Source organism: Gracilimonas mengyeensis (assembly GCF_900182705.1).
GTDB lineage: Bacteria > Bacteroidota > Rhodothermia > Balneolales > Balneolaceae > Gracilimonas > Gracilimonas mengyeensis.
The window spans coordinates 1-194,589 of the sequence record NZ_FXTP01000010.1; the positions used below are offsets into that span (position 1 = coordinate 1).

Annotated in this window: 178 protein-coding genes, 2 tRNA genes and 1 pseudogene; 79 read left to right on the forward strand and 102 right to left on the reverse strand. The window is 44.6% G+C overall.

Features of this window, described 5'->3' with window-relative positions; translation table 11 throughout:
- Positions 1–355 precede the first annotated feature (355 nt).
- The 7 genes from FN815_RS11695 (at position 356) to FN815_RS11725 (ending at position 6,695) form a co-directional block, all read left to right on the forward strand.
- Positions 356–1,351, forward strand: coding sequence for an adenosine kinase (locus tag FN815_RS11695; protein ID WP_142454825.1), 996 nt, complete (start codon positions 356–358; stop codon positions 1,349–1,351).
- Positions 1,352–1,368: 17 nt separating this feature from the next.
- Positions 1,369–1,635: a PQ-loop domain-containing transporter gene (locus tag FN815_RS11700; RefSeq protein WP_142454826.1), complete on the forward strand. Its 267-nt coding sequence runs from the start codon at positions 1,369–1,371 to the stop codon at positions 1,633–1,635.
- Between the two features lie 32 nt (positions 1,636–1,667).
- Positions 1,668–2,258, forward strand: a complete 591-nt coding sequence (gene rdgB / locus FN815_RS11705) for an RdgB/HAM1 family non-canonical purine NTP pyrophosphatase (protein ID WP_142454827.1) — start codon at positions 1,668–1,670, stop codon at positions 2,256–2,258.
- 145 nt (positions 2,259–2,403) lie between these two features.
- Positions 2,404–2,853, forward strand: a complete 450-nt coding sequence (locus FN815_RS11710) for a nuclear transport factor 2 family protein (protein WP_142454828.1) — start codon at positions 2,404–2,406, stop codon at positions 2,851–2,853.
- 265 nt (positions 2,854–3,118) lie between these two features.
- Positions 3,119–3,793 (forward strand): FAD-binding oxidoreductase, encoded by a 675-nt coding sequence (locus FN815_RS11715; protein WP_142454829.1) that lies wholly within the window; start codon positions 3,119–3,121, stop codon positions 3,791–3,793.
- Positions 3,794–4,004: 211 nt separating this feature from the next.
- Complete coding sequence (locus FN815_RS11720) at positions 4,005–5,303, forward strand: pyridoxal phosphate-dependent aminotransferase (RefSeq protein WP_142454830.1); 1,299 nt, start codon at positions 4,005–4,007, stop codon at positions 5,301–5,303.
- Between the two features lie 87 nt (positions 5,304–5,390).
- Complete coding sequence (locus FN815_RS11725; protein WP_142454831.1) at positions 5,391–6,695, forward strand: glycerate kinase type-2 family protein; 1,305 nt, start codon at positions 5,391–5,393, stop codon at positions 6,693–6,695.
- Between the two features lie 227 nt (positions 6,696–6,922).
- Here the strand turns inward: FN815_RS11725 and FN815_RS11730 are convergent, their stop codons facing one another.
- On the reverse strand, positions 6,923–8,689 hold the full coding sequence (locus FN815_RS11730; RefSeq protein WP_142454832.1) for a sensor histidine kinase: 1,767 nt from the start codon (positions 8,687–8,689) through the stop codon (positions 6,923–6,925).
- Between the two features lie 131 nt (positions 8,690–8,820).
- Positions 8,821–10,491, reverse strand: a complete 1,671-nt coding sequence (gene ettA / locus FN815_RS11735) for an energy-dependent translational throttle protein EttA (RefSeq protein WP_185957278.1) — start codon at positions 10,489–10,491, stop codon at positions 8,821–8,823.
- A 681-nt stretch (positions 10,492–11,172) separates the two neighbouring features.
- Between ettA and FN815_RS11740 the strand changes: the two genes are divergently transcribed.
- Positions 11,173–11,712 carry a fasciclin domain-containing protein gene (locus FN815_RS11740; RefSeq protein ID WP_142454833.1) on the forward strand — a complete coding sequence of 180 codons (540 nt, stop codon included), beginning with the start codon at positions 11,173–11,175 and terminating at the stop codon, positions 11,710–11,712.
- 279 nt (positions 11,713–11,991) lie between these two features.
- Here the strand turns inward: FN815_RS11740 and ilvA are convergent, their stop codons facing one another.
- The 6 genes from ilvA to FN815_RS11770 all read right to left on the reverse strand — a co-directional run bounded on the left by ilvA (position 11,992) and on the right by FN815_RS11770 (position 20,956).
- A complete protein-coding gene (gene ilvA / locus FN815_RS11745) occupies positions 11,992–13,257 on the reverse strand; it encodes a threonine ammonia-lyase (RefSeq protein WP_142454834.1) in 1,266 nt (421 codons plus the stop codon).
- A 593-nt stretch (positions 13,258–13,850) separates the two neighbouring features.
- Positions 13,851–14,921, reverse strand: a complete 1,071-nt coding sequence (gene ilvC / locus FN815_RS11750; RefSeq protein ID WP_142454835.1) for a ketol-acid reductoisomerase — start codon at positions 14,919–14,921, stop codon at positions 13,851–13,853.
- Positions 14,922–15,142: 221 nt separating this feature from the next.
- Positions 15,143–15,688: an acetolactate synthase small subunit gene (gene ilvN, locus FN815_RS11755; protein WP_142454836.1), complete on the reverse strand. Its 546-nt coding sequence runs from the start codon at positions 15,686–15,688 to the stop codon at positions 15,143–15,145.
- Between the two features lie 4 nt (positions 15,689–15,692).
- Positions 15,693–17,432 carry a biosynthetic-type acetolactate synthase large subunit gene (ilvB, locus tag FN815_RS11760; protein WP_142454837.1) on the reverse strand — a complete coding sequence of 580 codons (1,740 nt, stop codon included), beginning with the start codon at positions 17,430–17,432 and terminating at the stop codon, positions 15,693–15,695.
- Between the two features lie 18 nt (positions 17,433–17,450).
- Entirely contained in the window at positions 17,451–19,130 is a 1,680-nt protein-coding gene (ilvD, locus tag FN815_RS11765; RefSeq protein ID WP_142454838.1) for a dihydroxy-acid dehydratase, read from the reverse strand.
- A gap of 275 nt (positions 19,131–19,405) precedes the next feature.
- On the reverse strand, positions 19,406–20,956 hold the full coding sequence (locus FN815_RS11770; protein ID WP_246075261.1) for a hypothetical protein: 1,551 nt from the start codon (positions 20,954–20,956) through the stop codon (positions 19,406–19,408).
- Positions 20,957–21,156: 200 nt separating this feature from the next.
- On the opposite strand from FN815_RS11770, the gene FN815_RS11775 reads away from it, so the two are divergent.
- The 4 genes from FN815_RS11775 (at position 21,157) to leuB (ending at position 25,739) form a co-directional block, all read left to right on the forward strand.
- Positions 21,157–22,314: a 2-isopropylmalate synthase gene (locus FN815_RS11775; RefSeq protein WP_142454839.1), complete on the forward strand. Its 1,158-nt coding sequence runs from the start codon at positions 21,157–21,159 to the stop codon at positions 22,312–22,314.
- 300 nt (positions 22,315–22,614) lie between these two features.
- Positions 22,615–24,024, forward strand: coding sequence for a 3-isopropylmalate dehydratase large subunit (leuC, locus tag FN815_RS11780; protein WP_142454840.1), 1,410 nt, complete (start codon positions 22,615–22,617; stop codon positions 24,022–24,024).
- Positions 24,025–24,033: 9 nt separating this feature from the next.
- Positions 24,034–24,624, forward strand: a complete 591-nt coding sequence (leuD, locus tag FN815_RS11785; RefSeq protein WP_142454841.1) for a 3-isopropylmalate dehydratase small subunit — start codon at positions 24,034–24,036, stop codon at positions 24,622–24,624.
- A gap of 2 nt (positions 24,625–24,626) precedes the next feature.
- On the forward strand, positions 24,627–25,739 hold the full coding sequence (gene leuB, locus FN815_RS11790) for a 3-isopropylmalate dehydrogenase (RefSeq protein WP_142454842.1): 1,113 nt from the start codon (positions 24,627–24,629) through the stop codon (positions 25,737–25,739).
- 224 nt (positions 25,740–25,963) lie between these two features.
- Here leuB and FN815_RS11795 read toward each other — a convergent pair whose 3' ends face one another.
- Both FN815_RS11795 and FN815_RS11800 read right to left on the reverse strand, forming a co-directional pair.
- Entirely contained in the window at positions 25,964–26,428 is a 465-nt protein-coding gene (locus tag FN815_RS11795; RefSeq protein WP_142454843.1) for a hypothetical protein, read from the reverse strand.
- Positions 26,429–26,709: 281 nt separating this feature from the next.
- A complete protein-coding gene (locus tag FN815_RS11800; RefSeq protein WP_142454844.1) occupies positions 26,710–27,672 on the reverse strand; it encodes an endo alpha-1,4 polygalactosaminidase in 963 nt (320 codons plus the stop codon).
- A 47-nt stretch (positions 27,673–27,719) separates the two neighbouring features.
- On the opposite strand from FN815_RS11800, the gene FN815_RS11805 reads away from it, so the two are divergent.
- Positions 27,720–29,651, forward strand: coding sequence for a RecQ family ATP-dependent DNA helicase (locus FN815_RS11805; protein WP_142454845.1), 1,932 nt, complete (start codon positions 27,720–27,722; stop codon positions 29,649–29,651).
- A 351-nt stretch (positions 29,652–30,002) separates the two neighbouring features.
- Here FN815_RS11805 and FN815_RS11810 read toward each other — a convergent pair whose 3' ends face one another.
- Both FN815_RS11810 and FN815_RS11815 read right to left on the reverse strand, forming a co-directional pair.
- Positions 30,003–30,491, reverse strand: a complete 489-nt coding sequence (locus FN815_RS11810) for a DUF4296 domain-containing protein (protein ID WP_142454846.1) — start codon at positions 30,489–30,491, stop codon at positions 30,003–30,005.
- A 5-nt stretch (positions 30,492–30,496) separates the two neighbouring features.
- Positions 30,497–31,222, reverse strand: a complete 726-nt coding sequence (locus tag FN815_RS11815; protein WP_142454847.1) for an SDR family oxidoreductase — start codon at positions 31,220–31,222, stop codon at positions 30,497–30,499.
- A 53-nt stretch (positions 31,223–31,275) separates the two neighbouring features.
- Here FN815_RS11815 and FN815_RS11820 point away from each other — a divergent pair, with 53 nt between their 5' ends.
- Positions 31,276–32,022 carry a type III pantothenate kinase gene (locus tag FN815_RS11820; protein WP_142454848.1) on the forward strand — a complete coding sequence of 249 codons (747 nt, stop codon included), beginning with the start codon at positions 31,276–31,278 and terminating at the stop codon, positions 32,020–32,022.
- 287 nt (positions 32,023–32,309) lie between these two features.
- Here the strand turns inward: FN815_RS11820 and FN815_RS11825 are convergent, their stop codons facing one another.
- From FN815_RS11825 to FN815_RS11835, 3 genes are read right to left on the reverse strand one after another with little or no spacing between them, the layout of a single operon-like run.
- Positions 32,310–33,575 carry an asparagine synthetase B gene (locus FN815_RS11825; RefSeq protein WP_142454995.1) on the reverse strand — a complete coding sequence of 422 codons (1,266 nt, stop codon included), beginning with the start codon at positions 33,573–33,575 and terminating at the stop codon, positions 32,310–32,312.
- A 1-nt stretch (position 33,576) separates the two neighbouring features.
- Positions 33,577–35,475 carry a tetratricopeptide repeat protein gene (locus FN815_RS11830; protein ID WP_142454849.1) on the reverse strand — a complete coding sequence of 633 codons (1,899 nt, stop codon included), beginning with the start codon at positions 35,473–35,475 and terminating at the stop codon, positions 33,577–33,579.
- Positions 35,476–35,479: 4 nt separating this feature from the next.
- Complete coding sequence (locus tag FN815_RS11835; protein ID WP_142454850.1) at positions 35,480–36,076, reverse strand: Maf family protein; 597 nt, start codon at positions 36,074–36,076, stop codon at positions 35,480–35,482.
- Positions 36,077–36,168: 92 nt separating this feature from the next.
- Here FN815_RS11835 and FN815_RS11840 point away from each other — a divergent pair, with 92 nt between their 5' ends.
- From FN815_RS11840 to FN815_RS11860, 5 genes are all read left to right on the forward strand, one after another.
- A complete protein-coding gene (locus tag FN815_RS11840; RefSeq protein WP_142454851.1) occupies positions 36,169–36,420 on the forward strand; it encodes a DUF3098 domain-containing protein in 252 nt (83 codons plus the stop codon).
- 5 nt (positions 36,421–36,425) lie between these two features.
- The gene (locus FN815_RS11845) at positions 36,426–37,250 is read left to right on the forward strand and encodes a DUF92 domain-containing protein (protein ID WP_185957279.1); all 825 of its coding nucleotides are present in this window, start codon (positions 36,426–36,428) and stop codon (positions 37,248–37,250) included.
- Complete coding sequence (locus tag FN815_RS11850) at positions 37,247–38,548, forward strand: dicarboxylate/amino acid:cation symporter (protein ID WP_142454853.1); 1,302 nt, start codon at positions 37,247–37,249, stop codon at positions 38,546–38,548. The genes FN815_RS11845 and FN815_RS11850 overlap by 4 nt, the downstream gene beginning before the upstream one ends.
- 90 nt (positions 38,549–38,638) lie before the next feature.
- On the forward strand, positions 38,639–41,428 hold the full coding sequence (locus FN815_RS11855; protein WP_142454854.1) for a T9SS type A sorting domain-containing protein: 2,790 nt from the start codon (positions 38,639–38,641) through the stop codon (positions 41,426–41,428).
- A gap of 86 nt (positions 41,429–41,514) precedes the next feature.
- Positions 41,515–42,339: an aldo/keto reductase gene (locus tag FN815_RS11860; protein WP_142454855.1), complete on the forward strand. Its 825-nt coding sequence runs from the start codon at positions 41,515–41,517 to the stop codon at positions 42,337–42,339.
- 95 nt (positions 42,340–42,434) lie between these two features.
- Here FN815_RS11860 and FN815_RS11865 read toward each other — a convergent pair whose 3' ends face one another.
- The gene (locus FN815_RS11865; RefSeq protein WP_142454856.1) at positions 42,435–42,890 is read right to left on the reverse strand and encodes an Hsp20/alpha crystallin family protein; all 456 of its coding nucleotides are present in this window, start codon (positions 42,888–42,890) and stop codon (positions 42,435–42,437) included.
- 488 nt (positions 42,891–43,378) lie between these two features.
- On the opposite strand from FN815_RS11865, the gene FN815_RS11870 reads away from it, so the two are divergent.
- From FN815_RS11870 to radA, 3 genes are all read left to right on the forward strand, one after another.
- Positions 43,379–44,455, forward strand: coding sequence for a class I fructose-bisphosphate aldolase (locus FN815_RS11870; RefSeq protein ID WP_142454857.1), 1,077 nt, complete (start codon positions 43,379–43,381; stop codon positions 44,453–44,455).
- Positions 44,456–44,539: 84 nt separating this feature from the next.
- Positions 44,540–45,583, forward strand: coding sequence for a lysylphosphatidylglycerol synthase transmembrane domain-containing protein (locus FN815_RS11875; protein ID WP_246075264.1), 1,044 nt, complete (start codon positions 44,540–44,542; stop codon positions 45,581–45,583).
- A gap of 109 nt (positions 45,584–45,692) precedes the next feature.
- A complete protein-coding gene (gene radA, locus FN815_RS11880) occupies positions 45,693–47,030 on the forward strand; it encodes a DNA repair protein RadA (protein WP_142454858.1) in 1,338 nt (445 codons plus the stop codon).
- 36 nt (positions 47,031–47,066) lie between these two features.
- Here radA and rpsU read toward each other — a convergent pair whose 3' ends face one another.
- On the reverse strand, positions 47,067–47,261 hold the full coding sequence (gene rpsU / locus FN815_RS11885) for a 30S ribosomal protein S21 (protein WP_142454859.1): 195 nt from the start codon (positions 47,259–47,261) through the stop codon (positions 47,067–47,069).
- 109 nt (positions 47,262–47,370) lie between these two features.
- On the reverse strand, positions 47,371–47,670 hold the full coding sequence (locus FN815_RS11890) for a hypothetical protein (RefSeq protein WP_142454860.1): 300 nt from the start codon (positions 47,668–47,670) through the stop codon (positions 47,371–47,373).
- A gap of 198 nt (positions 47,671–47,868) precedes the next feature.
- Here FN815_RS11890 and FN815_RS11895 point away from each other — a divergent pair, with 198 nt between their 5' ends.
- Entirely contained in the window at positions 47,869–48,321 is a 453-nt protein-coding gene (locus FN815_RS11895) for a hypothetical protein (RefSeq protein ID WP_142454861.1), read from the forward strand.
- A 67-nt stretch (positions 48,322–48,388) separates the two neighbouring features.
- On the opposite strand, the gene FN815_RS11900 is transcribed toward FN815_RS11895, so the two are convergent.
- Both FN815_RS11900 and FN815_RS11905 read right to left on the reverse strand, forming a co-directional pair.
- Positions 48,389–50,803, reverse strand: coding sequence for an endonuclease MutS2 (locus tag FN815_RS11900; protein WP_142454862.1), 2,415 nt, complete (start codon positions 50,801–50,803; stop codon positions 48,389–48,391).
- A 217-nt stretch (positions 50,804–51,020) separates the two neighbouring features.
- On the reverse strand, positions 51,021–53,012 hold the full coding sequence (locus FN815_RS11905) for a TonB-dependent receptor plug domain-containing protein (protein ID WP_185957280.1): 1,992 nt from the start codon (positions 53,010–53,012) through the stop codon (positions 51,021–51,023).
- Between the two features lie 399 nt (positions 53,013–53,411).
- Here FN815_RS11905 and FN815_RS11910 point away from each other — a divergent pair, with 399 nt between their 5' ends.
- Both FN815_RS11910 and FN815_RS11915 read left to right on the forward strand, forming a co-directional pair.
- Positions 53,412–54,197, forward strand: a complete 786-nt coding sequence (locus FN815_RS11910) for a PhzF family phenazine biosynthesis protein (protein ID WP_142454864.1) — start codon at positions 53,412–53,414, stop codon at positions 54,195–54,197.
- Positions 54,190–55,002 carry a sulfite exporter TauE/SafE family protein gene (locus tag FN815_RS11915; protein WP_142454865.1) on the forward strand — a complete coding sequence of 271 codons (813 nt, stop codon included), beginning with the start codon at positions 54,190–54,192 and terminating at the stop codon, positions 55,000–55,002. Before FN815_RS11910 ends, FN815_RS11915 begins: the two co-directional genes overlap by 8 nt.
- Positions 55,003–55,068: 66 nt before the next feature.
- Here FN815_RS11915 and FN815_RS11920 read toward each other — a convergent pair whose 3' ends face one another.
- From FN815_RS11920 to mraZ, 14 genes are all read right to left on the reverse strand, one after another.
- On the reverse strand, positions 55,069–56,499 hold the full coding sequence (locus FN815_RS11920) for an alpha/beta hydrolase (RefSeq protein WP_142454866.1): 1,431 nt from the start codon (positions 56,497–56,499) through the stop codon (positions 55,069–55,071).
- Between the two features lie 303 nt (positions 56,500–56,802).
- Positions 56,803–58,134: a cell division protein FtsZ gene (gene ftsZ / locus FN815_RS11925; protein ID WP_142454867.1), complete on the reverse strand. Its 1,332-nt coding sequence runs from the start codon at positions 58,132–58,134 to the stop codon at positions 56,803–56,805.
- A 149-nt stretch (positions 58,135–58,283) separates the two neighbouring features.
- Positions 58,284–59,543, reverse strand: coding sequence for a cell division protein FtsA (ftsA, locus tag FN815_RS11930; protein ID WP_142454868.1), 1,260 nt, complete (start codon positions 59,541–59,543; stop codon positions 58,284–58,286).
- Positions 59,544–59,770: 227 nt separating this feature from the next.
- On the reverse strand, positions 59,771–60,499 hold the full coding sequence (locus FN815_RS11935) for a cell division protein FtsQ/DivIB (protein WP_142454869.1): 729 nt from the start codon (positions 60,497–60,499) through the stop codon (positions 59,771–59,773).
- Complete coding sequence (gene murC / locus FN815_RS11940) at positions 60,496–61,872, reverse strand: UDP-N-acetylmuramate--L-alanine ligase (protein ID WP_221930316.1); 1,377 nt, start codon at positions 61,870–61,872, stop codon at positions 60,496–60,498. Before murC ends, FN815_RS11935 begins: the two co-directional genes overlap by 4 nt.
- 53 nt (positions 61,873–61,925) lie before the next feature.
- Entirely contained in the window at positions 61,926–63,038 is a 1,113-nt protein-coding gene (gene murG / locus FN815_RS11945) for an undecaprenyldiphospho-muramoylpentapeptide beta-N-acetylglucosaminyltransferase (RefSeq protein WP_142454871.1), read from the reverse strand.
- Complete coding sequence (locus tag FN815_RS11950; protein ID WP_142454872.1) at positions 63,031–64,221, reverse strand: FtsW/RodA/SpoVE family cell cycle protein; 1,191 nt, start codon at positions 64,219–64,221, stop codon at positions 63,031–63,033. The genes murG and FN815_RS11950 overlap by 8 nt, the downstream gene beginning before the upstream one ends.
- A 251-nt stretch (positions 64,222–64,472) precedes the next feature.
- Entirely contained in the window at positions 64,473–65,828 is a 1,356-nt protein-coding gene (gene murD / locus FN815_RS11955) for a UDP-N-acetylmuramoyl-L-alanine--D-glutamate ligase (RefSeq protein WP_142454873.1), read from the reverse strand.
- Entirely contained in the window at positions 65,825–66,961 is a 1,137-nt protein-coding gene (gene mraY / locus FN815_RS11960) for a phospho-N-acetylmuramoyl-pentapeptide-transferase (protein WP_142454874.1), read from the reverse strand. Before mraY ends, murD begins: the two co-directional genes overlap by 4 nt.
- 3 nt (positions 66,962–66,964) lie before the next feature.
- The gene (locus FN815_RS11965; protein ID WP_142454875.1) at positions 66,965–68,419 is read right to left on the reverse strand and encodes a UDP-N-acetylmuramoyl-L-alanyl-D-glutamate--2,6-diaminopimelate ligase; all 1,455 of its coding nucleotides are present in this window, start codon (positions 68,417–68,419) and stop codon (positions 66,965–66,967) included.
- A gap of 11 nt (positions 68,420–68,430) precedes the next feature.
- Positions 68,431–70,587, reverse strand: a complete 2,157-nt coding sequence (locus tag FN815_RS11970; protein WP_142454876.1) for a penicillin-binding protein — start codon at positions 70,585–70,587, stop codon at positions 68,431–68,433.
- Between the two features lie 4 nt (positions 70,588–70,591).
- Positions 70,592–71,002 (reverse strand): FtsL-like putative cell division protein, encoded by a 411-nt coding sequence (locus FN815_RS11975; RefSeq protein ID WP_142454877.1) that lies wholly within the window; start codon positions 71,000–71,002, stop codon positions 70,592–70,594.
- Positions 70,999–71,937, reverse strand: coding sequence for a 16S rRNA (cytosine(1402)-N(4))-methyltransferase RsmH (gene rsmH / locus FN815_RS11980; protein ID WP_425461077.1), 939 nt, complete (start codon positions 71,935–71,937; stop codon positions 70,999–71,001). The genes FN815_RS11975 and rsmH overlap by 4 nt, the downstream gene beginning before the upstream one ends.
- Positions 71,927–72,394 (reverse strand): division/cell wall cluster transcriptional repressor MraZ, encoded by a 468-nt coding sequence (gene mraZ, locus FN815_RS11985; protein WP_142454879.1) that lies wholly within the window; start codon positions 72,392–72,394, stop codon positions 71,927–71,929. Before mraZ ends, rsmH begins: the two co-directional genes overlap by 11 nt.
- Before the next feature lie 461 nt (positions 72,395–72,855).
- Here mraZ and FN815_RS11990 point away from each other — a divergent pair, with 461 nt between their 5' ends.
- Together FN815_RS11990 and FN815_RS11995 are read left to right on the forward strand one after the other, a co-directional pair.
- Positions 72,856–73,626 (forward strand): lytic murein transglycosylase, encoded by a 771-nt coding sequence (locus FN815_RS11990; protein ID WP_246075267.1) that lies wholly within the window; start codon positions 72,856–72,858, stop codon positions 73,624–73,626.
- A 42-nt stretch (positions 73,627–73,668) separates the two neighbouring features.
- Positions 73,669–74,415 (forward strand): hypothetical protein, encoded by a 747-nt coding sequence (locus tag FN815_RS11995; protein ID WP_142454880.1) that lies wholly within the window; start codon positions 73,669–73,671, stop codon positions 74,413–74,415.
- Between the two features lie 58 nt (positions 74,416–74,473).
- Here FN815_RS11995 and FN815_RS12000 read toward each other — a convergent pair whose 3' ends face one another.
- The 10 genes from FN815_RS12000 to FN815_RS12045 form a co-directional block, all read right to left on the reverse strand.
- Positions 74,474–75,802 carry a TlpA family protein disulfide reductase gene (locus tag FN815_RS12000; protein WP_142454881.1) on the reverse strand — a complete coding sequence of 443 codons (1,329 nt, stop codon included), beginning with the start codon at positions 75,800–75,802 and terminating at the stop codon, positions 74,474–74,476.
- A gap of 120 nt (positions 75,803–75,922) precedes the next feature.
- A complete protein-coding gene (locus FN815_RS12005) occupies positions 75,923–76,414 on the reverse strand; it encodes a GNAT family N-acetyltransferase (protein ID WP_142454882.1) in 492 nt (163 codons plus the stop codon).
- A 167-nt stretch (positions 76,415–76,581) separates the two neighbouring features.
- The gene (locus FN815_RS12010) at positions 76,582–77,913 is read right to left on the reverse strand and encodes a Y-family DNA polymerase (protein ID WP_142454883.1); all 1,332 of its coding nucleotides are present in this window, start codon (positions 77,911–77,913) and stop codon (positions 76,582–76,584) included.
- Positions 77,914–77,925: 12 nt separating this feature from the next.
- The gene (locus tag FN815_RS12015; RefSeq protein ID WP_142454884.1) at positions 77,926–78,360 is read right to left on the reverse strand and encodes a LexA family protein; all 435 of its coding nucleotides are present in this window, start codon (positions 78,358–78,360) and stop codon (positions 77,926–77,928) included.
- Between the two features lie 589 nt (positions 78,361–78,949).
- Positions 78,950–79,513: a DinB family protein gene (locus tag FN815_RS12020; protein WP_185957281.1), complete on the reverse strand. Its 564-nt coding sequence runs from the start codon at positions 79,511–79,513 to the stop codon at positions 78,950–78,952.
- A gap of 2 nt (positions 79,514–79,515) precedes the next feature.
- Positions 79,516–80,616 carry a magnesium/cobalt transporter CorA gene (gene corA / locus FN815_RS12025; RefSeq protein ID WP_142454886.1) on the reverse strand — a complete coding sequence of 367 codons (1,101 nt, stop codon included), beginning with the start codon at positions 80,614–80,616 and terminating at the stop codon, positions 79,516–79,518.
- 111 nt (positions 80,617–80,727) lie between these two features.
- Complete coding sequence (locus FN815_RS12030; RefSeq protein ID WP_142454887.1) at positions 80,728–81,408, reverse strand: YiaD family glycine zipper/OmpA-like lipoprotein; 681 nt, start codon at positions 81,406–81,408, stop codon at positions 80,728–80,730.
- 166 nt (positions 81,409–81,574) lie between these two features.
- Positions 81,575–83,548: a methyl-accepting chemotaxis protein gene (locus FN815_RS12035; RefSeq protein ID WP_221930312.1), complete on the reverse strand. Its 1,974-nt coding sequence runs from the start codon at positions 83,546–83,548 to the stop codon at positions 81,575–81,577.
- Between the two features lie 619 nt (positions 83,549–84,167).
- Positions 84,168–86,717 carry an ABC transporter permease gene (locus FN815_RS12040; RefSeq protein ID WP_142454889.1) on the reverse strand — a complete coding sequence of 850 codons (2,550 nt, stop codon included), beginning with the start codon at positions 86,715–86,717 and terminating at the stop codon, positions 84,168–84,170.
- 4 nt (positions 86,718–86,721) lie between these two features.
- Positions 86,722–87,435 carry an ABC transporter ATP-binding protein gene (locus tag FN815_RS12045; RefSeq protein ID WP_142454890.1) on the reverse strand — a complete coding sequence of 238 codons (714 nt, stop codon included), beginning with the start codon at positions 87,433–87,435 and terminating at the stop codon, positions 86,722–86,724.
- 948 nt (positions 87,436–88,383) lie between these two features.
- Between FN815_RS12045 and FN815_RS12050 the strand changes: the two genes are divergently transcribed.
- The 8 genes from FN815_RS12050 to FN815_RS12085 all read left to right on the forward strand — a co-directional run bounded on the left by FN815_RS12050 (position 88,384) and on the right by FN815_RS12085 (position 93,894).
- Positions 88,384–89,004 carry an arylesterase gene (locus FN815_RS12050; RefSeq protein ID WP_142454891.1) on the forward strand — a complete coding sequence of 207 codons (621 nt, stop codon included), beginning with the start codon at positions 88,384–88,386 and terminating at the stop codon, positions 89,002–89,004.
- 110 nt (positions 89,005–89,114) lie between these two features.
- The gene (locus FN815_RS12055; RefSeq protein ID WP_142454892.1) at positions 89,115–90,122 is read left to right on the forward strand and encodes an alcohol dehydrogenase; all 1,008 of its coding nucleotides are present in this window, start codon (positions 89,115–89,117) and stop codon (positions 90,120–90,122) included.
- Between the two features lie 196 nt (positions 90,123–90,318).
- The gene (locus tag FN815_RS19340; protein WP_142454893.1) at positions 90,319–90,696 is read left to right on the forward strand and encodes a helix-turn-helix domain-containing protein; all 378 of its coding nucleotides are present in this window, start codon (positions 90,319–90,321) and stop codon (positions 90,694–90,696) included.
- A 166-nt stretch (positions 90,697–90,862) separates the two neighbouring features.
- A complete protein-coding gene (locus FN815_RS12065; RefSeq protein ID WP_142454894.1) occupies positions 90,863–91,132 on the forward strand; it encodes a hypothetical protein in 270 nt (89 codons plus the stop codon).
- 77 nt (positions 91,133–91,209) lie between these two features.
- Complete coding sequence (locus tag FN815_RS12070) at positions 91,210–92,301, forward strand: NHL repeat-containing protein (protein WP_142454895.1); 1,092 nt, start codon at positions 91,210–91,212, stop codon at positions 92,299–92,301.
- Positions 92,298–92,858, forward strand: a complete 561-nt coding sequence (locus FN815_RS12075; RefSeq protein ID WP_142454896.1) for a hypothetical protein — start codon at positions 92,298–92,300, stop codon at positions 92,856–92,858. The genes FN815_RS12070 and FN815_RS12075 overlap by 4 nt, the downstream gene beginning before the upstream one ends.
- Positions 92,859–92,892: 34 nt before the next feature.
- Positions 92,893–93,492, forward strand: coding sequence for a signal peptidase I (gene lepB / locus FN815_RS12080; protein ID WP_142454897.1), 600 nt, complete (start codon positions 92,893–92,895; stop codon positions 93,490–93,492).
- Between the two features lie 42 nt (positions 93,493–93,534).
- The gene (locus tag FN815_RS12085; RefSeq protein WP_142454898.1) at positions 93,535–93,894 is read left to right on the forward strand and encodes a hypothetical protein; all 360 of its coding nucleotides are present in this window, start codon (positions 93,535–93,537) and stop codon (positions 93,892–93,894) included.
- A 261-nt stretch (positions 93,895–94,155) separates the two neighbouring features.
- Here FN815_RS12085 and FN815_RS12090 read toward each other — a convergent pair whose 3' ends face one another.
- Genes FN815_RS12090 through FN815_RS12100 form a run of 3 tightly spaced genes read right to left on the reverse strand, consistent with a single transcriptional unit; the run spans position 94,156 to position 96,934 of the window.
- Positions 94,156–95,493: a pyridoxal phosphate-dependent decarboxylase family protein gene (locus FN815_RS12090; protein WP_142454899.1), complete on the reverse strand. Its 1,338-nt coding sequence runs from the start codon at positions 95,491–95,493 to the stop codon at positions 94,156–94,158.
- Between the two features lie 19 nt (positions 95,494–95,512).
- The gene (locus FN815_RS12095; protein ID WP_142454900.1) at positions 95,513–96,391 is read right to left on the reverse strand and encodes a DUF3078 domain-containing protein; all 879 of its coding nucleotides are present in this window, start codon (positions 96,389–96,391) and stop codon (positions 95,513–95,515) included.
- 45 nt (positions 96,392–96,436) lie between these two features.
- The gene (locus FN815_RS12100; RefSeq protein WP_246075270.1) at positions 96,437–96,934 is read right to left on the reverse strand and encodes a phosphoribosyltransferase family protein; all 498 of its coding nucleotides are present in this window, start codon (positions 96,932–96,934) and stop codon (positions 96,437–96,439) included.
- A gap of 119 nt (positions 96,935–97,053) precedes the next feature.
- Here FN815_RS12100 and FN815_RS12105 point away from each other — a divergent pair, with 119 nt between their 5' ends.
- The 14 genes from FN815_RS12105 to FN815_RS12170 all read left to right on the forward strand — a co-directional run bounded on the left by FN815_RS12105 (position 97,054) and on the right by FN815_RS12170 (position 110,464).
- Positions 97,054–97,332: a YtxH domain-containing protein gene (locus FN815_RS12105; RefSeq protein WP_142454901.1), complete on the forward strand. Its 279-nt coding sequence runs from the start codon at positions 97,054–97,056 to the stop codon at positions 97,330–97,332.
- On the forward strand, positions 97,325–98,500 hold the full coding sequence (locus tag FN815_RS12110) for a DUF2851 family protein (protein WP_142454902.1): 1,176 nt from the start codon (positions 97,325–97,327) through the stop codon (positions 98,498–98,500). Before FN815_RS12105 ends, FN815_RS12110 begins: the two co-directional genes overlap by 8 nt.
- A gap of 48 nt (positions 98,501–98,548) precedes the next feature.
- Positions 98,549–98,619, forward strand: a tRNA-Gln gene (locus FN815_RS12115).
- A gap of 116 nt (positions 98,620–98,735) precedes the next feature.
- The gene (locus FN815_RS12120) at positions 98,736–99,668 is read left to right on the forward strand and encodes a ribose-phosphate diphosphokinase (protein ID WP_142454903.1); all 933 of its coding nucleotides are present in this window, start codon (positions 98,736–98,738) and stop codon (positions 99,666–99,668) included.
- 19 nt (positions 99,669–99,687) lie between these two features.
- Entirely contained in the window at positions 99,688–100,395 is a 708-nt protein-coding gene (locus tag FN815_RS12125; protein ID WP_142454904.1) for a 50S ribosomal protein L25, read from the forward strand.
- A 49-nt stretch (positions 100,396–100,444) separates the two neighbouring features.
- Positions 100,445–101,002: an aminoacyl-tRNA hydrolase gene (gene pth, locus FN815_RS12130; RefSeq protein ID WP_142454905.1), complete on the forward strand. Its 558-nt coding sequence runs from the start codon at positions 100,445–100,447 to the stop codon at positions 101,000–101,002.
- 60 nt (positions 101,003–101,062) lie between these two features.
- Positions 101,063–103,246 (forward strand): sodium-translocating pyrophosphatase, encoded by a 2,184-nt coding sequence (locus FN815_RS12135; RefSeq protein ID WP_142454906.1) that lies wholly within the window; start codon positions 101,063–101,065, stop codon positions 103,244–103,246.
- Positions 103,247–103,560: 314 nt separating this feature from the next.
- A complete protein-coding gene (locus FN815_RS12140; protein WP_142454907.1) occupies positions 103,561–104,229 on the forward strand; it encodes a hypothetical protein in 669 nt (222 codons plus the stop codon).
- A gap of 117 nt (positions 104,230–104,346) precedes the next feature.
- Complete coding sequence (locus FN815_RS19345; protein ID WP_142454908.1) at positions 104,347–104,568, forward strand: FeoA family protein; 222 nt, start codon at positions 104,347–104,349, stop codon at positions 104,566–104,568.
- Between the two features lie 14 nt (positions 104,569–104,582).
- Positions 104,583–104,798 carry a FeoA family protein gene (locus FN815_RS12150; RefSeq protein ID WP_142454909.1) on the forward strand — a complete coding sequence of 72 codons (216 nt, stop codon included), beginning with the start codon at positions 104,583–104,585 and terminating at the stop codon, positions 104,796–104,798.
- 12 nt (positions 104,799–104,810) lie between these two features.
- Positions 104,811–106,967 (forward strand): ferrous iron transport protein B, encoded by a 2,157-nt coding sequence (gene feoB / locus FN815_RS12155; RefSeq protein WP_142454910.1) that lies wholly within the window; start codon positions 104,811–104,813, stop codon positions 106,965–106,967.
- Positions 106,968–107,233: 266 nt separating this feature from the next.
- On the forward strand, positions 107,234–108,073 hold the full coding sequence (gene pyrF / locus FN815_RS12160; protein WP_142454911.1) for an orotidine-5'-phosphate decarboxylase: 840 nt from the start codon (positions 107,234–107,236) through the stop codon (positions 108,071–108,073).
- Entirely contained in the window at positions 108,066–108,509 is a 444-nt protein-coding gene (rnhA, locus tag FN815_RS12165) for a ribonuclease HI (protein ID WP_142454912.1), read from the forward strand. The genes pyrF and rnhA overlap by 8 nt, the downstream gene beginning before the upstream one ends.
- A 161-nt stretch (positions 108,510–108,670) precedes the next feature.
- Positions 108,671–110,464, forward strand: a complete 1,794-nt coding sequence (locus tag FN815_RS12170) for a PAS domain-containing protein (RefSeq protein WP_142454913.1) — start codon at positions 108,671–108,673, stop codon at positions 110,462–110,464.
- A 2-nt stretch (positions 110,465–110,466) separates the two neighbouring features.
- Here FN815_RS12170 and tsaD read toward each other — a convergent pair whose 3' ends face one another.
- The 3 genes from tsaD to FN815_RS12185 all read right to left on the reverse strand — a co-directional run bounded on the left by tsaD (position 110,467) and on the right by FN815_RS12185 (position 114,519).
- A complete protein-coding gene (tsaD, locus tag FN815_RS12175; RefSeq protein WP_142454914.1) occupies positions 110,467–111,453 on the reverse strand; it encodes a tRNA (adenosine(37)-N6)-threonylcarbamoyltransferase complex transferase subunit TsaD in 987 nt (328 codons plus the stop codon).
- Between the two features lie 397 nt (positions 111,454–111,850).
- Positions 111,851–113,740 carry a BspA family leucine-rich repeat surface protein gene (locus tag FN815_RS12180; protein ID WP_142454915.1) on the reverse strand — a complete coding sequence of 630 codons (1,890 nt, stop codon included), beginning with the start codon at positions 113,738–113,740 and terminating at the stop codon, positions 111,851–111,853.
- Between the two features lie 548 nt (positions 113,741–114,288).
- Positions 114,289–114,519, reverse strand: a complete 231-nt coding sequence (locus FN815_RS12185; protein ID WP_142454916.1) for a hypothetical protein — start codon at positions 114,517–114,519, stop codon at positions 114,289–114,291.
- Between the two features lie 203 nt (positions 114,520–114,722).
- On the opposite strand from FN815_RS12185, the gene FN815_RS12190 reads away from it, so the two are divergent.
- On the forward strand, positions 114,723–115,688 hold the full coding sequence (locus FN815_RS12190; protein WP_221930313.1) for an alpha/beta hydrolase: 966 nt from the start codon (positions 114,723–114,725) through the stop codon (positions 115,686–115,688).
- 640 nt (positions 115,689–116,328) lie between these two features.
- Here the strand turns inward: FN815_RS12190 and dnaK are convergent.
- Both dnaK and FN815_RS12200 read right to left on the reverse strand, forming a co-directional pair.
- Positions 116,329–118,302: a molecular chaperone DnaK gene (gene dnaK / locus FN815_RS12195; RefSeq protein ID WP_142454917.1), complete on the reverse strand. Its 1,974-nt coding sequence runs from the start codon at positions 118,300–118,302 to the stop codon at positions 116,329–116,331.
- 97 nt (positions 118,303–118,399) lie between these two features.
- Positions 118,400–118,834: an Hsp20/alpha crystallin family protein gene (locus FN815_RS12200; protein WP_142454918.1), complete on the reverse strand. Its 435-nt coding sequence runs from the start codon at positions 118,832–118,834 to the stop codon at positions 118,400–118,402.
- A gap of 764 nt (positions 118,835–119,598) precedes the next feature.
- Between FN815_RS12200 and FN815_RS12205 the strand changes: the two genes are divergently transcribed.
- Positions 119,599–120,930 carry a PhoH family protein gene (locus FN815_RS12205; RefSeq protein ID WP_142454919.1) on the forward strand — a complete coding sequence of 444 codons (1,332 nt, stop codon included), beginning with the start codon at positions 119,599–119,601 and terminating at the stop codon, positions 120,928–120,930.
- A 70-nt stretch (positions 120,931–121,000) separates the two neighbouring features.
- Here the strand turns inward: FN815_RS12205 and FN815_RS12210 are convergent, their stop codons facing one another.
- Positions 121,001–121,246 (reverse strand): hypothetical protein, encoded by a 246-nt coding sequence (locus FN815_RS12210; protein WP_142454920.1) that lies wholly within the window; start codon positions 121,244–121,246, stop codon positions 121,001–121,003.
- Positions 121,247–121,367: 121 nt separating this feature from the next.
- Here FN815_RS12210 and mscL point away from each other — a divergent pair, with 121 nt between their 5' ends.
- Complete coding sequence (mscL, locus tag FN815_RS12215; RefSeq protein WP_142454921.1) at positions 121,368–121,781, forward strand: large-conductance mechanosensitive channel protein MscL; 414 nt, start codon at positions 121,368–121,370, stop codon at positions 121,779–121,781.
- Positions 121,782–121,844: 63 nt separating this feature from the next.
- Positions 121,845–121,918: transfer RNA gene (locus FN815_RS12220), tRNA-Pro, on the forward strand.
- 59 nt (positions 121,919–121,977) lie between these two features.
- Here the strand turns inward: FN815_RS12220 and FN815_RS12225 are convergent.
- The gene (locus FN815_RS12225; protein ID WP_142454922.1) at positions 121,978–122,466 is read right to left on the reverse strand and encodes a DUF6265 family protein; all 489 of its coding nucleotides are present in this window, start codon (positions 122,464–122,466) and stop codon (positions 121,978–121,980) included.
- Between the two features lie 145 nt (positions 122,467–122,611).
- On the opposite strand from FN815_RS12225, the gene FN815_RS12230 reads away from it, so the two are divergent.
- Positions 122,612–124,657, forward strand: coding sequence for an OPT family oligopeptide transporter (locus tag FN815_RS12230; protein WP_142454923.1), 2,046 nt, complete (start codon positions 122,612–122,614; stop codon positions 124,655–124,657).
- A 94-nt stretch (positions 124,658–124,751) separates the two neighbouring features.
- On the opposite strand, the gene FN815_RS12235 is transcribed toward FN815_RS12230, so the two are convergent.
- The gene (locus tag FN815_RS12235; RefSeq protein ID WP_142454924.1) at positions 124,752–128,030 is read right to left on the reverse strand and encodes an amidohydrolase family protein; all 3,279 of its coding nucleotides are present in this window, start codon (positions 128,028–128,030) and stop codon (positions 124,752–124,754) included.
- A gap of 255 nt (positions 128,031–128,285) precedes the next feature.
- On the opposite strand from FN815_RS12235, the gene FN815_RS12240 reads away from it, so the two are divergent.
- Positions 128,286–131,174 carry a two-component regulator propeller domain-containing protein gene (locus FN815_RS12240; RefSeq protein ID WP_142454925.1) on the forward strand — a complete coding sequence of 963 codons (2,889 nt, stop codon included), beginning with the start codon at positions 128,286–128,288 and terminating at the stop codon, positions 131,172–131,174.
- A gap of 26 nt (positions 131,175–131,200) precedes the next feature.
- Here FN815_RS12240 and FN815_RS12245 read toward each other — a convergent pair whose 3' ends face one another.
- The 9 genes from FN815_RS12245 to FN815_RS12285 all read right to left on the reverse strand — a co-directional run bounded on the left by FN815_RS12245 (position 131,201) and on the right by FN815_RS12285 (position 138,683).
- Entirely contained in the window at positions 131,201–131,968 is a 768-nt protein-coding gene (locus FN815_RS12245; RefSeq protein ID WP_142454926.1) for an enoyl-CoA hydratase/isomerase family protein, read from the reverse strand.
- 49 nt (positions 131,969–132,017) lie between these two features.
- Entirely contained in the window at positions 132,018–132,383 is a 366-nt protein-coding gene (locus FN815_RS12250; protein ID WP_142454927.1) for a four helix bundle protein, read from the reverse strand.
- A 77-nt stretch (positions 132,384–132,460) separates the two neighbouring features.
- Positions 132,461–134,500 (reverse strand): phenylacetic acid degradation bifunctional protein PaaZ, encoded by a 2,040-nt coding sequence (gene paaZ / locus FN815_RS12255; protein ID WP_185957282.1) that lies wholly within the window; start codon positions 134,498–134,500, stop codon positions 132,461–132,463.
- 42 nt (positions 134,501–134,542) lie between these two features.
- Positions 134,543–135,133, reverse strand: a complete 591-nt coding sequence (locus tag FN815_RS12260; protein WP_142454929.1) for an acyltransferase — start codon at positions 135,131–135,133, stop codon at positions 134,543–134,545.
- On the reverse strand, positions 135,130–135,471 hold the full coding sequence (locus FN815_RS12265; protein ID WP_142454930.1) for a type II toxin-antitoxin system PemK/MazF family toxin: 342 nt from the start codon (positions 135,469–135,471) through the stop codon (positions 135,130–135,132). The genes FN815_RS12260 and FN815_RS12265 overlap by 4 nt, the downstream gene beginning before the upstream one ends.
- Positions 135,458–135,676 (reverse strand): hypothetical protein, encoded by a 219-nt coding sequence (locus tag FN815_RS12270; RefSeq protein ID WP_142454931.1) that lies wholly within the window; start codon positions 135,674–135,676, stop codon positions 135,458–135,460. Before FN815_RS12270 ends, FN815_RS12265 begins: the two co-directional genes overlap by 14 nt.
- Before the next feature lie 95 nt (positions 135,677–135,771).
- Positions 135,772–136,980, reverse strand: coding sequence for a 3-oxoadipyl-CoA thiolase (gene pcaF / locus FN815_RS12275; protein WP_142454932.1), 1,209 nt, complete (start codon positions 136,978–136,980; stop codon positions 135,772–135,774).
- A 29-nt stretch (positions 136,981–137,009) separates the two neighbouring features.
- Positions 137,010–137,432 carry a PaaI family thioesterase gene (locus tag FN815_RS12280; protein ID WP_142454933.1) on the reverse strand — a complete coding sequence of 141 codons (423 nt, stop codon included), beginning with the start codon at positions 137,430–137,432 and terminating at the stop codon, positions 137,010–137,012.
- A gap of 75 nt (positions 137,433–137,507) precedes the next feature.
- Positions 137,508–138,683, reverse strand: a complete 1,176-nt coding sequence (locus tag FN815_RS12285; protein ID WP_142454934.1) for a 3-hydroxyacyl-CoA dehydrogenase NAD-binding domain-containing protein — start codon at positions 138,681–138,683, stop codon at positions 137,508–137,510.
- Positions 138,684–138,833: 150 nt separating this feature from the next.
- On the opposite strand from FN815_RS12285, the gene FN815_RS12290 reads away from it, so the two are divergent.
- Together FN815_RS12290 and FN815_RS12295 are read left to right on the forward strand one after the other, a co-directional pair.
- Positions 138,834–139,070 carry a FitA-like ribbon-helix-helix domain-containing protein gene (locus FN815_RS12290; protein WP_142454935.1) on the forward strand — a complete coding sequence of 79 codons (237 nt, stop codon included), beginning with the start codon at positions 138,834–138,836 and terminating at the stop codon, positions 139,068–139,070.
- Positions 139,067–139,486 carry a type II toxin-antitoxin system VapC family toxin gene (locus FN815_RS12295; RefSeq protein ID WP_142454936.1) on the forward strand — a complete coding sequence of 140 codons (420 nt, stop codon included), beginning with the start codon at positions 139,067–139,069 and terminating at the stop codon, positions 139,484–139,486. The genes FN815_RS12290 and FN815_RS12295 overlap by 4 nt, the downstream gene beginning before the upstream one ends.
- Here FN815_RS12295 and FN815_RS19350 read toward each other — a convergent pair whose 3' ends face one another.
- From FN815_RS19350 to paaG, 3 genes are all read right to left on the reverse strand, one after another.
- A complete protein-coding gene (locus tag FN815_RS19350) occupies positions 139,487–139,654 on the reverse strand; it encodes a DUF4260 family protein (RefSeq protein ID WP_142454937.1) in 168 nt (55 codons plus the stop codon).
- Positions 139,654–139,860: a DUF4260 family protein gene (locus FN815_RS19355; protein ID WP_142454938.1), complete on the reverse strand. Its 207-nt coding sequence runs from the start codon at positions 139,858–139,860 to the stop codon at positions 139,654–139,656. The genes FN815_RS19350 and FN815_RS19355 overlap by 1 nt, the downstream gene beginning before the upstream one ends.
- Before the next feature lie 119 nt (positions 139,861–139,979).
- Entirely contained in the window at positions 139,980–140,759 is a 780-nt protein-coding gene (paaG, locus tag FN815_RS12310; protein ID WP_142454939.1) for a 2-(1,2-epoxy-1,2-dihydrophenyl)acetyl-CoA isomerase PaaG, read from the reverse strand.
- Positions 140,760–141,033: 274 nt separating this feature from the next.
- Between paaG and FN815_RS12315 the strand changes: the two genes are divergently transcribed.
- Positions 141,034–142,029, forward strand: coding sequence for a hypothetical protein (locus FN815_RS12315; protein ID WP_142454940.1), 996 nt, complete (start codon positions 141,034–141,036; stop codon positions 142,027–142,029).
- A gap of 41 nt (positions 142,030–142,070) precedes the next feature.
- On the opposite strand, the gene FN815_RS12320 is transcribed toward FN815_RS12315, so the two are convergent.
- The 8 genes from FN815_RS12320 to FN815_RS12355 form a co-directional block, all read right to left on the reverse strand.
- The gene (locus FN815_RS12320) at positions 142,071–142,439 is read right to left on the reverse strand and encodes a hypothetical protein (protein WP_142454941.1); all 369 of its coding nucleotides are present in this window, start codon (positions 142,437–142,439) and stop codon (positions 142,071–142,073) included.
- 1 nt (position 142,440) lies between these two features.
- A complete protein-coding gene (gene paaD / locus FN815_RS12325; protein ID WP_142454942.1) occupies positions 142,441–142,956 on the reverse strand; it encodes a 1,2-phenylacetyl-CoA epoxidase subunit PaaD in 516 nt (171 codons plus the stop codon).
- 90 nt (positions 142,957–143,046) lie between these two features.
- Positions 143,047–143,829 (reverse strand): 1,2-phenylacetyl-CoA epoxidase subunit PaaC, encoded by a 783-nt coding sequence (paaC, locus tag FN815_RS12330; RefSeq protein ID WP_142454943.1) that lies wholly within the window; start codon positions 143,827–143,829, stop codon positions 143,047–143,049.
- Positions 143,830–143,858: 29 nt separating this feature from the next.
- Positions 143,859–144,161, reverse strand: coding sequence for a type II toxin-antitoxin system RelE/ParE family toxin (locus FN815_RS12335; RefSeq protein WP_142454944.1), 303 nt, complete (start codon positions 144,159–144,161; stop codon positions 143,859–143,861).
- Entirely contained in the window at positions 144,161–144,343 is a 183-nt protein-coding gene (locus tag FN815_RS12340) for a hypothetical protein (RefSeq protein WP_142454945.1), read from the reverse strand. Before FN815_RS12340 ends, FN815_RS12335 begins: the two co-directional genes overlap by 1 nt.
- 74 nt (positions 144,344–144,417) lie before the next feature.
- Positions 144,418–144,720: a 1,2-phenylacetyl-CoA epoxidase subunit PaaB gene (gene paaB / locus FN815_RS12345; protein WP_142454946.1), complete on the reverse strand. Its 303-nt coding sequence runs from the start codon at positions 144,718–144,720 to the stop codon at positions 144,418–144,420.
- A 263-nt stretch (positions 144,721–144,983) separates the two neighbouring features.
- A complete protein-coding gene (gene paaA / locus FN815_RS12350) occupies positions 144,984–145,928 on the reverse strand; it encodes a 1,2-phenylacetyl-CoA epoxidase subunit PaaA (protein WP_142454947.1) in 945 nt (314 codons plus the stop codon).
- Between the two features lie 102 nt (positions 145,929–146,030).
- Positions 146,031–146,168 carry a hypothetical protein gene (locus FN815_RS12355; protein WP_185957283.1) on the reverse strand — a complete coding sequence of 46 codons (138 nt, stop codon included), beginning with the start codon at positions 146,166–146,168 and terminating at the stop codon, positions 146,031–146,033.
- Positions 146,169–146,338: 170 nt separating this feature from the next.
- Here FN815_RS12355 and FN815_RS12360 point away from each other — a divergent pair, with 170 nt between their 5' ends.
- The 4 genes from FN815_RS12360 (at position 146,339) to FN815_RS12375 (ending at position 148,645) form a co-directional block, all read left to right on the forward strand.
- On the forward strand, positions 146,339–146,710 hold the full coding sequence (locus FN815_RS12360; protein ID WP_142454948.1) for a helix-turn-helix domain-containing protein: 372 nt from the start codon (positions 146,339–146,341) through the stop codon (positions 146,708–146,710).
- A 121-nt stretch (positions 146,711–146,831) separates the two neighbouring features.
- Positions 146,832–147,116: a hypothetical protein gene (locus tag FN815_RS12365; RefSeq protein WP_142454949.1), complete on the forward strand. Its 285-nt coding sequence runs from the start codon at positions 146,832–146,834 to the stop codon at positions 147,114–147,116.
- 84 nt (positions 147,117–147,200) lie between these two features.
- Positions 147,201–148,217 carry a hypothetical protein gene (locus FN815_RS12370; protein WP_142454950.1) on the forward strand — a complete coding sequence of 339 codons (1,017 nt, stop codon included), beginning with the start codon at positions 147,201–147,203 and terminating at the stop codon, positions 148,215–148,217.
- A complete protein-coding gene (locus FN815_RS12375) occupies positions 148,214–148,645 on the forward strand; it encodes a hypothetical protein (protein WP_142454951.1) in 432 nt (143 codons plus the stop codon). Before FN815_RS12370 ends, FN815_RS12375 begins: the two co-directional genes overlap by 4 nt.
- Before the next feature lie 25 nt (positions 148,646–148,670).
- On the opposite strand, the gene rlmN is transcribed toward FN815_RS12375, so the two are convergent.
- From rlmN to FN815_RS12405, 6 genes are all read right to left on the reverse strand, one after another.
- Positions 148,671–149,789, reverse strand: a complete 1,119-nt coding sequence (gene rlmN / locus FN815_RS12380) for a dual-specificity RNA methyltransferase RlmN (RefSeq protein ID WP_142454952.1) — start codon at positions 149,787–149,789, stop codon at positions 148,671–148,673.
- Between the two features lie 236 nt (positions 149,790–150,025).
- Positions 150,026–150,538: a Spy/CpxP family protein refolding chaperone gene (locus FN815_RS12385; RefSeq protein ID WP_142454953.1), complete on the reverse strand. Its 513-nt coding sequence runs from the start codon at positions 150,536–150,538 to the stop codon at positions 150,026–150,028.
- 5 nt (positions 150,539–150,543) lie between these two features.
- Positions 150,544–150,900 (reverse strand): hypothetical protein, encoded by a 357-nt coding sequence (locus tag FN815_RS12390; RefSeq protein ID WP_142454954.1) that lies wholly within the window; start codon positions 150,898–150,900, stop codon positions 150,544–150,546.
- Between the two features lie 2 nt (positions 150,901–150,902).
- Positions 150,903–151,529, reverse strand: coding sequence for an RNA polymerase sigma factor (locus FN815_RS12395; protein ID WP_246075272.1), 627 nt, complete (start codon positions 151,527–151,529; stop codon positions 150,903–150,905).
- A gap of 72 nt (positions 151,530–151,601) precedes the next feature.
- On the reverse strand, positions 151,602–152,120 hold the full coding sequence (locus FN815_RS12400; protein WP_185957284.1) for a Spy/CpxP family protein refolding chaperone: 519 nt from the start codon (positions 152,118–152,120) through the stop codon (positions 151,602–151,604).
- Between the two features lie 268 nt (positions 152,121–152,388).
- Positions 152,389–154,848, reverse strand: a complete 2,460-nt coding sequence (locus FN815_RS12405; RefSeq protein WP_142454956.1) for a zinc-dependent metalloprotease — start codon at positions 154,846–154,848, stop codon at positions 152,389–152,391.
- Between the two features lie 471 nt (positions 154,849–155,319).
- Between FN815_RS12405 and namA the strand changes: the two genes are divergently transcribed.
- From namA to FN815_RS12420, 3 genes are all read left to right on the forward strand, one after another.
- Positions 155,320–156,390 carry an NADPH dehydrogenase NamA gene (namA, locus tag FN815_RS12410; RefSeq protein WP_142454957.1) on the forward strand — a complete coding sequence of 357 codons (1,071 nt, stop codon included), beginning with the start codon at positions 155,320–155,322 and terminating at the stop codon, positions 156,388–156,390.
- Positions 156,387–156,830 (forward strand): MarR family winged helix-turn-helix transcriptional regulator, encoded by a 444-nt coding sequence (locus FN815_RS12415; RefSeq protein WP_185957285.1) that lies wholly within the window; start codon positions 156,387–156,389, stop codon positions 156,828–156,830. Before namA ends, FN815_RS12415 begins: the two co-directional genes overlap by 4 nt.
- Before the next feature lie 212 nt (positions 156,831–157,042).
- Positions 157,043–157,423, forward strand: coding sequence for a VOC family protein (locus FN815_RS12420; protein WP_246075274.1), 381 nt, complete (start codon positions 157,043–157,045; stop codon positions 157,421–157,423).
- Positions 157,424–157,542: 119 nt separating this feature from the next.
- Here the strand turns inward: FN815_RS12420 and ppgK are convergent, their stop codons facing one another.
- The gene (ppgK, locus tag FN815_RS12425; RefSeq protein ID WP_142454959.1) at positions 157,543–158,307 is read right to left on the reverse strand and encodes a polyphosphate--glucose phosphotransferase; all 765 of its coding nucleotides are present in this window, start codon (positions 158,305–158,307) and stop codon (positions 157,543–157,545) included.
- A 280-nt stretch (positions 158,308–158,587) separates the two neighbouring features.
- Here ppgK and FN815_RS12430 point away from each other — a divergent pair, with 280 nt between their 5' ends.
- Positions 158,588–159,859 carry a 4-hydroxy-3-methylbut-2-enyl diphosphate reductase gene (locus FN815_RS12430; RefSeq protein WP_142454960.1) on the forward strand — a complete coding sequence of 424 codons (1,272 nt, stop codon included), beginning with the start codon at positions 158,588–158,590 and terminating at the stop codon, positions 159,857–159,859.
- 76 nt (positions 159,860–159,935) lie between these two features.
- On the opposite strand, the gene FN815_RS12435 is transcribed toward FN815_RS12430, so the two are convergent.
- The 5 genes from FN815_RS12435 to eno all read right to left on the reverse strand — a co-directional run bounded on the left by FN815_RS12435 (position 159,936) and on the right by eno (position 167,740).
- Positions 159,936–160,946, reverse strand: coding sequence for a CdaR family protein (locus FN815_RS12435; protein ID WP_142454961.1), 1,011 nt, complete (start codon positions 160,944–160,946; stop codon positions 159,936–159,938).
- Positions 160,947–160,980: 34 nt separating this feature from the next.
- Entirely contained in the window at positions 160,981–161,274 is a 294-nt protein-coding gene (locus tag FN815_RS12440) for a DciA family protein (RefSeq protein ID WP_142454962.1), read from the reverse strand.
- On the reverse strand, positions 161,271–162,404 hold the full coding sequence (gene recF, locus FN815_RS12445; RefSeq protein WP_142454963.1) for a DNA replication/repair protein RecF: 1,134 nt from the start codon (positions 162,402–162,404) through the stop codon (positions 161,271–161,273). The genes FN815_RS12440 and recF overlap by 4 nt, the downstream gene beginning before the upstream one ends.
- Before the next feature lie 285 nt (positions 162,405–162,689).
- Positions 162,690–166,250, reverse strand: a complete 3,561-nt coding sequence (locus FN815_RS12450) for a CotH family protein (RefSeq protein WP_142454964.1) — start codon at positions 166,248–166,250, stop codon at positions 162,690–162,692.
- 203 nt (positions 166,251–166,453) lie between these two features.
- Positions 166,454–167,740 carry a phosphopyruvate hydratase gene (eno, locus tag FN815_RS12455; protein ID WP_142454965.1) on the reverse strand — a complete coding sequence of 429 codons (1,287 nt, stop codon included), beginning with the start codon at positions 167,738–167,740 and terminating at the stop codon, positions 166,454–166,456.
- A 223-nt stretch (positions 167,741–167,963) separates the two neighbouring features.
- Here eno and FN815_RS12460 point away from each other — a divergent pair, with 223 nt between their 5' ends.
- The gene (locus FN815_RS12460; protein WP_142454966.1) at positions 167,964–168,665 is read left to right on the forward strand and encodes an HAD family hydrolase; all 702 of its coding nucleotides are present in this window, start codon (positions 167,964–167,966) and stop codon (positions 168,663–168,665) included.
- A gap of 78 nt (positions 168,666–168,743) precedes the next feature.
- On the opposite strand, the gene FN815_RS12465 is transcribed toward FN815_RS12460, so the two are convergent.
- Positions 168,744–169,553, reverse strand: a complete 810-nt coding sequence (locus FN815_RS12465) for a hypothetical protein (protein WP_142454967.1) — start codon at positions 169,551–169,553, stop codon at positions 168,744–168,746.
- Between the two features lie 157 nt (positions 169,554–169,710).
- Here FN815_RS12465 and FN815_RS12470 point away from each other — a divergent pair, with 157 nt between their 5' ends.
- From FN815_RS12470 to FN815_RS12510, 9 genes are all read left to right on the forward strand, one after another.
- On the forward strand, positions 169,711–170,097 hold the full coding sequence (locus FN815_RS12470) for a hypothetical protein (protein ID WP_142454968.1): 387 nt from the start codon (positions 169,711–169,713) through the stop codon (positions 170,095–170,097).
- A 3-nt stretch (positions 170,098–170,100) separates the two neighbouring features.
- Positions 170,101–170,961, forward strand: a complete 861-nt coding sequence (gene prmC / locus FN815_RS12475; RefSeq protein ID WP_142454969.1) for a peptide chain release factor N(5)-glutamine methyltransferase — start codon at positions 170,101–170,103, stop codon at positions 170,959–170,961.
- A gap of 380 nt (positions 170,962–171,341) precedes the next feature.
- Entirely contained in the window at positions 171,342–172,787 is a 1,446-nt protein-coding gene (dnaA, locus tag FN815_RS12480) for a chromosomal replication initiator protein DnaA (protein ID WP_142454970.1), read from the forward strand.
- Positions 172,788–172,792: 5 nt separating this feature from the next.
- Positions 172,793–173,155: a dihydroneopterin aldolase gene (gene folB, locus FN815_RS12485; protein WP_142454971.1), complete on the forward strand. Its 363-nt coding sequence runs from the start codon at positions 172,793–172,795 to the stop codon at positions 173,153–173,155.
- Positions 173,140–173,628, forward strand: coding sequence for a 2-amino-4-hydroxy-6-hydroxymethyldihydropteridine diphosphokinase (gene folK / locus FN815_RS12490; RefSeq protein ID WP_142454972.1), 489 nt, complete (start codon positions 173,140–173,142; stop codon positions 173,626–173,628). Before folB ends, folK begins: the two co-directional genes overlap by 16 nt.
- A gap of 3 nt (positions 173,629–173,631) precedes the next feature.
- Complete coding sequence (locus FN815_RS12495; RefSeq protein WP_142454973.1) at positions 173,632–174,273, forward strand: deoxynucleoside kinase; 642 nt, start codon at positions 173,632–173,634, stop codon at positions 174,271–174,273.
- A gap of 5 nt (positions 174,274–174,278) precedes the next feature.
- Positions 174,279–174,467 carry a hypothetical protein gene (locus FN815_RS12500; protein WP_142454974.1) on the forward strand — a complete coding sequence of 63 codons (189 nt, stop codon included), beginning with the start codon at positions 174,279–174,281 and terminating at the stop codon, positions 174,465–174,467.
- 15 nt (positions 174,468–174,482) lie between these two features.
- On the forward strand, positions 174,483–175,031 hold the full coding sequence (locus tag FN815_RS12505) for a tetratricopeptide repeat protein (protein ID WP_142454975.1): 549 nt from the start codon (positions 174,483–174,485) through the stop codon (positions 175,029–175,031).
- A gap of 266 nt (positions 175,032–175,297) precedes the next feature.
- Complete coding sequence (locus FN815_RS12510; protein WP_142454976.1) at positions 175,298–175,807, forward strand: hydrolase; 510 nt, start codon at positions 175,298–175,300, stop codon at positions 175,805–175,807.
- A 24-nt stretch (positions 175,808–175,831) separates the two neighbouring features.
- Here FN815_RS12510 and FN815_RS19165 read toward each other — a convergent pair.
- Positions 175,832–176,257, reverse strand: a pseudogene (locus tag FN815_RS19165) (secondary thiamine-phosphate synthase enzyme YjbQ).
- A gap of 82 nt (positions 176,258–176,339) precedes the next feature.
- A complete protein-coding gene (locus FN815_RS12520) occupies positions 176,340–178,709 on the reverse strand; it encodes a TonB-dependent receptor (protein ID WP_142454977.1) in 2,370 nt (789 codons plus the stop codon).
- Between the two features lie 339 nt (positions 178,710–179,048).
- Between FN815_RS12520 and FN815_RS12525 the strand changes: the two genes are divergently transcribed.
- Positions 179,049–179,294 carry an endonuclease domain-containing protein gene (locus tag FN815_RS12525; protein ID WP_142454978.1) on the forward strand — a complete coding sequence of 82 codons (246 nt, stop codon included), beginning with the start codon at positions 179,049–179,051 and terminating at the stop codon, positions 179,292–179,294.
- Positions 179,295–179,372: 78 nt separating this feature from the next.
- Here FN815_RS12525 and FN815_RS12530 read toward each other — a convergent pair whose 3' ends face one another.
- Both FN815_RS12530 and rsgA read right to left on the reverse strand, forming a co-directional pair.
- Positions 179,373–180,149 carry an SDR family oxidoreductase gene (locus FN815_RS12530; RefSeq protein WP_142454979.1) on the reverse strand — a complete coding sequence of 259 codons (777 nt, stop codon included), beginning with the start codon at positions 180,147–180,149 and terminating at the stop codon, positions 179,373–179,375.
- A gap of 2 nt (positions 180,150–180,151) precedes the next feature.
- A complete protein-coding gene (rsgA, locus tag FN815_RS12535) occupies positions 180,152–181,147 on the reverse strand; it encodes a ribosome small subunit-dependent GTPase A (protein WP_246075277.1) in 996 nt (331 codons plus the stop codon).
- 255 nt (positions 181,148–181,402) lie between these two features.
- On the opposite strand from rsgA, the gene FN815_RS12540 reads away from it, so the two are divergent.
- Positions 181,403–182,476: a hypothetical protein gene (locus FN815_RS12540; protein WP_142454981.1), complete on the forward strand. Its 1,074-nt coding sequence runs from the start codon at positions 181,403–181,405 to the stop codon at positions 182,474–182,476.
- Between the two features lie 60 nt (positions 182,477–182,536).
- Here the strand turns inward: FN815_RS12540 and FN815_RS12545 are convergent, their stop codons facing one another.
- The 10 genes from FN815_RS12545 to FN815_RS12590 form a co-directional block, all read right to left on the reverse strand.
- Complete coding sequence (locus tag FN815_RS12545; protein ID WP_142454982.1) at positions 182,537–183,028, reverse strand: DUF4199 domain-containing protein; 492 nt, start codon at positions 183,026–183,028, stop codon at positions 182,537–182,539.
- A 112-nt stretch (positions 183,029–183,140) separates the two neighbouring features.
- Entirely contained in the window at positions 183,141–184,097 is a 957-nt protein-coding gene (locus FN815_RS12550; protein WP_142454983.1) for a calcium/sodium antiporter, read from the reverse strand.
- An 87-nt stretch (positions 184,098–184,184) separates the two neighbouring features.
- Entirely contained in the window at positions 184,185–185,261 is a 1,077-nt protein-coding gene (locus FN815_RS12555) for a 2-oxoacid:ferredoxin oxidoreductase subunit beta (protein WP_142454984.1), read from the reverse strand.
- Positions 185,262–185,273: 12 nt separating this feature from the next.
- Positions 185,274–187,136, reverse strand: coding sequence for a 2-oxoacid:acceptor oxidoreductase subunit alpha (locus FN815_RS12560; protein WP_142454985.1), 1,863 nt, complete (start codon positions 187,134–187,136; stop codon positions 185,274–185,276).
- Positions 187,137–187,257: 121 nt separating this feature from the next.
- Positions 187,258–188,007 carry a LytR/AlgR family response regulator transcription factor gene (locus tag FN815_RS12565; protein WP_142454986.1) on the reverse strand — a complete coding sequence of 250 codons (750 nt, stop codon included), beginning with the start codon at positions 188,005–188,007 and terminating at the stop codon, positions 187,258–187,260.
- A 5-nt stretch (positions 188,008–188,012) separates the two neighbouring features.
- Positions 188,013–189,083 carry a sensor histidine kinase gene (locus tag FN815_RS12570; protein WP_185957286.1) on the reverse strand — a complete coding sequence of 357 codons (1,071 nt, stop codon included), beginning with the start codon at positions 189,081–189,083 and terminating at the stop codon, positions 188,013–188,015.
- Positions 189,084–189,098: 15 nt separating this feature from the next.
- Positions 189,099–189,935 carry a CPBP family intramembrane glutamic endopeptidase gene (locus tag FN815_RS12575; RefSeq protein WP_142454988.1) on the reverse strand — a complete coding sequence of 279 codons (837 nt, stop codon included), beginning with the start codon at positions 189,933–189,935 and terminating at the stop codon, positions 189,099–189,101.
- Entirely contained in the window at positions 189,928–190,710 is a 783-nt protein-coding gene (locus tag FN815_RS12580) for a tetratricopeptide repeat protein (protein WP_142454989.1), read from the reverse strand. The genes FN815_RS12575 and FN815_RS12580 overlap by 8 nt, the downstream gene beginning before the upstream one ends.
- A 12-nt stretch (positions 190,711–190,722) precedes the next feature.
- On the reverse strand, positions 190,723–193,050 hold the full coding sequence (locus FN815_RS12585; protein WP_142454990.1) for a TonB-dependent receptor: 2,328 nt from the start codon (positions 193,048–193,050) through the stop codon (positions 190,723–190,725).
- Positions 193,051–193,156: 106 nt separating this feature from the next.
- On the reverse strand, positions 193,157–193,660 hold the full coding sequence (locus FN815_RS12590) for a ClbS/DfsB family four-helix bundle protein (RefSeq protein WP_142454991.1): 504 nt from the start codon (positions 193,658–193,660) through the stop codon (positions 193,157–193,159).
- A gap of 615 nt (positions 193,661–194,275) precedes the next feature.
- On the opposite strand from FN815_RS12590, the gene FN815_RS12595 reads away from it, so the two are divergent.
- On the forward strand, positions 194,276–194,589 hold a 314-nt coding region (locus tag FN815_RS12595; RefSeq protein ID WP_142454992.1), incomplete at its 3' end, for an IS110 family transposase.

Genomic DNA, 194,589 nt, shown 5'->3' on the forward strand with positions numbered 1-194,589 from the left:
AAGCCCACCAAGCCACCCATAAAAAAAGTAGCCCTGCCAAAGGCAAGGCTACTGTAGATACATCACATGCAAAGGCATCATGATGTTCTTTGAAGACATAAAATAGAAGTTTCTCTTGATTTTTAACACAGTACCTGACGAATGAATCTTGAAAGAATATGTCCACGGTCTATAACTTTTTCTGGCAGCGCCTTAAAATAAAAACCTCCCAACTCTTTTCAGCCACGCGCCAAAGCATTTTTAAAGCTCCGCATCTGTCCGTACTTTTCAAGCCGCAAAAAAATATTCATCATTTCAGCAGAGCCAGTCTCATTATAAGCTTTCTGCTGTAATCGATTTTTAGTGAACATATCATATGAGTAAAAAATACAACGTATACGGCATTGGAAATGCTCTGGTAGACCTGGAATTCAGTGTAACTCCCGACTTTTTAGAGGAGCATGAAGTTAAAAAAGGATTGATGACGCTGGTGGACGAAGATACGCAGCACCGACTCATTTCAGCCATTGATCACAATAACACGGAAAAGAAATCAGGCGGATCTGCAGCCAATACTGTGATTGCCGTAAGTCAGTTTGGTGGGAAAGCTTTTTACTCCTGCAAAGTAGCAGACGATGAGTTTGGTGATTTTTACCTTAAGGATATGGAAGATGCCGGTATCCCCACCAACTTTGACCGGCAGGATCGGGAAGACGGGGTAACCGGCAAATGTCTGGTAATGATTACGGATGATGCCGATCGTACCATGAATACTTATCTCGGAATTTCCGCTGGACTTTCAACCAATGAAGTAGATGAACAAGCCATCAAAGATTCTGAGTACGTGTATCTTGAGGGATACCTGGCAGCCTCAGAAGGTGGTTTAGAGGCGATGAAGCTTGCCAAAAAAATTGCAGAAGACAACGATGTGAAGACGGCTATTACTTTGTCGGATCCTTCGATAGCGGAAGCCTTTGGGGCTCAGTTCCGGGAAGTGATTGGCGCTTCGGTTGACCTGTTGTTTTGCAACGAGGAAGAAGCGAAAACCTTCACGCAAAAAGAAGACCTCTTGGAAGCCCGGGAAGCCCTGAAACAAGACGCCCGTAGGTTTGTGATCACCCAGGGAAAAAACGGGGCCATGATTTATGACGGAGATACCTTTATCGACATCGAGCCCTACAAAGTGAAAGCGGTGGATACAAATGGGGCGGGAGATATGTTTGCCGGGGCCTTTTTATATGGCATAACTAACAATCTGGGGATCGCCAACTCTGGTAAATTAGCCAGTCTTGCGGGTTCCAAAATCGTATCTCAATACGGTCCAAGATTGAAATGGCACGAAGTACAAGAGTTACTGCACGAACTTAAATAAAGAGATTTAATAGATTTATGAGTGGAATAGAATTATTGGGATGGCTGGGCTTTGGTATACTGGTTGCGGCCTGGATTCCCCAAACCTGGGAAACGATAAAGCAGGGAAGTACGTCCATGAACATTGCGTTCATCATCATGTACTTTTCATCCAGCCTGATGTTGACGGTGTATTCTGTGCTGATTGATGATACTGTGTTTACAGCATTGAATGCCTTGCTAGCAATTGGAAGTGGTATCAATATGTATTACAAGTTCTTTCCCCGTACCGTACGTCCTGCCTGATTAATTTCAAACCCTGTCAATTATCGTAGTTTATGAAGCTTGAAAAACTGGTTATTGCCTCCCAAAACCCGCACAAGATTGAAGAACTTCAGCAATTGCTGAACCCAATGGGTATTGAAGTGCTTTCTACCCAGGATTTTCCAGAGCTGGAAGAAGTGGTGGAGGACAAGGAAACGCTTGAAGGCAATGCCCTGAAGAAAGCACGTTATGTGGCTGAAGCAACCGGCTTGCCGGCGTTATCCGATGATACCGGACTGGAAGTAGAAGCTTTGGATGGTGCCCCCGGAGTGTATTCTGCACGTTATGCGGGAGAAGGTGCCAGTTACCAGGATAACGTGGATAAATTGCTTAAAGAGCTGGGAGGCGTAGCCAACCGGGCCGCTCAATTCCGAACGGTAGCCGCTCTTGTAAAAGGAGAACACGAATTTACTTTTGAAGGAGTATGCAAAGGAGAAATACTCAAAGAAGAACGCGGAGATAAAGGCTTTGGCTACGACCCGGTTTTTAAGCCGGAGGGTTATCAGGAAACCTTTGCTGAACTATCATCAGCCATAAAGAATGAAATATCTCACAGGGGAAGAGCTATTCAAAAGTTTGTGGAGTTTTTGAAATCTGATAAGTAGTAGGTGGGGTTCAAATCTTGCCCCGTTCAAATAGGACCCAATCCCTCTCCCTTGTCCTTCGGTAAAGCATACATTTGGTCACTGGTCATTGAAAACACCTTCGACAATTCTCAGAATTTTAGCAGGCAATTCTGTTTATTGGGATATGAATAAACATGAAGAACTCATCTATACATTTTATACGGCTTTTCAGCAGCTGGATGCCGATACCATGGTGAACTGTTATCATCCCGATGCCAGCTTTAAAGACCCGGTATTTGAACTTCATTCCAAAGAAGAAATCGCTAAAATGTGGAACGGACTTTGTAAACGGGCAAAGAAATTCGAACTTAATTTTGATCAGGTAAAAGCCAATGAATCTACTGGATTAGCCCATTGGGAAGCTACCTACCTGTTTTCGAAAACAAACCGAATGGTAACCAATAGCATTAATGCTGAATTTCGATATAAGGATGGATTGATCATAGAACACATCGACAGTTTTGACTTTTGGAAGTGGAGCAGGCAGGCACTCGGGCTAACAGGGTACTTGTTGGGGTGGAGCTCTTTTCTGAGAAGCAAAGTTCAGAAACAAGCAATGAAAAGTTTGAAGTGATGTTGGCGGAAGTATGTAGTGATTATTGGATAAGAAATCGCCCTCTGCAGCCCTGAATTCGGGCTAAAGTCAGGGTGGGTTTTTCGCAAGGGCCAAGAAAGCATTCAAAAATTTGTAATCCTTCCAGGATTTGCCGAACAATAAAGACTAAATCCGGTTAAAAGAGGATGATGGTACAGCAAAAGCCCTTAATCAGCACCAAATTTACCGGAATGATATCGGTGCTGTAGTTGTATTTAAAACAGAAACTAAAAGAAAACAGATTATGGCTTATACACTCGAAATAACTGACATTGAAGAAGTAACACATGATGTACGAAAATTCACCTTTGAAAAACCCGATGGCTTTGAGTTCGAGCCCGGCCAAGCCACAGAGGTTGCTATTGATAAAGACGGGTGGAGAGATGAGAAACGTCCATTTACATTTACTTCTCTAACAGATGATGATTTCCTGCAGTTTGTAATTAAAATTTATCCTGATCATGATGGAGTGACTGAGCAGCTGGGAAAACTGGAAGAAGGTGATTCCCTGATTATTGACGATGCCTGGGGAACCATTCAGTATGATGGGGAAGGCATATTTATAGCTGGTGGAGCAGGAGTAACACCATTTATCGCCATTTTCAGGGATCTGTACGAAAAGGGCAAAATTGGCAATAACAAGCTTATCTTTTCTAACAAGACCGAAAAGGACATCATCCTCAAAGAAGAGTTTGAGGAAATGCTCGGAGATCAGTTCATACCCGTGATCACCGATGAAGAGCCGTCAGGTGATCATATCTTTTTGGATGGCTTCATTGATAAGGATTTTCTGGAATCTCAGATTGACGATTTTGACCAACCTTTTTACGTATGCGGACCGCAGCCTTTCAACGAAGCCATTATGGACTACTTGAAAGAGCTTGGGGCTGAACCGGATGCACTGGTATTTGAGGAGTAAAACGGGTGTAGGTATTAGTTAATGGGTTATTGGTTATTTGTACTACTCATTACTCACTTTATCAGTGGGTACAACCAATAACCATTTACCATCAACCAATTTATATCCCTCCAAAATAAATACTGTTAGCGCTCGGAAAAGCACTGTATGGTTGGATAGATTTGTATTATTTTAACAGGTCAATCTAAACATCTACAGATTTACCCCGGCAATGAGACAAAAGCTGCTAAGCGAAGGCGCTAAAGAACTTAGTTACGAGATACGTGAAATCGTAAAGAAAGCCAATATTCTCCAGAAAGAAGGCGTGGACATCACGTGGGAAAATATTGGCGACCCCATTCAAAAGCACGCGAAAGTGCCGGCATGGGTAAAAGAAATTGTACAGCGCCTGGCAGCCGATGATCTCAGTTATGGCTATTGCGACTCTAAGGGTGATCCTAAAACCCGGGAATTTTTAGCAGCAAGAACCAATGCCAAGGGTGGCGCTCAGATCACTTCGGATGATATTCTCTTTTTCAATGGTTTGGGTGATGCCATATCCACACTGTATCATTATCTGGATACTACATCCAGAATTATAGGTCCCTCACCGGCTTATTCAACCCATTCTTCGGCCGAAGCGGCTCATGCCAATCATCAGCCTCTTACCTACAAACTGGACCCGGACAATCACTGGTACCCGGATATGGAGGATATGCGCAAGAAAGTGCAGTACAATCCCAATGTGGTAGGGATACTGCTCATCAACCCGGATAACCCAACCGGTATGGTGTATCCGAAAGAAATTTTGGACCAAATTGTGGAACTGGCCAAAGAGTTTGGGTTGATCCTGATATCGGATGAGATCTATCACCAGATAACCTATAATGGTGCCCGTGCTTATGCGCTATCCGAGATTATTGATGATGTGCCAGGCATTGCCATGAAAGGGATCTCTAAAGAATTGCCCTGGCCGGGAGCACGGTGTGGCTGGATTGAATGCTACAACCGTGACAAGAGCAAAGACTTTGATGAGCTTTGCAATGCCCTGGATGATGCCAAGATGATTGAGGTTTGCTCCACTACATTGCCTCAAATGGCAATCCCTGAAATTTTGGGAGATGCCCGTTTTGATGAATACCGCCAAAACCTGAACGAACACATTGGGTGGCGAAGCAGCTTTATTGCTGATACTTTATCAGAAGTACCCGAACTGATTATCAACAAAACCTACGGCGCTTTTTATAATACCATTGTGTTTAAAGAGGGCGTGTTAAAGCCCGATCAGGAATTACAGATTGATAATCCCGCTGCCAAGGCAAAAGTGGAAGAATGGGTAAAAGATGTCCCGCTGGATTTTCGCTTTGTTTATTACCTGTTGGGAGCTACCGGTATTTGTGTGGTGCCCATTTCCTCCTTTTGTTCGGATTTGCTTGGCTTCCGCGTTACCTTGCTGGAAGAAGACGAAGAGATGTTAAAGAGAACCTTCCGGCAGATCAGAGATTCCGTGCGCGAGTATCTCGATTCCTGATAAACGCTGCTGATTTACCCACAGAAACTTTGTAATACTGATTTATAAACCGCGCTTTTCAAAAAGTTCGGAGGTTGATATCATACCATGAAAGAATCCGCAAAAAAGAGAATAGACGAGCAACAGCAAATTTTGCATGAGATCGTTGACCGGTTTTATGCGGGCGATTTTTTTAGTGTGAACCTTGCAGCTATGTTGCCTGAAGTTCCTGAGGATAAAAAGGTTTGGCTGCTGGGTGCCGGTAAAGCTTCGGTAGATATGGCCCGTCAGGTAGAAGATTTTTACGGTGAACAGATAGTAGATGGGATGGTGATTGCTCCCGAAGCTGAAAAGGGATTGTCACGCATACAAGTGTTTAAAGGGACGCATCCGTATCCGGACGAAGATTCTATTTCGTCTTCTTACGAATTGATGCAACTGGCATCACATATCCCTGAAGAAGATCAGGTGATATTTTGTTTGTCTGGCGGGGCCTCTGCACTTTTTAGCATACCAGCCGGAAATATTGAGCCTGAAGACTTAGGAGAAGCCTACCGGGTTTTACTGCGCTCCGGGGCTTCTATTCACGATATTAACACCGTTCGCCGTCATATCACCAAAACCGGCGGTGGAAAATTAGGTCAATTGCTTGCAAGTCATAACCTGCATTCCTTTTTACTTTCCGATGTTCCGGGCGACGGTCCTCACATTATTGGCAGCGGACCGACCGTGGCAGACCCAACGACTTTTAAGGAAGCATTTCAGAAATTGAAGCATCACCAACTATGGGAAAAGATGCCGCACAGCGTACGTATTCATATCAGTAAGGGGATGCACGGCAACATCCCCGAAAATCCCAAACCGGGTGAAGTAGACTGGCCAAATCACAAAGTAGAAGTGATCTCTGCTCCCAAAGAAAATGCCCAACAAATTGGGACCTATTTAAGCGACAAAGGCTGGCATGTACAGGTTGAGCCCGAAGCCTATGATGATTCCCTTCGTAAGGTGTCCAAGAAGATGTGCGGGGATGCCATTTCTGTACTCAGAGATAAATCCAAAAAAGAACAACCGGCTGCTTTCATTTATTATGGGGAAAGTACCGTTCAGGTTCAAGGATCAGGGAAAGGGGGACGTAACCTGGAGTTGGCGCTAAATGCTGCTATTTCATTGGAGGGTCAGCACCCGGTATCTGTGCTTAGCCTGGCTACTGATGGGGTAGACGGGCCGACCGATGCAGCAGGGGCTATTGTAGACTCACAAACCACACTGGCTGCCCGTAAGCAAAAGCTTGATCCAGAAAAATATCTTCAGGATAACGATTCCTATCATTTTCATGAAAAGGCAGGTACTATCATTAAAAAAGGTCCTACAGGAAATAACCTGATGGATTTACAAGTGGTGTTGGTGGGTTAAAAGGTTGGCATTATAGCTGTCGTTACATGCTCTTAATTACCGGCAGTAGATATAAAAATAGATGTCAGATTAAGTTTAGAGGTCATTCCGCGTCGGAGGCCCGGAATCTTATTGCTTGCCAGGTATCAATAGTTAAATTCAATGCAACAATTAGATCTCTGCCTTCGCAGGGATGACCTTAAAAATCCAATTTATCCTGTTTCACCTATTCTTATATTAAACTCACGCTAATTAGAACTCTGGCTTATTTGATCTGCATCAAAAGTAATGATGAAGCGGGTCCAGTCATCGGTTACAACAGATACGTCCCCATTAAAGCGCTCAGCCAGTACATGAATCAAGGTCATACCGAGTGAGTCACTTTCCTCTAAATTTAATTCAGCCGGTGCCACATTGCCCGTATTTTCGACTCTCAATTCCATTTTTTCTCCCTGTTGCTTGAAGGAGATATTGATTTTTCCTTTTTCAACATCTTTAAAACCGTGCTTGTAAGCATTGTTGATAAGCTCATTCAGTACAAGTCCAAATGGGATAGCCTGTCGAGTCTTCATTGAAAAAGGAGCAACATCAATGGTTACCTCAATATTCCGCTGATCGGAGGCGTAGGTTTGGGTTATTTCCTCGGTAAGTTCTGAGATATATACGTCCATGCTAATCTCAGATAGTGTGGTGGATTTATAGAGCTTTTCATGCACCTTTGCGATGGATTTTATTCTGGACTGGCTGGCTTCAAGCATATCCTGCACCTCTTTAGACATACCTTCTTTCTGAAGTTCCAGCATGCTTGAAATAATGGAAAGGTTATTTTTTATGCGGTGATGGATTTCTTTCAGGAGTATCTCTTTTTCTTCCAGAGATTTTGTGATTTGTTCTTCCTGCTTTTTTCGGGTTGATATATCCCGTACACTGCCAACTATCGCTTCGGGATTACCGTCTGGGCCGTAAACGAGCAACCGCGCATTGCTGACCCATACCCAATTGCCCGAGCGATCCTTAAGCCGAAATTCAACAGCCGGCATAAAGTTTTCGCTATCTGGTTGTTCATACCGTTCAACCACTTTTTCCATCTCTTCGCGGTCGTCAGGATGCATATTGTTGAAGATAAACTCAACACCTTCTTTCTCAAGCTTCTCAGGTTCATAGCCCAGCATGGTTTTAAGGGCCGGGCTTACGTATTCATATTTCCTGGTTTTGAGATTCATTTTGTAAAGAACGTCGCGGGAATTATTGAGCATGTCTTTAAAGCGCTCCTCACTTTTGCGAAGTGATTCTGCCCAGGCTGAGGTGCTTTTTATAAACCGGCGTGTAAGCCAACCACCAATACTAATCAGGGTAAGTCCAAATATGATGGTACTCCATCTTAAAAAACGGTTTACACTTCGGGCCATATCCCCCATGGCAATCGAAAAAGACTCTTTTATTTGACTGATATCGGCATCAAGCTGTAAGAGTTGGTGTGCCCATAATTGCTTTTGGTTTTCGGAAACCGGGCCTGCCTGAAGTGTGGTATGAATGGAATCGGCAATCTGATTCAACTCAGATACTTTTTCGTCTCCTCTTTCCCAGAGATCAAGCGCTTGTTGAACAGAAGTAGTCCATCTGAAACGGCGAAATAAGGAAATCATATGGGGAATATCATCTGGATGATTCTTGCCTTGCAATAAACCATTGTAGGTTTTTTGTGGATCGAAATCTTCCCTGATGAGTTCCTTACGGGCTTGTTGATCTCCAAGATTAATAAGAAGAAGTTCTTTATAGTACTCATAATGTTCCTCTTCCTGCGAAAAAATATAATTATTAAGATGAAGAACAGCTTCTTTTTGTGCCTTGGCCCAATAGCTTTCTGCAGTAATGATAGCACGTATCCCAGAGGTAGTGTTGATGGATACATTAACCAGCACGATCAAAGAAATGGCACAAATTATCCCGAAAAAAATAAGTGCATAAATCTTTCGATCAATATCCAGTCGATATTTACCGGCTTTTCCATCCATAATTTTTGCCTCAAATTGGAGATTATATTACATACTCCTAATATTGTCTTACTCTCTTTTTTAGACTCTCAATGGTTTATAGGCGAAGAACTCGGATCCCTCACCTATCGTTTCTCTGTCTCTAAACTGATTTAGCGGGTTAGCTTTTTGTATTTGATACGATGTGGTTGATCATCCGTTATTCCAAGACGTTGCTTCTTGTTCTCTTCGTATTCTTCAAAGTTACCCTCAAACCAATACACCTGGCTGTTGCCTTCAAAGGCCAGAATGTGAGTAGCAACACGGTCAAGAAACCACCTGTCGTGCGAAATTACCACGGCACATCCGGCAAAGTTTAACAACGCTTCTTCAAGTGCGCGTAGTGTGTTTACATCCAGGTCATTGGTAGGCTCATCCAAAAGCAGTACGTTAGAGCCTTCTTTCAGCATCTTGGCCAGGTGAACACGGTTACGTTCTCCACCGGAAAGCTCCGTTACTTTTTTCTGCTGATCGCTGCCGCTGAAGTTAAAACGAGCTACATACGCACGTGAATTTACTTCCCGGTTCCCGAGTTTGATGGTTTCATGTCCGCCAGAAATCTCTTCCCAAATGGTTTTGGAAGGATCAAGTGGCCGTTTTTGATCTACATAACCGAGGTCCACGGTATCACCGGTAATCAGTTTTCCGCTATCCGGTTCTTCCTCTCCGGTAATCATTTTAAATAAGGTGGTTTTACCGGCACCGTTAGGACCAATAATGCCAACAATACCGCCGGGAGGGAGGCGGAAGTTCATATCTTCAACCAGCAAGCGATCTCCGAATCCTTTTTTAACATCTTCGGCTACAATAACTTTATCACCGAGGCGAGGACCTGCTGGGATGAAGATTTCCATATCTTCCCGGCGCTTTTCATTCTCTTCAGAAAGCAGCTCTTCGTATTTGTTGATACGTGCTTTGCTCTTGGCTCTTCGTCCTTTGGGATTTTGTTGAATCCACTCCAGCTCTTGCTTCAGCGTTTTTTGTCGTTTGGATTCTTCTTTCTCTTCCTGTGCAAGTCGTTTTGATTTTTGATCTAACCAGGCACTGTAGTTGCCTTCAAAAGGAATACCTTCACCACGGTCAAGTTCCAGGATCCAGCCGGCTACATTATCAAGGAAGTAGCGGTCATGGGTTACAGCGATAACGGTACCTTCGTAACGGGCAAGGTGTTGTTCCAGCCAGCCCACGGATTCGGCATCCAGGTGGTTGGTAGGCTCATCGAGGAGCAGTACATCGGGCTCTTTCAATAATAGACGACACAAGGCTACACGGCGGGCTTCACCACCAGATAATACTTCTACCGAAGTGTCACCGGGAGGACAGCGGAGGGCATCCATAGCCTGCTCCAGCTTGCTGTCGATATCCCATGCTTCCGTCTGGTCTATTTTTTCCTGAAGCTTCGACTGTTTTTCGATGAGTTTCTCAAAATCGGCATCGGGATCGGAAAAAGCCGCATTCACCGCTTCGTATTCATTCAGCAGGTCGATGGTTTCCTGTACGCCTTCCTGCACAATCTCTTTTACCGTTTTGGAAGGATCCAGTTTGGGCTCTTGAGGCAGGTAACCAAAGGTGATGCCTTTTTGTACGCTAATGTCGCCCTGGTATTCCTGATCTTCGCCCGCAATAATTCGGAGTAAGGTAGATTTACCGGCACCGTTCAGGCCCAGTACGCCAATCTTGGCTCCATAATAAAAGGAGAGATAAATGTCTTTAAGAACCGTTCGGTTAGGTTTATAAACTTTTGAAACCCCAACCATCGAAAAAATAATCTTTGTATCGCTCAATGCACTGTAATTTGATTAGACAAAAAGTTAAGTGGGCAAAGGTACGAAATTGCCGGTAATTTTACGTGATGTGAATATCGAATTTAATGTTGGAGCAGGGTTTTACCGGGGAAGGGATTATATCGTATAAGAGGGTAGTATTTTTTTGTTTTGGAACAAATAGCGTTCTCCTGTTCTTTTGAAGAAACGTTAAGCTTAGTCACAGCTTAGTTTTCCACCGCCCCATATCTTGTGTCTCTTTGGAGAGACCGGTTTGCAAGCAGCCACCGCGCTGCTAAAAACCAGAGAGGGTAGTGTGGCTATTTCGTGGTTTAAGGCGCTGTTCGTGCCCTTGGCTTCCCTCTCCCTCGCTTCATGAGCACGCTCATTTCGCATGCCCTCTCCAAAGAGGGACAATTTCCTGGCCTGAATTAGTCTCACGAATCAAAATCACATTTATGACTTAGGATTGGAGCACATAATCCTCAAAATCTATACAATCCTGCAAAATCCCGGTTCAAAAAAAGAGAGTGCTTTAACCAACTGCGATGCAACAAGATACTCGCTTGGAAACGCCAAATCCTACTTTTAAACCCTTTAAAAGGATGTAAATCACATATTTTTATTTTCAAAATGGAATGAAAGTTATGGTTTTGTGTTTGTATTGGGTGACTATTTAATCATAAACAAACCCTATTCATCATGAGAACACTTAAAAAAATTACCGGAGTTTTTGCCTTAATGGCATTTCTTCTATCGACCAATTTACAAGCGCAAGACAGCGATATCGTAGAACTCGCTGTAGAAACTGAAGAACTTTCAACCTTGGTTACTGCCGTACAGGAAGCCGGGTTGGTTGAGACGCTACAGAGCGACGGTCCGTTCACCGTGTTTGCTCCTACCAATGAAGCTTTCGCAGCTCTTCCGGAAGGAACGCTGGAAATGTTGCTGAAGCCTGAAAACAAAGACAAACTGACTGCAGTGCTTACCTATCACGTAGTGCCTGCCAAAGTAATGTCTGGTGATTTAAAAGATGGAATGATGGCTGAAACCGTACAAGGAAGTAAAGCTACCATCAAGCTGAAAGATGGAATGGCATGGGTTGACGGTGCCAAAGTAGCTATGGCTGATGTCAATGCTTCAAATGGAGTGGTACATGTGATTGACAAAGTGATTTTGCCCCCAAGCATTGAAAAAGCATTAGCTTCTTCTGACGAAGAAAAGAAAGACAAGAGCTGGTAGTCATAGATCCAGACAGGACCATCCAAGCCGGAGTCATTGTGACTTCGGCTTTTTTTATTGGTCCCAGCCGAGGGTTAAAAACCCTGCACTTTTTGACTCGCTCCCAAGCTCCTGCTTGGAGGCGTCAATGTGAAGCTTCAGTAAAGAAAAGCATGTTAAAGCTCCGTCAATACGAATCTGGATTTTCAGGAATTTCACTGGACGAACAAGATTAAAAATCCTGGTAATCCACTAATCCTTTAAATCATGGTTCAAAATGAATAAGCAGAAATAGGCTCTCTAAATCAAAAACCTAAACAAGTGCGGCTGGTTATTCACATACTCATAATTAATTTTCGCCCTTTCCATACGCTCCAATAATGGCTCAAAATCATCCTTATCCTTGATTTCAATACCGATGAGGGCCGGTCCTTGTTCGCGACTGGTTTTCTTGGAATATTCGAAATGGGCAATGTCATCATCAGGGCCTAATACCTTGTTTAAAAACTCGCGCAAAGCTCCGGCACGCTGTGGGAAATCCACAATGAAATAGTGTTTCAGTCCTTCGTACAACATGGACCGCTCTTTAATTTCCGCCGTTCGGGTGATATCGTTATTGCTGCCACTTACCACGCACACTACGTTTTTGACTGCCAGCTCATCCTTTAGAAAGTCCAAAGCCGCTACAGAAAGAGCTCCGGCAGGTTCGGCTACAATGGCTTGCTCGTTATAAAGCTGTAAGATGGTACTGCAGACTTTGCCTTCGGGCACGGTTACGACTTTCTCCAATACTTCCTGGCAAATCTTAAAGGTATGGTCGCCCACGCGTTTTACAGAAGCTCCATCTACAAATTTGTCGATTTTTTCAAGGGATACGATTTTGCCGGCTTCCAGAGATTTCTGCATAGCTGGTGCTCCGGCAGGTTCCACCCCGATAATTTTGGTATTAGGGGAGAGCACACTAAAATACGAACCGATACCTGAGGAAAGTCCGCCGCCGCCAACGGGTACAATGATATAGTCGATGGGTTCTTCGGTATCTTCCAAAATCTCCTTGCCTACGGTACCCTGACCTTCAATAATTTTGGGATCATCAAAAGGGGGGATGAAAGCGGCCTCTTGTTCTTTACAGAACTTCATGGCTTCCTCAAAGGAATCGTCAAAAGTGTCGCCGATGAGCTTTACATCCACAAACTCTTTCCCGAACATTTTCACCTGTTTAACTTTTTGCTCAGGCGTGGGTACCGGCATAAAAATGGTGCCTTTGATTTGCTTTTTGGCACAGGCAAAAGCAACTCCCTGGGCGTGATTTCCCGCACTGGCGCATACAATACCATGCTGTAATTCCTCATCCGAAAGACTTTCAATTTTATGATAGGCTCCACGAATTTTGTAGGAGCGAACTACCTGTAAATCTTCTCTTTTCAGCCAGATGTTGGCTCCGGTCTGTTCGGAAAGCTGGTGGTTGTACATCAGGGGCGTACGTACGGCTACATCTTTAAGCACATGGGCTGCTTCCTGTATGTTTTGAACCGATACGGTGTTAGATGTTGTTGCCTCGGGCATTTTTTGATTGATGATTTATTATTTTTTATTGATGAATGGCTTGAGTTTAAAAAACAAGCGTTACATACTGCTTTAGTGTTAACCAAGGCCGTGAATAGTCTCTCCTTGAGGAGAGTACGGCTTTAGCCGGGAGAGGTGTTGGGGCCAGGGAGTAATTGCTTGTTTTAGGTAATGTACTCCTTGGCCACTTACACCCTCCGCACATTTTGGCGAGCCAAAATGATGGCACCTCCCTCAAGGGAGGATTTTATTTTTTGCCAGTTCCAATTTTTTGACTTGCTCTCAAGCTCCTGCTTCAGTAAAAGTATTATTTCTTGTTCCGCTGCTCTGCTGCGGAATGCCTGCCGGAACCTCTGGTTCCAATAGTTTAAATAGAGGCCTTTGCACCATTTACCCACCCCTTTATCCCCGCCAAGCGAGGAAACTAAATGTAAAAACTGAGAGGTGGATAATGACTAATTATTGTTTATAAAATCCATGCAGGCCTGTTTCAAGCGTCCCGCTTGGAACAAAGAACAAGGATCAGTAATACTTAGCCAGTCAAAGTTGGCTAAACCAAAAAAAAGGCGGACAAATCTGTCCGCCCTACATGGTTATTCAGCTGCTTCTTCTTCGACGGGGGTATTTTCCGGGCGTAGTTGTCGCACGGTAGACCCGGCTTTCCACATTTCGGATTCGCGGAGTTCAGCCAGTTCTTCTTCCAGCTTCTCGCGATAATCTTCCTTCGAGTTGGAGTCGATAGAACGCTGGGCCTCGCGACCTGCAGCCACTTCTTCATAAAGGTTTTCAAACACGGGCTTGGTGGCATCACGGAACTTCTTCCACCAGTCAAGAGCACCGCGCTGGGCGGTAGTGGAGCAGTTTGCGTACATCCAGTCCATGCCGTTTTCAGCTACCAGCGGCATCAGCGATTGCGTGAGTTCTTCCACCGTTTCGTTGAAAGCTTCAGAAGGAGAGTGGCCATTGGCACGGAGTACATCATACTGCGCCGCAAAAATACCTTGAATGGCGCCCATCAGGGTTCCGCGTTCACCCGTTAAATCACTGTACACTTCGTCTTTAAATGTAGTTTCAAACAGGTAACCTGAGCCTACGCCAATACCAAGTGCGGTAACGCGTTCTTTGGCTCGGCCGGTAGCATCCTGGAAAATAGCGTAACTGGAGTTCAGTCCGCGTCCTTCCAGAAACATTCTGCGCAAAGATGTACCGGAACCTTTAGGAGCAACCAGGATTACATCCACATCGTCAGGAGGGATGATACCCGTGCGGTCTTTATAGGTAATGCCAAAACCGTGAGAGAAATAAAGGGCATCGCCGGGATTGAGTGCACCTTTTACGGTATCCCAAACAGCAATTTGGCCTGCGTCGGAGAGCAGGTACTGCACGATGGTTCCTTTCTGAGCGGCTTCCTCAATTTCAAAAAGATTTTCGCCGGGTACCCAGCCGTCTTCCACGGCTTTGTCCCATGTGCTGGAGTTTTTGCGCTGCCCTACAATTACATTAAAGCCATTGTCTTTCAGGTTCAGTGCTTGTCCCGGTCCCTGAACTCCATAGCCCAATACCGCAATGGTTTCATCTTTTAGGGTTTCTCGTGCTTTGTCGAGCGGAAATTCTTCCCGCGTTACTACTTCTTCTTCGACTCCGCCAAAATTTAGTGTTGCCATGATATGTTAGTTGTTTGTTTTATGAGTGATTTAATATTCGTTGATCGCTCCGACGCAAAGCGTTTGGTGCGAGTAGTAATGTGAAATAGGTGTTTTGTTGATAATTTAAACGATGGTGACATTTACCCACCCCTTAATCCCCCGACAAGCCTGCCGGGGGAAACTCATTAAGGATAATAGTGGGAGAGTTCACCAATCTAAGTTTTTCAAAAGCATGATAATCAGGCTTCAGCTTCGGCTAAGAGCTTTTCAACATCCTTACCGATACCGTCTCGCTGCCGTGATACGGCAATGCGTCCGGAGCGTACAAATTCGTTGATGCCATACGGTTTCAATTCATCGAAAAGAGCCTTGGTTTCTCTGCGGAAACCTGATTTCTCGATCACTACAAAATGCTCTTCAATGGTTAGGAAACGGGCGTTGTGCTCTCGTACAATCCGCTCTATTTCCAGGCCATTGGTTAATGATTTGGTAGAAATCTTATACAAAGCCAATTCCTGCTGAACCACTTCCTTCTTGGTATAGTAGTCCGCTTTCAGTACCTCCACCTGCTTCTCGATTTGTTTCACCACTTTGATAACCTGATCAAGCGTTTCCGTTACCGCGATGGTAAACCGGTGGATGCCTTCGGTCTCGCTTTCAGAGGTAGTGAGGCTTTCGATGTTTATTTTCCGCTTAGTGAAAATGATGGTGATCCTGTGTAAAAGACCCACATGATTTTCAGTATAGGCGGTTATCGTAAATTCTTGTTTGTCTGATGTATTCATAAGATCACTCCAATCTAATTTCTGCGACTCCCGATCCACTCGGAACCATTGGGAATACATTGTTTTCTTTACCCACCATTACTTCAAGGAAATAAGACCCGTCATAGTTGATGAACTCTTCAATGGCTCCTTTGAGGTTTTCACGCTCGGTTACTTTAGCCGTGGGGATATAAAATCCTTTGGCTAACTGCTGGAAGTCCGGGTTGATGAGTTCGGTGGATGAATATCGTTTTTCGAAAAAGAGTTGTTGCCACTGGCGTACCATGCCTAAAAATTCATTATTCAGCAGCAGTACTTTTACTTTGGCTTTGGTTTGATAAATGGTGGCCAGTTCCTGAATGGTCATTTGTAATCCGCCATCGCCAACAACCGCAACTACGGTTCGGTCAGGGGCGCCAAGGGCTGCTCCAATTCCGGCCGGCAGGCCAAAGCCCATGGTGCCGAGTCCGCCGGAAGTAATATTACTTTTAGATTGGGTGAATTTGGTATATCGGCAAGCTACCATCTGGTGTTGACCTACATCGGTAACCAGGATATGATCACCACCGGTAACATCATTGATATGGCGGATAACTTCACCCATACTCAATACATCCGATTTGGGATGAAGCTCTTCATCAATCACTTTGTCCCATTCTTCCTGATCGCAATCCCGGAAACGTTGCAGCCATTCTTCGTGGCTGTTGGGCTTTACGAGCTTGTTTAGTTCGGTGAGGGATTCCTTGGCATCGCCCAACACAGGTACATCAGCCGGAACGTTTTTGTCAATTTCTGCGGGATCAATTTCCAGATGAATCACCTTGGCCTGCTTGGCGTATTTATCCAGATTTCCGGTCACCCGGTCATCAAACCGCATGCCCACGGCAATCAATACATCGCATTCGTTAGTAAGCAGGTTGGGTCCATAATTACCGTGCATCCCCAACATCCCCACATTTAAGGGGTGATCGGTTTCCAGGGCCGAAAGCCCCATGATGGTCCATGCAGAGGGAATACCTGTTTTTTCAATAAACTGCTTGAATTCCTTTTCGGCATTTGCAAGAATCACTCCTTGCCCAAAAAGCACATAGGGACGCTCCGCATTGTTAATCAACTCGGCGGCTTCAGCCACTTTAGACATATCCAGCTTGGGTTTGGGTTTATAGCTTCTGAGCGAGGTACAAGGCTCGTATGCAAAGTCGAACTCCTCAAACTGGGCATCTTTGGTGATATCAATCACTACGGGGCCAGGTCGGCCGGACCGTGCTAGGTAAAATGCTTTTGCCAATGCCTGTGGGATTTCTTCCGCTTTCGTGATTTGAAAATTCCACTTTGTTACGGGCATGGAAATACCCAGCACATCGCATTCCTGGAAGGCATCGCTTCCCAATAGAGAAGAAGGCACCTGCCCCGTAATGCACACAAGGGGAGTGGAATCGATTTGGGCGTCGGCGATTCCTGTAATCAGGTTAGTGGCACCCGGACCCGATGTGGCGAGGCAGACTCCGACTTTACCATTGGCGCGGGCATAACCCTGTGCCATGTGAATAGCACCCTGTTCGTGCCGTGAAAGCACGTGATGAATGCTGTCCTGATGGTCATAAAGGGCATCATACACCGGCATAATAGCGCCGCCGGGATACCCAAAAGCCATATCGACATTCTCTTGTAGCAGGATCTGGACAATAGCTTCGGCCCCGGTCATGCGTTTAGTCGTCTTTGGTTTTTGTTTTGTTGATTGTTCGATGGTCTCTACAGTTCCCATAATGAGTGAGATTAAATGTTAAAACTCGTCTGTTACACAGCCATTGGAGGCCGATGAAACGGTTCGGGCGTATTTATAAAGGGTACCGCGGTTTTCCTTCAAGGGAGGGGCGGTCCAGTTCTCTTTGCGTTCGGCAAGTTCTTCGTCTGAAATCAACACGTTGATTTCTCGTTCTATAGCATCAATGCGGATGGTGTCTCCGTTTTGTATCAAGCCAATGGCACCGCCCACCTGGGCTTCCGGGGTGATATGCCCCACTACAAAACCGTGAGTACCTCCTGAAAAGCGTCCGTCGGTGATCAGGGCAACGTCGTTGCCTAAACCGGCGCCCATGATGGCAGAAGTAGGTTTCAGCATCTCCGGCATTCCGGGGCCGCCCTTGGGCCCGCAGTATCGAATAACAACGACATCGCCGGCTTCCACTTCACCGTTTCTAATGCCTTCATTGGCATCTACTTCATTTTCAAATACACGGGCGGTTCCTTCAAAAACTTCGCCTTCTTTACCAGTGATTTTTGCTACCGAGCCTTCCGGCGCAATATTGCCATATAAAATCTGTAAGTGCCCGGTTTTCTTGATGGGCTTATCCAGCGGATAAACAATGTCCTGTGTTTCATCCAGGGGAGCTACTTCAGCCAAATTCTCGGCCAGTGTTTTTCCGGTGATGGTGAGACAGTCTCCATGCAGCATGTCATTGTTCAACATAAACTTGAGTACCGCTGGTACACCGCCTGCTTTGTGCAGGTCTTCCATTACGTACTGCCCGCTGGGTTTCAGGTCGGCAAGGAAAGGAGTGGAGTCACTGAGTCGCTGGAAGTCATCCAGTCCGATATCAATATCCGCCGTTTTTGCGATGGCAATCAGGTGCAATACTGCGTTGGTAGATCCGCCCAAAACCATCACCAATCGGATGGCATTTTCAAAAGATTTTTTCGTGAGGATATCGGAAGGCTTAATATCATTTTCTAACAAATAGCGCAGATGTTTTCCTACTTCTTCGCATTCCAACACTTTGGAGCTGTCGTTGGCGGGATTAGATGAATTATAGGGCAGAGCTAATCCCAGGGCTTCAATAGAAGATGACATGGTATTGGCAGTGTACATTCCGCCGCAAGCACCGGGTCCGGGACACGCATGATGAATCACATCCTTAAACTCCTCTTCTAACATCTTCCCGCTAACTTTTTCGCCCCAGGCTTCAAAAGCGGATACCACGTCTAGTTTTTTTCCATTGTGATGTCCCGGTGCAATCGTACCGCCATATACCAATATAGAAGGACGATTTACGCGAATCATAGCCATCAGGGCGCCCGGCATGTTTTTATCGCAACCTACGATTGCCGCAAAGCCGTCGTAAGCCATGCCTTTAACCACGCTTTCCATCGAATCGGCAATGATATCGCGAGAGGGGAGCGAATAGCGCATACCCGGCGTACCCATCGAAATACCATCGCTAATACCGATGGTGTTAAAGATGAGCCCGTTCATATCGGAATTCTCAATTCCTTTTTTCACGTGAACGGCCAGATCGTTGAGGTGCATATTACAGGGGTTGCCCTCGTATCCCGTGCTTGCTACTCCGATGAGAGGTTTCTGCAGGTCGTCGTCGTCCAGCCCGATGGCATGTAGCATCGCCTGGGCTGCAGGCTGGGAGTCGTCTTGAGTTACCTGTTTACTGAATTTATTTAATTCCGCCATGTAAATGAGTGAGTCTGAGATTCTTGTCAAAAAGCTTAATCCAAAAAAAAAGCCTTCCGGTTTAGGGAAGGCTTTTTGTCAGTAATCATAATCGTGATGTCGTCACAAAGCTTTCCCTGATTGGTATGAACTACCAATGACTTGAATAATGACCAGAGAAATAATGACAGACAGCATAATTAAACGTTTATTTCGACCACAAAGAAAAGCTGATTTACATTCAGTATCAACTTTATTGTTTGTATAAGATTTTGATTAATGGGATGCCCAAACCGTTAGTTGCTGGCATTTCGTGGAGTGAATTTGCCTTTAATGACTTCCTGAACGGGTTTTTGATGGATTTTTGCCTCCAGCCAGGATATGATGTCCAAATATAAAAATGGCCTTTTTTGATAGGGCATTTCGTTTATTTCAAGCAATCGGTCACGCAGTTTGATAAACCGATCCTTGAGTGTTGAACCATTTGTTTTCCCCAAGTCTTGCAGAAATTTAAGGATTTCCTGCTGTACCAGGTTCAGATCATTCATCTTGCGAAGGAAGCGATATACCGAGCGAATTTGATACTCAACAAGGTTTTGATTTCCAAGTTCATAATGGGCAATCAGGTTTAGGATGCGTGCAAAACAATGCAGGTCCTCCCGCAGTTTCTGGTCGTGGTAGTTGATGATTTTATTGAGATACTCGATGGCTTTTTCATTCTTCCCAGCGCCAAAGTATAGGCAAGCTATTTTGTAATAAAACACCAGGATACGGTGTGGATCAATCTGCTGGGAATATTTCTCGATCTTTTGATTCAGTTCAGGTACCATTTCCGTACCCTCAGTAAAAGTACCAGCCATAAAGTGACTGTTAATTTTGGAGGTATAGAGATACATAAAGCCCAGGGTTTCCAGGTTTTCATTAGACCGTGTCGGGGGATCTTTGAGAAATGCTTCCAGCTTATTTTTCACTTTTTCATGCTTTTCGTAGTGCCCCAAGATGAATAGTGCTTCCAGTAAAACATGCTGCCCTTTTAAGTACCAGATGGGTTCCAGTTCCAGCATATCGGGGTTGTTGTTAAATAAGTCTACCCATTTCTGGGAATACCGGTATTGGAGCAGGAAGTCCTGTACAATGAGGCTGTACCAGGCATAAGAGACATTCAGGTAAAGCTGTTCGAAAAAACCAAGTCCTTCCCGGCTAATGTCCTTCAGTTCTTTTTTAAAATACCGGCTGATGTTCTCGTAGTCACGTTCATCCCGCACATGACCTGCTTTTATGTATATGCCGTATAGGCGAAGCGAGAGATTGGCCAAGCGGTTGTAATTATTGAGTGTATCAATTTTTTGTTCGGCTTGTTCAATCAGCTCATCAGCACGGTTTTTTAGGCTGCGGGTGATGTACTGAGATTCAATAATGCGTTCAAAAGTAAGAATCTCGTACTCCAGCGAATGCCGGTGATTTTGAGTTGCCAGGGATTTGGCTTTGTCTAACAGGCGCAGGCTTTGGATGTATAAGCCTTTATTATACAGGATACGGGCGTGGTCAATCTGTTCCCGCAAATAAATATCCACATTATGGTTGATGTTGGTAAGCCTGAGACTGGTAAGTATTTGTTTGTATAAGTGTGCTTTGAGGTTTGAAAACTGACGTTTTTTGACTCCTTTGAGGCTTTTGATGATATGGTCCTCATCGTATTCATCCACCTTGTCGATAGCATCAAACAGTTTAATAAATTTGGCATCGGGACTGCTGTTGCGGGTGGCATAAATCTTGAAAGCACGCTTTTCTGCCTTTGTCAACGATTTAATCAGTTGATAAAGATAGTCATTTGGTTGGTTGGCCATTGTATAAAATAAGTGAGTGTGAGTGTGCTAACTTACTGAAAATTAACTATCTATTGAAATAGCCGGAATTCTTGGGTGTCGTAAATACTATCAAATGTGGTTTTATGCTTTATATATATGCGCCTACATTCGGCCCAGTTACTTGAACTTTGACCAGAGAAAGTAATTGACACGGCTTTAAGTTAGAAAACCTCAGACTAATGCCAAATACACAAATACAGATATTCGATACTACGCTTCGCGATGGCGAACAAGTTCCCGGCTGCAGGCTCAACACCGAGGAAAAAATTGAAATTGCCCGGGAGCTTGAAAGGCTAGGCGTGGACGTGATGGAAGTCGGGTTCCCCGTTTCCAGTCCAGGCGACTTTGAGTCCGTGAAGCAAATCTCACAAATCATTACTGAGTCTACGGTGTGCGGGCTCACCCGCGCCGTACAAAATGACATCGAAGTAGCAGCTGAAGCCCTCGAGGGGGCGAAGCGTCCTCGTATACACACCGGTATCGGAACCTCCGACAGCCATGTGTTTAATAAATTACGCACTACCCGTGAAAAAGTAATTGAACGCGGGGTAGACGCGGTTAAACTGGCTAAGAAATACGTAGAAGACGTAGAGTTTTATGCCGAAGATGCCGGACGTACCGATAACGAATACCTGGCCAAAGTAATTGAAGCGGCAATCAAAGCCGGTGCAACGGTAGTTAACATTCCGGATACCACCGGTTACTGCCTGCCTTCTGAATACGCCGAAAAAATCAAATACCTTAAAGAAAATGTGAAAGGTATTGATAAGGCCATCATCTCTACGCACTGCCATAATGATTTGGGACTGGCTACGGCCAACTCCATTTCCGGTGTGCAGAATGGAGCACGGCAGATTGAATGTACCATCAATGGTATTGGTGAGCGTGCCGGAAATGCTTCTCTGGAAGAAGTAGTGATGATCATGCGTAAACACCATGATCTGAACTTTGACACGAATATCAACACAAAATACTTGTGCGAAGTAAGTGCGCTGGTATCCGCAAAAATGAATATGCCGGTACAAGCGAACAAAGCCATTGTAGGCTCAAATGCTTTTGCACATTCCTCAGGTATTCACCAAGACGGTGTGATTAAATCCCGCGAAACCTATGAGATTATTGATCCTGAAGAAGTAGGAGCTTTGGAGTCATCCATCGTACTTACCGCTCGCAGTGGCCGTGCCGCCCTTCACTATCGCGCCCAAAAGCTTGGTTTTGAACTGAGCCGTGAAGAACTGGATCACTATTATAAAGAATTCCTGAACTTGGCCGATCAGCAAAAAGTAATCCAGGACCAGGACTTGATCAACATGTTTACCGTTGCGGCCACAGGCTGAGGAATATCGAACATTCAACATCGAACATTGAAGAAGGAAATCTTGAAAGTTCGGATGTTTAAATAATCTTTGCTCCTGTAAACGAATTTCCCCTCTTGGGAGGGGAACAAGGGGAGGGTCGATGAATCCAGAGTTCGAAAATTAGCTGGTTATCTATTATACTCGCTCCAGACGCTTTGCGATGGAGTGCAAACAGCCATTTCCGATTTTGTTGGAGTTAATACCAAACCTGTCGGGTTTTTAAAACCTGACAGGTCTTTTTTAAAAAAGAATATTAAGTAAGAAGAAGTTTATTCATACATGCCTAAGACGTTATTTGATAAAGTTTGGGATAGTCATATTGTTACAGAGGTCGAGGGAGGGCAGGAAGTGCTCTATATCGACCGGCATTTCATCCATGAGGTTACAAGTCCGCAAGCTTTTAGCGGTATTCGCGAACGTGGAATCGATATTTTCCGTAAAGAAAAGATTGTAGCTACGGCGGATCATAATGTGCCTACCAAAAATCAGCACCTGCCTATAAAAGACGCACTTTCTAAACTGCAGGTGGATGCGCTGGAACAAAATTGTGAAGATTTCGGGATTGAACTCTATGGACTAGGACACCCTTACCAGGGGATCGTTCATGTGATTGGGCCCGAGCTGGGAGTTACCAAACCGGGCATGACCATTGTTTGTGGCGATAGCCATACTTCAACTCACGGGGCATTTGGTGCAATTGCATTTGGGATTGGAACTTCGCAAGTAGAACAGGTGATGGCCACGCAATGTTTGCTGGTGGAACGTCCAAAAACCATGCGCATCACTATTGACGGGGAGCTGGGTGAAGGCATTTATGCAAAAGACATCATTTTGTATATCATCTCCAAGCTGGGAACCGGTGGCGGAACCGGACATTTTGTAGAATATGCCGGCAGTGCTATCCGAAGCCTTTCTATGGAAGCCCGTATGACGATCTGTAATATGAGCATTGAGATGGGAGCCCGTGGTGGCATGATTGCTCCAGACGAGACCACTTTTGAATACGTGAAAGGCCGCGAATTTGCTCCCAAAGGGGAGGAATACGAAAAGGCCGTTAAGTACTGGAAAACCCTCTATTCCGATGATGAAGCCATTTTCGATACGGAATACACCTTCCCTGCTTCCGATATTGAGCCGATGATTACCTATGGTACTAATCCCGGAGCGGGTATTAAGGTAACCGGAAATGTACCTACCGAAGAAGAGGTAGAGAATCCCGACGGGCTCAAAAAGTCCCTGGATTATATGGGGTTAGAGCAAGGAGAAGCTTTATTGGGCAAAAAGATAGACCACGTCTTCATCGGAAGTTGTACCAACAGCCGGATTGAAGATTTACGTATCGTGGCTGATTTTGTGAAAGGGAAGAAGAAGGCCGATCACGTAAATGCGATGATAGTACCCGGATCACGACAAGTACAGCAGCAAGCACAGGAAGAAGGAATTGATAAGATTCTGGCGGAAGCAGGTTTTGAGCTTCGGCAATCGGGCTGTTCGGCTTGTTTGGGGATGAATGAAGATAAAATTCCCAAAGGCGAGTACTGTGTGTCTACCTCCAACCGGAATTTCGAAGGACGCCAGGGCCCCGGTGCCCGCACCATGCTGGTTAGTCCGCTTACCGCCGCTGCCATAGCCATTGAGGGCAAAGTGGTGGATCCACGAGAATTTATCATGCAAAAAGTAGCAGTGTAAGAGTTTATTATGGAGAAGTTTAACGTTTTAAAATCTACAGCGGTGCCCCTTCCTGAGGAGGATGTGGATACCGATCAAATTATCCCGGCGCGATTTCTGAAAGCCGTGAACAAAGAGGGCTTCGGTGAAAACCTGTTCCGTGACTGGCGATACGATTCAGAAGGGAATCCAAAAGAAGATTTTGTACTGAATAACGACAAATATTCCGGTCAGATTTTGGTGGCTGGACGCAATTTTGGTTGCGGTTCAAGTCGTGAACATGCGGCCTGGGCCCTTACTGATTATGGGTTTAAGGCTGTGATATCCAGTTATTTTGCCGACATTTTTAAGGGTAATGCCTTGAATAACGGATTGCTTCCTGTGCAGGTGAGCGATGAGTTTTTGAAAAAAGTGTTATCGGAGGTTCAGAAAAAGCCATCCACTCCGATAATAATAGACCTGCCGGAGCAAACGGTATCGCTGGAGGATGGAAGTACGGAAAGTTTTGAGATCAACGATTATAAGAAGATGTGCATGCTTAACGGGTATGATGACATCGACTTTCTGTTGAGCCAGAAGGACAAGATAAAAGCATTTGAACAACAACACGTAGAGTTTTAGGAATGAAAAAGAAGATAGCAGTATTACCCGGAGATGGTATTGGCCCGGAAGTCACTAAACAGGCCGTAAAGGTGCTGGAAGCAGTGGCTCACCGTTTTGGCCATGAATTTGAATATGAGAAAGCGCTGGTAGGCGCTGCCGCTATTGACGAAACAGGCGATCCGCTGCCGGATGAAACACTTCAGGTATGTTTGGATTCTGACGCTATTCTTTTTGGCTCCATTGGCGACCCCAAATACGACAATGATCCCAAAGCCAAAGTACGCCCTGAGCAGGGATTGCTGAAGCTGCGGAAAAGCCTGGGATTATATGCCAACATTCGTCCGGTTAAAACCTATAAGTCGTTGATTGATCATTCCCCTCTGAAAAAAGAGCGGGTGGAAGGGACTGATTTAGTGGTATATCGCGAACTTACCGGTGGCATCTATTTTGGAGAAAAAGGACGCAGTGAGGATGGCGAATCGGCTTACGATCATTGTAATTACTCTGTGGAAGAAATTGAACGCATTGCTACCATGGCTTTTGAAGCGGCTCAAAACCGCCGAAAAAAACTGACTTTGGTTGATAAAGCAAACGTGTTGGAAACTTCCCGACTTTGGCGCCAAACTGTTCAGGCCAAAGCGCCCAACTATCCCGATGTGGATGTAGAATACCTATTTGTAGACAATGCAGCCATGCAGTTGATTCTGCGGCCCAACCAGTTTGATGTAATCCTCACCGAAAACATGTTTGGGGATATCATTTCCGATGAAAGCAGTGTAATAACGGGTTCCATCGGCTTGTTGCCTTCTGCTTCTATAGGCGAAAAGAATTCATTATTTGAGCCCATTCACGGAAGCTACCCGCAGGCAGCCGGCAAAGATATTGCCAATCCGGTAGCTGCAATCTTATCCGTAGCTATGATGCTGGATCATTTTGGCCTGCATGAAGAAGCCGAGATGATCAATACCAATGTAGATCACATGATTAAAAAAGGTCTCGTTACACAAGATTTGGATGACCACAATTTCATCACCTGCTCCAAAGTAGGGGATGTGCTGAGCCTGTTGTTGGATAAAACCGTGTCCAATGCCCGCTTTGAAAATATGTTCGAAGGCAAACTGCCGGTTATTTAGGTGTTGCGGGTTTGCGTGGTTCGAGTTGCGGGTTACTCCTTGATACTCGTTACCAAGCTCCGGCTTGGTAATGCATATTGGAAGCTCCAGCTTCCAGGGATGTTGGTGCTAAGGCTTACGGTATCGAATTTAAGACAGGACAGGGTTTGGGTTTTCGGATTCGCTAATCCTGCCTCTTTAGGTGAGTAAGGGCGCATTGCAATGCGCCTTTACTGTGTGTAACATCACTGCTCAAACATCTCATCTCTCTTTTCCCGTAATTCTTCCACCAAATCTGCAATGGCAGCGGGGGGATTATGGTATTCAAACACCACTTTTTTGTTGATGTCGGGGGATTGAATCTCCAGCCATTCGGCACCGCCATCGGCGCAGTCGGGGCAGCCGTAAACATCATCAAGGGCAAGAAAAACCTCCTTATCCACCGAACTTGTCCAGCGATTCCATTCCTCTGCACTCACTTCAGTTTTGGCATAAACTTCCGCCTCTTCATTATTAGGAAGTCCACGATCATCAACCCTAAGCACCGCCTCCCGACTATTAAGTGAAAGCTCCTGGAAACAGTTTCCTATACACATTCCAAATGACTGTCCCGCTTTTATGGTGTAGTTGGTAGAAACAATGCCATCCTGAGTGCAGGCAGATAAAAACAGGACGAAAAGGATAAGAGTAAAGGGGTAGAGCTTTCTCATATTAAGGTATAGGTTAAAGTGAATTAAGGGTAAAAGAATAAGCTATCATTAATCCATACGTCCTTGAGGTTCACTTCGCTACATGCACCCTCAGTTTGTAATAAGAATAGATATAGAAGTGTTTAGTGGACATTCCGCGGCGTAGGCCGGAATCTTATTGTTTGCCGAATATCAATAGTTGGATTCAAAGTAACAATTAGATCCCTGCCTTCGCAGGAATGACCTTAAAACCTCCTATTAGCTCGGTTTTACGTATTCTTATCTCGAGCTCACGTTAAATTTTAACGATTTTCGAAAAAGTAGAAACCGTCAATGATATCAAGGTAAACGCCATCGAAGCGGGAATTCAATATTTTCTGCAGGTACGAATCCTCGCCGTTATATATGATCCTCTTCCACTCAGGGTCCCAGTATTTCACTTTATAATTACCTTCCCAGTTGGGGTTCTCCCGCACCAGCCAGTTAGGGTTGCCGGTATGCCAGCCGGGTTGCCAGTAAAAACGGTAATCTTCGGCTTCCCCAATACTCATATAACTGATAACCAAACGTTTGCCTCCATTTTCCTTTTGCCGGAGCGCCTCAACATCTTCATCTGTGAACAGGTTCTTATTCCAAAAAGCATCCATAATCAATACATCGTAATTGGTGTTTTGGATAGCAGAGATATAATCGGCTTTGGTATCAAATTCCTGCATGTTCAACAAATACAGAAAATTCTCTGCCTCAGAAAGCTGTGTGATATCACGGTCGTTTTCACCGGGCAAGTTTTCGGGGTAATCCGGAATTACGGTGAGGTCACGCTCCGGGGCAGCAAAAGAGAGAAAATCCAACGCCTGGTTTTGTGAATACGATTGATTGGCCTTGAAGGGTGTGTGGCAATAATCAGTTACCAGTACAGTTTTTCCCGTATCTTTGCCAACAGCCAGTTGTTCCAGCAGCCGGTTGGTTGCACGGGCCGGCGTGGGTTGATTATCTTCTTCATACCCAAAAAATAAATCCTCTTGTCCAAGTCCATCAATGGCATTTAAATACTCGGTAGCAGGGCTGTCATCAACAGTGAGCAACTCGTGCCCATTCTGTGGGATCACAATGAAGTCCTCGTCTTGTTCATGGGCATAATCCGCAATTTCCTGCACAAAGGAACGCATTTCTGCACGGTAGTCTGTAGTATCATTGGTGCCAATTATTCCACACGCAAAACTGGTAATAAACAGAAATAAGAGAAAGGGTAAAAGTGTGCGCATTGCTTTGTATTTTGAATGATAAACGAGATTGAATTTAAGGCTCTGATTTGCAGGAATTATTTAAAAAGGCTGAAGCCAATTTACAGAAAATTTGGGGATTTAAAGCATTCCGTCCCGGGCAGGATGAAGTAGTTCAGGCTGTATTTGAGGGTAAAAATACGTTAGTGCTATTTCCAACGGGCGGAGGTAAATCACTTTGTTACCAGGTGCCTGCAACGGTTTTTGAAGGGATGACGCTGGTTATTTCTCCCCTCGTTGCCCTGATGCAAGACCAGGTTCAGGCATTAAAAGTCAAAGGTATTTCGGCGACTTTTATCAACAGTACCATTCCATCTTACGAAGTTGAGCAACGTTTGGTCAATGCCCGCAACGGCATGTACAAGCTCCTCTACTGTGCACCAGAACGATTGAAGACCAGTCTCTGGGAGGCCGAACTTCCAAATCTTAATATTGATCTTGTGGCGGTGGATGAAGCACACTGCATCAGTCAATGGGGACATGATTTTCGTCCCAGCTACCGCGAAATTCGAAGCTCATTGGAATCCATTGCCGATCAAACACGCTGGCTGGCGCTTACCGCTACCGCTACACCTGAGGTTCAAAAGGATATAACAGATTCTTTGGGTTTTGAAACACCGAATGTCATCTCTCGTGGTTTCTCCCGACCAAATCTAAAATGGTGGGTCGTTTCATCACCCCAAAAAACAAAAAAACTGGAAGAATCAGTCACTAAGGCAGCCAAACGCGGAGACGGACTTGTTTACGGAGGTACCCGGAAAAATTGTGAGCGGTTGGCCAAGCGGTTTTCTTCTCTGGGTATTAAGTCGGAGCCTTATCATGCCGGTATCGCATCCGATCAACGCAAAGCCATTCAAAAGCGATGGATTGATGGGAAAACCCCGTTGGTTGTAGCTACAAATGCTTTTGGGATGGGCATCGACAAGCCGGATTGCCGGTATGTGGTGCATGAAGAAATGCCGTACTCGCTGGAGGCTTATTACCAGGAAGCCGGCCGGGCCGGCCGTGATGGCAAAGAAAGTTATCCTATTTTGTTATACAGGGAATCGGATTACGCGAAGGCGGAGAGGCGATTGGATGAAAACTATCCCACCAGAGATGAGCTGGAACATGCCTACCGTATTTTGTGCGACAGCTTTAACCTGGCCATAGGCTCAGAAATGGAGGAATCGGCTTCGTTTGACATAAATCAGATTATCAAGCGGGGAAAATTGTCGTATGGGAAAGCCCGCTCTGCCATGCGGCTGCTTGATCAGTTTGATATTATTGCCATGCAGCAGGAAGTGGAGCCTGCCGTAGGCGTGCAGTTCATGTTAAGTCAGTCGGGACTTAAGGCTTTTCGGGAGCAGTGTGAAAACGATGAGAAAGCGGAATTTGTAGATAAGCTGGAACGACTTTACGGAACCATGGCCTTTCGGGATATGGTGCAATTGGATGAAAAGTATGTGCTGGAAAAACTCTCGGTTCGCCGCAATGCTTTAGTAAAGGCGCTAAATGTACTGATGCAGAACGATCAAATCCTGGCTTTCGAGATGCACAAAGAACGTACGTTGGTAAAAGTGCTGGAGGCCCGGTCATCCAAATTACATTTATCAAAAAAAGAAGTAGAAGCTCATCGGGACAATATCTTCCGGAAGCTGGAACTGATGCATGGCTACGTTCGCACAGAAACCTGCCGTGAGGTATATCTGCGCAATTATTTTGGGGATACTTCGGCTAAACCCTGCGGCCATTGTGACAATTGTCTGCGTACTACAAAGGGAGATAATTCAACGCCGGATAATGAAGAGCTAAAGGCAGTATATGCTTGTCTCAAGCAAGATGAACAAACCATTGAAGATTTATGCAGCCAGACCGGTTTGCCCAAAAAAACGGTACTGCAATCGGTTCAATATTTAATTCGGGAAGAGCGGATCACTACAAACCCTCAGCGGCCGGGATATTATACGCTGTTGGTTTAAGGTGATATGGTGATTGGGTGATATGGTGGTGGGAGTGGTTTTTGGGAGTTTCGGCTTGGGTGGGTAGTATTCACAAACACCTCTCACAATCAGTGCAGGAACTAACTGCACTGATTGATCTCTCCTCAAGGAGAGACTTCTCCGAGGTAGTATAGAGGATTTGCTGGTGGATTAGGTACAAGATGTTGAATTTCACTCCCAGAAAGTCCTCCCTTCGCCTGTGCCGAGCATTCGGTAAGGGAGGTGCTCGGTTTTTGATTTATCAAAAACAGGCGGAGGGTGTACAATAGTAACTAAAGATTGGGCAATTTCAGGGGATTATCTCTCTTCATTCCCACTCAGTCCAAGTACTCAATTTCCCAAAGTATCTCTGTTGATAAGTGAGTCGGCGATGGCCACAGAATCTTGTGGGGAAAGGGAGTCGGCTGCAGATAGAGAATCTGCAAGAGCTACAGAATCCGGGTGGTTGCTATACACTGCTTTCATCGAATCGATGTGAGCCTGCAGGTTTTTTTCTTTGTGTTCCAGCCAGGCGGTAGCGGCTTCAATACGCTCAATCTGTGCCTGCACGTCGCTTTGGTAGAATTTATGGGAAGATGCAAAGGCAGCTTCCTCGATCTCATATTTTTCAAATACCAGCTGTTTGAGCGAATCCACATTCACACTGTCAGGGCGGGCGCTGGCATAGGTGCGGATATGCTGCAGTTCAATCATCACATCCATGTATACCGGTTCCGGAAGTAAGTTATCAGGAGGCTGTGGTTTTTCCACGCCCCGGCATCCTGCAAAAAGAAACAAAATGCCGAGTGTGGAATAACTAATAATCCGTTTGAGAGCCATGCGTGCTACTCTTTTTCGTTGGGGTTCTTGGGGTTAAGCGGACGCATGGTGATCTCATTGATGAGGTAGTTATCATCCGTTTCCAGTAAAAACTTCACCGTGCTTGAAATATCGGTGGTTTTCATCATGTTGGGATGATTTTCAATGCCTTCAATCTTACTGAACAGTTCGGTATCGATAGAACCCGGGAATACGCAAGTCACTTTAATAGCGTCGTAGCGGAGTTCTTTGAATAAAGCCTCACTGAATCCTCGAACGCCAAATTTGCTGGCATTGTAACCGGAAATGGTTGGGTTACCTAACAGGCCGGCAATGGAGGCAATGTTAATAATGTGGCAGGTATTTTTATTGGCTTTCATCAGCGGTACGATAAGGCGGGTGAGATAAAAAATGCCATTAAGGTTTACGTTGATCATGTTGTGCCATTCATCCAGCGAGAGGTCTTCTACATTGGCAGAACGCATAATGCCTGCGTTATTAATCAGGATGTCGGGTTGATGCTTACGCCCAAAGGTTTGGTCAACCCATTTTTCCAGCTTATCAGCTTCCGTCACATCCATAGTTACCGGGTGAAAAGCATCGCCCAATTCTTTCTGTAATTCTTGAAGTTTGTCCTTGCTGCGTGCCAGTCCGTACACTTCTGAGCCGTTTTTTACCAACATACGGCTGAATTCGGCGCCGATGCCGCTGCTTGCTCCTGTGACGATGGCAATTTTTGAATCAAGATTCATGCTAAAAATGGTATTTTGTGTTCATAACTCCGTGCATAAAGTACTACAAAAAGATGAGCAAATTCGATTCCGCTTCGCTAAAAAAACAATTATTCCTTGATGTGGGAAATACGGCCGTTAAAGCCGTTTACAAAGAGGGGATGGCCTGGAAAAAGGTAGACGCCCATTCGGCTCAAACCGGAAAGCAACTTATCCTGTGGATAGAGAATCATCGCGATGATTTTAGTGAAATCGTACTGGCCGGTGTTCGAACGGAGGTTCAGCAAGCACTGGTGGGAGAGCTTCAGCAAGCGGATTTTAACATTAAGACCGTCACTAATAAAGATATCCCCCGCGATCTTTTAGATTATGAAACGCCGGATACACTGGGTATCGATCGATTTTTGGCCTGTTATGGAGCCACCTTTCAAACCAAAGAGGCGGTAGTGGTTATTGATGCGGGCACCGCCACAACCATCGATTATATGGGACGGGATAAAATATTTAGGGGCGGAGTAATTGCACCGGGATTGACGGCCTTTACCGAGCTGCTACCCAAACACGCACCGGCTTTACCCAATGTTGAAGTAGAAATCCCGCAAAGCTGGCCGGGAAAGTCCACCATTCATTCATTACAATGGGGACAGGCAGGTTTCTATAAATTTGCTTTACAAGCTATGCTGAATGAATATGAGAAAGAATTCGGGCAGTTTGACTTATTTATAACCGGCGGCAACAGACAAACTATCCAGCAGCTTTTATCCATGGATTCGAAATTACGCCCCTATCTTATTTTTGAAGGATTAGAAAAACTCATCTAAATAAAACGGTAACAGTTATAATACTGCTGAAATTTAAAGATCAGGCGACTCACAATTCAAAATTCAGCATTAAAAATTAATCCTTCATCTTTAATTTTGAATCTTAAATCCTTAATTCCTTTACCCTCGTTCCACACGCTCTGCGTTGGAACGCATTGATGGTTTTATAGGCTGAATCTTTTAAATAGCTCTTCTTGAGAAGTCTAAGTCTCTTATCTCTCCCTTAGCATCCATCATCAGGTGGCAGGCAAAAATCTGCAATCTGCAATTTGTAATCTTCAATAACCCTACGTTTTCTTTTTCTTCTTCTTGGCTGCAGGAAACAGGATATTATTCAAAATCAGCCGGTAGCCGGGGCTGTTGGGATGCAGGGCCAGATCCGTGGGGGGATCGTTTACGCGATGGGTGTAATCCTCGGGATCGTGGCCGGCGTAGAAAGTGAAAGTGCCGCGGCCGTGGTTTCCGTGCAAGTACTTCACCTGGTTACGACCCGGAGCCTCACCTAAAACCACCACGGATGATTTCACTTTGTCTTTTTGATAGGCAGTAGTTTGTCCATAAAAACCACGGACGCTGCTTACATGATTTTGGGTAAGCATCGTTGGTACGGGATCCCATTTGGCTGAAAACTCAAACAAGGTAAAGAAGTCCAGCGATTGATCCACTTCATTGATACTCACTGGTACATCGATGTCAGCATGTTCATACTCTGAGGGATTGATAACGATGTCAAAATCCTCAAAAGCCAGTGTTTTACTGTAATCGATTTTGGATTGTGCATTGGGATCGGCGGGATCTCCATCAAATTGTTCGGGGGCAATGTCCACATCTTCGGCAGCCAGCGCGATATCAAAGGTATCGGTTCCGGAGCACATCGCGAATAAAAAACCGCCTTTCTCTACATAATCTTTAATAGTCCGGGCTACTTTCTTTTTTTGTTCACTAACCGAAGCAAAGCCAAGTTCTTCAGCCATGGCTTCCATTTGTTTAACTTGTGCGATATACCAAGGCATATTGCGATAGTTGGCCCAGAATTTTCCATATTGGCCGGTAAAATCCTCGTGGTGTAAGTGCAGCCAGTCGTATTCATCAAGCTTGCCTTCCAGTACTTCTACATCCCAAACTTTGTCGTACTCTACTTCTGCATAAGTGAGAGCAAGGGTTACGGCATCATCCCAGGGAAGAGCCTGATCGGGGGTGTAAACAGCTATTTTGGGAGCCTTTTCCAGGTTTACAACCGAGGTATTACTGCTATTACTTTCAACCTGATTTACAATATTGTTGGCTTGTGAGGCTGAAATAACATCCGCCTGTACATTGCGGAGCCGGCTTTTGCGTACAATGTCGTTTTCAACTTCGGCCAAAAAGCTGCCGCCGCGGTAATTCAACAGCCATTGGGCAGTATTTCCATCGGTTAAGTGGTTAAAGATAACCCCATACGCTTTCAGGTGATTGGTTTGGGATTCATCCATAGGGATGAGGATATACTGCTGGGCGAATGCTAAAAAGGGTAGTAGCGTGAATAATAGAGTCGTGAGAATTCGCTTGAACATATCAGGAATTTTCATTGGTTAATTCAGTTAATCGCTCGCGTGCATAAGGGGCATAAAACCCTTTGGGATATTGAATGATTAATTCTTCATAGATATCGTGGGCATTTTTTGTTTCGTCAGGGTTTTCAGAACTAAAGCAATTTTCGGTAGAGGAACAATTTCCGGGGAGGACACTCAAACCGGTTTGTTCGGCAAGGTTAGCTTGTTTCCACATTAATTTTTCTTTGACCGGACTGTAATTGTTTTCAGATAAAAACTGACTGAGATTCGCCAGTTTTTCCCGTGCATTTTGATCATAAGTGTTCACATAAAAAAGCATGGCGTCGTCTTTAAGCGCCCGGAATGCAGGATCTTCAATCATATCCAGAAACTGGTCATTGCTCTTTGCCGATTCTCCATTGTTGTACTTGAATACAGCATCAGCAAACCTGTCTAGACTGCTTCCGGTGGAATCTTCCGCAATACCCTGTTGCAGCCAAAGGCGGAGCTCAAGGGCATCATTGGCATAATAGGAAGTATTTTGACGCCCCAGGGATTTTAGCTGAATGGTTGCAAATTCATAATCCCCGGCATAAAAATCAGTGAGGGCTAAAAAGTAGCGGGTTTTTTCAGCCAGTCCGCCAATATCAGCCAGCTTGTTAGCCTTAGTAAGTGCAATGCGTGCCTGTGGGTAATTTTTCTTGGCAATTTGGATTCGTCCCTCCAGGTAGGCCAGTTCGGGAGACTCAATCATGCTTGGTAAATTCTGTAATTTCTCCAGAGATTGTTCGGCTTCATCCAGGTCAAACACATGATCAAGGGCAATTTCTGCTTGTTTTATATGAACATTACCCATCCTTGAATAATTGCTTGTTTCCGTTTCTATAGAATCCAGCATCACCGAAGCCAGTTGATAAAGGCTGTCCTTTTTATTTGTGTAATCAAGGCTGTAATCTTCTAAATACTTGGCCCATTTGGAATAGGTATTGGCCAGTTCTTCCATACTGCGCCATTTAATCTCACCGAAAGATTTCTCGATGTAGTAGGAAAAAGCTTCTTCCGCCAGCTTAAATTCATTGTTATCGGTAAGCTGCCGTCCCAGGTTGAACAACGAATAATTCAGTGAGGAGGAGCGGTTCTCATAGGTTTTAGCCGTGCTAAGTGCCCGCTGAAATAACTTATTTTCCTGTAGCAGCCATATCTGCAATTTGAAAAAGGTTTCGTACTCATCCTCTGCGGTAGATAAGTTATCCAGCCGTTCGTCCAGTTCCACAATGGTGATATCATACAAGAGCGGATCGTTATAGCGAAGCAAACTTCGTTGTATGTACGACATCTGTCCGGGAGACTCTTCCAGTAACTTCAGCCATTCTTGTATAGCAAGTTCATATTCACCGGCTTGCATGTAAGCATTTGCAATATCCCCAAAAAAGAAACTCTCGTTATTGAAATCAATTCGGGCCTTTTTGTACACATCAACCGCTTCCATATATTCTCTCCGGTTGATCATGGTACGGGCTGTTTCCACATAGACCTGAAGCTTTTTGTAGTGTGCATCCAGGTTAGCCTTCCAGATCTCAAGGGCTTTTTCGGTAGATCCTTTGTAGTGATATAATTCACCCAATATGATATTCGCTTCACCGCTGAAGTTGGGTTGATCGGAAAAAGACTCAGCCACAGGTATTCCACGCTCATACTGCTTCAGCTGAATCAGGCAATTAATCAGTGTTTTGGCATAATTAAAATTGTCTGGATTGTTTTGATGCAACTCTTCCAGCATGGGGAGAGCTTTCTCGTATTGATTCTTTTGCATCAACCGGTTAGCCAGCTGATAATCTCTGTTAATCTGAGCCTGAGCCGGCAGAGATAACGCGAGTAGGAGAGCTGCCGTTAAAAAAGTAAGTAGCTTGATGTTGCCCATCGGGCTATGATAATGTTGCAAGTTCGGGATAAAAATGTTTTAGTTCGCGGAAAAAGCGATTTATGGGGAAACCGACCACGTTGTAATAGTCACCTTCAATTTTTTCTACAAAGATCGCTCCGAGGTCGTCTTGAATGCCATATGCCCCAGCTTTGTCCATAGGATGACCTTTCTTAACATAGGCATCTATTTCCTCTTCCCCTAACGCACTAAAGGTAACTTTTGTTTGCTCATAAAAACTGTGATACCCGGTAATCTCCGCGTTTTTATCAGTTTTAACAAATGAGACGCCTGTGTACACCCGGTGGGTGGTCTCACTCAGGCGTTTCAGGGTGGTTTTGGCTTCTTCTGGAGTAGCCGGTTTACCTAATATTTCCCCTTCATGCTCCACAATAGTATCAGAGCCAATGATGAAACACCCGGGCTGAGAAGCGGCAACTTCGGTAGCTTTAAGTTCAGCGAGTTCGCATACTACCTCCTCAGGGGTAGATTTTGTGGGATTTTCTTCGGCATGGCTGGGAATTACTTCAAAAGTAAAACCGATTTGTTCTAAGAGTTTCTTCCTTCGCGGGCTTTTGGAAGCCAGTATAATTCGATGCATTTATGAATAGCTGCTTTTTGGGATTAACAGATAATTAGATAACTTTGCGTTCATATAACCGGAGAACCAGTCAAAGAATTTAATCAAATAAAATGGCAAAACGAGGACGCGATACCAACGATAAGGCCCCGATGTTTTTTTCGGCCTATAATTACAAGCTGATTGGCCTTTCTATACTTCTAATTGTAGTTGGCTTCACCGCCATGTATATGGAAAATGCCGTGAACGGTTTTATCTCTCTCTACATCTCGCCCATATTAGTGATGGCCGGTTACATACTGGTTGTTTTTGCCATTATGAAGCACGACCGTGACAAGAATACCGAAACAGAAACCTCGAGTTAATTCGGGTGTCTGACCGCCTGGTAAATATCTTTTTCTTCCTGGCATTGGTGTTTGTATTTATTTTAAATGCCGATGCAGAAGCACAGGTGCAGATTTTGCTGGCCTTTTGTTTAGCGGGATGTTTTGCTTTTATCGCTTTCATCTTTAATTGGCTGACCATTGACGGGGCTTCCGCTGCTTTTATATTCGGAACGGCTGCCTATGGTATAGGCGGACTTACCGCTGCTCTTGTGGTACTGGGCTTTTTTGTGACAGCCTCGGTACTATCCAAGAACGAATCTCACGAAGACATTCGCGCTGATAAAAAATTCAGGCGCAATGGAATACAAGTCTGGGCTAACGGGTTTTGGTTTACACTCTGGCTCTTTATTTGGTATTTGAGTGGTTATGATGTTTTTTTGATAGCCTCGGTGGCAGCCATCGCAGCCGCTACAGCCGATACCTGGGCCACCGAGATAGGGGCCAATAGACTGAATGCAAAAACCTGGTTGATTACCAGCCGCAAAAAAGTTCAGCCCGGAACCGATGGAGGAATAAGTATTTGGGGAAGCCTGGCGGCTTTGGGGGGCGCTATATTGATCGCTTTTATTTTTTGGGGGATGCAGCAGCAAATGGCTATCCATACTATCGGAGTGATCGCTGTAACCGGATTTTTGGGTTGTACAATAGATTCTTACATTGGCGCCCGCTTCCAGCATAAAGTATATCGGGTACTGCCCGGAGGCTACGAGGGGTCAGAAATATATATTAGCAACAATTTAATAAACTGGATATCAGCAGGCCTGGCTTCGCTGATTAGTTTGATATTAATTTTAATTACTGGCTTATGAAATGGTATAGAAAGTTACACTGGCAAATTATCATTGGTTTATTTTTAGGATTGATATGGGGCTTAGTAGCCAACTTTGCCGGTCTTAACGAATTTACCACCGATTACATCAAACCTATCGGTACCATTTTCATCAAACTGCTGGTATTGATTGCAGTGCCTTTGGTGTTGGTTTCGTTGGTTACCGGCGTTACCAGTCTTAACGACACCACTCAGCTTTCACGCATGGGCGGAAAAACCATCGGGATCTATGCCCTTACCACCGTTTGTGCGATAACCATTGGGCTTATCACTGTAAATGTTATTCAACCCGGAAAAACCCTGCCGCCCGAAACCAGGGATAAATTGCAGACAACCTACAGTGCTTCCATCGAAGACCGCAGCCAGAGTGCCCAGGAAGTGATGGACCGTGGTCCGCTGGATTTCTTCGTTGATATCGTACCTGAGAACCTGATTAATGCCGCCTCCGATAACTCCAATATGTTGCAGGTGGTATTTGTAGCTATTCTTTTAGGAATAGGAATCATCCAGATAGGAGGGCCTAAAGCAGAGTTATTAACTAAGGGGTTTGATGCTTTGAACGATGTGATTATACGCATCGTAGAGCTGATTATGCTCACCGCACCCTACGGGGTCTTTGCGCTGATGGCTTCCCTGTTGATAGATTTAGCCGGGGATGATTTAAGTGAGGCCCTTGAGCTGCTTTATGCCTTAGGCTGGTACTGCTTGGCTGTACTTATCGGGCTTACCATTCATGTATTTGTGGTTTATGCCAGCCTATTTAAAGCCACCAGTGATATGAAGCTTTCAACGTTTTTCAAAGCTATTCAGCCGGCTATGTTGCTCGGTTTTAGTACCAGTTCCAGTGCGGCGACTTTGCCTGTAACCATGGAAAGGGTAGAGAAGAACCTGGGCGTTGAAGATGAAGTTGCCAGTTTTGTGTTGCCGGTTGGTGCTACGGTAAATATGGATGGCACCAGTTTATACCAGGCCATCGCTGCCGTATTTATTGCCCAGGCCTTAGGGATGGATCTTACTATTGTGGAACAACTTACCATTGTATTAACCGCTACAGCCGCTTCTATTGGTGCCGCCGGTGTACCCGGCGCAGGCATCGTAATGCTGGTAATTGTACTGGAAGCCATACAGGTGCCAACCGCAGGTATTGCGCTCATTTTAGGGGTGGATCGTATTTTGGATATGTTCCGGACGATGGTAAACGTGACAGGGGATGCAGCGGTATCTGTGGCTGTGGCTTCCACAGAAGGACGTTTAGGGGAGCCCAACCTGGATGATTAAAATTTCCTGAGCCAGGATTTTTAATATGCCTTTATCCCTGAAAATCTGTTAATTAGATTGTTGTTAGCAATTAATGTAGCCCAAGTGCCTATGGCCTTAAAGTTACTATCCGGTACATACGCTAAATTCCTACATATCGCCCTTTTCGTTTTGGTTTTTCAGCCAATTACGCCTGTTGCAGCTCAAACCGTGTTGCTGCCGGGTGATGTAGCGGTGGTGTCTGTAAGTGCAGACAGCCAATGGGTTGACTTTATCCCACTTTTAGATATTGAGAAAGGCACAGAGTTGTATATAGGGGAAGGCATCTGGGATGATACTGCGCACACGCTTAAGGGGCAAGAGATTCTTGTGCGTTTTGACGAGACTGTTGAAGCCGGTTCACATCTGCACATAGCCAAACATAACGAACAACGCATTTCTGTTACCGGGGATTTCTCTTTTAAGGGCGATACCCACCGGATTTTTATCTATCAAAAAGAAAATCATAAGTACCGGTTTATCACCGCAGCAGGATGGGGAGCCGGACCACTTTGGAACAATGACGAAATAGATAATGCCTCAGATCTTCCGGAAAGTCTTCAGCAAAAAGAAAATACGGTTTTAAATCTTGGTAGCTTGCCAAACTATCAATATTACCTGCGAAACGGGGCCAGCGGAACCCCGCGATTGATCCGCAAATTTGTGTACGACGAAGCCAATTGGCGTACCCGCCCCGATCAGCCTTTTACCCGCTTTGGTACTTCATTCAACATGCTGAAGCCTCCGGTTATTCTTTTTGAGAACAGTGTTTCTACCGTAAAAGAAAGTGATACTACGGCCACCTTGAATGTGGCCATTTACGGGCATGATGGCTCCCGGTTAACCGTAGATGTTCTTTTTGATTCGCTGCGCAGTACTGCTTCATATGCTGATTTTTCAACGCCAGACACTTTGCATCAAATAAATTTTACGGGCTTAATTGGAGATGCCGTTTTTGAAGTGCACGTACCAATAGTCGACGATCAGGTTTATGAAGGTACTGAAAGCGCGATTTACGAATTGGGTGGTCTCACACAAGGAAACTTCGGGGACTTTTTGACCCACAGCTTAATTATCAGAGATAATGAAGTGCCAGAGGTTGAAATAATCAGTGTGCAAAAGCTTGCCAATGGCGTGGAACAGGTAGAGATTAGAAATGAAGAATATTATCCTATATCCTTGCAGGGGTGGAGTTTTAAAGTGGGAAAAAACCGTTTCTATTTTAATGAGAATATCCGTCTTGCGGCGAATGAAACTTTACTATGGCAATCCAACAGCCAACCAGACCATCAACCCGAAGAAGGAGCCCGTTATTTTGCTGCCCAATTAAACGAAGAATTACTACAGGCAGGTAAAACATTATTTTTGTTGGATGAATATGAGAATATTATTACCCGTTCTCAGACCGTTTCCATGGATTTAGCTCAAAGAAATACAGCGATAGACAAAATCTCCTCCGGAAGTACCGCTACGCCCGAACATGTTGCAGCTTTGACACAGAGCGGTTTAGGAACTATGGAAGCAACCACAGCTGAAAAACAGTCCAGATGGCAAGCTATTCCGTTGAATAGGATATTAAAGGAGCAGTTTCCTGATAAGGAATTTTATTACTGGAATGCTATCGACAAAACCTTTCAGGAAGTGAATTCAGATGATGTTACAGGTATTGGATTTAGTGCAATAGAACCCGGCGAAAAGAGAATTTTTGAAGGACTGCAGGCTAAAGTACCGGCAGAATCCATGGAGTTGACCGCACAGATGGCAGCCATTGATAAAGATGAAAATGGTGCAATTGACGGATTGGAAGGTCTCAACTTATTATATAATAATACATCCCAAACGTTTACGGCTGCCGATTTTTTAGAAGGATGGAAACAGGATTATCCCGAAATAGAACTGGATAATAACCTTTACCTGGTGCGAAACAATGCAGAGGGAAAATTGGTGTATGAGCTTTTAAAAGCTGGAGATGTTATTTCATCAGAACAAGCTTTTTGGATACAAGTCAACTCGCCCCTGGAGCTTGATACGTACTCGGTTCGTCTATTGATGAGAGAGGGAGAGTTGGTTACAGATCAGCCAAGGGAAAATGCAGGGATACAGTTTCGTTTTACGGCGGGAGCCATCACGCAAAAAGTAGACTTGCAGCTTTACGAGGATGAAATTCCGGATATACCCCGTAATTTAAACATGTATGAAGCTTTGTTATTTTCAGGGCATCAGGATTTAGATATCGCATTTGGACACACGGGCGAGTATTATAGTAAGGCAACAATTTCCAATACTTTAAATACTCAGCGTTCTTATCCATTATGGCTCAGAGTTCCTGCAGAAGGAACTACGGTTACACTTGAAATTGGGAAATGGGAAGAAATTCCTGAAGGCTGGAACATCACACTGTTGGATCAGTTTACAGAGAAGCAATATGATCTAACGAAAAATTTTAATCTACGTTTTGAAACCGGCGTTCATGAAACTGTTCAGGGTAGTGATGAAGAGGAAACTTCACCGGTACTTGTTCAGCGCTTTATGGTGACCATTACTCCACCTGAAGCTGAAGCCGAGGCAGCTAATGTTAATGAAGAGCTGGACGTGCCCAGGGAGATAGAGCTGCATCAGAATTATCCAAACCCATTTAATCCCGCTACAGCAATTTCTTTTTATTTGCCCGAAACGCAATGGGTCCGGTTGTCTGTTTTTAATATTGTAGGCCAGCCGGTAGCAATTATAACGGAAGGAACATTGTCAGCCGGGGAACATCAATTTGAGTGGAATGCCGCAGATAAACCCAGTGGAATGTATATTTACCAGCTGGAAGTAGGCAATAAAGTAATGACCCGAAAGATGACTTTAGTAAAATAAAATAGAAAGTGAACAATTTTTTATTTTAAAAAGTTAATACAACAGAACCTTAATAAATCAAACAAGGACTTACGTTTAAAACCATCATGCAGTTTAAAACAATTCAAGGGGTGGAAGTACCCGAAATAGGATTAGGTACTCACCGGCTAATTGGAAAAGAGTGCGAGGATATTGTAAAGAAGGCTCTAAATATGGGGTACCGGCATATTGATACCGCACAGAGCTATAAAAATGAACGGGAGGTAGGTACGGCCATAAAGAGATCTCATATAGACAGGGAAGAGATTTTTCTGACTACAAAGATTTGGCATACCAGTCTTGAGAAAGATGAAGTGCTGAAAGTAGCAGAAAGTGCTTTGCGTGAGCTTGATACGCCCTATGTTGACCTGTTGCTCGTGCATTGGCCGAACGAAGAGGTTGATATCGAAAAAACACTGGAATCATTTTTATCCCTTCGGGATCAGGGCAAGGCATTGAATATTGGTGTAGCTAATTTCCCGTTGAAGCTTTTAAGGGAAGTGAATGAAGAGCTGGCGGCTCCAATTTTTTGTAACCAGGTTGAATACCATCCTATGCTTGGGCAGTTTGACCTGCTGGATTATACTGCCGAGCATGACATAATGTTTACCGCTTATTCACCCCTGGCGCAGGGTCAGGCACTGGACATTCCTCTTATTAAAGAACTTGCCGAGAAATATGATAAAACTCCAGCACAGATTGTGCTCAGATGGCTTATCGAACAAGAACAGGTAGTAGCTATTCCGAAAGCTTCTTCAGAAGAACACCTGAAAGAAAATATCGATATCTATGATTTTGCCCTGGAAGATGATGACTTCTATGCCATCGATGATCTGGATAAATCTACCCGCTTAACCAATCCTGATTTTGCCCCTGAATGGGATAGTGAGTAATATTTTATTGCTGCTCAGATTTAAAATACATTCATAGAGCAAAGGCCCGAGTAGCCGGGCCTTTGTCATTTCATGTATGATTTAGCTGTAGCAGTTTAGCTAATCGTGATTTTCCTGGCAGCTTTTTCTTTAATCTTGGGAACCGTGATTTGCAGTACACCATTTTCGTAATGTGCCTTGATCTTATCCCGGTCTATGATATCGCCAGGAAGGGGCAATGAACGGCTGAATTTGCCAAATCGGCTTTCGAGCCGGTGATATCGTCGTCCATTTTCTTTACGCTCCATTTTACGTTCGCCACTAATGGTTAGCAAGCCGCTTTCATAGCTTAGCTCGAAATCATTTTTATTCATGCCGGGCAGTGCAACTGAAACCTCAAACTCTTTATCGGTTTCGTATACATTGAGTTCCGGAATGAAAGAAGCATTTCGTAAACCGGAAGTGCCCGCAGCATTTTCAAACATTTCGTCAATCCAGTTCGAAATCTTGAGTGGAGCAGGTTGCTGGTTATCATTCCAAAGTGTTGGAAAGTTTTCAGTTTTTGTTCGCATTAACATAGGTTTATCCTCCTTTTAAATGATTTTATTTAAAGATCATCGGGTGTAACCCATTGTCGTTTTTTAATCGACATTTGTAATTATGCAACGGTTGTGCCAAATCTGAAAAGAATGATAAGCACCTGTCATTTTTGAAATACATATCAAAAAATGACAAACAGGAAATGAAAAACCGTCAGTGTGAGATGGTGACAACAGGTAATTTATTTACTTTTTTTAAGTATAACTTTGTTAATAAAGCTCCGTAGTGGGCAAGAACACGTACAGTTCTTCACGGCTTCTTCATTGCCAGGATTTATATTTGTCGCTGAATATAAAACCGAGTAGTAGAAGTAGTTTAAAACAGCAGAGGCGGAACTGACGGGGGATGCAGTGAAGTTAGCAATTTCCTTGACTTCCTTTTAGCCATTTCCCTCTTTTAGACGTATATTTTAAACCTACTTACTCACTCATAAAATTGAATTTTAAATAGGAAAAATATTATGGCACTTGGAATTAGTAGCATAGAAGAACTTTTGGGAGACGAAGCATCGGATCTTTTAGATCATGAATGTAAAACCATTAGCAAAGACCGGCTGATACAACCTTCCGCCAATTATGTAGATGACGTTTGGTACCACTCTGACCGAAACAACCGCGTGCTTCAAAATTTGCAGCGTTTGCTCAACAATGGCCGACTGGGTGGAACTGGATATTTGTCTATTCTTCCTGTGGATCAAGGCATTGAGCACTCTGCAGGCGCTTCATTTGCTAAAAACCCGGATTACTTTGATCCAGAAAATATTGTTAAGCTGGCCATCGAAGCTGGTTGTAATGCAGTGGCATCTACTTTTGGAGCCTTAGCTTCAGTTTCTCGTAAGTATGCCCACAAGATTCCATTTGTGGTAAAAATCAATCACAACGAGTTATTGACCTATCCAAATACGTTTGACCAAATCATGTTTGGTACTATTGACCAGGCTTATGATATGGGAGCTGCTGCGGTAGGTGCTACTATCTATTTTGGTTCTGATGAATCCAATCGCCAGATTGTTGAAGTGGCCAAAGCCTTTGAATATGCACATGAATTAGGCATGGCTACTATTTTGTGGTGCTACACCCGAAACAGTGCTTTTAAAGTAGATGGCGTTGATTACCACTCTTCAGCTGACCTTACCGGTCAAGCCAACCACATTGGTACTACTCTTGGCGCTGATATTATCAAGCAAAAGCAGCCAACCAACAACGGTGGCTACAAAGCATTGAACGCCGGCGATTCCAGCTATGGTAAACTGGACGAGCGTATTTACTCTGAGCTTACCAGCGACCACCCAATCGATCTGACCCGTTACCAGGTAGCTAATACCTTTATGGGACGTGCCGGTTTGATTAACTCTGGTGGAGCATCCGGTGATAATGATTTTGCCGATGCCGTTAAAACTGCCATTATCAACAAACGTGCCGGTGGAATGGGCCTGATTAGTGGCCGTAAAGCATTCCAGCGTCCAATTGGTGAAGGCGTTAAACTTCTGAATATGATTCAGGATGTATACCTTAACGACGAAATCACGTTGGCTTAATACACCTAATTAGTAAAAGCCTTACAGGATTTCCCTGTAAGGCTTTTTTTTATATAACTCCATTTTTCTTAGAAACACTATTTATTGAGTTCTGAACCCCAAAATACCGGACGGCCACAAACTTTTTTTTCCAAGAAGTATCTCTTCATTTCCATCGCCCTTAGTATTTTAACTATGGCCGGGGTTATTTACTATACGTACACGCCGGGGGTACTGCATCACCTAAAACCAAAACGGTTGCCAGGCTTGGGGATCGCGTTGGTTGTATCATTATTACGAGTATGGTTTTTGGCCGCAAAAATTCGGTTTTTATCTGAAAAGAAACTGGATTGGATGGCCTCTACACGGGTGGTTTTAGCCTGGGATTTTACCTCTGCTGTCACACCCTCTACCATTGGCGGCGCCCCCATGGCCACTTATGCCATGACCAAAGAAGGATTGAAGCTGGGGGATGCCGGCGCCATAATTTTATACGGAGTTTTGCTGGATCAATTGTGGTTCGCTATGGCCATTCCTATTCTATTATTTGCAGGGATTTTTTATGAAGTAGTACCTGCTGAGATTGGCCTTGTCGGCGATGTGTCGATGGGGCTGTTGTATGTGGGTTTGTTAAGTTATGCCAGCGTGCTGGCGTATGGCGTGTTGGTAAATCCGGCGGCCATCAAAAAAATTGTGAAAGTAGTTTTCAAGTTGCCCCTGCTGCGCCGTATGAGTGACAAGATTGAAGTAGAGGCTGAGAACCTGGAGCAATATGCTGAACAGCTCCGAAGAAAACCCCTCAGTTTTTTATTGAAGGCCTTTTTCCTTTCCACGATGTCCTGGTTATGCCGTATTGCTTTACCTACCATTGTGGTGTTAAGTTTACTCCCCGCTCCTGAGATTTTATCCGTGCTGCGTAGTTTAGCGATGAACCTGGCTTTTCTGGTGGTTCCTACTCCTGGCGGAAGTGGAGGGGTGGAAGGTTTGTTTGTACTATTCCAGGGTCCTTTGATTACACGAGAAGGATTTATTGGACTGGCCGTATTTGTTTGGCGCATCATCAGCTACTACATTAGTATTGGCTTAGGCATGATGGCCACTACCTGGTATGTAAACCAAAAGGTAGTAGAAATACAGGCACAGGATTAATTTTGATCACAGATCTGTCAGGTTTTGTAAAGTACAGTCTTATCAACCGGATTATTTACTAAAAACCTTACAGGTCTTTGCCTGCTAATTGAACATCGATTAAATATCTATGGCAAAAACCAAAACTCAGTACGTTTGTTCTAATTGCGGATATGTCTCCCCAAAATGGAATGGTAGCTGCCCTCAATGTGGCAAATGGAATACCTTTGAAGAGCAAACGATCTCCAAAAAATCATCCTCCAGTCATAAAGCCAAGGTGGAAGGATTAGATACTTCAACATCACCCCAAAAACTGGATGATGTTGAAACCTCTGAGAAGACACGATTCAAGAGCAATATTTCTGAACTGGACCGCGTATTAGGCGGCGGTTTTTTACCAGGCTCCTATGTGCTAATTGGCGGTGAACCGGGCGTGGGGAAGAGTACACTTACTTTGCAAATAGCTAAATCCAATCCCGAATTATCCATTTTGTATTGTGCCGGAGAAGAATCCGCCGGGCAGATAAAGCAGCGAGCTTCCCGTTTGGGCGTTGATTCCGATAAACTGCTGGTGTACAACGAAACGCAGGTAGATACCATCATCGCGGAAGCCCAAAAAATGCAGCCCGACCTGCTGATAGTGGATTCCATACAAACGGTATACCGAACCGAATTGTCGAGCATGCCGGGCAGTATCCAGCAGGTGAAGGAGTGTGCGGCTTTGTTTCAGCAGCTTTCCAAAAAGAAGAATATCACCACGCTGGTGATTGGGCATGTGACCAAAGAAGGTGACATTGCAGGTCCTCGGGTGCTGGAGCATATGGTGGACACCGTGCTTCAGTTTGAGGGCGATAAGCAATATACCTATCGATTACTGCGAAGCCTGAAGAATCGCTTTGGAGCTGCCCAGGAAGTTGGTGTTTTTGAGATGAAATCGGATGGCCTCAGCGAAGTATCCAATCCATCCGAGCTATTTATCTCCGACAAAACCTCCGGAGTAAGCGGCAATGCCGTGGTTTGTACGATGGAAGGTACACGTCCTTTGCTGATTGAAGTACAAGCCTTGGTGACCCCTTCGGCCTACGGCTCTCCCCAACGAACGGCGAATGGATTTGACCGCAATCGCCTGGCGCTGCTTCTGGCTGTGCTAGAGAAGCGAGTGGGGCGAAATTTTTCCAATCACGATGTGTATCTGAATATCGCCGGTGGTTTTAGGTTGAATGATCCTGCAGGAGATCTCGGCGTGTGCTGTGCACTAGTTTCCAGCCTGATGGATGATGCCGTATCTTCAAAAATGGCTTTTATCGGAGAAGTGGGGCTGGGGGGAGAAATCCGTTCGGTACCTCATCTTGAACAGCGTGAGCGGGAAGCGCGGAAATTGGGTTATGAACAGATTGTGTTACCCGGATCCAAACAAAAAAAGGGAATTCGGTATTTACATGAGGCCATAAAAAAAGCCCTCGGCTAAAGGCCTGAGGGCTTGCAAAAATAGTGACTTCGTAGTTTAGAAGTTATCGCGCTGTCGGCGACGCTGCTCACGTTTGGCTTTTTTCAAAGCTTCGCGACGTTCAAAAGATGGCTTTTTGTACTGCTGACGATCTTTGTATTCGTTGAGAACACGTGATCGGGTTACCAGTTTCTTAAAGCGATTAATCGCGCGGTCAACACTTTCGTTGTCTTTTACTTCTACTCCTAACATGAAGTATCACATCCTTTCTTTTAATTTTATTCCCATTATTGGGAGCCCTAAATATACACACTTGAAGTGAGAATTGGAAATAGGGTGATTCGCAAATTGTTTGCTGCTATTATTTGCCCTTTGTGCCTTTTCCGCCACCGCCAAAAATGATCATGGCGCCTAAGAGGAAGCCAAAGTCGTACCAGTGGCCGCTGTTGTTGATGGCATAAACGGCAACGTCATCTTGAAACAGGCTGACGATGAAGCTGAAGGGAGCTATGAAACCGTGCAGCAATCCATACCAAAAGCCGTAGGTTTGCCCGGTAAGGCATTCTTCCACTGGGACTACATTAGCGCAGGATGAAAACAGTATAACAATGAATAGCAGAATGATCGAATTTCGGAGCAGGGGAGAGTATGAGCGTTTCATGAGTTCAGGGTTTATTTAAAGTTGACGTCATTATGTGGGGATACCCATTAAAGCCACTACGCTTTATCATGCGAAAAGTTGGTGTTGATTGTGTGAAGAAGGGCCTGAGAAATGCCTAAAAAGGCCGCTTCATTAGATGTTCACATAAATAGGACTCATTTAAGAGATTCTCTATCAAATAATTAAATGGAGCTGAACATGAATTTGAACAATTTGCTGCGTTCAGACCGGCAAGAGATTATAGATTGGGCTTCTGAATCTTTAGCCCGATGCCCGCTGAAACATTATCGGGAAAGCGATCCGGAAGAAAATAAAGAGCGGCTTAGCCGGCTGTTTGATTTAGCCGAGTCTTGTATTCATACCAAAAACCTCATCCCCATGATGGAGTACTCCAAAAAAATAGGAGAAGAGCGCTATCGGCAGCATTTTGATCTGGAAGAAGTACATGTAGCCTTCAATGTTCTGGAGGAAGCAATTTGGACCAAGATCACCGAAAAAGTAGAACCGAAGTATTATCCACAGGCATTTGGTATGGTAAGTACGGTGCTGGGCTTTGGCAAAGAAACCCTGGCGGTCACCTATGTTTCTCTCTCATCCCAAAAAGGAAAAATGAAAAGCCTGAACCTAAGCGGGATGTTTCAGAGTAGTTGATAAGTGAGAGGATTAACTAGTACTCACTGACAAATCAGTGCAATCCCAAAATCCTTCAAATCTGTGATCACTTAAGCTCCACAATCGTACAACCTGCCCCTCCGCGTTCAATAGGGGCCGTTTCATAGTGCTTCACATCATCGCGTTTCTCGAGGTATTTCTGAATCTGGGATCGTAAAATGCCATCGCCTTTGCCGTGGATGATTTCCACCTGGTTCATATTTCGAAAGACGGCCCGGTCCAGGTATTGGGTCACTTCATGAATGGCATCGTCGGTTCGCAAGCCTCGAACTTCCAGGGAAGGCTTCACCAGACCACTGGTTAAATTGCTATCCCCAACAATCAGAGAAGAGCGCGCCTTCGCCTTTTTCTTCTTTTTCTTGGGTTGATCGACTTTTACAAGGTTCTTGTATTTGGTCTTCAATCGCAAACCGCCAGCTTGTACTACGGCATTTTTGCCATTCACCTCCACCAGTTCGCCTGTGGTATTTCCGTCTTTAAAACGCACCTGATCGCCTTCTTTGGGGGGATCGTCGCTAACCTGCTCCCGTTCTTCTTTCTTTTCCTCAATCTCCTGCAGAGAGCGGTCAATTTCCTTTTTCTCCTCATCCACTTCCTTGCGGATTTCCTTGATTTCATCTTTATCCGCTTTGTTCTGCTCTACTATCCGTTGTACAGCTTGTTCCACCCGTTGATTGGCCGAATCCATGATGGACTTCGCTTCCTTCAGTGCTTTCTCCCGGATTTTCTCCTTATCCTTTTCAATAGCCTGAATCTTATTCTCAAACTTCTTGCGCTCGGATTCGGCCTTTTCCTGCAGCTTGGTGTATTTCTCTTTCAATTCGGCCGCCTGCTGAGACTTGGTTTCCAGCTCGGTAATCAGCGATTCCATTTTGTTTTTGGCTTCACCCAAAAGTACGCGGGCCCGTTTCAGTACTTCTTCATTGAGCTCCATTCGCTGAGCAATCTCAAAGGCATAACTGCTGCCCGGGATGCCCTTTTTAAATTTATAGGTGGGAGATAGCGTGGCCTGATCAAATTCCATGGAGCCATTGACCGCCATCTCATGCTCATGAGCAAAAACCTTTAACGAACCGTGGTGGGTAGTGACAATCACCTTACAATCATCTTCCAACATGCGCTCGATGAACGACTGAAAGAGCGCGCCGCCTTCTTCCGGATCGGTTCCTGCTGCGGCTTCATCAATGAGAACCAGGCTGCCTGCTTCAAAACGGTTGATGGTTTCCCGCATCCACTGCAAGCGGGAGGAGAAGGTACTCAAATCATTCTCAATGGATTGATCATCACCTAAATCCACGAAGATTCCTGAAAAGATGGGGATTTCTGAGGTAGGATCCGCAGGCACTCCAAAGCCGGATTGCATCATCAGGGCCAACAGTCCTACCGTTTTCATGGCCACCGACTTACCGCCGGCATTGGGACCGGTAATCATCAGGCAGCGCTCGTCTTCTTCCATTTTCAGGAACAGTGGTACAATCTTCTCTCTGTTTTCCTCTTTGCGAATATTGAGGTTTTTCAGCCTGAGGATGGGATTATACGCCTCTTTTATGCTCAGGTAATTTTTCTCAGAGATGATGGGAATCAGCCCGTCCAGCTTTCGGGTGAGTTTGCCTTTGGCGGCAATCACATCAATTTCAGCCAAACACTCCAGATTTTGTTCGATATACTCAGCATTTTGGCGGATGTGCTTGGTGAGTTCTCTAAGAATGCGTTCAATTTCTCGCTGCTCTTCCGCTTCAAACTGGCGGATTTCGTTATTCATGTTCAACGCTTCCACCGGTTCAATATAAACCGTCTGTCCACTGGCCGAGACATCATGCACAAAGCCCTGAAATTTTCGCTTAAATTCAGCCTGGATTGGAATCACCATGCGACCGTTGCGGATAGTGGCTCCTTCATCGGAGGCCATGCCATCCTTGGATGCCTTGCTCATGGCCCGGTTGATGGTCGTCCGCAGGTCGCTTTTGCGTTTATTTAGTTTTCGGCGGATGGATTGGAGTTCGGTGCTGGCATCGTCCCGCAATTCCCCGTGTTCGGTAACTTTCCCTTTGATATGGCTTTCCAGCTCTTTCATGGGGATCAGGCCTTCAGAAACTCTCGTGAGTTGCGGATAAATTTCCGCCCTGGCCTTGAAGTACTTTTTCACATTCCGTGCAATAGCACAAATTTTTAAAATGTCTACAAAAGCCGGGAGTGGAATCAGGCTGCCTTCTGCTTGTGAGGCAGACAGGTAATCCCTCACTTCCGGGAATTCAGTTAGTGGAAAAGGATCGGCATCGGCCAGAATGTCGAGCATTTCCTTGGTTTGCTCGGTAAGTAGCTGTACACGTTTGGGGTTAGAAGAGGGCTGCAGGGCTTCGAGTACTTCCTCAGAACGCACGGATTGTGTGAGTTCAAGGGCCGCTTCGCGGATGTGTTCAAAGCCTAATTTATCTAAAAGAGAATCGGGGTAACGTTTCATTCAAAAATTTTGGGGTGATTGTGCTAACGCCCAAAGATAACGGTAAAAAAGAGGGGGATAAAGGGGGAGAGTGATATAGTAATATGGTGATTGGGTGAGTAAGTACTCGTTCCCAAGCAGGAGCTTGGGGACGAGGTTGAACGAGAAATTAATAATATGAGTAAACGGTTTTACATATAAACATATTTATGCAAAATCATAATAAGCTTTTAGGAGCTTAGAGGGTGTATTTAACCCCGCCAAGCATCCAGCGGCCGGGCATGGGGGCGCCGAGAATCTCCTGGTACTGGGTATCGGTCACGTTTAATGCCTGAAAATACAACTGCAGTTTTGAACCAAAAGGTTTGTAGCCAATGCGCAGGTTGGTAAGGAAATACTGATCAGGCACTTCGGCATTGATCAATGCTGCCGCCTGTTCAGACCGTACGTTGAACGTAGACTGAGATTGCAGGGATACGCGTCCAGCTTTGAGAGATAAATCCAAACTTGCCTGATGCGAAGGATGATTGGCGATATACCGTGAAACGGTGTTCTCATCGCTGGTGGTTTTGATATAGGTATAGCCGGCTTCGGTTTTAAGGCTGCTGCGGCTGCTGATGCGTGCCCGGTGTATAGAAGCAAACTCCACCCCGATTACATCCGTTTCCGAGATATTGGAAGCATAAAAGTACTCCTCATTTTCCTGGAGATTGTCGGCATTATCAATGTTGTTGGAATTGGTTGGTACGTAATCAATCAGGTTCTCGGAGCTTCTGTAAAATACAGTGGGTGATAGTCTCAGGTTATCCGAGGCAGCCCAATCAAATCCAAAATCAATGGTTGTGGACTTCTCTGGCACCAAATCAGGGTTACCGATATTACGTCCGGGCGTTAAATTAGGGAGCTGGTGTGAGATATAGCGCTCGGTGAAGTCGCCTTCGCGGATGGCCCGTCCGGCAGACCCTCTTAGAATAACCTGACCGGCATCAAAAGAAGCACTGATCTGTGGCAATACCGACAAATCAGAAACCGGATTAAACTGAAAGCGCAGGCTGGTAGTCACACTCAAACCAAAGTTATACTTCATGGTGTTGATAGCATACAGGCCGCCGGAAAGGTTGTCATGATTTCCACGGTCGGTACTTTCAATCGATTTGTTGAGCATCTGGGCGCCCACCATAAAGCGTAACTGAGACAGGGAGCCGAGAGACTCGGTATTCACGTTGTATTGATGAGAGCCATTCACAAAAAACTGTCCCGTTTGATGGATGTTAGCGGGTGAAATCGCTGGGTTAAAATCAAAAATGTCTTCAACATCCCGGTACGAAACGTTAAACTCGGAGCGATGACGTCCTTCTTCAAAAGTTAGAGCAGACAAAGCCCATTTGCTGTTGATTTCCTCAGTGGATGCATCATAAATACTGCGTGTATAAAAATAGCGTGCACTAAAATCACGGCTCTCAATGCCTGAGCGTACGTACCACGACCAGTTATCATTCCATCGTACTGAAAAAGCAGCCGATGCATTCATCATATCAAAGTAGTTATTGTAGTCTGGATTCTCTGAAACCCCTTCACTAAAAGCAGGATTTGTAAGTTCCTCTCCATCCGATTGAGCGGTGCGAACAGAAGTGCTGAACCGCCAGTTCTTTTTAGACACACCGGCAGTAGCATCAAAAATTTGCAGGCTGTGCTGGCCAACCGAAGCATCTACTTCAGTACGGGCTTGCAGTTTTTCCGGTCCCTCAATCTCACGGCGCATGTAACTTTTAGTTTTGATGTGCACCACGCCACCTACGGCATCCGCTCCAAAGGAAGTGCTGGCCGGGCCGCGAATCAGCTCAATCTGCGCAATTTCGGAAAGAGCAACCGGAATATTCGTGTTAAAGTGCGCTGTCAGCGGGTCATTAAGGGGAACATTATCCAATAAAAACAGAACCTGAGAAAAAGTACTGCCCCGAACGCCTACATCAGCCTGCATGCCAAAACCTTGCCGCGCATTGATGTTAATACCTGGTAAACTGCGAAGTAAATCATCGACCGATTGTACCGGCATTTCCCGGATATCATCTACGGTGATGACGGAAACATTTTTCCCGCTTTCAGAAATAGCAGTGGTTATGCGGGAAGCGGTGACGGCGATGGAATCCAATTCTGCTTTAAGTTGTGCCTGGGCGTGATTCCAGCTAAGCGTAGAAAAAATGATGAATAGCGGTAATAGATATTTCATAAATATTGGTTGGTTCAAATCATTTCCGTGGAAAGATAAGGGAAGCATGAAGGCGAATCGAATCTATTTTGAGGGAAATGTTTGGAAGCTTGTTTGGTTTAGAAAGATAGGGAGGTCTTGGGACGAACACCCTCCGCCGGTTTTTGAAAAATCAAAAACCGGGCACCTCCCCCAAGGGAGGACTTCTCTGCGCTTTAATTCAATAAAGTAGCTTAGTATAGTTTCTTGTCATTAACACTGTCGCTGAGAAGACTCTCCTTGAGTAGAGTACGGCTTTAGCCGGGAGAGGTGTTGGCACCAAAGCTTTGATTGTTCTAACTTGGCCCTTCTCCCGGGCTTTTACTTTAGTTTAACCACAGAACAACTCAATTCAATCCCCGAAAATTGATATCTTCTATTATGAAATTACCCATCTATCAAGCCGACGCATTTACGAACCAATTATTTAAAGGGAATCCTGCAGCCGTAGTGCCGCTGGAAGAATGGCTTTCAGACGAAGCAATGCAGCACATTGCTGCCGAAAACAACCTCTCTGAAACCGCCTTTTTTGTGAAGGAGGGGGAGAGCTATCGTTTGCGATGGTTCACGCCCGTAACTGAAGTGGATTTATGCGGACATGCCACCCTTGCTACCGCTCATATCCTCTTTGAAGAACTAGGCTATGATCAGGAAGAAATCGTCTTCAAAACCAAAAGCGGATTACTGACAGTACAACGCGAAGGCAATTTACTGATGATGGATTTTCCCGCTGATGATATGCCCCAGGTTAAACCTCCATCCGTACTTTTTAAGGCATTAGGGATCGAGCCGGTGCCCGAGGTGTATAGAACCGATGACTACATGGTGGTGTTGGAATCAGAAGTGGCTGTGGCTGGTTTAAGCCCCGATTTTAGAATGCTGAACGAAGTAGAAGCGCGGGGAATCATTGTAACAGCTCCCGGCGATGCAGTAGATTTTGTCTCCCGTTTTTTTGCCCCTCAGTCTGGAATCGATGAAGATCCTGTAACGGGTTCAGCTCATACCAAAACTACCCCTTATTGGAGTAAGAAACTGAGTAAAGAGGTATTAACAGCCCGGCAAATTTCACCTCGCTCCGGTGAACTTACTTGCAGAATGAAAGGTGATCGTGTTGAGATATTGGGACAGGCTGTTACGTATCTGAAAGGGGAGATTACGATTGCTTGAGCTATTTTTATTGCTGTTACTCGGTCTGTTTGCCGGGGTTTTAGCTGGGTTATTAGGCATTGGTGGAGGTATCATTTTTACTCCTGTACTGTTTTTTCTGTTTGAAGGGGCAGGGGTAGAAAATCCGGTGATTTGGACCATTGCTTCGGGTTTGTTTTGCACTTTTGTGGCAGCATCAGGGAGTTTGGTACGGCAGTATGTTCAAAAGAATGTATTCTGGAAGGAGGGATTAATACTAGGCCTCATGGGGGCTATCGGGATATCTGTGGGCAAACTCGTTGTGACTTCCTCTTATTACAGCCGGAAGGAATTTGTAATATTCTTTTCTGCCATTCTGTTATATGCAGCGTACATGATGTTTGGCCGTGGTAAGGATAAAAGTGATGAATACGACCGCAAGTTTCAGCCCATGAAACTCAAACAATCTTTTGTAACGGGCGGTATTGGTGGATTTGTGGCTGCCCTTGCCGGTGTGGGTGGAGGGGGAGTTATGGTTCCAATCATGAATCTTTTTTACAAGCAGCCTTTCCGGAAGGCCGTTAGTGTCTCACACCTTGCTATGATTATTATGGTTACCTCTGGCTGGGTACAACTGGCTATCGAACCTGGTGCCGTGTCAGGATTAACCGGGTACAGCATTGGCTTTGTAGATTTCGGAGCCGCTCTTCCGCTGTCCTTAGGTGGTTTGATTGGAGGTTTTGGAGGGGCTTTCCTGAATCATAAGATCAAAAGAAAATACCTGCAGTGGGGCTTTGCTATTATGGCTATCGCCATGGCAGCCCGATTGCTGTGGTCAATACTATGAGCTTAGCTCATTCTATACTTAGGCATCAGTAAGGGTGCGTTGCAATGCGCCTTACTGATAAAAGTCTCATTTCTTTCCATACAAAAAACGCAACATATTGGGAAATCGCTCGGCCCAGGCTCTTTCGTTATGAGCGGCGTTTTCGGCTTCCATATAGTTCAGGTTTTGATCATCCCAACCGGTATCCCGTAGCGCATCCCTTAAAGCCCGGGTATGTTCAGTCATTTGCCATCCCTCTGCGGTGCCTATGTCCAGCCAAATTTTTTGTCCGGTGGGTTGATCAAGCTGTTCCACTTGTCGCAGGATCCACAGGTTATCCCACCATACCGAAGGAGATACCACCAAAAGTTGCCCGAATACATCCGGATGTTGCAGTCCCAGATGCAGGGTAATGAGTCCGCCCAGGGAAGAACCTCCTAATGCGGTAAACTCTTTTTCAGGCTTTGTGCGTAGGTTCTGATCCACAAAGGGTTTCACTTCCTGCAGGATGAAATCGCCGTACACATTGCCCTTCACCCCCATGGAAGGTTTTTTTGCAACAATAGTTTGGACTGGTGAGTCAGGAGTTCCAGAGAACCGGAAAGTGATGCCTGCTTGCGGTTGATAGTACACCGAATCCGATTCGTGTATAAGATGCTGCCATTCTGTTCCGCCAGGGATCCATGTCATGAGAGTATCATTGCGGGAGGAAAAACGAAGGGTATCCCCTGAACCTGTTAGAAAAGTACCGGTGTAACCAGAAAGTTTACCAGCCTCAACTGGAGCAGAAATTCTGGACAATTCATGTTTCCAATGCTGACGAGTAGGGGTGTATTCGTCAAAACGGTCGGTGGTATTGGCAATGCCCACGATGATAACAGGTTCAATCTGGCCATTATTGATCAGGGTTTCAGCAGCTTCATCTACCTGCCACTCTTGACCGGCTGCAGAGGCATCAAAAGCATTTTGTCCGTCATGCATATACAGTACCGGGTAACGTCGGTTGCTATCCTGATATCCCGGAGGCAGGTAAATATAGAGATCCCGATTCTTCAGATGTTTGCTTGGAAAGTCCCGGAAGATTTCTACCTGCCCGGTCAAGGTAGAAACAGGTTCAGGAGCTTGATCTTGCCAGCTTAAGGAGAGTTCATTGGGCTTATTCTTGTATAAGACAACGGTGTGATTTCGTCCGTTTTGCCAGCCATCTTCCGGGTTATTCGTACCATCCACCTTGATCTTTAGGGCCACCAACAAGCTGTCGGTTTGAAAAGAAAAGGGAACCTGAACAGTATAAATTCCGTCGCCATCCATATCTGATGCCTCAAAGGTGGTGCCCCAGCTCAAAGGCGGCTGATCACCTCTCAATCCTACCAGCTCGGAACCCGTATCAAGCCATCCAGCCTCAACAGGTCTCCTAAGATCCAGTTCAGCATACAAAGTATCGGCTGTTTGAGAGAAGGAAATACCGGGAGCCATCGTGCAAAAGCAGAGGACCAAAGAAGATATAAGCTTGTTCATATGGAATGATTTATTAAGGATCGCTGAAGGTAGTAAAATATTCTGAATAGGAGGCCCAACAATTAAAAACCAGTAAGGACGGCAATACACCCTAACTGGCTTGGATCATTGATCGATGAATCATCCGTGAAATCCTCCAATCCACTTAACCCACGATCAAAAAAAGAAGAAGCCCCGATCAGGAGGCTTCTTCTGTTGTTAGCAATCTATAGCTTTTGTGAAGCTATAATCCAGTAAACTCAGTGCTTCCCGGAGATACCAATCCCATGGGTTCGTCCGGGAAACCGATATAATGATTGACGATTAGTCCATAATCTTCCGAAGAAAAGCCGGTTGGTCCGTGTCATCTTTACGAATGCGTTCGGTGCGGCTTTGGAAAGGAGCGATATTGTCTTTGGCGTCATTATCCTGATGATCTTCCTCTTCAGGAACCTCAATGTTCTCTTGCTGCTTGCGAACATTTAAGTCGCGGCGCAAATAAGAGGGGGTATCCAGCTTCTTGAGGTTGTTTTCGCCTTTGTAATAATCGCCGGTATTTCGGGAAAATTTATTGGGGACTTTAGAGTCGTTTTTACTTTGCTGCATATTAGCCTGAGCATTTTCGGCCGCTTTGTTAAGCGATTCCTTCTCTTTGCCAGCCTCTTTCGCAGCTTTTTTCTCTTCAGCCAGATCAAAACCGGTAGCAATAACCGTTACACGGATTTCATCGCCGAAGGTCTCATCGAGCACTGTACCGAGAATAATTTCAGCATTCTCACCAGCCTCTTCATGAATAATGTTGGTAGCCGTAGTGGTTTCGCGCATCCCCAGGTTAGAACCAGCCGAAATGTTGACCAATACGTTGCGGGCTCCGCGAATACTGACGCCATCTAATAACGGTGAGTTGATGGCAGCACGTGCAGCTTTCTCGGCACGGTCCTGTCCGTCTGCGGTAGAAGAACCCATAATGGCAGCTCCTCCGTCACTCATGGTTGTGCGTACGTCGGCAAAGTCAAGGTTGATAAGACCAGGCATCAGGATTAAGTCGCTGATACCGCGGGTTGCGTTGTAAAGCACCTCGTTACCCATCGCGAAAGCTTCCATCAGAGAAGTATTCTCATCGGCAATATCAAGCAGACGCTCGTTTGGAATTACTATAACAGTATCGCAATTTTTCTTAAGCTCGTTGATCCCTTCCTGCGCATAACGCATGCGGATTTTACCTTCCGCCATGAAAGGGGTGGTTACGATACCCACGGTCAATATGCCGCGACGCTTGGCAATGCCGGCAACTACGGGTGCCCCTCCGGTTCCGGTTCCACCGCCCATGCCTGCCGTCACAAATATCATGTCAGCATTTTCGATGGACTCTTCAATTTCGTGCCGGTTTTCCTCCACGGCCTCACGACCAATTTCGGGTCGGGCACCGGCTCCAAGTCCATTGGTAAGCGCCGAGCCTACCTGGATCTTAATATCCGCCATGCTGTTTTTGAGAGCCTGTGCATCCGTGTTCAGCGCAATGTACTCTACGCTGTCGAGGCCCATATTAATCATATTATTTACGGCATTACCGCCGCCACCGCCTACGCCAATGACTTTAATTTTAGCGTTTTCCTGGCTCTGTTCGTCAAAAAAGAAACGTGAATTGTTAGCCATGATAACTCCTGTTTTGTGTGTTGTTTACTGGATTATTTTTATTTGTAGATGATTGCTTATCAAATCTATATCCGTTGATGTGGAAGCTTAAAGCCTGCCAAATGCATCAAACGGTTCTGATACGTTGTCTTTGATTGCTTTTTTTTAGTTCAAAGTTCTTTAAACCAACTCTTCATGCGGTCCGTGATTTTCTGCATCACCTGTTCCACGTTGGTTCCTTGGGAAGATGAGGGTATCATCGTTTGGTTATTGGCGGTGCCTGAGCGAAGTGCATGCATCACCAAACCTACGCCGGTAGCGTAAATGGGACTGTTCACTTCCTCCTTTAAACCGCCTGTGATGCCCAGTGGAATTCCCACTTTGGCATCGAGTCCTAAAATTTCGTTGGCCAGCGGACAGATGTTCTTTATCAATGATCCGCCGCCGGTAATGACTACACCCGCACTCAGAGAGTCGGCATAGCCGCTTCGTTTAATTTCAATGCCCACAATCTCAAGGATCTCTTCCATGCGGGCCTGTACAATTTTTGCTAAAATGCTTTTGGTGATTTCTTTTGGGGGACGTCCTGCGATGCCGGGCACCGTAATGGTTTCATCTTCTTCAATAAGATCGGCATAGCTTTCGCCATGTTTACGTTTCAGGGTTTCAGCCTGGTCATCAAGTACGCTGAGGCCTAAGCGGATATCGTCCGTTACCTTCTGTCCGGCAATAGCTACTACCGCCGTATGACGGATGGTGTTATCCTGAAAGATGGCCATATCGGTAGTTCCACCGCCGATATCCACCAGCACTACACCGGCTTCTTTTTCTTCTTCATCAAGTACAGCGTAGGAAGAGGCGAGAGGTTCCAGGATCAAATCAGCCACCTGGTAACCGGCGCGTTCTACACAGCGGTACATGTTTTTAGCCGCAGAAACCAGACCGGTGATGATGTGTACTTCAGCTTCCATGCGCATGCCACTCATTCCAACGGGGTCACTGATGCCATCCTGTCCATCCACTACAAATTCCTGTGGAATCACGTGCAGGATCTGTTGATCGGTAGGAAGCATGATACGCTGGCAATCTTCAAGCAGGCGTTCCACATCTTTTGCTGTGATCTCGTTATCACGGTTATTTATGGTGATAACACCTTTACTTCGCATGCTGCGGATGTGGTCTCCGGCAATTCCAACATTTACGGAATTAACCTGGATGCCCGAGGCCAGTTCAGCCTGTGCGATAGCATCTTTGATGGCGTTCACGGTTTTGTCAATATTCACTACAACGCCACGGTTCAGCCCGTCACTCTGGGCTTTACCAACGCCAAGAATATTAATGCGTTCCTGTTCATCAATTGAAGCTACAATTGCGCAAATTTTTGTGGTCCCTATATCCAGACCAACCATTATGTTTTCATGTTCTTCCATGTCGATCCGCTGTGTTTTGTTGATTGCTAAAGTATTTTTTTGATGCTGTCAGTAAAAATCCCGTATCCAAGATTGCTTTCCATCTGGCAATGAAGTCTCTCCTTGAGGAGAGTACGGCTTTAGCCTGGAGAGGTGTTGGAGCCAAAGCATCTAAGTTATTTGCAAAGAAAATCCCTGCTTCGTGCCCAAGGGGCGCATCAAACTTCAAGGCCGCTATGTAATCCAAATCAAATCTCACGGGTCACCACCTGGTTTGTAAATCTGAGATCAACCTGGCGCATGGCATCAATGCCTTTTGTCTTTATCACCTGATGATAAAATGCTTTCCAGTTCTCGAGTTTCAGTTCAAAATTGTTGTGTCCAAAAATCAGTTTTACACCGTTCTCATGGCTTAAAGCCACTACGCCATCCATTTTATCGTATGCAAGCTCGCTGAGTGTGGTCCAACTAAATGGATCTGCTTGAGCTTGAACTAAAAACTGACTCAGTTGCTTAAAGGATTCTCCATTGAGAGTATCAGAGCCAGAGGTTCGGTATCCATACAATAAGGGTACATCTGGAGATGGCTTGTCTAGTATCGGCAAGCGAACACCCTCTGCATCCACATAAGCGCGGTCTTTGCCATGTACCAAAAGGGCAACGGGAATACGTTCTTTAATACTCAATCGCAATGTCCCATTTGGCTCCACATAAGGCACCACTGATTTTACATAGTTCAGTTTTTCAACCCGCATTGATACTCCTGAAAGATCCAGGCTGTCTGGCTTTACTTCCGGGGGGATGGCTGCTGCCTGTTTAACCTCTTCGTAGGTGGTATACCTCAGCTCGTTCACTTCCAAATCTTGGACAGTCACATTTCTGTTCCAGTACATAGCCGCAAGCACAGCAAGACCGACCACCATCAAAATGGCGGTTATCCAGGGCATCAGGGTTTTATTTGAGTTCTCTTTACTCAATCAAGTACCGGTGGTTTAAACGTGCCAGATTCCAGTTCTTCAATAAATTCTTCTCCAAAACGATAGATGTCGCCGGCTCCCATGGTGATGATGATATCACCCTCATGGACCGTCTGTTTCAGCGCATCAGTAATTTGGGTCTTATCTTTTATATACTTCACATTGTTATGACCGTATTGCTCGGCCGTATCGGTTATCAGTTTCCCTGTTACTCCTTCAATAGGTTTTTCGCGTGAGGGATAGACGTCGGTTACCAACATCACTTCGGCATCAAAAAAGGAGAGGCCAAATTCTTTATATAAATCTTGCGTACGTGAATAGAGGTGAGGCTGAAATACAGCCACAATTCTGCGGTCGGGCCAGCCTTTTCGGGCTGCCTGCAAGGTGGCCTGTACTTCTGTGGGGTGATGGGCGTAATCGTCAATCACCGTACAGCCGTTATCATATTTGAGTTGAAATCTTCTAAAGACTCCTTCAAAGCGTTCCAGTCCTTTTTTGATCAGTTTAAAGTCTATGCCCAATTCAATGCCGGTGGCAACGGCAGCCAGTGCATTTTTCACATTATGATCACCGGGGGCTTTCAAAGTTATCACCCCTAACTTATTGCCTTCATGTATTACCGAGAAGGTGCTGGTTAATGCATCAGAACGGATGTCCGTGGCGCGCAACTGGGCTTGCGGGGTAAGTCCGTACGTAAGGACTCGTTTCTCTAATTTTGGCAGGATGCTTCTCACATTGGGATCATCCAGGCACACAATCACGGCTCCGTAGAAAGGCACCTTGTTGGCATAATCTACAAAGGCCTGTTTTACATCATCGAGGTCGTCATAGATGTCAAGGTGTTCGGCTTCAATGTTGGTGATGATGGCAATAGAAGGTGACAGTCGTAAAAAAGTGCGGTCAAACTCATCGGCTTCTACCACAATCAGATCGCCTTTGCCCACCACGGCATTGGTTTTATCGAAACTGTGTACTTTACCGCCCACAATGATGGTTGGGTCGTAATTACCATCCTGGGTAACCTGACCGACCATAGTGGTTGTAGTCGTTTTGCCATGGGTGCCGGCCACACCGATACCGAATTTCATTTTCATCAGCTCGGCAAGCATCTCCGCACGTTTTATAGTCGGAATGCGCTGCTCCATAGCCGCTTTGGTTTCTACATTCTCATCGGCCTTTACAGCACTGGTGTACACGACCACATCGGCACCCTCCATATATTCGGCTTTGTGGCCTTTGTGTACGGTGGCACCCAGTTCTTGCAGCCGGCGTGTAGTTTCGGTTTCCGCGCCGTCCGAGCCGGTAATGGTGTATCCGCGCTGCAATAAGATTTCGGCCATCCCGCTCATACCAATGCCACCTATACCCACCATGTGGATATGTTGTGTGCGGCCAAATACGGGTTGGGTCTCAATGCGTTTTTCCACTATTGGTCTAACTTGGAGGTTGCGATTTCTAAAATTTCTTTGGCAATCAGTTGGGCCGCTTCCGGTTTTGCCAGTTCCAGTGCTGCCTGGTTCATGCTCTTTAAGTGTTCCTGATTATAAATTAGCTCTTCAACCAAATCGGACATTGTTTCTTTCATGGTGCTATCATCGAGAATTTTAGAAGCTCCGGCGTCGGCCATTGCTTTGGCATTTTGTGTTTGGTGATCGCCCGCTACATTGGGGGAGGGCACCAGCACACTGGGTTTGCCCGTTAGCATTAATTCAGAGCAAGAACTGGCTCCGGCACGGCTCATTACAAGATCAGCGGCCGCGTAGGCTTCCGCCATATTATCGAGGAAAGCCGTGAGCCTAAGGTTCTTGTAATCATGGGCATTAAATTCGTTTTTAAGCTGATCGTAGTAACGAGAGCCACATTGCCAGATAATCTGTAGGCCTGCTTCGTCATGCAGACGCTTCATGTTGGCTTTCATGGCTTCATTGATGGTTTTTGCGCCACCACTGCCGCCCATTACCAGTAATACAGGCTTGTCATCATCAAATCCAAAAGCTGACAAAGCCACCGATTTATCCACGCCTGTTAAGGTGGCGCGGGTGGGATTGCCGGTAACCTGCGTTTTTGATGCTGGCAGGTAGCGGTCAGCTTCTTTAAATGCAGTGAATATTTTTGTGGCAAACTTCGCCAACAAGCGGTTGGTTACTCCCGGGAAACTGTTTTGCTCTTGTATAACCACGGGAATGCCTTTTTTGCCTGCGGTCCATCCAATGGGACCTGCTGCATAGCCACCGCAAGACACTACCACTTGGGGCCTGAAGTCGGCCAGTATTTTGAGGCTTTGAGCTAAACTGGTAACCAACTTAAAAGGGAATACCAGGTTTTTTAAGGTGAAACGCCGGTGGAATCCACTGATCCAGATACTTTCAATATCGTATCCGGCTTTGGGAACAGCCCGCCATTCCATGTGGTCGCGGGTGCCTACAAACAGGATTTCTGTTTCCGGATTTTGCTCTTTGAGTGCATCTGCAATAGAGATGGCAGGGTAAACATGTCCACCAGTGCCGCCGGCCGCCAATAAAATTCTTGGTTTATCCATAGTACATGGTCCTCCGGCCCCGGTTATGTTTCGAGATGTTGAGGAGAATCCCCACCATCAACCCGGTAAATAACATGCTGGTACCGCCGTAGCTTACAAAAGGCATGGGCAGACCCGTTACCGGAAGAAGGCCACTGGCCACACCGGCATTTACAAATCCATAGAAAACAATAGTGAGGGTACACCCAACAGCCAGCAGGGCTCCAAGCTGATCTTCTGCATTACGGGCGATAAATACCACCCCGCGTATTAAGATCAGTGTAAAAATGAAAATGAGTGAGGCAGCACCCAGCAGTCCGTACTCTTCTGCTATGATGGCAAAAATGAAATCGTTGTAAGGAGCGGGGAGGAAATCTCGCTGGGAGCTTTTCCCAATGCCTACGCCAATTAGTTCACCCCGGGCAATGGCAATGTGGGCCTGTTGGGCCTGGTAGCCGCTGCCTTGGATAATGTGTTCGCTGGGGATGTCTTTAACCTGGGTAATGTATTGCTGGATACGATCCTGCCGGTTGCCGGATTGTCCGATAAGAGCAGCTCCACCAATAATACCAATGGCCACCAAAGTGCCTAACTGCACCATGCTAATGCGGCCTACAAACATCACAATAAGACAGATAGCCATGAGAATTCCTGCACTACTAAAGTCTTCGAGGCCGATAAGGGCGCAAGTGACGACTACCCAAAACATGATGGGCAAAAATGATTTTTTGAAATCCTTGATGTATTCCTGCTTCTCACTCAATAGCACGCAAATGTGTACAAGCAGGGCAACAGAGGCCACCATAGATGGTTGAAAACTGAAACCAGCCACATTCAGCCAGCGTTTAGCACCAAATTGTTCCGTTCCAAAAGCCAGTACTGCCAAAAGCAGGAACAGGCTGGCTACCATGCCCAGACGGCTAAACTTGGCAATGGTGTGATAGTTGATCTTTGAGAAAATCAGCATCACGAAAAAGGCAATTCCAAGCTTAACCAGGTGCCCGATAATGAGCTGACCAGCGGTGGTAGCTTTTGATTCAGCAAAAAATGCAATGGAAGAATACACCGCAAGGATCCCGAACGTCATAAGGATGACAACTGCCATCAACAGATAGCGGTCGCTGCCTTGTGCACGGTTGTCAATATCTTCGGCCTGGGAGCCCATGACATTGGAAATATTGCTATGTGGACTGGTGTATATCATGATTTAGTTAAATCCCAAATTACAAGTACCAAATTCCAAATCTGTCATTGCGAGGAGCCGGCTAAGCTTGATTCGGACAAAATTATTTACCGACGCGGCAATCTCTCTCAAGAATCCTTGATGTCGTTTCAGGGAGATTGCTTCGTCGAAAAACATACCATACCTAATTTGTCCTGGGAGACTCCTCGCAATGACAGGCTTTGGTGATATTTTTGTTAGAATTTTGGTCATTAAAATTTGGTGCTTGTTACTTACAGCTTATCTACTTCATCTTTGAAAATCTTACCGCGGTGTTCGTAACTGTCAAACATGTCAAAAGAGGCGCATGCAGGACTTAAAAGAACCACTTCACCACGTTTTGCTCCTCTTTGAGCGGCCCGTACGGCGCCACCCATTGTTTCTACTTTTACAAAATTGGGAGCCGTCTTTCCGAGTTGCTCTTCCACACGTTCTTTTGACTCACCAATGGCGATGATGGTGTGAACTTTTTCCCGGATTTGAGCTTCCAGTTCGCTGTAGTCATTTCCTTTGTCACGGCCGCCCAAAATCAGCGTTACCGGCACATTGAAACTATCCAGGGCAAACCAAACGGCATTTACATTTGTGGCCTTGCTGTCGTTGATGTATTTCACGCCTTCAACCTCGCGAGCCAGTTCCAGGCGATGTTCAACGCCGGTAAAAGACCGCAGACTTTCACGAATGGCTTCGTTTTTGATTTCAGCCGCTCTGGCGGCCAGGGCGGTGGCTAACCCGTTGCTAAGGTTGTGGCGTCCGCGTAATCCTAATTCTTCTACAGGCATAAGAGGTTCTTCCTTGTCGTTGAATTTAAAGATGATATGTTGGTCGCGAACAAAAGCTCCCTGGGGTACTTCCCTCTCATAAGAGAATCCCCACAACTGTGGAGCATTCTGTTTTAGCGTTAGCTGTTCAACATGCTTCTGGATGATCGGGTCGTCATAATTAAAGATGAACCGCTCATCCGCCGTCTGATTTTCCGTTATCCTGAATTTGGCAGCGGCATAAGCCTCCAAACTATTCTGATAGCGGTTTAGATGATCCGGCGTAATATTCAATATCAGGCTTATCGCCGGTTTAAAATCGTTGATGTGATCCAGCTGAAAGCTGCTTACTTCCAGCAGAAAATCACCTTTGTTGGATTCAATCTCGTCTGAAAATGCCATACCAATGTTTCCGGCCAGCGCATGATCTCGTTTTGCTGTATTCCATACATGGTGCAGCCAATTGGCGACCGTGGTTTTGCCGTTACTTCCGGTTACCGCGATGATATCCTGTGAAGTAAACCAGCTGGCCACTTCAATCTCCGAGTACACCCGTTTGCTTTCATTTAGATAATATTGAACAATTGGGGCTTCGGTGGGTACACCGGGGCTCACTACCGCAAAATCTCCCTTACGGGCTTTTTCGGTATGACCGTTTTCTTCAAAAGGAATACCAGCGGCTTCCATTTTTTGCTTTGCTTCATCGCCGATGGCGTTATAATCAGACACAAAAACATCAGCCCCTTTCTTTTGCAGAAGGAGTGCGGCGGCTACGCCACTACGGGCAGCGCCAATCACAACGATATGTTTTTCTTGTACTTCTGTCATCTGATTTTAAGCGTTAACAAGCTGAGAATGCCAAGCAGCACGGCGATAATCCAAAAGCGTACCACAATTTTTTGTTCGGGCCATCCCTTTTTTTCATAGTGATGATGGATGGGTGTCATCAGGAAGACTCTGCGGCCTTTACCATATTTTCTTCGGGTCCATTTAAACCAGCTGGTTTGTATGATCACCGAAAGTGTTTCAAAAAAGAAGACGCCACAAATAAAGGGGAGTAATAATTCCTTGTGCAGCATTAATCCAAGCGCACCAAATGCGCCGCCAAGGGCCAATGAACCGGTATCTCCCATAAAAACAGAGGCCGGGTTGGTGTTATACCATAAGAAGCCAATACATGCGCCAATCAATGAGGCGCTGAAAATGGTGAGTTCGCTGGCACCGGGCAGGTACATAATGTCGAGGAAACCGGAGAAATCGACTCGGCCAGAGATGTATGCAAAAATCGCAAATACAATCCCGCAAATAGCCGAGGTGCCCGCGGCAAGTCCGTCCAGGCCATCGGTGAGATTGGTGGCATTACTTACGGCGGTAATCACAAAAACAGCCACGCCGAGATAGATCATCCAGCCAATGGTGTCACCGAAATAGGCGTAATCAATATTCACATTCTTCAAAAAGGGTACGGTTGTTAACGAATTGAAGCTTTCAAATTCCGGGTGGAAGTACAGCATGGCGCCAACGACCAAACCAACGGAAACCTGTCCGGCCACTTTAAACCAGCCCGCAAGCCCGCTTTTATCCTTCTTCACCACTTTGATGTAATCATCAATAAAACCCACGGCCCCAAGCGTGAGGGTTACAAATACTATGAGCCAGCTGTAAATACTATCCATGCGGGCCCAAAGTATTGTGGGGATCACTATAGAAAGAATAATGATGACCCCGCCCATAGTAGGGGTGGAACCTTTAGCCAAATGGTGATCGAGACCAATATCGTCCCGAATCACCTCTTTTAGCTGCAACTTGCTTAGCCACTGGATCATTTTTCGTCCAATGAATAAGCTGATTAGCAAAGAGGTTATAGCGGCCAGGGCGGTTCTTGTGGAAATAAAGGCCACCGCTCCGGTACCCGGGACGTCGTATGCCGTGTCAAGCCAGGTGAAGAGATCATGCAACATAGATCAGGTGCTCCTCCCGGCTTTTTTAGTTAAGCATTCACGGGCAATTTCCCGGTCATCGAAGTGGTGGCGCTGGCCGTTTACCTCTTGGTAGTCCTCATGGCCCTTACCGGCAATGAGGATAATTTCGTTTGTAGATGCATCATCAATAGCACGTTCAATAGCTTCCTTGCGATCGGTGATGCTGGTTACTTTTTCCAGCTTCTCAAATCCATTCAAAATATCCGCGATAATCAGGTCGGGATTTTCTGTACGTGGATTGTCACTGGTTACAAAAATTTTGTCTGCAAATTCTTCTGCCACCTTGGCCATTTCGGGCCGCTTGGTAGTATCACGATCGCCACCGGCGCCAAATACCACCGTTAATTTTTGGGATGCATCTTTTACCGCAGAAAGGGTAGAGAGTACATTTTGTAGTGCATCGGGGGTGTGGGCATAATCCACTATTACCAAAGGCAGGTCGCCTTCAGCAGTGACAGGTTCCATACGGCCAGCTGCGCCTTTGGCCTTACTAAGTGCGTTGGCAATTTCTGCATCAGAAAGACCCAGGGCTTTGCAAATCAAGAACGTCTGCCCCAGGTTATAGGCATTAAACTTGCCTACCAGCTGGCTTACAATTTTTTCTCCGTCTATAATCACGGAAAGCCCGTCTGCTGTATTTTCTAACACATACGCCTGTTCTTCATCAAAACTGAGAGGAAGTACTTTGGCTTTACAATTCTTGAGCATGGTGGCGCCAAAATCATCGTCCATATTTACCACCGCTGTTGATGATGCAGGCAAATGATCAAATAGCATCTTTTTTGCCGCTGCATATTCTTCCAGGGTGTGATGGTAATCAAGGTGATCGTGACTCAGGTTGGTAAATGCGGCCACTTCGAAAGTGAGGCCATGTACGCGATATTGGTGCAGCGCATGGGATGAAACTTCCATCACCAGGTACTCAGAGCCGGCCTCAGCCATTTGCTTCATATCTGAGGCAAGTTCTACCGGGTCGGCAGTGGTAAGTTTACTTTCCATCACCTTGTCCAGAATTCTCTTATGTACCGTTCCCAGTAATGAGGTCTTTTTGCCAAGTGCGGTGAGTACCTGATAAACCAGGGTGGCGGTCGTTGTCTTGCCGTTGGTCCCGGTTACACCAATCAATTTCATTTTTTGTGCAGGATAACCTGCGAAAGCCTGGGCAACGGGACCAGCCAGTTTCCTGGAATCTTCTACTTCAATAATGCATACATCCTGATCGGTGTAATAGGATTCCTCACAGATAATCACCTTTGCTCCACGGTTGATGGCATCTTCTATAAAGATATGTCCGTCAACTTCAGTACCGGGAATAGCTATAAAAACCCCGTTTTGATCCACCTTACGTGAATCAATGGCGCACATACTTAACTCACCGTCTACTTTATTCGTGACGTGAAGCGGATTACAAATTTCTATGAGTGTATCAATTTTCACTTATAGCTTAATCAGTTGTTTGCAAGGGTTAATGATTCCAGTGATTTGGCTTTTCCACGAATGGTTACCGTGTATCCTTGCCGCAACAGCGCCCCGGCCTGGGGATATTGTGCGTAAATAGTTCCAGAGCCAATAATTTCTGTTTTCAATCCCATATCGGTGAGCATTGTATTGGCCCGGCGCATATTCAGCCCTCTCAATTCGGGCACTTTAGCGTAGCCTTCTTTAATACTTTCACCGTCTTCAGGGGTATAAGTTTCTGCCAGTTGCAGCTTAATTTCTTCACCTTGTTGTAATGGGGTTCCAGCTTCGGGAATCTGTTGTACTACATATTGGCCCTGTCCTTCAGCCGAAAAGGGAACATTCAAAGTTTTCAAAAGGGTTTTTGCCTGGGTTTTAGGTAAACCGCGGAGCAAAGGCGCTTTAGCAAAAAGAGTATCAGCAGTATCCTCTTGGCTGCGCATGTTGTGCTGAATTTCACTGTCTAGCCCGGCAATGCGCAATGCTACCTTTCGGAAGATAGGGCCTGCGGTATATCCCCCGTATCCGCTGGTTTTGGGTTCATCCAGCAAAATGAAGCATACATACTTTGGATTTTCTACCGGAAAGAAGCCCACAAAAGAACCACGATAACGATTGGTGTAGCGTCCGTTTACTACTTTCTTAGCCGTTCCTGTTTTACCGGCGATGCGCAATCCTTCAACCTGAGCATATTCACCCGTACCAGAATCTGCTACTACGCTTTCAAATACAGGCAGCAACTTTTCAATGGTTGATTTACGGGCAACACGACGGATTTCTTCGGGTTCATTTACCTTTACAATTTCGCCGTTGCCATCTTCAATTTTTGAAACGAGGTAAGGCCGCATCAGCGCTCCATTATTGGCAAAGGCGGCATAAGCCTGCGTAATCTGTAATGGCGTGGCCTGCATTTCGTAACCGTGCGACATCCAGGGCAAGGTCACCAGGCTCCAGTCAAATGGTTTGGCCAGGGTACCGCTAACTTCTCCGGCAATATCCACATTGGTTTCGGTGCCAAAACCCAGGTTGCGTACGTATTGATAAAACACTTCAGGCTCAAGGCGCATGGCGATCTCAGCGGTGGCTACGTTTGAGGACTTTTGTATTACCTCCTGAAAAGTTAAGTCGCCCAATGGATCATGGTCTCTCAAAACGAGATCATGAATTACGACTTCGCCATTGTCCGGGGTCTCAAATACTTCATCAAAACTTACTACTCCCTGTTCAACGGCGGCTAAAGCAGTTACCAGTTTAAAGGTAGAGCCGGGTTCAATCATATCAGAAACAGCAAAATTACGGCGGTTCTCCTCATCGATACTTCCCGGGTTATTAGGATCGTAGGTTGGGTAATTAGCCAAGGCTTTTATAGCACCGGTGCGCGGATTCATGATGATGCCGGTTGCATAGTTAGCCATATGCTTTTTGGCTCCGGCTTCCAATTCATCTTCCAGGATGGCCTGGATGTAGGCATCAATGGTGGTATGCAGCGAATAACCGTTCTGAGGGAGTTTTCTGGGGGCGCCTACGTATTCAAAAATGCGATTACGGGAATCACGCCGTACTTGTCGTACACCGTCTTCGCCCCGAAGTTCTGTATTGTAATAAGCTTCCAGGCCCGTACGCCCATTAAGCTGATGATTGACAAAACCCAGGGCATGGGCGGCCAGCGAACCGAAAGTGTACTTTCGCATGTAATTTTCTTCCAGTATCACACCTTTTAAATCCAGTGCTTTAATCTGGTCTTTGGCAATAACCGATAAATTATTGGCCAGTACTATATATCGCGAGCGGGAGGGGGCTGCATTGATTTTACCCCGGTAATATGAAGCTCCCCGTCCGGTAACGGTTCCCAGCTTTTGGGTTAATTGAGCGATGGTTTCACCGGTAACACCTTTCACCTTTGGATCAAAGGCCAGCTTATAGCTTACCGAGTTGGTAGCCAGCAGCGTACCATTGGCATCGTAGATGTTACCTCGTTGGGAGGGAATGGGAATTTGCTCAATGGCTTGTTGGCTCCAAAGGCCTCTAAGCGCTTCACCCTCAAAATAGTTGATGCGTATCAACTGGAAACCAAGGGCACATGGGATGAGCAATATCAACCCAAAAACGATAAACATCCGGCTCAATATGGCTTTTCTGTCCTCCATCGGCTTATCTCTCTATGATTATGACTTGTTCGGCCGGCCCGCCATTCACGAAACCTTGTGCTTCGGCTTTGCGGTAAATTTCGGCTGGTCCAACCATACGGTCATATTCCAGTTTCAGTTCATCGTATTGGGCTCTTGCACGGTTATATTCCGCCTGTAATTGTTGAACCTCACGCAGCGATTGTTGCGTGGAGAATACATGGGTTAAGTACATCAGGCCCAAAGCACTAATAATGAGACTGCCTACAATTACTTTCCAGGGCTTTACTTTTGGGATTCCTATCTTGGAACTCTCTCTTCCCGCTTTTCTTTTTTTCTTTTGGGATGAACCCGGTGAAGTTTGGGCATCCGGCTTGGGAACTTTACGGAGATTAGGTCGAATATCATGTTTCTTTAGTGGGGATTTAACAATCATTCGCCGCCTCCTTCTGTTTTTTCAGCAATCCGAAGTTTGGCACTTCGTGCCGCAGGGTTATCGGAAACCTCTTTTTCAGATGGGGTGATCACCTGCTTGTTAACAGGCTCAATGGGGGACAAGGGGTTACCGTAAAAGTCTTTTTCTATCTTGCCTTCAAAATTACCAGCTTTAAAAAATCGTTTAACCAAGCGGTCTTCCAGAGAGTGGTATGATATTGCCACAATGCGACCTCCGGGTTTTAGCACTTCAAGCGACTCTTGCAGTACGCTCTTCAGCATATCCAGCTCCCGGTTTACTTCAATACGGATCCCCTGGAACACGCGAGCGAGTGACTTTACCTCGTAGCGGTTATTTACTACCGAGGAAACAACTTTTCTCAATTCCCCGGTGGTTTCAAGGGGACGGTTCTCAATAATAGCTCGTGCAATCGGACGGCTTTGTTTTTCTTCGCCGTAGTGGAAAATGATATCCCGAAGTTTTTCGTAGGAATACTCATTTACCACCTGGTACGCTGAAATACCGGAAAACTTGCCCATGCGCATATCCAGCGGGCCGTCTTCCTGAAAACTAAAACCTCGTTCCGCTTCTTTAATTTGATGGGTTGATACGCCTAAATCCAAAAGGATTCCGGCTACCTGACCGTGTTCCTGGGGAGGAATTAGCGTAGCCAAGTAGCCAAAATTGCCTTTTATGGTTGTGAAACGGGGGTCATCGCCAATACGGGATGAAGCCTCTTCAAGGGCCTCATCATCCTGGTCGATGCCGTATAGCCGTCCGTTTTCACCAAGATTATTTAAAATTTCTTTGGAATGTCCGCCACCGCCAAGGGTGCCGTCTATATATAGTCCTTCCGTGTCGGTTATCAGGGCATCAACCGACTCGTTCAATAATACCGGGATATGTGGGTGATAGGTCGTCATATTATGCACCATCGTCTTCCGGTTCATCTCCCATTACTTGTTCAAAAATCTCTTCGTAAGCTTCATCGTCTAAACTCTCATCTATTTTCTCGAGTATGGAGGGGTCCCATACTTCTATATAGTCTCCCATTCCCAGGAATACGGCTTTGCCATCTATTTTGGCGTATGATGTTAAATCATTAGGCAGCGCGATGCGGTTTTGTTTATCCAGGGACACATCTTCTGCATAGCGTAAAAAATTTCTCTTGGCTACCCGCCCTTTTTTTGTGAAATTGTTTATGCGGGATAACTTCTCTTCAACTTTTGCCCATTCATCTTCGGGGTAAAGGTACAGGCAGGGTTCTTGTCCACGCACCATAGTGAAGCGTTCTTGTGCGGAGGGACTTAGGGACTTTCGCAGTTTTGCAGGGAAAGCCACACGCCCTTTGGCATCTACACTATGCTCGTATTGTCCTTTAAAGCTTGGCACGGGTAACCCTGCGATGGTTTAGATTGCTAATTATGGAAGGAAGAGAAGAAGTCCCCACTATCTCCCACTTCACCCCACAATGTACCCCAAAGTACCACTATGTGTCAAGAACTTTCCGGTAAATCTTAAAATCTAATGAAAGGGAAATGATATTGAAGAAGCCTTAGTCTTGCATCAGAGGCCCATTTTAGGGTAAATATCACGCTACACACTGTGTTAAGGCTATTAACAAGCGAGAATTTTAAAGTTACTTTTGGTTTAGAAGTCGAATATTCCTGGAAAACAGATATCGTGAAGAAAGTGGGAGAAAGTGGTAGGGTTTTGGGGGAGAATGTGGGAGATAGGAAAAAGCGAACGTAAAAAAGGGTTATTTGAAATGCTTTTTGGTCGATTTTTATTATACTGAAAAGGTCAACTAAATAAAGATATCAGCTACGGTAATAGATAATAAAATGAAAGAGATGAGAAAATTTAGAGCACTGATTATTCTTCTGTGTGCAGTCGCAACAACTACAGCCTATGCATCACCGGCCGACTCGGTGCAGTTGCAACAGAATATTTCTGAGCTTGCCAATTACTTTGAAGGCAAAGGCTATGCAATCAATCAGATGTTGCAGGACAATCGGTTTAAGTTGATTGAAGGCATTACCGAGAAGTTCACGCGGTCGGCAGAAGTAAAAATTGAAGGCTTTGAGCAATATCAAAAAGCGGTGGGTTTTGATCGAAAGAAAACGATTGTAGCCGATTTTATGAAAGAATACGGGGATGAGCTTATCGCTGCTGAAAAAGAATATGACATTTCACGATACGTGATTGCCGGCATCATTGGTATTGAATCCGAATTTGGAAAATATAAAGGAAGCTACAATCCGTTTAATGCCTATGTTTCTATGTATGCCGAAGGCTACCGTAGTGATTTTGCCAAAGCGCAGCTGGAAGAACTCCTGATTTTTACCAATGAACATAATCTGGATGTGCTTTCGCTGGAATCAAGTTATGCGGGGGCCATGTCGTATGCGCAGTTCATTCCATATTCACTAAACCGTTGGTTTGTAGGCAGTGAATTATATAATATGAAGAACAATATCGCCTCAGTGGCCAATTACCTGGCCCATTTTAAAGAGATTACAGGCAGTACCGAAAAAGCGATCTATCGGTACAATCCCAGCAGTTTATATACTCAGGCTGTACTTGCTTTAGCAGAAGAGGCAAGGCAGGTGGACCAAGACTGACATAGGTTATCTTCATTAAAATTCGAATGTAATATTTGAGAGATGGAAAAGAGAGTTATAGTTATTGTAATGTTATTCGGGGTAATTACTTTAATCGGGTGTAGCAGTAATTCAAAATCTGATCCTTATTCTTCCACCAATCCTCCAGGTACTTCAGCGGGGCACTACCTAAGGGCCGATGAGTTTGATCGGCTTATAGTGGAAATAGATTATGTAACCGGGAACAAACCATCGGCTGCCAACATCGAAGTGATGCAGTCTTTTCTTGAATATGCTCTGGCCAAACCTAAAGGCATAGAAATTATACTGGATGATGAAATCGACTCGCTTACTGATTTTTACGGAAGAAATGAAATGGCTATTGCCGAAAACAGGCATCGGGATATGTTTACTGAGGGAAAAACTCTTGCAACTTATGTTTTATATATGAATGGGAAGGTTGCCGCTTCCTCTATTGGAGGTTCAACCTTTTACAATACTTCCATGGCAGTTTTTCCAGAGTTTTTAACAACAATAGCAGATACAGTGAGTGCTTACACTGCGGATGAGCTGATATCTTACGTGACAGTACATGAGTTTGGACACAAATTAGGTTTGGTAGATATTGGTTCACCCATGCAAGAACCACATGCTTTCCGTAACGCCCGGGGACATTGTTCAGACAGTACTTGTGTCATGTGGCCAACAATTACAGAAGCTTCTTTTGAAAGATATAAATCTGATACAACTTTTGGCCTTGGGAGCTTGTGTCTTCAGGATTTGTTGGAAAATGCGAAACCGTTAAACTGATTTACAATCTCTGCATATGCTTTCGGCTGAAATGAGTTAAAGCCTTATCCAAACCACATTATTCCAAGTATTTAGCCAGCGTCCCCATTAAATTTTCGTGAGAAAGAGCTACCCCATATTCCACAATTACACCGTCCGGGGAAAGCAGGTAATAGGTGGGATAACCATCCACGCTGTACATTTCCTGTATGGGATTATTCGTGTCAAAAATTTCCGGGATTTGTGGCCAGTTGATATTTTCCTCAGCTATGAATTCTCCAAAATTTTCAAGATTCGATTCATAGGCGATACCCACAATTTCAAAATGTTCTCCCCCGTATTTTTCATACGCTTCTTTGATGGTAGGAAGGGCTTCAATACAAGGCCCGCACCAGGTTCCCCAAAAGTCGAGCAGTACATATTTTTCCTGCAAATCTTTTAGTGATAATTCAGATCCCGATAATGTTTCTGCGGTAAAATCAGGTGCTTCTGTTCCAGGCCGAAGAGCCACTTTGGGATCTACTTCTTCCGCTGAGGGGACTATGGTAACCGAACTTCCATCCATGGCAATTTCAGAGATTTCCCAGCTTTCACCCGCGATGTGAAAGGGCTCGGTTACTGCATAGGATTCCATTCCATCTGGCATTACATCAAATATTCCATTTTCATCCAAATCGATATATAAATAAGTGAACGGTTCTTTACGGTAGGGCGGTGCGCTTTCTTTGCTGAGAGCTATATCGAACCTCTGCCCGTGAACCTCCCAAGTTCCAATCCGGAGTTCGTTAAAATATAACTGAAGGCTTTCGGATGGTGGAGTGTCTCTTAAATACATTAAGCTGGCCAAGCCTTCGTGGGTTACTATTTTTTCCCCATCAAAGTAATTGAAGCGGGCTGTGATTTTGGCTTCCATAACTTCAAAGTTATTATCTTGAAATACCACTACCGTTGGCTTGAAATACACCGGGTTTTTGGTACCAAAACTCCCATCTTCATCTTCTGTATAAACTGTAGGATTGCCGTTCTCATCTTCTCCAACAGCTACCGTAACAATCACATCCACCCACTCATCGGTAACAGTTTGTTCATCGATCATTACCATAGCCCGTTGCCAGGTTGCTGAATCAATAAAGCCTTTTGTAAAGCCCTGTTGTATGTATTGGTAATAGTCAATAATACCGTGGATGACTTTTCCCTCTTTCAGGCTTTTTGGAAGCTTATCCGGTTCGCCGGGATATTTCGGTTCAAAAGTGTAACCACCACCCATACTAATAGCTAAAATCGGTGGTACCTGCCCAGTATTTTTGATAAGAGGAAGTTCAAGCTGGAAAGAGTTATTACTGTTATTCTGTGCAACTACCGAAAAACTGAATAACAGTACCCCAAATACAGTTATAAGATATTTCATAAAGTAAGAATGATATGTTTGTACTTGCGTTCAGAATAAGACAGGGAATAATAAAAAGCCATAAAAAAAGCCCCGTCTGAAAAGAAGGGGCTTTGTAATATCTTATATGTAACCAGCTATTTAGGCAAGGTCCTTGGTCATGAAGTACCATTTTGGGTCGCCATATTCAAAACCCACTTTTTCGTAGAGGTTGCGGGCCGGGTTGTCTTCCCGAACTTCCAGGGTAATTTTGGAACAGCCCATATCTTTGGCTTCCTGCTTTACCGTTTCCAATAGCTTGGTACCTACTCCGTAGCCGCGAGCTTCTGGCTTAACAGCTACATCGTGAATTTTAAATACCTTGCTGGCGGTAAAAGTGGAGAAGCCTATAAAACAGGTAACAATACCCATCGCTTTCTCTCCAAGGTAAGCGATATAGGTCATGGTGGTTGGGATTTTTTTCATTTCGGCAATCATATCCACGCGGACTTCTTCGTCCAGTGGTTGGTCTTGTCCCATGGGATCACGGGCAAATAAGTCTACAATCTTGACTATATCTGAAGCATGTTTAGTATTGTTTAAGTCTGCTTTTATAATTTTGACGTCGGTTTGAACGTCGGCTTCTGCAATCACTTTTTTTGATTTTATTAAAATTAGGACTAAAAGTTAAAAAGATTAGGTGTAGGGATAAAGTTTAAAGGCTAATCCTAATAAATCTTTTTAATGAGGTAACATTGCCTTCAAAATTTAAATTTTATACTAGAATGATAACGCCTTTTAAAACCATTAAAGGTATTATTCTATTTGGCTTTAGCGGTCATGATATCTTCCCAACGGGTAGTGTATTGTTTACTTAGGTAATTCTGCTTCATAGTCCATTTGTTGTGTTGTCCTTCCTTTTTATGAAGACCAGTAGCTGCAAAAGCCGCCGTATTCCGTCCATGGCGGGTATTGATTTGGTCCATGCATTCCATTAAGCGAAACTGTTTTTGAGTATATAGCTCCGGGTCAAACAAGTCCATTTGTACTTCGCTGTGGGGAACTAAACCGGTGAGCATAATAGCAGCCTTTTTGTATTTGGTATCTGGCAGATGAAGAGAGCGAGTGATCCGTTTGCCAGATTCAATCAAGGTAGGGGTGTGAGCCGTGGGCACCTTAAAGGAGGTATAAGCACTGTACTTATATTTCGATTTCGGGTTCTTAAACTTGTCGCCGATCAATGTCACTTGCAGGTTAGAGGCAACGGATCCCTGGGCTCGCAGTTTTTCAGCTCCACGGCTGATGTAAGTAGCTACGGCTTCTTCAATAGGTTCCAGCTCAAAAAGAGGTTTCCCAAACATGCGGGAGGTTAAAATGCCTTTGCGTGATTCCAGGGCCTCGCTGATTTTCATACAGGGCAAACCATTGAGCTCCAATACAGTTCGCAGTCCGGTCACATTCAGGTGCTTGCGTACCCATCTTTTATTATTGATGGTTTGTTTCAGGTCCAGAGCGGTTTCAATATGATGGCGGTTTAAGCGAACGGTTAGCCCATGACCAATTCCCCATATTTTTTTCAGAGGCATTTTTTTTAAGATGTGATTGGTGCCGGGATGATCACATAAATTTAGCACTCCTCTGAATTCAGCATTACGCTTGGCCGTTTCATTGGCAATTTTGGCCAGGGTTTTGCTGGGGGCTATCCCTACAGAAACAGGGAGACCGGTCCATTTGTAAATGGTTTCCTTAATGATGCGGCCATATTCATCCAGGTTTTGGTAGGTGTTGGTTGAAAGCTCTGCGAATGCCTCATCAATGCTGTACACTTCAATATCGTGTGTCAGGTCTCGGAGGGTATCCATTACCCGGCGCGACATATCCCCATACAAAGGATAGTTGGATGAACGCATTACCACATGATTCTGCCTGAAGTAGTTCTGATATTTAAAAGCAGGAGCCCCCATGGGGATTTCAAGTGCTTTAGCCTCTTCCGAACGGGCAATCACACAGCCGTCATTGTTGGACAAAATGACGATCGGTTTACCTTCCAGCGCAGGATTGAATACCCGCTCGCAAGAAGCGTAGAAGTTGTTGCAGTCAATCATGGCATATGCGATGCTGCGTCGGCTTTCAAAAGATTGGGGAAGATTCATGGTGCATTAGCCTTAGGGTTTATACCTGTGTATCACGTGGGTTACTACGCCCCAAATCATCCAGTTGGTATCGCTTCGGATAGTTATGGGCTCAAATTTTGGATCGTCGGAAATGAGAAAAAGACGAGAGCCGCGTTTCACCAGACGTCGTATGGTGGGATCCTCATTAATGGCAGCAATGACAATTTGCCCGTCCCGGGCTTGAACCGAGCGGTCAACGACCAGGATATCGCCGTCATGGATACCTGAAGGCTTCATGGCATCGCCTTCCGCGCGTACATAAAAAGTAGCAGCTGGGCGCTTAACGATCAGTTCCTCCAAATCCAGCGGTTTCTGCAGGTGGTCGGCTGCAGGTGAAACAAAGCCTGTTTCCGCTTTCTGTGACAGCGAAACCTGGTTTTTAGGCTCCTTGCTTGAGCCGCCTTGATAAATTGTTAGTCCCTCCATAAAGCCTCCTTACACATAAAAAATACATGTGTAAAATATATGTATAAATGGAGATTGTAAACCAAAATTCTGAGAAGATGGGCAGAATTATTTAGCGAAATTGAGGTTAAGAAATCAGGGGGATAGATGTAGAAAAAGTTATAGGAACCGATGCTTTTTAACGAGACAACAATGCAGGGTTGAGGATAGATATCGGGGATGGAAAGGCATTGTCCTTGTGTACCCATCACCAAATGTTCCTATGGAACATGGCACATATCACATATTCTTTTCTACCCACGAGGCGTTCCGCTGGAACGACGTGGGAAATGGTATTCCGTATAAAATTGATTTATAATTTGTAGCTCAACTAAAGATTGAGCTGCTTTCCGAAATGAAGGTCCGGTGGGTAGAAAAAAAGGCTATTTAAACCGTCTTCAAAAGGCGCTCCGTAGGAACGATTGGTGGGTAGAAATTTGATGGTGCACAACGGGGTAGCGTTCCAGCGGAACGCATGGTGACTGTGAGAGTTTGAGTTTCCTGTCGTGATTATCCGCTAAAATCAGCGTCATCCGCGTTCTATTCCCTTGCATCCAAAGCTCCGATTCAGTCAGCCTTCATACGCTTCCCGCAAATTCCGTATTTGTTCAAAGTGCCGGCGCTGGTGGGCTTCGGTAATGCCAAAACAGGAGGTTAGTGACATGGGCACAAACTTAACCACAGGATTCTTCGTTTTGATGCGATCCAAATCCAGTGCCTGTAGCTCTGCTGACTTTAGACTTGCCAGCAATTTATCCTGTAATTCCAGAAAATCCTGAAGTACCACCTCTTTATCCAGATCTGGTTGATCTACAGGTTCAAAAGAGGGTACAGTGGGGAGAGGACGTTTATTTTGAGGACTAACCTGCCGGATAAACCACCTAAACACAAAACCGGGCTCAAAAGGCGGTTTTCCTTTTATTAGAGAAGCGTCAGGTTCAGAAAGGCGAGCGTTTATTTGCCCATAATACTGATTGCCAGCCTGTACCAAGTGGCTCAATATTTCACCAATACACCATTTGTCTTCTGCCGGACGGCGGAGAAAGGTCTCTTTATCTAAATCTGAAACTAAGGTTTGGGCTTGTTTTTTGGCATCTTCTAAAGCATCAGAAAAATATTGATAGGTATATTGCATGGCTACAACCATTTTTTCTTGCGGAAATAGAACAACATCACCACAGCTGCTACTATCATGATTCCCCATACGGCCGGGTATGCCCAGGGTACGGATAGTTCAGGCATGTATTCAAAGTTCATCCCGTAGATACCGGCAATAAAAGTAAGCGGGATGAAAATAGTGGCAATGATGGTGAGTACTTTCATCACCTCATTCATCTTGTTGCTTACCTGACTCATATGCATATCCAGCATGCCAAGGGCCATATCGCGGTAGTTCTCAACACCGTCAATGATTTGCACCAAGTGATCGTACACATCCCGGAAAAAAACTTTATTCTCCTCATCAATCAAAGGAGATTCCTCCCGGAGCAGGGAATTCAGGCTGTCCCGCATAGGCCATACGGAACGCCTGAAAAAGATAAGTTTTCGACGTAATGCATGGATTTTTTGGGGGATATCTTCATCTGATTCCTGCAGAATCTCATTTTCCAGATCTTCAATCTCATCTCCCAGCTTTTCGAGTACTTTAAAATAATGATCTACGATGGTATCGATGAGGGCATAGGCCAGGTAATCTGGTCCATGATTCCGTAATCTGGGTGCTCCGCTTCGCAGGCGGTGTAAAACCGGTTCATAAATTGGAAAATCATCTTCCTGAAAAGAAAGCACTGAATTGGAAGATAATACAATGCTAACCTGTTCAACATTTAGCACCCCAGTATCTTCGGAAAAACTCATCATCCGCAACACAAAAAACATGTGATCGGGATATTCTTCAATTTTAGAGCGCTGATTGGTGTTTAAGATATCTTCCTGTATAAGCGGATGGAGCTCAAAGTATTGCCAAATCTCCTTCAGTTTTTCAATGTCATGTAATCCGCACACATTAATCCATGTTTTTGAGGGAGAATCGAGATAAGGTTTACTGTCCTCAATTTTGGAAAGATCGTGCTCACTAAGCTGCTCTGCATCGTAATCATACAGGTTCATGAGAACATGATCGAGCCGTTGTTCTCCGGTAAAATGCAGGGTGCCGGGGGCTTGTCCCGGTTTTTTGGTCGTCTTTCGCTGTTTCAGGAAAGAAGGGACCGGCAGGCGTTTTGTGATTTTTCTAACCATAATCTGTTTGTTTTTCCCAAGAGTAACGCAGAAATGGGAGGAGGGCAAATAAAAAAATCCCGCATCGATCAAGATGCGGGATTTACGGGGTTTGGGTAAAAAATCTATGGGTTATTGATTGCCAATACGGCCTTCTTCAGCGGCTTCTTTCAGCTCATCATTGGCCCAAATAGCAATTTCAACGCGTCGGTTTTGCTGGCGACCTTCAGCTGTTTCGTTGGTGGCTACCGGCTTGCTTTCTCCGTAACCAACAATGGTCATTCGTTCAGCATCCACGCCGGTAAAGGCTGCAAATTCAGCTACCGAACGGGCACGTTGTTCCGAAAGGTTTTGGTTGAATTCTTCGGTGCCACGGCTGTCGGTATGTCCGGCAAACATGATATTAGTGTCTTTATAATCTTTTAGTACACGGGCCAGATCTTCAATATCTCTCTTGGCCGGATCCTTTAGAGTGTAGGATTCGGTATCAAAAAGAATACCGCCGTCAAAGGTGATTTTAATCCCTTCACCAACTCGTTCTACTTCAGCATTCTGGAGTTCTTCTTCCAATTCTTCTGCCTGGCGGTCCATGTAATTACCAATGGCTGCACCCGTTGCGCCACCTACAGCGGCACCTACAATAGCACCTGTAGTGGTGCTTCCGGCAGCTTTACCTATCACAGCGCCCGCTAATGCCCCGGCGCTGGCTCCAATCGTTGTACCCTTAGCGGTTTTGCTCCAGTTTTTACAGGCCGTGAAAGGCATCAGCAAGGCCACGATTACAGCAAGTATTTTAAAATTGTACGTCTTCATAGAAAGTGTTCGGTTTGATTGATATTCACTTTCTTATAAAGCTATCGGGCAGGAATGTTCCAGAAAGAAATTGCTGCAAAAGCATACAGCTTTTATGGAAGAGAAATTATGCTAAAAGCCAGCATAAAACCCCACAGAACCATAGGCTGGCTCTGTGGGGTAGAGATTATCCTGCAACTCTAAAGGCTCTTTTGGCGCGGTTTGATTTGTGGTTTTGGGTGGACTTATTTCTTTTGTTAACCGGATCTCTGCCCATAACTTTATGAAGTATTCGTCTCGCTGGAGGCATCGTTTTTTTAGTGGGTTGAACCGGTTGCCTGGATGGTCCCTGATCGGTTTCACCTAAAAGATGGGTTAACTCTTTTACCAATTCCTTGAGCTCAACCGACTGACTGGAAAGTTCTTCAGCGGCACTGGCACTTTCTTCAGAGTTGGAAGCATTGTCTTGAATGGCCCGATCCATTTCTGCCATCACGGTATTCATTTCCTCCACGCCTTTGGATTGCTCCTTGGCGGCCCCGGAAATTTCCGCAATCAGTGTGAATATTTCATCGATGCTTGCAGAGATTTTTTCAAGACCTTTTGAAACATCTTCGGCAACCTGAGTGCCTTTGGCTGTGCTCTCTTGCGATCCGGCAATGAGTCCGGAAGTATCCTGAGCAGCAATAGCACTGCGTTGGGCCAATTTGCGTACTTCGTCGGCTACTACTGCAAAACCTTTGCCGGCCTCCCCGGCTCGGGCAGCTTCTACGGCGGCATTCAGGGCTAACAAATTAGTCTGAAACGCAATGTCATCAATGGTTTTGATAATGTTGGATGTTTTTTGAGAACTTTCCTTGATCTCGCGCATTGTCTCGTTCATACGCTCGATGGCCGATAATCCCTCTTCAATCAGCGGTTTGGTGATATCCATTTGCTGCTCGGCCTGTCCCGCGTTGCCAGCTGTTTGTTTCAACTGGGCAGACATCTGCTCCAGAGAAGCCGTAGTCTGTTGTATTCCTGCAGCTTGTTCGCTACTGCTTTGGGCAAGTTCCTGACTGGATGAGGAGACCTGTTCCGAGGCACAACCCACTTCTGCAGAAGCATTGGAGAGCTGATAAATACCGGCTTCCAATGGTTTTACAATTTTATTCTTCACATAATAGGAGATGGCAAAGAATATCCCCAAAGCCAGAAGGAAAAACAGAATACTGGCACTAAACTCGCGGTTTGCAACGGCCTCCATTTTCGTAAGCTCTTTGCCAGAAACATCACCCACTTTTTCCGATAATTGTAGTGCGGTATTGATGGCTTTGGTAGCGGCATCAATCCATTCACCGGCGGTGACTGGGTAGACCGCTCCGTTGGCACTGGCTTGATACACTCCCTGACGAATACCTTCATATTCATTTAAAAACTGATGCTCAAAGACCTCAATAGCCTGCAGGAGATCCTGGTCTACACCGGTTGCACTTTTCAGGGCCAGTATTTTTTGGGCTGATTGTTCTACAATGGTTCGGTATTGGTTTAAAGTTTCAAGTGATTTCTCAGGTATGGGTTCGCCCGCAGGTATGATGGTTGAAATAATTGCGCGCTCGCGTCCGGCATATTCCGCAAGGTATCCCACATTGCTGCGGATTACGTTATTATAATGGATGATATTTTCCTTCGGTGTTTGTGGAAGAAAGAGTGCATCCCGCAACGCGAATTCTGCAAAAATCAGGTTGGTGGCTGTGGTCATCCAGGTTGATACATCGATGGTGCCTTGCAGAACTCTACTTCGGGATGAGGCAACTTTAGCCCGTGCATCCTCAACATTATCAACAAGTCTTTGTAATTCATTGCTGTCCATTGCATCTGCCAGTTTCTTTGCTTTTTCTGTGGCTTGCCTGGAGAAAGCATCTCCTTTTTTACCTAGTTCATTGTATTGGTTGATACGGTTTGAATCTCCGCCCGCCAATAGTAAACTTCCAACGCCCCGCTCTACCGCTTGCACACCGGCCGCTTGATTCAGGTACCCGGCTGCAGAGGATTTCAGGATAAAGTGGTCGGCGTCATTTTGTATGCCCCTGGCATCATAAATGAGAACCCCGGATAGTATGACGATAATGCCCAGCAACAATAGCAGCATGCTGGTTATTTTAGCTTGTAGTGTTTTCATAAGATTTAATTTTATCCCGACCAGAGAGCCATACTTATTGTTATTTGAATGTATGCTGGATCTCTTGATCTGTTTAGTTGACATAACATCAAAGAGGTGATGTTTTAATCACGATCAGCTCTTGAAAATTTTATTTAAGACATTATCGTCTTTTATTAGTTATCACTTAAGCTATTGTTTTATCTAATTCATTTTTTCCAAGATGGGAATGGGAAGCTTAATAATTAGCCTGGAATACCATATAAATCAGGTGGGAAAACTGTAGAATAATCAGAGGGCGTAACAAAATATTCTAAGCTTTGGTGAAAATTCGTTCCAACGCAGAGCGTATGGAACGAGGGGGGAAGGGGCCTCAAGGTGTGTCAAAAAATTACAGCTATCACGCTCAGATTTAACTTAAAGTACAGAAAGGCTTGAAGGGTTTGAGATGGCCGAGCCAAACTATTCGACCAGAGGTCCCCTCAGGCATTCCGAACCGGAGGTTCGGAACGAGTGAGATTGTAAGTATGGCACAATGGTTACTGGATAACACACCGCAATAATCCGCTTAATCCGTGTCATCCGCGTTCTGTTCCGATTTTAGGAGCTTTTGGCCGAACAACTTATCCGGCCTAAGCTTTTATACCACTTCAGCCCGGAGTACTTCCAGTGGCGGCTTGTTGTGCACTCCGCGGGTGTTGAGCAGACCTATCAGTAGTACAAGAGCTGTAAGAATCAGGATTTCAGCCCCGATGATGAAAAAGTCTGGGACGAACTGTATATCAAAATAAAAATACCCGATGAGGTAGCTGGCGCCGAGGGATAATATCAACCCGGTCAAAGAGGCCATCACCCCAAGCAGCACGTATTCTATCACTTGTATTTTGATAACCTGACGTTTGGAAGCGCCGAGGGTTCGCAATAACACCGCCTCGCGGATGCGTTGAAAACGGGAAGTTGCCGCCGAGCCTGCCAATACAATCAAGCCGGTAATGATACTGAACAGCCCAATAAACTGAATCACAAATGTAACTTTATCCAGGAAGTTACGGACGGTATCAAGGACTTGTCCCACGTCAATAGCGGACACGTTTGGATACTCCTGAACCAGTTCCTGCTGCAGGCGCAGGGAAGCTTCCCTGCTTTGGGTTTTGATGGTGGTAGCAAAAAACTGTGGGGCATTTTCAAGCACGCCGGAGGGAAATACCACGAAGAAGTTGGGGGAGGGCTGGTCCCAGGTAACCGTTCGTGTGCTGGCAATGTAACTTTGGATGGGAATACCTTGCACATCCCAGGTGAGTGTGTCGCCGATTGAAGCATCGAGATTGTCCATTTGATCGGCTTCAATAGAAACGGGTACAATTTCATTCATGCCGGCCTGACCAATCCATTCGCCTTCTACCAGAGTTTCGGTAGGCAGCAGGCTGTCGCGATAGGTGGAACGGTATTCGCGATTGAGGGCCCAGCCGCTAACATCACGGGTGGTATCGGCGTCAATTTCCTCCGTGGTTTCTCCATTGATGCTTTGCAGACGCATGGTCACAATAGGCACATTCTGCAGAATTTCATGTCCGTTGGAGGTAATAATTTCATTCACGCCTTCATTTTGATCGTACTGAATATCATACAACGCCAGGTTGGGCAGGTCTTCCTGATCCCCAAAATCAATTTGGTCCAGCAGCATATCCTGGGTTAGATAGAGGGAGCTGATCATGGTTACGCCCAGCCCGAAAGTGAGCAGGAGGGTAGTAGTTTGGTTATTGGGGCGGTAGAGGTTGGCCAAACCCTGACGCAGTTCATACGAGAACCCAGCGCGCAGAAATTTGCGTGAGCCTTTCATAATGAGTTTGGCAAAGCCGGTGAGGAGTGCCAGGCAGGCTACCAGTCCCAGGGTAAAGAACAGGGCAGGCAGGAATTCGCCAATCATCAGCCAGGCATAGCCGGTGACAAAAATCAGCAGAATAAAAGAAAGAATGGCTTTAGTGTTGTTGGTCAGCAACTCAATCAGGTTAATGCTGATGGAGCGCAGGGTAAACAGAGGCGAGATCTTTTTCACAGCCAGCAGCGGGAAGAGGGCAAAAAGGATGGAAATAGCCAATCCTGTTCCTATCCCAATGGCAATAGAAAACCAGGAGATGTACAGGTCAATATCTACCGGTAGAAAATCCTGAACTAGAACTGGCAAATATAGTTGAATGATGGAGCCCAACGCAGCGCCCAATACCGAGCCAGTGAGTCCCATGGCGGCAGCCTGAATCAAATAAATAAGCAAAGCCTGATTAGAGGAAACACCCACGCAACGCAACACGGCCACTGTATCTATTTTTTGCCGGATATACACAAAAATGGAGCTGGCTACTCCAATTCCACCCAGCAGCAATGCTATAAAGCCAATCAAATTCAAAAAGTTGGAGAGATAGAGGATGGCTTCACCTACTTCTTCTTCGCGTTCATCCACGGTATCGTAGCCGAAGCGCAGGTTTTGTTGATCGCGAAGTTGGTCGAGGCGGTCATCCACGTAAGCCATGTCGGTGCCTTCGGGGAATTTATGCCAGGAGACGTACTCCAGCCGGCTCCCACGTTGCAGCAATCCGGTTTCTTCCACATTTTCTTTGGGGATAAAAATCCGCGGACCAAAAAAGCTGGCTGCTACAGGCTGACCCGGAATCTCAATCAGGGTTCCTTCAATTTTGTAAGTGATTTGCCCGATTTTGACAGAATCTCCGGGTTGTAAGTCAAACAGCCGCATGACCGGTTCATCCACCAAAGCCCCACCATTCTGCTGAAAGGTTTGGGCAGCAGAGGCCGGCTCGGTAATCAAATCCCCATAAAAAGGAAATCCTCCTTCCACAGCAGAAATTTGGGAGAGACGAGTAGTTCCGGTCTTTGGGAAAAAAGCCATGGAGTTGAATTCCAGTGCGGTGGAAACTTCTCCACCAAGAGAATCGAGGACGGCTTGGAGTTCCTCCTGGAAAGGGGCATTGCGTTCCACTTCTAAATCAGCGCCAAGCAGTTCCTTGGCCTGACTTTCGATACTGGTATTTAGGTTGGCCCGAAAAGAAGTGATCGCCACCTGTGCGGCCACGCCTACGATAATGGCGGCCATGAAAAGAAAGAGTTTGGAGCGATTGGAACGGGAATCGCGCCAGGCCATTTTAAAGGTCCAGAGCAGAGATTTTTGGTTGTTCATAGACTTACCCGGCGGCCGTTTCAGGTTGAACTTCGGCGTGGGAGTCTTCAAAAACCTGCCCGTTTTTCAACTTGATGATGCGATCACATTTCTTGGCTAACTCCAGATCGTGCGTGACCATCACCAGCGTAGTGCCTTGCTGTTCATTTAAATCAAAGATGAGTTTCTCGATATACTCGCCGGTTTCGGTATCGAGGTTGCCGGTGGGTTCATCCGCAAACAAAATTTTGGGTCGATTGATGAATGCACGGGCAATGGCAACGCGCTGTTGCTCTCCGCCTGAAAGCTGGGTGGGGTAGTGATGGGTGCGGTCGCCAAGTCCCACGCTTTCCAATAGTTGGGTTGCTCTCTGCCGCACTTCTTTGGTGGCTTCTCCCCGAAGTTCGAGCGGTACCATCACGTTTTCAAGTGCTGTCAAGGTTGGCACCAGTTGGAAAGTTTGAAATACAAATCCCACATGCTGGTTGCGAACTTTGGCGCGTTCGTCTTCATTTAATGGATTTAGCGGGATGCCGTTGAGGGTGACACTGCCGGAAGTGGGGCGATCCAGTCCGGCACAAAGGCCCAACAAGGTGGTTTTACCCGATCCGGACGGGCCTACAATGGCGCAGGAGATGCCTTCGGGAATGGAAAAATTGATGTCATCGACGACGGTCAGGGTTTTGTCGCCGCTTTGAAATTTGCGATACAGCTGTTGTACTTCGAGGATATTGCTCACGTTGCGTTGCTAAATTGTTTTAAGTGATACCGTCTCAAACAACGGTTTTTGCCAGAAACATTCCTTTAAATTTTGAGAAAGATTACGGAGAGAATGGGAAAAGGTTGTTTTGAATATCGAATAATGAATATTCAACATTGAATTTCGAAGTAAAGGTCTGATGTTGGTATTATTTGCTGTAGGAGGCTTGGGAAATCCTCAGCATGTCAAACAACTTAACGGTATAGAAGTCTAAGACTTCTCAAGTTTCAGCTTGTGTGCATGTCATACGTACTCAGGACTTCCGTTTTTCAGTTGAAAACTGAAAAGATCGTTGGGATATGATATTCTGTATCCAGGCTTTGTATTATGTTACATAACTGTAAAGCCACCAGGGAAAGTCTCTCCTTGAGGAGAGATAAATTAAAAAACTGTTCCTTTTTGAATTTTGAGAGGTGTTGGCGCCAGGGGAAACATGATGTCGATACTGCATACAGCAACTGGTGTTTAGCAAATAGGCTTCATCCACCACTGCATGTCAAATATCCTAATTGGTATAGAAGTCAGAGACTTCTCTGGTTAAAGGTACATGCCATGTCTTGGGTACTCAGGGCTTTAACTTTTCAGTTGCAAACTGAAAAGATCTGTGGGTGGCAAATATCTTTGGATCACTGATAACCATTAGAGTCCTTGGCTTCCCTCTCCCTCGCTTTGTTGGACAAGCCAACACGCATTCCCTCTCCTTGAGAGGGACAAATTTCTGCCAGCTATTACACATTAAACTACGTTCAAAATCTTGTTAAAGCCCCATACTTGTGCCTCTTCGGAGAGACCGGCTTTTGAGCAGCCTTGTGCTGCTGAAAAACCTGGGAGGGGAGTTAGATATCTCTCAAAGAATGAATCATCAACAAAATAAGTTTATTACCTTCCTTGTTATCATTGCCAATCAAAAAAGTCAATTATCTGTTCATGAAGTTTATTTTTTTAGTTTTATCTATGCTGCTTGCCGGGAATGTGCAGGCCCAGGATTCCGAACCTAAAACCATTCTCTTTTTCGGGGATAGTATTACGGCCGGTTTGGGAGTGAATAAAAGTCAGGCCTTCCCGGCGCTCATTCAAAAAAAGATTGATTCACTGGGATGGAATTATGAGGTGATAAACGGCGGGCTTAGTGGAGAAACCTCAGCCGGCGGCCTGCGTCGCATCGACTGGGTGTTGCAGCGTGAAATTGACGTGATGGTACTTGAATTGGGCGGTAACGATGGGCTACGGGGTATCGAGCTATCATCTACCAAACAAAACCTGCAGCAGATTATTGATAAAGTGCAGGCCAAATATCCGGAGGTTCAAATCATTCTGGCCGGGATGCAGGTGCCGCCTAATTTAGGGCAAGAATACACCCGGGAATTTCAGACCATCTACCCCGAATTGGCGGAAGAAAATGACCTGCCATTAATTCCAATGATTATGGACAAACTGGGTGGTGATGAGGATTTGATGCAATCGGATGGGATTCATCCAACGCCTAAAGGTCATCGGGTGATTGCGGAAACGATATGGGAAAGGCTCAAGCCTATGCTCACCGAATAGGTCATTTCTCAGGGCGAAAGGTGCCCGGATAAAACAGCTTATCACAAGGTAAAGAATGATACGGTCGTCAATGCTGTTGACATATTGAATTTGAACTAAAAAGAATCCATATGAAGGCAGTACAAGTAAGCGAGAAAGGCGGAGATTTTGAAGTAGTTGAACGGGATATTCCTCAAATAAATGACGATCAGGTGTTAATAAAAGTACAAGCATGCGGGGTATGTCATAGCGACCAATTTGTGAAAGATGGTGTTTTCCCGGGATTAGAGTATCCCCGTGTTCCCGGTCATGAGGTGGTAGGAATTATCGAAAAAACCGGTGCGAATGTAAGCAGTTGGAAAGAAGGACAACGCGTGGGTGTTGGCTGGCATGGTGGTCATTGTTTTGAATGCGAACCTTGCAGGAGAGGAGATTTCATCAACTGCAAAAATGCCAAAATAACCGGCATCTCTTTTGACGGTGGATACCAGGAATATATGGCTGCTCCTCAAGAAGCCTTGGCTATGGTTCCAGAAAATTTAGAATCAGCCGATGCAGCTCCTTTACTTTGTGCCGGTGTTACCGTTTTTAATGCCTTACGAAATACCGAAGCTCAGGCCGGCGATCTGGTTGCCATCCAGGGAATCGGAGGATTGGGGCATCTTGGAATTCAATATGCTCATAAAATGGGATTTAAAACTGTTGCAATTTCAGGCAGTCGCGATAAAGAGAAACTGGCTAAAGAGCTTGGCGCCGATGCGTTTCTCAGCATGAAAGATCAGGATGTAGTGGAAGAGTTGCAGAAAATGGGTGGTGCTAAAGTGATATTAGCAACGGCTCCAAGCAGTGACGCAGTTACGGCCATTTTTGAAGGCCTTGGGCCGAATGGTACTGTAGTGGCGGTAGGTGCGGATATGCAGCCTGTTGAGTTGGCTACCATGCAGTTTATCACCGGCAAGAAAACCCTGACTGGTCATGCCAGCGGAACGGCAATGGATTCTGAAGATACCTTGAACTTCAGTGCCTTATCCAAATCTACACCCATGATTGAAACCTATCCTCTTGAAAAAGCGGCCGAAGCCTATGATCGAATGATTAAAAATGAGGCTCGTTTCAGAACGGTGTTGGTGATGGACTAAATATATTCATCTACTAAGCTCTCAAATATTATTATAATGACTGGCGGATAGTTTAATGTATAATTAAGCTATTCGCTTTTTTTATGTGTTTTAGTAAAACAGATGATAATTATTAAGATTTATTAACGGTTGTAACATATTGTATGTCAATTGCTCCTTTAATAAACAGTAGTAGTGATATAGGGGAGAAAAGGGGATGACACAAAAAAAGATAAATAAGAAATATAGTATCCAAGTCAACGAAGTAAAGGCACGTAAGGCTAAGATCTGCCTACAAAATAATCTTGCAGACATCGGATCTACATCTGATTGGGCAAGGCTATGCATGTGTTCAAGAACACAACTTCATCAAATAATCAATAATTACTATGGTGTAACTCCTGCAAATATGATAAGCCGTGCCAGGTATAAAAGAATTATAACTATGCTCTATGAGAATCCTGATATGACGAGTAGTTATGCGGCTTATAAAGTTGGTTTAAGGGATGAACAGGGTATGTATAAGTTTTTGTCAAGGAAATACGGTACAAATTTTACCGAGCTAAGATATTGTATTATTAATCATCGTATTTGAATATTGACCACTATTTATATACAATTTTATAAAAATTTTGAACAAATAGGATATAAATATTACATGATGGATAGAATGTCCTGTAGGATTTAAGTATGGCTTGATATTTATTGTTTGAAGCATTTTTTGCTATAAACAAACAGTAACAAAACTTCGAGGTATGTAAATGAGAAAAGTAAAAATGTATCTAGGAAGCATGATTGCAATGGCATTTTTTTGTGCTCTATTGCTCGTAAATGTGAAAGTTGGTGTTGATACAAATGCCGATGTGCGAGCAGAATATGTAGATTTTTCTATAGAACTTGCAGAAGCCTATGCTGGACCTTGCGGTAGACGGGGATGTGAAGGAAAAACGGGTGATTGTGGAGAGTCCTATGCTGTTGGGGAAATAGGCAACATAAAATTAATGAGATACTGCAGAGGAAAAAAAGGATAAGCGAATCAAATCGCTAAACATTAACTATTAAAGGCGCCTGTTTTGGCAGGCGCTTTTAAACTTTTAGAGGGAAAATCATGTCATCAAAAATATTTTTATTCACAATTTTGTCTTTCTTTATGGTGTACCATAGTGTAGCGCAAGTACCCAAAGAGTTTAAAAAGAACTGGGAATCTACTCCCCAGACTGTACAAGCACGAGTGGGCTTGGATACCTTGATTTATGATAGTGTACGTATCAATTTATTAGATTTAGGATATTTTGATGTCAATTTTTTGGATGTTGACTGGAATGGTAATCTTGGCGCTTACGATTTTGGCTTAGAACGAATCCTCTACTTTCCAAAATCAGATTATATGAATATAAAAGAATATGGAGACGGTGAGGGGAGAGGTCCGAGGGAATTTATGAATGCCTATGACTTGAAGTTTGACAAGAATCAGAATATTTGGCTTACTGATGTTGGTGAGGGACGTATAAGCCAATGGTCCAAAGAGGGTGAACTTTTACAAATATTTCCTCCTTCAAAAAAATATGTATTACCTGCAAGGCTGGCTGTTTGTGATAATAATACATTATTTGTTATTTCTGAGCAATATTCCAATGATGGCTTTTATCAGCACATTGGTTTAGATGGAAAACATCTTAAATCCTTCAAAAAAGTGGATAATCATTTTTTTCAATTTCCATCTTACTCCGACGGTGAATTAGATTGTGATCAACAGGGAGCTTTATATCATGCAGGTATATATAGGGAGTATATTAGGAAATATGATTACGAAGGAAACTTAGTTTTTTCAAGAAGTGTCGTAGATTTTGAACCCAATCCAAAAGATTTGATTAAGGAAGAAAAGGAAGGATTGTTTGGTAAATGGTATACTAGAATTGAAAATATTCGAAGAGCCAGCGGCGATGTAGTGGTTCAGGATGGCTTGATATATGTTGGTTTTTCAGGAAAAAAACCAGGGGAGGCCTATTTGGGTATGATTGATGTCTACTCTTCAACGGACGGTGAATATAAATACTCATTTACCTTTCCTTATCGCACCCAGGAATTTACCATATTAAACGATAGGGTATATACTTTAGAATTTGATGAAAATGAAGACTTGTATTTAGCAGTTTATCGGCTACCTAAATTTCGACTTTTGACCGAGGGTATAAGATGATGGATAAAAAATTCATAGTTGCTATAACTTTTGCACTCTTACTCTTTTTTCTGAACATCTATACACTTAACAAAAAGCAAGCCTGCACAGCTAAAATGCAAGAGGCTGAGCAAATTTATGATGTACTCAAATATCAAGAAGAAATACAGGAAATAAAGGGGGCTAAGATTTCAAGAAAGTTTTCTGAAAAATATATGAGTGGTAAGGCTGTGCGATTGGTAGCATTGTTTCCTAAAGAGTATTGCAATATATGTATGGAAATGGAAATTCCTTGGCTTGAGAAGATTGCGGATAACTATCCTGGGAATCTATTAATAGATAATGCTGATAAAGATTATGACTTGTTATCAATAATAGGAAATAGAACAGTCAAGGAAATACCTTTTCAAGGTTTTTTGAACGAATCGGAGATAAATCTACATAGAATTAAAGTTCCCATAATATTTTTAATAGATAAGCATGGGATTATTCATGATGTCTACATCAACGATTACAGAAAACCTTATATCACAGATAAGTTTTATGAGAAGACCATATCATTACTCTCTTTAATTTGAAAGTTTAAATCCAAATAATAGCTATGCATATTGGATGAAAAAATTTCTTTTATTTGTGGGTGGTGTGATAGTGCTTAGTTGGCTGGTTAAGGGTTTGATTTTTTCGATATACCATGTGCCTACAAATTCAATGGTTCCTGTTATAGAGAAAGATAGTTATGTACTTGTTTTAAAGTACGTTTATAACGTGAGATCACCAGAGTACTGGCCATTAACGAATAATAAATTTCCCATATTTAGTTTCATTGGTACGAGTCAAATTAGAAAAGGGGATATAGTATTATTTGATGATCCATTGGCCCCTATCATGGATCATTCAGGTGAAAAGGATGACTTGCTAAAACGTTGTGTTGCATTTCCAGGAGATACCCTTTATCAAAAATTAGTTCTAAATGAAAAGAATGGTGAATTAAGAGTTGAATATAAACCCTGGAATACTAAACACCTGGAACCTGATAACAATGTAAGAATGTGGGTAATACCCGGAGATTCAACTAATGGAGGCTGTTTTGTATTAGGGGATAATTATAATCACAGTTTTGACAGCAGGTATTTTGGGGTAGTCCCGGAAAAGCTTTTGATTGGAAAGGCGGTCCTGAAAATATGGCCTTGGCCACCAAAAGTTATTTCATAATGGTTAAAACCTATTTAATCGACAGCAAATAAAAATAAAGATATGAATAAAAGTAAATGGATTATGTTGTTTATACCTGCTATGCTATTGACCGTAACTTATAACTTTACCGTTCAAGGCAGAATTGTAGCTCAGAATATATTTGACAAAGAAAAGGTCGTATACATGGGATACGAGTTTGAAAGTAGAGCGGATTCCGGTGCAATAAATATGCTACTTCCAATTATGGAAATAATGGACATAGAAATAGAAGAGCTTGAAGAAGTCATCCTAGATTACGATAATAAGTCGGAATGTAATATTCAGATCAAAGGTACAAGTGAAGGAAAAGAATTTGATCTTACAACTACCATTGGGGATATATCTTGCATGGAAATGAAAAAAATTAAAGAAGAGCAATAGTTCTGGCAGATAGAAGCCCAACTCTTTTAATTTAACTCAAAAGGCATAAATCATGAAGACCAAGACTAAAAAATTCTTTCAGGGATGTTTATTAGGAATCGCATTTTTTGCATTGCTATTAATCGGGGAAGGAAGTCCGTTATTTATGGAGAAACCAGCTAGTTTTTTTCTTGGAATAACTTTCGGGATCCTGCTTTTCGGTTATGGTGCTGTTAAATTTCCAAGGGAATTCTGGAAGGCCTGGTTTCCAAAAAGAAATACTCAGCAATAAGTTTCCATTTTTTGCAGAAGCTCTTCAACGAAGCCCTCGTGCTCGGGCTTCATGAATACACTGCGTAGAATAGTGACCTCATCGCTGTTGGCTTCAACTTCGGGGTGTACGCGGGTAAAGGTTGAGACCGGTACACGATAAAGCGAAACGTAGAATTCTTTTTTTCGCATCCCTGCTTCGAACACTTCTTTTGCGCGTGTAGAAACCTTTGATGTGGAAGGAGCCGATGGAAAATAACCTACGATATCCAGCTCCGGCTTTTGGTAGGCCTTAAGTTTTGAGCTTTGGCTGAGCAGATCATAAAACAGAAGGGCAGCCTTCCTACATTGAGCCAGTATAGGGCCGAATCCCTTGTCTTCTTCTAAAGGGAATAACTCCAGGGTAGTCCAAAAAGCGACAGCGGCTGCCCCAGCCCTTGAGCACTCCAGACTAATTTCTCCCAGGTGCAAATCTTCTGAAGTAAAATAGGTGTAGGGAGAATCGTGTTTATAGAATCTGCCCGCCAAAGGGTCTTTAAATAATACGCTTCCGCATCCATAGGGCTGGAGGCCGTGTTTATGTGGGTCTACCACGATACTGTCGGCTTCTTGCATGAGCGACCAGGCACGGCTTTCCAGTAATTTTGAATCTTTCAGTGCCCTGAAAAAACCTCCATATGCGGCATCTATGTGTATTCTTATGTCATGCTTTCTCGCCCAGGGTAAGACTTGTTCTAATGGCTCCACAGTTCCCAATCCCGTGGTTCCCAGTGTAACGACAATAGTACCAATTTCATCGGGGTTGATGGAGTTTAAGTCAAAAAGCCCATTTTCCAGCGTAGTAATTTTTTGGCTCTCCATCCCTAAAACCTTACACATACGTTCGTGTGTATAATGGGCATTTTCTGAAAAGAGAATCTTTTTTCCAGGATGAGATTCACGAGCCACCCACAAGGCTTCAAGGTTGGCAATGGTTCCGCTTGCAGTGAGATGTCCAAGATAGTCATCCCCATAACCAAAAAACCGGGCCAGCTTGGCGACAGCCTCTTTTTCCATTTCAGAAGAAGGAGGGCCGCCATCCAAGGCATGGTTGTTTGGGTTTATAGTGGATGCCAAAGCATATGCTGCCCAGGTTAGCGGGTGTGGAGGCTTCAGCATTTGTCCCGCATACACAGGATGGTGAAACGGGTAATTACATTTGAGGCGCTCTACCAGATTATCAAATACCGATTGCACCCGCTCGTCAGGCACCTGCAGGCTTGGTGCACTTTCCCAGTTACCAAAAGACTTGCGCCACTCCTGAAGCTGTTCAAGAGAAGATTGAAGTATACGGCCTGACTGCTTGTCCATATTTTTTAATTGTGTGTGTTCAATACAGGTTAACCGATACTCCGGCTGAAAGTACCTGCTTTACCTGGAGCTCACTGGAGAAATCGTTATCGTATCGCATTTCAAACTGGAAGGAAGCCGAAACGATACTATTGATCTTACCAATCAGCTCATTCGACCAAATAACATCGGTTTCATCTACAGGAATTAGGAAATTGGTGAAGGTTTCTACACCGCTGGTGTACACTATATTTTCAAAGATTTCTTTCTCAAAGGTGATACCGGTTGTTAAACCACCTTCTGAACGGATGGTTTCGTCGGGCTCGAGTCCGTAATTCTGGGCCAGGCTGTCGTCGGTAACAATGGTTTGTTTGAGTCCTAAACCGGCTTCAAACACAAAGCTGCCTCCTTCCGGTTTATAAGCGATACCAGCACCTTCGGTGAGATATCCCGGAGCCATAAAGTCAGAAATAAGTACATCGGGCTGGCCATCTTCGGTGGCATATTTATATCCTTTATCAAATTGGGTGCGGAAGTTAATATTAGCATAACCCGACCAGGATTCATGGTTGGCAAAGGCATAATTGAACCGGTTAGTAATGGAAATAACGTCATTGGTTTTTCGTACCCCTTCGCCTTTAACATTAGATTGACCGTATTTAAGATTGGTGCGGAATCCATAGCTGAATAAGTCTTCCTGGTACAACAACATATATACTGAAGAGGCGGTACCACTAATGGAGCTTACTCCACCCTGAGACCAATTATTATAGGATGCCTGAGAGCCATTCAGGTTGGCTACCCAGCTTTGTTCCCAACCTTTGAGCGTATCGGGGATGGTGATGGTTTGTGATTGAACGGAATCGGCTACTGACAGTAGAACAGCAAAAGCCAGTATAGATTTAATCATTAATTTCATGGATTGTAATTGTTGATTATTTCAATTCTAAAGAAAAAACAGTTGTTATCGATTCTTAAAAAGAATTGCTTCTTTCAGCATTCCATCCTGGAGCATTACTTCTATATGCTCTCCCTGTTTGGTAGGTACGGAAATACCGCATAATTCAGTGAGTAAAGGATAACGACGGTGCCCCCGATCTAGCAAAACAGCCAGTTCAATAACGTTTGGTTCATATATATCGCAAAGGTCGGAAAGAGCGTCAAACATCGTTTTGCCGGAGAAGATAACATCATCAACCAGCAATACGAACTTATCGTTGCAGTCAGGCAGTGGGGTTTCGGAAGGATTGCCGGCGACCTCGTAACGGTGTACAGGGATATTGGAGTCCATTACCTTGTTCAGCGTATCAGCAAGTTCTTTGGCCGTGGCAAAACCACGTTCGTTTAATCCAATGATTACTAATTGATCATCGGCTTGTAATTGCTCCCAAACCTGTAGTGCCATGCGATGAAGGGCACGCAGCATGCGGGGGCGATCCATTAAGGTAATTTGCTTTTTCATGGGCAAAATTTAAATTTAGCTAAAGGTACCGTTTTCTATAGATAGTGTTAAAAAAATATCAAAATACATGAGAAAATTTGTACCTTAACAGTGTTAACCTGAACAAAACCAGAGAGTCCATGAAACGTGGTATAGGTGCATTGATATTCGGAACTTTAGGTTTTGCCGGCGGTTTGGCCGCAGGCTTTTTGCTGGCCCCCCGCAGTGGTAGAGAAAACCGGCGCTGGCTCGAAGATCGTGGGCGCAAAATAAAAGCAGACAGCGAGAAAAGAATTGACAAGGTGTCTCAGGGTATTCGGGAATCTGTGAAGAATTCCGTGCCTGATTTATACGAAGCCACCGAAGAGCTTCATTTTTCAGAGGAAGAAGAAGTGGAAGAAATAACTCGCCATGGCTAAACAAGGCTTCCAGCATTCCGAAGCCTTTTTGCAGTGGATTTGGGAAAACCTGCTGTTCGAAATCGGTGCGCTCCAAACAGATGACGGTAAGTCCCTTCAAATCATCAAGCAGGGCTCTTTAAATCATTCCGATGGCCCAGACTTCAAGCATGCAATCCTTGAAATAGAAGGGGTGCGCTGGCATGGAGATGTAGAAATTCATACCGAAAGCAATCACTGGGATGCGCACAACCACCAAATCAACCCGGATTACAACACGGTGGTTTTACATGTGGTGGCCGAAGAAGAAAAGCCGCAACAGGTTTACACCGAAAACGGGAGCCGCCCTTATGTAATAAACCTTTGGTCCTACCTGTCGCCACAGCTGCATCTTTTTCTGAATAGCTTTCAAAACACAAGTAGTCTGCCATGCAGCTCAAGCTTGAACTTCATCTCTGAAGATGCGTTCTACCGCCAACTTCAGAAAGCACATCTCGAATATTTTGAAAAGAAGGCGGATGATTTTCTACGCTTGTATGATCCGGAACTGATGCCCTCAACGGCCTGGAAGCACGCACTGGTTTTGTCGATTTGGGATGGGTTGGGCATTTCGCACAACCGGCGCGCCATGCAACAAACAGCAAGTAAGTGGCTGGAAGCGCGCACAGCTGAGGTACAATCTTTAGAAGATGATCTCGAGTTGGCATTCAATGCAGCCGGTTTTGAGGACGCACTCTCAAATATCCAATGGAATTATAAAGGCATGCGTCCGGCTAGTCATCCGCGCAGGCGCATACCCGAAGCTGTACGTTTAAGCCGGCAGGTTTTGGATGAACCTTTTGAAAATATGCTGCACAAGTCCGCTACTGAGGCCTGGAAGCACTGGTTAGAAAAGGCCGGAATAAAATCTACTTCACGGTATGAAATTTTATTTGGAACCGTGTATCTTCCTGCCCTTTATGTGCTGGGTAGCTTATTTGTGGCTCACACATTAAAAGAAACTGCCCTGCAGCGGTGGAAGAGGCTGAAGTCTCCGATACCCGCTACCTTGCTTGAACCGTTCAAGAAATTTGATTTAGAGGATCAACGGTATCAAAAAAAGCTTGGAAGTGTACATCAAATCAAGGCCTATTGCAGGGCTGGCCAATGTTCTAAATGTTTTGTGTTAAAAAAAGCGATTCAGTCTTGATTGATTTGAAAGTGATTTCTATCTTTGGAGTCTGTCGATGACACGCATTGCCCGGTCGTCTAATGGCAGGACAGCTGGTTTTGGTCCAGTCAGTGGGGGTTCGAATCCTCCCCGGGCAACTTTGTTACTAAAGGATGACTGTTAAGCCATCCTTTTTGTTTATTAAATACCTGTTTGTCGATTTATTGCGGCCGACTGAATTCAACCTGAACCGACTCAAAGCTATCACACTATAGTGGATACTCCTCTGGCGATATTTTCCGGTACAAGCAATCCGGCTCTCGCACGCGCTATTGCAGAAGAATATGGTACCGCTTTAGGTGAGGTTACAATTAAGAAGTTTTCGGATGGGGAGCTGTATTGTAAATACGAGCAAAGCATTCGCGGTGAGGATATTTTTGTGGTTCAGTCCACTCCGCCTCCCGGTGACAATATTATTGAATTGTTGCTGTTGCTGGATGCGGCCAAGCGTGCATCGGTAAAGCGGGTAACGGCAGTTATGCCATATTTTGGGTACGCCCGGCAAGATCGCAAGGATCAGCCAAGGGTATCCATCGGTTCAAAGCTAATGGCCAATTTGTTGGTTAAGGCCGGGGCTGATCGCGTGTTGACCATGGATTTACATGCAGCCCAGATTCAAGGATTTTTCGATATCCCGCTTGATCATTTGTATGCAAGCAGGGCTTTTATTGATCATTTTACCTCCAATCCCATCGATAACCTGGTGGTGGTTGCTCCTGATGTAGGAAGCCTGAAAATGGCTCGCTCCTATTCAAAAAAGCTGGGTGCAAGCCTTGCTTTTATTGATAAGAGACGCCCAAAGGCCAATCAGTCAGAGATCATGAATTTGATCGGGGAGGTAAAAGGAAAGAATGTGTTAATTGTAGACGACTTGATTGACACTGCCGGTACGTTGACAAATGCTGCGGCTGCTCTTAAAGAAAGAGGGGCCTTAAATATTATAGCTATTTGTACCCACCCGATTTTGTCGGGTCCGGCATTTCAGCGAATTGAGGATTCGCCCATTGACGAGTTGTTAGTGACAGATACCGTGCAGCTTCGCCAGCCATCGGATAAAATTAAAGTGCTGAGCATTGCCAACATATTTGCTGAAGCTATACAACGTATTCACACCAACGACACTATTAGTGCACTGTTTGATAATTAAGATTTAAGGTAAACGCATTATGGCACAACCAGATTTTGTAAAATTAGAAGGAACCAAAAGAGAGACCAGCAGACAAGCTAACAAAGCTCTCAGAGAAGAGTTGCGAGTACCTGCTGTTCTTTATGGGCCGGAGGTTGAGGAAAACATTCATTTCTCTATTGATGAGCTTGAACTTGAAAAAATTCTCCGCGCTCCGCAAACCAAGCTTCAGGAACTCACCGTTGACGGAAAAACGTACAAAACGCTGCTGAAGCGTACGGAATTTGATCCGGTAACCGACCGTCCGCTGCACGCAGATTTTTATGTATTGTCGGATGATCACAAAGTTACACTCCGTATTCCGATTAAGATTACCGGAAGTGCGAAAGGTGTGGTTGAAAATGGTGGTCGTGTATTTAAGCCTCTGAACTATGTTCGCATCCGCGTATTGCCAGAAAATATTCCTGCTGAATTTGAGCTGGATATTTCTCCACTCGAAATCGGCCAGTCATTGCATATTTCTGATCTGGATCTCGAAGGCATTACCCCGTTGGATGATTTAGGCCGTACTATTGTTACGATTCGTCCTCCAAAAGGAGCCGACTTCCTCGAAAATCTTGTATCTGGTGTTGCTGAACCTGAAGAGGCCGAAGAAGAAGTGGCTGAAGGTGAAGTGGCCGAAGGTGAAGAAGCTGAAGGCGAAGCTGCCGAAGGCGAAGAAGGAGAAGAAGAATCCACCGAAGAATAATCTTCTTCATGGGCTTCACCCCAAACTTAAACGTGATCTCTTTGTAGCAATGTCCCTTATTATCGGTTTAGGAAATATTGGACAAGAATACGAAGGTACACGCCACAATATAGGATTTGAAATTGTTGACGTAATAGCCGATACTCTTTCTACAACATTTGGCCCGGGCGACGGGCCTTTTGTGGTTGCAGAGGGCAGACATAAAGGCCGCAAGGTAGTGCTTATAAAGCCTACTACCTATATGAACAGAAGCGGAACAGCGATGCGTAAAGCTCTTAACCGGTACAAAACCGATCACAGGGATAGTTTGGTTATTTATGACGATTTAAATCTGGATGTTGGAATCATCCGGCTTCGTCCGAAAGGAAGCGCAGGCGGCCATAATGGTATCGCCGATATTATTGAAAAATTGGGTACCAATGAGTTTCCCCGAATGCGTTTTGGGATTGGCAGTGACTTTGCTCGTGGCAAGCAGGTAGATTATGTTTTGTCTCCTTTCAAAAAATCAGACCAACCGTTTTTAGAAGAAGGTATGCAAAAAGCGCATGATGCCGCTTTGAGTTTTGTACGGGATGGCATCAGCAAGACGATGAATCTTTACAATTAATTACGCCAGGCTTTTTGTAGCTTCGGCGTAACACTAACCTTAACAAACCAACGGGAAACAATGCAAAATATAATCTACGTAATACCGGTGGCTGGGATCATCGCACTCCTATACACCTTTTTTAAATCATCCTGGGTAGGCAAACAGGATATTGGAACAGAAAAAATGGAGCGTATCAGTAAGCATATTGCTTCTGGTGCCATGGCCTTTCTTAAAGCTGAGTATAAAGTATTATCCATTTTTGTAGCTGTTGTGGCTGTATTGCTGGCCTTTAGTGCCGATCCTGCCACCTCCAGCTGGATGGTTGCCATCTCTTTTGTAATTGGAGCTATCTGTTCCGGACTGGCCGGGTTCATCGGTATGAAAGTAGCTACCAAAGCTAACGTACGCACCACGCATGCAGCCCGTACAAGTTTGGGTAAAGGCCTTGAAGTTGCTTTTGCCGGGGGGTCTGTTATGGGCTTGGGCGTAGTTGGTCTTGGAGTTTTGGGCCTTAGTAGTTTGTTTATTCTTTTCAGCGGATATTTTGGATTGGAAGGGGCTTCGGCCGTAAATAGAGTATTGGCCGTTGTAACAGGCTTTTCATTTGGGGCTTCTTCCATTGCACTTTTCGCCCGTGTAGGCGGCGGTATTTATACCAAAGCGGCAGATGTTGGAGCCGACCTGGTAGGTAAAGTTGAAGCCGGTATCCCCGAAGATCACCCCTTGAACCCCGCAACTATTGCTGATAACGTGGGTGATAACGTAGGTGACGTAGCCGGTATGGGTGCCGACCTTTTTGAGTCTTATGTAGGTTCTATTATCAGTGCTATGGTATTGGGTGCAGCTTTTATGACTGTACCGGGATGGAGTGACAGCTTTGATGGACTTTCAGCAGTATTGCTGCCCTTGTTTTTAGCCGCTACAGGAATCCTGACTTCAATTTTAGGAACTTTCTTCGTACGTGTGAAAGAAGGTGGAAATCCACAAAAAGCATTGAACATGGGTGAATTCCTGTCTGCCGCTGTAATGCTGGTTGCCTCTTTCTTTATTATTCGCGGGATGTTGCCTGCCGAATGGGTATTTGCCGGACAAACACTGACTTCTATGGGCGTGTTCTGGGCCACAATTTTTGGTCTGGCAGCCGGTCTGCTAATTGGTTTGATTACCGAGCACTACACCGGAACAGGTACCAAGCCGGTTTGGTCTATTGTTAAGCAGTCCGTAACCGGTTCTGCCACCAATATTATTGCAGGTGTGGGCGTAGGTATGATATCTACCGCAATCCCCATTCTGATTATTGCAGCTGCCATTATTGGAGCTTACCACTTTGCAGGTTTGTACGGTATCGCCATTGCTGCAGTAGGGATGCTGGCTAACACAGGTATTCAGCTTGCTGTAGATGCCTATGGGCCTATTTCTGATAACGCCGGTGGTATTGCCGAGATGGCCGAGCTGCCTGGCGAAGTTCGCGAGCGTACCGATAAGCTGGATGCAGTTGGCAACACCACAGCAGCTATCGGTAAAGGTTTTGCTATTGGATCTGCTGCTTTAACAGCTCTGGCCCTTTTTGCGGCTTTCATTACGGCATACAACGCTACTCATGAAGTTCAGTTGACCGGTATCGATATTACTGGTCCATTTGTGATGGCTTCTCTTTTCGTAGGGGCGATGCTTCCGTTCCTGTTCTCTGCTCTTTCAATGCAGGCGGTTGGCCGTGCTGCGATGAGCATGATTGAAGAAGTGCGCCGTCAGTTCAAAAATATTCCTGAATTGACCGCAGCTCTTGCTGCGATGAACCGCAATGAGGGCAAGAAACTGAAAGACTGGTCAGACGAAGACCGAAAGATTTTTGAAGCTGCTGACGGTAAAGCTGAATACGAGAAATGTGTGGAAATTTCTACGTCCGCATCTATTCGAGAAATGGTTGCACCCGGATTGCTGGCTGTAATTGTACCGGTTGCCTTTGGATTTATCGGTGGCCCTGAGATGCTGGGCGGCCTGCTGGCAGGTGTAACAGCTTCCGGTGTATTGATGGCTCTGTTCCAGTCTAATGCCGGTGGAGCATGGGATAACGCCAAGAAAATGATTGAAGAAGGCGTTACCATCGATGGCGTTGAATATGGCAAAGGTTCTGAGCCTCACAAAGCTGGTGTAGTAGGTGATACGGTAGGTGATCCTTTCAAGGATACTTCCGGTCCTTCGCTTAACATTCTGCTTAAGCTGATGTCGGTAGTAGCTCTTGTGATTGCTACCCTGATTTAAAAATTATTCATTAGTTTGAAATTATTTAGCTCTGGTGGTTTTCCATCAGGGCTTTTTTTTTTTGAACTTATTGTCTATGCATCTCCATGATTTTGCCAGAAGTTACCTCCGTTGGTAGTTGGGGTTTCCGGATTATGCCATTACACTATCTTTTGTTACATATGCAGCCGATGAATGCGAATAGTCATGTATCAATTGCAGCATGAATCATAAAAAATAAAGGACAGCATCTTTGTATATTTAAACCCCGTTTGTCAGCAATGATGGACGGGCCTTTTTTATACTCCCTAAGAAACATTTGCAAAAATTCTGATATGAAAACCGATATTTTTAAGCTCATTTTTCATCACGATCAGCGTCTGGATAAATTGGCAAAACGAAACGCTAATAAAACCAAAGAAGAAGTTGAAGCCACTCTGGCCGATTTCATGAAGCCTGATCCTACTTATTCCCGCTTTTACTTTACAGGTACCGACCTGGCCAACGAGCGTTTTGGTTTGAACATGCTTTCAGCATACGACAAAGTGATTGAAGCTTTGGAAGAGGCTTTTTCAAATAAAAATATTTACACCGGTGAAGAACAATACAATTCACTTTCAGAAGGCATTGATGCGTTGAACACCGGTGAAGTGTTAGTGCTCAGTGAAAACAAAGGCACAGAAATTAGGATCAGTGATTTACATGTAGATGAAAGCTCCAATGTTGGTCATTTGAAGGAAGAACTAAAAGAAGCATTAGAACAAGACCTGATGGTGCTTTATAAAGAGCAAGCCAAAGACGGTTTTGATCTGCATCTTTTTTCTAAAAAAAATGTGTACCGGGATATGTTTTTCCCGCTTCAAAAATTAGTACCCAAGCACTTCCGTTTCTTTAGTATCAACGGCAAAAAGTTTCGTTCAGAACGGCATTTCTATTTTGAAACCTGGACATTGGATCGCCCGCCGCATGGCTTTGAAGAGGTATTACCAGAATCGGTACTATAGACTTATGGTTTGATTTCTGGGCCAGGGATAATTACCCGGGATAAAACAGCTTCATAAAGGATTCATATTCTTTTATTTTATTTAGATTGTATTTAAATAAGCTATTGAGGTTCAGGAATGATAAAACCCATTTTACATACCAAAAAGGGCGAGCGGGTTTCTATACACTGCTTTGGTTGTAGCCAGGATCAATGTGGCCAGTTACAGCAACTTGGCTGCCTTGAGGGTTCCCGTGGTAAGATCTTGTCAAATAACAAACGGGTTATCATAGAAATTGGTGGCACTCGTTTGGGCATAGGTTCCAAATTGGCAGAGACTATTTTGGTTAGTTCACTATAAAGGGAGGAATTAGTTTGTTACTATCAGACATGAAAAAAAGCGGCCGTGGAGTGGTAAGCAGTATAGCAGGGAAGGAGTCCCGAAGACTGCTGGAGATTGGCATTACGCCAGGCTGTGTTATCGAAGTTATACGCCTTGCCCAAATGGGTTTTCCTGTTGAAGTAAAAGTACGCGGTTGCCTATTCTCTCTGCAAGAAGAGGAAGCACGGTGTATTGCAATTCAGGTATAGAGGAAGCGTTTAATGGATACATCTTTAAACATTGCCCTGGTTGGAAATCCCAACACAGGGAAATCTACTATTTTTAATGGCCTAACCGGATTAAAACAAAAAACAGGAAACTATCCCGGCATTACGGTTGAGAAGAAAACAGGATATTGTACCATCGGCGGGGTAAAACACCGGATTATTGATTTGCCGGGAACATACAGCCTGACCAGCCAAAAAATAGACGAGAGGCTTACCTATGAAACGCTCACCGGTATATACGAGCATGAAGAAAGGCCGGATTTGGTATTGGTGATTGTGGATTCGTCCAATTTAGAGCGTAATTTGTTCTTAGCTACGCAAGTGATGGACTTGAGCCTGCCTATGATGCTGGTGTTGAATATGGATGATGCGGCAGAAGAAAAAGGCATTAATATTCGTCATCAGGAGCTGGAACATCGTTTGGGAATTCCAATTGTGTCAGTTACTGCTACTGAAAAAGCTGGTATACAGAAAATACAGCAAGCTATAGAAAACCAAAGATTCAAAACGCCAAAACCACTTAGCTGGCAGCCCGGGAATGCCCTTCGCCTGGCACTTGATACTATTATCAAGGAATGGATAAAGCCTTATACAAAGCTTCCAGAGGAAGCACATATACTGGAAGGACTGAGACTGATAAGTGACGGAGTTCCTTCACACGCTTCCAGTAAGGCTCATAAGGTTACACTACAGGAGAAAATTGAAAAAGCCCAAAACGTAATAGAGCGCTACGGAGGAAATCCAATTGCCCTGGAAGTGATGCGCCGCTATGACTTTATCAACACATGTACAGGTGATTCTGTAACAAAAGAAGAAAAAGACGAGGAAAACTGGACCAACCGGATTGATGCTTTTGTAACGCATAGTTTATTTGGTCCTGTAATCTTTTTGTTAATCCTGCTATTCATTTTTCAGTCTATTTTTACCTGGGCTACGCCTTTTATGGACATGATTGATCTGGTTTTTATTGAAACCGGAGCATGGCTGTCAGAGAATTTGCCAGCCGGTATGCTCACCGATTTACTGGTTGAAGGGGTGATTGCAGGTCTGGGTGGGGTAGTTATTTTTCTGCCACAGATTCTGTTCCTGTTTTTCTATATTTACCTCCTTGAAGCTAGTGGCTATATGGCCCGGGCTGCTTTTATTATGGATGGTTTTATGAGCCGAATTGGGTTGCATGGGCGTTCTGTGGTTCCTCTTATTTCAGGCTTTGCCTGCGCCATACCCGGTATTATGGCTACCCGGAGCATCAAGAACTGGCGAGACCGCATTATCACCATCATGGTGCTTCCCTTTATGGCTTGCTCAGCCCGTTTGCCGGTATATGCCTTACTGATTGCCGCGTTCATTCCTGCCACACCCGTACTTGGTTTTATTGATTTACAGGGCCTCACCTTCTTCGGACTATATTTTTTCGGGATTCTGATGGCGGTACTCTCAGCGTTAGTAATGCATCGTATCTTTCCTAAAGGCCGTCCTGACCCCTTTATTATGGAGTTGCCAGATTACCGGATGCCAAAGATGTCGGTAGTGTTGCATAATGTATTTGATAGGGGGAAGATATTTGTGACCGAAGCTGGAAAAATAATAGTGGGTATATCCATTGTACTATGGTTTCTGGCTTCTTTTCCCCAAGTGGATGTTACAGGAGAACAAGCTGTAAGTGAGAATCAGGTTAATCAAGGGGTTTCTGCCGAAAGTTCATTTTTACCATCCGATAATCCTGAGGCTTATCAGCTAAAGCAAAGTTATGCTGGTCAATTTGGAAGTTTTATAGAACCGGCCATTGAACCGTTGGGTTTCGACTGGAAAATTGGTATCGGCCTTCTGACATCTTTTGCTGCCCGGGAGGTTATGGTAGGCACACTAAATACCATTTACAGCATTGAGGGTGAGGGGGATCAGGTACAAACTTTAAAACAAAAACTGGTGAACGATCGTGATGCGGAGACCGGTGTACCTGTATACTCAACAGCAACAGCACTTTCGCTTATGGTCTTTTTTGCATTAGCTATGCAGTGTATGAGTACTATCGCCATTGTAAAACGGGAGACTAATTCCTGGAAGTGGCCGGTTGTTATGTTCAGTTATATGTCGGTATTAGCCTATTTATGTTCTTTTATAGTATATCAAACCATGAGTATGTTGTAATGGAATTTCAAGCTTATATAGCGTTTATACTGTTATTTGCGGTGTTGATTCTTACGGGGTTAAAGGTATACAGAAAACTTACTTCCTTTGGGGAAAAGCATACATCCGGATGCGGCCCAGACTGTAAATGCAATCACCATTAAAAGATGCGATGCTGGGTTAAAAAAGCAGGTGTAATTGGGTGAGATGAATGCAAATTGAGGATTGAAATAAACACAAATTTCATCTGAATTATGTTATCTTGGGCCTAAAATGAACATTTGCACATGATCTACAATCAAAAACTGCAACAAGCAGTGGCGGCAGCTAAATCCACGCTTTGTGTGGGCTTAGATCCCAACCTGGATTTGTTACCAAAGCCAGTAAAACAACAATTTGAAACACCTGAAGAAAAAGTAAGCCATTTCTGTAAGTTAGTAATTGATTATACAGCCCCTTACTGTGCAGCTTTTAAGCCCAATCTTGCATTTTTTGAGGCTCTTGGAGCTAATGGCTTTCAAGTTTTACAGGAGGTTATCGACCATATTCCCGAGGATAAAATAGTAATTGCCGATGCCAAACGCGGTGATATCAGTTCAACGGCTGAACATTATAAGAAAAGCTTTTGGGATGAATTCGAAGTTGATGCCGTGACTTTAAATCCTCTTATGGGGTTTGAGACCCTGGATGCTTTTAAAAAAGATGAGACAAAGGGGATTTACGTACTTGCTTTGACCTCCAACAGGGGCGCGGAAGATTTTTTAAAAAAACCTTTTGCCGGTTTTCCAACAATGGCCCAATATATAGCCCATCAATTATCAGAAAAAGCAAAAGATAGTAAGGCCCATTTAGGTATGGTTATAGGTGCAACACAAGCGGAAGAAGCTCGCCCTGTATTGAATGAATATGAGCAGGGGAGTTTACTTATACCTGGTGTTGGTGCACAAGGCGGCTCGGTCGCGGAGCTTGCCAAAGCTTTAAAAACCCATAAAGGTATTCCACTAATCAACAGCAGCCGGGGAATTATTTACGCAGGCAGTGATGAGGGCGATTGGCCTGAACATGTTGCTGATGCAGCAAAAAAAATGAAACACCAGTTAAATACCATTACCGCCAGTTATGTCTGATAAACCCGAAGTGATTGTATATACCGATGGTGCATGCAGCGGAAACCCGGGACCAGGTGGATGGGGGGCTGTATTAATATGGAACGGCAAAGAAAAAGAATTAATGGGGGGTGAACCTCAAACCACCAATAACCGGATGGAAATGCAGGCGGTTATTGAAGCGTTGAGAGCTCTTAAAAAACCATGTAAGGTGATTATTCATAGCGATAGTGCTCTGATTATTAATGCTTTTACCAAGGGATGGATTGAAAGCTGGCAAAAACGGGGATGGCGGAAATCCAACAAAAAACCCGTGGAAAACAAAGAGCTCTGGCAACACATGTTGCAGGCCATGGACCCGCACGATGTAGAATGGGTGAAAGTGAAAGGACATGCTGGTATTGAACTCAATGAACGGGTAGATCGTTTGGCAGTAACAGCATCAAAAAAATATTAAGTAAAGCATATTTTGACCGAAAACTATACTTAACAAAAAAGTACTGATGGTGAATACAGGGAATTTTTGATTTATTATCCCAGAGAATAGGTACATCTGTTAGATTTTCAACATGGAATAAAGAAGTAGTGCAGAAACTACTCTAATATTATAGTATCAACATGGGAATTGACCGTGGTTTTTTAGATGTGTTGTTGGAAAATACAACCGAAGCGTTGCTTTTTTTAAGCAGAGATGGAATCATTCAATTTAGCAGCCCATCTATTGAATGTATTTCAGAATACACGGTGGAAGAATTATTGGGAGAAAATATTTTCCAGTATGTACATCCACAAGACCGGAACAGGTACATACAGAAATTTGATGAAGGTCTTGAGGCTAATTTTGAAATGCGTGATAAAGCACGTTTTAAACCAAAAAATAGTCCATATCGTTACATAGAGTGGCATGCCAATAACCAGCTTGATAATCCGGAAATAGGATACATCATCATAAATTTGAGAGATGTAACGATAGTGAAAGAAACTGAAGAAGAATTGGCTAAGAGCGAAAAGAGACTCAAGCAAGCTCAGGAAATTGCCCATATCGGCAGCTGGGAGTATTCTTTCGTAACTGGAGTAAGCAATTGGTCGGATGAGATCTTTCGTATCATGGGTATTGAGCCTCATTCTAAAGAACCATCCCTTGAGCTTTATCTTGCATATATTCACCCGGACGACAGAGAGCAGGCCAGGCAACTGATTGAAGAGTCTAAAAAGGATAAAAAACCCTTCAGTTTTAGTCATCGTATTGTACGGGATGATGGCAAGGTACGTATCATTGAAAATGAACGACGTTTTCTGTTTGACGATAACGGTGACGCCATCTATATGTTTGGCATCTTACATGATATAACAGAACAAGTAGAAACAGAAGAAGCTTTAAAATCACATTCCAGAAACCTTGAACAAGCGTTTAATATAGCTCGTATCGGTACCTGGAAATACTATTTTTACCAGGATCAATTCCATTGGAATCAAAGTGCCCTGGACGTAATTGGATTTGGTGAACATGAGGTTCCCGACAGCTGGGAAGAATACATGGCTTTTATACCCGACGATCACAAGGAATTAGTACTCAAGGGTATTGACGAGTTTGACCATAACCGAGGTGTAGACTTAGAGCATCAGCTTCAAATAAATGGGCAACGAAAATGGATACGGGTAAAAAGTAATGTAGAATTAAATAAGGAAGGAAATCCCGAATATGTATTTGGGGTAATACAAGACATTGATAAAGTTAAGCGGAATGAACTGAAACTGGAAAAAGCCCTTGATGAAAAAACAGTGTTGCTGGCTGAAGTCCATCACCGTGTAAAAAACAACCTGGCCATTATTTCGGGACTGCTGGAGCTGCAACGTATGGAAGCCAATGATGAAAACATCCACGATTACTTCAACCAAAGTATCAACCGGATTTCATCTATCGCTATGGTGCATGAGCTGCTGTATCAATCCGAAGAATTCAGCTCTGTAGACCTCCATTCTTATCTTCAAAGACTTATTCCGGGTATTCAGGATACGATGTCTTCATCACATAAAAACATCAGCATAAACCTGAATATCGAAAACTATCAAATCAGTATTAATCAGGCCATCCCTATTGGACTTTTACTGAATGAACTGCTCACCAATTCTTTTAAGTACGCATTCAAGAATCGTAAAAAGGGGGTAATTAATATCGTGCTTAAACGGTTTGATAAAAATAAACTGCGCATTAATTATAGTGATGACGGAGTTGGTTTTACTGAACATATTGAATTTGAGAAACCTCAGAACCTTGGGCTAACCCTGGTGCACACCCAGCTGCAACAGTTAAACTCGGATTATACCGTAGACACTGAAAACGGCTTTAATCTGGAAGTGATTTTTAAAGCCAATATTAAAGAAGGGCAAATGGTCTTGCCGCTAAACTGAGTTTAGGTAAGTGAAGCGAACGGTTTTAAATTTAAGTCATCAAACTGGCCCTTTATTGCTTTCAGTTTTCCGGTGATGGAAATCATGGCGGCATTATCGGTACAGTAGCTTATTTTGGGAGAATATAACGGAATACCCAGTTTGGCAGCCATCCCCTCTGCTTTTTCGCGCAACATGGAATTCGCTGAAACTCCACCGGCAAGCACAATGCTTTTAACGCTGGTTTGCTGAGCAGCTCGCTTCAGTTTTTTTACCAATACTTCGGCAATAGCATAACTCACGCTGGCGCAGATATCATTGAGATGCTCCTGAATCCATTCGTCATTCTTATCCTCTAAATAATACAACACACTGGTTTTTAAACCTGAGAAACTGAAGTCGAGTCCTTTGTGCAGTAATGCTTGGGGAAACTTGTGAAATTGGGGATCGCCCTTTTTCGCCAGCCGATCCATATGCGGGCCTGCAGGATAGGGAAGCCCCAACAGTTTACCTATTTTGTCAAAGGCTTCGCCGGCTGCATCATCCCGGGTCTTTCCAATGATTTCATGCTCAAAAGGGGAAGTGACATGCACCAGCTGGGTATGTCCTCCTGAAACAGTGAGCGCCAACAAGGGAAATTCGGGTTGGTGGTCGATGAAGTTTGCATAGATATGGGCATCCATATGATTTACCCCAATCAGCGGGATGTTTCGGGAAAGGGCCAGTCCCTTGGCAAAACAGATTCCTACCAGCAAAGAACCCAGCAGACCAGGGCCCTGGGTTACGGCAATTGCTTCAATATCGTCCAGGGAAACATCGGCTTCTTCCAGCGCCTGCTGTACGGTTTGTGTAATGGTTTTTTGATGCGCACGAGACGCCAGCTCCGGCACTACACCACCAAACTGCAGGTGTATGGATTGCGAAGCAATGATGTTTGATTGGATGCCCTCCGCCGTCAGTACGGCTGCAGAGGTGTCGTCACAAGAGGATTCTATGGCTAAAATGTTCATGGCTCAAAGATACGAATGTTGGGCTAAATCTACATCCGATTGGAACGCGGATGACACGGATTCAGCGGATTTTTGGGGATGGTAGGTATTAATAAGTCCCTCAATTTCTTTTGCTGTATTTACCTTTACTGGCCCTCCCTTGGCACTAACACCTCTCATCCCGAATGCTATCGGGACGGGAACAGCCGCATTCTTTGATCTCTCCTCAAGGAGAGACTTCCTGAGATTGTATTCAGATTCAGGTGCCAACAAGACCTACAATGTTGAATTCCACACGAACACTTCGCAATTCAATATTCCTTGTTGAATGTTCGAAGTTCTACCGTCCTCCCTTGAGGGAGGTGCCCGGTTTTGGCTCGCCAAAACCGGCGGAGGGTGTTTGTAGCCAAGGCATCAATTATTTAATCAAGATCAATTTCTTCGTACTCACAAACTCACCGGCTTGTATGCGATAGATGTAGAAGCCACTGGATAGGCCGGAAGCATCAAAAGTAGTGGTGTGCCACCCGGCGGATTGTCTTTGGTCAACCAGGGAAGCTACTTTCTGTCCCAGCATATTGAACACGGAAAGCTCTACTTCGGCTGCTTGGGGTATTCCATACCGAATTTGTGTGGTTGGGTTGAACGGGTTGGGGTAGTTTTGCTGGAGGGTGAATGAATTAGGTGCATCGTTCTCTTCAATTGATGTGCTTACACTCGTAGTAAAACTCCATAATTCACTCCACTCTCCGGCATAATCCATATTATTTATACCTCGTATTCTCCAGTTATATTCAACAACGCCTTTCAAGGATTTTTCCAAGGTAAAAGTTGTGTCATTAATTACGGTGTCAACTAGTATAGGGTCAAATCCTTCAACCAATTGTAATTGATACTTTTTGGAAGAGGTTTCACTTTTCCACTTAAATGTTGGGCTTCTCGATACGTCTGTTGAATTATTATTAGGAGTGAGTTTAATAATTGGTTCTGGTACATTGGGACAAGTACCCCATTCCGGCCTATATTTAATTAACAAAGGGCTATTGGATGAAAAATCGAAATATCCATTTGGAATTTTTTCTACGCACCACGCACTTAAATCCTGATTAAAGCTATCTGCACCAAAAAACATTGATCTCATATCAGTAACAGAAGAGACATCCCAACTGCCTATATCCTGATTAAAGCTATCTGCACCAAAAAACATCGAATTCATATCAGTAACAGAGGAGACATCCCAACCACCTATATCCTGATTAAAACTTCTTGCAGACCAAAACATACTACTCATATCCGTTACAGAGGAGACGTCCCAATTCCCTATATCCTTATTAAAACTACTGGCTTTACTAAACATACTACTCATATCAGTGACTGAGGACACATCCCAACTCCCTATGTCCTGATTAAAACTACTTGGATTACTAAACATACTAGTTACATTTCTAAACATACTACTCATATCCGTTACAGAGGAGACGTCCCAATTCCCTATATCCTTATTAAAACTACTTGCATTACTAAACATACTACTCATATCAGTGACTGAGGACACATCCCAACTCCCTATATCTTGATTAAATCTGCTTGAAGTATTATCTGAAAAACGAAACATACTACTCATATCTGTTACAGAGGAGACATCCCAATTCCCTATATCCTTATTAAAACTACTGGCATTACTAAACATCCCACTCATATCAGTAACAGAGGAAACATTCCACCCCCCAATATCCTTATTAAAGTCAAGTGCACTTGCAAACAAATCACTCATATCAGTAACAGAGGAGACATCCCAACCACCTATATCTTGATTAAATCTATATGCGGTATCAAACATCTTCCTCATATTAGTAACAGATGAAACATTCCAACTCCCAATGTCCTGATTAAAGCTTTTTGCGCTAAGAAACATACGTCTCATATCAGTAACAGAGGAGACATCCCAATTTCCTATATCCTGGTTAAAGTTATCTGCGCTCACAAACATCCCATTCATATTAGTAACAGAGGAGACATCCCAATTTCCTATATCCTGGTTAAAGTTATCTGCGCCCACAAACATCCCACTCATATCCGTAACAAGGCTTGTACATACTTTAGATAGGTCGGCTTCTTCATCCCTTCTCTGTACTAGTAAATCCCTGTTCACAGCCTCATAGGTATCTCCCACTAAAGTATCTGTATCACCAGGTTCGGCCCCTTCACATTTAACAATACCATTTTCAATGGTAAATTCCTGTGCAAAAGCAGTAGCGGTTAAAAAAACGATGAGCATAAGTCCCGAAATTAATATTCTTTTTAGCATGGTTCTCTTTTTTTAGTTTACTTTTACTACCAAGTATCCTTAAATACTATTCTTATTCACTAAAGACAAACAGAAAACAATAGATGATCCTGAACATCAATATGATCCTATAAATTATGGTGCATAGCTTTTTGAGGTGATTTTTAGAGCTTTTATCCACTTTTTTCTCCACCCAACCATGGGCGGATAAACTATCCGTCCTACGCCTTTTCAAAATATTCTGCGATGATCTGCAAACAAAATTCTGATGATCCCTAAAAATTTAATCTGTCAGGATTCTTTTGGGTGTTAAATAAGTAAAGAATTTCGACGATACCTTCCCGAAATTCATAAAATATAATTGAGCGTTTATGAAGCACAGACTTTCGCGTACGTTCTGTTCCCCCAACAACAGCAAAGTTCAGGATTATAAGAGATGAGCTCGATTCTTCGATCCAATGCTTTGTAAAAAATTCTTACTTCCTTCTCCGTCCAATTATCAAGCAGATAGTCCGTAATTTCGTTTTTATTTTGAAGAGCAGTTTCCGTCCATATAACCGGGTATTTTTTTAAAGCCATTTTTCATATGATTTCCGAACCTCCTTGTGGTCAGTAACTCTTCCGTCTTTTGCATCTTTCCTGCCTTTCTGAATCCCCTCTTTTATTTCATCTGGCAGGCTATCCCAGTGAATGGCTTTTTGGCTTTCTCTCACCGAGCGAATGTCCTCCAGAATTTGGGGATCTTCCACACTTTCAATCCAGTTGAGCAGTTCCTTTTTTTCTTTTTGAAGCGTATCCATATGCTAACCTCTTATTTCAACCAGTATATATAATTGCTGCGATTTTATAAACAACTAATTTCTGTTTTGCTACACCAGAGATCAGGAGCGAGTACAACAATCAGAGAGTGAGAAGGAGTTATGAATATTGAAGACGATAAGGTGTATATTTTAGAATTCATGATATATGATATAAGAACCACTCTTTATAATCAGAAGGATAGATGAATTTAATCGTTAAGGTAGGATATACCATTTTTTCTTTGGCTTTTGGTATGATTCTCCAGCAGGTAGCCGCTCAAGACTTCCCCCGCGATACGTCCTACACCCTCCAAAGCGCCTATCAAAAATATGTGAAGGACTATCCTGAGATTACCAAGGCTGATTCCATATCTTTGAAAGTGGTGGCGCGTGAATTGGATGTAGCATATAAAAACACAGGCCAGCGGGATTTGTCGCTCGATATTTTCTTTCCCAAAGACAAAGCAAAAGAATTGCTGCCTGCTGTGATTATGATCCACGGCGGGGGCTGGATTTCCGGAGATAAATCGCTGCTTCATCCGTTGGCGGCACATGTAGCGGCCCACGGATATGTAGCGATTACACCCGAGTACCGGTTGAGTCCCGAGGCCCAATATCCGGCAAGCGTGTATGATATTAAAACAGCCATCAAGTGGGGAAGGGATCATGCGGGTGACTTTTTTATCAACCCGGAAAAAATAGCATTGCTGGGGACTTCCGCCGGCGGACAGCTGGCCGCACTCGTAGCCACCACACCCAATCAACCTAAATTTAAAGACCCTGCCGATACGTCTGATGCCTCGACGGACGTACAGGCCCTGGTAGATATTGATGGCGTATTGGCATTCATCCATCCTGTTTCGGAAGAAGGTGAGGTGGCGGGTAAATGGCTGGGAGGGAATGCAGTGCAAGCCCGTGACACCTGGCTGGAAGCTTCGGCCTTGACGCATGCCGGGGCGGAGACACCTCCTGCTTTATTTATCGGCAGTGCCTATCCCCGTTTTTTGGCCGGTCGGAGAGAGATGACTGATATTCTGAACAGACATAACATCTATACCCGAACGTATATTTTTGAAGAAGCCCCACATTCCTTTTGGCTGTTTCATCCCTGGTTTGAGCCTACTCTGAAAGAAGTAACTGAATTTTTGGATCGGGTTTTGAAGGATTAATCGCTAAGCCAAAAAAAGTTGGTTTGTTAATTCTTAAGCGAGCTAAGGAATAGCCTTCGACATAATGATGTCTGGCGAGCGGTTTGTGTAGCAGTTTTTTTTCATGCCTTGGCACTAACACCTCTCACAATCAGTGCAGGAACTAACTGCACTAATTGATCTCTCCTCAAGGAGAGACTATATCGAGATGGCATCAAAACTTCTATGCTTTCAGCCTAGAACTAAAATTAAATACTAGTACGGAAATTCCTCCCTTGAGGGAGGTGCCGGATTTTGCATGTCAAAATCAGCGGAGGGTGTTTGTGACCAAGGGGAAAATAATTTCGTCCCATCAATTTCTTAATGTTAACAACAAATGCCTGCCGAGCGGTGATTTAAGAGCGCAAGCCATATAAGTCTCCCGACTTACGTTACCATCTAACTAAGCAAGGTCGGGAGACTCGCATTGCTTGTACCTTCCAGTCTTCGCTTCGCTCAAGATTGAAAAGGTCTCACATCAAAATCAGCGATCATCCGTACAATCTTTTTCATCAGCGTTTCATTACGCATTAACTATAGTGAACAAAAAAATCCCGCTTCCATTGCTGAAAGCGGGATTTTGTATTTCGTTATAAACGAGTTGAAGCTCTAAATCAGTGGCTTACTTCTTCTCGTCTTCGTCGTCAACTACTTCATAGTCGGCATCAACGGCTTCTTCGCCATCATCTTCTGAAGACTCAGCTTTGGGACCTTCAGCACCTGGCTGTTGACCCTGAGCGCCTGCGGCTCCACCAGCACCGGCTCCGGCAGCTCCTTGTTTAGCTGCTTCTTCCTGTGTGGCTTTATAGATTTCTTCAGAAGCACCTGACCATGCCTGGTTCACCGCGTCAATAGCGTCATCCAGTTCGTCGATGTTTTCTTCTTTATGCGCTTTCTCAAGATTCTCAACTGCTTCTTCGATGGCTTTTTTGTTCTCGTCAGAGATCTTGTCGCCATAGTCTTCAAGCTGCTTCTTGGTAGAGAAGATCAGGCTGTCGGCCTTGTTGAGCTTCTCGATGCGCTCTTTGATTTTCTTGTCTTCTTCTTCGTGCTCTTCGGCTGCTTTTTTCATCTTTTCGATTTCCTCTTCGGAAAGTCCTGAAGAAGATTCGATGCGGATGCTTTGCTCTTTGCCGGTTCCTTTGTCTTTAGCGGTGATATTCAGCACACCGTTGGCATCAATATCGAAGGTAACTTCGATTTGAGGAACACCACGTGGAGATGGCGGAATACCATCCAAGTGGAAACGACCGAGGGTACGGTTGTCTTTAGCCTGTGCACGTTCACCTTGCAGTACGTGAATTTCTACACTGCTTTGATTGTCGGCCGCAGTAGAGAAAGTCTGTGATTTGCTGGTTGGGATGGTGCTGTTGGATTCAATCAGTGGAGTCATCACGCCGCCAAGGGTTTCAATACCCAAGGTAAGCGGGGTAACGTCCAACAGAACAACATCGTCCACATCACCAGACATCACACCACCTTGAATAGCAGCACCAACGGCTACTACCTCATCAGGGTTAACGCCTTTGCTAGGATCTTTACCAAAGAATTCTTTTACAGCTTCCTGGATTTTTGGAATCCGGGTGGAGCCACCTACCAGAATTACCTGGTCGATATCATTCTTGGTATAACCGGCATCTTTGAGCGCTTTTTTGCAAGGCTCGATAGAACGGTTTACAAGATCGTCAACCAGTTGCTCAAACTTGGAACGGCTCAGATCAATATTCAGGTGTTTAGGTCCTGAGTCGGTAGCCGTCACAAATGGCAGGTTAATGTTGGTTTTCTGAGAGCTTGAAAGCTCAATTTTGGCTTTCTCAGCAGCATCTTTGAGTCGCTGCATCGCCATTGGATCCTTACGGAGGTCAATGCCTTCATCTTTCTTAAATTCGTCGGCCAGGAAGTCAATAATACGCTGATCAAAGTCATCACCACCAAGGTGGGTGTCACCGCTGGTAGATTTCACTTCAAATACGCCATCACCAAGTTCCAGGATAGAGATATCAAACGTACCGCCACCAAGGTCATACACGGCTACGGTTTGATCTTCATCTTTCTTATCCAGGCCATATGCCAGAGAAGCGGCTGTTGGCTCGTTGATGATACGCTTCACTTCCAGTCCGGCAATTTTACCGGCTTCCTGGGTAGCTTTACGCTGAGCGTCATTAAAATAAGCAGGTACCGTAATAACGGCTTCGCTCACTTTTTCGCCCAGGTATTCTTCAGCTGTCTGCTTCATTTTTTGCAGTACCATAGCTGAAATTTCCTGCGGAGCATACATACGGTCTTCAATTTTAACACGCGCAGTATTATCGTCGCCCTTTACAATTTCGTACGAAACCTGCTTGGTTTCATCTTTTACTTCGTCAAACATACGCCCCATAAAACGCTTAACGGATGCAACCGTTTTTTCGGGGTTCGTGATGGCCTGACGTTTTGCCGGCGCACCAACCAGTCGCTCACCATCTTTGGTAAACGCAACAACAGAAGGTGTTGTACGGCCGCCTTCGCTGTTTTGGATTACCACCGGCTCGTTGCCTTCCATCACGGACACGCATGAGTTGGTAGTTCCTAAGTCAATTCCTATGATTTTTCCCATTGGTCTAAATCTGATTTTTATTGATTGTTATAATATTCTTTGTCTTTGCAACAGTGCCGACGCCAAGCGTACCGCACTTGTTTAAATAGCGGTAAAATTAATTTACCGGGATTGATTGAGAGTCTTTTAAAGCTTCGGATTTGGGCATGGCAACAGTCAATACTCCGTTACGGAAGCTGGCCGAAATCTCGGCAGCATTGACGTCTTGTGGAACAGCAAAGGAGCGGGCAAAAGCACCGCGTTTGCGTTCCTGACGTTTAAACTCTTCACCGTCACCGGCTGTAATTTCGCGTTCACCTTTAATGGTGAGTACACTGTTCTTTAAAGCAATGCCGATTTCTTTTTTTGAGAGACCCGGCAGATCAATCAAAATTTTGAACTCATCCTCGCTTTCAATAATGTCGCAATCGGGAGCAAAGTCTTTGTCCTCGTTTGCCAGCGGCACCACTTTCTCCACAAACTGCTGGATGTCTTTACCCAGCTTGGAAAGGTGTCGCTCAATTTCGATACCAAATTCTGTGAAATCTCCCATGTGCATAAATATTCATTTCAGTTCATTGGGTGTAATGCAATAGCAATGCCAACTTCGGACAGGTAATGGAAAACTGACGTATTGACGGACGGAATGTCAGGAAGTGATGGAATGATTGGGTGATAGGGTAATATGGTGTTATGGTGAGTTAATACTTGATGCTTCCCCTGCTTTGGCTAACATCCTCCGTGTGTTTTGATAAATCAAAACCCGGCACCTTCCTTCATGAATAGTTCGGGACAAGCTAGGGAGGACGATAGAATCTCGAACATTGAACAAAGAATATTGAATATCGAAGTGTTCGTTTGGAATTTATTAGCCAACTCTGAATTCAGCTTCAAGTTTTAAATACAAACTTGGAAAGTCTCTCCTTTGCTTGTCCCGTACCGACAGGTCGGGGAGGAGAGTACGGCTTCAGCCGGGAGAGGTGTTGGTGCCAAGGATTACCATGTCTTCTTAACTCCCGCTTCAAACTGTGATATCTGTGATTTTGTGATGCATTGTGATATTGTCATTGATAATCAGCAGAACTACACACAGTTAATTGTCAGATAAACGATTAAAAGTCACGAGAAGCTGGAGCATCTCCGCATGCATTACGAAGGAGGACCTTCATAACGAGACCAAAAATGCATTCAATCACCAAATCACTAAATCACCATATTACCATATCACTTTACCATTGCAAATGAGTCTCGCTTTGTCTTTATTTGAAAAAAGCGTTTCTGATATCATCTGCTTTATCAAAATCAAATCTTGCCTATATGCCTAAGAAGAAAGAGAAGAAGATCTTTGTACTCGATACTTCGGTTTTGCTCTACGATTATGAAGCCGTACGAAATTTTGAAAAGAACGATGTAGCTATTCCCATCACGGTGCTTGAAGAACTGGATACCTTTAAAAAAGGCAACAATGTTATCAACCTGCATGCCCGTGAGTTTATCCGCTACCTTGACAGTATTTCGGATGCCAATATGCTCCAAAACTGGATTTCATTAAACGGTCGTTCTCATGGTAAACTACGGGTTATTGCCAATGGTGAAAATTCGCTGGATGCTACTAAAGTGTATGGTTCCGATAAAAATGATCACCGTATTATCAATACGGCCCTTCACTTAAAGGAAGAACACCCGGGCAAACGGGTGATACTGGTATCCAAAGATATCAATCTGCGCCTGAAAGCCCGGGCGCTGAACCTGGAGGCCGAAGATTATGAAACCATGCAGATCAAGGATGTGGAGCATCTGTACCGAGGGAAGACGGAGCTGCAAATCAACGATCCTTCTGTTATTAGCGAGTTTTATGATAAAGGCAGAATGGCACCAGCTGACTTGATGGAAGAAGAGCCCGTGGCCAATCACTATTATATCATGAAAAGTCATGGCGCATCGGCACTGGGCTGGTATAATTCCCAATCAAAAATGGTGGAAGTGGTTGAAAACCAGCAAGCTTATGGTATCAAACCAAGGAATGCCGAACAGACGTTTGCTTTGCATGCGTTATTTAACCCGGAAATACTGCTAACAACTATTACGGGTTCGGCCGGTACGGGTAAAACGCTTTTGGCCCTTGCCAGTGCGCTGGAGCAGCGTAGTGATTTCAAACAAATTTACCTGGCGCGCCCCATCGTTCCGCTTAGTAACAAAGACATTGGTTACCTTCCCGGGGATGCCAGTGCCAAGATTGATCCCTACATGCAGCCGCTGTGGGATAACCTGAGTTTCATCAAAAATCAATACAAAGAAAGCAGCAAGAATTTCAAAAAGATTGATGAGATGCTGCAAACCGATAAACTCAGGATTGTACCATTGGCCTACATCCGCGGGCGCAGCCTCTCTAATGTGATTTTTATTATTGATGAGGCGCAAAATCTCACACCTCATGAAGTAAAGACCATTATTACGCGGGCCGGTGTAAATACCAAAGTGGTGTTTACGGGAGATATATTCCAAATCGATACTCCTTACCTGGATGCCCAAAGTAACGGGCTAAGCTACCTGGTTGATCGCATGAACAATAACGAGATGTATGCCCACATCAACCTGGAGAAAGGGGAGCGGTCAGAACTGGCCAATCTGGCTTCAAAACTTTTATAGGTGGAAGGCGCAAGGTTTTAGGTTCAAGAAAACTACTTGCCTCTTGAACCTTACTACTTGTATCTAAACTTCATTCTTTTTCCGGACTGTGTAATTCTACATGAAACCGAAACTTTTCGCTTTCCAGAGACATGGTATCATAGAGGTCTTTAATGAGCTCAAAGATGACTTTAGGAGCTCCAATCACCGTAGTGGATAGATACCCGACTTCGATATCGACATCGTATTGGGCAAGATGTTCAAGCAGCTCCTGTACTTTTTCTCGGGGATCTTGTTCAGAAAGTGGAATGTAAGTGAGCTGAGCAATGGTTTTCATGAATAGGAAACTGATTTTATATTATAATTACTAAAAAAATAAACGTTTGATGAAGAAGTAAAGGTAAAGCAGAATTCATTAAGAGGCTAACAAAAGCTCAAACTCAAATTTCATAGCTACAATGAAGGAACTATTTAAGGAATTTAAAAAATTTGTATCGCGTGGTAATGTTATCGAACTGGCAGTGGGATTGGTCATGGCTACTTATTTTGGAGCCATCGTCAAGTCATTTGTTAATGATATTATTATGCCGCCTGTAGGCTACCTGATTGCAGGAGTAGATTTTGCCGAGCTAAAGCTGAAGATAGGCAATCAAGTGCTGGCAGACGGTACCGTGGAAGCTATCACTATTAACTATGGGGCCTTCATAAATACTGTCGTCACTTTTTTTATTGTATCAGCGGCCATCTTCCTGGTAGCGCGTACCTACAACAACTTCATGAAGAAAGAAGAAGCCAAACCCGAACCTAAACCTGTACCCCCATCCAACGAAGAAAAACTGTTGATGGAGATCCGTGATTTGCTAAAACAGTAAGGCAAAATGATAAAGGATTTCGTATTTTTGAACAGCCTTTAAAAGGCTCAACAGCCACACCATCGGGGCGTGGCGCAGCCCGGTAGCGCGCGTCGTTCGGGACGACGAGGTCGCAGGTTCAAATCCTGTCGCCCCGACTTTTTTTAGCTGAACAATCTCGTATTTAGCTTAATGGTGGTACAATCCGCACATCTTTTCAGCGAGTTCTCTTCATGGAAAAAACTTCGGTATGGGCTTCGCCGTTTTCAGTCATTTGCAGGGTGATGGTCATTTCAGTATCTGAGAGTCGTTCAAAACTCAGTCCCTTTAAGTCTATACGGTCCTTAGTATAACTAATCATCTCAAAGGTGAGCATCTCTTCTTTTTCTTCCCAGCCGGTTAAATCAGGATTGAAATGCTTTAGCTTAAGTCCGCTTTCATCCAGTAGCATGAATTCATAGAATACCAGCTCACCATTATTATTAATATGCCGGTACATGCCCATCATAGTTCCATTGACTGGCGGTTCCCAGGTTTCATGAGAGACTCCTCCAAATCCGTCCCCCGTCCATGACCCAACCAGCCACTGATAATCTTCAATAGAGAAGGCCTTTGTATCATGGGGTATATGGGAAGTGTAATGGGTTAATCCTGCAACAGAAAAGACAGCCAAAATGAGCGCAGTAACAGAAACGAGTTTATTCATAGCATTCCCCTTTTATTTTGGTAGTACCTTTTCGACGAAGTTCATAAAACTTTCCCATAAAAACTATACCCTTGCTAAACCATTATGCAACAAAGCTTAATTTTCGTTATTTACTTTAAAATTAACCATTAGCGCAAACCAGTTTATGAGTGACAAAAAAATCACACCATTCATTTCTCCGGAAGATGATCTACCGCAAATTACTTTCAAAGCCGTTGTTTTAGGCTTTATATTATCCGCAATATTGGCTGGGGCCAATGCTTACCTGGGGCTTAAAGTTGGGATGACGGTTTCGGCCTCTATACCTGCGGCTGTGATTTCGATGGCGGTGCTGAAACTTTTTAAAGAGTCCAATATCCTGGAAAACAACATCGTGCAAACAGCCGCATCGGCAGGGGAGTCGTTGGCCGCCGGGGTAATCTTCACCTTGCCCGCACTCATATTGCTCAAATACTGGCTCGATTTTCCTTTTATGGAAACAGCCGCTATTGCCATGTTCGGCGGAATTTTAGGTGTACTTTTTACCATCCCCCTACGCCGGGCGCTGATTGTTGAAAGTGACCTGCAATTTCCGGAAGGCGTTGCTACGGGAGAGGTGTTAAAAGCCGGTACCGAAGGCGGGGCCGGGGTAAAAACGATTATACAGGCAGGTTTGGCGGCAGCGGCTTTTAAGTTGAGCCAAACGGGGTTGAAAATATTTGCGAGTTCTGTAGGCGGTTCGGTTAAAGCCGGGAAATCTATTTTTGGGATGGGTGCCGATTTGTCGGTAGCCTTGCTTGCCGTAGGGTACATCGTGGGCCTTAATATCGCCGTTCTCATTTTTGCCGGGGGATTGATCTCCTGGTTGTTTGGGATCCCTATCTATATGGCGGTTAGTAGTCCTGAGGAAATTTCAGCTATTGTGGGAGCCGCCGAAGGCTACGATGCCGCACTGGCGATCTGGAGCCAGAAAATCCGCTATCTCGGGGTAGGTGCGATGGTTGTGGGTGGTGTCTGGGCGCTGATATCTTTGGCCAAGCCGCTGGTTGACGGAGTAAAGTCATCGATGGCTGCGGTAAAAGAATTGAAGAGAGGCGGAGGAGGAAACATCCCCCGAACCGAAATGGATACGCCCATCAATATTGTAGGAATGGGCATTATTGGTTTAGCGATTCCTATTTTCATCGTGTTTATGTATGTGATTGATATTGAGCACCTGGCGGTAAGCAGTGGGGCCTATTGGGGAGCGATTACTTTTGGTGTGGTATTCTCCTTGTTCGCCGGATTCCTGTTTTCTTCGGTAGCCGGGTATATGGCCGGTTTGGTGGGATCGTCAAATAACCCTATTTCCGGTGTGACGATTGCAACGGTATTGGCCACTTCTTTGTGTTTGTTGGCAATCTTGGGCAGTCAGGTTGATTTTGCTGCAGATATGGAAAAAGCGACTACAGCGGCTGCCGCAGCTATTATTGTGGGCGCTATGATTGCTTGTGCCGCAGCTCTGGCCGGAGATAACCTGCAAGATTTAAAAGCTGGACAACTGGTAGGTGCCACACCCTACAAACAGCAAATTATGCAGGTGGTTGGTGTAGTGGCCGCTGCCTTAGTGATTGCTCCTATTTTGAGTTTACTCTTTAACGCGTATGGCCTTGGTGGCGTGTTTCCGCGAGAAGGAATGAATCCCGAAGAGATGCTCACCGCTCCACAGGCTACACTCATGCAATCGGTTGCAGAAGGTGTTTTTGCGAGAAACCTGGAATGGTCGATGATTATTATTGGCGGGCTGATTGCAGTGGCGATCATCATTATGGATGAAATTCTAAAAAGAAAAGGCAGCGAATTCCGTACGCCGGTTCTGGCAGTTGCTGTGGGGATTTACTTGCCGGTTGAGTTATCAGTTCCCATCTTTTTAGGGGGAATGATTGCCTGGGGAGCAGCGAAGGTGGTCAGGAGTCGTGCAGTTGCTAAGGGAGATAATCCCGAAGAAGCCGAGACCAATGCGGAACGTAAGGGACTATTGTTTTCTTCCGGCTTGATTACCGGGGAGGCCTTAATTGGTATTATTCTGGCGATCCCATTTGCACTCTTTGAAAGCACCGATGCCCTTAGAATTATGCCCGAGGGATTAGGATGGTTAACCAGCTTGTTAGGTGCCGGTGCGGCAGTATGCTTTATGATATGGTTATACAAGGTAGCCGTTAAGAAAGACTAACCGCTCTACCTATTTTGATAGTATGGAAATAAAAAGGTTCAGGTGTTTAACTACCTGAACCTTTTTTTATACCGTTAATATTTGGGCAGGAGTATTAGTGCCTTCCAAAGCAGGTGCACTGCAGTCCGGCCGGGGCAATAGGATTGGCGTGCCAGTCAAAGCGTTTGTCGTAGCCATCACGCTCCCACCAGAAGGGTAGCCGTTCTTGTGGCTGGTTGCCTACTTCATTCATGGTAGTGGCATCAAATAAGCGCCCGTTAACCATGGTGTACACTACAGAATCAGTGTTGCGGATATTTTCCAACGGGTTCTTATCCAAAACTACCAGATCAGCCAGCTTGCCTTCTTCTAGGGACCCGATTTCATGATCCATACCCAGGTAATGAGCTCCGTTTATAGTTGCAACGCGGAGAGCTTCCATGTTACTCATGCCACCTTGCTCAAACATCCAAAGCTCCCAGTGAGCGCCAAGACCCTGTAACTGCCCGTGCGCGCCAAGGTTTACTTTAACGCCGGCATCGGCCAGTTTTTTATCAGATTCGGCGGTAAGGATGTGCCCATTCTCATATTCTTCATCGGGAATCATCGTGCGGTGGCGGGAACGCGGATCAATCACACTGCGTGGGGTAAAAGTTAGCAGACGTTCGTTTTCCCACACATTGTTTTTTTGATACCAGTAATATTCGCCGCTCATGCTTCCATAATTCACTACATGAGTTGGCGTGTAGCCGGTTTCACTGGCTGCCCATAATTCAACCACATCATTATACAGAGGCGCTACCGGAATATTATGCTCGATACCGGTATGACCGTCTAAAATCATACTCATGTTATGAGTGAAGAAAGAGCCTCCTTCGGGCATCACCATCATTTCCAGTTCTTTGGCTGCTTTGATGATCTGTTGCCGCTGATTTCTTCTGGGTTGATTATAACTCTTCACAGAAAAAGCACCCCAGGCTTTGGTTCGTTTCAAAGCGAACAGTGCATCATCATAACTATTGATTTCGGTTTTGATGGAACCATCGGCCCCGTACAAAATCACCCCGGTAGAAAAAACGCGCGGGCCTACCATATTGCCTGCTTTAATGGCTTCGGAGTGGGAGAATATCATCTCAGAGTTGGAAGATGGGTCGTGAACGGTTGTGACCCCATACGCCAGGTTGGCAAAGTACTCCCATTGCTGTTGAGGACTAATCCCCAAGCGAAAGTTACCCACGTGTGCATGCACATCTACCAGTCCGGGAATGATGGTTTTGCCACTGGCATCAATGACTTTGGCTCCTTCAGGGATTGTCACATCGGTACCTATGGTAGCAATGCGATTCCCTTCCACCACAATGGTACCATTTTCAATTACCGAATCTTCTGCCATAGTGATAATACGGGCATTGGTAAAGGCGATGGTGCCTTCAGGTACATAGCTGGGAAGACTCAACTCAAGGTTTCTCCCTTGAGAGGGCGGGGTAGGGAGAGAGTCAGGCGCGCCTTCTACAAAAGAGAAAGTATTCTCCAGATCTACGGTAAAATATTCTTCGCCGAGGGTCCAGTGCAGTTTATCGCTATCTGCTGACCAGTGCATGTGATACCCGGCTTCAGACGAAACTTGTTTTACCGGAACCGATTTAGTGTTAGGATTCAGTTCAATGGTTTTTCCTGTTTTCGGGATGGGGGCCAGGTACACTTTATGCAAGTTCGAGAAAGCCATCCATTTTCCATCCGGGCTGGGAGCAAATTCATGCCCGTAGTTGGATGTGAAGTGGGTACGCTCGTCTTCACCACGCAGGTTTATACTTTTGTATTGTTTCTCAATCGCACCGAATATATACCCTCCGGTTTGATAATAAATTCGGTTTCCATCAGCGCTGAAGCGTGGAAGGGCTCCTTCATCTGTGATTTGGTTGATGTTGGCTCCGCTGGCATTCATGATGTAAATACCCGGATTTAGCGTATGCGTAAATCCTTGCTGACCATTGCCGCTTTCTTTACGGAATACAATGTTCTTGCCATCCGGCGAGTAGGAAGGCTCGCGGTAGATGCCTTTCTGGGAAGTGATTTTCTTTGGAGTGGATGGGTTGGGAGTTTCATTCAATGCTACCGTGTTGATGGCGCCCATATCGGTATCGCTCCAGGAAACATATACGATAGATTCCCCGTCAGGAGCAAAGGAAGGTTCGAATTCAAAATGGTCGGAATTGGTCACTCGTTTTGGAGTGCCATCGGGCAGCATCTTGCTCCAGAGTTTTCCAGCGGCGCTCCAAACCAGGATGCGTCCATCAGGGGAGGTTCGTAACTGCCGAACGGCTTTGACCCGGAATTCCTCCGGCGCTATGTCTTGCTGGTAGCGAACCGCATCATATATGGTATGGCTGGATTCTACCTCAAATGGAATGACTTCTGCCTGTCCTGTTTCAGTATCAATTTTGTTGATTTTTCCGTTGGCCCAAACCACTACGTGCCGGTTATCAGGCAGCCAGTTAAAGTTGGTGTAAACTCCAAAAATAGCCCAGGCTTCCTGCTGATCTTTACTCAGGTTATCATACACGGGCCATTCGCGGCCGGTCTCGAGATCTCGCAAAAACAAAACGGATTTGGTGCGAACACGGCGCACAAAAGCCAATTTTTCCCCATTGGGGGAAATTTGAGAACGCACCGCACCGCCATTGCCCCCAGTTACGGTTTCGATGTCGCCATCTTCCCGGTCATAGCGTTTGATTGCGTAAATCTGGCTGTTTGGATCTTTGTTGTACTGGAAATATCCTCCGGGATAAACCGCCTGGCTGTAATATACATACTGTCCGTCGGGAGAAACCCATGGTTCGCCGATGTCTTGCTGTTCGTTTGCCTTTTCAACCAACTGGATGCCTGCACCTCCACTTTTATGATACATCCAGATTTCCCCGGCGCCTAACGAACGGGTTGAGCTAAAATGCTTTTTAGCGATGATGTATTCACCATCCGGTGTCCACACGGCATTATTCAGTAGTCGAAATGATTCTTCTGTAATTTGGGAAGCGTTCTCACCATCGGCATCCATCACCCAAATATTATCGCCTCCGCCTGCATCGCTGGTAAACAATATTTTTGAACCATCCGGGCTAAAACGGGGTTGCACCTCGTACGCATGGCCGCCACGTAGTAGTTCAGCTTGACCACCTTCAATAGGCAATTTATAAATATCACCCAAAAGGTCGATAACAATGGTACGGCCATCCGGACTTACATCCAGGTTCATCCAGGTACCTTCGTCCGTAGTAAAAGAATGCGTGGTGCTGTCTCCCAATTGAGGATTGGAGACGTCCCAGGAGTCACTTTGCCGGGCAGATACCGTGGTTATCATAAAAAGGAAAGGGAACAAAAAAACGAATAATCTCATATATATCTGTCGTTGCTTTAATTGAGGCTGATTATACTAATTGTGCAGGATAATTGCGGTAATTAGTACCATCAGAAAATACCTTTCCAAAATACGTTAGATATTTCTATTATAAATAGTAAAGGTTTCAGTAAAAGAGTTTAAGGGTGTGTAATAGTAGTTATTTTGAATAGAAGTGCATCAAAAATAGGAATACTTGGGCTGATATTGCTTAGTACGAGCTCAGTTTATGCCCAGAAATTCGACATCAAGCGGTTGTCTACCAACGAAGGTTTGCCAGCTGGCCAAATCGGATATGTGGTAGAAGACCAGGAAGGCTACATTTGGATGTCATCGTATTACGGGTTAATACGTTATGACGGCATTGATATTAAAACCTACACTACGGAAGACGGGCTAAGAAATAATCTTGTTTATCACTTATATGCCGGGGATGATGATCGTATTTGGTTATCTACGGAAGAGGCAGGCGTGGGGTACTTTTACGAAGATTCTGTCTATTACCCCAAGGAGTTTTCGTTTTTAGATAGTTTGACGGTTACGTATATCTCGCAAGCAGAAAATGGAGATTTCTGGTTTTCGACATTTAGCCAAGGAGTTTTTATTTGGGATGGAGACTCTTATACCAATCTAAATGAGGAGAAGGGTCTGCCTTCAAATATCGCCTGGCACACTCGTATGGATGATTCCGGGGATACATGGATAGCAACTCAAAGAGGGCTGGCTATATATGATGGGGACTCTCTGCGTGTAGTAGATGAAACCAACGGGTTGAGTGGCAGGGCAGCTTACAGTTTTGCGGATGACATTGACGGCTCCATTTGGATTTCTACAAGCAAGGGCATTACTAAATTTAAAGACGGTAAGTGGGAACAAATCACCGAAATTAACGGAAAGCCCCTTGGATATATTTACGATGTGAAAGTAGATTATCAGGGCTTGGTTTGGATTGCCACAGAGCGCTATGGGATGTATTGGTACGACGGGGAGGAGTTTACCCATATTGATAAGCAAAACGGTCTGAGCTCCAATTATGTATACACTTTTAATAAAGACCGCAGCGGCAGGATCTGGGTAGCTACTGACGAAAACGGGGTAAATATTGTCCGCGATAAACATATTCGTATTTATGACGAGGCAACGCATGTAGATGGGAAATCAGTTAATGTATTGTTTGAGCATGGAAAAATGCTGTGGCTGGGAACCGAGAATGGCATAACCAGATTTAGTGAAGACGGCAATTCAACCTACTATAAATTGCCAGACAGTATCGCCTCCTATAAAGAAATTTGGGATATAGACAGTTTAGCAAACGGTAACCTGTTGATTCTAAATAGCAATTCGCGCTTATATGAATTTGACGGACGATCGTTTACGGATTTCAGTAAAGAACATACAATACCGTGGGTTTTTTATAATGATGTTTTGGTTGATGGTAACACGATCTGGCTAGCTTCTGAATCAGGCTTGGTTAAATATGATCAAGAAAAAGTGACGACTTATGACGAAAATGACGGTCTGGAAGACGATTTCATCAGTTCACTATATAAAGATCACGAAGGGTCAATTTGGGCCGTTAGTGAGTTTGGGATTAATAAAATTGTAGAAAGTGATTCTATCGTATCCTTTTCTTTTAGTGATGGTATTGCCGGCAGTTCTCTCAATTTAATTACCCAATCTCCGGATAATGATTATTGGATTGGATCCAATGAAGGGTTTACTCGCGTGGTGATGGATGAGATAAATAAACCAGTGCGTATTTCAAATTACAAACTGGAGGCAGAGTTCCTTCAAGAACCTCAATTTATGCAGTTCGATAATGAGGGTAATCTTTGGTTGGGGACCAGCGGTGGACTCCATTTTTTTAGTGAGAATATGCTTGATGAACAACAAGAGAGCGAAGAGCTAAACGGGGTGTTCATGCCTTTACAGGATTACGGAAAAGGCATGGAAATGAATTATTTAGCTTCTCTGCAAGATCATGCCGGAAATATGTGGTTTGGTTCCTATACAAATGGTTTGATAAAATATGAAGCTGGATTTATTCCGAAATTACGGAATGCCCCGGATGTATTTATTAAAGAGCTTATTGTTGAAGGAGAGAGCAACAGGAAGAACATCTTGGAAAAAGTACGTCTTCAGCATGATCAGAACCATTTGACGATAAAATTCGGAGCGTTTAATTATGAGTATCCGGGAAGAGTATACTACGAGTACCGGTTGAAGGGATTTGATGAAGACTGGCAAATAGAATATGGTAAAAATGAAGTGAATTACACCAATCTGCCCCCCGGAGACTATGAATTTGAGCTACGGGCCAAAAGCATCGATTCAGATTGGGGGAACCGTGCTTCCCTTGCCGCTTTCCAAATAGCAAAACCCTATTGGGAAACCTCTTGGTTCTATCTTTTCATGATATTTTTGTTGGTATTATTGATAGCAGGAGTAATAAAAATCATGCTGGTGTACTTCGAAAAGAGGAAGCTCAGTTTAGTAGTAGACGAACGTACCAGCCAGCTGATGAAAACTTTGGGAGAGAAAGATGTACTCATTAAAGAAATTCATCACCGTGTAAAAAATAATTTAGCTGTTGTATCTGGTTTGTTGGATTTACAAAGCTGGCAGATTCAGGATAAACAGGCAAAAGCTGCCATTCAGAACAGTAAGTTGCGCATACAAACCATGTCCGCTATTCATGAGAAACTGTACCGCAGTGATGATTTAACCAATATTGAGTTTCGAAAATTTGCGGTTGAATTGATTGAACAAATTTCAAAGTCACTAACCAGCGGAAATAGAGATATTGAAGTGAACATTGACATTGATCAGGTGGAATTGGACATCCATACGGCTATACCGTGTGGACTTATTTTAAATGAGGCGGTGAGTAACAGCTTTGAACATGCATTTCAGCAGAAGAAGTCAGGCGAAGTCAACATCTCTTTTAAAAACGCTGATAAAAATCAGTTTGAACTGATTGTCCAGGATAATGGTGACGGGATTCCTGAACATATCATACAGGGAGAAAGAAACTCCCTGGGAGTAACCCTTATCCAATCTCTTGCCGAGCAGGTAGGGGGTAAAGCTGAAATTATAAATAGGAATGGCACCACTATTAAAGTAAACATGCCTAAAAGTGCATAGCCTTTCCTAATCCTGAGGAATTCGATTCAGGATTTTTCTTTAAACTTTTTGATGAAATTTTTAGTGAAATCGGATAATACCAGTCTCCCGCTGATTTCAGCACGTTGTTCAAGCAACAAGTCCCAATCACCAGTGCCTTTCCAAAGTACAGCTTTCAGGTTTTTCATGGCTTCAGGACTGCTTTTTGCTAACTGTTGACCCAGATTTTGAACGGCTTCATCGAGTTCTTCCGTGGTATCAAAAACTTTATTGAACATTCCCTTTTCTTCGGCAAAATCGGAACCATACCAGTTGGCGGCATCAATGGACATGGCTGAGAAAGCACTGGTGCCTACCTTACGTTCTACCGCGGGCCCAACCACAAAGGGCCCAATACCCAGAGCTAATTCACTGAGTTTAACAGCAGCATCTGCATGGGCAAAAGTGTAATCACCGGCTGAGGCAATACCCACACCGCCGCCAACCGTTTTGCCATGAACTCTGACGATAATCAGCTTGGGACAGGTCCGCATGGCGTTTAATACCAGCGCAAATCCCATAAAGAATTCTTTGCCTGTTTCGTAGTCTTCAATAGCGATGAGTTCATCAAAAGAGGCCCCTGCGCAAAAAGCCCCCTCGCCCCGGCTTTTGATAATTACCACTCGAATCTCATCATTTTCACCGGCATCGGTAATTGTTTGTGCCAACTCCCGTAGCAATTTTCCAGGCAGAGAATTTCCCTTGGGGTGATAGAACTCGATGGTTCCAATGTGATTTTCGATGGTAAGGTTTACAGTACCGTTTTGTTCTGACATGTTTGTATGTTGATTAATTTGGACAATAGAATTTAAAAGAATTCAGAACTCAGGATTCTGAATTCAGAATGGCCTTGTAATAACCGTCCAGCAGGCGGCTTACTTCTTCCAAAAGATCATTCAATTGTTTTGAGTTACCATAGCTTAGATCTTTAGCAAGGATGATGTAATATCTGCATTCCTCTAAACTGCCATGCGAGATATTCAAAAATCGCATAGTATCCTTTGGACTGCGTTTTTTGAATCCTTCAGCGATGTTTGCAGGAATGGACACAGCTGCTCGTCTAAATTGAGAGCTCAATCCATAGAGTTCATATTTAGGAAAACTTTGGGTGTACTTATAAGTGTTTAGTACAAATTGATGGGCTTTTTGCCACACGATTAAATCCTGGAAGGTTTTAGCTGGTTTTCTCATTGTTTTCAACATTTAATTCTGATTTCTGAATTCTTTCATAGTAAGAGCAATGAAACCAGAAAGCCTTACAAAATTTCCTACCCTTCATCAATATCCAGCTTATGCTTTCGCTTCATCAACGTGAGGATAGTGTATTCGGCCACCAGAACATTTTCCTGGTTAGTAACTTCCACATCCCAGTACACTACGCCAAATGGGAAGGGATCGTCTTTCTTTTGCTGGCGGACATTCTTTCGTTTCAGGATTAACTTCGCCTGTATGGTATCGCCTGGTGCAACGGGTGCCACAAATCGTAGGTTTTCCAATCCATAATTCAACATCACCGGGCCTTCATCAGGATGCACAAACAAGCCGGCTGTGGCTGAGAGTACGAAATATCCATGCGCCACAATCTTTCCAAAGAGGGAGCGAGCAGCAGCGTCCGGATCCGTATGGGCGTAGAAATGATCGCCGCTTAATTCGGCAAATTCTTCAACGTCCTGTTCGGTCACAGTGCGCTTTTCAGTGGTCAAAGCTTCCCCGATTTCCAGTTCTTCAAAATATTTCTGGAAGGGATGCTTTTCAGATTCTTGCGTTTCCGCCCCTTTAATGTGCTGCTTCACGATGTTGCGCAGGGTGGTGGGAGAGCCCTGCAGTGCAATCCGTTGCATATGATGAAGTACCGAACGGGCTCCCCCAAGTTCCTCACCGCCGCCGGCATGTCCCGGGCCACCGTGTACCAGCGAGGCAATAGGGGAACCATGCCCCGTGGATTCACCTGCCGAATGGCGATTGATCACCATAAAACGTCCGTGGTAAGGCGCGCAACCCATGGTGATGGTATGTGCCAATTCATCATCGGCCGTAAAAAGAGATCCTACCAAAGAGCCGTTTGCCTTATTGGCCAGTTCAATGGCTTCCTGTGGATTTTTGTAGGGCATAACGGTGGTCATGGGACCAAATGCTTCCAGCCGATGCACTTCATCCACTTGCATGGGCTGATGACACACCAGCACTCTTGGATTAGTAAAAGCACCATTCTTGTTGCTGGTAGAAGCATAAACTGTATCTGTGATCTCAGAAAGCTGCTGTAGTTGTTCTTCAAATCGCTCGGCTTGTTGAGAACTGGCCAAAGGTCCCATGCGGGTTTCTTTTTGGGCCGGATCGCCGATGGTGGTTTTCTCCAGGCGAGCTTTGAGCGCTACAATCACTTCATCTACACGCTTCTCTGGAACGATGGTTCGGCGTATGGCCGTACATTTTTGCCCGGTTTTGACGGTCATCTCTCGGGCTACTTCTTTCACAAAAAGGTCAAATTCCTCCATGTCGGGAGTAACATCTTCGCCGAGAATAGAGCAGTTCAGAGAATCGGCCTCCAGGTTAAAAGGTATATTTTTGGCAATAATGTTGGGGTGTGACTTGAGCTTCTTGCCGGTGTGGGCCGAACCGGTAAAAGCCACCATATCCTGGCTGTTAAGGTGATCCAACAAGTCTCCGGGCTTGTCGGCGGCGATATATTGAAAGGAGCCTTCGGGCAAAATACCGGATTCAATGATATCCTTGAACACTTCCCATGCAAGGTAGGAACCAATTGGAGAGGGCTTCACTATCACCGGCATACCAGAAATAATAGCCGGTGCCATTTTTTCCAGCATCCCCCAAACCGGGAAATTAAATGCGTTGATATGAACAGCTACACCATGACGCGGCACGCAAATGTGTTGTCCCATAAAGCTGCCTTTGCGGGAAAGTCGTTCTACATCGCCTTCCACATGCCACGGAAGATCGGAAAGATGTCGCCGTGATTTACTGGATATTCCAAAAGCCGTTATGATGCCCCCTTCAATATCAATCCAGGAATCGGTTCTTGTAGCCCCGGTATGGGTGGAAATTTCATAGTACTTCTCCTTGTGCTCCATCAGGTACTGCCCCAGGAATTTGATCTTAAAGGCCCGCTCGTGGATGGACATTTCCCGAAGCGTTGGTCCGCCCACATTTCTGGCGTACTCTAAGGCTGACTGATAATCAATATCCGCTTCAACCAATTGGGCAACCGGCTCATTAGTTACGGCACTGATGAGGTTGGTCTCTGCGCCTTCGGTCAGCCATTCACCTTGTATATAACTCGTTACTTTCATTTCCATCCCTGCAATTCAACATTTAAAATTCAACATTCAACATTACTTCGTCTTACCCCACGTCTCATACCCCATTTCCTGATCTTCTCGACCTTCTGGTATTTCCCGCAGAGGTTCACATTCTTTCAGGGTATTATGTAATTCTCCAGGTAGATTTTGGTAAAGCTCTGTGCCTTTAGTTTTCCATTCGGCCATTTCACCCGAAACATCCTTCACGATTTTAGCAGGATTTCCAACCACTACTTTTCGATCCGGGATTTCCATGCTTTCTGGTACAAAAGCCAAAGCACCTATGATGGATTCTTTCCCAACTTTCACATTATCCATGATCACCGCATTCATACCAATCAGGCAATTTTCTCCAAGATGTGCCCCGTGGATGATAGCCCCGTGTCCCACATGGGCAGCTTCCTCCAGGGTCACCGTAATACCGGGAAACATATGGATGGTACAATTTTCCTGTACGTTGCATCCATCTTTGATGACAATCTTTCCCCAATCCCCGCGAATAGCCGCTCCGGGACCGATATATACATCTTTTCCGATAATCACATTGCCGGTCACTGCCGCTTGCGGATGTACATAAGCCGTCTCGTGGACTACTGGTTTATATCCGTTAAATTTGTAGATCATTTTGACTGATTAAGATGAGCGACCAAATTGTTGATCAGACTTTGATATCTGCTTTTGGAGATTGTACCAATAATGCCAGGTAAATCTTTGGAGGGCAGGGTTGCAAGAAATCCGGTTCTAATTACAGAAGAAACTTGAAGTCCTGATTCGGAAAAATCATCATCAGTAAATTGAACAATGCTATCCAAGTCGGGAACGGCATGCCTTATTTGTGAGCTAATTCCACAGACAAGCCAATCACCAAAAGGAGGAAAAGAAGTCAATAGCAACACCGGTCTGAGCTTAAGTTGCCCGTCAGCTTGTTGTAATCTTGCTAATGCAATATCACTGGCTTTCATAGGCAGGATTAGGCTCTTTTACCATGGATAGTTTGTACTCCGGCTCATCTTCTTCATAAGCCCTGTTTATACTTTTTGCTGAAACATCTGTCCACTCATCTTCTTCATCCAACAGAATCACCAGCAGTTTACTATCCTTTTTCAACTTTACATCTTCTTCTAATTGAATCTGTTCTCCATCATATGTTCCTTTGAGAGCTTTCATAATATTCTTGAGTTTAAATAAATATTGTTCAATTTTGCTTAATCTTCAACTTCATTAAAATACTTAGCGCTCTTAGCGTCTTTGCGGTTTCATCATTAAGTTTTTTGCAAGATGACAGCCATCCCTTGTCCCACGCCCACACACAGCATACAAAGTGCATATTGGTGTGATTCCTTCTCATGAAGCTCAACCGTAGCGGTTTGTAACAGCCTTTGCCCTGTCATTCCAAGTGGGTGACCTAAAGCAATAGCTCCGCCATTTGGATTGAGCCGGGAATCGGCATCATCCATTTCCAACAGGCGGGTTACTCCCAAAGATTGTCCAGCAAAGGCCTCGTTGAGTTCAATCACATCCATGTCGTCCAACTTTAATCCGGCGCGTTTCAGTACTTTTTGGGCGGCTTCCACTGGGCCCAATCCCATAATTCTTGGTTCTATCCCAGAAACAGCATGAGCTACAATGCGGGCTTTTGGTTTTAAGTCAAAGTCTTTGACGGCTTGATCAGAGGCGACCAACAAAGCACCGGCTCCATCATTTAAACCAGAGGCATTTCCCGCCGTTACCGAGCCATTTTTACGGAAAGCGGGGCGGAGTTTGGCCAAAACTTCCGGGGTCGTATCCGGGCGCATAAACTCATCATGTTCAAAAAGAAAGGGATCCTGTTTTCTGCGGGGAATTTCTACAGGTACAATCTCTTTGGCAAGTCGTCCTGAATCACGGGCTGCTCCTGCTTTCTGCTGACTCCAGGCGGCAAATTTATCCTGATCTTCACGGCTGATATCGTATTTCTGTACCACGTTCTCGGCCGTCATTCCCATGCCGTCGGTGCCATACATTTCCTCCATTTTCGGGTTGATGAAGCGCCAACCGAAGGTAGAATCGTGCATTTCTGTAGTTCCGGAATAGGGAGAAGATCCCTTGCCCAAAACCATAGGCCCGCGGGTCATGTGCTCTATACCACCGGAGATAAACAAATCTCCTTCGCCAGCCTTTATGGCATGATAGGCTTTCACGGTAGCACTCATGCCGGAGGCACATAAGCGGTTCACTGTTTCGCCGGGAACGGATACCGGGACACCGGCCAGTAGTGATGCCATACGGGCCACATTTCGGTTGTCTTCGCCGGCCTGGTTGGCACAACCAAGAATCACATCCTCGATGGCTTCTAATTCAATTTCAGGGTTTCTCTTGATGAGCTCCTTGATAGGTATGGCGGCCAAATCATCGGCGCGAATGGGAGATAAGGCTCCTTTTAGTTTACCGATGGGAGTTCGGATTCCATCTATGATATATGCTTCTGGCATGGAAATTTTAAATGTTAAATTTTAAATTCTTAATTCTCTGAATCATGTTTCTGCCCGGTTCTGTATACCGTACCGCGGAATTCTGCTATCAGATCTTCATGCTGGTTAGTTACACGGACTTTATAAACGCCAATAGTACGTCCGTTTTGGAGCTCTTCAGTTTCTGCAAAAAGTATATCATCAACCTGCACTTTTTTAGTGTAGTTGATGTTGTTTTCTAACGCCAGTGAAACGGAGCCTCGGGAGTTGGAGGCAAAAGCCAGTGCACTATCAGCCAGCGAAAAGGTGATGCCGCCATGGCAAACCCCAAAACCATTCGTCATCTCTTCGCGCACTTTCATTGAAAGCTTACAGTAGCCGGGTTCGGATGCCTTTACTTCAATGCCCATCCATTGGGAGAAGGGATCGTTGGACAGCATGTTTTGTATAATGGGATGTGATTCTTTACTCATAGCGATGTATTTAAGAAATCAGGAATCAGAATTCAGAATATGAAAACCTGAGTTCTGGATTCTGAGTTCTGACGACTATTGCTCATAAAAATTCGTTTGCTCGGCCACCATTTTCTTCAATAGCGGATTGGGACGATAGCGGTCTTCGCGGTATTCAACTTGCAGGGCGGTCATGCGGTCCAGTACGTTTTTGAGCCCGATTTCATCTGCCCATTTGAGCAATCCTTTGGGATAGTTAACCCCATTTTGCATGGCGAGGTCCACATCTTCCACCGAGGCAATGTTCATAAATACAGCATCGCAGGCTTCATTAATCAGCATAGTGAGAATACGATCAAAGATCACCTGTCCAAGTTCTTCATCTTTATTGGGGGAGGGATTTTTGGCTCCTTCACGATAATCGTAGAAACCACGACCTGATTTGCGTCCCAGCCAGCCGGCTTCCACCATTCGTTTTTGGGCGAAAGAAGGCTTGAATCTGGGATCATAATAAAAAGCCTCAAACACCGTGCTGGTTACTTCATAGTTCACATCGTGACCGATCAGATCCATCAATTCAAAAGGTCCCATACGGAAGCCTCCGATTTCCTTCATGGCCCAATCGATGGTAGGGGCATCGGCAATCCCTTCTTCATAAATGCGGAGGGCTTCCCCGTAAAAGGGGCGCGCCACGCGGTTAACGATGAATCCGGGGGTGTCTTTGCCTGAAACTGTGATTTTGTCCCACCCCTTGATGAATGCTTTGGTTTTATCAAATACCTGATTATCAGTTGCAATACCCGGTATGATTTCTACCAGTTTCATCAACGGAGCAGGATTGAAGAAATGCACGCCTAAAAACCGTTCAGGCTTTTTTAAGGCGGCAGAGATAGCAGCTACGGAAAGGGAAGAGGTGTTGGATGCCAATATACAATCCTTGGATACAATGCCTTCCAGGCGGGCAAAGGCATCTTTTTTTACTTCTAAATCTTCCACAATAGCCTCAATCACAAAACCACATTCCCCAAAACTGGTGATATTATCTACAAACTCGATACGGTTTAGAATACCATCAATTTCTTCTTGAGTCATGCGCTCCTTTTCAACCTGCCGGGCGAGTATACTTTCCAGCCCTTCTCTGGATTTTTCCAGTTGATGAGGGTAAGCATCATATAAATACACCTGGTGCCCCTGAGTAGCAGCTACTTGTGCAATTCCTGTTCCCATGGTGCCGGCGCCGACCACGCCAATCTTAGCATCTTTTGATATCATAGAATAATCTTTATTTAGCGTCTGAAAAATCGCTTCCAAGATAAGGAATCTGGAGCGGAATGCGTTGTAAATTGAGCTAAAATTTTATGATTGTATGTCATTTACGAAAATGTTATCATAATGATATCATGTAATCAATCAGGAGGAGATATGCCTGACGTTTTAGTAAGAAATATTGAAGAAAAAACCCTCAACAACCTAAAGAAAAGAGCAGAGAGAAATAACCGCTCTCTACAAGCAGAGCTTAAATCTCTGCTTGAATTATATGCCGGGCCAGAGTTAGAGGAAACCAAAAGCATGGTCAGAGACGTGTATATGAGGTACAAGGCCACAGGTAAAAAGTTCTCGGATAGTGCTGAAGATCTTTCGAAAGACAGGGAAGGATGAAAATACCTGTGATAGATGCATGCTTCGCTGTAAAATGGTTTTTACCAGAAGATGGGAGTGAAAATGCACGCCGGTTTTTTTCCGGATTGGATAACTTTGTGGTTCCGGACCTTTTCTTAATTGAGATTGACAATATTTTATCGAAGAAAGTGAGACGAAAAGAGTTGGACATTTCTGGCGCTGAAAAAATCTTTTCCATCATTAGAAACCTTCCGTTCATTACCGTGCCTTATGAGAAACTGAGTAAAGAAGTTTTTTTTATATCTACTCGCTTTCCGGTTACCCAGTATGATGCATGTTATTTGGCGTTAGCTGTTGAATATGATGGAAGATTCTATACGGCAGATAAAAGGTTTCTGAGGGGAGTGGAAAATACAGCTTATTCAGAATTCGTAATTGGACTGGATGAACTTTGATCAATTCTGGACGCCAATCCAACCCAAATGCGTATGCCTGAAATCATCGGGGAATTTGAGTCCGTAGCCAAAAACCCTATCAAAAGCAGCATGACCAAGAAATACGACCCCGATAGCTACCAGTAATTTTACTTCCGCAAAATAGCCAGCTAATATCAGTCCGATCATCACACCTTTATGATGCAGCAGGTTATAACTCCAGATGTATTGATCAAGTAAGCTGCAAAGGAAACATCAGGAAGAAAGAAAAGGAGAGCGAACATCCACCAGCTGTAGCTAGTGGCCAATCCGAATAAGATGACGGAGCCAAGGAAAAGCCCAAGATTTTCGAGGAGTAACAGATTTTTTAAGGTAGAATTGAGTTTGATGTTCATAATGAAGAGCCTTGTGGTTAGCTAAATAAGTCGATCACAGATTACGCGGATTACGCTGATTGGTTGTCAATCCTACTAAAAAATCAGCGAAATCTGTGTAATCAAAATAATCTGTGATCCTATTGTCCCTTAAACTCGGGTTTCCTTTTCTCCAAAAAAGCCTGTACTCCCTCATTATAATCGTGGGTTTTGCCTGCTTCAGCCTGTAACTCAGCTTCCAGTTTTAGTTGGCTTTCAAGATCGTTAGAATAGCCAGCATTGAAGCTGCGTTTAGTGAGTCCGAGACCTTTTGTCGGCATCTTGGCCAGTTTTTGAGCGATGGCTTGGGCCTCATCCATGAAGGAGTCGGCGGGATAGGCCTTCCAGATCATGCCCATATCTACGGCATCTTTTGCGGATACTTTTTCACCCAAAAAGGTAAGAGCTGTGGCGAGTGCCTGACCGATGAGCCGGGGCAGAATGTAGGTGCCGCCGCTGTCAGGGATCAAACCAATTTGGGAGAAAGACTGGATGAATTTGGCCTCCTCACTGGCTATCACAATATCGCAGGCAAGGGCGATGTTGGCTCCAGCTCCGGCAGCCGTTCCGTTTACAGCGCATACAACGGGTTTCTCCAGTTCCCGAATGCCTTTTATGATAGGCATGTAGGTGTGGTACACAATCTCACTTAAGTCCCTTTCGGGATCTTCCGAAACTTCCGTAGCCTCTGCCAAATCCTGTCCCGCGCAAAAGGCCCGGCCCTTGCCGGTCAGCAATACACAGCGGATCTCATTATTGGACTCGGCTTTCATCAGGGCTTCTTTCATTTGGTCGGCCATTTCAAAGTTGAAACTGTTGAGCTTTTCGGGCCGGTTTAGTGTGATGGTGAAGATGCCGTTGTTTAATGTTGTCTGAATCACGGATTTGGCAGATTTATAGATTTCAGAGATTAATTTATTCAGGAATGTAGAGAAAGGTATTCAATTCACAAAAGATTAGTAAAAGCGCTTTTTTGAAATTAAACCTATATCAATGCACAGTTGAAATTTAAAATCTATTGATGTATCTAAATTCAGAATAAAGATAATTCAATTTTCGGGTGATAAGATGATAAGAGATCTAATGTGTAAAAGGAGCATAGTATTTGAGTATTGCCAGGCTTTGAGAAGGAGCCTGGCAGTTATCCTGCTTGTGATGTTTTATGGAAATACGGTTTCGGCGCAAATCGGGGAAATGATATATGATCCTTACAATATGTGGTTGGTTGGAGATCATGGCGTTGTAATTAATGATATAGCAGATGAGCAACGGACTTTGAAACTTTTTGACTTCTCAAGTGGGAGCTTAATACAAGCTATGCGAAGTGGACGGGGCCCCGGAGAGGTGAGTCCGGTTTATTATAAGAGAAGCACTTCTTTTTCAAACGGGGATATTTTTCTCTGGGATGCAGGACGGAAACGTATGACACGCTATTCCTCTGATCTGGAGTACAAAACGGATATTAGAGGGAATCAATCTATCACTGGAAGTATATATCAAGCCGGACTGATCAACGACAGTACACTTTTTACGGTTGATTTTACAGAGGAGGTTTTCAAAGCCTGGAGAATTCGAAAGGGTGGTATAAAGGGAAAAACTCCACTGTGGAGCATTAACAGGACAGAGCAAACCGAATTTGATCCTCTGGCAAATTTCACGTTGTTGCAAACCCTGTTTTACTCAAATTTTGATGGGGTGCTGTATATCGCATTCGAATTCTCTTCACAGGTCATGGCAGTGGATGAAGAAGGAATCGTCTTCATCAATAGTGAGCCGGATAATATACCATTGCCTCCCAATGATGAACAATCGGAACAAAGTGGAAGGTATAGTTTACCCGAAATGGGCAAATATCCGGAAGGAGCAAGAGACATTACAGTGGATAGTAGCTATATGTATCTATTAATGCATGGGGGAAGTATTAGTAAATGGCAGCAGCTGAGATACGCTACGAATTTTGATGCTTTGATAGAAAAGGTTAATCACACCAAAAGATTATTAATTTATGACAGATACAGCGGAGCTTTTTTGGAAGAGAAGAAATTGCCGATACTTTCCCGGCAGGCAAAAGTCAGAGGAGATAGTATTTATTTGCTGAAAACCTTGGGAAGAAATCCAGAGATAAGAAAAGTAAAGCTTGCCGAATTATGAGAGTGGCTTTTTAACGGGTTAAAGTAAAAGTAGCAAATTAGTTACCGATCAAAATAAATCGAATACCTTTCCGCAAGGGCATTGTACTCGGAAGCAGATCTTGTAGTAAAATCAGCCATGCTTTCTACGGGTGGATAAAAACCGAACTCATCAAATTTGCTGTGGAGAAATATATTTTTCATCAACCAGCCGGCCCTTCTAAATGTTTTATTGGAATTTACTTGCTGGTCTTTTATATCGTCAATGTTTATTTCCTGTAGAAACTGTCCATAGTTGACAGGTACAAAGGTTAAATGGGTGGTACTATCGATATGTGAGGCAGGTGGCTGATAAAATTCACCCGATCTGAGCTGTGCATAAGCGGAAGTGGTGAGTATCATACCAAACAGAAGAAGAAAGAAACGTTTCATATCAAATGCACTTAAAATGTTCGAACGGCTGTTCGCAATTTTTGCAAAAATACTGAGCTTTGCAAGCTGTAGAACCAAACTGACTGACTAATTCGGTTTCAAAAGAATCGCAAAACGGACAAGGGACTACCTTGGTTGTTGACAGACTTTTGAGAAAATCGTCTTCACTGTCACCGGTTTCATCGGGCGGGGCAATGCCATAGTTTTTGAGTTTGATTTTGGCTTCGTCGGTCATCCAGTCGGTGGTCCAGGTCTCGGCAAAATCCAGCTTAACCACAAAGTCTTCTACATTACGCTCTGCCAGCTTCTCTTTCACCAGCTTTTCAATGGCATTCATCGCCGGGCAACCGGAATAAGTGGGGGTGATTTTGACCAACACTTTACCCTTTTCATCTACATCTATTTTGCGGGCAATTCCCATTTCCACAATATTGAGCACAGGAATTTCCGGATCCGTCACTTCCCTCAGGAAATCCCAGATTTGTGCTTCGGTATGTAGGGTTTTCGAAATTGCCATAGGTTAGCTTATATGAATAAGAAGCAAGTGACAAGGTTCAAGGTGTAAAGAAGACTTGCTCCTTATAACTTGAGCCTTGCAACTAATTTTCTATTTCCATTCTGCATCGGGATAAGAGCGGCGCAAAAACTGCATCTGTGCCAGTAAATGTCCCAAGTGCTCGGTGTGGATACCTTTGCGGCTACCGCTCATCATAAACTGATCCCAGTCGGGCACCGTTAACGTAGCTTCCGTTAGAGTATTTTCAACCAGTCCTTTCCAATCTTCTTTAAACGTAGAAGAATCAACGCCAAGACCTTCCTTAATCATCCATTCATCTACTTCATCCATGTAAAAAAGCTCGCCGGTGTACATCCAGAGCTCGTCAAAGGATTCCTGTATGCGCTGGTGACTTTCCTCGGTCCCGTCACCCAATCGCAATACCCATTCGCGGGTGTGTCTAAGGTGATATTTGATCTCCTTCAGATGCTTATTCACCATTCCGGCAAATTGTTCGTCTTTGGCATTTTTAAGTCTTTCATATTGAAAGTAGCTGAAGGCGCTAAATAAAAAATGGCGGGCAATGGTAAAGCCAAAATCACCTTTCGGGAGTTCGCAAAGCTGTAGGTTTGTGAAATTACGGTCATCCCTAAAAAAAGCAAAGTAATCTTCATCATGCCCTTTATCTTCGATTTCAGCCGCATATTCATACAATGCTGTGGCGTGGCCGATCATATCCAGCGAGATATTGGCAAGGGCCAGGTCCTCTTCCAGTTGGGGCCCATGCCCGCACCACTCAGAGTTGCGTTGCCCCAGTATCAACCGATCGTCAGCAAGACGAAGGAGGTAGGTGAGAAAGGCTTCTTGTTTGGTAAGTTCTTTGGTTGTTATCATAGTAAGTTATCAGAATTCTTGTAAAACATTTAACTACCGAAGTTTTGAGCAGTATGTAACACATTCATTATTTCCACTACATCATCATCGTTGTTTGGCGGCATGTAAATAATGCGCCAAGTATTATTCCAAATAATTTCTCTGAAGTTTGGATCATTAATCTCTGGTACAATTCGGCCAGAACTTGGATGCTTAATTAATTTTTCAGTTGCCTCGAAAATTCCAAGTAAAAAATTATCAATGGTTTCTTCATCAATCCCGGCATCCAGGTAATATGACTTAATGGAACGCAGGTTCTCTTGAGCCTGTGGATTCCAAATAATGGTATGCATTAACTTTTATTTAAAAGCTGCTTTTTAACTTCATCCTGTGATTTTTTTTCACCGGAATGGCTCAAAGCTTTACTTACCTGATCCAGTACATAGAGCTTGTATATCGCTTGTTCTACTGTCGCATCTTCAGGCAGTTCTTCCATGGCTTTTATGATGCGTTTTTTATCAATGGTAGATTCCATATTCTTAAAACTTAGATTACAAGGAAATTCTTAGATTTAATTTAATTAATACAGCATTAACAAATAACCTTTAACTAAGATCGTTTCTTCACAGCCCTTGGCACGCTATAAAATTGCGGATGCCGGTAGGGTTTATCATTGGCCGGATCAAAAAATGGTCCCATATCATCCGGAGTTGAGGCAGTAATATGTTTGGATTGAACTACCCAGATGCTCACCCCTTCGTTTCGTCGGGCATAGGTATCCCGCGCATTTTGAAGAGCCATTTCTTCATCGGGGGCGTGCAAGCTGCCGGCATGCTCATGAGGCTTACCGGATTTGGGCTGGGTGAATACTTCCCAGAGGGGCCAGTTGTCATTGTTGTTTTTATCTGTCATGAATGTTTTGTCGATTTATACATTAATTTCGAATCCACCACTTCCCTCTCACTGAATGATGCAGCGAGCTGCACATTCTGTCTCTCTCCAAAGAGAGATAAATTTCTGGCCAATGCTAAGTATTATATCCTTGAGAAACTTTATACCATTGGCCAGAATCTGTGTCCCTCATGGAGGGACCGTAAAATCAGCTTGTTGATTTTACAGGGAGGGGAGTCAGAATATTCTGAGTTCTGACTCCTGTTTTCTGAATTCTATCTTACTTAAGATGCTTTCTCTTGGCGCAATTTCTTCTTCCTCGCATATTCCGCAGCCGCCTCACGCACCCATTCGCCCTCCTCATGGGCTTTCCGGCGAGCCTTCATGCGCTCACGGTTCATGATGCCGTTGCCTTTTACCACATTCCAGAATTCATTCCAGGGAATCTCACCAAAGTCCCAATGGCCAGTTTCTTCGTTGTATTCCAGATTCGGATCGGGGAGAGTTACTCCAATAGCTTCCGCTTCCATCACCATTCGGTCTACAAAATGCTGACGGAGCTCGTCATTGGTTTTCAGTTTCACTTGCCACTTGATAAGCTCAGCGCTGTTGGGCGAGTCGGAATCGTGCGGGCCAAACATCATAAGGCTTGGCCACCACCAGCGGTTTACGGCATCCTGGGCCATTTCCTGCTGTTCGGGCGTTCCATCTGCCATTTTTGCCAGCATCTCGTATCCCTGCTTTTTGTGAAAGCTTTCTTCCTTGCAGATACGAATGTTTGCACGTGAATACGGTCCATAGGAAGAGCGGGCCAGCATGGTTTGGTTGACAATAGCGGCTCCATCCACCAGCCAGCCAATGGCGCAGATGTCGGCGTAAGTCATGGTGGGATAATTGAAAATGCTGGAGTACTTGGCACTCCCATACAGATATTGATCTACCAATTCATCCCGGCTAATGCCCAGTGTTTCGGTGGCGCTGTAAAGATACAGGCCGTGACCGGCTTCATCCTGAACCTTGGCCAGTAATACCAATTTTCTTTTCAGAGATGGAGCTCGTTGAATCCAGTTGCCTTCAGGTAGCATGCCCACAATTTCAGAGTGTGCGTGCTGACTCATCATGCGGATGAGCTGCTGACGATACCTGTCTGGCATCCAGTCTTTGGGTTCAATTTTTTCTCCCGCTTCAATGCGGTTCTGAAACTCGTCTAACTTTTCTTGATTTTCCATGGCTCAAATATAAGATATTTTTTGGAAGCGCTTTTCTGCTTGAACAGGAATTTACTAAGAGAAGTTCGGATATAGAAATGCCAAGGCTTTAAGAAAAGTAAATTAATTCTTCCGGTCAGCGATCGACTTCCCTTTCTCGCCGCCTTCACGGATGGCCAGCTGACCACAGCCGGCATCAATATCATCACCCCGGCTTCTGCGAACGGTGGCGTGTACATCATTTCGTATGAGTTCCCGCATAAAGTTATCGAGGCGTTCTTCACGGGCACGTTTTAGCTCAACACCGGCATTTTATTAGTTAGAATTAATTGTACAAAGTCATAAATAATTAGAAAAAACTTATAATTGTAACAATAATGTGTATTTGTACTCTTTAAAAATAATTGGGTGAACAAAAAATAGGGGTACTAATGACTGTTGATGAAAAGAGAAAGATGCTTGCGAGAATTGAAGCTAACAAGATAAAAAAAATACTATCGGAAGAGATTTCCCAAATTAGGCATGTAAAAGACTGGGCAGAGTTTGCTAATTGTTCAACTACAAAATTGAATAAGACAGTTAAAATTCATTTTGGTATTTCGGCAAAAAAGATGATGAAAGAGGTGCGGTTTATTAGTATTAAAACCGTTCTAAGCAATGCCCCCTATTGTGGAAGTTATAATCTTGCACAAATAAGTGGTCTTTCAAATGAACAAGAATTGTATAAATTTTTAAAAATAAATTTTAATACGACTTATACCGATTTAAAATATGAAATACTGATAAATAGAATGTATATATGAAAATCATTTTGGATATAATCTTTTTAAAATGGATATGAAAATATATTGATTTATGCTTCATATCTCATAATTATGAAGTAGGTAATTTCGGTACAATAACGTTAATAAAAGGAGAATTACTATGAATAATCGAATAAATAAGTTGCTAAAGATAATGTTCATTTTGACAGTAGCATTTTTTTCTTTCCAAACTACATCATCAGAAGTAAATGCAGAATCAGCAATACAGCAACAATCAAGTTGTACAATTAAGATGGGTTCTTTCAAATTTTTAGGATGCTGGGGAAACACTGATCAGTTTTGTAAATCAAAAGGTGATTGTGATGATGATTTAAGAGCTATTAAAAATGAGATAAGAATCAGGTTTAACTTATGGCATTGCATAGCCGATATTTTTCTTGAATAGTGTGAATATCACTTCAATTATCAAATTTGAGATGAGTTTTTGGTTATGTAATGCCTTTCTATAATTATGTAAAATATTTAAGATATGATCAGATATTTAGCGATAGTCTTAGTTCTTTTGATTTGTGAAAATGTAAATGCACAGGAAAACTTTATCTATGACAAAGTTTATAATCCAGAAAATATTTATGTGGTAGACGATTCATTAGTATTGATAGCTGATCTATCTAGAGTGGATGAAGAACTTTGCCTTGTCAACATATACACTGAGCACAATATTGGATGTACTAGAATTGGGTATGGACCGGGAGAGTTTAGTGGGAATGTTACGAGTATATTAATCGATCAATTAACAAGGGAAATAATTATTTGGGATGGCGGAAACCAACGAATCAGCACATTTTCATCCAGTATGGAATTACTCAAAGAAAGTCCCCCCGCAGGAGGTTTTAGTGGTGGGTTATTTGCATTTCCTTTAAAGAATGGGAAACAATTGGTTTTAAGAATGAATAGGGATTCATTTGCTGAAATTGTGGATGAGAATAGTAATTCTATTGAGTTTATTATTGAAAATGAAAGTGAATTGTTACATCCAATAAGGGATAATTTTCTTCTAAAACAAGGAGAGTTCGCTACAGAGAGCGCAAAAAATTCAATTGTCTATGTATCAAAATATTCATCCACAGTTATAAAAATATCTGAAGATGGGGTAGATTTTATTACATTGGGCAAACCAAACATTCCATTTCCTGAAAGAGAGCAAGAGGATGGTCTTAGTATTCCTTCAGCCCACAAGTATATTACGTCATCTTTGGATGTATCAATTGCAGAAAGAAACGTTTATGTTCTTCATTCAGGAAAAAAAACCAGTTATAATGAAGGATTTTGGTATTTGATTAGAGGCAGGATATTAGAGCTTCAGGACAAATTAGAGAAGGGAAAGGTACTCTTGGTTTACAACCTAAACGATGGGAGTTTCGAAAGAAGTATCGAGCTTCCATTTGAAGCAAAAAAGGCTAAAGTATACAATAATAAAGTATATGCTTTACACGAGACAAAGGGAGGACCTGTAATAACTGTATTATCTCTTGAGGAGTTATGAAAGTATATTATTCAAAATGGTTTGTGTGGATCATCTCTGGGTTTTTACTTTTTTCAGCTATCAGAAAATTGGTATATATCTTTTCAGAGGTATATATAGATATTCCTCTCATATCTTACCTTACAGATCATCCCTATGTTGCTATTTGGGTGCTTTTTGTTATTTCAGTGGTGGAATTAACTGCAGTGTTCATATTGTTATTTGGAAATAATCATATACAAGATTTTATACTTATGATATTGGTTAACTTTGTGATTATTGGAATAATATTTAGTGTTGTTGAACTGATTTATTTTGGGGAATCTTGTTTTTGTGGTATTTCAAAAACACCAGTTATTTCTATCTCAGTTAAAGTTGGATTACTACTATTATTGTTAGCTTACCGTAGAACAGGAAGAAAAACTTTAGTTTTGAAAGAAATAAGATGAGTCTTACAAATCAAATGGATAATACCTAATTCTTCCGGTCCGCAATTGATTTCCCTTTCTCGCCGCCTTCGCGGATGGCCAGTTGACCACAGCCGGCATCGATGTCATCACCCCGGCTTCTGCGAACGGTGGCGCGTACATCATTCCGTATGAGTTCCCGCATAAAATCATCAAGGCGTTCTTCACGGGCACGTTTTAGCTCCACACCAGCCACGTTGTTATACATGATGATATTCACTTTGCTGGGCACCCATTTTACAATTTTAGCCAGATCGCGGGCGTCCTGTTTGCTGTCATTAAAGTTATCAAACAGCAAATATTCGTAGGTAATGGGACGCTCGGTAGCTTTGTAATAATATTTTACGGCTTCTTCCAGGCTTTCCAGGTTCATAGAGGCGTTGATGGGCATAATCTTGTCACGCTTCTCATCGGTGGGGGCGTGCAAAGAAATAGCCAGATTGAATTCCTCCTGGTCGTCAGCCAGCTGTTTAATTTGCTTGGTGAGACCAACCGTTGATACCGTGACTCTTTTTGGAGAAAGATCGATACTTAACGGATCTGTGATGATGTGCGCGGAATTTACAATCGCTTTGTAATTATGCAGGGGCTCGCCCATCCCCATATACACAATGTTGGTGATTTTCTTCCCATACTTCTCTTCAGCCAAATCATTGATGTACTGAACCTGATCTACAATTTCACCATGGGTGAGATTACGAAAAAGCCCCATTTTACCGGTGGCACAAAAGCTACATCCAAACACACATCCTACCTGTGAAGAGACACAAACCGTCAAGCGGCGCGCCACTCCATCTGCAAAAAAATCAGGGATGAGTACGGCTTCTACCTTATAATCCTTCTCAGGATCATTAAGTTTAAACAAAAACTTGATGGTGCCATCTTTTGACTCTTGCTGCTGAACCGGCTTAATGCGGTTGATGGTGGCAATATCGTGAAGTTTCTCCCTTAAATCTTTCGAGAGATTAGTCATTTCATCAAAATTAGAAACGCCTTTTTGATAGAGCCATTGAAAAATTTGATCGGCCCGGAAACTCTGCAACCCCAGCTCTTCACAAAAATGGGTGAGTTCTTTCTTACTGAGGGCTTTTAGGTCGGTTTTGGTAGAAGTCGTTGTAGTTTGCATGTCTCAAAGATACGCATTTATAGCCCGAACATCGAATAGTTGCTGATTAACCGCCAAGGCCGCCAAGAGCGCAAAGTTTTAGAGTTATGCTCCAAGGCCTGTCCGCAGGGTTGTTAATATCCGGCTCGCTTTGTAAATCAACCGTTTTGTCTCAATTCCACTTGAACCGAAAGTGGAGAAAGATAGACGGTATTTCTTCCTTATAACCTTATGTACTCATCTCCTTTTTCACCCTTTTACTTCCTCTCATGTCCTCGCCGTTGCTCTCTTTTGCCATTGTGCCTCCCTCGTATAAAAGTTTCTTTCATAAGTTCTTTGTAGCGAGGCTTTTGGTCGTCATCGAGTACATTTCCCACTTCCGAAATATGGCGGTACAACATTCTTTCAACTTGCAAATACCGGCTGGTTAATTCATTAGAAAGGCTGTCTTTGATATCAGAATTACCCTGTCCTGAATTCGTCATAGCCTCAAAATACTCATTGCGTGTTTCGCCAAGATCTCCCATTAGCTGGCGTACTTCCCGGAAGTGTCGGCCGCGAATGGTTCGGATCGTATCAGCCTGAGCATCGGTAAGATTCAGTTCTTTTTTCATGAACTGCTGCATATGATCACGCGGAGGACGCTCAACATCCTCCTGCAAAATTTGATCGGGCCGGTCAAACCAAATCGCTCCAAGGGTGATGGCATTCAAGAGTATCATCACCACAAGTCCGGTCACGGCCCAGCGGTATTTTTGTTGATATTCCATAGGTTTTATTCCTCTTCAGTCGTTTCGGCAGATTCGTAGTAGCTGGGGTCAATAACCTGGTAGTCAGCGGCCAGCTGTTCCATAAAATTTTCGCGATCAACGGTAGCTTCTGCTTCCAGAATATCCGGAGATTGGGTGAGCACCAGTACATTCAGTGAAACAAAGATCAAAACAATGGCAGCTGCGGCAGCAAAGCCGAATTCAAGATGCCATCCCTGTCTGGGCTCAGTCTGTTCTCGGTTTTCAATCCTGGCCTGCAGGCGGCTATAGAAAAAAGAATCAGTAGTGGCACGTTCCATCTCGTCCAGTACTTGCATGGTTTTCTTTATTTCATGCTCGGTATGTTGCTTAGATTCCTTCATTTTCAATCAATTTCATTTTGTTGATAATAGGAAGCAAGTCCCTTTTGCAGGTTTTGCTTAGCGCGGTGTATTAGTGATTCCACCGCAGGCAATTTCAGTTCCATCACTTTGGCTACTTCTTTGTAGCTTAAGCCTTCCACTTTATGCAGGGTAAAAGCCACACGTTGTTTCTCGGTCAGTTTATCAATTTCCCGGAATAACACTTTGCCCCGTTCTTTGTTTTCAAGGGCCAGACCGGGATGCATAAATCCGGATTCATCCTCAGCCTCATCCGGTTCATTGAACATGGCATTCAATGCCTGAAAAAAACCGGAACGCTTTTTTCGTTTTCGATACCGTTGCAGCTCCAGTGATTTGGTTACCGCAATCCGGTAAATCCATGTAGACAGTTCCGCTTCTTCCCGGAAATCCCCAATAGAATCATACACCTGTATAAACACTTCCTGGGCTACATCTTCGGCATCGTGGGGATTCTTCAAAAAACCCAGACAAGTATTATAGACACGATCCTTGTAATCGTTTACCAGGGTTTTGAAGGCGGCTTCATCCCCCTGTGTCAGGCGCGTTATAAAGTCCGGATTTTCGATAAATCCCTTATCCGTTTTTGTTATGGGGATCTGTTGACTCAAAATTAGCTATTATATATGGAAAAGAACATGGGAGGTAATCTCGGTACCTCCCATGTTTAAGCTACTTTCAACTTATCGGTTTCTCGGACTAAATCCTCCGCAACTGCCGTAGCCGCGCATGCCTTGGCCGCGGCCACCATTGCGGAATGGTCTGTTGTCGAACAGTATGCGTTGCTCGTCCGTGAGCAAGTTGCGTACTTCCTGATGATGCTCGTTACGTTTGATGCTCATTTCAGTACGCAAAGCACCAATTTCTTCTAAAAGATCATTCACGGCACCGGCATCATAGTTTGCAGATATTTGCAGTGTTCTGAGCCGTGCTTGTTTTTCCCGAAGTTCATTACGCAGTGGCAGCATTTCTTGCTGGTTCTCTACATACAGCTCATCGATTTGGGTGCGCTGTTCATCGCTTAGGTTTAAGCGGGCCATCATCATATCATGTCGATTACCAAATGCGCCGCGATCAAATTGTGCTTGTTGATTAAAGCGTTGTCCCCGGTGCCAGTCTCTGCTGTACTGCTGTGCCAGCACAGGCAAGGAGAGGGAGGATATCAATACCGTTACAAAAAGAAAGTTCAATAGTCGTTTCATGGTGTTCTCCATTATTGGGTGTTCAGATAGTTAGATGACACCGATGGAAAAAACTTTCTGTTGAGGTAAAAATTTTTAAATGAGAGTAGAAAAGATTCTAATCGTAGATACGCAACCCTGCTTGCCACAAGGACACGAAAGCACGAAGTGTCACAAAGGCTTTATGGTTAATTCTTAGTGATACTTGGTGTCCTTGTGCCTTCGTGGTATTAATTTATTAGACCAAAGCTTTCTCTATTTTTTTAATGATAGAAACAGATACTACCCACTAAATTCTATTTAATGTCTGCTCAATGCGGTGCTTTACATATTTTAAGTGAGCGTTGTTATAGCGCTCATCGGTATTTTGAAGGGCGTATTCTACCTCCTTTTTAAGGATGGAAAGCTGTTCAAACAGCAGGGCCCGGATGTCGGATTGCTGTATATGGAAATCGGTGCGCAACTCCACGTAGCCAATATCGGGACGATAGTCACCGGGCGGATTTCCGGCCTCAGCTTCAGCTTCCAAAAGCAGATAGCTAACCTGATCTAACCACGCATTTTGCAGGTTCCGGCGGAAGGGGTCGATTTCTTCGTTATTGTTTAACTCTTTCCAGATGCTGCCTCGTACATCATCCAACATCTCGGCCGGACCGTAAGCTTCCTCTCCCAAAAGTGCCCGCTGTTCTACCAGGCGTTCCAGCCGGTGCGGTGCCATTAAATCCTTCAGGCTGGAGGCCTGGAACCACCGGATGCGTTCCACCACGCCTACATGCTCAAACGTTCTCAGAAGCTCATGATCAATCAGCCATTTGGGAGTGGCAAAAAGATGCTCATCCAAAAAAGCCATAGAGCGTTGCTGTTCTTCTTTTGAAATCTCGTTATAGATTACGCCGGGCTGACCGTAGGTTTTTAATTCTTCCGTTGAGCCTCCAATGGCTGCAATCACCCGCTCAGTCAGGCGCCCCCATTGCATGTACATTTGCATGTAGCGCATCATCACTTCCTCGTAGTCTTCGCCTTCAACGCCCATCCAGTCGATGAGATTGGGCACAATGCGATGCAGGTTTTTCATGCCCAGTTCGCTGGCTTCCACCCAATCATCGCCAATGGATTCGGTTATTTGTGTGGGGTCAAAATCATCCCTGCCATAGCCAAACTGCCGGGCGGGATTGTCACCCCGCTCCGCCACCCATTCGTTAAGAATTTCCTTTTCTTCTTCCGGTGAGTTCGCATCAGGAAAGGCTGTGTAAGCCCATTTCAGTGCCCATGCATCGTACTCTCCGTAACCGCGGTGAACACGCACGTCGCCATCTTCAGGCTGAGCTACATAATTGAAACGGGTACGTCCCACCACCGAGGCTGAGTTGCCATTCTCGTTGGTAAATTCCGGTGAGCGTAACTGTTCGATGGTATAAGCTGCATTGGCTCGTTGGTTATGGGGATATCCGAGGGCATGAGCCATCTCGTGGGAAACCACATATTGTAGGTATCTCCCCATTTCTTCCGTGGAAAGATGCGGCTTTTGTACTTCAGGATTTCGGGGGCCGGTCTGACTGAGGGAGAGCCAGTGCATTCGTTTCATGATATTCTGATGCATATTCATGTGGGCGCGGATGGTTTGGCCGGAGCGGGGATCCACTACATCGGGGCCGGCGTTAGCGGAGTGTACGGGACTTGCAATATACCGGATGACGGAATAACGGGCATCCAGCAGGCTGAAGTTGGGATCATCTTCAGGAGCCATTTCGGCACGGATGGCATTTTTAAAACCGGCCGCTTCAAAAGCTTCGACCCACTGATTCACACCTTCCATAAAATAGGGACGCCATTTTTCGGGCGTTGCCGGGTCAATGTAAAAGATGATGGGCTTTTTGGGTTCTACCAGTTCGCCGCGCTTGTAAGCTTCGGGATCTTTGGGTTCCAGCCGGAAGCGGGTTACGTATTCTTTTACTTTGCTGAATTGGGCGTCGTCGCTGAAGTCGGTTTGGGAAACGCTCATCATAGCCACGCGTTCATCATAAAAGCGAGGACGCATGGGCTCTTTGGGTAACAGGATCATGCTGTGGTTTACCTCCAATGATACAGCCCCGGTGCGTTCCTGCGAAGGTGGTTCGGCGGCTTCGTAGGTTAGTACGGTTCGAATTTCGATATTGGTGGGAAAAGTTTTGGCAAATTCTAGGTAGGAACGGTTGCGGTCTAGCCGGCTAATTTTGTAGCGGCTGCGATCACGGTTTTGCAGCCCAAATGTTTTGGAATCCTCCAGGTATAAATCGGTTACATCGATCATGGAGCTGTTATCTTTGCTTTCCAGGATATCAAAGGCGGCAATAATGGTGGGGAAGTTGGAATTTTGGACGGCGCGGTACACGGGATCATCGTGGTTGGCGCTGTTATCATAAGAGATGCCCCTCAGGAAAATCCGCCCGTTTTTCTTCTCCCAGCGCACTACTTGTTGGGGCGCTATTCGGTCGCCGCCCCAGCCCAGTCCTTGTGCGGTTTTGGCAATCCGGCTCAGTATGATCATATCCCGACCCAGCAGGGAATCCGGAATTTCATAAAACAATTTTCCATCGGATTGATGGAGAGTGAACAAGCCCTCGGAAGTTTCCATATTGGAAGAAGGGCTGCTGTTTTGCTGGCTGGATGATGATTGATTGACCGCTTGGGAAGAACTACAGGCAGAGAGTATCATCACCCCAAAAAACAAGAGCACAGAAGGAAGGCGACAAACAGTAGAGTATGACATAAAGGCAAGGCTAATGTTAAAAGACGAGCTTAAATACTCATAAAAGCCGGCTTTCTCAAAAAGCTTGCAAGTTTTTACGAATGGTAACGGGGAATTATATTCAGGCCGGGTGGTTCGAAGTGAGTACAATGGCAGTAGTACTCAGTTCTTTATCGCCACAAAGTCACGAAGGCATTAAGTAGTACGAAGGTTTTGAATGAGTAATATTTTGTGAGGCTTGGTGTCCTTGTACCTTCTTGGCATTCATCTGAGAAAGATAACTTTTAGAGGTGCAGATTGGGTAATTGTGAATGAGTAAAAAGCTAACAATCGACAAGGCTTTATTTTGGCCTGAAGAAAGGAGGGTTATTAAAACGTTCACATAGCAGTTCAATTTCAATTACAGCCTATTTTATGAAGTTGTTTGAACATTAATGTTTAACCGATATATTTAGCCCAAAGAAAATCATCTACAGAAGGTTCTAATTAAATATGAGTAAGCTCTTCTCGGAAGTAGCGTTGCGATCGCTAACCAGCCGGAACCGCATCATGGTTTCGCCGATGTGTCAATATTCTTCGGAAGATGGCTTTGCCACGAACTGGCACCTGGTACATTTGGGTTCAAGAGCCGTTGGCGGGGCCGGCATTGTGATGAGTGAAGCCACAGCGGTTTCCCCCGAAGGACGCATCTCCTACGCCGACCTGGGCATCTGGAAAGACGAACATCTGCCAAAGCTAAAGCAAATAACGGAATTTGTTAAAGACCAGGGCGCGATCCCGGCCATACAGCTGGCACACGCCGGACGCAAAGCCAGCAAAAATAAGCCATGGGAAGGAAACGAATACATCACCCCAGAAAAAGAGGGTTGGGATATTGTGGCACCAAGTGCCATCCCTTTTAAGGAAGATGCTCCGGTTCCCAAAGAGATGGAAAAGCATGATATCGAAAAAGTGATTGAGGATTTTGTAGCGGCGGCGAAACGTGCCCTGAAGGCCGGTTTTGAGATTGCGGAGATTCATGCTGCCCATGGATATTTGTTGCACGAATTTTGCTCGCCTGTGTCCAATGACCGAAGCGATAAATATGGCGGGAGCTTTGAAAACCGCATCCGGCTGGTGCTGGAAGTAACGGAAGCCGTCCGTGAAGTGTGGCCGGCCGAGTTGCCCTTATTTGTACGCATTTCTGCTACCGACTGGCTGCCTGAACGTGAATCCTGGACTATTGAGGATTCGGTGAATCTATCCAAAGAATTAAAAAAGCGGGGAGTGGATTTGATTGATGTTTCCTCGGGCGGACTGGTACCGGAACAAAAAGTGGATGGCGGTCCGGGGTTTCAAATGCCTTTTGCGGAACAGATTAAACGGGAAGCTGAGATTGCCACCGGCGCAGTAGGCATCATCACCCAAGCCCAGCAGGCAGAAACAATTTTGCGAACAGAACAAGCGGATTTAATCATTATGGCGCGGGAGTTTTTACGCGATCCTTATTTCCCGTTGCACGCCGCCGATAATTTACGTGACAATATAGAATGGCCCAATCAATACAAACGAGCAAAACCATGAGCACAGCTACAGCAACCGCTACCGATCAAAACATTTGGCAAGAACTGCGCGATAACATCTGCGAGACGGAAGTCTGGCTGCGTACCACCCTGAAGGATTTCCTGGAGGAATACGGAATCACACAGCAGCAATTCAACATCCTGCGGATTTTACGAGATGCCAATAACGAGCCGATGAGTACCAAAGAGATCAAAGCGAAGATGATCGATAAAAACTCGGATGCTTCCAGATTAGTGGATCGCTTGGTGGATAAAGAGCTGGTGCGCAAGCGTCAGTCGCCCGAAGATGGGCGTTTGATACAAGTGTTTATCAATTACGAGGGCATCAAGTTGCTGGCAAAGATTGACGACAAATTGCATGAGCTGGATGATCAGTTTGAGCTGTTATCAGAGGATGAAGCTGAACAGCTGAATGCACTCCTGGAAAAAGTTAGGGTGTAGGGAGATGTGAGTTGCGTGTTTCAGGTTGCGGGTTTCGTGATTCCAAAGGTTAACATGGAAAATTACTGCTAATTACGAAGCTTCAGCACACAGCACACAGCACACAGCACACAGCACACAGCACACAGCACACAGCACACAGCACACAATTTGTAATTAATCCTCCCAACTGCTACTATCCCCAAACAACCACAATCAAACAGGGGGATGGTATGATGAAAGGTGCAATTAGCTGGTTTGAGATTCCGGTGAAAGATATCCAGAGAGCTAAAGATTTTTACGAGGATATTTTCGGCTTCGAGATGTTTAGCATGGATTTGGGTGATGATCTACAAATGGCTCTTTTCCCGGTAGAAGAACAGACGGTAGGTGGGGCCCTGATTGAACATTCCGATTGGTATGTACCCAGCAATAAGAAAGGTCCGCTTGTTTACCTGAATGCCAATCCCGATTTGGAGAAAGTGCAGGAGCGAGTAAAGCCAGCTGGAGGGGAAGTACAAATCGCTAAAAGATTGATATCTGAAGATCACGGTTACATGGCGGTTATTTTGGATAGCGAGGGGAATCGTATTGCCTTGCATTCAGATGAGTGAGAATTGGCTATGGGTTACGGGTTACGAGGTTCAGGTTGCGTGTTTTGTGAACGCATTTTCAAACTTCTGATAGGATAAATTGGAAAAGTAGTTACCGGACGCGAACGTTCAGCACTCATTCACCCTTTATAAAACTCTTTCTTATCTACCTGAACAGAAGCTGCATAATAGGCTGCTCCTACAATACTGGCATTATTCAACAAACTGGCGGCTTTGAATTTGGTTTTAATTTTGATGTAGGGAAAGGTTTTGTCGGCTTTTTTGGAAAGCTGTCCGCCCAGGATAAAGAGGTCGGGATGGAAAAGATGTTCGTAATGTTCCAATACCAGTTGAAGCCGTTTGCCCCAGGTTTTTTTGCGGATGCCTTCTTCTTTGCGCACCCGGTTGGAAGCCCGCTCCTCAATGGAGATGCCCTTTATTTCAATTTGCCCTAATTCAGTATTGGGTACCAGTATACCGTCTACAAAAAGGGAGGAGCCAATACCTGTGCCTACGGTTAATACAATCACGGTGCCACGCTGATCTTTACCTACGCCAAAGTTGACTTCGGCCAGTCCGGTGGCGTCAGCATCATTGATGGTGCTCACTTTACAACCGGTGATTTCCGAGAAGAGGTGGTCGGCATCAGCATCCACCCAACCTTGGTCAATTCGAGTGGTAGAAAGTACAATGCCTTTGCTGGTAGCGGCAGGAAAGGCACAACCAATAGGACCATCCCATTCAAACTTTTTTACGACTTTGTGCAATTTCGAGATAAGCTTGTGCGGACGTGTATCTTCAATTTTTTGGGTAGTACGTTTTTTAGAAACGATTTCTCCTTTTTCAACATCAACAATGGCACCTTTAATACCATAACTGCCAATATCAATTCCCAAAACTTCCACGGCTGCTTTCCTGTATTAATACAAAATTAACTGCGCGTAAACTTAGCGAAAGAAATGAATAAAGAAAGAAGTTTTTTAGGTGAAATGGTGTTACAGTGTTAAAGTGCTATGGTTATATATTCAAAGCACAAAGCACAAAGCACAAAGCACAAAGCACAAAGCACCATAACACCATAACACCGAAACACTGTAACACCGAAACACTGTAACACCCTTCCCTCCAAATATAAATGGAACGCTTTGCCATACTTTTGGTATTTTTGAGGGTAGAAAGTTCATCATAAAAGCAGAGAAAAACGTGGCCCGTAAGAAATTCGACATCCCGGAAATGTATCAGTCTCCCGTAATCAGAACGGTGAAGGAGGCGACCAAAGTCATGGATCCCATGAAGAAAGACCTGGAGCCTACCAAGCTCGATTTTGGCCCGGTACAATTTTACATCCCCCGTTTTTTTGGATTCTGTTATGGAGTAGAAAATGCCATCGACATTGCCTATCGAACGGTGGCTGAAAACCCTGACAAGAATATTTATTTACTTAGTGAGATGATCCATAATCCCACCGTAAATGAAGATTTACAAAAACGCGGGGTGCAATTTTTGTTTGATACGGATGGCACTGAGCGCATTCCCATTTCATCTCTTAGTTCTGATGACATTGTGATTGTTCCCGCATTTGGAACCACCCTGGAAATACAGGAAGAGCTAAAAGAGGTGGGTATCGATCCATATCAGTACAATACCACCTGCCCGTTTGTGGAGAAAGTGTGGAAGCGTGGCAAGCAGCTGGGCAAAAAGGATTACAGCTTGGTAGTACATGGAAAACATCGCCATGAGGAAACACGGGCAACCTTCTCACATAGCGCCGATCATTCCGCAACCGTAGTGGTGCTAAATCCTGAAGAAGCACAAATACTGGCGGATATCATGGTGGGTGATCGTCCATTATCTGACTTTGAGAAATACTTTGGCCACAAAGCGACGGAAGGCTTTGATCCCATTGAAGACATGAAGCGTTTTGGGGTGATCAACCAAACGACGATGCTGGCTACCGAAACGCAGGAAGTGATGGACATTCTGAAAGAAGCGGCTATCAAGCGCTTTGGGGAATCTGATATTATTAACCACTTTGCTGATACTTCCGATACCCTGTGCTATGCCACCAATGAGAATCAGTCGGCCACTATTGCGCTGTCGGAGACGGATGCCGATTTGGCCATTGTAGTGGGTGGATACAATTCCTCAAACACCATGCACCTGGTGGAAATTCTGGAGCATCAGTTCCCAACCTATCATGTGCGGGATGCCTCCGAGCTAAAATCACCCAAAAAAATTCACCATTTTGATCAATGGAAAAAAGAGATTCTGGAAACAGAGAACTGGATCCCCGAAAAAGACGGACCGTTGAAAGTGGCACTAACCTCAGGCGCATCTTGCCCCGATGTACTGGTGGATGAAGTATTGCTGGAGATTCTGAAATACTTTGGAGGATCAAAATCTGTACAGGAAGTCATTGCCCCTTACGAAAATCCCGAAGCTCTCGAAAAAGCCTAATTACCCAAAACCTTAACACGGCAACACTGAAGCACCCTAAAATTGTAACACCATCACACTTTAACACCCTAACACCCTAATTCAACACCGTAAAATAAGCCACGGCTTTAGGCTGAAAACTTCTCAGGCGTAGCTCAAATTGGTCAGCAGTCAGCTCGATATCAGGCGTTACAAAACCGGTGGAGTCTTCCACAATTTTGGAATAGGGGATATACACTTCGTAAGGCTCTATCTTCGCCACTTCGTTGAATTGCTCGATCGGTACGTCGTACTTAATAGTGACCGAAGAAGGATTGTAGTTTACATTTTGTCCCCGTGGCAGTCCCCTGGTTCGGATATAGACAGTTGTTTGCCCTTCTGTAAATTCAGAAACATTAGCGGTAAAAGTCACCTGTTCAGCAGAAAGCTCAATGACGCCATTCGAACCACTTATTGGAATGATTCGGGTGATGTCTTCCCGGATGTTATTCATGCGCAAGGTGTCTTCAATAACCCATTCGTTTACCTGCTGGATGTTGGATTGAGCCCCTGTGATAGTGATACTATCCGGGCGGAGTACCGGGTCACCTACCAAACCAAATCGGTTCTGAAAATTGAGATCACTATATATACGCACCGGTACTTTCTTAGATACTTTAGGTTCCATATCAACAGAAAGTAAAAGGGGCTGAACCTTGGCGATGTCAATATCCTGGAGATAGCTTAGTCGCTGGCGAACCTGGTCAAAGAGGTTTATTTCATTGTCTTCCACATTAATGGAAACGGTGGGGGGATCACTGTACAAATTCATGAGTTGCCAGCCATCGCCGGAGATTCCCACCTGTACAAATTCGGGTAGCTCTTCCGTCAGCGCCATATTTTCGGGCACGTTGCCGGGCTCAATAGGAACATTAAGGTTGATGTTAAAGCTGTCACTCAGGTTTACGATAAACCACAGGCATACGGCCATGATGTATGCGGCTATGAAGACAATCACTTTTTCCCGGCGCAATATCCTTACCTCGGTTTCCTCCGCACCAGGGGTGGTGCCGGGTTTAACCGTGTTTTTGATACGGGTAAATATGGGATGATTGAAAAATTCAGACATACTTTAATATAGAGGGGAAGGGTTGCTTAGTCAATTAGCTGCGTACAACAATATCGCCTACGACATCACTTTTAACTTTGCTATTTAATCGTTTTGCAATACTGAAACGATTCGCATGAATTTCGTGTCGCCAGGATGGATTTTTGACTTTCATAACCAGTTTGTTGCCCTCAAAATGCAAGTCTTCGGCTTCCTGGGCAATACGCTTGCCCACCACTTCTTCAAATGCGGACAGAACCATACCCTGACGCAATTTTCTTTTTTGGGGAAATTTGTCGAGAAAATCTTGCAGAACAGAACTCAATGACTGTGGAGTATCAAATCTCATGGCGAAACTTCGGTTACGGTTCCTTTTTCTACTTTATAGAATCGGTTGTCGGTACCATCAAAGGTAACATAATTTTCAAAAGGAACCGGATTGGCGGATGTGATAAATATTTGGCCGTGATGTTGTTGCAGAGCATCCAGCAAAATTTCGGTTTTATTAAGGTCCAAATCACCAAAAACATCGTCCAGCATCAGGATGGGTAAGTCGTCCAGTTCATCCGAGTAATAATGCAGTTGAGCCATTTTCAGCGACAGGGCAAAAAGCCGGTGTTGACCCTGAGAGCCATATCGACGCAATTCAAAATCATCCAGGAGAAAAACCACTTCATCCCGGTGGGGACCAATAGTTGTGATCTCCCGGTCAATTTCCTTGGGCTGAGCCTCCTCCAGCTGTCGGTAATATTCCTTTTCGATGGCTTCCACATCACTGGTAGGTTCGCAGAAAGTTTGATATTCCAGTCCTGCCGTCAGCTCCATGCCCGATATCATCGCATAATCTTTATCCAGGTAATCCTTGAGATTTTCAAGCACGCTGTGCCGTTTGGCTACAATGCGTGCCCCCGTTTCAACCAGCTGCACATTCCAGGGTTCCAGGTAAGCTTCCAAAACTGAAACAGGTCCCCGGTACTCCTGAAGCAGTGAATTCCGTTGTTTGCGGATGCGGCGATAGTCAATGAGATCACGCAGGTATTTTGGGGATATTTGGCTGATGAAGGAATCGATATAAGATCGGCGCTCAGCGGGGCCCTCAAGGGTCAGCTTTTTATCATCGGGGGTGAGGGTTACGACCGGCACCATCCCAATGAGGTCGGAAAGACGTTCCAGAGGGGAGTCGTTTACAAAAATCTTTTTTCCATCCCCACGGGAATAGGAACACGACACCTCAAACTCCGAGCGGATTTGCCCCTCGAAATGCCCTTTTATCATAAAATAACTTTCATCCTGATTGACCACATACATATCAGAATTAGACACAAAACTGCGCGACATGCATAAATAATGAATGGCGTCAATTAGGCTTGTTTTGCCTGAGCCATTGGGCCCGGTGATTACATTCAGGTGAGGGGCCCATTCCACACGGGTTTCTATGTGATTTCGAAAATTCCGAAGATCGGTATAGGTGTTTAGCATGGGCCTATGGTACGCATTCTGTGACTTTTAAGCAGATAGATTTGGCGTTGGATAAAGATTGATAGAGAAAATCTTGTTGATTGTAATCAGTCATTGATAAAGAAAAAATTTAGGTAAAAGCTCAGGCTGAAAATTCACAAAAAAAAGCCGCTCCCTTAAAAAAGGAGAGCGGCTGAAAAGCTACTATCACACTAAGTAAGAGCAGCTTCAAAGCCATTCCTTACAAAATTTTTTGAAAAATCCTGCAATAAGCAGATATAACCCTTATTTCCTGATACTCTAAAACTATTTAGCGAGCAGCATTTTCTTAATAAGAACGGTTTCTCCTGCTTGCAGGCGATACATATACACCCCGGATGCCAGATTGCCCGCATCAAAGCTTGCGTGATGTGTTCCTGCAGATTGCCTTCCGTTTACCAAAGTGGCCACTTTTCTTCCCAGTACATCAAACACATCCAGGCTAACCAAAGAGTTTTCCTTCAAGTGGTAGGTAATGTTTGTATTGGGATTAAAGGGGTTTGGATAATTCTGCTCCAAAGCAATAGCTGAGGGTAGGGCAAGTTCTTCTTCGGATGAAGTGGCAATCCTGTTCTCGGAGCCGGGCGTTCCTCCTGCTTTTACGGATGCCGCCCAGTTTTCGGCAAGTGCGTTGTCTGAGGAGGGATCGGTCAGTTCCAGTGAATAGCCTCCGCCATCTGCTTCCAGGGGCCAGGGAGCTTCATCTGTATATTCCAGGGAATCAACGAGTATTCCGTTTTGATCATACACACGCACCTGGTCGCCACCACCACCAAGTCCAAAATCCATAGAGCCAATAACGTTATTTCGGGAACCGTAGATTTCCTGAAAAGCTCCAAGGTTTTGAGAGATTACCAGGTAGCCGGTTTCAGCAATCAGAGTATTTTCGGGGAGGATGAAAGTGTGTTCATCATCATCGTCCTTTATGGTCCAGCCACCTATATTCATGGCAAAGTCGTTGGGATTGTACAGTTCAATCCAGTCTTCCGGATCTTCCTCATCCGGCGCATTATACATGATTTCATTGATGACGATTTCGGAAGTTTCTGTTGGCAGTTCTTCGAAAGTAGCCGTCAGGTCAGGTCGGTCTTCCGCTTGTATTGTGATGTCTCGGCTTGTTGAACTTGAGCTTCCACTCCAGCCGGTAAAGCGGTAACCGGGAGCGGGGAGAGCACTAATGGTAACCGGTAAGCCGCCAAAATACTCACCAGTCCAGGGATAGCTATCCGGTATAACTCGGTTTACCTGTACCTGACCTCCGGCACTTGCTTCTACGGTTACTGGGTTTCGAGCCTCAATATCAAAATAGTTAATGACTTGAGAGGCTATGTATCCCTGCCGGTTTTCCCCAAAATTCTTCAGTACGTTGATCTGATTTTCCCAGTTTCCAACCGAGCGATTCCAGCGACTTTGATGCGCCCCGATTTCCGGTTCAATCCGCTGGGCCAATGAATCTATCACACTTACAATATGGTCTGCCGAAAAAGTGGTGTTGAGCAAATCCGCGAAACGATTTACAAAAGCATGCTGAAAAGATTCATTCTCCAGCAATTTCCGAAACATATAAGTTGACCACGCCGGGTTGGGCCAATAATCTGGGTCTGTATGGGAACCATCGGTAGCAAAGTTCATCATTTCTTCTTCCGGTGGACGGTTGCCATACAGGTTAAATCCAAAGTCGGTATCATAAATAATCCATCGGAATTTAGCACCATCCCTGCGTTCTCTCCAGTAGCGCACATTGTTGCCGGGCCAATCCTGGTTGGCGAAAAATATCTCAGAAACCTGGTAGTCAATAAAGCTTTCCACATCCACGTATTGTAGTACCGACTGATAGCCGGCTTCAGTTTCCATATCAGCGTTTCCAAAGGCTTCTATCATGGCATTATAGGCATCGCTTTCGCCGTGCTTTATTTGGCCGTTATTCTCGATAAGATCGATATCGTCAGAATCTACATTGTGATTGGAAGCCACGAAATGTTCATTAATCTTTTCACGGACGTTATGGATACCCCAATACTCACCATTTCTATACATGACTACTGGCTGATAAGCTTGGTAATCCAATTTGGTATGATCTTCGATCAGTGTAGTCATCATGGCATCGCGAAGATGGGCTCCACCAAAATCGTTACCGCCGTTTCTTAGTATGAAAGCCTGGAAGGTGTCAATGTCTTTCTCTTCAAAAAGCTTGTATTGCAGTTCCGGATTTCCGTAATTGCCCCGAAAGAAAACAGACAAGGATTTTTGGGGGTTCTGTCGGCTGCACCCACCAAATATTTTGGTGCCAATGTTAGAGCTGAAACCAAGGCTTTGGTTCTTTTCATAAAACTCCATATGAGCTGGAATTTCCCAATCCTGGTTCCAGTTAGCAGGGAAGTTCTCGCAGTTTCCTGTAATACCATTGGTGCCCCTCACATAAATTCCACGCTCATCGCTTTCCCATAAATCAGGTTCGGCTACCATTGAAATAACAGGCAATTCGTGCTGTACATCTACAAAGTAAGTGTAAGTTTCAACATCTGAGGAAAGCCTTCCATTTTGAATGGCTCGCAGGCGGAGCACGGTGGTTTCATCAAAAGTGTAGGGAGGTGAAAACACCAGGTCAGACTTACCGGGAACGCTTCCATCGGTAGTGTAGTAAATATTATCCGAGCTAGAATTTGCAAAACCAACACTTACGCTTCCATTATAAAACCCGCCGGTATTAGTAAGCGGAGGCACCGTAAGGCGTTCAGCAAAACCATCGGCACTGTTGGCCTCCATGGGGGTTGTTTCGGTAAAGATTACCCAATTTTCGGGATCATCGGTTGAACGTCCATAAGATTCATCTGGATTTAAGGGCGGATAACTGACAGAATCCACGACGGTTTCATCCGGATGTGTAAGAACGACGGTTTCCCCATCGGAACTTAATTTAAAGTTGGTATGTGGATAAGTGAGTTGAGTGAGTTCCAGGTTGGTTTCATTCGCTACTCCTCGTGTTTCTTCAGGATTTACTGTTCTGCCAATACTAAGAAATGGGATGAGGCTTAAATCAGAGGAACTTTGGGTTACATTGTGGACCTGTATGGCCAACACGTTTTTGCCCTCTTTCAACAAGTAGGTGAACTCATGCAAGGGTATAGGCGATAATGACTGGCCTTGATATAATAAAGCTTCAGAATCGGTGGTGGCGGTGTTATTAGAAGCCGAACCGTTCATGTTTTCCCGCGAAATTTCTTCACCGTTCAAATAGGCGATGTAGCCATCGTCGAAGTCAATATGAAGCAGCATGCGCTTAACATTCTCCGGGTCTTCGAGGTTGAAGAAGCTTCGGGTGAATACGGAGACGGTACGAATATTAGTTTCCGTGGCATCGTCTCCGTCACCATAGCCAATGCCGTAAGTGCCTTCTCCCCAGGCGCTGTCATTGAAATCTGGTTGAACCCATTCCGGCGTTAAAAGTGAAGAAGGGGAGTGATAGCGGATACTATCACCTTGCCTTACAACGGTTTCCCAATAGGCGGTAAAGCCTTCGTGATTTTTATCCGAGGCAAAAAGGAGGTAATAACCACCGGCAGCCAGTTCCGTTTCGGGGAATTCCCATTGAAAAGGGTCCTCAGGATCGTCAGAGATGCCAAAGCCAGTAAGGTCTACCGGTTCATCTCCGGCATTATACAGTTCAATCCAGTCGGGGAAGTCGCCGTCTTCATCCGGTAGGCCTTCCTGGTTGCTGGATACCAGCTCGTTGATAACTACTTGTCCATTTACCGGTGAGATGAGAAAAAAAAGCAGTGAAAAAGAAAGGCAAAGCAAAGGTATGCTGTGAAAAATTGATTTCTTCATTGAGTGAGTACCCTGTACATAAAGTGATTGAGTGGTTAGGTACCAGCAATGTATATCAAATTAAGTTCAATAGAAAAAGGAAATAGCGCTTTAAGATTAAGGCCGGCAACAGGGTAAGTAAACAGGAAAACAGAAGCTATTAAAAAGCCGCGGGCCTTTACAAAAGACCAGCGGCTTAGAGGGTGGTTGCTATGAAATGTTATTTACAGTCCAAAAGCGTCTTTGCCGAGGAACAAGGCGGAATCTCCCAGTTGCTCTTCAATGCGCAATAATTGATTGTATTTGGCAATACGGTCGGTACGGCTCATTGAACCGGTTTTGATTTGTCCGGCGTTGGTAGCCACAGCCAGGTCGGCAATAGTTACATCTTCGGTTTCACCAGAACGGTGAGAAATTACAGCCGTATAGCCGTTTTTGTGTGCCATTTCGATGGCATCCAGTGTTTCGGTGATGGTACCTATTTGGTTCACTTTAATCAGGATAGAGTTGGCAATGCCGCGCTCAATTCCGGTAGCCAAACGCTCGGTGTTGGTCACAAACAAGTCATCACCTACCAGCTGTACTTTGTCGCCGATGGCGTCAGTCAGTTTTTTCCAGGCATCCCAGTCGTTTTCATCCAGACCGTCTTCAATGGAAATAATGGGATATTGGTCGGCCCATTTACTCCAGAATTCAGCCATGGCATCGGTATCTTTTTTAGAACCGTCACTCCATTTGAATTCATACAGTCCGGTGTCAGCATTGTAAAACTCGGAAGCAGCCGGGTCGAGAGCAATCAGCACGTCTTCTTCAGGAGTATAGCCTGCTTTTTCAACGGCTTTCAGAATTACTTCAACGGCTTCGTCATTTGATTTCAGGTTAGGAGCAAAGCCACCTTCATCACCTACAGCTGTGCTGTATCCTTTATCGGAAAGTACCTTTTTGAGATTGTGGAATACCTCGGCGCCGATTTGTAAAGCCTGACTAAAAGACTTTGCACCAGCTGGCATAATCATGAATTCCTGAAAATCTACACTATTATCGGCATGCGAGCCACCATTGATGATATTCATCATGGGCAGTGGCATAACTTTAGCGTTAACGCCGCCGATGTATCTCCAAAGCGGCATGCCCAATTCTTCAGCCGCTGCTTTAGCAGTAGCTATGGAAACTCCAAGAATAGCGTTGGCTCCCAACTTAGCTTTGTTTGGAGTGCCGTCCAGTTCCAGTAACAGATCGTCTAAATCTACCTGGCCAAATCCAGATAATCCGCGAAATTCTTCAGCGATAATAGTATTTACATTTTCAACGGCTTTACGCACGCTTTTACCCAGAAAATAATCTTTGTCACCGTCCCGTAATTCAACGGCTTCGTGCTCTCCGGTAGAGGCACCGGAAGGAACAGCAGCCCGGCCAACGGCTCCGCTTTCCAAAGTTACATCCACTTCAACCGTGGGGTTACCGCGCGAGTCGATCACCTGTCTTGCATGAACGTCTTCAATAAAACTCATTTGTAAAATTCTCCGATTTGTTAGTGATAAGTATTGCCTCAAAGGTACTGCGATTTAACATGTACTTAAAGCCATTTCACGTGAAGTTTCGTAACTTTGTTGAAGATTGTATTAAATTTTAGGCAATCCATATTAATTTAGGGTCAATTTCTCACAACCGTCCTAAATAATGACTCTGTGGAAGTATTTGACCTGGTAAATTTTTCATAAAAACTCATTCATCTTGCAGAATCAAAAACCCCATCCGTGGGTTATCCTTTTTGATATCGACGGAACCCTCCTGAAAGTAAACAGCAAATACAACCGCGGTCATCTTCGCAGAATTTTGGATGAACTGGATATTGATTATCCCGATATGGAAACCGATTCCTTCTCAGGACGCACCGATCATGATATCTTTACTTCCTTTTTGGTGAACCATGATTATGACGAGGAGCTGTACCAGGAATACAAAGTCAGGTACCTGCACTACATGCAAAACGTGCTCTTGAAAGAAAGAGAACAAGTGACACGGCATGACGATATTGATGAAGCCCTCGAGTTCTTTTTTGAAGGGGATTTCATTTGCGGACTGTTAACAGGTAATTACTCGCAGGCTGCAGACATAAAACTGGAAGCTGCTGATATCGACCGTGATTTTACCTTTGGTGCTTTTGGTGAATTCGAAAAAGACCGAAATAAGTTGCCGCAATTAGCCATAGATAAAGTAAAGGAACTCTATGACTTCACCCCCGAACCCTCTCGTTTTCTAATTATCGGGGATACTCCCAGAGATGTTCAGTGTGCAAAGAATGCAGGAATGAAATGCGTCGCCGTGACAACAGGTCGCTATGATCGCCAGGAGCTGGCAGAACATGGCCCCGATGTTATTATCGACAGTTTGGCGAATCCCAAAGAATGGTTTGCTGAGGTAACTACCTCTTAAGGAGTGATTAGTTTGGGTGAGGAGTGTTGAGTTACTATTTCGATAACTAACACCTAAAAACTCAAACCTAAAAACTATTTACCACATCCAGCCAAATACGAAACTTATCTGTGCAGTGCCGAAATAGCTGCGGCGGCCATTGGCTTCAACTGTAATGAGATTATCGTTGTCATCATACTGGGGTTGGCCGCCAGGAGTGAGATCTGCTTCCCGGGGTTGCAGTACCTGTATGCCTTTGGCAAAGTAGTTCATGGTGTAGCCAAACTGTACGGTGGAGAGGTTAGCGAAATTGTCGCCAAAGTCTATACCGATACCCACTTCGCCACCATAGCCCCAGTGAGTTTTAGACTCTTTCCAGCCGGAAAACACATCGTATACCGGTTCAATGTAATTTCTGTATAAGAAACGGTCGTTCTCTCTGAATTGATTGTTGTTGGCATCGTTGAAGTAGGCGTAAGACCAGGCAAAAACAGGTCCGCCACTAATGGTGCCAAAGACCCGGAAGTTATCAGAAATCTGTTGGGCAAAGAACCTTTGCTTAAGACCAATGAAAAGTGGTACGGAAACAACCCGCTGATATTTGTCGGGGATCGTGCGGTAGCCTAGAAAATCAATAAAAGTTTGTTCGGTTGGATCTTTCAGAGCTGAGATTCTGAGTGTAGCAATGGCTTCGGTATATTGGTTGAGGCCAAAACGAAACTGACCTCCCGCGCCAAATCCAAAATCATTTAGAAAAGGGTTGAAACCAAAGCCGGTTCGGTATCCTTCGTCATAAAGGCTGCGCGGGTTCTCTTTTTCCTGAACATCGGGCTCACCAAACTGGGCAAATACCTGCTCTCCTGACAATAACAGGGTGAAGACAAGGGAAATAAAAATCAATTTTTTCATTCAAAAAGGGCTTTATACGTGTATATGGACGGAATTTGTACTGTTCAACGAATTTTTCTGCTTTTTCTTATTGCCTTAAAGCAATATCCTGTTATTTTCAGCACAAATTTTTGATAAATAAAATTCCACCAAAAATAATCAATTCAAGCTATAAAGCATGAATTCACATACAACTTATTTCGTATTTGGCCCAACTGCAACGCTACGCAGGATGTCATCCAAAATGTTCAAAGAACATGCTCCCAAGTTTCTCTATGAGTATTCACCTGAGGAGAGTAAAGAAACAATTTACGTAGCGGTGTACGAGGAATACGAGAAACAGATAAATTCGAGTGTAACCCTTACTTGTATTGTTGAGAGTTTAGGTAAGCACAATAAAATTGTGCTCAAGAAAACCGGCGGAAGAATGGGATTTCGTGGAAGTTCGCTTTCGGAAGAGCGAAATGTAGAATCCAACATCATTGATTTTATTCTGGATTTTGCGAAGCGCCACGGCCTGACCCTTCAGGAAGAAAAGCCACCCAAACCTTCAGAGGAAGAATAACAGATGCCTCAAACTCCTTCCATTTGGACGGTTTTGAGCATGCTGGAATGGGCAACCGAATATTTTGAGGAAAGACAAGTAAAGTCACCCCGCTTTAGTATAGAGTGGTTGTTGGCGGATGTTCTGGACATCAAGCGCCTTGATTTGTACCTGTCATACGATCGTCCCTTATCTTCTGACGAATTGGATTTGCTGCGCCCAATGGTTAAACGCCGGGCTGCTCATGAGCCACTGCAATACATTACCGGTGAAACGGATTTCCATCACATCAAAGTGAAAGTGAAACCGGGAGTATTAATTCCCCGGCAGGAGACCGAGCAGCTGGTAGAGCTCATCTTAAATGAATACAATCAGGAAGAACCCAAAAAAGTACTGGATGTAGGTACTGGTTCCGGTTGTATCCCGGTTGCACTAAAAAAGGCACGGGAATCCTGGGAGGTTTATGCTTCTGATATTTCTGAGGAAGCCCTTCAGCAAGCTAAAATAAATGCAGAGTATAATGAGGCTGAAGTGCATTTTGCCAAAGATGATTTATTTGTTCCTAAGGCTTTTTCTGATAACCGCTTCAATATCATCGTTTCAAACCCACCTTATATACTTAACGATGAAAAAGAGGGGCTGGACAAAGAAGTAAAAGAGTACGAACCGGAGTCGGCACTATTCTGTGAGTCAACGGAAAAAATGTATGGGGCTCTCGAAAAATTATGCAGCGAAAAATTGCAGCCAGAGGGAGTGGTTTATCTTGAGCTGCATGAAGACCATGCGAAGGAAGTACTTGATTTATTTTTAACGCGAAATTGGAAGGCGGAATTAAAAGAAGACTATAGCGATAAGCTCCGTTTTTTAATAGCAAAAAAGGCTTGATTTTACCCAAAAATTTTTGCGTTTAGTCTCCCAAAATAATTCACAGGTAAAATGTGGAAAACTTGTGGAAAAAAATTTATCCCACCTATCATGCATTTATGATTTAGGTTAATTGAGTGTTACGGCATTGTTAAGCGGTGTCAAGTGAAATTTTATACTTTTCCGGGAAAAATCATATCTCACTGTCTGTCAGTGGTTTACAGGTATTTGAGGAATGTGGATAACTTTTTGATAACCCTTGTTAATGGGTTTGACAAGTGTGGAATAAATTGCCATTTTCTCAGCGGAACGAAGCCAGCACCACTTTGCCAACGTGTGGATAACTGGCGATGAAATGGACTTAAAACACTAAATTTTACACCTGAGGGGGAATTGTAAAATTGCACGATCTATCGGTTGAATCAGCTTGGGATGAATGTCTCGATATTATAAAAGACAATATTAGCTATCAGAAGTATAAATCCTGGTTCGAGCCAATAAAGCCGGTATCCTTACAGAATGGTACACTCACCATACAAGTACCCAGCCAGTTCTGGTACGAATGGCTGGAAGAGCACTACTATAATATGCTGCGTTCAACGCTGGCAAAAGTATTGGGGCCTGAGGGTAAACTGGAATACTCCATAGTAATGGAGAAATCGGATCAATTTGAAAACAATCGTTCGGTGCGTATGCCGCAGCGTCCTATGGGACCTGTGCAACCACAGGAAACCAACGGTTATCCTGAGTCTCAGCCCGAGCGTATTGAGAATCCTTTTGTGATACCGGGTATCCGCAAGACCAAGATTGACTCTAATCTTAATACCAATTACGTATTCGAACGTTTTATAGAAGGCGACTGTAATCGGCTGGCACGTTCAGCAGCCATGGCTATTGCCGACAATCCGGGAAGTAATTCTTTTAACCCGTTTTTTGTTTACGGACCTACCGGTTTGGGGAAAACGCACCTGGTGCAAAGCATCGGGAATAAGATTAAGGAGAAGTATGGCGATGAGAAATCGGTACTCTATATTTCTTCTGAAGCTTTCACTAATGAGTTTGTGCATGCCATCCGGAATAACCGGGCCAGTGAATTCTCCATGTTTTACCGCAATATTGATGTGTTGATGGTAGATGATATTCAATTCTTCAGTGGTAAAGAAAAAACCCAGGAAGAGTTTTTCCACATCTTTAATGCCCTGCATCAAGACGGAAAGCAAATTATTTTAAGCAGTGACCGTGCACCCAAAGACGTACCTGATATCGAAGAACGCCTGATTTCCCGATTTGGCTGGGGACTAAGTGCCGATCTTAAAATGCCGGAATACGAGACCCGTTATGCAATCCTTGAACGGAAGGCCAACGATAACGGTATCGAGATTGATCCGCAGATCATTGAGTTCATCGCTCACAATTTCAAATCAAATGTACGTGATTTGGAAGGGGCCATCATTAAGCTGCTGGCTCATGCTTCTTTGCAGAATATAGATGACATTGATCTGGCAATGGCCAAGCGTGTGCTTAAGGACATGGTGAAAGAATCAAACACACAGATTTCTATCGAATCTATTCAAAATTATGTGTGTGATTACTTTGGTATCGATACCAACAAAGTACGTGAGAAAACCAGGAAGCAAGAGATAGTAGAAGCCCGGCAAATTGCGATGTATCTTTCCAAAAAATTCACCAAATCAAGCCTTAAAACGATCGGACTTCATTTTGGCGGACGTGATCACTCTACTGTAATTCACGCTATTTCTACGGTGGAAGAGCGTATTTCTACCAGTCCCAAGCACAAAAAGATGGTAGAAGAGTTACATCAACGCATTGAAGTAGCCAGCCTGTAAGTACAATGGACACCCTCACTATAAAAGGTATGCAATTTCGTGGTTATCACGGGGTACATGCGCATGAAAAAAGTGAGGGCAATGATTTTGAGGTTGATGTCATTCTAAAAACGGATCTTACCGCGCCCGCCTCGTCAGATAAGCTGTCGTATGCTATTGACTATACCAAAATACATGATATTGCTAAGGAGGTACTAGCTGGTGAATCAGTGGATCTGATTGAGCACCTTTGCTATAAGATTGGCTCTGCTATTGAAACGAAGTTGGCCAATATCGATTCATTTGAGGTTCGGGTGCGTAAACTTGGTCCACCATTATCAACCCAAACCGAGTATACTGAGGCGAGGATGTCATGGCCCAGGTCGTAATAGCTCTGGGTTCCAATCTCAATGATCCGCATCAACAGCTAAAAGAAGCAGCAAGCTTTTTGGAGGAAATCTCTGAAGAAAACATCAGGAAATCTGCGATTTATCGCTCCGAACCGGTGGGGCCATCCGAACAGGAATTTTTAAATGCCGTAGCTGTTATCGAAACAGAAAAAAAACCGCAAGAACTGTTTGAACAGCTGAAAGAACAGGAACGGAGGCAAGGCCGGCCTTCCCGATATCCCAAATGGACGGCCCGAACTATAGATTTGGATATTATTGCCTGGGATCGCTTGGTCATTGAAACAGATAGCCTTATCATTCCCCATCAAGAATACACCCGGCGTTTGTTTGTGCTATTGCCGCTAAAGGATGTTTTTCCAAATTGGAAAGACCCGGTTTCCGCTCAAACTGTGGATGAACTCATCAGGCAGGCCCCGGATTTGGAAATTGCCAAAACAACCCTGAATTGGTGACTGATGCCCAATAATTTTGATTTTATTGCCATAGAAGGCGTGATTGGAGCCGGTAAAACCTCGCTGGCCAGGTTACTTGCTGAACGGCGAAATGCACGGCTCGTTCTCGAGGAATTCGAGGACAACCCTTTTCTCCCCAAATTTTATGAAGACCGGGAGCGCTATGCTTTTCAAACCCAACTGGCATTTTTGGCTAGCCGGTTTAAGCAGCAGCAAAACATGATGAGCCAGGATTTATTCCACGAGCTCACTATTTCGGATTATATTTTTGATAAGGACCGCATTTTCGCGCGCCTGAATTTGGATTCCGACGAGATGGCACTGTATGATAATATCTTTAATATCATGACAGGTATTGCGGCTCAGCCGGATTTGATTATTTTTATACAGTCGTCGGTGGATCGCCTGATGGAAAATATTGAACAAAGGGGACGGGATTACGAGCGGAACATCACCCCGGAATATTTGAAAGAACTTAACGACGCGTATAACCACTTTTTTTACCACTACAACAGGGCGCCGTTGATTATACTGAATGCTACCGAGATGGATTTTGTAAACAATAAAGACCATCTGCTGTACATTGAAGAACAAATATTTGAAAAGCCGGTACACACCAATACCCATATTCACATTGCACCCTGAGCATCATGCTTAAGTTTTTATTTTTTATTGTAATATTTTTCTTTTTGGTAAGATATATCAATCGATTGTTCTTACCTTCCAAGAAGCGGAACAGCCAGTTTAATCCTTTTAATTACAAACCGGGCAACCGCGGTAAGAATTTCGACGAAATCGAAGAAGCTGAATACGAAGACCTTTCTAATAACGAAAAGTAAAGACCAACATACTCCATGAATTTTGAAGAGAAACTAAACAAGGGATTTGAACTTTTACAAGAAAAGGACATTGACTATGCCTTAGACGTAGCCCGTGAGCTACAAAAGGAGTATCCCGAGTCGCATGAGGCTTTTTACCTGGAAGCCTTGGTTATGCAACAACTGAACCAGTTTGACCATAGCCAGAAAGCTATCGAAAAAGCTCTTGAGTTGACTTCTGAAGAAAATGCGGCGTATTACAACCTGCGGGGTAACATTCGTATGCAGCTCGAAAAGCTGGATGAAGCCGAAGAAGATTTTGATAAAGCGATTGAAGTTAACGACAGCTCAGCCGCACACCGTAACAAAGTGCTGTTAATGCTGATGACCGATCGCGGACAGGATGCGATTCCTTACCTGATTAATCGTATCAAAAATGATCCCAAAGATGCCGAGAACTGGATCCTTATGGGAGACATGATTCAAAAAGGCGGTCAGCCCGATAAAGCCCGTACCTACTACGAGCAAGCCCTGAAAATTGATCCGGATAACGAATACGCCCAACGCCAGCTTGAGGAAGAGTAGAACATTGAGCAAAGAACATTCAACATTGAATGTTGAAGTTTGCTTCAGTTCTATGTGGGTGAAATAATCATAGCACCCAAACGATCAGGTTGGTAACCGGTTGGCGGAAAGTAAAATACTGTCTTTTCAGTATTGCTTATGTGGGTTTATTGTAGCACGATAAACTGATACCTGCGTCTGTCATCGATTCTTCAGAAGCGATAATGATGGCGGGCGCTTCTTATCAGAGCATGTGCACTAAACTTTCCACCAACAAGGAGCTCGCCATGAAAACAAATGCCTTGCCAATTTATGATATGAGCGATAATCCCACCGGATGCTGTCCTCGGTTTAAAGCGGAAGGGTGGGATGGGCAGGATCTTCACTTTGATCACAAACGGTTTGTGAAAGCCACTACCCGCAGCTTTCTGCATATTCCATTGAATATGGGATCGGTGTTCACAAAAACGATGAAAGCTATTGAAGAAGGCAAAGCTTTTAATGATAAGGAAGTCATTATTTTGTCCAATGATGTATCCCCCTGGAAATCTGAACATTTATTTGCAGTCACCAAAGATGTGAAAGGACAGCAAATGACCGAACTCAGCGGGGATTATATCACCAAAGTATTTGAGGGACCTTACAGAAATGCTAAAAAATGGATGCGCGATCTGCAAAGTGTTGTAGAGGAAAAGGGAAAAACATTCAAAAAACCCTATTTCTTTTATACAACTTGTCCTAAATGTGCCAAGTACTACGGCAAAAATTACGTGGTTGGTGTAGCAGAAGTAGAATAGTAACCGTTTCTTCTATACCTCATATTATTCCGTTTCTCCATTCAACGTAACCACCAGCCGGCGGGAACCTCCGCGATTGCGGTGTTCGCACAGGTATACTCCTTGCCAGGTTCCCAGGTTAAAGCGTCCGTTGGTGATCGGAATGCTTACGGAGGAGCCGAGAATAGAGCTTTTGATGTGAGAGGTCATGTCATCGGTACCCTCCAGTGTGTGCTAATAGAGTGAGGTATCTTCAGGAACTGCACGGCTGAAGTGGGATTCAAAATCTCGCCGTACGGAAGGGTCGGCATTTTCATTTATGGTGAGCCCGGCGCTGGTGTGCTGTATAAAAATATGGGCCAATCCGGTTTTTATATTTTTGATTTCCGGGATTTCCCGCAGAATCTCATCGGTGATGATATGATATCCGCGGGATTTTGGAGATAACGAAATTTCTTTTTGATGCCACATGGGTTACAGTGATCAGTTTGCAGTTATCGTTGAATAATTATGGGCATAGTCTATAAAATTATCGAGGCAAAGCGAAGCTTTTTTAGAAATTGAGTACGATGCCAAAAGAAGGCAACACCTGGCCGTCATCACTATCGCTTACCTGTACCAGTTTTCTTGGGGTGATGATTTCTCCGCTTTCATTTCGCTCTAAACCATAACGGGGCTCAGAGGGGCCTTCCTGGGCCAGGGCATTTTGTACTTCGAGGAATACGTCCAGGCTCAGGTTATCGAAGTTGAATTTTTTATCAATTCGAATATCCAGCTGACTGAGAGGATCGAGGCGAACGGTGCCAAGGCGATCAAAATCGCGGAACACGGCTGGGTAGTTTTCTTCTGTTTTATCCTGATCAACCGGCGCGTAAGGTGCTTTTCCAAGAAAACGATAGCGTCCGCTTACTTCCCAGTTGTTGCCAAATTTGTAGCCGCCCAACAGCGAAACCAATACGCCATTATCCCAAACGGCTGGCTTGTACTCAGCATCGCGCAAGTTGGTGAATTCACTTTTATAAAAAGTGAAAGCCGCTACGCCATAAAACTTACCCGTGAATTTTTGCTGGTACAACAATTCCAATCCATAGGTACGCCCTTGCCCCGCACTGATTACCGGCTCGCTCCCAAACACTTCAAAATCGCCGCCTTTGTTGGCGAGGGAAACACTGTCGGTGGTAGAAATGGGGTAATCATCATACCACTTGAAAAAGCCCTCGGCAGAGATACGGGCGCGCTCGTTCAACAAGTATTCCAGTCCCACCACGGCATGATCACTTCGGATATATTCCGTGTCCTTATTGGGGAAATTGCCCACATTATCCTGGAAACCAAGGGTTGTATAGGGCAGAATTTTGTAATAGCGGCCTACCGAACCATTAACCGTCCATTTTTGATCTGGCGTTAAATCGTAAGCAAGTCCCACGCGTGGGCTGAGGGTTCGCCACAGTTCATTGCCGGTTTCGGTGAAGGTATTTCCATCGGCGCGGAGGCCCATTGTGAATGAAAGCCGGTTTTGCAAGAAATCGGCGGAAGCCTGTCCAAACAGTCCATAGCGGAAAAAGTTGATATCACTTCGAAAACTGCGATTGTTGATGAAATCCCGGGTCGAATTGTAATAGTCGGAGTTGATGAGTTGAAATCCGCCGGTAGCAGTCCAGTTGTCGATAAATTTGGTGAGGCGATAGCGCAGATGGGTTTCCGTTTCGCGGGATTCATTTTCCAGGAATAAGCCCGTTTCATTTACATTATCATCGTACCGGTAAAAGAAATTGCCCAGCGTATTGTTGCTCACCACGGTTTCCATGAAGCCGCTGTTGTCTTGAAACTGACGTCTCCAGCCAATACCTACTGTGTTGCTGTTTTGGCGGATCACGGGAATTTGGTTTTGGGTAGCCTCCTGCTCGGGATCGAGATCGTCCATATCGTTGATAGCCAGATCATCGATAGAACCGATGCCGGTAATGTAGAGGGTGTTGTACTTGTCAAAGCGGTGATTAATTTTGTATTGATAATCCCAGTAATCCGGTAAAAAGGGCAGGCCGATAACCTGGAACAGGAGCTGTAAATAGGAACGGCGGACGGAAGCGATGTAGGTAGTTTTTGCTTCGGTATCATTCCCCTTAAAAAGCGGACCTTCTACGGTTAAAGCAGCTTCGCTGGAACTCAGGCGCAGGTTCCCGACGAACTCGCGATCATTGCCGGTACGCTGATTGAACTGCAATACGCCAGAGAGCACGTTTTCATACTGGGCACCAAAAGAGCTGGCGGTAAGCGATACGCCCTCAAAAAAAGATACGTTGAGCAAACTCACCGGTCCACCTGCACTACCCTGGGTTGAGAAGTGATTGATGTTAGGGATAGGCACACCGTCCAGGTAATACACATTCTCATTGGGTGCTCCGCCGCGAATGATCACATCGTTGCGAAAACCGCCCACCGATCCGGAAACTCCGGGCAGTGATTGTACCACTTTGGCAATGTCGTTATTGCCGCCGGGATAAGAAGTGATTTCTTCCTGGCTGAATTTTTGAATGGATATGGGAGATTCCTGTGATTTGGCAAAGGGGTTTGGTGTGATAGTCACGTCGTCCAACTCACTAACTTGTTCCTCCAGCTCAAAATTAAGGTCGATATTGCCTTCTGAACGCACCACCACGTTAAAGCGGGTTTGGGTAACAAATCCCACATAAGAAGCTTTTACATTATAGGTTTTGGTGGGGATGTCGTCAATAGTAAAGCGACCATCCGGGTTGGTGGCATCTCCCAGTTCCGTTCCTTCCAAAACAACGGTGGCGCCTATTAAGGGTTCACCTGTTTTGGCATCGGTTACCCGCCCGGTGATAGTGCCGGTGGATTGAGCAAAAATAGGGGAGGTGAAAATACAGAAAGAGAAAATGATGAATAGTTTGGTAGAGCCCACGTTAGGAAATCCGGTATAATTAAGTTTGTTTAGCTTGGGGTGAACAACATGAGGGTAGCGGTGTTACGTTCCGGAGGAATCTGGAAATGTTATTGTGACTCTCCTCCCTGCAAAATCAATAAATTGATTTTCCGGTCCCTCCTTGAGGGACACAGGTTTTTGGCTCTGGCTAAATTGTAGACTTAGGTTGACATATGTTATTTCGGAAAGAATTTATCTCTCTTTGGAGAGAGACCGGATTTAGCTCTGCTACAATCCAGAGAGAGGGAAGTGGTGACAAGGCCAAAACTGCTTTTATCACCGCAAATCACTACAATCTAAAAAAACATCGGGGTACCAATGCAAAAAGATCCATCTTATCATTACTACAACAAAAAACTAAAACCAGTAGCTAAAAGCCTTCGCCAGCGAATGACAAAGGCAGAAGCCTGCCTCTGGAAGTACGCCCTAAAAAATCGTCAGCACAGAGGATACACGTTCAACCGCCAGCGACCTGTTTTAGATTACGTAGCTGATTTTATGTGTAAAGAATTAAAGCTAATTATCGAAGTTGATGGCAGCTCGCATGATCATCCTTTAACATAAGAAAGTGATAGACTAAGAGACCGGATTTAGCTCTGCTATAATACAGAGAGTGGGAAGTGGTGGATTAGACCCCACTTATCACCCAAAAAGCCCTTTAATATTACCGCCATCGTGGCTGATGGTTTGGCCGGTTACGTAGCCTGCATGCGGAGAGAGTAGCCAGCTGGCCAGCGAAGCAAATTCCTCAGCAGTGCCCATCCGTCCTACCGGCACCTGTTTCTCCATTTCTTTTTTAGCCTCATCGTAGCTTATATCCTTAGATTCGCTGTTATTTTTGATGACCCGCTCAATAGCAGGTGTTTCATGCGAGCCGGGGGCCAGCACGTTCACCGTAACCCCATCCGGGGCAATTTCCAGTGCCAGTGATTTGGCAAAGCCAACAATACCGGCGCGGAAGCTGTTGCTGAGCGTTAAGGCAGGCAGGGGTTGTTTCACCGATTGGCTTTCAACAAACAGCATTCTGCCATATTCTTTATCCCTGAGCAGCGGGGCGACCCGCAGGGCCAAATCTACTTTCCATCGCATCACCAGCTGCCAGGCCGAATCCCAGTCTTTCATGTCGGTTTGGAGCGGGGTACCTGTGGGTGGACCTCCGGCGTTGAAGACAATGCCGTGGGTATCTTTTTGCTTCACAGCTTTTTCAATAGCGTCGAGTGTTTCATTGTAAATCAGGCTGCCTCCAATGATTTCAATTTGATCCTCAAAATGCCCAAATTTTTCCTGCAAAAGATTTCCCCGTCTTGCTACCAATACCACGTGGGCACCCTCAATTAAAAGTTGACGGGCAATGGCTTCCCCAAATCCGCTGGATGCTCCGCATACTACAAAACGTTGGTCGGTAATATTTAAGTCCATGATTATCTTCGTTTATCTTTCTCTTCTTTGATACGTTTGTACAGCTTTCCAAGCTTCTTGTCTTTAGCCCTTCGTTCGGCCACGGTACTTGAAAAGTGTGCTTGTTCCCGTTTCAGCTTATGATAGTTTTCATAAGTGGATTGATCAAGCCCACCGGATTCCAGGGCTTCAAGTACGGCACAATCCGGTTCTTCGGTATGCGTACAATCTTTGAATTTACAGTTCCGCGCAAGTATAGAAATCTGGTCAAATGTACGGTCTATACTATCGGAATCACCGGCTATACCAAGTTCACGCATACCCGGCGTATCGATGAGAACTCCACCTTCGGGAAGAATCATCAATTCACGATGTGTGGTGGTATGCTTGCCTTTGCTGGTACTGTTGCTAATGGCATTCACTTTTAATTTTGGAACGTTTAGCAGATTATTGGCGAGGGAGGATTTCCCTACTCCTGAAGAACCAAGAATACAATAAGTGTTTCCTGCAGTGATCGTTTCTTTCAGCTCTTCGTAACCTGTATAGGTTTCATTACTGATAGGATAAACGGATACATTGGAGATTCTTTTGTGTATCGATTCTATGATTGCGGTTACTTTTTCTTGTCCAATGAGATCCGTTTTGCTTAGTATGATTACCGGGCGTATGTATGAACTTTTGCAGATAGCAATATATCGTTCCAGTCGATTCAAATTAAAATCATGGTCCACAGCTTGCATGATAAAAGCAATATCTACATTGGTGGCAATAATCTGTTTTTCCCCAAACTTGTTCACAGCCTGACGTTCAAGCGTGGAATAACGGGGCATCACTTCAATAATGATAGCCGCATTATCATCAAAAACAGAAAAAGTGACCCAGTCACCTACTGCAGGTAGGTCAGCCCGTGATTCTGCTGAATACCGAAGTTTACCGGTGATTTCAGCCTGATAAATGTTTTCAGGTGTTTGGATGAGATATCGTTCTTTATGCTCTACTATCACTCTGCCTACCTTCATACCCTCTCTTTCTAACGAAATAAGCTTTTGAGCAGATTTATTAAATCCGAGATCTTTTAAGGTCATTCTTTATGAGGCTATTTGAATGTGAAACCCAATGGTAACCAAAACCATGGATTGATGCATTACTACTGTCCACGGGGATGATATAAATTTATTGTAAAGCTTTAACTTATTGCAGGAAAAAGAAATAATAATGCTGTAGCTTCAAACAAATAATATCAGCACACTTTAAAAATCGAATACAGGTAACAAATGAAGAAGCTCACTATAGTAGTGATGGCGGTTTTCACGTCTTTGCTATGCACAGCAGTCGATGCTCAAAACATAAGCGAAAAGTTTCGGGTTGATGGAGTGATGTTTCTGTCTTTCGAGCACGATATGACAGGTGACTCATTTCATAATCAATTTACTATTAAGCGGGGATATGTCAATTTCAGAAGCAGTTTGACGGATAAGATAAACGTCAGGATTACCCAGGATGTGACGATTGATGAGGAAGGAGACGGGCTGGGAGATATCGAACTTCGCCTTAAATATGCGTACGTGGAATATGATTTACCCAGTACCGGGCTGTTCAACGAACCGCTCATTTCTGGTGGAGTAACAAGCCGGCCCTGGATCAGTTTTGAGCAGGATGTTAATGACTATCGTTCCCAAAAAAGCATGTTTATGGATCAAAATGACATCCTGAGTTCAGCGGATTATGGCCTTGCTTTTGAAACGGGTTTTGGTGAAAGTCTGGATGCGCCCGGTTTAAGTTCAAACGACAGTAAGTATGGAAGTTTTGCCATCGGGGTGTATAACGGAGGCGGATATTCAGCTATAGAGGTAAACAATAACAAATTGGTGGAAGGCCGGCTTAGTTTAAGGCCCGCTCATAACATCGTACCTGGTTTTCAGGTTAATGTTTTCGGTGCTTTTGGAAAGGGGAATAGTACCAGTAATCCTGAGTTTAATCTTTTGGGCTCTGCTCTTACATATGAATCAGTACGGGCAAATATGGTTTTGCAGGGGTTCCAATCGGTAGGTGATCAGGAGGCCAATTTCGTCAATCCAGCCCAACAAGCCTATGAATTACAGGGCTGGAGCATTTTTACGGAATTTCAGCCACTGGCAGATTTACCGATTCATATAAATGCCCGTACGGAAGAGCTTACAAATTTAGACCAAAACCGTTGGGTGGTTCGTGAAAGTGTAATCGGGATTGCCTATGTATTTCCTAATCGCTCCAAAATAATTTTGGATTATAGTCACCGAGAATCCCGCACAGAATTTAATCCTACTGATTTCAGCCGTGTGGAAGTAATTGGTGAGATAAGATTTTAAATAATCACCACAAAGACCTGAATGATAGAGGTCTTGGGTACTCCGTTTTCATACACTGCTTTAGCCTTTTGAAGGAGCGTTGGATTTGGTGAAAAATGCGACAATGGCTGAGGTTAGTACTCCCAATACAAAAGCACCGATGATGCTTTGTTTAACATAATTGGAGAGGCTGAAATAATTTGAGGCATCCTCCTCAGCCATATATCCTTCCTGCACAGAAAATTCTATCATATTTTGGAAGTAGTCTGGGGCTATAAATGTGGCAGAAAGATACTGGGTAAGAGGACTTAAAACCGTAACGATCACAGTAATAATCAAGCCGGAAATAAACCCTTGCTTGTAAGTCATATCCCCGCCCAAATCATTTTCTCGCTTATCCCGCAAAGCCAGTACGTAGAGTGTTATGGCTACAATAGCGAATAAATTGGTGTAGAGCATGTGTTGCGAAATATGCTCATCGTGTAAACCGGTAACCCGTTCCAACAGCATCCATATTAAGGTTGAACCGGCGAAAATTAAACCCCATTTCAATTCAGTTTTATACTTGTTCATAGCATTATCCCCCAAGAGGTTAGTTATGTGGGATTATACATATTTCTGAAAATAAGGGCTTAGCTTTTTCGATCTTTGACAAATATTACAAACGGGCGTTTAGGAAGTACCTTTAAAGTTCTGAAGAAATAAGCATCCAGGTGTAGGCCACAAATATCAATAAAAGTACTCCGGCTTCCCATCGGTCTAATTTTTTCTTCTGCCCGGTAAACATGCCAGAGAACAGGAGCAGGGTGCCTGCCGCCAATAAAAACAACTCATTGTTAAAAGAGGGGTTAAAGTGGATGGGACTGACTACGGAACTGATTCCCAAAATCAGGAAAATGTTGAAGATATTGGAGCCGATGATATTTCCAACGGCTATATCTGCATTTTTCCGTAAAGCGGCTACGATGGAAGTGGCCAGTTCTGGCAAGGAGGTGCCGGCCGCAATAATGGTCAATCCTATAATTTTTTCGCTTACTCCCATTTGGGTAGCTATCTCAATGGCATTATTTACAACAAGGCGCCCACCGAAAACCAAGCCGACAAGCCCGAGAACTATAAAGCTCCAAATTTTTAGCTGGGAATATTGTTTTTCAGGAGTGGAAATCTCCACGGAATCTCCCGATAGCTGTGTGTATACATAGTAAAGGAAACCGCAAAACAGGATCAGGAAGAGGGCTCCGTCTAATCTGGTCAAAGTGAAGGAATCCGGAGTCCAAAAGTCATTGGCTACAATGAATAGCAACAGGGCCGCAAAAAAGGAGAGAGGGATTTCTTTCCATACTGTACTGGATTGTACCACAAGAGGAGTAATCATACCCGAAATGCCGAGAATAACGAGCAGGTTGAAGTTGTTACTGCCGATCACATTTGCGAAAACAATTTCGTGATGCCCCTGTATACTCCCCATCACGTTTACCACCAATTCCGGTGCAGAGGTCCCAAAGGCCACAATGGTAAGACCGATCGCTAAATCTGAAACATTGTATTTTTTTGCCAGGGCAGAAGCACCGTCAACAAGCCAGTCGGCTCCTTTAATGAGCAGTACAAGTCCCAATACAAGCCAAAGAATAGGAGTGATCATATAAGTGATGAATGTGTGGATCAGCAGATTACGTACGCATCAAAATAATAACCAAATCGATTGGTAACAATAATGATACTGCCTGATTTAATCTACACGCCAGGTTTCAGGGCCTCGCAATAATTCATCCAGATTACCTTCGCCCTTACGCTCGATAACCTCATCCATTTGAGCGTTTACGCCGTCATCATAAGTAGGACGTTCTTCCGCATACAACACGCCAAAAGGGCGGGGCATGTGGTCGTTACCGGCACGCGGCTGATCAAAGAAACGGGACAGGAGGTAGGCTTTGGTTTTATCCTGCTCATCATGAATCCAGAGATCGTCTTTGCTAACGCCATCTTCTTCCAGATTCACGATTCTGGGAGTTAGGCCATCCAGCCAAATACCCCGGTCATTTTCTTTTCCGAAGATTAACGGTTCGTCTTGTTCCAGGTAAATAGCTTCCCGAGGACGGGATTTCTTATCGGTGAACAATTCAAAAGCACCATCATTAAAAACGATACAGTTTTGATAGATTTCCAGCATGGAAGCTCCCTGGTGAGCGTGCGTTCTTTGCAGCATTTTTTGCAGATGCCGCGGATCCCGATCCATAGCCCGGGCGATGAACGTGCCATCTGCTCCTAAGCTAAGAGAAAGCGGGTTGAAGGGGTGATCAATAGAACCATAAGGAGTAGATTTTGATACCGAGCCTTCCGGTGCGGTGGGAGAATACTGTCCTTTGGTAAGTCCGTAAATCTGATTATTGAATAGCAACAAGTTCACATTCACATTGCGGCGCAACAACTGTACAAAGTGGTTAGCCCCGATGGAAAGTGAATCTCCGTCGCCGGTAATAATCCAAACGCTAAGTTCCGGTCTTGTTGTTTTTAGACCGGTAGCAATAGCGGGAGCGCGCCCGTGGATAGAATGCATTCCAAAGGTATCCATGTAATACGGAAAGCGGGCAGCACAGCCAATACCTGAAATAAAGACAATGTCTTTTTTGTCTACACCAATCTCGGGCATAGCATTTTGAACCTGTTTCAGGATGGTATAATCACCACAACCGGGGCACCATCGTACGTCCTGATCAGAGGAAAAATCCTTACCGGAATATTCCTCGGTTCCCGAATTTCCGTTGCCTTTGGCGGTATGTTCGTCGATGCGTGTTTTTAATAACATAGTACTACTCAATTAGGAATTCGTTGAAGAAAGGGCGTCGTGGATGTTTTGCTTCAGCTCATCCACAAAGAAAGGCCGGCCAGTAATTTTATTGATGCCTTTGGCCGGGATGAAGTATTTGTCGCGCAGCAATTTTACCAGTTGCCCGTTATTTACTTCAGGGACCAATACATGCTCAAAGCCTTCCATTAATTCGCCCAAGTTTTTGGGGAAGGGATTCAGGTATTTCAGATGCGCATGCGAAATATCCATGCCTTCCTCTATGAGCTCACGCACGGCGGTTCGGATACTTCCGTAAGTAGAACCCCAGCCGATAACCAATGCATCACCGGTTTCCTTACCGCTGTCAACCTTTTGCTCGGGGATGAATTCGGCGATGGCATCTACCTTTGCCTGACGCAGCTTCGTCATCTTCTGGTGGTTTTCCGGATCGTAAGAAACGTCACCGGTCAGGTCTTGCTTTTCAAGTCCACCTACGCGGTGTTCAATACCGGCTGTTCCGGGAATAGCCCAGGAGCGTACATATCGCTCATCCCGTTTGTAAGGTAAAAACTTGTCGGTTTCTTCTCCGGTGCGTACTGGTTCAAAGTTTACGGTGATTTTTTTTAAATCTTCCTGCTGGGGAAAACGCCAGGGCTCGGTACCGTTGGCCAGGTAGCCGTCTGATAGCAAGATCACCGGCACCATGTGCTCCAGTGCAATGCGGCAGGCTTCAAAAGCTGCGTCAAAACAGTCAGAGGGAGTACCGGGGGCAATCACGGCAATCGGGCTTTCCCCGTTACGGCCATAAAGCGCCTGCATTAAATCAGCCTGCTCGTTTTTGGTGGGCATTCCCGTTGAAGGTCCGGCGCGCTGCACATTCAAGATTACCAATGGCAGCTCTAGCATGGTAGCCAGCCCGATGGCTTCACCTTTGAGGGCGATGCCGGGACCGGAAGAACTGGTGATACCTAAACTTCCTCCAAAAGCAGCCCCAATAGCCGATGAAACGGCTGCAATCTCGTCTTCAGCCTGGAAGGTCATCACCCCAAAATTTTTAAGTTGTGATAATTCGTGCAAAATATCAGAAGCGGGAGTGATAGGGTAGGAACCGAAAAATAGCGGCAAGTTACTTTGCCGGGCGGCAGAAACCAGACCCAGCACGGTAGCTTTATTTCCAGTCACGCTTCGGTATTCGCCTTTTGCAATAGGGGCTTTTCTAACCGTGTACTTATCGGTGAAAACTTCGGTGGTTTCCCCGTAGTTAAAGCCTTCTTTCAGCACCTTGATGTTGCCTTCCGCAATATCCGGCTTGTTCTTAAATTTCTTTTCCAAAAACTCGATAGTAGAATCCAGGGGCCGGTTGTACATCCAATACAGCAATCCCAGCACAAACATGTTCTTGGATCGCTCTATCTCTTTGTAGCCTAAATCAGAATCTTTCAGGCTTTCTTTGGTAAGCTTGGTGATATCCACCTCAATAACCTGATGATCGCTAAGGGTGCCATCTTCCAGGGGATTATTTTCTTCGCCGTACTTGGCCAGGTTCAGATTCTTTTTGTCAAAACCGGAGGTGTTGGCAATGATCACACCGTCTTTTTTCAGCATACCCAGGTTGGCTTTCAGTGCGGCAGCGTTCATGGCTACCAGTACGTCGCAATTATCACCGGGCGTCATGATCTCGGTACTTCCAAAATTCAACTGAAAAGAGGAAACGCCGGGGACCGTACCAGCTGGGGCTCGGATTTCGGCGGGAAATTCGGGAAGGGTTCTCAGATCGTTGCCTTCAAGGGCCGTGGTGTTAGTGAAGAGCGAGCCGGTGAGTTGCATGCCGTCACCGGAATCGCCGGCAAAACGAATGGTGACTTTTTCACGGACAATGTCCTTTGCGTCCATAGGATTACTACTTTATGAGTTAGGTCTGCAAACAGGTAATTCAATTTAGACCTTAAAAGTAGGTGTAAAATTTTCGGTTCTCAACTTATTATCACATTATAGTGAGGGAAAATACTGCAATTTACACAATCAGTTTTTTGATATCGTCGGCATGGGAACGGCTAACTTTTACTTCGGCACCGTCGCTCATCTCAGCTATAAAGCCACCGCCACCATCACTCTGCAAATTCTGCAATTCCTTGATGGCCAAAAGGTACGAGCGGTGCGAGCGCTGGAATAATTCGGGATCGAGTTTGTCTTCCAGATTTCCCAGACCCGTACTGCAAAGATGAGCGCCGTTTTTAGTGTGAATCTTGGAGTAGTCGCCCTCAGCCTGTATCCAAATAATATCATCCACGGCTATGGGAATAATTTTAACGCCAACACGTACAAAAAGGCGGTCGGGGTAGGAATTCGGCTGTTTATATTGTTGAATGATGGACTGAATACGTTCCTGTTCCTGCTCTTTGGATTCCTGCTTGTTCAAGACCCGCTGCAGGGCTTCGTTGAAACGCTGCTGGGTGTAAGGTTTTAGCAGGTAATCGATGGCATTTACTTCAAAGGCGCGGAGTGCGTAGGCATCGTGAGCAGTAGAAAAGATAACCTGCGGGATGTTATCCAGTTGGTCCAGAAGTTCGAATCCATCCATTCCGGGCATTTGGATATCCAGAAAAAGTAAGTCCGCCGGGTTACTGTTAAGATAATCCACAGCTTTGGACGGGGCTCCGAAAGAGGCTACAATTTCTACCTGATCTATATCTTCCAGGTATTCCTCAACAACCGCCCGCCCGGGTTCTTCATCGTCAACAATAACTGCTTTCAGTGTACTCATAGAAATTAGCTTGTGGGGATTTTGAACGATACTTTGGTTCCTTTCGGATGGTTTGGTTCAATCTTAAGTGATGCTTCCGGGCCGAATCTCTTAACCAGCATCTCATTGGTGTTTTTAAGCCCTATGCCGGCATGGTCTTTGGGCACGGCGTCTTTTTGTAGCCCCTTCCCGGTATCTGCTACAGTAAAATAAACGGCATCTTCCTTTTCTTTTATAATGATGTGGATTTCGCCACCTTCCTCCAACGGGGCAATACCATGCTTCACGGCATTTTCAACCAAAGGCTGGCAGATCATGGGAGGAATGGAAAACTGTTTGACGGTATCATCAATATTAAATGCCACTTTTAGGCGATCACCAAGGCGTGTTTTCTCCAATTCAAGATAGGTTTTGATGAAAGTGATTTCTTCAGATAAAGGAACCTGAGATTTATCAAAACTGTCCAGCGAATAACGGAGCATATCAGATAACCGGGTAATCATCTCCCGTGCTTGATGAGGTTGTGCCGTGACTGAGGCATTGATGCTATTCAGGGTATTAAACAAAAAATGAGGGTTGATTTGTGCTTTCAGCGTAGCAATTTCCTGTTTTCGGGATAACTCCTTGAGTTCGGCTGCCTGTTGGTCTTTGCGGTTAACTGTTTTCAAGGATTCGATGACATGAATGACGGCAAATACCACTACGTATTCAATAAAGGTGCTGAACATAATCCAAGCCTGATTATCCTGGAATTCACTGCCGAGATACTGCAAGCCGAAGATCAGATCAAACATAAAAAGGTAGGAATAATACCACGCCACAGTAAACAGGATGGAGGTGACGCCGTGTAATAAAAGTTTGACTAACCAGCTGCTTTCGTGCAACTTACGCACCAGCAGAAACCAGACACATACCATGTATAACAGCATAATGGAGGTATTCAGCATGGTGCCCAACAGTGAATAAATAAAAGGGACCTGGTTGGAATAAGTCAGGAGTCCGGCGCTAAGCAAGGTAAAGACGGCCCAGAAAAAGGCTGTGAGGAGCAGTCCCTTTTTAGTGACCTGTGGTTTTTCAGAAATAGCTGCCGTTTGCATATCAGAATCCATGATTTATGAAAAAAGTACCGGAAATATCATAATGATGCCATGCACCAGCCCCGATGCCACAAAGGTGCCGCCTTTCTCGCGTATCACCCCAAAACATAAACCGCCTGCAAATGTCCAGAACCCCCAGGCCCACGGCCAGCCACTTTGGGCGGCAATCACGTGTATCAACTCAAATAAAAGGGAGGCGGTGATAAGCCCCCAGCCGAAGGAAAAGCCAAAGATGGACCAGCGTGTATCAAGAACCTGGTTGAGGCGGGTTTGGATGTAGCCGCGAAATAGAAATTCCTCGGCCTGACCGATAAACAGGAGTGCAATAAATATCTGCGCAGCTTTGGGGTGAAGGGCATGAAGGCCCGCGGTAATGGGAATGCCTGCTGCAAATGTGAGCAGAATAATGCCCAGCCATCGCCGGGACGGAAGCCGGTTAGCCGAAGCGGTTTGATCTCTGAAAAGCCAGCATAGGGCAGGGATAGCAACAAAATGCCATCCGGCGATGATGAGAGCACCCGGCCAGCTGTAGAAACTGAATCCCAGCAATTGAACTACCGGGAAGGATAGAAAGGTGACTGGCATCATTACGCTCAGAGACCGGCCGCCTGTTTCCAGCGCCCTCTTAAATAAGGAGCCGGACGCATTCTCTGTTTTTGATGTATTGGAAGGAAAATACATGAAAGCTGCAGGGAAGAGGATCATTCCGGTGAAGGTCACGATTATATTCCTGCCAAAGGTTTCCTGTTGCCAGCTCAGCAAGTCGGGAAAATAGCGGGAGCTCCAGTAAAGTGCTCCCACAAGAATATAAACAGTGGTAACTTCGGCAATTGCTCGGGTGCGTTTATTCATTAAGCTGTTGTTGTACGCTTGGAAGTAACTGATATTTCACCCAGCCATAATCGGAGTCCACTTGGAGGGCTTGTTCATAGGCTTCTTTTGCTTGCTGATAGTTTTCCTGCTTGGCATAAACCTGACCGATCCAGGCATACACTTCGGCGTGTCCCCAGTCGGGAGCCAGTTCGTTTTGGGGTTCAAAAGTGCGGAATAATTCGGCTGCTTTCTGCAGAGAAGTCATGGCGTTATCGAGGCCACCGCCAAACATGGAGGGCTTATAAATATTCCCGGTGCCTTCAATCATGTACACCCGGGGATTTTCAGGCGACAGCTCTTTGGCTTTATCTGTGGCGGATTGGGACTTTGGGCCATATCTCATCCCGGAAAACATGCCGGTGGCTTTCATGCCAAAAGTGCTTCCCAAAAGGGCATAGGCTTCGGCAAAATCGGGATCAATGTCCACGGCTTTTTCCAGATGGTTGATGCTTCGGTCCAGGAACTTCTCATCGGGTTCGCTGCCGTCTTCGGCAGGTAGGTTGTACATCCGATACCAGGCATAACCTGCATAATAGCGGGCATATTTCTTCAAATCCGAGTGATCAAAGAAGGGTTCCATGGCATAGCCAATGCGCGCCACTTCTTGACGGTTGGAGGCATCAATGGCTGTATTGAGTTCTTGCTTGAGCTCCAGGAATTGATCCCTTTCCGTGGCTGTGGAATCTTGGGCCAGCAGGTTTCCGGGAGCAAAGATCATCATAAGAAATACGAAAAAGTAGGATAGCGTCTTCATAGGACTGGTGATTTAGAGGTTGAGGTTAGCGGTTACGCCGGCGTAGAAAAATCGGTTGTAGTTGCTGTACACCGGCGATCGGTTAGAATAGTCGTTATTGTAAGTGTAGTCATTGATATTCTTGTAATTCAAAACATTGGAAACGGATACATAAAAGGTAATTGATTGCTGCTTGGGTAGGGGAAGATAGTAACTCAGGTTGAGGTCGAGCCGGTGAAAATCAGGGAGTCTCTTTGAGTTTACAGGTCCTTCAACAGGCAGGTAATAATTTTGGCCGGATGGTTGATAGGCATCCACCACCGGGGTAAAAGGCCGGCCGGTGGCATATTGATAATTGAGTCCGCCGTATATCATGTCAACTATTCGGAATTTACCTACCACATTCAGGTTATGGGTGATGTCAAAGTCAGACAGGGTAGATTCAAAAACCATGGATGATTCCGTTTGTCGGGGCTGGTATCGTTCGGATTGCAGGAAACTGTAAGAAATCCAGCCGTTAAAGCGGCTTTGCAAAAAGCGGGAATATCGTAGAAAAAGATCTACTCCCCGGGCATCACCGTATCCCCGGTTGGTGAGTTGCCGTTCTTCATCCTCAATAACCAACTGGTCGTAGTCCTTATAATAGGCTTCCGCACGAAAGTGCAGTAAATCGTTTTCATGCTCAAAGCCAAGAATGTAATGGACGGCTTGCTGAGGACCCAGCTCAGGATTGCCTGTCTGCGTATTAAATTGATATGGCTGCGGATACTGATGATACAAACCTGTAGATACCCGAACATTGGTGCGTTTATTCAATTGATACTGTACGGTAAGCCGCGGATCGGCGGTTAGCGATTCAGAAAGGTCATAGTAATCGGTTCGAATGCCCATATTAATAAGCCAGCGATAGCCGGGCTGGATATCAAGTTCGGTATAGCCTGCTAAGCGTGTGGAGCCATAATTTTCATCCAGTTGATAAAAGGAGGCATCCGGTCCCAGTATTTCTTCATCTTGCGGTACCCGACCGGTAAAAATGTTTTTCTGATGCACGGCTTCTCCGCCAGTATACAGTTTCAGCATATCGGACAAAGGGCGCTCCCAGTCGGAACGGAATTTATAGGTTTCATCCTTCTCGGTCATATCCAGCACGCCCATGGCCGAAGTACTGGAGAATCGGTTAAGGGAAAAACTGTTTTTCATCAGCCAGCTGCTTTCATCAAATAAATACGACCATTGCATGTTATAGAGCTGATTGGATTCATCCCCGGTATAATTTCCCTGGTACGAAGGCTCATCAACCGTTACGCCTACCTGGTTTTTGGTGAGATAGGTGAAAGCCTTGATGGTAGAGGCAGCAGACGGTTTGTATACGGCATTTATATTAAAATCAGTAGAAGAGGGTGCTTTGTGAAACTGGTTGGCTTGTCCGTTCAGCTCAAACATGGTTTTGGTGAAGCTTTGATTCCCCGACATATTCACTCCTAATTTCCCAGGGATAAGCTCGGTAGATACCTGTGCGGAAGCGGCCGCCAGTCCGAGATTCAGATCTATGGTATTTTGTTCAGGCATTCCCAAAGATTGCATCGATAACACGCCGGACAAGGCATTCCCATATCGGGCCGGAAAGCCACCGGTTGAAAAGAAGGTTCCCGACACGAGAAAAGGAGGGATGGTGCCAAAGATGCCGCCGGTGGGCGTTTCATATTTATAAGGATGAATGACTGTGGCCTGATCCAGCAGGATTTTTGTTTCGGAGACATCACCCCCACGCACAAACAAACCGGAGCCTTCATTAACAGAAGATACGCCCGGAAAGGTTTGAAAAGCCCGGAATACATCGGCGGCGGCACCGGGTGTGGTTACCACTTCAATGGGAGAGAGGGTTACACTTTCCACATCTCCAGTGGTAAATGCGCTGGCGGTAATTTGAGCATTCCCCAAATCCAGGAGGGCTTCTTTCAGAGTGATGCTGCGGTCATAGTGCTCTCCGGCCTCCAGGTTAAGTTGCTCGGTATAATTCCTGAATCCAAGAAGGGAGACCGCCAAAGTAACAGCGCCTGTTTGTTTTGTTTTTAGGATGAATTCTCCGCTATTATTGGTTACGGTTCCGGCGCTGCCCTCCTTTATATAGACATGAACAAATTCCAGGGGCTTGCCATCTTGACCTGATACGGTTCCTTGGATGGTTGCCTGTTGGGAGGATTGACCAAAGCAGTAGCTCATCAACCCAAAAAACAAAAAGAAAAGCAGCCATTTTAGAAGAATATTGCTTGAGCAGAAGCTGCAGGAATCAGGCTTTAATGACTCGGCATGATGATCTGCTGGCCGCTCGTTTTGTTTAAGATGATTCTCTAAGGTCATAGCTCATGGTTTTGTGTTCACCCCAAGAATAATGGAGCGAACACAAAAGGCCATGCGCTGTTCGATGAATGGGGATATAAGTCGATGAATGGAGGCGGCTAACCAGTTAGCGGTTTTTCAGGCACTTCTTTATCAGTTTGAGAGCCCAGTCGTAATGGCTGGAAGTAGCTGAAATAAGGTAAGCCCCCAAAGAAGTTGATCCGGTCCAGGGATATCGTTTCTTTTCAAACAATTCTTCATCGGTGTGTTTGTCGATGATATATTGGAGATCAGCAAACGAACTGTGTAACATACTTTTAGCCTCATCCAACGGGGTATCCCGGTATTGTTCCCAAATTTCACGGTTAAGGTCGGGGAGGGTTTTCCAGGTATAGCCTTTGGCGGGCATATCCGGTTTTTCCCCTTTCATGCCGGTGCGGTACCATTCCAGCATCATTAGATGCCATTGGTGCAGATGACAGAGCACATCACTGATGTTTCGGTTCAGGTATCCCTCGGGAAATTCTGCCTGTTGATCTTCTTGCTCAAGCTGCTCAACAAACTCAATCAGTTTAAAGTAATTTTCGGTGCTTTGGAGTTTTAACTCTTCTTTGGATTTGGGACGTGCCATAAGCGGAGGATTGCGTTAAAGGGGACGATGACCTCTGCTACCACATTAATTATAAGAGGTGTATTTATTGTGAAGATCTGCCCGCGGGAGGATAGTAGAAGGTTTTTCATTTTGAGGTTCTACAAACAGTTTTCTTAAACCGTAAAAGATACAATCGTCAGACGAGCTGGAGTCGTCGGATGAAGTATGGAGCGTAAAAAGAGAAGAAACTCGTCCGACCACTACCATAGAAACAACCGTTTTAATCACTTGTACCGCACGATAAAGCAGGCCGCTCAGCTAAGCAAGAAGTGGTCTCATATGTTAGAGGGAGTAACATTTACCAACAGGCAAAAGGTTGTATAAGTAGCTTTTGATCTTTACTCTCTGCCTGTTTTATTGGAATCGAGCCAGCCTGGTACCTTCCGTATTGGTCTACGCACTGCCTGCAGGCAGATGCACTTCGTCAGGTATATCCAGGCTGGTTTTTCTGCCGTTGAGCCTCAACAGTACCTACAGAGTTGTTTTTGCACCGATCACAAAGACAATATCGTCCATTCATGAGACAAGGCGGACGCGTCAGAACCCGATCCCACCTTAGAAGTCCCCACGAACCATTAATACTATATTCTTGCCATGATGTACAGTTTCGGTGCAGATATAAGCAAAGATACTTTCAGCGTATGCCTTGTAGGCTATAATTTGAACCAACAAAGCCACCAGGTATGCGCGCGCAAAGAGTTTGCGAACCGTCCGGGAGCTCATAAAGCCTTTTTGGGCTGGCTGCGGCGACACGCCAAAGGGACTACTGCTATTCGGGTGACGATGGAAGCGACCGGGGTGTATTATGAGGGGCTTGCCCTCTACCTGCAGGAGCAGGTCCCGGATGTGCACCTGAGTGTGGTATTGCCGAGCCAGGCCAAACGCTACATGCAATCGCGGGGGCTGCG

Excerpts from the sequence above, each read along its gene's own strand:
- FN815_RS12210 (WP_142454920.1), bottom strand. The coding sequence starts at position 121,246 with ATGAAAACCATTGCTCAGCTCACTTACATTCCACTTTCTGAACAAGAT.
- FN815_RS12420 (WP_246075274.1), top strand. The coding sequence starts at position 157,043 with ATGATGAAAGGTGCAATTAGCTGGTTTGAGATTCCGGTGAAAGATATC.
- FN815_RS12315 (WP_142454940.1), top strand. The coding sequence starts at position 141,034 with ATGTTTTATGGAAATACGGTTTCGGCGCAAATCGGGGAAATGATATAT.
- FN815_RS12500 (WP_142454974.1), top strand. The coding sequence starts at position 174,279 with ATGCTTAAGTTTTTATTTTTTATTGTAATATTTTTCTTTTTGGTAAGA.
- rpsU (WP_142454859.1), bottom strand. The coding sequence starts at position 47,261 with ATGTTAGGAGTAGAAGTAAAAGACAACGAAAGTGTTGACCGCGCGATT.
- FN815_RS12340 (WP_142454945.1), bottom strand. The coding sequence starts at position 144,343 with ATGGAATCTACCATTGATAAAAAACGCATCATAAAAGCCATGGAAGAA.
- paaB (WP_142454946.1), bottom strand. The coding sequence starts at position 144,720 with ATGACAGATAAAAACAACAATGACAACTGGCCCCTCTGGGAAGTATTC.
- FN815_RS12580 (WP_142454989.1), bottom strand. The coding sequence starts at position 190,710 with ATGAAGACGCTATCCTACTTTTTCGTATTTCTTATGATGATCTTTGCT.
- FN815_RS12285 (WP_142454934.1), bottom strand. The coding sequence starts at position 138,683 with ATGATATCAAAAGATGCTAAGATTGGCGTGGTCGGCGCCGGCACCATG.
- FN815_RS12295 (WP_142454936.1), top strand. The coding sequence starts at position 139,067 with ATGAAAATACCTGTGATAGATGCATGCTTCGCTGTAAAATGGTTTTTA.
- folK (WP_142454972.1), top strand. The coding sequence starts at position 173,140 with ATGGCCCAGGTCGTAATAGCTCTGGGTTCCAATCTCAATGATCCGCAT.
- FN815_RS12555 (WP_142454984.1), bottom strand. The coding sequence starts at position 185,261 with ATGTTATTAAAAACACGCATCGACGAACATACCGCCAAAGGCAACGGA.
- FN815_RS12135 (WP_142454906.1), top strand. The coding sequence starts at position 101,063 with ATGCAAAATATAATCTACGTAATACCGGTGGCTGGGATCATCGCACTC.
- tsaD (WP_142454914.1), bottom strand. The coding sequence starts at position 111,453 with ATGAACATTTTAGCCATAGAATCCTCTTGTGACGACACCTCTGCAGCC.
- feoB (WP_142454910.1), top strand. The coding sequence starts at position 104,811 with ATGGATACATCTTTAAACATTGCCCTGGTTGGAAATCCCAACACAGGG.
- rdgB (WP_142454827.1), top strand. The coding sequence starts at position 1,668 with ATGAAGCTTGAAAAACTGGTTATTGCCTCCCAAAACCCGCACAAGATT.
- FN815_RS12085 (WP_142454898.1), top strand. The coding sequence starts at position 93,535 with ATGAATAAAAGTAAATGGATTATGTTGTTTATACCTGCTATGCTATTG.
- FN815_RS12110 (WP_142454902.1), top strand. The coding sequence starts at position 97,325 with ATGGCTAAACAAGGCTTCCAGCATTCCGAAGCCTTTTTGCAGTGGATT.
- FN815_RS12355 (WP_185957283.1), bottom strand. The coding sequence starts at position 146,168 with ATGCGGGAACTCATACGAAATGATGTACACGCCACCGTTCGCAGAAGC.
- pyrF (WP_142454911.1), top strand. The coding sequence starts at position 107,234 with ATGATCTACAATCAAAAACTGCAACAAGCAGTGGCGGCAGCTAAATCC.
- FN815_RS12290 (WP_142454935.1), top strand. The coding sequence starts at position 138,834 with ATGCCTGACGTTTTAGTAAGAAATATTGAAGAAAAAACCCTCAACAAC.
- FN815_RS12185 (WP_142454916.1), bottom strand. The coding sequence starts at position 114,519 with ATGGATACGCTTCAAAAAGAAAAAAAGGAACTGCTCAACTGGATTGAA.
- FN815_RS12375 (WP_142454951.1), top strand. The coding sequence starts at position 148,214 with ATGAAAGTATATTATTCAAAATGGTTTGTGTGGATCATCTCTGGGTTT.
- FN815_RS12320 (WP_142454941.1), bottom strand. The coding sequence starts at position 142,439 with ATGAAACGTTTCTTTCTTCTTCTGTTTGGTATGATACTCACCACTTCC.
- FN815_RS12235 (WP_142454924.1), bottom strand. The coding sequence starts at position 128,030 with ATGAGATTATTCGTTTTTTTGTTCCCTTTCCTTTTTATGATAACCACG.
- FN815_RS12585 (WP_142454990.1), bottom strand. The coding sequence starts at position 193,050 with ATGACCTTAGAGAATCATCTTAAACAAAACGAGCGGCCAGCAGATCAT.
- FN815_RS11800 (WP_142454844.1), bottom strand. The coding sequence starts at position 27,672 with ATGCGCACACTTTTACCCTTTCTCTTATTTCTGTTTATTACCAGTTTT.
- rsgA (WP_246075277.1), bottom strand. The coding sequence starts at position 181,147 with ATGAAGGTAGGCAGAGTGATAGTAGAGCATAAAGAACGATATCTCATC.
- leuD (WP_142454841.1), top strand. The coding sequence starts at position 24,034 with ATGGAGAAGTTTAACGTTTTAAAATCTACAGCGGTGCCCCTTCCTGAG.
- FN815_RS12095 (WP_142454900.1), bottom strand. The coding sequence starts at position 96,391 with ATGAAATTAATGATTAAATCTATACTGGCTTTTGCTGTTCTACTGTCA.
- FN815_RS12090 (WP_142454899.1), bottom strand. The coding sequence starts at position 95,493 with ATGGACAAGCAGTCAGGCCGTATACTTCAATCTTCTCTTGAACAGCTT.
- FN815_RS11910 (WP_142454864.1), top strand. The coding sequence starts at position 53,412 with ATGAAATTACCCATCTATCAAGCCGACGCATTTACGAACCAATTATTT.
- ilvN (WP_142454836.1), bottom strand. The coding sequence starts at position 15,688 with ATGAATACATCAGACAAACAAGAATTTACGATAACCGCCTATACTGAA.
- FN815_RS12100 (WP_246075270.1), bottom strand. The coding sequence starts at position 96,934 with ATGAAAAAGCAAATTACCTTAATGGATCGCCCCCGCATGCTGCGTGCC.
- FN815_RS12365 (WP_142454949.1), top strand. The coding sequence starts at position 146,832 with ATGAATAATCGAATAAATAAGTTGCTAAAGATAATGTTCATTTTGACA.
- FN815_RS19340 (WP_142454893.1), top strand. The coding sequence starts at position 90,319 with ATGACACAAAAAAAGATAAATAAGAAATATAGTATCCAAGTCAACGAA.
- FN815_RS12510 (WP_142454976.1), top strand. The coding sequence starts at position 175,298 with ATGAAAACAAATGCCTTGCCAATTTATGATATGAGCGATAATCCCACC.
- FN815_RS12270 (WP_142454931.1), bottom strand. The coding sequence starts at position 135,676 with ATGAAAGCTCTCAAAGGAACATATGATGGAGAACAGATTCAATTAGAA.
- FN815_RS12260 (WP_142454929.1), bottom strand. The coding sequence starts at position 135,133 with ATGATCTACAAATTTAACGGATATAAACCAGTAGTCCACGAGACGGCT.
- FN815_RS12230 (WP_142454923.1), top strand. The coding sequence starts at position 122,612 with ATGAGTGACAAAAAAATCACACCATTCATTTCTCCGGAAGATGATCTA.
- FN815_RS12245 (WP_142454926.1), bottom strand. The coding sequence starts at position 131,968 with ATGTCAGAACAAAACGGTACTGTAAACCTTACCATCGAAAATCACATT.
- FN815_RS12180 (WP_142454915.1), bottom strand. The coding sequence starts at position 113,740 with ATGCTAAAAAGAATATTAATTTCGGGACTTATGCTCATCGTTTTTTTA.
- FN815_RS12055 (WP_142454892.1), top strand. The coding sequence starts at position 89,115 with ATGAAGGCAGTACAAGTAAGCGAGAAAGGCGGAGATTTTGAAGTAGTT.
- FN815_RS12020 (WP_185957281.1), bottom strand. The coding sequence starts at position 79,513 with ATGCAATATACCTATCAATATTTTTCTGATGCTTTAGAAGATGCCAAA.
- FN815_RS11975 (WP_142454877.1), bottom strand. The coding sequence starts at position 71,002 with ATGATTGTTAAATCCCCACTAAAGAAACATGATATTCGACCTAATCTC.
- FN815_RS12495 (WP_142454973.1), top strand. The coding sequence starts at position 173,632 with ATGCCCAATAATTTTGATTTTATTGCCATAGAAGGCGTGATTGGAGCC.
- leuB (WP_142454842.1), top strand. The coding sequence starts at position 24,627 with ATGAAAAAGAAGATAGCAGTATTACCCGGAGATGGTATTGGCCCGGAA.
- FN815_RS11950 (WP_142454872.1), bottom strand. The coding sequence starts at position 64,221 with ATGATATACACCAGTCCACATAGCAATATTTCCAATGTCATGGGCTCC.
- recF (WP_142454963.1), bottom strand. The coding sequence starts at position 162,404 with ATGCTAAACACCTATACCGATCTTCGGAATTTTCGAAATCACATAGAA.
- FN815_RS11815 (WP_142454847.1), bottom strand. The coding sequence starts at position 31,222 with ATGAATCTTGATTCAAAAATTGCCATCGTCACAGGAGCAAGCAGCGGC.
- ilvB (WP_142454837.1), bottom strand. The coding sequence starts at position 17,432 with ATGGGAACTGTAGAGACCATCGAACAATCAACAAAACAAAAACCAAAG.
- mraY (WP_142454874.1), bottom strand. The coding sequence starts at position 66,961 with ATGTTGCATGATCTCTTCACCTGGCTTGACACGGCATACGACGTCCCG.
- paaZ (WP_185957282.1), bottom strand. The coding sequence starts at position 134,500 with ATGAAAGTAACGAGTTATATACAAGGTGAATGGCTGACCGAAGGCGCA.
- FN815_RS11850 (WP_142454853.1), top strand. The coding sequence starts at position 37,247 with ATGAAATGGTATAGAAAGTTACACTGGCAAATTATCATTGGTTTATTT.
- FN815_RS11825 (WP_142454995.1), bottom strand. The coding sequence starts at position 33,575 with ATGTTCAAGCGAATTCTCACGACTCTATTATTCACGCTACTACCCTTT.
- FN815_RS11770 (WP_246075261.1), bottom strand. The coding sequence starts at position 20,956 with ATGGCCAACCAACCAAATGACTATCTTTATCAACTGATTAAATCGTTG.
- FN815_RS19355 (WP_142454938.1), bottom strand. The coding sequence starts at position 139,860 with ATGAACATCAAACTCAATTCTACCTTAAAAAATCTGTTACTCCTCGAA.
- pth (WP_142454905.1), top strand. The coding sequence starts at position 100,445 with ATGTCCCTTATTATCGGTTTAGGAAATATTGGACAAGAATACGAAGGT.
- FN815_RS12040 (WP_142454889.1), bottom strand. The coding sequence starts at position 86,717 with ATGAACAACCAAAAATCTCTGCTCTGGACCTTTAAAATGGCCTGGCGC.
- FN815_RS12070 (WP_142454895.1), top strand. The coding sequence starts at position 91,210 with ATGTCATCAAAAATATTTTTATTCACAATTTTGTCTTTCTTTATGGTG.
- FN815_RS12075 (WP_142454896.1), top strand. The coding sequence starts at position 92,298 with ATGATGGATAAAAAATTCATAGTTGCTATAACTTTTGCACTCTTACTC.
- FN815_RS12205 (WP_142454919.1), top strand. The coding sequence starts at position 119,599 with ATGCCTAAGAAGAAAGAGAAGAAGATCTTTGTACTCGATACTTCGGTT.
- FN815_RS11905 (WP_185957280.1), bottom strand. The coding sequence starts at position 53,012 with ATGAAATATCTATTACCGCTATTCATCATTTTTTCTACGCTTAGCTGG.
- FN815_RS12570 (WP_185957286.1), bottom strand. The coding sequence starts at position 189,083 with ATGCAAACGGCAGCTATTTCTGAAAAACCACAGGTCACTAAAAAGGGA.
- murC (WP_221930316.1), bottom strand. The coding sequence starts at position 61,872 with ATGGTGGGTATAGGTGGCATTGGTATGAGCGGGATGGCCGAAATCTTA.
- ftsZ (WP_142454867.1), bottom strand. The coding sequence starts at position 58,134 with ATGGCTAACAATTCACGTTTCTTTTTTGACGAACAGAGCCAGGAAAAC.
- FN815_RS11830 (WP_142454849.1), bottom strand. The coding sequence starts at position 35,475 with ATGGGCAACATCAAGCTACTTACTTTTTTAACGGCAGCTCTCCTACTC.
- FN815_RS11840 (WP_142454851.1), top strand. The coding sequence starts at position 36,169 with ATGGCAAAACGAGGACGCGATACCAACGATAAGGCCCCGATGTTTTTT.
- FN815_RS12440 (WP_142454962.1), bottom strand. The coding sequence starts at position 161,274 with ATGAGATTTGATACTCCACAGTCATTGAGTTCTGTTCTGCAAGATTTT.
- paaD (WP_142454942.1), bottom strand. The coding sequence starts at position 142,956 with ATGGCAATTTCGAAAACCCTACATACCGAAGCACAAATCTGGGATTTC.
- FN815_RS11860 (WP_142454855.1), top strand. The coding sequence starts at position 41,515 with ATGCAGTTTAAAACAATTCAAGGGGTGGAAGTACCCGAAATAGGATTA.
- dnaK (WP_142454917.1), bottom strand. The coding sequence starts at position 118,302 with ATGGGAAAAATCATAGGAATTGACTTAGGAACTACCAACTCATGCGTG.
- FN815_RS11775 (WP_142454839.1), top strand. The coding sequence starts at position 21,157 with ATGCCAAATACACAAATACAGATATTCGATACTACGCTTCGCGATGGC.
- FN815_RS12505 (WP_142454975.1), top strand. The coding sequence starts at position 174,483 with ATGAATTTTGAAGAGAAACTAAACAAGGGATTTGAACTTTTACAAGAA.
- FN815_RS11890 (WP_142454860.1), bottom strand. The coding sequence starts at position 47,670 with ATGAAACGCTCATACTCTCCCCTGCTCCGAAATTCGATCATTCTGCTA.
- FN815_RS11970 (WP_142454876.1), bottom strand. The coding sequence starts at position 70,587 with ATGGAGGACAGAAAAGCCATATTGAGCCGGATGTTTATCGTTTTTGGG.
- FN815_RS12335 (WP_142454944.1), bottom strand. The coding sequence starts at position 144,161 with ATGCATACCATTATTTGGAATCCACAGGCTCAAGAGAACCTGCGTTCC.
- FN815_RS12105 (WP_142454901.1), top strand. The coding sequence starts at position 97,054 with ATGAAACGTGGTATAGGTGCATTGATATTCGGAACTTTAGGTTTTGCC.
- folB (WP_142454971.1), top strand. The coding sequence starts at position 172,793 with ATGGACACCCTCACTATAAAAGGTATGCAATTTCGTGGTTATCACGGG.
- FN815_RS11810 (WP_142454846.1), bottom strand. The coding sequence starts at position 30,491 with ATGGCTCTCAAACGGATTATTAGTTATTCCACACTCGGCATTTTGTTT.
- FN815_RS12140 (WP_142454907.1), top strand. The coding sequence starts at position 103,561 with ATGAAAACCGATATTTTTAAGCTCATTTTTCATCACGATCAGCGTCTG.
- rsmH (WP_425461077.1), bottom strand. The coding sequence starts at position 71,937 with ATGGTGCATAATATGACGACCTATCACCCACATATCCCGGTATTATTG.
- FN815_RS12225 (WP_142454922.1), bottom strand. The coding sequence starts at position 122,466 with ATGAATAAACTCGTTTCTGTTACTGCGCTCATTTTGGCTGTCTTTTCT.
- FN815_RS12010 (WP_142454883.1), bottom strand. The coding sequence starts at position 77,913 with ATGAATCTTCCCCAATCTTTTGAAAGCCGACGCAGCATCGCATATGCC.
- FN815_RS12200 (WP_142454918.1), bottom strand. The coding sequence starts at position 118,834 with ATGGGAGATTTCACAGAATTTGGTATCGAAATTGAGCGACACCTTTCC.
- FN815_RS12370 (WP_142454950.1), top strand. The coding sequence starts at position 147,201 with ATGATCAGATATTTAGCGATAGTCTTAGTTCTTTTGATTTGTGAAAAT.
- radA (WP_142454858.1), top strand. The coding sequence starts at position 45,693 with ATGGCAAAAACCAAAACTCAGTACGTTTGTTCTAATTGCGGATATGTC.
- ilvC (WP_142454835.1), bottom strand. The coding sequence starts at position 14,921 with ATGGCAACACTAAATTTTGGCGGAGTCGAAGAAGAAGTAGTAACGCGG.
- FN815_RS11870 (WP_142454857.1), top strand. The coding sequence starts at position 43,379 with ATGGCACTTGGAATTAGTAGCATAGAAGAACTTTTGGGAGACGAAGCA.
- rlmN (WP_142454952.1), bottom strand. The coding sequence starts at position 149,789 with ATGCAAACTACAACGACTTCTACCAAAACCGACCTAAAAGCCCTCAGT.
- namA (WP_142454957.1), top strand. The coding sequence starts at position 155,320 with ATGAGTAAGCTCTTCTCGGAAGTAGCGTTGCGATCGCTAACCAGCCGG.
- FN815_RS11715 (WP_142454829.1), top strand. The coding sequence starts at position 3,119 with ATGGCTTATACACTCGAAATAACTGACATTGAAGAAGTAACACATGAT.
- FN815_RS12530 (WP_142454979.1), bottom strand. The coding sequence starts at position 180,149 with ATGGACTTAAATATTACCGACCAACGTTTTGTAGTATGCGGAGCATCC.
- FN815_RS12465 (WP_142454967.1), bottom strand. The coding sequence starts at position 169,553 with ATGAAAAAATTGATTTTTATTTCCCTTGTCTTCACCCTGTTATTGTCA.
- FN815_RS12545 (WP_142454982.1), bottom strand. The coding sequence starts at position 183,028 with ATGAACAAGTATAAAACTGAATTGAAATGGGGTTTAATTTTCGCCGGT.
- FN815_RS12525 (WP_142454978.1), top strand. The coding sequence starts at position 179,049 with ATGCAAAAAGATCCATCTTATCATTACTACAACAAAAAACTAAAACCA.
- FN815_RS11710 (WP_142454828.1), top strand. The coding sequence starts at position 2,404 with ATGAATAAACATGAAGAACTCATCTATACATTTTATACGGCTTTTCAG.
- FN815_RS11720 (WP_142454830.1), top strand. The coding sequence starts at position 4,005 with ATGAGACAAAAGCTGCTAAGCGAAGGCGCTAAAGAACTTAGTTACGAG.
- FN815_RS11695 (WP_142454825.1), top strand. The coding sequence starts at position 356 with ATGAGTAAAAAATACAACGTATACGGCATTGGAAATGCTCTGGTAGAC.
- FN815_RS19350 (WP_142454937.1), bottom strand. The coding sequence starts at position 139,654 with ATGATCGGACTGATATTAGCTGGCTATTTTGCGGAAGTAAAATTACTG.
- FN815_RS11700 (WP_142454826.1), top strand. The coding sequence starts at position 1,369 with ATGAGTGGAATAGAATTATTGGGATGGCTGGGCTTTGGTATACTGGTT.
- FN815_RS12435 (WP_142454961.1), bottom strand. The coding sequence starts at position 160,946 with ATGTCTGAATTTTTCAATCATCCCATATTTACCCGTATCAAAAACACG.
- paaA (WP_142454947.1), bottom strand. The coding sequence starts at position 145,928 with ATGGAAAATCAAGAAAAGTTAGACGAGTTTCAGAACCGCATTGAAGCG.
- lepB (WP_142454897.1), top strand. The coding sequence starts at position 92,893 with ATGAAAAAATTTCTTTTATTTGTGGGTGGTGTGATAGTGCTTAGTTGG.
- FN815_RS12050 (WP_142454891.1), top strand. The coding sequence starts at position 88,384 with ATGAAGTTTATTTTTTTAGTTTTATCTATGCTGCTTGCCGGGAATGTG.
- FN815_RS12415 (WP_185957285.1), top strand. The coding sequence starts at position 156,387 with ATGAGCACAGCTACAGCAACCGCTACCGATCAAAACATTTGGCAAGAA.
- FN815_RS12385 (WP_142454953.1), bottom strand. The coding sequence starts at position 150,538 with ATGGAATATCAACAAAAATACCGCTGGGCCGTGACCGGACTTGTGGTG.
- pcaF (WP_142454932.1), bottom strand. The coding sequence starts at position 136,980 with ATGCCAGAAGCATATATCATAGATGGAATCCGAACTCCCATCGGTAAA.
- FN815_RS12540 (WP_142454981.1), top strand. The coding sequence starts at position 181,403 with ATGAAGAAGCTCACTATAGTAGTGATGGCGGTTTTCACGTCTTTGCTA.
- FN815_RS11865 (WP_142454856.1), bottom strand. The coding sequence starts at position 42,890 with ATGCGAACAAAAACTGAAAACTTTCCAACACTTTGGAATGATAACCAG.
- ilvA (WP_142454834.1), bottom strand. The coding sequence starts at position 13,257 with ATGCCCGAGGCAACAACATCTAACACCGTATCGGTTCAAAACATACAG.
- FN815_RS12450 (WP_142454964.1), bottom strand. The coding sequence starts at position 166,250 with ATGAAGAAATCAATTTTTCACAGCATACCTTTGCTTTGCCTTTCTTTT.
- FN815_RS12405 (WP_142454956.1), bottom strand. The coding sequence starts at position 154,848 with ATGTCATACTCTACTGTTTGTCGCCTTCCTTCTGTGCTCTTGTTTTTT.
- FN815_RS12170 (WP_142454913.1), top strand. The coding sequence starts at position 108,671 with ATGGGAATTGACCGTGGTTTTTTAGATGTGTTGTTGGAAAATACAACC.
- FN815_RS12565 (WP_142454986.1), bottom strand. The coding sequence starts at position 188,007 with ATGAGTACACTGAAAGCAGTTATTGTTGACGATGAAGAACCCGGGCGG.
- FN815_RS11995 (WP_142454880.1), top strand. The coding sequence starts at position 73,669 with ATGGAAAAGAGAGTTATAGTTATTGTAATGTTATTCGGGGTAATTACT.
- FN815_RS12000 (WP_142454881.1), bottom strand. The coding sequence starts at position 75,802 with ATGAAATATCTTATAACTGTATTTGGGGTACTGTTATTCAGTTTTTCG.
- leuC (WP_142454840.1), top strand. The coding sequence starts at position 22,615 with ATGCCTAAGACGTTATTTGATAAAGTTTGGGATAGTCATATTGTTACA.
- FN815_RS12550 (WP_142454983.1), bottom strand. The coding sequence starts at position 184,097 with ATGATCACTCCTATTCTTTGGCTTGTATTGGGACTTGTACTGCTCATT.
- FN815_RS12590 (WP_142454991.1), bottom strand. The coding sequence starts at position 193,660 with ATGGCACGTCCCAAATCCAAAGAAGAGTTAAAACTCCAAAGCACCGAA.
- FN815_RS12015 (WP_142454884.1), bottom strand. The coding sequence starts at position 78,360 with ATGGAGGGACTAACAATTTATCAAGGCGGCTCAAGCAAGGAGCCTAAA.
- FN815_RS11895 (WP_142454861.1), top strand. The coding sequence starts at position 47,869 with ATGAATTTGAACAATTTGCTGCGTTCAGACCGGCAAGAGATTATAGAT.
- FN815_RS12360 (WP_142454948.1), top strand. The coding sequence starts at position 146,339 with ATGACTGTTGATGAAAAGAGAAAGATGCTTGCGAGAATTGAAGCTAAC.
- FN815_RS12035 (WP_221930312.1), bottom strand. The coding sequence starts at position 83,548 with ATGAAAACACTACAAGCTAAAATAACCAGCATGCTGCTATTGTTGCTG.
- FN815_RS11740 (WP_142454833.1), top strand. The coding sequence starts at position 11,173 with ATGAGAACACTTAAAAAAATTACCGGAGTTTTTGCCTTAATGGCATTT.
- corA (WP_142454886.1), bottom strand. The coding sequence starts at position 80,616 with ATGGTTAGAAAAATCACAAAACGCCTGCCGGTCCCTTCTTTCCTGAAA.
- FN815_RS11730 (WP_142454832.1), bottom strand. The coding sequence starts at position 8,689 with ATGGATGGAAAAGCCGGTAAATATCGACTGGATATTGATCGAAAGATT.
- FN815_RS12470 (WP_142454968.1), top strand. The coding sequence starts at position 169,711 with ATGAATTCACATACAACTTATTTCGTATTTGGCCCAACTGCAACGCTA.
- FN815_RS11835 (WP_142454850.1), bottom strand. The coding sequence starts at position 36,076 with ATGCATCGAATTATACTGGCTTCCAAAAGCCCGCGAAGGAAGAAACTC.
- FN815_RS11920 (WP_142454866.1), bottom strand. The coding sequence starts at position 56,499 with ATGAACAAGCTTATATCTTCTTTGGTCCTCTGCTTTTGCACGATGGCT.
- rnhA (WP_142454912.1), top strand. The coding sequence starts at position 108,066 with ATGTCTGATAAACCCGAAGTGATTGTATATACCGATGGTGCATGCAGC.
- FN815_RS12265 (WP_142454930.1), bottom strand. The coding sequence starts at position 135,471 with ATGAAAGCCAGTGATATTGCATTAGCAAGATTACAACAAGCTGACGGG.
- FN815_RS12190 (WP_221930313.1), top strand. The coding sequence starts at position 114,723 with ATGAATTTAATCGTTAAGGTAGGATATACCATTTTTTCTTTGGCTTTT.
- FN815_RS11990 (WP_246075267.1), top strand. The coding sequence starts at position 72,856 with ATGAGAAAATTTAGAGCACTGATTATTCTTCTGTGTGCAGTCGCAACA.
- FN815_RS12560 (WP_142454985.1), bottom strand. The coding sequence starts at position 187,136 with ATGGACGCAAAGGACATTGTCCGTGAAAAAGTCACCATTCGTTTTGCC.
- FN815_RS12390 (WP_142454954.1), bottom strand. The coding sequence starts at position 150,900 with ATGAAGGAATCTAAGCAACATACCGAGCATGAAATAAAGAAAACCATG.
- FN815_RS19345 (WP_142454908.1), top strand. The coding sequence starts at position 104,347 with ATGATAAAACCCATTTTACATACCAAAAAGGGCGAGCGGGTTTCTATA.
- FN815_RS11725 (WP_142454831.1), top strand. The coding sequence starts at position 5,391 with ATGAAAGAATCCGCAAAAAAGAGAATAGACGAGCAACAGCAAATTTTG.
- FN815_RS11795 (WP_142454843.1), bottom strand. The coding sequence starts at position 26,428 with ATGAGAAAGCTCTACCCCTTTACTCTTATCCTTTTCGTCCTGTTTTTA.
- FN815_RS12030 (WP_142454887.1), bottom strand. The coding sequence starts at position 81,408 with ATGAAGACGTACAATTTTAAAATACTTGCTGTAATCGTGGCCTTGCTG.
- FN815_RS11820 (WP_142454848.1), top strand. The coding sequence starts at position 31,276 with ATGAGCAAATTCGATTCCGCTTCGCTAAAAAAACAATTATTCCTTGAT.
- FN815_RS11855 (WP_142454854.1), top strand. The coding sequence starts at position 38,639 with ATGGCCTTAAAGTTACTATCCGGTACATACGCTAAATTCCTACATATC.
- FN815_RS12125 (WP_142454904.1), top strand. The coding sequence starts at position 99,688 with ATGGCACAACCAGATTTTGTAAAATTAGAAGGAACCAAAAGAGAGACC.
- eno (WP_142454965.1), bottom strand. The coding sequence starts at position 167,740 with ATGAGTTTTATTGAAGACGTTCATGCAAGACAGGTGATCGACTCGCGC.
- FN815_RS12250 (WP_142454927.1), bottom strand. The coding sequence starts at position 132,383 with ATGAGAAAACCAGCTAAAACCTTCCAGGATTTAATCGTGTGGCAAAAA.
- murG (WP_142454871.1), bottom strand. The coding sequence starts at position 63,038 with ATGGATAAACCAAGAATTTTATTGGCGGCCGGCGGCACTGGTGGACAT.
- mscL (WP_142454921.1), top strand. The coding sequence starts at position 121,368 with ATGAAGGAACTATTTAAGGAATTTAAAAAATTTGTATCGCGTGGTAAT.
- FN815_RS12400 (WP_185957284.1), bottom strand. The coding sequence starts at position 152,120 with ATGAAACGACTATTGAACTTTCTTTTTGTAACGGTATTGATATCCTCC.
- ilvD (WP_142454838.1), bottom strand. The coding sequence starts at position 19,130 with ATGGCGGAATTAAATAAATTCAGTAAACAGGTAACTCAAGACGACTCC.
- ftsA (WP_142454868.1), bottom strand. The coding sequence starts at position 59,543 with ATGGAAGAACATGAAAACATAATGGTTGGTCTGGATATAGGGACCACA.
- paaC (WP_142454943.1), bottom strand. The coding sequence starts at position 143,829 with ATGATAACAACCAAAGAACTTACCAAACAAGAAGCCTTTCTCACCTAC.
- FN815_RS12065 (WP_142454894.1), top strand. The coding sequence starts at position 90,863 with ATGAGAAAAGTAAAAATGTATCTAGGAAGCATGATTGCAATGGCATTT.
- FN815_RS12280 (WP_142454933.1), bottom strand. The coding sequence starts at position 137,432 with ATGAGTAAAGAATCACATCCCATTATACAAAACATGCTGTCCAACGAT.
- FN815_RS11900 (WP_142454862.1), bottom strand. The coding sequence starts at position 50,803 with ATGAAACGTTACCCCGATTCTCTTTTAGATAAATTAGGCTTTGAACAC.
- FN815_RS12575 (WP_142454988.1), bottom strand. The coding sequence starts at position 189,935 with ATGAATAAACGCACCCGAGCAATTGCCGAAGTTACCACTGTTTATATT.
- prmC (WP_142454969.1), top strand. The coding sequence starts at position 170,101 with ATGCCTCAAACTCCTTCCATTTGGACGGTTTTGAGCATGCTGGAATGG.
- murD (WP_142454873.1), bottom strand. The coding sequence starts at position 65,828 with ATGACAGAAGTACAAGAAAAACATATCGTTGTGATTGGCGCTGCCCGT.